Source organism: Dyella japonica A8 (assembly GCF_000725385.1).
Taxonomy (GTDB): Bacteria; Pseudomonadota; Gammaproteobacteria; order Xanthomonadales; family Rhodanobacteraceae; genus Dyella; species Dyella japonica_C.
The window spans coordinates 515,188-745,873 of record NZ_CP008884.1 but is presented as its reverse complement, the minus strand read 5'-3'; the positions used below and the strand labels follow the sequence as shown (position 1 = coordinate 745,873).

At 65.3% G+C, this 230,686-nt stretch carries 187 protein-coding genes, 2 tRNA genes, 3 rRNA genes and 1 pseudogene (2 of these 193 running past the window's edge); 92 read left to right on the top strand and 101 right to left on the bottom strand.

The window, feature by feature from the left end:
* Window positions 1-780, bottom strand: the 5' portion of a protein-coding gene (gene phhA / locus HY57_RS03060) for a phenylalanine 4-monooxygenase (RefSeq protein WP_019466501.1). The gene continues 111 nt to the left of window position 1, outside the view; 780 of the gene's 891 nt are visible here — the first part of the coding sequence; the start codon lies at window positions 778-780; its stop codon lies beyond the left edge, outside the window.
* 145 nt (window positions 781-925) lie between these two features.
* Here phhA and HY57_RS03055 point away from each other — a divergent pair, with 145 nt between their 5' ends.
* The 13 genes from HY57_RS03055 to HY57_RS02995 all read left to right on the top strand — a co-directional run bounded on the left by HY57_RS03055 (window position 926) and on the right by HY57_RS02995 (window position 9,793).
* On the top strand, window positions 926-1,402 hold the full coding sequence (locus HY57_RS03055; RefSeq protein WP_019466502.1) for an Lrp/AsnC family transcriptional regulator: 477 nt from the start codon (window positions 926-928) through the stop codon (window positions 1,400-1,402).
* A 93-nt stretch (window positions 1,403-1,495) separates the two neighbouring features.
* Window positions 1,496-2,272 carry a 1-acyl-sn-glycerol-3-phosphate acyltransferase gene (locus tag HY57_RS03050; RefSeq protein WP_019466503.1) on the top strand — a complete coding sequence of 259 codons (777 nt, stop codon included), beginning with the start codon at window positions 1,496-1,498 and terminating at the stop codon, window positions 2,270-2,272.
* Entirely contained in the window at window positions 2,269-3,270 is a 1,002-nt protein-coding gene (locus tag HY57_RS03045; protein ID WP_026034143.1) for a YheT family hydrolase, read from the top strand. Before HY57_RS03050 ends, HY57_RS03045 begins: the two co-directional genes overlap by 4 nt.
* A 171-nt stretch (window positions 3,271-3,441) precedes the next feature.
* Window positions 3,442-3,843, top strand: a complete 402-nt coding sequence (locus tag HY57_RS03040) for a DUF3224 domain-containing protein (protein WP_019466505.1) — start codon at window positions 3,442-3,444, stop codon at window positions 3,841-3,843.
* 61 nt (window positions 3,844-3,904) lie between these two features.
* On the top strand, window positions 3,905-4,999 hold the full coding sequence (locus HY57_RS03035) for a PQQ-dependent sugar dehydrogenase (protein WP_019466506.1): 1,095 nt from the start codon (window positions 3,905-3,907) through the stop codon (window positions 4,997-4,999).
* A 58-nt stretch (window positions 5,000-5,057) separates the two neighbouring features.
* Window positions 5,058-5,678, top strand: coding sequence for a YbhB/YbcL family Raf kinase inhibitor-like protein (locus tag HY57_RS03030; protein ID WP_019466507.1), 621 nt, complete (start codon window positions 5,058-5,060; stop codon window positions 5,676-5,678).
* A 128-nt stretch (window positions 5,679-5,806) separates the two neighbouring features.
* Entirely contained in the window at window positions 5,807-5,962 is a 156-nt protein-coding gene (locus HY57_RS21105) for a DUF1328 domain-containing protein (protein ID WP_019466508.1), read from the top strand.
* Between the two features lie 86 nt (window positions 5,963-6,048).
* Window positions 6,049-6,414, top strand: a complete 366-nt coding sequence (locus HY57_RS03020) for a DUF883 family protein (protein ID WP_019466509.1) — start codon at window positions 6,049-6,051, stop codon at window positions 6,412-6,414.
* Between the two features lie 31 nt (window positions 6,415-6,445).
* On the top strand, window positions 6,446-6,910 hold the full coding sequence (locus HY57_RS03015) for an ABC transporter ATP-binding protein (RefSeq protein ID WP_019466510.1): 465 nt from the start codon (window positions 6,446-6,448) through the stop codon (window positions 6,908-6,910).
* Entirely contained in the window at window positions 6,907-7,197 is a 291-nt protein-coding gene (locus HY57_RS03010) for a hypothetical protein (protein WP_019466511.1), read from the top strand. The genes HY57_RS03015 and HY57_RS03010 overlap by 4 nt, the downstream gene beginning before the upstream one ends.
* A gap of 71 nt (window positions 7,198-7,268) precedes the next feature.
* Window positions 7,269-8,360: an AI-2E family transporter gene (locus tag HY57_RS03005; protein ID WP_430536788.1), complete on the top strand. Its 1,092-nt coding sequence runs from the start codon at window positions 7,269-7,271 to the stop codon at window positions 8,358-8,360.
* Complete coding sequence (locus tag HY57_RS03000) at window positions 8,360-8,830, top strand: GNAT family N-acetyltransferase (protein ID WP_019466513.1); 471 nt, start codon at window positions 8,360-8,362, stop codon at window positions 8,828-8,830. The genes HY57_RS03005 and HY57_RS03000 overlap by 1 nt, the downstream gene beginning before the upstream one ends.
* A gap of 195 nt (window positions 8,831-9,025) precedes the next feature.
* Window positions 9,026-9,793, top strand: a complete 768-nt coding sequence (locus HY57_RS02995; RefSeq protein ID WP_157786200.1) for a prolyl oligopeptidase family serine peptidase — start codon at window positions 9,026-9,028, stop codon at window positions 9,791-9,793.
* Between the two features lie 25 nt (window positions 9,794-9,818).
* Here HY57_RS02995 and HY57_RS02990 read toward each other — a convergent pair whose 3' ends face one another.
* The 8 genes from HY57_RS02990 to HY57_RS02955 all read right to left on the bottom strand — a co-directional run bounded on the left by HY57_RS02990 (window position 9,819) and on the right by HY57_RS02955 (window position 20,944).
* Window positions 9,819-10,796: a PD40 domain-containing protein gene (locus HY57_RS02990; RefSeq protein ID WP_019466515.1), complete on the bottom strand. Its 978-nt coding sequence runs from the start codon at window positions 10,794-10,796 to the stop codon at window positions 9,819-9,821.
* A gap of 131 nt (window positions 10,797-10,927) precedes the next feature.
* Window positions 10,928-11,689, bottom strand: a complete 762-nt coding sequence (locus HY57_RS02985; RefSeq protein WP_019466516.1) for a LytR/AlgR family response regulator transcription factor — start codon at window positions 11,687-11,689, stop codon at window positions 10,928-10,930.
* Complete coding sequence (locus HY57_RS02980) at window positions 11,686-12,777, bottom strand: sensor histidine kinase (protein WP_235186607.1); 1,092 nt, start codon at window positions 12,775-12,777, stop codon at window positions 11,686-11,688. The genes HY57_RS02985 and HY57_RS02980 overlap by 4 nt, the downstream gene beginning before the upstream one ends.
* A gap of 94 nt (window positions 12,778-12,871) precedes the next feature.
* The gene (locus tag HY57_RS02975) at window positions 12,872-13,816 is read right to left on the bottom strand and encodes a TolB family protein (protein WP_019466518.1); all 945 of its coding nucleotides are present in this window, start codon (window positions 13,814-13,816) and stop codon (window positions 12,872-12,874) included.
* Between the two features lie 143 nt (window positions 13,817-13,959).
* Window positions 13,960-14,682, bottom strand: a complete 723-nt coding sequence (locus HY57_RS02970; RefSeq protein WP_019466519.1) for an SDR family oxidoreductase — start codon at window positions 14,680-14,682, stop codon at window positions 13,960-13,962.
* Between the two features lie 38 nt (window positions 14,683-14,720).
* The gene (locus HY57_RS02965) at window positions 14,721-16,199 is read right to left on the bottom strand and encodes an efflux transporter outer membrane subunit (RefSeq protein WP_019466520.1); all 1,479 of its coding nucleotides are present in this window, start codon (window positions 16,197-16,199) and stop codon (window positions 14,721-14,723) included.
* A gap of 109 nt (window positions 16,200-16,308) precedes the next feature.
* Window positions 16,309-19,506 (bottom strand): efflux RND transporter permease subunit, encoded by a 3,198-nt coding sequence (locus HY57_RS02960; RefSeq protein WP_019466521.1) that lies wholly within the window; start codon window positions 19,504-19,506, stop codon window positions 16,309-16,311.
* A gap of 241 nt (window positions 19,507-19,747) precedes the next feature.
* A complete protein-coding gene (locus HY57_RS02955; RefSeq protein WP_019466522.1) occupies window positions 19,748-20,944 on the bottom strand; it encodes an efflux RND transporter periplasmic adaptor subunit in 1,197 nt (398 codons plus the stop codon).
* 145 nt (window positions 20,945-21,089) lie between these two features.
* Here HY57_RS02955 and HY57_RS02950 point away from each other — a divergent pair, with 145 nt between their 5' ends.
* Window positions 21,090-22,040: a LysR family transcriptional regulator gene (locus HY57_RS02950; RefSeq protein ID WP_019466523.1), complete on the top strand. Its 951-nt coding sequence runs from the start codon at window positions 21,090-21,092 to the stop codon at window positions 22,038-22,040.
* A 173-nt stretch (window positions 22,041-22,213) separates the two neighbouring features.
* Here HY57_RS02950 and HY57_RS02945 read toward each other — a convergent pair whose 3' ends face one another.
* Window positions 22,214-23,011, bottom strand: a complete 798-nt coding sequence (locus HY57_RS02945; protein WP_019466524.1) for an undecaprenyl-diphosphate phosphatase — start codon at window positions 23,009-23,011, stop codon at window positions 22,214-22,216.
* A gap of 326 nt (window positions 23,012-23,337) precedes the next feature.
* Here HY57_RS02945 and glnA point away from each other — a divergent pair, with 326 nt between their 5' ends.
* Window positions 23,338-24,753, top strand: a complete 1,416-nt coding sequence (glnA, locus tag HY57_RS02940; protein ID WP_019466525.1) for a type I glutamate--ammonia ligase — start codon at window positions 23,338-23,340, stop codon at window positions 24,751-24,753.
* A 96-nt stretch (window positions 24,754-24,849) separates the two neighbouring features.
* Window positions 24,850-26,172: a hypothetical protein gene (locus HY57_RS02935; RefSeq protein ID WP_038579290.1), complete on the top strand. Its 1,323-nt coding sequence runs from the start codon at window positions 24,850-24,852 to the stop codon at window positions 26,170-26,172.
* 57 nt (window positions 26,173-26,229) lie between these two features.
* On the opposite strand, the gene HY57_RS02930 is transcribed toward HY57_RS02935, so the two are convergent.
* Window positions 26,230-27,789: a GH39 family glycosyl hydrolase gene (locus HY57_RS02930; protein ID WP_019466527.1), complete on the bottom strand. Its 1,560-nt coding sequence runs from the start codon at window positions 27,787-27,789 to the stop codon at window positions 26,230-26,232.
* Between the two features lie 229 nt (window positions 27,790-28,018).
* Between HY57_RS02930 and HY57_RS02925 the strand changes: the two genes are divergently transcribed.
* From HY57_RS02925 to HY57_RS02915, 3 genes are read left to right on the top strand one after another with little or no spacing between them, the layout of a single operon-like run.
* A complete protein-coding gene (locus HY57_RS02925) occupies window positions 28,019-29,029 on the top strand; it encodes a two-component system sensor histidine kinase NtrB (RefSeq protein ID WP_019466528.1) in 1,011 nt (336 codons plus the stop codon).
* Entirely contained in the window at window positions 29,022-30,419 is a 1,398-nt protein-coding gene (gene ntrC / locus HY57_RS02920) for a nitrogen regulation protein NR(I) (RefSeq protein WP_019466529.1), read from the top strand. The genes HY57_RS02925 and ntrC overlap by 8 nt, the downstream gene beginning before the upstream one ends.
* Before the next feature lie 10 nt (window positions 30,420-30,429).
* Window positions 30,430-30,879, top strand: a complete 450-nt coding sequence (locus tag HY57_RS02915) for a GNAT family N-acetyltransferase (RefSeq protein WP_019466530.1) — start codon at window positions 30,430-30,432, stop codon at window positions 30,877-30,879.
* 231 nt (window positions 30,880-31,110) lie between these two features.
* Here the strand turns inward: HY57_RS02915 and HY57_RS02910 are convergent, their stop codons facing one another.
* On the bottom strand, window positions 31,111-33,576 hold the full coding sequence (locus HY57_RS02910) for a sensor domain-containing protein (RefSeq protein ID WP_019466531.1): 2,466 nt from the start codon (window positions 33,574-33,576) through the stop codon (window positions 31,111-31,113).
* A 162-nt stretch (window positions 33,577-33,738) separates the two neighbouring features.
* The gene (locus tag HY57_RS02905; RefSeq protein WP_026034144.1) at window positions 33,739-34,866 is read right to left on the bottom strand and encodes a hypothetical protein; all 1,128 of its coding nucleotides are present in this window, start codon (window positions 34,864-34,866) and stop codon (window positions 33,739-33,741) included.
* A gap of 124 nt (window positions 34,867-34,990) precedes the next feature.
* Here HY57_RS02905 and HY57_RS02900 point away from each other — a divergent pair, with 124 nt between their 5' ends.
* Together HY57_RS02900 and HY57_RS02895 are read left to right on the top strand one after the other, a co-directional pair.
* On the top strand, window positions 34,991-36,274 hold the full coding sequence (locus tag HY57_RS02900; RefSeq protein ID WP_019466533.1) for an acetyl-CoA C-acetyltransferase: 1,284 nt from the start codon (window positions 34,991-34,993) through the stop codon (window positions 36,272-36,274).
* 32 nt (window positions 36,275-36,306) lie between these two features.
* On the top strand, window positions 36,307-36,825 hold the full coding sequence (locus HY57_RS02895; protein WP_026034145.1) for an energy transducer TonB: 519 nt from the start codon (window positions 36,307-36,309) through the stop codon (window positions 36,823-36,825).
* A gap of 180 nt (window positions 36,826-37,005) precedes the next feature.
* On the opposite strand, the gene HY57_RS02890 is transcribed toward HY57_RS02895, so the two are convergent.
* The 5 genes from HY57_RS02890 to HY57_RS02870 form a co-directional block, all read right to left on the bottom strand.
* Window positions 37,006-38,871 carry a phospholipase D-like domain-containing protein gene (locus HY57_RS02890; protein WP_019466534.1) on the bottom strand — a complete coding sequence of 622 codons (1,866 nt, stop codon included), beginning with the start codon at window positions 38,869-38,871 and terminating at the stop codon, window positions 37,006-37,008.
* Window positions 38,872-38,921: 50 nt separating this feature from the next.
* On the bottom strand, window positions 38,922-39,491 hold the full coding sequence (locus HY57_RS02885) for a YceI family protein (protein ID WP_019466535.1): 570 nt from the start codon (window positions 39,489-39,491) through the stop codon (window positions 38,922-38,924).
* Window positions 39,492-39,504: 13 nt separating this feature from the next.
* Window positions 39,505-39,978, bottom strand: coding sequence for a SixA phosphatase family protein (locus tag HY57_RS02880; protein WP_019466536.1), 474 nt, complete (start codon window positions 39,976-39,978; stop codon window positions 39,505-39,507).
* A gap of 42 nt (window positions 39,979-40,020) precedes the next feature.
* Window positions 40,021-40,653, bottom strand: coding sequence for a ParA family protein (locus HY57_RS02875; RefSeq protein WP_019466537.1), 633 nt, complete (start codon window positions 40,651-40,653; stop codon window positions 40,021-40,023).
* Window positions 40,654-40,758: 105 nt separating this feature from the next.
* Window positions 40,759-41,781: a hypothetical protein gene (locus tag HY57_RS02870; RefSeq protein ID WP_019466538.1), complete on the bottom strand. Its 1,023-nt coding sequence runs from the start codon at window positions 41,779-41,781 to the stop codon at window positions 40,759-40,761.
* 166 nt (window positions 41,782-41,947) lie between these two features.
* Between HY57_RS02870 and HY57_RS02865 the strand changes: the two genes are divergently transcribed.
* Window positions 41,948-42,148, top strand: a complete 201-nt coding sequence (locus HY57_RS02865; RefSeq protein ID WP_019466539.1) for a hypothetical protein — start codon at window positions 41,948-41,950, stop codon at window positions 42,146-42,148.
* 203 nt (window positions 42,149-42,351) lie between these two features.
* On the opposite strand, the gene speE is transcribed toward HY57_RS02865, so the two are convergent.
* Complete coding sequence (speE, locus tag HY57_RS02860) at window positions 42,352-43,206, bottom strand: polyamine aminopropyltransferase (RefSeq protein WP_019466540.1); 855 nt, start codon at window positions 43,204-43,206, stop codon at window positions 42,352-42,354.
* Between the two features lie 389 nt (window positions 43,207-43,595).
* Here speE and speA point away from each other — a divergent pair, with 389 nt between their 5' ends.
* From speA to HY57_RS02830, 6 genes are all read left to right on the top strand, one after another.
* On the top strand, window positions 43,596-45,485 hold the full coding sequence (speA, locus tag HY57_RS02855; protein WP_019466541.1) for an arginine decarboxylase: 1,890 nt from the start codon (window positions 43,596-43,598) through the stop codon (window positions 45,483-45,485).
* 306 nt (window positions 45,486-45,791) lie between these two features.
* Entirely contained in the window at window positions 45,792-46,577 is a 786-nt protein-coding gene (locus tag HY57_RS02850) for a 3-hydroxybutyrate dehydrogenase (protein WP_019466542.1), read from the top strand.
* Window positions 46,578-46,864: 287 nt separating this feature from the next.
* Window positions 46,865-47,602 (top strand): acetoacetate decarboxylase, encoded by a 738-nt coding sequence (locus HY57_RS02845; protein WP_019466543.1) that lies wholly within the window; start codon window positions 46,865-46,867, stop codon window positions 47,600-47,602.
* Window positions 47,603-47,621: 19 nt separating this feature from the next.
* Entirely contained in the window at window positions 47,622-48,812 is a 1,191-nt protein-coding gene (locus HY57_RS02840; protein WP_019466544.1) for a DUF3734 domain-containing protein, read from the top strand.
* 16 nt (window positions 48,813-48,828) lie between these two features.
* On the top strand, window positions 48,829-49,689 hold the full coding sequence (locus HY57_RS02835) for an NAD(P)-dependent oxidoreductase (RefSeq protein WP_019466545.1): 861 nt from the start codon (window positions 48,829-48,831) through the stop codon (window positions 49,687-49,689).
* Window positions 49,690-49,968: 279 nt separating this feature from the next.
* On the top strand, window positions 49,969-53,610 hold the full coding sequence (locus tag HY57_RS02830; protein ID WP_158407941.1) for an autotransporter outer membrane beta-barrel domain-containing protein: 3,642 nt from the start codon (window positions 49,969-49,971) through the stop codon (window positions 53,608-53,610).
* Window positions 53,611-53,955: 345 nt separating this feature from the next.
* Here HY57_RS02830 and HY57_RS02825 read toward each other — a convergent pair whose 3' ends face one another.
* From HY57_RS02825 to radC, 3 genes are all read right to left on the bottom strand, one after another.
* Window positions 53,956-54,723: an SPOR domain-containing protein gene (locus HY57_RS02825; RefSeq protein ID WP_019466547.1), complete on the bottom strand. Its 768-nt coding sequence runs from the start codon at window positions 54,721-54,723 to the stop codon at window positions 53,956-53,958.
* Entirely contained in the window at window positions 54,724-56,415 is a 1,692-nt protein-coding gene (gene argS / locus HY57_RS02820; RefSeq protein WP_019466548.1) for an arginine--tRNA ligase, read from the bottom strand.
* 493 nt (window positions 56,416-56,908) lie between these two features.
* A complete protein-coding gene (radC, locus tag HY57_RS02815; RefSeq protein WP_019466549.1) occupies window positions 56,909-57,580 on the bottom strand; it encodes a RadC family protein in 672 nt (223 codons plus the stop codon).
* A gap of 371 nt (window positions 57,581-57,951) precedes the next feature.
* Between radC and coaBC the strand changes: the two genes are divergently transcribed.
* From coaBC to HY57_RS22255, 3 genes are all read left to right on the top strand, one after another.
* A complete protein-coding gene (gene coaBC, locus HY57_RS02805) occupies window positions 57,952-59,157 on the top strand; it encodes a bifunctional phosphopantothenoylcysteine decarboxylase/phosphopantothenate--cysteine ligase CoaBC (protein WP_019466551.1) in 1,206 nt (401 codons plus the stop codon).
* Complete coding sequence (gene dut / locus HY57_RS02800; protein ID WP_019466552.1) at window positions 59,154-59,609, top strand: dUTP diphosphatase; 456 nt, start codon at window positions 59,154-59,156, stop codon at window positions 59,607-59,609. The genes coaBC and dut overlap by 4 nt, the downstream gene beginning before the upstream one ends.
* Window positions 59,610-59,676: 67 nt before the next feature.
* Complete coding sequence (locus tag HY57_RS22255; RefSeq protein ID WP_019466553.1) at window positions 59,677-62,001, top strand: phosphomannomutase/phosphoglucomutase; 2,325 nt, start codon at window positions 59,677-59,679, stop codon at window positions 61,999-62,001.
* Window positions 62,002-62,048: 47 nt separating this feature from the next.
* Here the strand turns inward: HY57_RS22255 and HY57_RS02790 are convergent, their stop codons facing one another.
* The 3 genes from HY57_RS02790 to HY57_RS02780 form a co-directional block, all read right to left on the bottom strand.
* The gene (locus HY57_RS02790; RefSeq protein WP_026034147.1) at window positions 62,049-62,690 is read right to left on the bottom strand and encodes an ABC transporter ATPase; all 642 of its coding nucleotides are present in this window, start codon (window positions 62,688-62,690) and stop codon (window positions 62,049-62,051) included.
* A gap of 110 nt (window positions 62,691-62,800) precedes the next feature.
* A complete protein-coding gene (gene pyrE / locus HY57_RS02785) occupies window positions 62,801-63,448 on the bottom strand; it encodes an orotate phosphoribosyltransferase (RefSeq protein ID WP_019466555.1) in 648 nt (215 codons plus the stop codon).
* A gap of 22 nt (window positions 63,449-63,470) precedes the next feature.
* The gene (locus tag HY57_RS02780) at window positions 63,471-63,935 is read right to left on the bottom strand and encodes a GNAT family N-acetyltransferase (RefSeq protein ID WP_235186606.1); all 465 of its coding nucleotides are present in this window, start codon (window positions 63,933-63,935) and stop codon (window positions 63,471-63,473) included.
* A gap of 78 nt (window positions 63,936-64,013) precedes the next feature.
* On the opposite strand from HY57_RS02780, the gene HY57_RS02775 reads away from it, so the two are divergent.
* From HY57_RS02775 to HY57_RS02765, 3 genes are all read left to right on the top strand, one after another.
* Complete coding sequence (locus HY57_RS02775) at window positions 64,014-64,784, top strand: exodeoxyribonuclease III (protein WP_019466557.1); 771 nt, start codon at window positions 64,014-64,016, stop codon at window positions 64,782-64,784.
* Entirely contained in the window at window positions 64,774-66,102 is a 1,329-nt protein-coding gene (locus HY57_RS02770; protein ID WP_019466558.1) for an AmpG family muropeptide MFS transporter, read from the top strand. Before HY57_RS02775 ends, HY57_RS02770 begins: the two co-directional genes overlap by 11 nt.
* A gap of 86 nt (window positions 66,103-66,188) precedes the next feature.
* Window positions 66,189-66,491, top strand: coding sequence for a hypothetical protein (locus tag HY57_RS02765; protein WP_050997964.1), 303 nt, complete (start codon window positions 66,189-66,191; stop codon window positions 66,489-66,491).
* Here the strand turns inward: HY57_RS02765 and HY57_RS02760 are convergent, their stop codons facing one another.
* Both HY57_RS02760 and HY57_RS02755 read right to left on the bottom strand, forming a co-directional pair.
* Window positions 66,492-67,610 carry an anhydro-N-acetylmuramic acid kinase gene (locus tag HY57_RS02760; RefSeq protein ID WP_019466560.1) on the bottom strand — a complete coding sequence of 373 codons (1,119 nt, stop codon included), beginning with the start codon at window positions 67,608-67,610 and terminating at the stop codon, window positions 66,492-66,494.
* 6 nt (window positions 67,611-67,616) lie between these two features.
* The gene (locus tag HY57_RS02755; protein WP_019466561.1) at window positions 67,617-69,056 is read right to left on the bottom strand and encodes an OapA family protein; all 1,440 of its coding nucleotides are present in this window, start codon (window positions 69,054-69,056) and stop codon (window positions 67,617-67,619) included.
* Window positions 69,057-69,239: 183 nt separating this feature from the next.
* Here HY57_RS02755 and tyrS point away from each other — a divergent pair, with 183 nt between their 5' ends.
* The 8 genes from tyrS (at window position 69,240) to HY57_RS02715 (ending at window position 77,252) form a co-directional block, all read left to right on the top strand.
* Complete coding sequence (gene tyrS / locus HY57_RS02750; RefSeq protein WP_019466562.1) at window positions 69,240-70,451, top strand: tyrosine--tRNA ligase; 1,212 nt, start codon at window positions 69,240-69,242, stop codon at window positions 70,449-70,451.
* Window positions 70,452-70,905: 454 nt separating this feature from the next.
* A 16S ribosomal RNA gene (locus tag HY57_RS02745) occupies window positions 70,906-72,450 on the top strand.
* A gap of 98 nt (window positions 72,451-72,548) precedes the next feature.
* Window positions 72,549-72,625, top strand: a tRNA-Ile gene (locus tag HY57_RS02740).
* A 45-nt stretch (window positions 72,626-72,670) separates the two neighbouring features.
* A tRNA-Ala gene (locus tag HY57_RS02735) sits at window positions 72,671-72,746 on the top strand.
* A gap of 190 nt (window positions 72,747-72,936) precedes the next feature.
* A 23S ribosomal RNA gene (locus HY57_RS02730) occupies window positions 72,937-75,815 on the top strand.
* Between the two features lie 129 nt (window positions 75,816-75,944).
* Window positions 75,945-76,057: ribosomal RNA gene (gene rrf / locus HY57_RS02725) — 5S ribosomal RNA — on the top strand.
* The 16S, 23S and 5S rRNA genes sit together here with 2 tRNA genes alongside, the layout of an rRNA operon.
* Before the next feature lie 178 nt (window positions 76,058-76,235).
* A complete protein-coding gene (locus HY57_RS02720) occupies window positions 76,236-76,919 on the top strand; it encodes a rhomboid family intramembrane serine protease (RefSeq protein ID WP_026033694.1) in 684 nt (227 codons plus the stop codon).
* A 9-nt stretch (window positions 76,920-76,928) separates the two neighbouring features.
* The gene (locus HY57_RS02715; protein WP_019463901.1) at window positions 76,929-77,252 is read left to right on the top strand and encodes a DUF1820 family protein; all 324 of its coding nucleotides are present in this window, start codon (window positions 76,929-76,931) and stop codon (window positions 77,250-77,252) included.
* Between the two features lie 8 nt (window positions 77,253-77,260).
* On the opposite strand, the gene HY57_RS02710 is transcribed toward HY57_RS02715, so the two are convergent.
* The 3 genes from HY57_RS02710 to HY57_RS02700 all read right to left on the bottom strand — a co-directional run bounded on the left by HY57_RS02710 (window position 77,261) and on the right by HY57_RS02700 (window position 81,015).
* Window positions 77,261-78,340, bottom strand: coding sequence for a hypothetical protein (locus HY57_RS02710; protein WP_019463902.1), 1,080 nt, complete (start codon window positions 78,338-78,340; stop codon window positions 77,261-77,263).
* A gap of 103 nt (window positions 78,341-78,443) precedes the next feature.
* On the bottom strand, window positions 78,444-79,166 hold the full coding sequence (locus HY57_RS02705) for a glutamine amidotransferase (RefSeq protein ID WP_019463903.1): 723 nt from the start codon (window positions 79,164-79,166) through the stop codon (window positions 78,444-78,446).
* Between the two features lie 40 nt (window positions 79,167-79,206).
* Window positions 79,207-81,015, bottom strand: coding sequence for a GspE/PulE family protein (locus HY57_RS02700; protein ID WP_019463904.1), 1,809 nt, complete (start codon window positions 81,013-81,015; stop codon window positions 79,207-79,209).
* A gap of 96 nt (window positions 81,016-81,111) precedes the next feature.
* Here HY57_RS02700 and glyQ point away from each other — a divergent pair, with 96 nt between their 5' ends.
* Entirely contained in the window at window positions 81,112-82,023 is a 912-nt protein-coding gene (glyQ, locus tag HY57_RS02695; RefSeq protein WP_019463905.1) for a glycine--tRNA ligase subunit alpha, read from the top strand.
* The gene (glyS, locus tag HY57_RS02690; protein WP_019463906.1) at window positions 82,020-84,170 is read left to right on the top strand and encodes a glycine--tRNA ligase subunit beta; all 2,151 of its coding nucleotides are present in this window, start codon (window positions 82,020-82,022) and stop codon (window positions 84,168-84,170) included. Before glyQ ends, glyS begins: the two co-directional genes overlap by 4 nt.
* 83 nt (window positions 84,171-84,253) lie before the next feature.
* Here the strand turns inward: glyS and HY57_RS02685 are convergent, their stop codons facing one another.
* Window positions 84,254-84,823: a helix-turn-helix domain-containing protein gene (locus HY57_RS02685; RefSeq protein ID WP_019463907.1), complete on the bottom strand. Its 570-nt coding sequence runs from the start codon at window positions 84,821-84,823 to the stop codon at window positions 84,254-84,256.
* A 326-nt stretch (window positions 84,824-85,149) separates the two neighbouring features.
* Between HY57_RS02685 and HY57_RS02680 the strand changes: the two genes are divergently transcribed.
* Together HY57_RS02680 and HY57_RS02675 are read left to right on the top strand one after the other, a co-directional pair.
* The gene (locus tag HY57_RS02680) at window positions 85,150-88,029 is read left to right on the top strand and encodes a TonB-dependent receptor plug domain-containing protein (RefSeq protein WP_019463908.1); all 2,880 of its coding nucleotides are present in this window, start codon (window positions 85,150-85,152) and stop codon (window positions 88,027-88,029) included.
* A gap of 224 nt (window positions 88,030-88,253) precedes the next feature.
* On the top strand, window positions 88,254-89,111 hold the full coding sequence (locus tag HY57_RS02675; protein ID WP_026033696.1) for a YbaY family lipoprotein: 858 nt from the start codon (window positions 88,254-88,256) through the stop codon (window positions 89,109-89,111).
* Window positions 89,112-89,766: 655 nt separating this feature from the next.
* On the opposite strand, the gene HY57_RS02670 is transcribed toward HY57_RS02675, so the two are convergent.
* The 5 genes from HY57_RS02670 to mnmG all read right to left on the bottom strand — a co-directional run bounded on the left by HY57_RS02670 (window position 89,767) and on the right by mnmG (window position 98,184).
* Window positions 89,767-91,791, bottom strand: a complete 2,025-nt coding sequence (locus HY57_RS02670) for an autotransporter outer membrane beta-barrel domain-containing protein (RefSeq protein WP_019463953.1) — start codon at window positions 91,789-91,791, stop codon at window positions 89,767-89,769.
* Window positions 91,792-92,005: 214 nt separating this feature from the next.
* The gene (locus tag HY57_RS02665) at window positions 92,006-94,351 is read right to left on the bottom strand and encodes a Tex family protein (RefSeq protein WP_019463954.1); all 2,346 of its coding nucleotides are present in this window, start codon (window positions 94,349-94,351) and stop codon (window positions 92,006-92,008) included.
* A gap of 88 nt (window positions 94,352-94,439) precedes the next feature.
* Window positions 94,440-95,180 (bottom strand): winged helix-turn-helix domain-containing protein, encoded by a 741-nt coding sequence (locus HY57_RS02660; RefSeq protein WP_019463955.1) that lies wholly within the window; start codon window positions 95,178-95,180, stop codon window positions 94,440-94,442.
* A gap of 249 nt (window positions 95,181-95,429) precedes the next feature.
* Window positions 95,430-96,230 (bottom strand): RDD family protein, encoded by an 801-nt coding sequence (locus HY57_RS02655; protein WP_019463956.1) that lies wholly within the window; start codon window positions 96,228-96,230, stop codon window positions 95,430-95,432.
* 76 nt (window positions 96,231-96,306) lie between these two features.
* Window positions 96,307-98,184, bottom strand: a complete 1,878-nt coding sequence (gene mnmG, locus HY57_RS02650) for a tRNA uridine-5-carboxymethylaminomethyl(34) synthesis enzyme MnmG (protein WP_019463957.1) — start codon at window positions 98,182-98,184, stop codon at window positions 96,307-96,309.
* 563 nt (window positions 98,185-98,747) lie between these two features.
* Between mnmG and HY57_RS02645 the strand changes: the two genes are divergently transcribed.
* The gene (locus tag HY57_RS02645; RefSeq protein WP_019463958.1) at window positions 98,748-98,933 is read left to right on the top strand and encodes a hypothetical protein; all 186 of its coding nucleotides are present in this window, start codon (window positions 98,748-98,750) and stop codon (window positions 98,931-98,933) included.
* 167 nt (window positions 98,934-99,100) lie between these two features.
* Here HY57_RS02645 and pepN read toward each other — a convergent pair whose 3' ends face one another.
* Window positions 99,101-101,758 (bottom strand): aminopeptidase N, encoded by a 2,658-nt coding sequence (gene pepN, locus HY57_RS02640; protein ID WP_019463959.1) that lies wholly within the window; start codon window positions 101,756-101,758, stop codon window positions 99,101-99,103.
* Window positions 101,759-101,828: 70 nt separating this feature from the next.
* On the opposite strand from pepN, the gene HY57_RS02635 reads away from it, so the two are divergent.
* Together HY57_RS02635 and HY57_RS02630 are read left to right on the top strand one after the other, a co-directional pair.
* Window positions 101,829-102,833: an aldose 1-epimerase gene (locus HY57_RS02635; protein ID WP_019463960.1), complete on the top strand. Its 1,005-nt coding sequence runs from the start codon at window positions 101,829-101,831 to the stop codon at window positions 102,831-102,833.
* Window positions 102,830-103,795: a threonine ammonia-lyase gene (locus HY57_RS02630; protein WP_019463961.1), complete on the top strand. Its 966-nt coding sequence runs from the start codon at window positions 102,830-102,832 to the stop codon at window positions 103,793-103,795. The genes HY57_RS02635 and HY57_RS02630 overlap by 4 nt, the downstream gene beginning before the upstream one ends.
* A gap of 576 nt (window positions 103,796-104,371) precedes the next feature.
* On the opposite strand, the gene HY57_RS02625 is transcribed toward HY57_RS02630, so the two are convergent.
* A complete protein-coding gene (locus HY57_RS02625; protein ID WP_019465748.1) occupies window positions 104,372-105,259 on the bottom strand; it encodes a DMT family transporter in 888 nt (295 codons plus the stop codon).
* Window positions 105,260-105,455: 196 nt separating this feature from the next.
* Here HY57_RS02625 and HY57_RS02620 point away from each other — a divergent pair, with 196 nt between their 5' ends.
* Window positions 105,456-106,028 carry a DNA-3-methyladenine glycosylase I gene (locus HY57_RS02620; RefSeq protein WP_019465747.1) on the top strand — a complete coding sequence of 191 codons (573 nt, stop codon included), beginning with the start codon at window positions 105,456-105,458 and terminating at the stop codon, window positions 106,026-106,028.
* A gap of 70 nt (window positions 106,029-106,098) precedes the next feature.
* Here HY57_RS02620 and bioC read toward each other — a convergent pair whose 3' ends face one another.
* The 5 genes from bioC to bioB all read right to left on the bottom strand — a co-directional run bounded on the left by bioC (window position 106,099) and on the right by bioB (window position 110,888).
* Window positions 106,099-106,980, bottom strand: a complete 882-nt coding sequence (gene bioC / locus HY57_RS02615) for a malonyl-ACP O-methyltransferase BioC (RefSeq protein ID WP_019465746.1) — start codon at window positions 106,978-106,980, stop codon at window positions 106,099-106,101.
* The gene (gene bioH, locus HY57_RS02610; protein ID WP_019465745.1) at window positions 106,977-107,747 is read right to left on the bottom strand and encodes a pimeloyl-ACP methyl ester esterase BioH; all 771 of its coding nucleotides are present in this window, start codon (window positions 107,745-107,747) and stop codon (window positions 106,977-106,979) included. Before bioH ends, bioC begins: the two co-directional genes overlap by 4 nt.
* Window positions 107,744-108,502 (bottom strand): sulfurtransferase, encoded by a 759-nt coding sequence (locus tag HY57_RS02605; protein ID WP_038580377.1) that lies wholly within the window; start codon window positions 108,500-108,502, stop codon window positions 107,744-107,746. The genes bioH and HY57_RS02605 overlap by 4 nt, the downstream gene beginning before the upstream one ends.
* 29 nt (window positions 108,503-108,531) lie before the next feature.
* Window positions 108,532-109,722: an 8-amino-7-oxononanoate synthase gene (gene bioF / locus HY57_RS02600; protein ID WP_019465743.1), complete on the bottom strand. Its 1,191-nt coding sequence runs from the start codon at window positions 109,720-109,722 to the stop codon at window positions 108,532-108,534.
* 161 nt (window positions 109,723-109,883) lie between these two features.
* Entirely contained in the window at window positions 109,884-110,888 is a 1,005-nt protein-coding gene (gene bioB, locus HY57_RS02595; RefSeq protein ID WP_019465742.1) for a biotin synthase BioB, read from the bottom strand.
* 145 nt (window positions 110,889-111,033) lie between these two features.
* Here bioB and HY57_RS02590 point away from each other — a divergent pair, with 145 nt between their 5' ends.
* The 3 genes from HY57_RS02590 to HY57_RS02580 all read left to right on the top strand — a co-directional run bounded on the left by HY57_RS02590 (window position 111,034) and on the right by HY57_RS02580 (window position 112,459).
* A complete protein-coding gene (locus tag HY57_RS02590) occupies window positions 111,034-111,240 on the top strand; it encodes a hypothetical protein (RefSeq protein ID WP_019465741.1) in 207 nt (68 codons plus the stop codon).
* Window positions 111,241-111,252: 12 nt separating this feature from the next.
* Complete coding sequence (locus HY57_RS02585; RefSeq protein ID WP_019465740.1) at window positions 111,253-111,975, top strand: ComF family protein; 723 nt, start codon at window positions 111,253-111,255, stop codon at window positions 111,973-111,975.
* Between the two features lie 136 nt (window positions 111,976-112,111).
* On the top strand, window positions 112,112-112,459 hold the full coding sequence (locus tag HY57_RS02580; RefSeq protein ID WP_019465739.1) for a carboxymuconolactone decarboxylase family protein: 348 nt from the start codon (window positions 112,112-112,114) through the stop codon (window positions 112,457-112,459).
* Here the strand turns inward: HY57_RS02580 and HY57_RS02575 are convergent.
* Entirely contained in the window at window positions 112,438-113,295 is an 858-nt protein-coding gene (locus tag HY57_RS02575) for a DoxX family membrane protein (RefSeq protein ID WP_019465738.1), read from the bottom strand. The genes HY57_RS02580 and HY57_RS02575 overlap by 22 nt on opposite strands.
* Window positions 113,296-113,722: 427 nt before the next feature.
* Here HY57_RS02575 and HY57_RS02570 point away from each other — a divergent pair, with 427 nt between their 5' ends.
* Both HY57_RS02570 and HY57_RS21800 read left to right on the top strand, forming a co-directional pair.
* Window positions 113,723-114,139, top strand: a complete 417-nt coding sequence (locus tag HY57_RS02570; RefSeq protein WP_019465737.1) for a hypothetical protein — start codon at window positions 113,723-113,725, stop codon at window positions 114,137-114,139.
* A 2-nt stretch (window positions 114,140-114,141) separates the two neighbouring features.
* Entirely contained in the window at window positions 114,142-114,279 is a 138-nt protein-coding gene (locus HY57_RS21800) for a hypothetical protein (RefSeq protein WP_019465736.1), read from the top strand.
* A 6-nt stretch (window positions 114,280-114,285) separates the two neighbouring features.
* Here the strand turns inward: HY57_RS21800 and HY57_RS02565 are convergent, their stop codons facing one another.
* From HY57_RS02565 to ubiA, 4 genes are all read right to left on the bottom strand, one after another.
* Complete coding sequence (locus HY57_RS02565; protein ID WP_026034008.1) at window positions 114,286-115,551, bottom strand: RNA polymerase sigma factor; 1,266 nt, start codon at window positions 115,549-115,551, stop codon at window positions 114,286-114,288.
* A gap of 261 nt (window positions 115,552-115,812) precedes the next feature.
* Complete coding sequence (locus HY57_RS02560) at window positions 115,813-116,235, bottom strand: VOC family protein (RefSeq protein ID WP_019465734.1); 423 nt, start codon at window positions 116,233-116,235, stop codon at window positions 115,813-115,815.
* An 18-nt stretch (window positions 116,236-116,253) separates the two neighbouring features.
* A complete protein-coding gene (locus tag HY57_RS02555; RefSeq protein ID WP_026034007.1) occupies window positions 116,254-116,682 on the bottom strand; it encodes a YciI family protein in 429 nt (142 codons plus the stop codon).
* Window positions 116,683-116,906: 224 nt separating this feature from the next.
* Window positions 116,907-117,920 carry a 4-hydroxybenzoate octaprenyltransferase gene (gene ubiA / locus HY57_RS02550; RefSeq protein WP_019465732.1) on the bottom strand — a complete coding sequence of 338 codons (1,014 nt, stop codon included), beginning with the start codon at window positions 117,918-117,920 and terminating at the stop codon, window positions 116,907-116,909.
* Between the two features lie 126 nt (window positions 117,921-118,046).
* Between ubiA and HY57_RS02545 the strand changes: the two genes are divergently transcribed.
* Entirely contained in the window at window positions 118,047-118,403 is a 357-nt protein-coding gene (locus tag HY57_RS02545) for a hypothetical protein (protein WP_019465731.1), read from the top strand.
* Between the two features lie 84 nt (window positions 118,404-118,487).
* Here HY57_RS02545 and ilvA read toward each other — a convergent pair whose 3' ends face one another.
* From ilvA to HY57_RS20730, 11 genes are all read right to left on the bottom strand, one after another.
* On the bottom strand, window positions 118,488-120,053 hold the full coding sequence (gene ilvA, locus HY57_RS02540; protein WP_019465730.1) for a threonine ammonia-lyase, biosynthetic: 1,566 nt from the start codon (window positions 120,051-120,053) through the stop codon (window positions 118,488-118,490).
* A complete protein-coding gene (gene ilvN, locus HY57_RS02535) occupies window positions 120,050-120,292 on the bottom strand; it encodes an acetolactate synthase small subunit (RefSeq protein ID WP_019465729.1) in 243 nt (80 codons plus the stop codon). Before ilvN ends, ilvA begins: the two co-directional genes overlap by 4 nt.
* A gap of 148 nt (window positions 120,293-120,440) precedes the next feature.
* A complete protein-coding gene (gene ilvB, locus HY57_RS02530) occupies window positions 120,441-122,321 on the bottom strand; it encodes a biosynthetic-type acetolactate synthase large subunit (protein ID WP_038579274.1) in 1,881 nt (626 codons plus the stop codon).
* A gap of 233 nt (window positions 122,322-122,554) precedes the next feature.
* Complete coding sequence (gene ilvC, locus HY57_RS02525) at window positions 122,555-123,574, bottom strand: ketol-acid reductoisomerase (RefSeq protein ID WP_019465727.1); 1,020 nt, start codon at window positions 123,572-123,574, stop codon at window positions 122,555-122,557.
* A complete protein-coding gene (ilvD, locus tag HY57_RS02520) occupies window positions 123,571-125,292 on the bottom strand; it encodes a dihydroxy-acid dehydratase (protein ID WP_019465726.1) in 1,722 nt (573 codons plus the stop codon). The genes ilvC and ilvD overlap by 4 nt, the downstream gene beginning before the upstream one ends.
* Before the next feature lie 165 nt (window positions 125,293-125,457).
* On the bottom strand, window positions 125,458-126,555 hold the full coding sequence (leuB, locus tag HY57_RS02515; protein ID WP_019465725.1) for a 3-isopropylmalate dehydrogenase: 1,098 nt from the start codon (window positions 126,553-126,555) through the stop codon (window positions 125,458-125,460).
* Window positions 126,552-127,136, bottom strand: coding sequence for a 3-isopropylmalate dehydratase small subunit (gene leuD / locus HY57_RS02510; protein ID WP_019465724.1), 585 nt, complete (start codon window positions 127,134-127,136; stop codon window positions 126,552-126,554). Before leuD ends, leuB begins: the two co-directional genes overlap by 4 nt.
* Complete coding sequence (leuC, locus tag HY57_RS02505) at window positions 127,133-128,560, bottom strand: 3-isopropylmalate dehydratase large subunit (protein WP_019465723.1); 1,428 nt, start codon at window positions 128,558-128,560, stop codon at window positions 127,133-127,135. The genes leuD and leuC overlap by 4 nt, the downstream gene beginning before the upstream one ends.
* Window positions 128,557-129,561 carry a branched-chain amino acid transaminase gene (locus tag HY57_RS02500; protein ID WP_019465722.1) on the bottom strand — a complete coding sequence of 335 codons (1,005 nt, stop codon included), beginning with the start codon at window positions 129,559-129,561 and terminating at the stop codon, window positions 128,557-128,559. The genes leuC and HY57_RS02500 overlap by 4 nt, the downstream gene beginning before the upstream one ends.
* 16 nt (window positions 129,562-129,577) lie before the next feature.
* Window positions 129,578-131,170 (bottom strand): 2-isopropylmalate synthase, encoded by a 1,593-nt coding sequence (locus HY57_RS02495; RefSeq protein WP_019465721.1) that lies wholly within the window; start codon window positions 131,168-131,170, stop codon window positions 129,578-129,580.
* Between the two features lie 395 nt (window positions 131,171-131,565).
* Complete coding sequence (locus HY57_RS20730) at window positions 131,566-132,186, bottom strand: TetR/AcrR family transcriptional regulator (RefSeq protein WP_200873899.1); 621 nt, start codon at window positions 132,184-132,186, stop codon at window positions 131,566-131,568.
* 127 nt (window positions 132,187-132,313) lie between these two features.
* Between HY57_RS20730 and HY57_RS02485 the strand changes: the two genes are divergently transcribed.
* From HY57_RS02485 to HY57_RS21480, 9 genes are all read left to right on the top strand, one after another.
* The gene (locus tag HY57_RS02485) at window positions 132,314-132,883 is read left to right on the top strand and encodes a hydrolase (protein ID WP_019465719.1); all 570 of its coding nucleotides are present in this window, start codon (window positions 132,314-132,316) and stop codon (window positions 132,881-132,883) included.
* 50 nt (window positions 132,884-132,933) lie between these two features.
* The gene (locus HY57_RS02480; protein WP_026034004.1) at window positions 132,934-133,722 is read left to right on the top strand and encodes a prolyl oligopeptidase family serine peptidase; all 789 of its coding nucleotides are present in this window, start codon (window positions 132,934-132,936) and stop codon (window positions 133,720-133,722) included.
* Window positions 133,723-133,967: 245 nt separating this feature from the next.
* Window positions 133,968-135,017 carry a LacI family DNA-binding transcriptional regulator gene (locus HY57_RS02475; RefSeq protein WP_019465717.1) on the top strand — a complete coding sequence of 350 codons (1,050 nt, stop codon included), beginning with the start codon at window positions 133,968-133,970 and terminating at the stop codon, window positions 135,015-135,017.
* A gap of 34 nt (window positions 135,018-135,051) precedes the next feature.
* The gene (locus tag HY57_RS02470; protein ID WP_026034003.1) at window positions 135,052-138,078 is read left to right on the top strand and encodes a TonB-dependent receptor; all 3,027 of its coding nucleotides are present in this window, start codon (window positions 135,052-135,054) and stop codon (window positions 138,076-138,078) included.
* A gap of 137 nt (window positions 138,079-138,215) precedes the next feature.
* Window positions 138,216-139,673, top strand: a complete 1,458-nt coding sequence (locus tag HY57_RS02465; protein WP_019465715.1) for a glucoamylase family protein — start codon at window positions 138,216-138,218, stop codon at window positions 139,671-139,673.
* Window positions 139,674-139,709: 36 nt separating this feature from the next.
* Window positions 139,710-140,987 (top strand): extracellular solute-binding protein, encoded by a 1,278-nt coding sequence (locus HY57_RS02460; protein WP_019465714.1) that lies wholly within the window; start codon window positions 139,710-139,712, stop codon window positions 140,985-140,987.
* A complete protein-coding gene (locus tag HY57_RS02455) occupies window positions 140,984-141,862 on the top strand; it encodes a carbohydrate ABC transporter permease (protein ID WP_019465713.1) in 879 nt (292 codons plus the stop codon). Before HY57_RS02460 ends, HY57_RS02455 begins: the two co-directional genes overlap by 4 nt.
* Window positions 141,859-142,680 (top strand): carbohydrate ABC transporter permease, encoded by an 822-nt coding sequence (locus tag HY57_RS02450; protein ID WP_019465712.1) that lies wholly within the window; start codon window positions 141,859-141,861, stop codon window positions 142,678-142,680. The genes HY57_RS02455 and HY57_RS02450 overlap by 4 nt, the downstream gene beginning before the upstream one ends.
* Window positions 142,681-142,824: 144 nt before the next feature.
* Window positions 142,825-143,712: a hypothetical protein gene (locus HY57_RS21480; RefSeq protein ID WP_144240759.1), complete on the top strand. Its 888-nt coding sequence runs from the start codon at window positions 142,825-142,827 to the stop codon at window positions 143,710-143,712.
* A 312-nt stretch (window positions 143,713-144,024) separates the two neighbouring features.
* On the opposite strand, the gene HY57_RS02445 is transcribed toward HY57_RS21480, so the two are convergent.
* Window positions 144,025-145,116 carry an ABC transporter ATP-binding protein gene (locus tag HY57_RS02445; RefSeq protein WP_019465711.1) on the bottom strand — a complete coding sequence of 364 codons (1,092 nt, stop codon included), beginning with the start codon at window positions 145,114-145,116 and terminating at the stop codon, window positions 144,025-144,027.
* Window positions 145,117-145,266: 150 nt separating this feature from the next.
* Here HY57_RS02445 and HY57_RS02440 point away from each other — a divergent pair, with 150 nt between their 5' ends.
* Window positions 145,267-146,619, top strand: a complete 1,353-nt coding sequence (locus HY57_RS02440) for a GH1 family beta-glucosidase (RefSeq protein ID WP_019465710.1) — start codon at window positions 145,267-145,269, stop codon at window positions 146,617-146,619.
* A gap of 194 nt (window positions 146,620-146,813) precedes the next feature.
* On the opposite strand, the pseudogene thrC reads toward HY57_RS02440, so the two are convergent.
* The 6 genes and pseudogenes from thrC to HY57_RS02415 all read right to left on the bottom strand — a co-directional run bounded on the left by thrC (window position 146,814) and on the right by HY57_RS02415 (window position 153,309).
* Window positions 146,814-148,147 (bottom strand): annotated as a pseudogene (gene thrC / locus HY57_RS02435) (threonine synthase).
* The gene (locus tag HY57_RS02430; RefSeq protein WP_019465708.1) at window positions 148,144-149,121 is read right to left on the bottom strand and encodes a homoserine kinase; all 978 of its coding nucleotides are present in this window, start codon (window positions 149,119-149,121) and stop codon (window positions 148,144-148,146) included. The pseudogene thrC and the gene HY57_RS02430 overlap by 4 nt, the downstream one beginning before the upstream one ends.
* Window positions 149,121-150,215 (bottom strand): hypothetical protein, encoded by a 1,095-nt coding sequence (locus tag HY57_RS02425; protein ID WP_019465707.1) that lies wholly within the window; start codon window positions 150,213-150,215, stop codon window positions 149,121-149,123. The genes HY57_RS02430 and HY57_RS02425 overlap by 1 nt, the downstream gene beginning before the upstream one ends.
* Before the next feature lie 148 nt (window positions 150,216-150,363).
* Complete coding sequence (locus tag HY57_RS21795) at window positions 150,364-150,513, bottom strand: hypothetical protein (protein WP_157786190.1); 150 nt, start codon at window positions 150,511-150,513, stop codon at window positions 150,364-150,366.
* 355 nt (window positions 150,514-150,868) lie between these two features.
* Window positions 150,869-151,120: a hypothetical protein gene (locus tag HY57_RS02420; RefSeq protein WP_019465706.1), complete on the bottom strand. Its 252-nt coding sequence runs from the start codon at window positions 151,118-151,120 to the stop codon at window positions 150,869-150,871.
* Between the two features lie 170 nt (window positions 151,121-151,290).
* Window positions 151,291-153,309, bottom strand: a complete 2,019-nt coding sequence (locus tag HY57_RS02415; RefSeq protein ID WP_026034000.1) for a bifunctional 2',3'-cyclic-nucleotide 2'-phosphodiesterase/3'-nucleotidase — start codon at window positions 153,307-153,309, stop codon at window positions 151,291-151,293.
* Between the two features lie 194 nt (window positions 153,310-153,503).
* Here HY57_RS02415 and HY57_RS02410 point away from each other — a divergent pair, with 194 nt between their 5' ends.
* On the top strand, window positions 153,504-155,228 hold the full coding sequence (locus tag HY57_RS02410) for an LTA synthase family protein (RefSeq protein ID WP_019465704.1): 1,725 nt from the start codon (window positions 153,504-153,506) through the stop codon (window positions 155,226-155,228).
* A 221-nt stretch (window positions 155,229-155,449) separates the two neighbouring features.
* On the opposite strand, the gene nagA is transcribed toward HY57_RS02410, so the two are convergent.
* The 4 genes from nagA to HY57_RS02390 all read right to left on the bottom strand — a co-directional run bounded on the left by nagA (window position 155,450) and on the right by HY57_RS02390 (window position 160,126).
* On the bottom strand, window positions 155,450-156,604 hold the full coding sequence (nagA, locus tag HY57_RS02405; protein ID WP_019465703.1) for an N-acetylglucosamine-6-phosphate deacetylase: 1,155 nt from the start codon (window positions 156,602-156,604) through the stop codon (window positions 155,450-155,452).
* On the bottom strand, window positions 156,604-157,638 hold the full coding sequence (locus HY57_RS02400) for an SIS domain-containing protein (RefSeq protein WP_019465702.1): 1,035 nt from the start codon (window positions 157,636-157,638) through the stop codon (window positions 156,604-156,606). Before HY57_RS02400 ends, nagA begins: the two co-directional genes overlap by 1 nt.
* Before the next feature lie 54 nt (window positions 157,639-157,692).
* Window positions 157,693-158,745, bottom strand: a complete 1,053-nt coding sequence (locus tag HY57_RS02395; RefSeq protein WP_019465701.1) for a LacI family DNA-binding transcriptional regulator — start codon at window positions 158,743-158,745, stop codon at window positions 157,693-157,695.
* 94 nt (window positions 158,746-158,839) lie between these two features.
* Window positions 158,840-160,126 carry a sugar MFS transporter gene (locus HY57_RS02390; RefSeq protein WP_019465700.1) on the bottom strand — a complete coding sequence of 429 codons (1,287 nt, stop codon included), beginning with the start codon at window positions 160,124-160,126 and terminating at the stop codon, window positions 158,840-158,842.
* Between the two features lie 422 nt (window positions 160,127-160,548).
* Between HY57_RS02390 and glk (HY57_RS02385) the strand changes: the two genes are divergently transcribed.
* Together glk (HY57_RS02385) and HY57_RS02380 are read left to right on the top strand one after the other, a co-directional pair.
* Window positions 160,549-161,634, top strand: a complete 1,086-nt coding sequence (gene glk, locus HY57_RS02385) for a glucokinase (RefSeq protein ID WP_038579265.1) — start codon at window positions 160,549-160,551, stop codon at window positions 161,632-161,634.
* 95 nt (window positions 161,635-161,729) lie between these two features.
* Entirely contained in the window at window positions 161,730-164,507 is a 2,778-nt protein-coding gene (locus HY57_RS02380; protein ID WP_026033658.1) for a TonB-dependent receptor, read from the top strand.
* 58 nt (window positions 164,508-164,565) lie between these two features.
* Here HY57_RS02380 and pcp read toward each other — a convergent pair whose 3' ends face one another.
* The 6 genes from pcp to pxpB are packed head-to-tail and all read right to left on the bottom strand — an operon-like array spanning window position 164,566 to window position 169,392.
* Window positions 164,566-165,219: a pyroglutamyl-peptidase I gene (pcp, locus tag HY57_RS02375; protein WP_019463655.1), complete on the bottom strand. Its 654-nt coding sequence runs from the start codon at window positions 165,217-165,219 to the stop codon at window positions 164,566-164,568.
* Window positions 165,220-165,247: 28 nt separating this feature from the next.
* Window positions 165,248-166,216 (bottom strand): 5-oxoproline transporter, DUF979 family subunit, encoded by a 969-nt coding sequence (locus HY57_RS02370; RefSeq protein WP_019463654.1) that lies wholly within the window; start codon window positions 166,214-166,216, stop codon window positions 165,248-165,250.
* Between the two features lie 2 nt (window positions 166,217-166,218).
* Window positions 166,219-166,914: a DUF969 domain-containing protein gene (locus HY57_RS02365; RefSeq protein WP_019463653.1), complete on the bottom strand. Its 696-nt coding sequence runs from the start codon at window positions 166,912-166,914 to the stop codon at window positions 166,219-166,221.
* Window positions 166,911-167,702, bottom strand: coding sequence for a LamB/YcsF family protein (locus HY57_RS02360; protein ID WP_235186605.1), 792 nt, complete (start codon window positions 167,700-167,702; stop codon window positions 166,911-166,913). The genes HY57_RS02365 and HY57_RS02360 overlap by 4 nt, the downstream gene beginning before the upstream one ends.
* Window positions 167,699-168,682, bottom strand: a complete 984-nt coding sequence (locus HY57_RS02355; RefSeq protein WP_019463651.1) for a biotin-dependent carboxyltransferase family protein — start codon at window positions 168,680-168,682, stop codon at window positions 167,699-167,701. The genes HY57_RS02360 and HY57_RS02355 overlap by 4 nt, the downstream gene beginning before the upstream one ends.
* Window positions 168,679-169,392: a 5-oxoprolinase subunit PxpB gene (pxpB, locus tag HY57_RS02350; protein ID WP_019463650.1), complete on the bottom strand. Its 714-nt coding sequence runs from the start codon at window positions 169,390-169,392 to the stop codon at window positions 168,679-168,681. Before pxpB ends, HY57_RS02355 begins: the two co-directional genes overlap by 4 nt.
* Before the next feature lie 658 nt (window positions 169,393-170,050).
* Between pxpB and glk (HY57_RS02345) the strand changes: the two genes are divergently transcribed.
* From glk (HY57_RS02345) to HY57_RS02330, 4 genes are all read left to right on the top strand, one after another.
* Window positions 170,051-171,022 carry a glucokinase gene (glk, locus tag HY57_RS02345; protein WP_038580368.1) on the top strand — a complete coding sequence of 324 codons (972 nt, stop codon included), beginning with the start codon at window positions 170,051-170,053 and terminating at the stop codon, window positions 171,020-171,022.
* Between the two features lie 132 nt (window positions 171,023-171,154).
* Window positions 171,155-173,920 carry a TonB-dependent receptor gene (locus tag HY57_RS02340; RefSeq protein ID WP_019463910.1) on the top strand — a complete coding sequence of 922 codons (2,766 nt, stop codon included), beginning with the start codon at window positions 171,155-171,157 and terminating at the stop codon, window positions 173,918-173,920.
* 109 nt (window positions 173,921-174,029) lie between these two features.
* Window positions 174,030-175,862 (top strand): glycoside hydrolase family 9 protein, encoded by a 1,833-nt coding sequence (locus tag HY57_RS02335; RefSeq protein ID WP_019463911.1) that lies wholly within the window; start codon window positions 174,030-174,032, stop codon window positions 175,860-175,862.
* Window positions 175,863-175,883: 21 nt separating this feature from the next.
* Window positions 175,884-178,181 (top strand): family 20 glycosylhydrolase, encoded by a 2,298-nt coding sequence (locus HY57_RS02330; protein ID WP_019463912.1) that lies wholly within the window; start codon window positions 175,884-175,886, stop codon window positions 178,179-178,181.
* A 410-nt stretch (window positions 178,182-178,591) separates the two neighbouring features.
* Here HY57_RS02330 and HY57_RS02325 read toward each other — a convergent pair whose 3' ends face one another.
* On the bottom strand, window positions 178,592-179,980 hold the full coding sequence (locus HY57_RS02325; protein ID WP_019463913.1) for a sensor domain-containing protein: 1,389 nt from the start codon (window positions 179,978-179,980) through the stop codon (window positions 178,592-178,594).
* A gap of 131 nt (window positions 179,981-180,111) precedes the next feature.
* Window positions 180,112-180,621, bottom strand: a complete 510-nt coding sequence (locus HY57_RS02320; protein WP_019463914.1) for an Lrp/AsnC family transcriptional regulator — start codon at window positions 180,619-180,621, stop codon at window positions 180,112-180,114.
* A gap of 108 nt (window positions 180,622-180,729) precedes the next feature.
* On the opposite strand from HY57_RS02320, the gene HY57_RS02315 reads away from it, so the two are divergent.
* Genes HY57_RS02315 through HY57_RS02305 form a run of 3 tightly spaced genes read left to right on the top strand, consistent with a single transcriptional unit; the run spans window position 180,730 to window position 182,655 of the window.
* A complete protein-coding gene (locus tag HY57_RS02315; RefSeq protein WP_019463915.1) occupies window positions 180,730-181,650 on the top strand; it encodes a DMT family transporter in 921 nt (306 codons plus the stop codon).
* Between the two features lie 4 nt (window positions 181,651-181,654).
* Window positions 181,655-181,951: a cupin domain-containing protein gene (locus HY57_RS02310; RefSeq protein WP_019463916.1), complete on the top strand. Its 297-nt coding sequence runs from the start codon at window positions 181,655-181,657 to the stop codon at window positions 181,949-181,951.
* Between the two features lie 20 nt (window positions 181,952-181,971).
* Window positions 181,972-182,655 (top strand): glutathione S-transferase family protein, encoded by a 684-nt coding sequence (locus tag HY57_RS02305; RefSeq protein WP_019463917.1) that lies wholly within the window; start codon window positions 181,972-181,974, stop codon window positions 182,653-182,655.
* On the opposite strand, the gene HY57_RS02300 is transcribed toward HY57_RS02305, so the two are convergent.
* The 7 genes from HY57_RS02300 to HY57_RS02270 all read right to left on the bottom strand — a co-directional run bounded on the left by HY57_RS02300 (window position 182,656) and on the right by HY57_RS02270 (window position 192,366).
* A complete protein-coding gene (locus HY57_RS02300) occupies window positions 182,656-183,315 on the bottom strand; it encodes a Pr6Pr family membrane protein (protein WP_019463918.1) in 660 nt (219 codons plus the stop codon). It abuts the gene before it with no gap.
* 101 nt (window positions 183,316-183,416) lie between these two features.
* Window positions 183,417-183,890: a hypothetical protein gene (locus HY57_RS21470; RefSeq protein WP_144240758.1), complete on the bottom strand. Its 474-nt coding sequence runs from the start codon at window positions 183,888-183,890 to the stop codon at window positions 183,417-183,419.
* Between the two features lie 8 nt (window positions 183,891-183,898).
* A complete protein-coding gene (gene ubiE / locus HY57_RS02290; RefSeq protein ID WP_019463920.1) occupies window positions 183,899-184,657 on the bottom strand; it encodes a bifunctional demethylmenaquinone methyltransferase/2-methoxy-6-polyprenyl-1,4-benzoquinol methylase UbiE in 759 nt (252 codons plus the stop codon).
* A gap of 1,084 nt (window positions 184,658-185,741) precedes the next feature.
* On the bottom strand, window positions 185,742-187,097 hold the full coding sequence (locus HY57_RS02285) for a metal-dependent hydrolase family protein (protein ID WP_038579259.1): 1,356 nt from the start codon (window positions 187,095-187,097) through the stop codon (window positions 185,742-185,744).
* 286 nt (window positions 187,098-187,383) lie between these two features.
* On the bottom strand, window positions 187,384-190,023 hold the full coding sequence (plsB, locus tag HY57_RS02280) for a glycerol-3-phosphate 1-O-acyltransferase PlsB (RefSeq protein ID WP_019464062.1): 2,640 nt from the start codon (window positions 190,021-190,023) through the stop codon (window positions 187,384-187,386).
* A gap of 134 nt (window positions 190,024-190,157) precedes the next feature.
* Window positions 190,158-191,135: a hypothetical protein gene (locus tag HY57_RS02275; RefSeq protein ID WP_019464063.1), complete on the bottom strand. Its 978-nt coding sequence runs from the start codon at window positions 191,133-191,135 to the stop codon at window positions 190,158-190,160.
* A 340-nt stretch (window positions 191,136-191,475) separates the two neighbouring features.
* The gene (locus HY57_RS02270) at window positions 191,476-192,366 is read right to left on the bottom strand and encodes a 5'-nucleotidase, lipoprotein e(P4) family (RefSeq protein WP_019464064.1); all 891 of its coding nucleotides are present in this window, start codon (window positions 192,364-192,366) and stop codon (window positions 191,476-191,478) included.
* Between the two features lie 174 nt (window positions 192,367-192,540).
* Between HY57_RS02270 and HY57_RS02265 the strand changes: the two genes are divergently transcribed.
* From HY57_RS02265 to HY57_RS02255, 3 genes are all read left to right on the top strand, one after another.
* Window positions 192,541-193,446, top strand: coding sequence for a prohibitin family protein (locus tag HY57_RS02265; RefSeq protein WP_019464065.1), 906 nt, complete (start codon window positions 192,541-192,543; stop codon window positions 193,444-193,446).
* A 150-nt stretch (window positions 193,447-193,596) separates the two neighbouring features.
* Window positions 193,597-194,625 carry an AI-2E family transporter gene (locus HY57_RS02260; protein WP_019464066.1) on the top strand — a complete coding sequence of 343 codons (1,029 nt, stop codon included), beginning with the start codon at window positions 193,597-193,599 and terminating at the stop codon, window positions 194,623-194,625.
* Window positions 194,626-194,956: 331 nt separating this feature from the next.
* Window positions 194,957-197,851 carry a TonB-dependent receptor domain-containing protein gene (locus HY57_RS02255; RefSeq protein WP_019464067.1) on the top strand — a complete coding sequence of 965 codons (2,895 nt, stop codon included), beginning with the start codon at window positions 194,957-194,959 and terminating at the stop codon, window positions 197,849-197,851.
* 75 nt (window positions 197,852-197,926) lie between these two features.
* Here the strand turns inward: HY57_RS02255 and HY57_RS02250 are convergent, their stop codons facing one another.
* Complete coding sequence (locus HY57_RS02250) at window positions 197,927-199,516, bottom strand: tetratricopeptide repeat-containing sulfotransferase family protein (protein WP_019464068.1); 1,590 nt, start codon at window positions 199,514-199,516, stop codon at window positions 197,927-197,929.
* A gap of 81 nt (window positions 199,517-199,597) precedes the next feature.
* Window positions 199,598-201,580, bottom strand: a complete 1,983-nt coding sequence (locus HY57_RS02245; protein WP_019464069.1) for a UvrD-helicase domain-containing protein — start codon at window positions 201,578-201,580, stop codon at window positions 199,598-199,600.
* A 130-nt stretch (window positions 201,581-201,710) separates the two neighbouring features.
* Between HY57_RS02245 and HY57_RS02240 the strand changes: the two genes are divergently transcribed.
* The 4 genes from HY57_RS02240 (at window position 201,711) to HY57_RS02225 (ending at window position 205,460) form a co-directional block, all read left to right on the top strand.
* The gene (locus HY57_RS02240) at window positions 201,711-203,051 is read left to right on the top strand and encodes an NAD(P)/FAD-dependent oxidoreductase (protein WP_019464070.1); all 1,341 of its coding nucleotides are present in this window, start codon (window positions 201,711-201,713) and stop codon (window positions 203,049-203,051) included.
* 136 nt (window positions 203,052-203,187) lie between these two features.
* Window positions 203,188-203,985, top strand: a complete 798-nt coding sequence (locus HY57_RS02235; RefSeq protein ID WP_019464071.1) for a sel1 repeat family protein — start codon at window positions 203,188-203,190, stop codon at window positions 203,983-203,985.
* Between the two features lie 56 nt (window positions 203,986-204,041).
* Complete coding sequence (locus tag HY57_RS02230) at window positions 204,042-204,674, top strand: thymidine kinase (RefSeq protein WP_019464072.1); 633 nt, start codon at window positions 204,042-204,044, stop codon at window positions 204,672-204,674.
* Between the two features lie 27 nt (window positions 204,675-204,701).
* Complete coding sequence (locus HY57_RS02225; protein ID WP_019464073.1) at window positions 204,702-205,460, top strand: hypothetical protein; 759 nt, start codon at window positions 204,702-204,704, stop codon at window positions 205,458-205,460.
* 1,024 nt (window positions 205,461-206,484) lie between these two features.
* Here HY57_RS02225 and mutM read toward each other — a convergent pair.
* The 6 genes from mutM to HY57_RS02195 all read right to left on the bottom strand — a co-directional run bounded on the left by mutM (window position 206,485) and on the right by HY57_RS02195 (window position 212,382).
* A complete protein-coding gene (gene mutM, locus HY57_RS02220; protein WP_019463633.1) occupies window positions 206,485-207,312 on the bottom strand; it encodes a bifunctional DNA-formamidopyrimidine glycosylase/DNA-(apurinic or apyrimidinic site) lyase in 828 nt (275 codons plus the stop codon).
* Window positions 207,313-207,461: 149 nt separating this feature from the next.
* Window positions 207,462-208,871, bottom strand: a complete 1,410-nt coding sequence (gene gndA / locus HY57_RS02215) for an NADP-dependent phosphogluconate dehydrogenase (protein WP_019463632.1) — start codon at window positions 208,869-208,871, stop codon at window positions 207,462-207,464.
* Between the two features lie 133 nt (window positions 208,872-209,004).
* Entirely contained in the window at window positions 209,005-209,511 is a 507-nt protein-coding gene (locus HY57_RS02210; protein ID WP_026033653.1) for a hypothetical protein, read from the bottom strand.
* Window positions 209,508-210,863: a GldG family protein gene (locus tag HY57_RS02205; RefSeq protein WP_019463630.1), complete on the bottom strand. Its 1,356-nt coding sequence runs from the start codon at window positions 210,861-210,863 to the stop codon at window positions 209,508-209,510. The genes HY57_RS02210 and HY57_RS02205 overlap by 4 nt, the downstream gene beginning before the upstream one ends.
* Window positions 210,863-211,648, bottom strand: coding sequence for a hypothetical protein (locus HY57_RS02200; RefSeq protein WP_019463629.1), 786 nt, complete (start codon window positions 211,646-211,648; stop codon window positions 210,863-210,865). The genes HY57_RS02205 and HY57_RS02200 overlap by 1 nt, the downstream gene beginning before the upstream one ends.
* Entirely contained in the window at window positions 211,645-212,382 is a 738-nt protein-coding gene (locus tag HY57_RS02195; RefSeq protein WP_026033652.1) for an ABC transporter ATP-binding protein, read from the bottom strand. Before HY57_RS02195 ends, HY57_RS02200 begins: the two co-directional genes overlap by 4 nt.
* Window positions 212,383-212,556: 174 nt before the next feature.
* Here HY57_RS02195 and HY57_RS02190 point away from each other — a divergent pair, with 174 nt between their 5' ends.
* Window positions 212,557-213,753, top strand: coding sequence for a DesA family fatty acid desaturase (locus HY57_RS02190; protein ID WP_019463627.1), 1,197 nt, complete (start codon window positions 212,557-212,559; stop codon window positions 213,751-213,753).
* Between the two features lie 1,083 nt (window positions 213,754-214,836).
* On the opposite strand, the gene HY57_RS02185 is transcribed toward HY57_RS02190, so the two are convergent.
* The 4 genes from HY57_RS02185 to rpmB all read right to left on the bottom strand — a co-directional run bounded on the left by HY57_RS02185 (window position 214,837) and on the right by rpmB (window position 216,367).
* Window positions 214,837-215,250: a thiol-disulfide oxidoreductase DCC family protein gene (locus HY57_RS02185; RefSeq protein ID WP_019463608.1), complete on the bottom strand. Its 414-nt coding sequence runs from the start codon at window positions 215,248-215,250 to the stop codon at window positions 214,837-214,839.
* Window positions 215,240-215,788 (bottom strand): DUF4166 domain-containing protein, encoded by a 549-nt coding sequence (locus HY57_RS02180; protein WP_019463607.1) that lies wholly within the window; start codon window positions 215,786-215,788, stop codon window positions 215,240-215,242. Before HY57_RS02180 ends, HY57_RS02185 begins: the two co-directional genes overlap by 11 nt.
* 164 nt (window positions 215,789-215,952) lie before the next feature.
* Window positions 215,953-216,120, bottom strand: coding sequence for a 50S ribosomal protein L33 (rpmG, locus tag HY57_RS02175; RefSeq protein WP_008211962.1), 168 nt, complete (start codon window positions 216,118-216,120; stop codon window positions 215,953-215,955).
* A gap of 10 nt (window positions 216,121-216,130) precedes the next feature.
* Window positions 216,131-216,367 carry a 50S ribosomal protein L28 gene (gene rpmB / locus HY57_RS02170; RefSeq protein ID WP_026033649.1) on the bottom strand — a complete coding sequence of 79 codons (237 nt, stop codon included), beginning with the start codon at window positions 216,365-216,367 and terminating at the stop codon, window positions 216,131-216,133.
* A gap of 313 nt (window positions 216,368-216,680) precedes the next feature.
* On the opposite strand from rpmB, the gene secB reads away from it, so the two are divergent.
* From secB to HY57_RS02155, 3 genes are all read left to right on the top strand, one after another.
* The gene (secB, locus tag HY57_RS02165) at window positions 216,681-217,172 is read left to right on the top strand and encodes a protein-export chaperone SecB (RefSeq protein WP_019463605.1); all 492 of its coding nucleotides are present in this window, start codon (window positions 216,681-216,683) and stop codon (window positions 217,170-217,172) included.
* A 20-nt stretch (window positions 217,173-217,192) separates the two neighbouring features.
* On the top strand, window positions 217,193-218,224 hold the full coding sequence (locus tag HY57_RS02160) for an NAD(P)H-dependent glycerol-3-phosphate dehydrogenase (RefSeq protein WP_019463604.1): 1,032 nt from the start codon (window positions 217,193-217,195) through the stop codon (window positions 218,222-218,224).
* A 145-nt stretch (window positions 218,225-218,369) separates the two neighbouring features.
* Entirely contained in the window at window positions 218,370-221,396 is a 3,027-nt protein-coding gene (locus tag HY57_RS02155; RefSeq protein ID WP_019463603.1) for a DEAD/DEAH box helicase, read from the top strand.
* Window positions 221,397-222,556: 1,160 nt separating this feature from the next.
* Here HY57_RS02155 and HY57_RS02150 read toward each other — a convergent pair.
* Window positions 222,557-222,883, bottom strand: coding sequence for a hypothetical protein (locus HY57_RS02150; RefSeq protein WP_019465093.1), 327 nt, complete (start codon window positions 222,881-222,883; stop codon window positions 222,557-222,559).
* 159 nt (window positions 222,884-223,042) lie between these two features.
* Complete coding sequence (locus HY57_RS02145; protein ID WP_019465092.1) at window positions 223,043-223,726, bottom strand: HAD family hydrolase; 684 nt, start codon at window positions 223,724-223,726, stop codon at window positions 223,043-223,045.
* A 297-nt stretch (window positions 223,727-224,023) separates the two neighbouring features.
* Here HY57_RS02145 and HY57_RS02140 point away from each other — a divergent pair, with 297 nt between their 5' ends.
* A complete protein-coding gene (locus HY57_RS02140; RefSeq protein ID WP_019465091.1) occupies window positions 224,024-224,335 on the top strand; it encodes a hypothetical protein in 312 nt (103 codons plus the stop codon).
* A gap of 27 nt (window positions 224,336-224,362) precedes the next feature.
* Here the strand turns inward: HY57_RS02140 and glk (HY57_RS02135) are convergent, their stop codons facing one another.
* Both glk (HY57_RS02135) and HY57_RS02130 read right to left on the bottom strand, forming a co-directional pair.
* On the bottom strand, window positions 224,363-225,382 hold the full coding sequence (gene glk, locus HY57_RS02135) for a glucokinase (protein ID WP_026033891.1): 1,020 nt from the start codon (window positions 225,380-225,382) through the stop codon (window positions 224,363-224,365).
* 166 nt (window positions 225,383-225,548) lie between these two features.
* On the bottom strand, window positions 225,549-226,253 hold the full coding sequence (locus HY57_RS02130) for an SDR family oxidoreductase (RefSeq protein ID WP_019465089.1): 705 nt from the start codon (window positions 226,251-226,253) through the stop codon (window positions 225,549-225,551).
* A gap of 221 nt (window positions 226,254-226,474) precedes the next feature.
* Here HY57_RS02130 and HY57_RS02125 point away from each other — a divergent pair, with 221 nt between their 5' ends.
* The 4 genes in view from HY57_RS02125 to HY57_RS02110 are tightly spaced (at most 33 nt apart) and all read left to right on the top strand, a layout consistent with a single transcriptional unit that may run on beyond the window.
* Entirely contained in the window at window positions 226,475-226,993 is a 519-nt protein-coding gene (locus HY57_RS02125; protein WP_192813448.1) for a winged helix-turn-helix transcriptional regulator, read from the top strand.
* Entirely contained in the window at window positions 226,990-228,093 is a 1,104-nt protein-coding gene (locus tag HY57_RS02120; RefSeq protein WP_026033890.1) for an HlyD family secretion protein, read from the top strand. Before HY57_RS02125 ends, HY57_RS02120 begins: the two co-directional genes overlap by 4 nt.
* Window positions 228,090-229,688, top strand: a complete 1,599-nt coding sequence (locus tag HY57_RS02115) for a DHA2 family efflux MFS transporter permease subunit (protein WP_019465086.1) — start codon at window positions 228,090-228,092, stop codon at window positions 229,686-229,688. The genes HY57_RS02120 and HY57_RS02115 overlap by 4 nt, the downstream gene beginning before the upstream one ends.
* A 33-nt stretch (window positions 229,689-229,721) precedes the next feature.
* Window positions 229,722-230,686, top strand: the 5' portion of a protein-coding gene (locus HY57_RS02110; RefSeq protein ID WP_050997897.1) for an efflux transporter outer membrane subunit. The gene runs 553 nt beyond the window's last position; the window shows 965 of its 1,518 coding nt (coding positions 1-965); it begins with the start codon at window positions 229,722-229,724; its stop codon lies beyond the right edge, outside the window.

Genomic DNA, 230,686 nt, shown 5'->3' with positions numbered 1-230,686 from the left:
GATGGGCGTGAAGTCCGGGCGCGTGGCCTCGAACAACTGCTCGAAGCTGTCGATCACGAAGTAGGTCTGCTGGAAGGTGTCGATGCGGTAGCGCGCGCTCATCACGCGCTCCAGGCCGAAGCCGATGCGGTTCGGCGAGGCCGAGTCCAGCGAGTAGATCGACTCGCCCTTGGAGCTGACGATGCCGGCGCCGTAGATGCGCATGCCTTCCTTCGTGTTGATCAGGCCGAACTCCACCGTGTACCAGTACAGGCGCGTCAAGTTCATCAGCGCTTCGGGGCCGATCGCGAAGGCCTTCATGCCGCCGCGGCCGTAGGCCTGCATGTAGTCGGCGAACACCGGGTTGAGCAGCAGCGGCACATGGCCGAACAGGTCATGGAACAGGTCCGGCTCGCTCAGGTAGTCGAGCTGGTCCGGCTTGCGGATCCACCAGCTCACCGGGAAGCGGCGGTTGGCAAGGTGGTCGAAGAACACTTCGTCGGGCAGCAGGCCTTCCACGGCCACCAGCTCCCAGCCCGTGGCCGCGCCCAGCACCTTGTTGAGGTCGGCGAACTTCGGGATACCGCCGTCACCCATGCCGAAACGTTCCACGCCATCCAGGAACTCCTGGCAGGCCCGGCCCGGCAGCAGGTCGCGCTGACGCTTATACAAGGTGTCCCACACCTCGTGGTCGGTGGCGGTGTAGTCCGCCCACGGCTGCTCCACGATGCCCGTGGCATACACCGGCACATAGCCACGATCGGTCTGCTGATGTTCAACGCGGCGTGGTGTGGTGCTCATGACGTGCTCCTGGCGACAGGCCTGGTTTGCTTGGACAACTCAGCATAGGGCGATTGCCGCGCACGTTGATTGTTTTGTTGCATCTGCGCAGGCCGTTTGCGCAATAATCGTGTTCCTACCTATGTATCTATGGAGATTTATTGCCATGGCTACCCTGGATCGTACTGATCTGCGGATTCTCACCGTCCTGCAGTCGGAGGGGCGCATCACCAATGCCGAGCTGGCCGACAAGGTCAGCCTTTCGCCGTCCGCCTGCCTGCGCCGGATGCAGCGCCTGGAAGGCGAGGGCGTGCTTACCGGTTACAGCGCCCAGGTGGATCCCCAAGCCGTGGGCCTGGGCCTGCAGGCCTTCGTCCGGGTGCAGTTGAGCAAGCATGAGAGCGCCCTGGTGGAACGCTTCGTGGCGCTGGTCAACGACTGGCCCGAGGTGGTCTCCTGCTATGCCCTGACCGGTGACATGGACTACCTACTGCATGTCTATGTGACTGATTTGCAGGATTTTTCGCGCTTCCTGCTGGACCGGCTGCTGAATGCTTCAGGGGTGGCCGATGTCAACTCCAGCTTTGTACTACGCACCGTGAAGCACTCGCCTGCTTTGCCGTTGGGCCAGCTTGAGCATTGAAGGTGCGACGCGGGGACGCAGGATGCGACTAACGCTAAACTAACCGGACTGATGAACAGCCATTCCCTTACCGCCCCAGCCCGCCGAGACCTGATGCGACCTTTGCGCTACCTCTGGCGCGTGCCTTTGCTGCTGCTGCACATCGTGCTGGGCATCCTGCTTTGTTCCCTGGTGCTGACCTGGCGCCGCGACGTGGTGATGAAGAACGGCCGTGAGCCGTTTGCGCACCGCACCATCCGCTGGTGGTCCACGGCGTTGCTGCGCATTTTTGGCCTGCGCTCGGTCCGCGTGGGCACGCCGCTGGCCGACCCGGTGCTGTTCGTCGCCAACCACACCTCCTGGATCGACATCGAACTGCTGCACAGCCAGCGTGCCGCCTGCTTCGTGGCCAAGGCGGAAATCGCCAGCTGGCCGCTGGTGGGCTGGCTGGCCTCGGCGGGCGGCACCATCTTCCATCGCCGCGGTAGCAACCATTCGCTGGCGGCGGTGATGCAGGTGATGGTCGATCGCCTGCGTGCCGGCCGCTCCGTGGCGGTGTTCCCGGAAGGCGGCACCGGCCATGACGGCGTGCTGCGCGTGTTCCATGCGCGCATTTTCCAGGCGGCGCTGGATGCCGAGGTGCCGGTGCAGCCGGTGGCATTGCGCTTTGCGCGCGACGGCCGCCGCGTGATCGACGCCGGCTTCCGCCAGCACGAAAACTTCATGCAGAACTTCCTGCGCCTGCTGGGCGAGGCGCCGCTGGATGCCGAGGTGCACTTCCTCGAGCCCGTGCCGGCCACGCCCGATGCGCGCCGCCGCATGGCGGAAACCTCGCGGGAGCGCATCGCGCTGGCGCTGGAAGACAAGCCGGGCAACGACAAGCAAGCATGATGCTACCCAGGGGAAAGGATTTTCTGCCGCCGGGGCCGCTGCGTAGCGGTCATGTCCAGACCATGCTGTCTTCCAGCGGCGTGCGTCGCCTGCTGCTGCCTAAGCGCGCGCAGACCGTGCTGCAGGGTTCGGAGCCGGTGATGGTCAATGGCGGCGATGGCGTGCGGCTCACCGGCGCGTACACGGCACAGCGGTCCCATCCGCAATCGCGCGGGCTGGCTGTGCTGTTCCACGGCTGGGAAGGCAGCGTCGACTCGACTTACGTGCTGCAGACCGGCAGCCGCCTGCTGGCCGACGGCTGGGACGTCTTCCGCCTGAATTTCCGCGACCATGGCGACAGCCACCATCTGAACGAGGCGCTGTTCCATTCGTGCCGCATCGACGAGGTGGTGCATGCGCTGGGCGACATCGCGCAGCGTTTCCCCATGCGGCCGATGGTGCTGGCCGGGTTCTCGCTGGGCGGCAATTTCGCGCTGCGTGCCGCCATGAAGGCGCAGGCGGCCGGCCTGCCGCTCAGCTACGCACTGGCCGTGTGCCCGATCATCGACCCGGGCGAGGGCCTGTTCTCGCTGGAAGGGTCGGCGCCGTGGTTCTACCAGGCGTACTTCATGCACAAGTGGCGCCGCTCGCTGCAGGCCAAGCAGGCCGCCTTCCCCCATCGGGAGTACTTCGAGCTCGCCGAGCTCAAGCAGAACCTGCGCGGCCTCACCGCGGCGTTGGTGGCGCGGCATACCGATTTCGAATCGCTGGAAGCGTATCTGGACGGCTATTCGGTGGCCGGCCGCGCGCTGGCGGACATGCACGTGCCGTGCACCATCCTCACCGCGCGCGACGACCCCGTCATTCCGGTGGACGCCTTCGAGAAGCTCGAGCTGCCTGCCAACGTGGAGCTGGACATCGCCAGCTACGGCGGCCACTGCGGTTTCATCCGCGGCTGGGACATGACCAGCTTCACCGACGACTACATCGCCGCGCGCTTCAACGCGGTCACGGCCTGATCCTTCCTTTCCCTGTGGGAGCGCACCCTGTGCGCGACAGCGTACCTCAGGCGCCAGTCGCGCACAGGGTGCGCTCCCACAGGCATAGGGACATCGGCGTGCGCCAGCCGTCACAACGCCGCTGCATCATGCGCGTCAGCATCATTCGTCTTTCGGGAAGGAGAAAACGGCATGGCACACGCCAAGGGCACGTTCGAGGTAAAGATCACGCCGCAGGCCCCGCAGGACGGCGTAGGTGACCCCAGCGTCGGCCGCATGGCGCTCGAAAAGCAGTTCCAGGGCGACATGCAGGGACAGGGCCTGGGCCAGATGCTGGCGGTCGGCACGGCGGTCGATGGTTCGGCCGGCTATGTGGCGATGGAGCGGGTTACCGCCAGCGTGCACGGCCGCCAGGGCAGTTTCGCACTGCAGCACAGCGGCACCCTGAATCGCGGCACGGCGCAGTTGTCGGTCACCATCGTGCCGGATTCGGGCGCCGATGGCCTGGCGGGCATCGCGGGCCGGTTGTCGATCACCATCGCCGGCGGTGTGCACGCATACGACCTGGAATACACGTTGCCGGATACACCATGACGCTTTCCCGGCTCGCTGTCGTGGCGCTACGCTTCCGGACTCCCCTCATGGAGCACCTTCCATGCGCAAGTTGATCCTTGGTCTGCTCGGACTCTTCGCCGCCCACGCGGCGCTGGCGGCGCCGCAACTGGACAAGCTCACGTTGCCGAAGGGATTCCACGTTGCCGTGTATTCGGATCAGGTACCGAACGCGCGCGAGATCGCGTTGGGCGCCAAGGGCACTGTATTCGTTGGTTCCAACAGTGCCGGCAAGGTGTATGCGCTCACCGACAGCAAGGGCGACGGACACGCCGACAAAGTGCGGGTGATCGCCAGCGGACTGCAGCTGCCGGTGGGCGTGGCGTTCAAGGACGGTGACCTGTATGTCTCCGCGGTAAGCAAGATCCTCGTGCTGCGCGATATCGAGAACCACCTCGACAACCCGCCCACGCCGGAAGTGGTCAACGACACCTTCCCCACCGAGACCCACCACGGCTGGAAGTTCATCGCCTTCGGCCCGGACGGCAAGCTGTACGTGCCGATCGGCGCGCCGTGCAATATCTGCGACAAGGGCAAGGACTACGCCAAGCTCACGCGCATGAATGCCGATGGCAGCGGACTGGAAGACGTTGCCTACGGCATCCGCAACACCGTCGGCTTCGACTGGCAGCCGAAGACGAAACAGCTTTGGTTCACCGACAACGGCCGCGACCTGATGGGCGACGAGATGCCCAGCGACGAGCTCAATCGCCTGTCGCATATCGGTGAACATTTCGGCTACCCGTACTGCCACCAGGGCGACACGCTCGATCCCGAATTCGGCCAGGGCAAGAACTGCAAGGACTACACGCCACCGGTCTACAAGCTGGGCGCGCACGTGGCCTCGCTGGGCATGCGTTTCTACGAGGGGTCGCAGTTCCCGGCCAGCTACAAGGGCGCCATCATCGTGGCCGAACATGGTTCGTGGAATCGCACCAAGAAATCGGGCTATCGCGTGATGACCGTCCATCTCAACGGCGACAAGGTCACCGGATACGAACCCCTGCTCGACGGCTTCCAGCAGAACGAACAGGCCTGGGGCCGGCCGGCTGACGTGCAGCCGCTGCCCGACGGGAGCCTGCTGGTGAGCGACGACCTGGCCGGCGCGGTCTACCGCGTGACCTACGAAAAACCCTGAGGCGGCGCCCTCACGGCGACGCGATAATGAGCCATTGCCATCATCCGGGAGAACAACCTTGCAATTGCGCAGCGACAGTTTTGAACACGGCCAGCCCATGCCGGCGCGGCTGGCTTTCGGCAAGCGCGGCGAACCCTTCGCCCTGTCCGACAACCTCAGTCCGCACCTGGCATGGAAGGATGCGCCGCACGCGACGCGATCCTTCGTGCTGACCTGCCTGGACTTCGACGTGCCCAGCAAGCCGGATGACGTGAACAAGGAAGGGCGGACCGTGCCGGCCGACCTGCCGCGTGTGGAGTTCGTCCACTGGCTGATGGCCAATATCCCGGTGGAGTGCGGTGAACTGGCCGAAGGCGCATGCAGCGACGGCATCGTCGCACGCGGCAAGCGCGCGCCCTATGGCCCGCCCGGCAGCGTGCAGGGCTTGAACGACTACACCGGCTGGTTCGCGGGCGATGCCGACATGGGCGGCGAATACCTTGGCTACGACGGCCCGTGTCCGCCGTGGAACGACGCCATCGTCCACCACTACCACTTCCGCCTGTACGCGCTGGACGTGGAGAGCCTGCGACTCGCCGATGGTTTCACCGTCAACGAATTGCGCGCGGCGATGGATGGCCATGTGCTGGCGGAGGCTGAAATCATGGGCACTTACGCGATCAATCCCGCGGCAGCCTGAATGCCGGCATCGCGAGCGTGAACCGTGACCAAAGGCCGGTGCGGCGTCAGGTCATTTTCACGCTCGCAAGGCACGGCCTGTGGGTGAATGGCGCAGGGACGATGTCATGCCCACGAGAGGACCGCACCATGCTCCACTACGCCCTGGTATTCCTGGTCATCGCCGTCATCGCCGCCTTGTTCGGTTTCACGGGCATCGCGGGCGCGGCTGCGGGTATGGCGAAGATCCTGTTCGTCATCTTCCTGATCCTGGCCATCATCGCGTTCTTCCGTCGCGCAAGCTGAGCGACGGCACGCTGGCGCGGCATCCCCTGCTACGCATGACTCCGCAACATTGGTTAGAGTGAATGTCCGCCTCAACGGAGAACGTCATGAACAAGCAAGTCCAGGCGCATGAGGAAACCACGGCCGCCGAGCGCATCGAAGATCGCGCCGAGCGCATCAAGCAGGCCACCACCTCTGCCGTGACGAACACCAAGGAAGCCGTGGAACGTGCGGCCGACCACGTCGAAGACAGCCTCCATCGCGCCACCGACAAGGCCGCTGACGCCGCCACGCGCGCCACCGAGAAGGCCGACGAGTACCGCCAGCGCGGCCGCGAAGCCTATGACGACGCCATCGACCGCGCCGACGAGTGGCTGGAGCGCGCCCGTGACTACGTGCGCGAAAAACCCGTGCAGTCCGTCGCCATCGCCCTTGGCGCTGGCTGGTTGCTGGGCCGCATACTTCGCCGCTGAGTGATTGATCTGGCTGAACCGGGGACAGCGGATGGACCAGACCGGACGCGATGACGCGCCCGCCTCGCCTGACGAGACGCCACCTCCTGCGCCGCCGGGCCTGCTGGACGACATCGGCCGCCTGGGTCGGGCGTTCCAGAAACTGTTTGGGGCACAGCTCAAGCTGCTGGCGGCGGAACTGGGGCTGGCCCGCAGCGCCGTCCACTGGCTGCTGGTGGCGGGGTTGATCGCCACGGTGGCCGCCGTTGGCTTCGGACTGACCTTGCTGGGCCTGATCGGCTGGCTGCTGGCGCAGTGGTTCGGCTCGTGGACCTGGGCCTTGCTATCGCTGGCGGTGGTGGAACTGGTTTTCCTCGGTGGCGCGCTGGTGCTGTTCCGCCGCTGCATGCACTGGATGACCTTGCCCGCGACGCGGGGCGAATGGAATGCGATGATGCGCGAGGCCCTGCGTCGTCCCGATCCGCAGGGCGACACCCGCCCGGAGGACGTGCCATGAGCCTCATCAAGCAATTGCATGCGGTACGCGAAGCGCAGGGCCGCGCGCAGGACGCTCGTGGGGAACTGGCCGTGCCCGCGCAGGCCTTGTTGTCGCGCGGCCAGCGCCATCCGCTGACCACGGTGGGCGCAGCCGCGGGCGCGGGCTTCGTGCTGGGCCAGCTGAACGTGCATCCGCTGCGCGTGCCCGGCCTGGGGGCGCTGCTGAGCGGTACCGCGGCCGAAGTCGTGGGCCAGGCCATGCGGCTGGTCGCGGAGTTCGCGCAGGACCAAAGCGACGCCTCATGAACACGCCGTCATCTTCGCAACCGCCTGTCGCCGGGGGCGACGAGGCGGCGATGGACCTGTCCGTTGAAACGATGGCCCACAGCGCCGGGGCAGCGCCGAACCTGTCGCGGGCGCAGCGCGCGCAAACGGCGCGCAAGCAGCTGCGCGGCATCCGCATCGTGCTCAATATCTTCCTCGCGCTGGCGCTGCTCTACACGGTGACGATCACCAAGCAGCTGCTGATACCGCTGGTGCTCGCTTCCTTCATCGGCCTGGCACTCAATCCGGTCGTGGCCCGTTGTTCGCACGTGGGCATTCCCCGCTGGCTGGCGGCCAGCGTCCTGATGATCGGGCTGATCGCCGGAATCGGTACGGGCATCGGCAAGCTGACGCAACCTGCGCTGGGCTGGGTGCAGGAAGCCCCGACAGCCATCCGCAGCTTCATCCCCAAACTGCGCAGCGTGATGCAGCCGCTGGAAGCAGCGAACCGTGCCACGCAGGGCCTGACCGGGCCCACGCGAGTGCAGGGATCCGCGCAGTCGCCGCTCTCGATCACTATCTGGGACATCGTCGCCACCACCCCGAAAGTGCTGGCCGGCGTGCTCACGGTGGTCTTGCTGGTGTTTTTCTTCCTCATCTATGGCGACCTCCTGTTGCGACGACTGGTCGAGGCCTCGCCGGACTTCGGTTACAAGCGGCACGCCGTGTCCGTGGTGCGTGGCATCCAGTACGAGGTATCGCGCTACATCCTCACCGCCACGTTGATCAATGCCGGCCTTGGCGCCGTCACCGCCGGCATGCTGTGGCTGTATCACATGCCTGATCCGCTGCTGTGGGGCGCGGTGGCGATGCTCGCCAACTTCATCCCCTATGTCGGTGCGATCAGCACCACCGCCGTGCTCGCGGTGGTGGGCCTGCTCAATTTCAACCAGGCCGGCGCCGCCTTGTTGCCGGCGCTCACCTTCGCGGGCATCACTGCGTTCGAAGGCAATCTGATCACGCCGCTGATCCAGGGCCACCGCATGCGGCTCAGCCCGATTGCGATCCTGCTGTGGCTGTTGGTGTGGGGTTGGTTGTGGGGCATTCCCGGCGCCTTGCTCGCCGTACCCATGCTTACCAGTGCCAAGCTCGTGGCCGAGCGTGTGCGCGGCTGGCGTTGGTTTGCGCGGATGGTGCAGCGCTGATGTCCACCGCGGAGGCACCGTTCGCCATCCGGTTCGTGACAGCGCAGGACTTCGCAGCGTGGAGACCGCTGTGGGACGGTTACAACGCTTTCTACGGCCGTCGCGGCGAGACGGCCTTGCCCGAAACATTCACGCGCATCGCATGGTCGCGCTTCCTCGACCCCGCGGAGCCGATGCACGCCCTGGTGGCCGAGGGTGATGGCAAGCTGCTCGGCCTCGCGCATTACCTGTTCCATCGCAACACCACCAACCCCGCGGACAACTGCTACCTGCAGGACCTGTTCACCGTACAGGCGTCGCGTGGTCTGGGCGTGGGCCGCGCGCTGATCGAAGCGGTCTATGCGAAGGCGCGCGAAGCCGGTGCCGGGCGGGTGTACTGGCAGACGCACGAAACCAATGCGACGGCCATGCGGCTGTACGACAAGCTAGCCGAGAAGTCAGGGTTCCTGGTGTACCGCAAGCCGTTGTAGTGTCGCGGCATCTCACGTTCGCAACGGGTGGATGCCATGCACGCACGAAAGAGGGTGGCGAAGGCCATGGCGCTGCTGCTTGCGTGCGCCAGCGCAAACGCATTCGCTACCGCGCCGCCGACGGATGCACGCCCCCTCTGCGCGGCCTCGCCAAACGCCCAGGCCCCTGCGATACGTGAAGCAGTACTCAACGGTGTGCCAGCGATACTCCGTGTACCGGCACATATCAGCAAGCCGCCGGTCATCCTCTGGCATGGTTTCGGCCCGCCCGCCAGCGAACGGGCGATGATGGATGCCCTGCCACTGGACGAGGTCGACGCGGTGAAGGTCTACCTCGGCCTGCCGCTGTTCGGCGCACGCGCACCCGAAGGTGGCATGAAAGAGGTCGCGCGGCGCCAGGGCGAGGACGTCGGCCTGCTGGTCTTCAAGCCCGTGGTGGTCGGCGCCGCCAACGAGTTGCCGAACGTGGTGGACGCGTTGCAGAAAAACGCGTGCATGCCACATGGCGCATCCGTGGCACTGGTCGGCTTCTCCGCTGGCGGCGCGGCGGCGCTCGATGCCTTGTCGCAGGGCAAGGTCGCCATCGACGCCGCGGTGTTCATCAATGCGTCGACCGGCCTGAGTGCATCGGTACAGGCGTATGAGAAGGCCACCGGCAAGACCTACGCCTGGTCACCCGCGTCACGCGAGCTGGCGAAAGACACCGATGCTGCAGGCCACGCGCGGGAGATCGCCGCGCATCAACCGGCGCTGCTCTTTCTGCAGGGTGCCGATGATGCTGTCATCGATTCCCATGGAGCGTCGGAGTTGTTCGACAGTCTGAAGCCGTTCTACGACGGCCGCTCGCAACGTCTGCAGTTCACGCGGCCCACCGGGATGTCACACCAGTGGGCTGCTGATCCGGTCACGCTCGCCGAAGTGCGGAAGGCCACGGGCGACTGGTTCGCCCGCAACCTTCCCTAGGTGCTTTCGCGCACCAGCGTCGGCATCAGTGATCGATGCCGTGGGCCCTCAGCACGTCGCCGATATCGAACAGCCAGAGGTTGCGCGAACCGTTGAGCGGCTCCTCCAGCCGATGCCGCAGCGATGCCGCGTCATCCTGCGTCTTGGGAAAACGCACCTCGCTTTCCCGGTTGCTCGCGACGTACAGCTCGCCGAAGCGGCGTCCCAAGGACGGTGCATTCTCCAGTGAGGCGCTGTTGACGTCGCCGGGCAGGTGCACCGGCTTGCCCCAGTGCCCGCTTTCGTCGCGGAACGCGATGTAGATGTCCGCGCTGCCGAGCGAGTCGCCTTCGTTGCCGGCGTAAACGAGGAAGCGTTCCTGCGGATCGACGCTGGGATCCATCCGGTTGTGATCCACGTCGCCCAGGTCGATGCGTTCCGGATCGGCATAACCGTGCGCCGTTCGCCGCGCGACGTAGATCTGGTAGGCCTTGCCCGAATCACGGCGATGCGCGGAGAAGTAGATGTCGCCGTTGGCGGCAATGGAGGGGTTGTAGATCATCGCGCCGTCGTTGAGCGCGCCATCCACGTGCATGGGTGCGCCCCAGCGTCCGCCGCCCTGCCGTTCGACGTACCAAAGGTGCTTTCCCGTGAACGTGCGGCCGTCCATCTCGGCCATCACCGGCGTGTCGCCCGGATGCGGCGGGCGGTTGGACACGAAGTAGAGACGCTTGCCGTCCGGCGACATTGCCGGTTCGGAGTCATGCCACTGGCCCGAGAACGGCGCGACTTCCGGCGTGCTCCAGCCATCGCCCTGGCGATGCGTCACAAGGATGGTGTCGTCTTTCTCGGCAAAATCCGAACGCATGAAATACAGCGTGTTGTTGTCGGGGCTCAGCGCCGCCGAGGTCTCCTGCAGCCCGGTGGAAATCACGCCGGGGCCTACCAGCTCGCCGGCAAAGGCGGGAGTGATGGCCAGTGCGGCGAGCAGGGCCGTGATCAGGACAAGCGGTTTCGACGGCATGGATGGCGTTCCTTCAAGGTGGGGGACGGTGAAGCGTGGTCAGGATGCAGCGCTGGTGCAGCCATGCGCAGGAGATTTGTGACCGGCGGTTGCCGCCGGGTGACGAGCGGTCGCGAGCCGCGTGCTGACGGTCAGGCCATGCCGAGCGCACGGCGCGCCTGCATGCGAAAGCGGCGGCTGAGGTTGAGGCGGGTGCCGTCCTGCAATACGACCTCGGCGCTACCCTGGAACAACGGATGCACCTCGTGGATGCGGTCCACGTTCACTACGGTGCCGCGGTGGATGCGAAGGAACCTCGCCGGATCGAGCATGCCAAGCAGGTGCCGCAGCGATTCGCGATGGAGGTAGGTCGTGGTGCCCGCGTGGATGTGCACGTAGTTCCCGTCGGCGCGAATCCAGTCGATGTCGGCGGCGGCGATCACGCGGATATGTTCCCCCTGCTGCACGCTGAGCCGTTGCAACCAGGGTGAGGCTGGCGGGGACGATGCAGCGGCTGTGGCACCGTCCGCCGCGTGCAGGCCGCGCCAATGGCGGCGTACGCGCGCCATCGCCTGGTCGAACCGATCCTGGTCGATCGGTTTGAGCACGTAGTCGATGGCATTGGCATCGAACGCGCGCAACGCGTGCTGGCCGAAGGCCGTGGCAAACACCACCATCGGCAGGTGGTCGCGCTTCATGCCCTGCAGCAGCCTGAAGCCGTCCATGCCGGGCATGCGGATATCCAGGAACAACAGGTCGGGGTCGAGGGCCGCCATGGCCTGCCGTGCTTCGACCGCGTTGGCGCACTCGCCGACGATGACGACATCGTCGTGCGAGGCCAGGGCCTGCCTTATGGCCAGGCGCGCCAGCATCTCGTCGTCCACCAGCAGCGTGCGGATCGCGGGCGCGTTCATGCGGCGCACTCCCGGAACGGAAAACGCAGTTCGACCCGCGTGCCGCCCTCGGCCTTGCGCTCCAATGCCACGGTGGCCTCCTTGCCGAACAACATGTCCAGTCTCGTGCGCGTGTTGCCGAGTCCGATGCCTTCCTTCGCCCCTTCGGTGGGCAGACCGATGCCGTCATCGTCCACGCGGAGCAACAGCGCATCGCCTTCGCGGCGCGTCATGATGTGCAGCGTGCCGCGCTCGGCCTTGTCGAGCAGGCCGTGGCGCAGCGCATTCTCCACCAGCGGCTGCAGGATCATGTTGGGCACCAGCGCGCGCACGGTGTCGATGGACACGTCCAGGTGCGTGGTCAGGCGATCCTGAAAGCGCACCTGCTGGATGCCCAGATAACAGCTGAGAAATTCCATCTCGCGCGACAACGGCACCTGCTGTGCGTGGCGTTCCTCCAGCGTAAGGCGGAGGAAGTCGCTGAGCCGCGCGATCATCTGGCGCGCCTGCACCGGGTCCGCCAGGGCCAGCGCGGAAATCGCATTGAGCGTGTTGAACAGGAAATGCGGCTGCAGTTGCACGCGCAGGGTCTGCAATTGCGATTGCACCAGCTGGGTTTCCAGCTGCGCGTTGCGCAGACGCTCGTCGCGCAGCCGTCGTTGCGAGTCGATGGCGCGCAGCACCACCAGCATCACGCCATAGGTAAGCACGCTCAGGTGGAAGTTATAGGCGAACTGCATGCGTGCAAATGCGCCAAGGGCGATGTTCGGCCGCGATGTCGGCGGACCGCACAAGGTCCAGTAGATGCCTAGCACCAGCATGACCTGAACCGCCGCGAGCATGAGGCAGGCCGGCGCGTGCACCGCCCAGAAGCGTCCCCAGCTACCGCTGCCACCCTGTATGCCCAGCCACGCGACCACCGGTGTGAGCAGCATCCACAGGTAGGCGTTGGCGACGTTCCAGGTGAGTGGGCGTACCCACGCAAACGCTTCGCCCTCGCTGATCATCGAGATGACCGCGCTCGCCGTATAGGACAAGGCCAGCAGGGTCCAGAAGGCAAAGACCCATGCCCAGATCTTCCAGCGTGGCGCAGTCATCAGGTCGGACACGGGTGCCTCACCGGCGCAGGCCGCAGCAGCGAACCGCCACAGTGTGGAACCCCGCATCGGCACGGCAACAGTGCCTTAAGGCGTGCCCGGCCCATCAACCCACGACGCAGGATGGCGGCGTGCTGGCGGCGGGCTGGCCGTGTGCGGTGAGCCAAGGCGTCAACGACAGGCGCCAGATGTGATCCGTGTTGCCCGTACCCTGTGCCGGGGCTGACGTGGGCAGGGCGCGATCGCTGGAGAAATACAGCGTGCGATGGTCGCATCCCAGCTGGGAGCCCATGCTGTGGGTGCCGCTGTTCACCACGTCGCCCAGGTCCTGTGGTTCGCTCCAGTTGTCGGTGGTGTGGAAGGCAATGGCCAGCCGGTACGCCTGCTTGGGATCGTGGCGGATGCTGAAGACCATGAACGAGCGATCCGGTGCGATGGCGACGTCGCGGACCTGCGCATCCTTGCCGCCGACCGCCACCACATAGGCCGGCTGGTACTGGCCGTTCTCATGGCTGGCACGCAGCGGCCGGATCACACCGTCGGGCGCGCAGCCGATGTAATAGATGCTGCCATCCGACGCCACGCTCGGTGCGAAACTGCTGTTGCAGGTATTGACCGTGTCGGGCAGGCGCACAGGTTCGCTCCAGCCATCGCCCTTCCGCTCCACGCGCCAGAGATTCATGCCCAGGCCCGTGAGCAGCTTTCCTTGGCGCACGGTGTCGATGGGCTGGCCGCCTTTCATAGCGGGACGATTGGATGTGAACACGAGATAGGAGCCGTCCGGTGCCATGGTCGGATCGCCATCGCGCCAGTGCCCGGAAAAGGAAGCGGGCACCGGTGCCGACCATTGATCATGGACCCGGTGCGACACCATCACGGCGGCACCGCTCTCCGAGGCGCGCATGAAATAAACCGTATGGCCATCCGGCGTGAAGGCCGGCGATTCGGCATCGGCGAGATCACCCGGCAGGAACGCAACCGGCTCGGAGGGCAGGGGCGTGACCAGCGGCGACATGGCCAAAAGCACGACACAGATCATCTGTTGCCACATGGCGGCGACTCCCTTGGATGCGCAGGTGATGGAAACGGCGCATCAAGCTAGGACGCCCCAGGCGGCCCGTCGTCGCCTTTGTGACAAGCGGCGCTTCCTGCGCCACCAGCGGTATCACGCCCTCGCTGGACGGTTCCGCCGGATCACCAGTCGATGCGTTGCTGGTCGCGGAAAAAGCCGCCGTTGATCGACGGGCGCGATGGCAGCATGGCTGCCCACACAATGCCGGCAGCGCCATCGGCGACGGGCCGCCCGCCATGGCCGCCCATGTCCGTAGCGACCCAGCCGGGACACACGGCATTGACCAGGATGCCGCTGCCGGCGAGCTCTGCCGCAAGCATGCGCGTATGGCTGTTGAGCGCGGCCTTGGACACGCGATAGGCGGGGCAGCTCGCGCCTTCGCTCTCCACGGCGCCGCATCCACTGGAAACATTCACGATGCGGCCATAGCCGTGGCGCTGCATCAAGGGAAGCATGGCCTCGGTGAGCCGCCATGCGCCCAGCAGATTGGTCTCCAGGGCGTCGCGCACGATATCCAGATCGACGGACGATGCCTGATCGTCGACGTCGAAGTACGCGCCCGCGTTGTTCACCAGGATATCGAGTCGGCCGTATTCGCCCGCGATGCGCGCAGCGAGTTCACGCACGCTTTGCGGCGAGGTGACGTCCAGCGGCACGGACACCACCGTACCGCCCTCCCGCCGCAGTTGCCGCGCGGCTTTCTCGCCAGCCAGTGGGCGACGCGCGCCCAGCAGTACGGTTGCACCGGTGGCGGCGAGCTGTCGCGACACCTCGAAGCCGAGTCCGCGATTCCCGCCGCTCACCAGCGCCACCCGTTGTGACGGTTCCGGTTCGGGCGCGAGCATGCGGCGTCGCGATGGCCTCCCCGGAAACGCCACCGCGCTCATGGCGTCGCGGCCAGTTGGTCGCAGCGCTCGCTGGCGCAGGCCTGCCAGCCACCGCCTAGCGCCTTGTACACCGACACCGCGCGCAGGTTAATCGAGGCCTGCGCATCGGCCAGCGCATCCTCCGCTTCCAGCTGCGTGCGTTCGGCATCGAGCAGCTGCAGGAAGTCGGCGGCGCCTTCGTTGTAGCGGATGCGTGCCAGGTCCGCGGCATGGCGGCTGTTGGTCACCTGGTCCTGCAGCTTGATCACGCGGTCGCGCTGCAGGTTGTAGCCGACGATGGCGTTGTCCACGTCTTCCACCGCCTGCAGCACCGTGCGCTGGTAATTGGCGAGCGCCGCATCTGAACGGGCCTCGCTGGCCTTCACGTTGGAGCGCACGCGCTGTACGTTGAGGCCGGACCACGAGATGCTTGGCGCAATCGACCACGCCCGCGACTGCGCACCACCGAAGTCATTGCTGCGGCCGGCGAGGAAGCCGAGGAAACCGCCCAGCGTGATGTGCGGGTAGTAATCGGCCTTGGCGACGCCGATGCGCGCGTTGGCGGCGGCCAGTTCGCGCTCGGCGACGCGCACGTCCGGACGGCGCTGCAGCACGTCGCCGGCAGTGCCGATATCCAGCGCCACGTCGATGGGCTTGAAGCCCTGCGGCGACAGGTCGACATCCAGTTCACCCGGACGCTCGCCCAACAGCACCGCCAGACGCGACGTATCGTTCTGCGCCAGCGTCTGCAAGGTGGGCAGCTGCGCCTCCACAAAGTTGAGCCGTGCCGTAGCGCTGGCCACGTCCTGCTCGGACACCGTGCCGATGTCGTTGCGGGCGTGGATCAGGCGCAACGTCTCGCGCTGGTTCTCGATGTCGCGGTTGGCCACATCGATGCGCAGCTGCACGCCGCGCAGGTCGAAGTAGTAGCGCGCGACTTCCGCGAACAGGGTTACCTGCGCATCCTGCAGCGAGGCCTCGCTGGCACCCGCATCCGCACGCGCGGCTTCCACCGAGCGACGCACGCCACCGAACAGGTCGATCTCCCAGCTGGCGTCAAACCCCGCCTGGTAGCTGGTGGTGGTGACGCGCCTGTCGGTGAAGCCCGGCTGCTGCTCGCGGCTGCGCGAGTAGTTCGCCACCGTTTCCACGTCGGGAATCTGCTGCGACTTGGCGACGCCAAGCAAGGCACGCGATTCACGCAGGCGTGCAAAGGCGATCTTCAGGTCAGGACTGTTCGCGGCGGCGCGCTGGATCAGCGCGTCGAGCGTCGGGTCGTTGAACTGCTTCCACCACTGCGCCTGGAACGTCTGCGTGGATTCCTGCGCGTTCACGCCCTGCATGACCACCGGCTTTTCCTGCGGCGCGTGGTAGTCGGGGCCGACGCTGACACAACCGGACAGCATGATCGCGGCGGCGATGGCGGTGACTTTCTTCGCGGTGGAGCGGCGGGAGACGGGGCCGCATGAGGGCGTCGACGTTGCGGCCAGATCCATGAAGCCCGCTCCCGTAGCGAGTTCATCGCCAGACTGGCCCCTCACCCCGGCCCTCTCCCCGTAGGGGTGAGGGAGAAGTGCGGTCCTAAGGTTCTTGAAGAAGGACATATCAGTGCTCCTCAATCAGATTGGCCTGCGCGAGGCGCGCAGTCCGGCGTGCGCGGCGGCGTTCGCTTATGCGTTCGCCCCAGCCGCGCACCATGACGTAGAACAGCGGCGTGAAGATCAGGCCGAAGAAAGTGACGCCCAACATGCCGGAGAACACCGCCACACCCATCGCGTGGCGCATTTCCGCACCGGCGCCGTGCGAGGTCACCAGCGGCACCACGCCCATGATGAAAGCGAACGAGGTCATCAGGATCGGGCGCAGTCGCAGGCGGGCCGCTTCCAGCACGGCCTGCGTGCGGTCCATGCCTTCGATGATCTGCGCTTCGCGGGCGAACTCCACGATCAGGATCGCGTTCTTGCACGCCAGGCCAACCAGCACGATCAGGCCGATCTGGGTGAAGATGTTGTTGTCGCCACCGGACATCCACACGCCCGAGATGGCAGACAGCAGCACCATCGGCACGATCAGGATCACCGCCAGCGGCAGCAGCAGGCTTTCGTACAGCGAGGCCAGCACCAGGAACACCAGCAGCACGCACAAGGGGAACACGAGCACCGCGGTATTGCCGGCAAGGATCTGCTGGTAGGTCAGCTCGGTCCACTCGAACGTCATGCCGTTGGGCAGGTTGTCCTTGGCCAGCTTCTCGATGGCCGCCTGTGCCTGACCGCTGCTGTAGCCCGGTGCCGGGCCGCCGTTGATCTCGGCGGTCGGGTAACCGTTGTAGTGCTGCACGCGATCCGGGCCCACGGTCTGCCGCACCGTGAGGAACGAACCCAGCGGGATCATCTCGCCCGTATTGCTGCGCGTCTTCAGTTGCAGGATGTCGCCTGCCTCATGGCGGAAGCTCGGCTCGGCGGACACGTTCACCTGGTAGGTGCGGCCAAAGCGGTTGAAGTCATTGACGTAGAGCGAGCCAAGATACGCCTGCATGGTCTGGTACACGTCGGCCAGGTCCACGCCTTCGGCCTTCGCCTTTTCGCGATCCACATCCGCGTCGATCTGCGGCACGCTCACCTGGTAGCTGGAGAACAGGCCGGCCAGCGTCGGCACCTTGGTGCTGGCCTGGATCAGGCCCTGCGTCTGCTTGTACAGCTCCTCGAAGCCCTGGTCCGAGCGATCCTCCACCTGCAGGCGGAAACCGCCGATCGTGCCCAGGCCGTTGACCGGCGGGGGCGGGAAGATCGCGATATACGCATCCTGGATGCCCATGTACTTCTGCTGCAGGGCCGCCGTGATCGCGCCAGCCGACAGCGAGGGGTCACGACGCTCCTCGAACGGCTTGAGCGTCACGAACACGATGCCGGAGTTGGTGCTGTTGGTAAAACCGTTGATCGACAGGCCCGGGAACGCCACCGCGCTTTCCACGCCCGGCTGCTTGAGGGCGATGTCGCTCATGCGGCGGATCACGTCTTCCGAACGATCCAGCGAGGCGGCATCCGGCAGCTGCGCGAACGACACCAGGTACTGCTTGTCCTGCGGCGGCACGAAGCCGGTGGGCACGTGGGCGAAGCCGAACAGGCCGAGCACCACCAGGCCGCCATAGATGAGCAGCGCGATGGAGCCCGAGCGCAGGATGCGCTTCACGCCACCCACGTAACGGTTGGCACTGCTCACGAACAAGCGGTTGAACGGACGGAACAGCCAGCCGAAGGCACGGTCGATGAGCAGGCTCAGCTTGTCCTTCGGTGCACCGTGCTCCTTCAGCAGCAGCGCGGCGAGCGCGGGGCTCAGGGTGAGCGAGTTGAACGCCGAGATCACCGTGGAGATGGCGATGGTCAGCGCGAATTGGCGATAGAACTGACCCGTCAGGCCGCTGATGAAAGCCGCCGGCACGAACACCGCGCACAGCACCAGCGCCGTCGCCACGATGGGCCCGGTCACTTCGTTCATCGCCTTGCGCGTCGCTTCCTTCGGCGACAGGCCATGCTCAATGTGTCGCTCGACGTTCTCGACCACCACGATGGCGTCGTCCACCACGATGCCGATGGCCAGCACCAGGCCGAACAGCGACAGCGCGTTGAGCGAGAAGCCTGCCATCAGCATCACCGCGAACGTACCGATCAACGACACCGGCACGGCGACCAGCGGGATGATGGAGGCACGCCACGTCTGCAGGAACAAGATCACCACCAGCACCACCAGGGCGATGGCTTCGAACAGCGTATGCACCACCGCCTCGATCGAGCCGCGCACGAACACGGTCGGGTCGTACACGATCTTGTAGTCCACGCCCTGCGGGAAATCCTTCTTCAGGTCCGCCATCAAGGCGCGGACTTCATCGGAGATCTGGATGGCGTTGGAACCCGGGCGCTGGAAGATCGGCAGCGCGACGGCCGGCTGGTTGTTGAGCAGGCTGCGCAGCGCGTAGCTGTTGGCGCCCAGTTCCACGCGGCCCACATCGCGCAGGTGCACGAACGAACCGTCGGCATCCTTGCGCACGATGATGTTGGCGAAGTCATCCTCGTTGATGAGGCGGCCCTGCGTGTTGATGTTGAGCTGGAACGCCGCGTTGGTCGGGCCCGGAGGCGCGTTGAGCGCACCGGCGGCCACGGTGATGTTCTGCTCCTGGATCGCATGCACCACGTCACCCGTGGTGAGCTGGCGCGAGGCCAGGCGTTCCGGGTCCAGCCACACGCGCATGCTGTATTCACCGGCGCCGAAGATCTGCACGTCGCCCACGCCGTCAAGGCGGGCCAACTGGTCCTTGATGTGCAGTCGTGCGTAGTTGGACAGGTACAGCATGTCGTACCGGTTATCCGGTGAGATCAGGTGCACCACCATGGTGAGGTCGGGCGAGCTCTTCTGCGTGGTTACGCCAAGGCGCTGCACTTCCTCGGGCAGACGTGGCAGTGCCTGCGACACGCGGTTCTGCACCTGCACCTGCGCGTTGTCCAGATCCGTGCCCAGCGCGAAGGTGACGGTGAGCGTCATCGCGCCATCGCTGGTGGACTGCGAGCTGGTGTAGAGCATGCCTTCCACGCCGTTGATCTGTTCTTCCAGCGGCGTGGCGACGGTTTCGGCGATCACCTTGGGGTTGGCGCCGGGATACGACGCACGCACGACCACGGTAGGCGGCACCACTTCGGGGTATTCGCTGATCGGCAGCTTGAACAGCGCAATGCTGCCCGCGATGAGGATCAGCACGGAGAGGACGCCAGCCAGGATCGGCCTGTCCACGAAATATTGGGCGAGTTTCATTGCATTCGTCCTGGTTGCTCTAGGCACCATTCCCGCGCGAGGCGGGGACTTTGGGTGCTTGGTTTCCGGTATCCGGAGACAAAGCGACCCTGGCCCTCCGCTCAAACGAGAGAGGGCGTCCATTTCTTGCTGATTACTTTCCTAAGCCGTCATCCCCGCGGAGGCGGGGATCCAGTGCCTTTTTCCACGACAGCGGAAGTCACTGGATTCCCGCCTCCGCGGGAATGACGGTCAAAAGCGTTTACTTCTGCTGCGCCGCGTTCTTGCTCGACGCACCACCCGCCATCGCCACCGGCTTGTTCGGATCCAGGCTGCGCGTTTCCATCGCCACCTTGGTCGGGTTCACTTCCACGCCAGGGCGCACATGCTGGATGCCGTTGACGATCACGGTGTCCTTGGCGTCCAGGCCTTCGTTGACCACGCGCAGGCCATCGAGCAGGGGACCGGTCACCACGCGGCGGTATTCCACCTTGCGATCCTTGTCGACCACGTAGACGAACTTGTTGCCCAGGTCGGCGCCGACGGCGCGGTCATCGACGAGTGCCCGCGGCTGGCGGCTGTCGCTGCGCAGCTGGATGCGGACGTAGAGGCCCGGCGTGTAGCTGGCGTCGGCGTTGTCGAACACGGCACGCAGGCGGATCGTGCCGCTGCCCGCACGCAGCTGGTTGTCGACGAAATCGACGCGGCCGGTGTGCGGAAAGCCTTTCTCGTCGGACAGAGCCATCGAGATCTGCGGCGAGCCGCCGTGCTCACGGCGCTGGCGGTCGAACTTCAGGTAGCTGTGCTCGTCGACGTCGAAGTAGGCATAGATCGGGTCGATGCTCACCACGCTGGTCAGCACGTCGTTGCTGGTAACCAGGTTGCCCGGCGTCACCAGCGCGTTGCTCACGCGACCATCGATGGGCGCGCGCACTTCGGTAAAGCCGAGGTTGAGCTTGGCGGCGTCGAGGGCAGCGTTGGTGGACGCCACCTGGGCCTTGGCGCTTTGCGCAGCGGTCTGCTGGCGGTCGGCCTCTTCCTTGGCAATGGCGTGTTGCTCCAGCAGGCGCTGGGCGCGCTCGCCGTTGGCCTGGGCCAGCACCTGGTTGGCCTTCGCCTCCGCCAGATTGGCGTTCAGTCGATCCACTTCCGCCTGGTAGGGGCGGGGGTCGATGCGGAAAAGAAGGTCGCCCTTTCGAACGATCGCCCCTTCCTTGAAGTGCACCGAGTCCACATATCCACTGACGCGGGGACGCAGCTGGATGGTGTCGACCGCCTGCAGGCGGCCGGTGAACTCATCCGAATCGTCCACCGGGCGCACCAGCACCTGGGCCACGGTGACGGAAGGCGCCGGCGGCGGGCCGGCCTGGGCATGGGTATCACCGCTGTGGCCCAGCAGGGCCCAGCTGCCGCCCACCACGGCGACGGTGAGCAGGGCAAGGATCCATCGCTTGTTCATCTTCGACTCCCGGATTGGACTCGTCGAAGTGGGGGTACCCCGACGATCAGGAGCGGAAGATTAGGTATACCATCCGGTTCAATAAATAGCTTATGATGCAACGCAATAGTGACTACCAGTCACGAATGGGGTAAAAATCCAGCCTATGGAAGACTTTGCCGCAATCTCCGCGTTTGTCCGCGTGGTCGAGGCCAAGAGCTTCGCCGCCGCCGCCGCCCAATTGGGCATGACCCCTTCCGGGGTCAGTCGCGCCGTCTCGCGACTGGAGGAACAGCTGGGTGCCCGGCTGTTGTTCCGCTCCACGCGATCACTGCGTTTGACCGACGATGGCGCCTCGTTTCATGCACGTTGCAAGGAAATCCTTGCTGATCTGGCCGAGGCCACCGAGGCCCTGGGCTATGCCAGCCGCAAGCCCACCGGCAAGCTGCGCATCGGCGTGCCGGCCGCCGTGGGGCGTACCGTGATCATCCCCAGGCTGGCGGAATTCGAGCAGCGCTACCCGGATATCCGGCTGGAGCTGTCGATGTGCGATTACCCCTACGACCTCAACGAGGAAGGCATCGATTGTGCGGTGCGTGTGGGGCCGCTGGAGGATTCCAGCCTGATCGCCCGCAAGATCGGCTATCTGCGCAACGTGATCATCGCCTCGCCGGACTATTTGGCGAAGTACGGTGCGCCGCAGAGCATCGACGACCTCAAGAACCACCGCTGCATCAACTACGTGCAGCCCAACGGCCGGCCGCGGCAATGGCAGTTCGATACGCCGAGCGGGCAGGTGGCCGTGGACATCGACGCGCACATCCTGATCAACGACGCCGAGTCGGTGATCCAGGCCGTGGTATCGGGCTTGGGGATAACCCAGGCGCCGAACGTGATCGCCGCCTGCATGCTCGACTTCGGCAAGCTCGAGCTGGTGATGACCGACACCATCTCCACCGGCAAGCCGGTGTGGATCGTCTACCCGCAGAAGAAGCATCTGTCGGCCCGCGTGCAGGCCTTCATTGAATGGGTGCGTGAGGTGTTCGAGCAGACCAGCGAGCCGGGCAAGCACAAGAAGCCGGTTGTGACAGCGGTGCCGGAGCGGTTGAGCGCATAGGCGCGGGGCTTTTCAAAAGACTGGTCGACTTCGTTATCGCCACACCGTCATTCCCGCGAAAGCGGGGATCCAGTGCCTTTCTTCAGGCGCAGCGGTAGAGCGAAAGTCGCTGGATCCCGGCTTTCGCGGGGATGACGGTGAGGGGCAATGTGGTTGGATGGAGCGTCGTGCCGTTACATCCCCGCCGGAATCAACAACAACAGCGCCAAGCCCAGCACGATGCGATAGATCGCAAACGGCGTGAAGCGATGGCTGCGGATGTAACCAAGCAGCCACTTCACCGCCACGAAGGCCACGATCGCCGACACCACGAAGCCGACGCCGAAGGCTGACCAGTCCTCATGCTGCACGCCGCCTTCCTTGAACACCTTCAGCAGTTCATAGCCCGTCGCCGCATACATGGTGGGAATGCCCACCAGGAAGGCGAACTCGGTCGCCGCGGCGCGGTTGCTGGTGCCGGCGAGCATGGCGGTGAAGATGGTGGCCGCCGAGCGCGAGGTGCCGGGGAAGATGCCCGCCACCATCTGCGCGATGCCGACCAGGATGGCCACGCGCCACGTCACCTGTGTGCGGTCCGGCTGGCGGGCGGCCAGGCGTTCGGCCGCGATCATCCAGATGCCGCCGATCACCAATGCCCATGCCACCGGCGTCACGGCCTCGGGCAGTTTGAAACCGAGCTTCACCGCGATGAAGCCGAGCACGGCGGTGATCATGAACGCCACGAACAGCTTGGCGAGATAGTCGCGGTTGGCTGGGTCGCGCCACTTCGTGAACAGCTGCCAGATGCGGCTCCAGTAGATGAAGGTGACCGCGAGGATCGCGCCCGCCTGGATGCCCACGTTGAAGAGGTCCGAACGCTCGCCCAGGCCGAACTTCTCGGCGATCAGCAGGTGGCCCGTGCTGGAAATGGGGAGGAATTCGGTGATGCCCTCGATGATGCCGAGCAGGATGACGTTGATGAGATCGCTCACGGAAACTCCGACGAATGGGGCCTTACCGGTTCCATACCGGTGCAAAGCGGCATAGCTTAAGGGACCGGGATGGCGTTTTCGGGGCGGGATGGACCAGATGCATCTTGTCTTTTGCGATCCGTCGTTCCGCTTTCGCCGGGATGATGCCTGTTCAGGCTTATTTGCACCTTAGTGGTGCACCATGGTGTTTCATTTCAGTGCAACACAGCCGTATCAGTATGTCCCTTGCAACCGTAACTTATTGAAACAGCAGGATCAAACCGCTTGGCACGCGCCTTGCTCAGACGCCTGTCGTTTTCCCACCTTTTTGCCCGCCGAGGTTGTCCATGTCGTCCGCCGTCCAGAAAGTGCTCGATCAGATCCAGGAACATGAAGTCGAATTCGTTGACTTCCGTTTTGCCGACATGCTCGGCAAGCACCACCACGTCACGTTCCCGGCCCACGCCATCGACGAGGGCACGTTCGAGGACGGCAAGATGTTCGACGGCTCGTCGATCGCCGGCTGGAAGGGCATCAACGAGTCCGACATGGTCCTGATGCCGGACCCGGACACGGCCTACATCGACCCGTTCAGCGCGCACACGCAGATGGTCATCCACTGCGACGTGCTCGAGCCGTCGACCATGCAGGCCTACGGCCGCGACCCGCGCTCCATCGCCAAGCGCGGCGAGGCGTTCCTGAAGTCCACCGGCATTGCCGATACCGCTTTCTTCGGTCCGGAGCCGGAATTCTTCATTTTCGACTCGGTCCGCTGGCAGAACGACATGGGCCGCGTGTTCTATGAAATCGGCTCCGAAGAAGCCGCATGGAGCTCGCGCTACAAGTACGACGACAACAACACCGGCCACCGTCCGGGCGTGAAGGGCGGCTACTTCCCGGTCAGCCCGGTCGACTCGCTGGGCGACCTGCGCGCCGACATGTGCAAGGTCCTGGAGTCGCTGGGCCAGGTGGTGGAAGTGCACCACCACGAAGTGGCCAATGCCGGCCAGTGCGAGATCGGCGTGAAGTTCAACACGCTGGTGAAGAAGGCCGACGAACTGATGACCATGAAGTACGTCATCAAGAACGTCGCCCACCAGAACGGCAAGACCGTCACCTTCATGCCCAAGCCCATCGTTGGCGACAACGGCAGCGGCATGCACGTGCACCAGTCGCTGGCGAAGGACGGCAACAACCTGTTCGCGGGCGACCTGTACGGCGGCCTGTCGCAGACGGCGCTGTGGTACATCGGCGGCATCTTCAAGCACGCCAAGGCCATCAACGCGTTCGCCAACTCCACCACCAACAGCTACAAGCGCCTGGTGCCGGGCTTTGAAGCCCCGGTGATGCTGGCCTACTCGGCCCGCAACCGTTCGGCCAGCTGCCGCATTCCGTACGTGTCGAGCCCGAAGGGCCGCCGCATCGAAGTGCGCTTCCCCGATCCGATGAACTCGGGCTACCTGGTGTTCACCGCGCTGATGATGGCCGGCCTGGACGGCATCATCAACAAGATCGACCCGGGTGCGCCGGCCGACAAGGATCTGTACGACCTGCCGCCGGAAGAAGAGAAGAACATCCCGCAGGTGTGCGCCAGCCTGGACGAAGCGCTGGTGGCGCTCGACAAGGACCGTGACTTCCTCAAGGCCGGCGGTGTGTTCACCGACGACTTCATCGATGCTTACATCGCGCTGAAGATGCAGGAAGTCACCCGTTACCGCGCCAGCACGCATCCGCTGGAATTCCAGATGTACTACGCGATCTGATCGCGTCGGCGAAACGGGAAAAGGCAACGACGGGCGCTTCGGCGCCCGTCGTTTTTTCTGTGGTTAGAATCGCCCCAGGGACAGGGGAGATGCACCATGCGTGTATTCAGGGGATTGCTGTGGGCACTCGCCGCCTTGCTGGCGACCCTGGTGGCTGCGTTCGCCTGGGGCAGGCTGCGGCCACCGACGCCGGAGCAGAAGACCGCCCTCGCCACGTTGCAGGTCGACCATAAGCCAACGCAGGGGCGCAACGCCTACCCGGCCCTCTGGCTGGTCGGCTTCGATGTGCCGCCTGCTCAGCTCGATGCGGCGTATGCGAAAGATCGCCAGCGGATCGAGGCGTGGCAACAATCGCTCGACGCCAGTGGGCACGCGCCACCCATGCCCCGGCCAGGGGCCGGTTTTGCGCCCTTGCCGCAGCTCTCCACGGACGAACGCAAGGCGCTGTGCGGCATCCGTGACCCCGATTGCCTGGGCAAGGCACGCACGCACAACGATGCCTTGCATGCCTTGATCGCGAAACACGCCAAGCTGCTGGCCCACGACAAAGCCCTGGCCGGCTTCGACTATGCGTGGCACGACACGCCCAGGGATCCGCTAGGGCTGATGCCTCCGTACGGCCCGGCGATGGGCTTGTGGCAGACCGACATTGCGCTGGATTTCGTGGATGGGCACCAGGCGCAGGCCTTGGATGGTGCGTGCACGCAAGTCGCCACGCTGCGCCGCCTGCACGCCCACAGCAATACGATGGTCGGCACGCTCGTACTGGCTGCGCGTTTGCGCGGCAGCGTGCTGCTGTTCGCGCAAATACTGTCGGAAGTGCCAGCCGACATGCCTTTGCCGGCATCCTGCGCGGTGGCGTTTGCGCCGCTGGCGGTGAGCGATATCGACCTGTGCCCCGGCACCCAGTCGGAGTTCGCCTGGCTGGCCTCCTCGGCGTTGCCTGATGCCGGGGAACGCTGGTACGAACGCTGGCGCCTGTCGGGTCCGTTGACCCAACGCCTGTTGGCGCCCACCTATGCGGCCGTCTGCGATGCCGCCGTGCAGAAGGCACTGCTGGCCGACGAGGTGGTATCGCTCAAGCGCCCGCCACCGTCGTTCGATATCTTCGACACCATAGCCAACCGTGGCGGCGTCGCGCTTTCGCGCCAGCCCGTGGTGGATTTCGGGGGCTGGCTTGCGATTCAGCAGGACACTGCGGCGACCTTGCGCATGGGCGCACTGTTGATCTGGTTGCGCGAAAACCACGGCGGCCATCCATCATGGCCGCAACAACTGGCCGCACGTCCTGCGTGGATGCGCTTCGGCGAGGATCGCGCTGTAAGCGTCACGCCGGATGGCCACGCGTTGACGATGAAACTCCGGAGCAACGCCCGACACGAATGGCCGACCAGCTGGCCCTTGCCTACCAGCCCCTAGAAAAACGCGTGTGACGCCGTCGCGAGGGGGAGGGCGACGTCACGCGCGCGTCGGTGCTCAGTGCAGCTCCACCACCACCAGACCCTGCGGCGGGATGTCGATGCTCAGGCGGCCGTTCTGCAGCGCGACCTGTTCCGGCGCAGCGAGCTTGCCCGCCTCACGCAGCTGCGTGATCTGTTCGCGGCTCGGCGTGGTGGGACGGCCCATCTTGTCGAAGGCCGCGACGGCGTTGCCGTGCTCTTGGTCCAGGCGCCACACCGTGGCTTGCGTGGCGTGACCCAGGTGCTTGAGGTCCACATCGAAATGCTTGTTGGCGCCGGCCGGCACACCTGGCGTGTAGTCGGCGGTGTCGCCCAGCGGCTTGGTGTAGTTCCACAGCGCCAGCACCACGGTGCCGTCGGCGCGGCGCGTGGCCAGCGCGCTGTCGGTGGTCAGCGGCAGCTGCACGTCGCCCAGCTTGTGCAGCATGGCGAAGGCGTTGAAGGCAGGCTTGGGGATGCGATCGGCGGCAATCAGGCCAAAGCCGCCGTAGAACGGCGTCTTCACTACACCCTGTTCGTCGAACACGTCGGAGAACGACCAGTAGCTCATCATGTCCACCTTGCCCGCGCACTCGCGGATGGTGTTGGCCATCCACGGGCCCATGTAGACCGTGTCGGTAACGTTGGGCAGGTTGGCGTAGGAGGCGTTGTATTCGCTGTAGACCAGCGGCAGCTTCGGGAACGGCGAAGCGGCGACTTCCTTGTGCGACTTGTCCACCGCACGGCACACCATGTCCCGGCGCGGGATGTTCTCCTTGGTCTTGAACACATTGTCGGCGGTGTCGTCGCCGTAGACGTGCGTGCTCACGAAGTCGATCGGCGCGCCGCTCTGCTTCACGTGCTTGAGGAAGTCCGGCAGCCACGCGGCCTGCGCCGTCGCGGGGCCGCCGACGCGGAACTGTTTGTCCACCGACTTCACCACGCGCGCCGTGCGGTCATACAGGTTGTAGTAGGTGGATTGCTCCGGCTTGCCGCCCCAGAAGGCGAGGTTGGGTTCGTTCCACACCTCGAAGTACCAGCTGCGCACTTCCTCGATGCCGTAGCGCTCGATCTCGTGCTGCAGGAAGGCACGCACCATCGCGTCCCACTCGTTCCAGTCCTTTGCTGGCATCACGTTGGGGTGATACCAGAAGTCGTGGTGGCTGGCCGGGTCGGTGCTCAGCTCCGGCGGCATGAAGCCCAGTTCCACGAACGGTTTGACGCCGCGCGCCAGCAGGCCGTCGTACACCTGGTCCACATAGTTGAAGTTGAACTGCAGCTTGCCCTGCGCGTCGCGGTACGCCACGCCCATGTCGCGGTCGAAGATGCCGTGGAAGCGGATGTAGGTGAAGCCGGTGGCCGCCTTCACGTCTTCCAGGTCCTTGCGGTAGTCGTCGCGCAGCGCGAGGACCGCACGGCCGGAGCCGAACATGTTTTCCCAAAAGTGCGGCAGCGGCGTGCCCTTGGCAGTCACATCCACCTGCAGTTGCACCGTGTCGTTGGCGGCGGGTGCGGCATGGACCGACGTGAGCAGGGCAAGGCAGGCCACGGCACAGGTGCGCAGGGCGAGGCGGCGAAGCGGTGACGGGGTCGACATGGCGAGTCCTTCGGTCAACTGGGTGTGGGTGGTGGCGGCGTGGCCCCCACTGACATGTAAACGTTTACGTGAATCGCCGTGAAGTCTCTAACAGAAGAGCCCGCCGGATCAACAGGAAAAGTGCGTAACCGCCGGCCATGCTGGGAAGCACCGCCATGTCAGGCGCTTGTCGGAAGCGGCTCTCGTCAGCGCCATTGCACCAAGCCAGCGCATTGTCCATGATGGTGCAATGAACGATACGGCAGCGCGGGCATGGGCGGAGCCGTTGGCGACCGGGGTGGCGCTGGCGGATGCGCGGCTGCGCCTGAAGTGGGTGAATCCCGCGCTGGCGGAGTTGCTGGACATCGGGCCGCGCAGCGCGGTGGGACAGTCGCTGGCGGTGTTGTTGCATCGGCCGGAGTGGATGGCGCAGGCGCAGCGCGCGTTGCAGGCCTCGTCCCCGCATCAGCTGCGCGGCATCGACGTGCCCTCGTCGCGCGGGGAGATGGCGCGGGTGGACGTATCCATGCAGCGCATCGCCAGCGGCGAGCTGTTGCTGGAAGTGCATGCACTCGCGCCAACGGCCCCGTCGGACACACCGTTGTCGGCCACCTTGCGTGGCTTTGCACATGAGGTGAAGAACCCGCTCGCCGGCCTGCGTGGCGCGGCGCAGTTGCTGCAGCGGCGCGTCGAGGACGAACAGCTGCGCAGCCTCGCCGGCCTGGTGATCGCCGAGGCTGACCGCCTCGGCGCGCTCGCCAACCGCCTGTTGCACCAGGGCGCCGCCGCGCAATTGGGCGACGTGAACATCCACGAGCAACTGGAGCGCCTGGTCGAGTTGCTGCAGGCCGAACCGACCCCGCCCACGCTGCGCCACGACTACGATCCCAGCCTGCCGGACATCTACGGCGACGCGGACCGCCTGTTGCAGCTGCTGCTCAACCTGGCACGCAACGCGATCGAGGCAGGTGCGAGGACGCTGACCTTCCGCACGCGTGCCGAGGTGGGCGTGCGGCTGGGCGATCGCATGACGCGCATGGCGCTGCGCGTCGACGTGATCGATGACGGCCCCGGTGTGCCCGCGCACCTGCGCGACACCTTGTTCGAACCGCTGGTCTCCGGGCGCGCCGACGGCAGCGGACTGGGGCTGGCGCTGGCGCGCGAAATCGCGCGCGACCACGGTGGCGAATTGCGCCATGTCGGTCGCCCTGGCGAAACCGCGTTCTCACTCTATTTGCCGATGGGGCACGCGCATGACTGAGCAACGCTCCGATATCTGGATTGCCGACGACGACCGCGGCGTCCGCTTCGTGCTGGCCGAGGTGCTGCGCGACGCCGGCCTCGACGTGCGTGAGTTCGGCGATGCGGAAGAAGTACGCGCGGCCCTGCGCAAGGCATCGCCCGCGCTGCTGCTCACCGACGTGCGCATGCCGGGCGAGGATGGGCTCACCCTGGTCGCCGAGTTCAAGACCAAGGGTCTCGGCCCGGTCATCGTGATGAGCGCGTTCACCGACGTCGCCACCACGGCAGCCGCCTATCGCGCGGGTGCCGTGGACTACCTCGCCAAGCCGTTCGATCTCGACCAGGCTGTGGCGGCCGTGCAGCGTGCGTTGGCGGACGTGCCCGCCTCATCCGCGGCGCCGGCTGTGCCCCCTGCGCCCACGCACGCGCTGCTGGGCGAAAGCCCGGCGATGCGCGAAGTGTTCCGCCTGATCGGCCGCGTGGCGGGCAGTGACCTCAACGTGCTGGTCACCGGTGAAACCGGCACCGGCAAGGAACTGGTGGCGCGTGCGCTGCACGAGGAAAGCCCACGGCGCGACAAACCGTTCGTGGCGCTCAACACGGCGGCCATTCCCAGCGAACTGCTGGAGAGCGAACTGTTCGGCCACGAAGCCGGCGCCTTCACCGGCGCCACGCGCCGCCACGCCGGCCGCTTCGAGCAGGCGGAAGGCGGTACGTTGTTCCTCGACGAAATCGGCGACATGCCGCTGGCGCTGCAGACGCGCCTGCTGCGCGTGCTCGCGGGCGGCGAGTTCTATCGCGTGGGTGGGCGCGAACTGATCCGCGGCAACGTGCGCATCATCGCCGCCACGCACCAGGACCTGGATGCGCGTGTAGCGGCGGGGCAGTTCCGCGCTGACCTCAAGCATCGCCTCGACGTGGTGCGCATCGAGCTGCCGCCGCTGCGCCAGCGCCGCAGCGACATCGCGCTGCTTGCCCAGCATTTCCTTGCCAGCGCCGCGCAGGAGCTGCACCTGCCGCCGAAACGATTTTCGCGGGCGGCGCTCAAGGCGATAGGGCAGCGTGACTTTCCCGGCAACGTGCGCGAGCTGGAAAACCTTTGCCGTCGCCTCGCCGTGATCGCCCCGGGCAACGAGATCCTTCCTTCGGACCTGGGCGCCACCGGCGCGGGCAGCACGGCTGGCGGCTGGACCGAGGCGTTGCGCGAATGGGCCGCGCAGGCATTGGCCGATGGCGAGGTGGACATCCACACGCGTGCGCGCGAAGCGCTGGACCAGACCCTGCTGCAGATCGCGCTCGAAGCACACGAAGGCCATCGCCAGCACGCCGCCGCCGCGCTGGGCGTGGGCCGCAATACCCTCACGCGCAAGCTGGGCTCGTCGCGCACGCGACGGCCCCCCAAGTCATGAGAGAGTCGCCATGAGCATCGCCATTCGTCCCGCCAGCCGCTCCGACATTGCGCACATCGCGCAATGGAACCTCGCGATGGCGTGGGAAACCGAGCAGAAGGCGCTGGATGCCGCCGTGCTCGAACGCGGCGTCATCGCCGTATTCGACGAGCCTCGCCGCGGCTTCTACCTGGTGGCGGATCGCGGCGGCGAACCCGTCGGTTGCCTGCTCGTCACCTATGAGTGGAGCGACTGGCGCGCCGGCGATTTCTGGTGGATCCAGAGCGTCTACGTGGTGGATTCCGCGCGTCGCGAAGGCGTGTTCCGGCGGCTCTACGAAGACGCGCAGCAGCGCGCGAAGCAGGCGGGCGCCGTGGGCCTGCGTCTGTACGTGGAGACGGAAAACGAACGAGCGCAGCGTACCTATGCCGGGTTGGGCATGGAGCGGTGCCACTACTTCATGTACGAAACGGAGTTCTGAAAGGCTTGTCGCGCATCCGATGCGGGATCGGTGTTCCCTAGAGGCTGTTCACGGTTTTCTTCGACTCCAAAGTCTCCTCACCGTCATTCTCGCGAAAGCGGGAATCCAGTGCCTTTAAGCTCTATGCACAACGGGAAAAGACGCTGGATTCCCGCTTTCGCGAGAATGACGGTGAGGAAGCGGGGTGCCCGAGCGAGATGTCGAATGGGCTCAAAGGCGGAGGGCAGGCCTTCAGGCCACCCACAGGAACTGGCTGAACTCTTCCGCCGGAATCGCTGTGCCGAACAGGAAGCCCTGCAGCAGCGAGCATCCGGCGCGGCGCAGGTGTTCGGCCTGCGCGGTGGTTTCCACGCCTTCGGCCACCACGTTCATTTCCAGCCCGCGTGCCATGGTGATGATGGCGTCGGTGATGGCGGCGTTGTCCGCGTCGCTGGCGATGTCGCGCACGAAGGTGCGATCGATCTTCAGCGCATCGATGGGGAAGTACTTGAGGTAGGAAAGGCTGCAATAGCCCGTGCCGAAATCATCCAGCGCCAGGCTGACGCCCAGGTCCTTGATGCCCTGCATCAGCGCGCGGCTCTGGTCGCCGGCGGACATCACCATGCGCTCGGTCAGTTCCAGCTCGATCAGTGACGGCGGCAGCTGCGCTTCTTCCAGCGCGTTCCGCAACGTGGCGTGGAAGCCCGGATGCTGGAACTGCGGCGCAGCCACGTTCACCGCCACCACGATGGGGCGGCCCGCGCGGTACCACTCGCCGGCCTGGCGGCAGGCTTCGCTGATGACCCATTCGCCGATGGGCACGATCAGGCCGCTTTCCTCCGCCACCGGAATGAACTGGTCGGGCAGGTACACATCCTGGCCATCCACCTGCCAACGCAGCAGGGCCTCGGCGCCGACAATGGCTCCCGAACGCGCGTCGACCTTGGGCTGGTAGTGCAGGCGCAGCTCGCCGCGCTTGAGCGCGCGGCGCAAGTCCTGCTCGATGCGCAGCCGCGCTGCGGGCAGTTCGCTCATCTGCGAGGTGAAGAAGCGATAGTCGTTGCGACCCTGCATCTTCACTTCGTACATGGCGATGTCGGCGTTGCGCAGCATCGACTCGGCGTCGCGCGCATCGTCGGGATACACGCTGATGCCCACGCTGAAATCAATGTTGAACTCACCCATCTTGCTGGCCGGCGAGGCCTGCCACAGCCGCATCAGCTTCTCGCACAGCTGGCTGGCGCCGGAGCGGCCGTCCACGTGCGACAGCAGCACCACGAACTCGTCGCCCCCGATACGGCTGACCGTGTCTTCGTTGCGCAGGTGGTGGCGCAGGTGCGCGGCGAACGAGCGCAGCAGGTCGTCGCCGGCGGTATGGCCCAACGCGTCGTTGATCTGCTTGAAATGATCGATGTCGATATGCAGCAGCGCCGCTTCGTCATGGCGGCGCACGGCGGCGGCCAGCACCTGTTCCAGGCGCGACTGCAGCAGGCTGCGGTTGGGCAGGCCGGTCAACGTGTCGTGCTGCGCCAGATGCGCCATCTTCAGCGCCAGCGCACGGGTTTCGCTCACGTCGTGGAATACCAGCACGCCACCGATGACGCTGCCGGCGTGATCGTGGATCGAGGCGGCCGAATCCTCGATGGGCGTCTCGAAACCGTTGCGGTGGAGCAGCACCGCGTTGCCCTTCAGTTCGACGATGGCGTCGCGCGCAATCGCATCCAGCAGCGGGCTGTGCAGCGGTTCGCGGGTGCGGCTGTCGATCAGCCGGAACACCTCGCTCATCGGCTTGCCCAGGGCTTCGGCCTGGCTCCAGCCCGTCATCGCCTCGGCGATGGGGTTGAGCGACGTCACCCGGTGCTGCAGGTCGGTGGTGATCACGGCGTCGCCGATGGAACGCAGCGTGACCTCGGCCAGCTCGCGCTCGCGGAACAGCGCCTCCTCATAGGCCTTGCGCTGGCTGATGTCGAGGATCTGCGCCACTGCGTGGTTGGGTTCGCCGTTGATCGAGCGCACGGCCGACACGCTGAGCAGGACATGCACCACGTGGCCGTCACGATGGATGTAACGCTTTTCAAGCTGGTAGGTTTCGCGCCGGCCTTCGCGCAACGAGCGCGATAGTTCGCGCGATGCGGGCAGGTCGTCGACGTGGGTCAGGTCGGGCAGTGCGCGGGTAAGCAACTCCTGCTCGCTGTAACCGAGCATGTCGCACAGCGCGGCGTTGACCCGCAGCATGTGTCCGTCGATGGTGACCAGGGCCATGCCGATGGGCGCGTGCTGGAACGCGCCGAAGAAACGCTGCTCGCTTTCGCGCAGCTGAAGTTCCAGCGCATGCCGCGCGGTGATGTCGATGAACACGGTGAAGACGCCACGCACGCTGCCGTCTTCGTCGAAATCCGGCTGGAAGTTGCCGTGCACATAGCAGCGGGCCGTGCCGGCGAACAGTTCGCCTTCGTACACCGACGGTTCGCCAGCGAACGCCTGCTCCAGGCAGTTTCCCGCGCGTTGCAGGTTCCAGTCGCCGAGCACCTTATCGACGGTGCGGCCGATCATCCGCTGCGGGTCGATATCGAGCCACGCCTGGTGGGTGGCGTTGACGAAACGGAAGCACCGGTGCCGGTCGATATAGGTGATCAGGGCGGGCGCGCCTTGCAGTACGTGGGCAGGCCACTGGGCCTCGCCTCCTGCAGGGACGAACTCGTGATCGGTTGGGTGCATCTGAGTTCTGGCCCGGTGGCGCCCTCCGCGCCTTACCGGCGCATGATGCGCCAAGTAGGGGCCGATAGCACTATCCGCGTCGCCCACGCGGCGACACCGGCGCACCACCAGGTTGGTGGTGCAGTCATGCTGTGTCTTTTATGAACCTTGTCGCGTCAACGCTCAGTGCAGCGCTTCGGCGGGCGCGCCGAGCTGGCCGTCCGGGTCGAGCAGGATGCAGCCCAGCGCATGCAGATCCGTGGAAATACGGTAGCGATCGGCGAGCTCGGCCACCAGCGGGCCCAGCGCCTTCGGATGCAGGGGATAACCGTGCGCCAGCACGCGTGCACGGCCACCGTTGCCGCGCTGCGCAAGCGTGACGGCTACCACGCCCAGGCCCGGCGCTTCGTGCGCGTAGAGTGCCGGCGCGTCATAACCGGCGTCGACGTCGCCGAAAGTCTCAAGCAAGTAACCGGAGGCGGGTGCGCTGTCGACCAGTTTCAGCGGCAGGTGGTGCGCGTCGAGCAGCGCGGCGTACTGGCGCAACTCGAATACCACGCCAGCGAAATCGTGTGCACGCTGGCTGATGTCGCCCGGCTGGGTGCGCAGCCAGGCGGCCGGCGATTGCGCTTCCACCTTGCCATCGTGATAACGCAGCGCGAGGCCGCGCGCGCTCATCGTCGCCTCGTCGCGATAAGGTGTGAGCAGGGCAGCCTCAAGCAGCGTCCACAACGGTGCGAGGTTCACGTGCTCGTACTGCACGCAGGTCAATGCAAGCAGATCGTTGCGGCTGAGGTAGCGCGCGTGTTCCAGGCGCACGCCGAGCACGCGCATGAGCCAGTCCGCGGTGCGGGCGCCGGCTTCGCCACGGCCGACCAGTTCCACTTCCAGCTTTTCCGCGAGGCTCTCGGCCACCGACTCCGGCGCGAGCAGCGAGATGGGCAGCAGGCGCATCGGGCCGTCGGCGAACGCGGGTTCCGGCTCCAGCGGCTGGGCCGGCATGCGGCCCTCGTGGGTGCCGAAGGCCACCACGTTTTCCAGATGGCCGCGCGGCACGCGGCGAGCGAGCTCGTCCAGCGTCGCCCACACCGGAAAACCGGGGCGCAGCAGTTCTACAGCGTCGAACAACGCGCCAGCCATGGCAAGGCGCGCTTCGTTCACCTGGGGCACCAGCGTATGGAGGTCGGCGGCGACCAGCGCGGCCAGTTCGGCCGCCTCGTCGCGCGTCAAGGTGCGGCGGGCGGGCGTGTCGCCGGCCGAAAGCTCCAGCGCGAGGACCACGGGCAGGGCGACGAGTGCTTGAGCTTCCACGGATCACGAACCCGAACAGTAAGGAACCAGATTCTAGCATTGGGGGGATTTTGGGCTTCCGCGCCGTGGCGGGGCGGGTTAGCCTTGACGACTCGGCTTTTTCGGACCCCGGACAGCTCCAGCCATGGAAAACACGCTCAAGCGCGTCGGTGTGATCGGCGGCGTACGCATCCCGTTCTGCCGTAACAACACCGCCTACGCCGACGTCGGCAATTTCGGCATGTCGGTCAAGGTGCTGGGGGCGCTGGTGGAGCGGTACGGCCTGCACGGCCAGGAGCTGGGCGAAGTGGCCATGGGCGCGGTGATCAAGCACTCGTCCGAGTGGAACCTGGCCCGCGAGGCGGTGCTGTCCTCGGGCCTGGCGCCCACCACGCCGGCCATCACCACGGCCCGCGCCTGCGGCACCTCGCTGGACAACGCCATCATCATCGCCAACAAGATCGCCACCGGGCAGATCGAGGCCGGCATCGCGGGCGGTTCGGATACCACCAGCGACGTGCCCATCGTGCTCGGCGAGCGGTTGCGCAAGCGCCTGCTCGCGGTCAACCGCGGCAAGACCTGGCAGGACAAGCTGCGCGCCGCCACGCAGGGTTTTTCGCTGAAGGAACTGAAGCCGGCATTCCCGGGTGTGGCCGAGCCGCGTACCGGCATGTCGATGGGCGACCACTGCGAGAAGATGGCCAAGGAATGGCACATCGCGCGCCAGGCGCAGGATCAGCTGGCGCTGGACAGCCACCACAAGCTCGCCGCCGCGTATGAAACGGGCTTCTTCGAGGATCTGGTGGTGCCGTTCCGCGGTTTGAAACGCGACGGCTTCCTGCGTCCGGACAGCACCATGGAGAAGCTCGCCTCGCTCAAGCCGGCGTTCGACCGGACCTCCGGCCACGGCACGCTCACCGCCGGCAATTCCACCGGCCTGTCCGATGGCGCTGCCGCGGTGCTGCTGGGCACCGAGGAGTGGGCGGCCCAGCGGGGTCTCAAAGTGCAGGCGTGGTTCCGTGATGCGGAAGTCGCCGCGGTGGATTTCGTCCACGGCGAAGGCCTGCTGATGGCGCCGACCGTGGCCGTGCCGCGCATGCTGGCGCGCCATGGGCTCACCCTGCAGGACTTCGATTTCTACGAGATCCACGAAGCCTTTGCGGCGCAGGTGCTGTGCACGCTGCGCGCGTGGGAAAGCGCGGACTACTGCAAGCATCGCCTGGGCCTCGACCAGCCGCTGGGGGCTATCGATCCGGCGAAGCTCAACGTCAACGGCTCCAGCCTGGCGGTGGGCCATCCGTTTGCGGCTACTGGCGCGCGCATCGTCGCCACGCTGGCCAAGATGCTGGAACAGAAGGGCTCGGGCCGCGGCCTGATTTCCATCTGCACGGCCGGTGGCATGGGCGTCACCGCCATCCTCGAACGCTGAGCGGGCCTGTCCCGCCGCCATCGCCGTCTCCGATGTTCCGCCTTCGCACCACCGCCAGCCTGAGCCTGCTCGCGCTGGCCTTCGGCGTGGCCGGCACGGCCTGGCTCAGCACGCTGACCAGTCAGTGGCAGGGGCCGCCGGGCATGCCCTCCGTGCGCGGCAGCGACAAGGTGCGGATGGTGTTGCGTCGCCATCCGCACGCACCCGCCGCGAGCGAACGCACCGCAGCCGTTGCCCATTCGGCGCCGACACCGGCACGCCCCGCGGATACGCTGCCCACGCTTACGCCCGTCGACATGCCGTCGCTGCCCGCCGCGTGGTTGCAACGCACCGCGTTCGCGAGCGGACGCGTGGTGCTGCGGCTCACCGTGGACGGCGAAGGCCGTGTGGGTCAGGCGGTGGTGGCCGAATCCAGCGGCAATGCGGGACTCGATGACCGGGCTTTGCGCACCGCCGAGCACTGGCGCTTTGCCGTGCCGGGCGATCATCCGGAGGGATTGAGCGGCCTGCTGGTGATGCGGTTCGACGACGCGCCGTCGCCGACGTTCTAGGTTGTTGGAGCCTGCGCACGATTCCCGTGTGTGCCGACCAACCCCTCACCGTCATTCCGGCGAAAGCCGGAATCCAGTGCTTTTTCGCCTTTTCGACAAATCAAAGTCGCTGGATTCCGGCTTTCGCCGGAATGACGGTGAGGGGGTACAGATGTTGATCAGGAAACCCCTCATGGGTGCTCAGAGCACGCCTTGCGCACCCGCGCCGAACGCCGTGATCAACCGCGTGTAGATCAGCTTGGGTGACACGTCGACATCCGGGAAGTCGCCCACGGGCGTGTAGCAGCTGAAAAAGGCCGGATCGCTGGGGCGCATCGGCGTGCAGCCCGCCTTGAGGTCATAACTGGTCGCGTAGCGATACGGCCACAGGTCGAACACCGGCAGGCTCGCGGAGAAGTCGCCAATGGCCATGCTGAGGCTGCTCTGCTGGCGTGGCGCGATCACCCATGCGTTTTCCGGCTGCGTGTCGCGCAGGATGCTTTCGCGCAGCGCGCTGGCAAAGCGCGCGTCGTACACGATCACGCCCGCCTCGGTGTTGTAGTGGTCCGAGCGAGGGTCAAAGTTGTGCGAGCCGACCATGGCGAAGTCGTCGTCCACCACGATGGATTTGGCGTGCAGCGCGAAGCGGCGGCCCGGCGTGGTCAGTGGCGCGGGGCGATTGCGGCGCGCGCTGCTGCGGCTGCCGAGCAGGCCACGTTCCGTGCCCATGTGCCGGCGCTTGGGCGTGTCGCCCGGGGCCGTGGGCGCCGGGCCTTGGTCATCGGCGGCGTCCGCGTTGTCCTCGGCCGGTCCTACCGCGTGCGGCTTCATCTCGTAGATCTCGAAACCATAGTCCTTGAGGTAGCGCTTGCGGTGCTTGTACGAGAGTGCATACACCGCGAAGGCATCGGTCGAGGCCAGCGAGTTGGTCGATACCACAATGCGCGGTGGTGAGTCGCCCTGGTGCAGCCGCTCGAAGATGGCCTTGGCGCGGTCGCTCATCACCAGGTACGGCGTCTGCAACACCACCTCGTGCTGGGCGGCGCCGACCATGCGCATCAGGTGAGCGGTGAATTCGCGGGCACTGCGCTTGTCGGGCTGGTCGGTCTTGGCAGGCAGGTCGCTGAAGAAATCGACACGCCCCGTGCGCAGCGTGTCTGATACCAGCACGTCATCGATCCAGTCGCCGTCGCCCGCTTCCTCCAGCACGCGCTCGACGCGTTGCGGATGGGCGTAGCGCGGCTCGGGCAGGGGGCCGGGGTGATCGTCGTCGAGCAGATGCCGGTTCACGTCGCGCAGGTGGGTGAGTGGTGTCGTGCGCTTGTGGTTCCAGAACGTCTCGAAGCTGGAGGCCATCGCATGCGCGGCCGGGCCGCCCACCATCACGTCGCGGTCGACGTAGTCAAAGTCGTTGTCCCAGTCGAAATAGCGGTCCTGGTAATTGCGCCCGCCGGTGATGCCGATCAGGTCATCCACCAGCAGCAGCTTGTTGTGCATGCGTTGGTTGAACGTCATGAAGCAGCACACGATGCTCGCGCTGAACTCCGCCACCGAGGTCTGTGCTTCGTGGAAGGTCGGGTTGTACAGGCGAATCGCCAGGTTCTGGTGCACCGTGGCGAGCCGCTCCAGCAGCACGGGGTCGCCAAAGGAGAACAGCTGATCGGCGAGGATGCGCACCTTCACGCCGCGCCGCGCGGCCTTGATCAGCTCGTTGAGCACGAGCTGCCCGGCGTCGTCCTGGTCCCAGATATAGGTCTGCACGTCGATGCTGTGCCGCGCGGCGCGGATCAGGTTGAGCCGCGCGACCATCGCCGCTTCGCTGTCGTTGAGCAGCGTCACCACATGCACGGGCAGGTCGGGCGTGGAATCGGCCATCGCCTGTTGCGCGGCATCAAGCAATGGCGAGTCGACCGGGCAATGGTCTTCGCGGTCGCAATCGCTCTGGCGTTGCATGCCGGCGTCGACCACCGCGTCGGCGCGGCGGATGCGCGTGGGCGACACGCTGCATCCCGACAGGATCAGGATCGCTAAAAACAGGGCATAGACGGCGATCCAGCGCTGGCGCATGCCGCGATGATACGGGAGTTCGTTCCTATTCCTGCTTAACGCCGGGCGGCTTAACGCTGCCCGTAATCCAGGCTGATCATCATGCCCAGCTGCACCTGGTCGGAGATGGCCGTGCGATGGCCGCTCATGCCGAAATCGCTGCGCTGGATGGTGCCGCGCACGGAGATTACGCACTGCTGGGGCGCATCCAGCGGACAGCGCGAGGGCAGTAGTTCGAAATGCGCAGGCTTGGTGACGCCGCGCAGGGTCAGCGTGCCGCCGAGGTCGCCGCCTTTCTCCAGCATCTCCAGCGAGATGGGTTTGGAGATGAAGTGGATCGAAGGAAAACGCGATGCGTCAAAGAACTCCGGCGCCAGCACCCAGCGCCGGATACGTTCGGACCCCATCTGGATGCTGTCCACCGTGATGTGGGCATCGACCACGGCGGTGTCGTGCAGGCTGCTCAGGGTGACGTCGCCGTCGATTTCCTCGAAGCGGCCGCTGATCTGGCTGAGCCAGAACAGCCTGACGCCGAAATCGGCATGGGAACGTGCGGGATCGATGCGGTAGTCCGCCGCCTGCGTGGGCTGCATGAGCAGCAGCAACAGCAGCAGGCAACAACTGGCGAACGGAAGCGTCATGGCGACCCGGGCGTCATGGCGACCAGAACGCATCCAGACGGGCATTGCCCGGTTCAAGCGCACCGTTGAGGTGCAGCACGGCAAGGCCGGCCGGCGGCATGCCGCGGAATTCGTCGGAACGCCCTTCCACCAGCAGCGCGACCAGACGCTCGATACCCGGGTTGTGTCCCACCAGCATCACCGTGCCGGCGTCGCCATGCTGGTCGAGCAGGGCCAGCAGCTCGCCGGGCGTGGCTTCGTAGATGTCGTCGGTGTACTCGGTGGCGGGTGCATGGCTGTAGGCGGCGAGCGCCAGTTCGGCGGTGGCGCGGGTCCGCTCGGACGGGGAGCACAGCACGCGGTCGAGCTTGACCCCGTGCGAGGCCAACCACTTGCCGGCGGCCTTCGCCTCCTGCTCACCGCGCCCGCTCAGGCGCCGGCTCTGGTCGCTGGCACCGCCCGCGGCGGGCTGGGCTTCGGCGTGTCGCAACAGGATCAGTTCGTGCATGTTTGGCTCCCCAGGGTCATACGGCCTGCGTGGTACGCGATGTCAGTGCTGGCGCTTGATCCAGCGCAGAAGGTGTTTCCAGTCCTCCTGGTGACTCCTGACGTTTTCCGAAGCGTAATCAAAGATGCCCTTGCCGAGTGCGGTCAGCAGCACATAGGCCTGGCTGTCGCGCAACTGCGCCACCAGCGGGAATGGCGATTGCTCGGCCACCCTTGCCATGGCGTCCTGGCTGGCATTGGTCCAGGGCTTGAGGCGATTGCCGACCAGCCCGACCGGCAGCTTGCCCCGTTTGATCCGGTTGACCTGCTGGAGTTCCTCCAGGAAACCGAACGTGGCGTCGAGGTCGAAGGTGGACGGCAGCACCGGCACCAGCACCACGTCGGCCTTTTCCAGGTACGGCTCCAGGTCGCGCTCCTGCGAGCCGGCCGGGGTGTCGATGAGGACGCGCTGCGTGTCGGGGGGAATCTTGTCCAGCGCCTTGCGGCCGCCTTCGATGGCCAGCACGCCGGGAACGTTGTCCGGGCGGTTGGCCGCCCAGCGGAAACCGGACTGTTGCCGGTCGGCGTCGACGATGGCCGTGTGCTTGCCATCCTGCGCCCAGTGCGAGGCCAGTTGCGTGACCAGCGTGCTCTTGCCGCAACCGCCTTTGCTGCTTGCTACCAGTACCGTCAGCATGATGCCGCCCCAGTGTCCAAGCCGGGCTCAAGCCTACACGATGGCCGGGGAGCGGACGCAAGCGCGGCCGCGCGAATGGCGCCGCGCCTGCGTTGCGTCAGGTGATCAACCGGCCTTGGTGGGTTCCCAGTCCGACGGTGCATCGACTGGCATGTTGTAGTCGTGCAGCGCAGTGAGCACCAGGCTCATCTGCGTGCCGCCGGAGCGGGCGAGCTTCAGCAGGTGTTGGGCCACGGCGGTATCGTTTTTGGCCCGCAGCGAGAGCTGGGAGAAGCTCTGCACCTGCCACACCAGGTTGCGGCGCAGGCGCTTGGCGTCTTCCTGCTGGGAGGTGTCCTCGTCCAGCACTTCGCGCAGGTGCAGGCCCAGCGAGCGGGACAGCGGACTGGAGCCCCATTCCAGCAACTTGCCCAGCTTGAGGCAGTCGGCCTTGACGCTGGGTTTGTCGGCGTTGTCCTCGCACAGGCGCGAGGTTGCCTGCAGCGCGGGCTGCGGTTGGCCTTCGGCAAGGCCGAACACCAGGGTCAGCTGCACGTCGGCGCCATTCATCGCCGACAGCGGACCCACCACGTTGGTCGGCGGCGGCAGCAGGGTCACCGCGCCGGACAGCGCCTTCAGGGTGGCGCCGGTGTAGTCGTCGTAGACCTTGGCCGAGGCCGCCTTGGCCAGATCCTGGCGGGCGTCATCGTTCTTGCCGTCGCGGATGTCCTGGCCGAGCTTGAGCAGCCACACAGCCGCGTTGTCCGGGGCCTGCTGCACGAGCTTGGCGAGCGCATCGGCGTTGGGGCAGTCCGATGCCTTGGCGTCGCAGTCGCTCAGGCGGGCCCAGCTGATCTCCGGACCCGCGCCCTGGGCCTCGGCAGCCCGGCCGATCAGGTTGTGGTAGCTGTTGAAATCCGGCTGGTCGGGCAGCGGCCGGGCCAGCAGGGCCGCTCCCATCAGCGGGATCGGGTCGGCCTGGGGTGCGCTCACGCTGACCAGATCCTTCTGGTATTGCAGCAGCGCCTGGCGGCGGGCCGTCTGCTGGGTGTCGGCGGTGGGAGCCTTGGCGGGTGTCTTGGCCGCCAGGACAGGACCGGAAACTGCGGCCAGCAACAGGGCAAACGGGAGAAGGCGCCGTCCAAGCATCGATGAGTCCTTACAGAAAGCGAACAATCAGGATAGCGCCCAAGCATTAAGCTCGCCTGATCCGCGGGATGCGAGGGACGGGAGAACGCGCCCTGCCTTGTTAGCATGGCCGCTTCGCGACGCCCCGGGGTGACATGTCATCCTGCGCAGCACAGGAGAAAACCACGTGAACAATCTTTCCATACTGGCCGATGGCCGCGCCGCTCCCTGGTTCGTGGGCTGGGGCACGCTGGCGCTGATCAATGCGGGCCTCGCCCAAGGCAAGAACCGCAGCGGCCTGCTGTGGTTTCTGCTGTCGCTGGTGTTCGGGCCGTTGGCCACGCTGGTGCTGGTGCTGATGCCCAAGGCCCGCCAGACCCTGTTCTGATCGAAGTCCTCCTCGGTCCCTGTGGAAGCGCACCCTGTGCGCGACGATCCCGCGGGGCAGGTCCGATGGGAGGCGCTTTTCCGGCTCTTGTCGCACACCTTGGCGACCGTGTCGCGCACAGGGTGCGCTCCCACAGTGGGGAACACAGGCACAAAAAAGCCCGGCGTGGAGGCCACGCCGGGCTTTTCGCTGGAACCGAGGGCTTACTCGCCCAGCGCTTCGCGCATGAATTCCGGCTGGGCCAGCGCCGCCTTGTGGATATCGGCGTTGTAGTAGCGGGTCGGGAAGTTCTTGCTCAGCGCGCCGCGCTCGCGGAAGCCGGCCAGGTCGCCGCCCTTGCGGACCATGGTGCAGCTCCACCAGCCGGTGGGGTAGCAGGGCTGCGGGAACGGCAGGGTCTTCACCGCGCTGAAGCCGGCGGTGCGCATGGCCGAACGCATGGACTTGATCAGCTCCAGGTGGGCGATCGGCGATTCCGACTGCTGCACCAGGATGCCGCCGTGGCGCAGGGCCTTGTAGCAGCTGGCGTAGAAGGCGGCATTGAACAGGCCTTCGGCCGGGCCGACCGGGTCGGTCGAGTCGACGATGATCAGGTCCAGCGACTCCGGCTCGGCCTCGGCCATGTACTTGATGCCGTCGATGAACAGCAGCTCGGCGCGCGGGTCGTTGTTGGAGTCGCACAGTTCCGGGAAGTACTGCTCGGCCAGGCGCGTCACGCGCTCGTCGATCTCCACCTGCACGGCGTGCTCCACTTCCTCGTGCTTGAGCACTTCACGCAGCGTGCCGCAGTCGCCGCCGCCGATGATCACCACGCGCTTGGCGCGCGCATGGGTGAACAGCGCCGGGTGGGTCATCATCTCGTGGTAGAGGAAGTTGTCGCGGCTGGTCAGCATGACGCAGCCATCGATCACCATCAGGTTGCCCCAATCGGTGGTCTGGTAGATCTCGATGGTCTGGAACGGGGTTTTCTCGGCGTGCAGCAGCTTCTCCACGCGGTAACCAATGGAGGAGCCGGAGGCCTGATGGGCTTCGGTGAACCAGCTGGGATGCTGCGACATGGGGCTGTTCCTGACGATCAAAGGGTTCAAAGAACGGGAATTGTAGCCGAACGGACGGCATCTTCCGGGGTTGTTGCCGGCACATTGTCACAAGACGCCGTTACAATACCGGTCCGGATCGCCGCGCCAAGCCGCTGACGGTCCCAAGGAAGTGCCGAACGGAGTTGCCGTCATTCCAGCGAAAGCTGGAATCCAGTGCCTTTGGGCACCCCGCGAAAGTCGCTGGATCCCAGCCTTCGCTGGGATGACAACTCCAGGTGGCGTTCCCCAGGTCAGTCCGGCCCCGCGGCGTGCAAGGCTTCCGGCCGGCTGACTTTGCCTCGTCAAGGCTCCGCCGCTGCGACGACATGTTCAGGGTGTAACACGCCCGTTGTATCAAGGAGCCCTCCATGTCGAAGCACTGGAACATCGACGCTGCCCGCCATACCTACGCCGTCCCGCATTGGGGCGACGGCTACGTCGATGTGAATGACGCCGGTCACATCGTGATGCGTCCCCACGGCGCCAAGGGCCCGGCCCTGTCGCTGCCGGCCATCGTGGACCGCGCCCGCGCCGAGGGCCTGCGGCTGCCGCTGCTGGTCCGCTTCCCGGACATTCTCGCCGACCGTTTGAAGCGCCTGCAGGACGCCTTCGCCAAGGCCATCGGCGAATGGAGCTACGCGGGCGGCTATACGGCCGTGTACCCGATCAAGGTGAACCAGCAGCGCGGCGTGGCCGGCGAGCTGGTGGCCGCGGGCGAACACGGTTTCGGCCTCGAGGCCGGTTCCAAGCCCGAGCTGATGGCCGTGCTGGCGATGGCCCGCCCCGGCAGCATCGTGATCTGCAACGGCTACAAGGATCGCGAATACATCCGTCTCGCGCTGATCGGCCGCAAGCTGGGCCTGCGCGTGCACATCGTGATCGAGAAGTTGTCCGAGCTCGACCACGTCTTCACCGAAGCCAAGGCGCTCAATGTCGAGCCGCTGCTCGGCGTGCGCGTGCGCCTGGCCTCCATTGGTGCGGGCAAGTGGCAGAACACCGGCGGCGACAAGGGCAAGTTCGGCCTGTCGCCCAGCCAGGTGCTCACCCTGGTGGAGCGCCTGGAGCAGGCCGGCCTCAAGCACACGCTGAAACTGCAGCACTTCCACATGGGCTCGCAGATTTCCAACGTGCGCGATATCGCCAACGGCATGCGCGAAGCCACGCGTTACTTCGTGGAACTCAAGCGCATGGGCGTGCCGCTGGACATCGTTGACGTCGGCGGCGGCCTGGGCGTGGACTACGAAGGCTCGCGTTCGCGTAGCCACAACTCCATCAACTACTCCATCGAGCAGTACGCCTCCACCATCGTGCAATCGCTGGCCGAAGCCGTGGCGGAAGCCAATCTGCCCGCGCCGCACATCATCACCGAGGCCGGCCGCGCCATGACAGCGCACCACGCCGTGATGGTGGTGAACGTGACGGAAGTGGAAGAAGTGCCCGCCGGCAACATTCCGTCCGCGCACGATCATGAGCCGGCCGTGCTGCGCCGTTTGCGCGAAACCTGGGCCGAACTGGATCAGCGCCCCGCGCTGGAATTGTTCCACGAGGCACAGCATCACCTCGCCGAAGGCCAGACGCTCTACGCGCTGGGCCAGTTGAACCTGGAAGACCGCGCGCGCCTGGACGACATGTACTACGCCATCGCCAACGCGGTGCGTATGCGCCTGCTGCCGGCCGAGCGCTCGCACCGCCAGGCGATGGACGAGCTGGACGAGAAGCTGGTCGACAAGTACTTCGTCAACTTCTCCGTGTTCGAATCCGTGCCGGACATCTGGGCCATCGACCAGATCTTCCCGATCGCACCCATCGCACGCTTGAATGAGGAACCGACACGCCGCGGCGTCATCGTGGACCTCACCTGCGACTCCGACGGCCGCATCGACGATTACGTCGACGCCGAAGGCGTGGACGTGAGCCTGCCGCTGCACGCGCTGAAGGAAGACGAGAGCTACCGTCTCGGTATCTTCATGGTCGGCGCGTACCAGGAAACGCTGGGCGACATCCACAACCTGTTCGGTGACACCGACGCGGTGAACGTGCGTGTCGATGGCGATTCGTATGTTTTCGCGCACAGGCGTTGTGGCGACACCACCGACCTGATGCTCGACTATGTGGGCTATGACCTTGAAGCGTTGCGCCAGAGCTATCGCGAACGCATCGCGGCGGCTGGCGTGGAAGGCGACGCGGCCGAGCAATTGTTCGTCACATTGAACGAAGGATTGACCGGCTATACCTACCTCTCCGAGGGCGCGCACTGAGGCGGTAAGACAAGGCGCACGGCTCTCTAGCTCGTCATTCCGGCGCAGGCCGGAATCCAGTTGCGGTATCGCGCGGTTTTCGCGAAGAAATTCAATGAACCACTCGCGAGAACCCGTCATTACGGCTACTGGATTCCGGCCTGCGCCGGAATGACGAAGTAGGAGAGGTTCGGGCAAATTGTCCATTCGTCGCATGGATGCGTGCCTGCTAGCTGTGCCAGCCTGTTCCGTCTGGACGGACAGGCCACGCAGCCCACAACCTGATTCCGTTTCTGCTTTCCCCGTTCCCCATCGACAGGAGTGGTTATGGCAAGTCTCGACGGCAAGGTGGCACTCATCACTGGCGCGGCCAGTGGCCTCGGCAAGGCAATCGCCGAGCTTTACGCGAAGAATGGCGCGGCAGTGGCCATCGCCGACATCAACCAGCAGGCCGCCGATGCGGCCGCCGCCGAGATCAACGCGGCCGGCGGCAAGGCCATCGGCATCGCGATGGACGTGACGGACGAAGCCGCCGTCAACGCCGGCACCGACAAGGTGGTCGCCGAGTTCGGTCATCTCGACATCCTGATCTCCAACGCCGGCATTCAGATCATCAATCCGATCGACCAGTTCGCCTACGCGGATTGGAAGAAGATGCTCGCCATCCATCTCGACGGCGGCTTCCTCACCACGCGTGCCGCGCTCAAGCACATGTACAAGGACGATCGCGGCGGCATCGTGATCTACATGGGTTCGGTGCACTCGCACGAAGCGTCCAAGCTCAAGTCCGCCTATGTCGCCGCCAAGCACGGCCTGCTGGGCCTGGCGCGCACGCTGGCGAAGGAAGGCGCGGCACACAACGTGCGTTCGCACGTGATCTGCCCTGGCTTCGTGCGCACCCCGCTGGTGGAGAAGCAGATTCCCGAGCAGGCCAAGGAGCTGGGCATCAGCGAGGCGGACGTGATCAAGAACGTGATGCTCAAAGATACGGTGGATGGCGTTTTCACCACGGTGGACGACATCGCGCAGACGGCGTTGTACCTCGCCACGTTCCCGTCGGCTGCGCTTACCGGCCAGTCGATCGTGGTGAGCCACGGCTGGTACATGCAGTAATAGCGGCTAACAAAACCACCGGGTATCCCGAAGAGCATGCTTTTGATCGTCATCCCCGCGGAAGCGGGGATCCAGTGCCTTAGCCTTCGCCGTGCTGAAAGGCGCTGGATTCCCGCCTACGCGGGAATGACAGGGCTCAAACGTAACGGGGTTTTGTCAGCGGTTCCAAGTTGCGGTGCCCCGTGCGATATGCCGAACGGGGGTCAACCCGCTGTCTTCATCCATCGATACTCGCCCGGGCAGGCCAGGATGCATCGCGCGGACGGGTTGCCAGGAGCGCAAGCGCCATGAAGATTGCCGACGTGAAGGCCAACGCCTTCGCCATGCCTTTGACCAGCCCGGCGTTTCCGCTGGGGCCGTACCGATTCGTCAACCGCGAATTCCTTGTCATCACCTATCGCACGGATCTCGATGCCCTGCGCGCCGTGGTGCCCGAACCGCTGCAAGTCACCGAGCCGCTGGTGAAGTACGAATTCATCCGCATGCCGGACTCCACCGGTTTCGGCGACTACACCGAATCCGGCCAGGTCATTCCGGTCAGCTTCGAAGGCCAGCACGGCGGCTACGTGCACTCGATGTATCTGAACGACCATCCACCGATTGCCGGTGGACGCGAGTTGTGGGGCTTCCCCAAGAAACTCGCGAGTCCGGAACTGGCGACTGAGATCGACACCCTGGTTGGCACGCTCGACTACGGCAAGGTGCGCGTGGCCAAAGGCACCATGGGCTTCAAGCATCGCCCGGCCGACGAGCAGGCCGTGCTGGCCTCGCTGGCCGCGCCCAACTTCCTGCTCAAGATCATCCCGCATGTGGACGGTTCGCCGCGCATCTGCGAACTGGTCCGTTACTACACCACCAACGTCACGCTCAAGGGCGCCTGGACCGGCCCGGCGGCGTTGGAGCTGCACCCCCACGCGCTGGCGCCGGTGGCCGATCTGCCGGTGCTGAAGGTGGAGTCGGCGCTACATTTCGTCACCGACCTGACGCTCGACCTGGGCACCGTGGTGTACGACTATCTGGCTTAATAAGCCGAGGCTGATGCGTATGGACGTCCGTAAAAACTCGTCGGAACCGAAGCTGTCGGATCAGGATCTGCTGCGACAGTTGCACAAGCAATACCAGACCACGGCGCTGGTGCTTCAGGGTGGTGGCGCGCTGGGTGCTTACCAGGCTGGCGTGTACGAAGCGCTGGATGCCGCCGGCATTCACCCCAACTGGATCGCCGGTATTTCGATCGGCGCGCTCAACGCGGCGATCATCGCCGGCAACGCGCCCAAGCAACGCGTCGAGCGCCTGCGCGAGTTCTGGCAGAGGATCACCCGCGAACCCCTGTTCCCCGTCTGGCCTACCGCGCCGCTCGATCCGGGCGCGTGGGAACTGCCATGGCAGAACGGCCTGAGCGGCTGGGCCGCGTGGCGTGCGCTGGTGGAAGGCCAGCCCGGCTTCTTCACGCCGCGCCCGTTCCCGCTGTGGCCATGGCGGGCCTCGCCGACCACAGCGAGCTGGTACGACACCTCGCCACTGAAAACCACGCTGGAGCGCCTGGTCGATTTCGACCGCATCAACCACAAGACCGCCATGCGCGTGTCGGTGGGCGCGGTCAACATCCGCACCGGCAACTTCGCCTACTTCGACAACACCGAAGGCGAGCTGCGCGTCGAGCACTTCATGGCCTCCGGCGCATTGCCGCCCGGGTTCCCGGCCATCGAGATCGACGGCGAGTTTTACTGGGACGGCGGCATGGTCTCCAATACGCCGCTGTACAAGGTCCTGTCCGATGCCTCGTGCCGCGACTCGTTGATCTTCCAGGTCGACCTGTGGAGCGCGCGTGGCGAGGTGCCCAAGGACCTTGCCGAAGTCACCTCGCGCTCCAAGGACATCCAGTACTCCAGCCGTACGCGCCTGATCACCGAATACATGGCGCAACGCCAGCGCCAGCAGCGCATACTGCACGACTTGATGGCGCTGGTGCCGGAAGACCAGCGTAAGCATCGCGCCTATCGCCAGGCGGAGGTCTACTCCAACAGCGCGGTAGTGAACCTGTTCCACCTGATCTACCGAAACAAGCCGTACGAAGGGCATTACAAGGACTACGAGTTCAGCGTCGACAGCATGCGCCAGCACTGGAGCAGCGGCATGGAAGACATGCGGTGCACGCTGGAAGAACCTCAGTGGTTTGAAAAGCCGTCGCCTGAACATCCCTTCGTGACGCATGACGTCCACTGTGAAGATTGAACCTGCAGGAATACCCATGACACTCAAGGCAGCATTTATCGGACTCGGCGCCATGGGCACGCCGATGGCCGGCCATCTCAATGCCCATGGCCTGCTCCATGCCGTCGCCAGCCGCACCCAGTCCAATGCGGACAAGGTGGCGAAGGAACTTGGCGTCGCCGCGCCGTCGCTGGCGGAGATCGCCCAGCAGTGCGATGTGATCGCGCTGTGCGTCACTGCCGATGCCGACGTGCTCAACACCGTCGATGCGCTGGCCCCGCATCTGAGAAAGGGCGCCATCGTGGTGGACCACTCCACCGTCGCACCGGATACCGCCAAGCAGGCGGCGACCAGGCTGGCGGCAGTCGGTGCGCATTTCCTCGACGCGCCGGTCTCCGGCGGCGTGGAAGGTGCGAAGAACGGCAAGCTCTCGGTGATGGTCGGCGGCGAAGCCGATGTGCTCGAACGCGCACGCCCGGTGCTGGAAGCGTACGCCTTGCGGGTGACGCATCTGGGTGGCGTTGGTGCGGGCCAGGCCACCAAGGCAGTGAACCAGGTGCTGGTCGCCGGCATTGCCCAGGGTGTGTGCGAAGGCCTCGCACTTGCCGAAGCACTGGGACTCGACCCGGAACGCCTGCTACCCACATTGGGTGCCGGCGCAGCCGGCAACTGGTTCCTCGAAAAGCGCGGCGCCACCATGCTGCGCAATGAATTCAGCGTCGGCTTCAAACTCGGTCTGCTGCACAAAGATCTCGGCATCGTGCGCCGCATCGCGGAAAGCGCCGGCACCAACCGCAGCGTGATCGAGCGCTCACTGACGGATTATGCGGAGCTGATGAGCCAGGGTTACGGCGACGACGACATCTCCGGGTTGATCCGGTTGAAGCGCAAGGGCTGATTCTGGATTGCCCGCCCGAAGGTATCGAATGGCCGTGTTGATCAACACGGCCTTTTTCTTTCTATAGCGCGTGCGTTTTCAGGATGGGGTGCGATCTCTCCCGACAAGGGATGCGAAAAGCCGAGCACCCTTCCGAGACAAATCACTGCCTCGGTTGAGATATTTCTCGTTTCTTCCCTGCGACTGGTCTCGTAAATTTTTTCGCTCTCTCTTTCGGCAGTGACGGCAATGGCGCTGTTGCTAGGACAGACAGGAAAGAGCAGTGCAGAGAGATCAGCAATGAATCGAATCTATCGAGTTGTTTGGAACTTCGTTGCCGGAACCTGGGTGGTGGCCTCGGAGCTGGCAAAAGGGCGAAAGAAGGCACCGGGTGTTAGCGCTCTTGCAGTGACATTGGCCGTCGTCGCGGTAAACCCAACGTCATTGTCGGCTACCGACTATACCCAGCCCGTGGTCGTGGCAGGTGGTCAGAACCTGGCACTGAACAACGACACCGTGACCGTCTCCGGAGACGGGCTGGCTGGACTTGCGTCCTTCGACGCCGGTTCCCTGTTCGCTGTCAACAACGTCACGGTCAGCACCAATGGCGAAGGGACGCCTGGTGTGCTCGCCTTGGATGGTGGCTATGTTTCATTTCTGGGCGGCTCCATCAGCACGGCGGGAATCAACGGTGCTGATGCCGTTTTGGCATTGGGTAGTGGCTCGCGGATAGATGCCAGGGCGACATCGTTCGCCACCATCGGTGACATGTCCTACGGTGCGAGCGCGATGGACGGAGCCACCGTGACGTTGGATAACGTCGGTGTCTCTACCTCGGGTGCGGGAGGCGTTGGGTTATTCAGCGATGGCGCGAACGGACGATCCAGCCTGACGGCGTCCAACTCGTCGATCAACACGAGTGGTCTGCATGGGGCTGGATTGCTCGCCACAAAGGGTGGCTCCCTTTCGTTCAATGATGGGCGTATTGTCACCGCCGGTACCGGTGCCCATGGCGCCATTGCGGATGGCACAGGCACGACGCTTTTCCTCAGCAACAACTCTCTGCATACGTCAGGAGAGCAGGCTTATGGTGTGGAAGTCAGCAACGGAGCGATATTTAACTCCGCAGGCAATTCCATCGTCACCGACGGCGTCAATTCTTACGGCGTTGTGGCCTTCCAGAACGTCAATGTGAACTTGTCGGGCGGCAGCATTAACACCAACGGGCAAGGGTCCATTGGTCTGGCGGGATACCAGGGCGCTGCGGTCAACGTGGCAAATCTGAGCGTACAAACTACCGGTGAGGATGGTGCAACCGGTGTGGGCGCCTATGGCGTTGACGCCGAGGCTGGCGGCCGTATCACATTGGGCGATCACACAAGCGTGACAACAACCGGCACCAGCGCCGTGGGTTTGTTTGCCCTGGATAGCGGTAGCCAGGTCATGACGAACGGCGCAGTGCAGATCAATACCGAAGGTGGTCACGCCCACGGTGCGCTGGCGCAAAATGGCGGCGTGCTGGCATTGGGGCAAGGCGCAGGAATCGAGACGGCCGGCGCCAACGCGGAGGGACTGTTCGCACTCAACAGCGGTAGCCAGATCAGGACAAACGGTTCGGTCGGTGTCAGCACCACGGGCGCGAGCGCGCACGGTGTTCTGGCACAGGATGGCGGCGTCATCCTGCTGGGAGAGGGTGCGGCTGTTGGTACGACCGGATCCAGCGCGATGGGTTTATTTGCCATGGATAGTGGCAGCCAGATCACCACGAGTGGCAAGGTGCAGGTCAGCACCACGGGCGACAGCGCCTACGGTGCGCTGGCGCAGGGTGGCGGCATACTCGCATTGGAACAAGGTACGACGATTGCGACCTCGGGCAACAGCGCTTCGGGCGTGGTGGCTCTGAACAACGGCAGTCAGGTCAATGCCACGGGGGTCGCCGTTACGACCAGCGGAGTGCAGGCCGATGGCGTGGCACTGGGCAATGCAACAGTCAATCTTACCGACAGTATCGTGACGGGGCAGCGCTACGGCGTGCTGCTGTCGTGGGACGGCAGCACGCCGGTAACCAATACCCTCAACGTTTCAGGAGGGACGATCACCTCGGTGACGGGCGACGCCATTCATGTGGCGGCAGGTGACAACAACATCGTCAATGTCAGCGAGAGTGCGGTGATTTCCGCAGGTAATGGCACCTTGCTGAATGTCGTCGCGCCCGGTGCGGCGGTCAGTCTTTTCGCGAGCGGCAACGTCGCCCTTGATGGCGATATCGCTGCCGTGAAGGGCGGTGTGGCCAATGTATCGCTGGCACAAGCGTCGACGCTTAACGGCGCGATGCACAATGCATCCACCGTGAGTCTGGACGGCAGCAGCCGTTGGAACGTTACGGCAAGCTCCGACGTGAAGCAGCTCGATCTGGCGGGCACCATCGCCTTCGCCGCACCGTCGCCAACCTACAAGAGCCTTGTGGTGCACGGCGATCTGGTTGGCAATGGCGGCACCATCGTCATGAATACGGTGCTCAACGATGGCGGTCCACTGTCCAACCAGCTTACTGACCGCGTCCTGGTAGAAGGCAATGCCAGCGGCACCACGTATCTAAGCGTGATGGGCAACGGCTCTGGTGCATCAACCGATACCAACAACAACGGCGTTCGGGAGGCAAACGAAGGCATTTCGTTGGCTCAAGTGGCGGGCACGTCATCTGCGACGGCATTTGTCCTGGCTGGTGGCTATGTTGCCGTGGGTCCGTGGCGTTACGACCTTGTCTCCTATCAGCCGGGCAGCAGCGATACCTCTCAACGTGTTGTTGCAGGCGCTGGCAATGGCTATTGGGATTACCGCTTGCAGAATGCCGTTGTGCCCAATCCGACGCCGACTCCGGATCCGACCCCAGATCCTGATCCGACGCCAACCCCGACACCCAGCCCTGATCCGAGCGGCAATGGTGGTGGTGTGCCGGTGCGCCCGGTCGTGGTTCCGCAGGTGCCGGCATATTTGAGTGCCAGCACGGCCATGCTGTCCTACGGCATGCGCAGCGTGGGCAGTTTGCACGATCGCCTGGGTGAGCTGCATCAGGGCGAACCCCTGGAGGCGGGCAATAGTGACGAGTTCTACGCACGCACGTTTGGCGGCAACTACCAATACCACACCGACCGCAGCTTCGGTGAGTACGGTTATGACTTCAACCAGAACGATCGTGCCATCCAGATCGGTGGCACGTGGTTGAAGACGGGTGACGATGCGTCGACGTTCCGACTGGGCGCTTATGTCAGCACGGGTACGTCGCATATCACGCCGAAGGCCGTTGATGGCACCAGTGACATGCGCATGAGCGCCAACAGTGTCGCCGCCACTGGCACCTACATGATGGGCAACGGGTTCTACGTGGATGGCGTGGTTGCGCGCAACTACTACAGCACGCGTGTAGATACCGCTTATCGCGGTTACGACATGGCCAAGATGAAGACACACGGCTGGACGTACTCGCTGGAGAGCGGCTATCCGTTCGTGTTTGGCAATGACTTGCGCGTGGAGCCGCAGGCTCAGGTGGTCTACCAATCGTTGCGCACCAACAGCTTCCACGACGCCGATGGTTTGTTGGTGTCGCCGGAAAACGCGGGCGCTTGGCAGGGTCGCGTGGGCGCCAACTTGACCAAGACCTTCGTGACCGCCAGCGGTCAGCGTTGGACGCCCTGGGTGCGTGCCAACTATTTGTGGAGCTCCAGCACTCGCAGCAACGTCGGCGTGTCAAGCGACGAGTGGGGCGTCAGCAGCACCCTGGCGGGTGGTAGTTGGGGTCAGGCTTGGCAGGTGGGTGCGGGTGTCACCGGCACGCTTACTTCCGCGATCTCCGTGTACGGTAGCGGCGATTACCAGGGCAGGGTGGGTAGTGCCGGTGAACAGGGTTGGAGCGCAAACCTGGGGATGCGTTGGCAGTTCTAAAACTGGAGTGAGGTGCAGCATGGGACAAGTCTGCACCTTGCTTGAACTGCAAACAGAGGCGCTAGGGAGTCATAGCGCAGAAGCAAAAGAGGCCGTGTCGTAAGACACGGCCTTTTTACTTCCATTCGAATTGCGGAAAAGTGATCGGAGTGAGACACATGGAGCAAATCGGGAGGACGAAGCGCTATCTGGAACGTATACGGGAGCTCTACGCTGGGACGCAGTTGGTTTGGAGCGACAGGAGGCGCTACGGGATTTATCTTGGCGATGTGGATGCTGAAACAAAAAAGGCCGTGTCGAAAGACACGGCCTTTTTATGTGCGTCGCGAGAAATACGCGCGTTGCTTACCTACCTTCCTTCAACGCAATCGCATTGATACCTGCCGAAGCAAGACGCTGCTTCGCCGATTCCAGCTCGGTAGCCGAATGGAACGGCCCCAGGCGCACGCGGTTGTAGGTCTGGCCGTTGACACTCACGGGCGATACGTTGGCGACAAAGCCCTGCATGGCCAGCTTGGCCTTCAGCGTTTCGGCGTCGGATGGGCTCGGGAAGGCGCCGACCTGCAGCAGGTAGCCGTTGCCGGCCGGGGCCGAGGCGGTGGGTGTTGCGGCGGCGGGGGCCGGTGCATGAACGGCCGATTCCGGCGCCGGCGTAATGGCTTCGGCCACGGCCGCGGGGCCCGGTGCCGGCTTCTGCGCTGCCGCTTGTGCCTGCTGTTGCGCGGCGGCCTGCGCTGCCTGCTGGGCGGCCTGCTGCTTCTGCTGCTGTTCGGCCTTGGCCTGTGCGCTGATCACGGCGTCGGGAATGCGTACTTCCTTCTCTGACAGCACGGAGTAGAAGTCGTACTGCGGCTTCTTTGGCGCGGCCGGTGCGTTGTCGGTGGCGGAGGTCGATTCGTTGCCGGCGGCGCCGGCATCGCTGCCGCGCTGGGCGGTGGCCTGTGCGTTGGGCTGCGGGCCCTCGTTGGGGCTCGGCGCCATGGGCAGGTGGCCGCGCATGGCGAACATCAGCACGGCACCGATGAGGATGCCGATAACGGCCCAACCCCAGCCCGGCATGCCGCCGCTGTTGTTGCGGACGGCCTGACGGCCTTTGCCCTTGCGTGCTGCCATTTACATCTTCTCCGGGGCACTGAGTCCCAGCAAATCCAAACCATTGCGGATGACCTGGCGCGTGGCGAGCACCAGCGTGATGCGCGCGTTGCGCAGCTCGGCGTCGTCCACGATCCACTTGTGCTCGTGATAGTAGCTGTGAAGCGCGCCGGCAAGTTCGCGCAGGTATTGCGCGATCAGGTGCGGTTCCAGATTGGCCGCAGCGGCTTCCACTACCTCGGGGTAGCGCGACAGCTCGGTGAAAAGCGCCTGTTCGTGCTCGGTGTCCAGGCGCGCGAGCTGGGCGACGCCGGCCTGGGTGTCGATCGGCGGCAGGCCACGCTCGGCCAGTTCTTCCAGCACGCGGCAGACGCGGGCGTGGGCGTACTGGATGTAGTAGACCGGGTTGTCGTTGCTCTGCGAGCGGGCCAGGTCGATGTCGAACACCAGCTGCGAATCGGCCTTGCGGGCGATCAGGAAGTAGCGGGTGGCGTCGCGGCCGGCTTCCTCGATCAGGTCGCGCAGGGTGAGGTAGCTGCCGGCGCGCTTGGAGAGTTTCACCTCTTCGCCGCCGCGCATCACGGTCACCATCTGGTACAGCACGTAGTTCGGGTAGCCCTTGGGGATGCCTTCGTCCAGCGCCTGCAGGCCGGCCTTCACACGGGCCAGCGAGCCGTGGTGGTCGGAGCCGAGCACGGTCACGGCGTTCACGTAGCCGCGCTGCCACTTGGTCATGTGGTAGGCCACGTCCGGCACGAAGTAGGTGTACGTGCCGTCGGACTTGCGCATCACGCGGTCCTTGTCGTCACCGTAGTCGGTGGAGCGCAGCCATAGCGCGCCGCCTTCCTCGTAGGTGTGGCCGTGGGCGACCAGCTTGTCGACGGTCTCTTCCACCTTACGCTGGGTATAGAGCGAGGATTCGAGGTAGTACACGTCGAAGCCGACGCCGAAGGCGGCCAGGTCCAGGTTCTGCTCGCGGCGCAGGTAGGCCACGGCAAAATGGCGGATGGCGTCCAGGTCGTCGACGTTCTTGGCGCCGGTGACCACGTGGCCTTCCACTTCGACGCTGTCGCCGTTGAGGTAGGCCTGCGCCACGTCGGCGATGTAGTCGCCGCGGTAGCCGTCTTCCGGCCAGCCGGCGTCGTTCGGCGTGATGCCGCGCGCACGGGCTTGCGTGGAGATGGCCAGGTTGTGGATCTGTACGCCGGCGTCGTTGTAGTAGAACTCGCGCTTGACGTTCCAGCCGGCGGCATCCAGGACGCGGGCGATGCAGTCGCCCAGCACGGCGTTGCGGCCGTGGCCCACGTGCAGCGGGCCGGTCGGGTTGGCGGAAACGAACTCCACGCCCGCCGTCACGCCCTTGCCGCTGGTGCTGCGGCCGTAGGCGTTGGCGCTGGCGAGCACCTGGCCCACCTCGGCGTGGTACGCGGCCGGTGCAAGGAAGAAGTTGATGAAGCCGGGGCCGGCGATCTCGACCTTGCCCACCAGCGCATTGGCCGGCAGGGCGGCGACCAGCTTCTCGGCCAGCTCGCGAGGCTTGGCGCGCGCCGGCTTGGCCAGCAGCATCGCGGCGTTGGCGGCGAAGTCGCCATGATCGCGGCTGCGCGTACGCTCGATCACGAAGTGGGGTACTTCGAGGTCGGCGGGCAGGGTGGCGTCATTCTGCAGGGTACGAATGGCCTGCAGCAGCAGTTCGCGCAGCTGTTCTTTCACGACGAGGCTCTGGGGTCGGACGGCGATGGAACCGCCAATCCTATCAGACGAAGGGTCTTCCAGCCGGGCTCACGTGCAGTGCAAGCGCGTGCTGCGATGCGGTGGGGAAGTCTGTGGATAACTCTGTGGGGAATGTCGACGGCCGCCGCCGTCGTCTCACGATTTTCCCCGTAGAAACCAATGCGTCATGAAAAACATTCCATATAATCAATGGATTGCAAGCCACAGATGAGGGCGGCAAGAGATTGTGAACGGAAATGGCCGTCTCAGGCCGAATGTGCATAAGTCGAGAATGGGGGCTTGGCCCCGCGGGCGCCTGCCTTTGCCGCCGTCCACGTCATGTCCCTGTCATGCGGCACCGCCACACTACGCCTCGTCCTCCAGGCACCTCCCCGCTGAAGAGGACGGGAGAATGCCGTTACTCTCCTTCTCTCCCCACAAGACGGCCATACGGCGCGGATCTCCCCCCGCGCCGTTGTTTTTTTGGGGGGGGCTATATGAGCCCCAGGGCCGCCATCGAGACGGGCGCCTCCCGGCCGATCACCAGGTGATCGAGCACGCGCACCCCGATCAGCTGCAGCGCATCCTTGAGTTCCCGTGTGATGGCACGGTCGGCGGCGCTGGGCTCCGCCACGCCGGAAGGGTGGTTGTGGGCAAGAATTACCGCCGAGGCGTTGTGGCGCAGGCAGGCGCGGACGACTTCACGGGGGTGAACGCTGGCGCTGTCGATGGTGCCGCGGAAAAGTTCTTCAAATGCCAGCACCCGGTGGCGATTGTCCAGGAACAGACAGCCAAAAACCTCATAAGGCAGGTGCCGGAGCTGGGCCCGCAGGTAGTCGCCGCTATCGCGTGGATTGTCCAGCGTAGGGGCCTCCCGCAGTTGTTCGCCCAGCGTCCGGCGGGCCAGTTCCAGCGCACCGATCAGGCGGGCGCGTTTGGCCGGGCCGATGCCGCGCAATCGCACCGTGCCTCCCGGGTCGGCGAGCAGAGCGCTCAGGCCACCGCTGTTGGCCAGCAGTTCGCGGCCAAGGGCGATGGCGTCCTTGCCGGGCACGCCACTGCCCAGCAGGACGGCGATCAGTTCGGCGTCGGACAACGCTCCGCAGCCACGGGTCAGCAGTTTTTCGCGGGGGCGTTCGCCTTCCGGCCATTCACGGATGCTCATTCCGTACAGCGTGCCGATGGCTTGGGTAAGCAGCTAGCGGCGCACGTCCGCGGGCGCGTCGGCCGTCAGGCCCGCAGCGGGTCAGGCTTTGGCCGGCGCCGGCATGGCGAACGCGGCGCTCAGCCCGTTGAGAAGCCCCGCACGCACGGCGCCAACTGCCGGTTCTTCGGGTACGGCACATAGATCGTCAACGGCGTCGCCGACCGGGTCCGCGCGGAGCTGCTGCGCCGCATGGGGCTGGAAGACATCCTGCGCCCCGGCAGGCTGGGCCGGGCACCCGCGGAGCCGGGTGCCGCCCACGCCTGCTTTACCGAGCCGAACGGATGATTCCGGTAAGCTACCCGGCCAAACGGTAGTCAGGCCCAATCACCATGAGTCTTGCCCAACGCCGCATCCTGCTGGGCGTGTCCGGCGGTATCGCTGCCTACAAATCGTGCGAGCTGGTTCGTCGCCTGCGCGACCTCGGTGCCGAGGTGCGCGTGGTGATGACCGAGAACGCCGCGCATTTCGTCAGCGCGACCACGTTCCAGGCGCTGTCCGGCCAGCCGGTGCGCAGCAGCCTGTGGGACGCGGAGGCCGAGGCGGCCATGGGCCATATCGAACTGGCGCGCTGGGCCGAGCGCATCATCATCGCGCCGGCCAGCGCCGACCTGATTGCCCGCCTCGCCCACGGCATGGCCAACGACCTGCTTACCACCGTCTGCCTTGCCAGCGCCGCGCCGCTCTATGTGGCGCCTGCGATGAACCAGCAGATGTGGGCGCACCCCGCCGTGCAGGCCAACGTGGACACCTTGCGCCAGCGTGGCGTGCACCTGCTTGGGCCGGCGTCGGGCGACCAGGCCTGCGGCGACATCGGTTCGGGCCGCATGCTGGAGCCGCTGGAACTGCGCGAGGCGATGGTGGCTTCGTTCGGGGTGCAGGAATTGCGCGGCCTCAAGGTGGTGGTGAGCGCAGGCCCCACCTACGAAGACATCGACCCGGTCCGTTTCATCGGCAACCGCAGCTCCGGCCGCATGGGCTTTGCCGTGGCGGAAGCCGCCGCGCAGGCCGGCGCCGAGGTCACGCTGGTGGCCGGGCCCGTGAGCATTGCCACGCCCCCGGGCATCGCACGCCGCATCGACGTGCGCAGCGCCGCCCAGATGCGCGACGCCGTGGTGACCGCGTCGGCCGGTGCGGATATCTACATTGCCGCCGCCGCGGTAGGCGATTACCGTCCCGCCGAGGTGGCCGATCACAAGCTCAAGAAGAGCGATGGCGCCCCGCTGGAGCTGCGTCTGACCGAGAACCCGGACATCCTGGTCACGCTGGCTGCGCAAACCGTGCGCCCCTTCTTGGTCGGATTCGCCGCCGAAACGCATGATGTGGAGCGGTACGCGCAAGACAAACTCAAGCGCAAGGGATTGGACATGATTGCCGCCAACCAGGTGGGCGGTGGCCTCGGTTTCGAGGCCGCCGACAACGCGCTCACGCTGTATGGGCCGGAAGGTGCCATCGAGCTGCCGCGCGCGTCGAAAACGGAGCTGGCGCGCCAGCTGGTGGCCAAAGTGGCCGAGCGTTACCGGGCGGTGCGTGGATGATCGACGTCGAACTGAAGATTCTCGACGCACGCCTGGGCGATTCGATTCCTCTACCGCAAGCAGCCACCGTCGGCAGCGCCGGCATGGATCTGCGCGCGGCCATCGAGGCGCCCCTGACCCTGCAGCCGGGCGAAAGCGCGCTGGTGCCCAGTGGCATGGCTATCCACATCGGCGACCCGGGTTGGTGCGCGTTGATCGTGCCGCGCTCGGGCCTGGGCCATAAGCATGGCTTGGTGATGGGCAACCTGGTAGGCGTCATCGATGCCGACTACCAGGGCCCGCTGATGATTTCGTGCTGGAACCGCGGCACGCAGCCCTACACCATCGCCGTGGGTGATCGCATCGCCCAGCTGCTGCTGGTGCCGGTGGCGCAGGCGCGTCTGAAGGTGGTACAGGAGTTCGCGCCGTCGCAGAGGGGCGAGGGCGGGTTCGGTTCGACCGGCGTCAACTGAGTACGACAGGGAGCGGACAGGCATGTCCGTGAATGAGACGACCCGACAGCCTGTGTGGGGGCAGGGCATGGCGAAAATTTCCAACTCCGGCATTCGCGGTTTTGCCGGATCCATCGATGGGCGATCCCTGCTGCCGTTTGCGGCGGGTACCCTGCTGGTGCTCGGCGGCCTGTTCTGCCTTTGGCAGACCTGGCAGATCGCCGACGAAAGCAATGCCATTGCGCGCGTGCACGCTGCCCAGAAACAGGCGGCCGATGCCATCGCGGCGGAAATCGCCAGCGAGCGCGGCCATGTGGAAGCGGCCGTGCATTCGCTCAATCCCGACAGCATCGTCGCCGATCCGGCCCAGGCCGCCACGGAGCTGCGGGGGCTCATCTCCAGTGCGCAGGTGGTGGATGTCTACAGCGGCAGTCTCGACGAAGTGCTACACGCGAACTACCGCGTCTTCGGTTACGGCAAGGCAGCCCAGCTGATGGCGGCGCAGACCGCCGACGGCAAGCCGCTGGCGCAGACGGTGCCGGACAACAAGGGCTCGCGCGTGCTGGCCATCGTCGCACCCGTGGGAATGGCGGCGCATCCGAAGGCCTGGGTATGGGCGGCCCTGCCGTTCGCGCCGCTGCAGGAGCGTTTTGAATCCATTCCGACGGCGGGCGGCAGACTTGAGCTTCGCCAGGGCGATGATCGCGGTGATCTGCGCCTGCTCGCTTCCGGGAACCCGTCGGCCGAGCGCGAGGCGGTCGGGGTGCCAGTCGACGGCACCACGTTCAGTATCCTTGCGGCGTTGCCCTCGGCCTTCATCGTGTTGCCGCGCGTGTGGCCATTGACCGCGCTGCTGGGCCTGCTCGGCCTGGCGGGTGGCCTGTACTTGATCTGGATGCGCCATCGCCTGGGCGCACGCGTCCGCGATGATGTCGAGGAACCTGTTTTGTCCGACCTGCTTCAAGCCCTGCCGGAACCCGAAACGCCACCAGCAGCGCCGGCCCGTATCGCGCCGCCCAAGGCGGAGCCAGCCGAGGTGGATCCGACCATCTTCCGCGCCTACGATGTGCGCGGCGTGGTCGGCAAGTCGTTGACCGCGGAGGTGGCTCGCCAGCTGGGCCAGGCCATTGGCTCGGTGATGCGCGAGAAGGGTCTGCGTGAAATAGTGGTCGGCCGCGATGGGCGCCTGTCCGGCCCGGAACTCGCCGGCGCGTTGTCCGACGGCCTGCGCGAAGCCGGGGTCGACGTGATCGATCTCGGTGCGGTGCCCACGCCGGTGGTCTACTACGCCGCCTACCGGTACAAGACCGGCAGCGGTGTCGCGGTCACGGGCAGCCACAATCCGCCCGACTACAACGGCTTCAAGATCGTCGTGGACGGCGAGACCCTGTCCGAAGGCGCGATCCAGGATCTCTACCAGCGCATCGTCAGCGACCGGCTGGAGCGCGGCGGCAAGGGCAGCCTCCGCCATGTCGATGTCGTGCCCGACTACATCGAGCGCATCACCTCGGACGTGCAGGCCGAGCGGCGCCTGAAGATCGTGGTCGACTGCGGCAACGGCATCCCGGGCGCGGTGGCGCCGCAGGTGCTGGAAGGCATTGGCTGCGAGGTCATTCCGCTCTATTGCGACGTCGACGGCACTTTCCCCAACCATCATCCGGACCCGTCCGACCCGCACAACCTCGAAGACCTGATCTTCGCGGTGAAGCAGACGGGCGCCGACCTGGGCGTGGCCTTCGACGGTGACGGCGACCGCCTGGGCGTGGTCACCAAGGAAGGCGAGATCATCTTCCCTGACCGCACGTTGATGTTGTTCGCGCGCGACGTGCTGTCCCGTCAGCCGGGCGCCACGATCATCTACGACGTGAAGTGCACCGGCCACCTTAAGGGCCAGATCCTCGACGCCGGCGGCAGCCCGATGATGTGGCGCACCGGCCATTCGCTGATCAAGGCGAAGATGCGCGAGACGGGTGCGGAGCTGGCCGGCGAGATGAGCGGCCACTTCTTCTTCAAGGAGCGCTGGTACGGTTTCGACGACGGCATCTATGCCGGCGCCCGTCTGATGGAGATCCTTGCCGGCGACCTGGAAGAACGCACGCCGGAAGAGATTTTCGCCACCTGCCCCAAGGGCGTGTCGACGCCGGAACTGAAGATCGAAATGGCCGAAGGCGAGCACTATCGCTTCATGGACGTCTTCCGCCAGAAGGCGAGCTTCGGCGACGCCACGCTCACCACCATCGACGGCGTGCGCGCCGACTGGCCGGATGGCTGGGGCCTGGTGCGTCCTTCCAACACCACGCCCATCCTGGTGCTGCGCTTCGACGCCGACAATGACGCAGCGCTTGCCCGCATCAAGAGGGTGTTCCGCGATCAGCTGCTGGCGGTGGACCCGTCGCTCAAGTTGCCGTTCTGACAAAAAAGCCCCGGCATGACCGGGGCTTTTCCTTTTGGGCTGCGCGCTTACTGGCCCTGGGGCGGCTTGCCCTGCGCCGCCTTCAACTGGCGGTAGTGATCCAGGTCCTGCGTGTTCTTTTGCACCAGCGCATCGTGCGCCGTCTGCAGGCGTTCCAGCGTGTCGCGCTGGTGGGCGACCACGTCGCGCTGCTTGGCGATGCTGTCGTTGAGCGACTTGGGCACCGTCTGCTTGGCGCGTTCCAGATCGCCGGCACGGGTAAGCAGGTCCGTCAGCGCCTTTTCCTGGGTGCGCAGATTGATGCGCGTGGTGGCGATCTGCTGCTCCAGGTTGTCCAGGTTTTCCTGCTGCCCCTTTTTGTAGGTGGCCTCATCCGGGTAGGCATTGAGCATCTGCTGGTCGTCACGCGTGCGCTGCTGGGCCTGCCGATCGGTGGCGGCCTTGGCTTCAGCCGCCTTCTGCGCGGCGGCGCGTTCTTCCGGAGTGAGCTGGCGGTCGACGTGCTGGATGACGAGGCCACGGTCGTTGACCAGGTCATAGCCATACTTGATGGCTTCCGACGAAAGGCTGTCGCTGTAATGCGGCAGGCCGCTGGCGTCCTTCCAGCGATAGCGGTAGTGCGAGCCGTTCTGCGCGTGCAGCCCAGCTGTCAACGCGAGCAACGCGATGACCAAAACAGTTCGACGCATGACATTCCCCCTTGTGGGCGGAAAGTATAGCCGGGGCAACCGTGACACCAAGGATGTAGCCGTGGTGTCACGGCCTGCGATGTGACCGGCTTCGCCAATCACGCGCCGGTTCAGGCATTGACGCCGTAGCGTTCCCGATAGGACACCAGTCGCGCATGGTCGGCCGCCAGTTCCGGGCGTTCTCCAGCGTACGCCAGCACATCGCCCAGGCTGGTGATGGCGATCACCGGGATGCCGAATTCGGCGGTGACTTCCTGCGCGGCGGATAGCGCGCCCTGGCCGCGTTCCTGGCGATCCAGCGCGATCAGCACGCCGGCCGGCGTGGCGCCGTGGGCACGGATGAGGGCCAGCGATTCGCGCACCGCGGTGCCGGCGGTCATCACGTCGTCCACGATAAGCACACGGCCTTTCAGCGGGGCGCCCACCAGCACGCCGCCTTCGCCGTGGTCCTTGGCCTCCTTGCGGTTATAGGCCCAGGGCAGGTCGCGGCGGTGCTGGTCGGCCAGCGCGATCGCGGTGGCGGCGGCCAGCGCGATGCCCTTGTAGGCCGGGCCGAACAGCATGTCGACCTCGATGCCCGAATTCACCACGGCGGCGGCGTAGGCACGGCCCAGCTGGGCCAGCGCGGCACCGGAGTCGATACGGCCCATGTTGAAGAAGTACGGGCTCTGGCGACCGGACTTCAGCGTGAAGTCGCCAAAACGCAGCACGTCGCGCTGCAGGGTGAGTTCGATGAATTCGCGCTGGTAATCGTGCACGGCAGGTTTCTCTTGATCGGTTTCAGGCGGGGAGGGGGCACAGCATCACGTGTTGTGGCCCGGAACGCCCGCCATGGTACAGCCCGCCGGCCTCCCTGAAGCCTGCGCGCCGGTACAGCGCAAGGGCTGGCGTGTTGCGCACGTTCACGGTCAGGACCATGGCCCGCACGGCCGGATGGCGCCGTGCGACGTCCTGCATGAGGGCGACCAGCGCAAGCGCACCCAGACCCTGGCCCTGCCACCGGGCGTCGATGAAGAACGAGCGCAACCCCACGGTGGTGTGGTCGAAAGGCATGTCCGCGACACTGCGCGCGTGCCGTTCCAGGCGATAGAACCCGATCGGCTCGCCGTTGCGCAGGATGGCCATGGGCTCGCTGCCTTCGCATGCCTCCGCATCGGCGAGCGACGCGTCGATGCGACCCACGAAGGCGTATTGCTCATCGCTGACGCCCAGCGCGAGCAGGGCCGGGCGCAGCGATGCATCCACGGGCACGACCTGGACATGAGGGTGGTCTGTCATGGTTGCTATGATGGCCCATCCATCGGAAGCCAGGGCGTCCCTGACATGCGCATCATCAGTCTCAATGCCAACGGCATCCGCTCGGCCGGCACCAAGGGTGTGTTCGAGTGGCTGCGTCACCAGAAGGCCGACGTGGTCTGCCTGCAGGAAACCAAGGCGCAGGAAGACCAGCTGACCGATGCCATGTTCCGCCCCGACGGGCACCACTGCTTCTACCGCGATGCCACCAGCAAGAAGGGCTACAGCGGCGTGGCGATCTATGCCAAGCGCGAACCCGACGAGGTGCTCACCGAGCTGGGCTGGGATGCATTCGACAACGAAGGCCGCTACATCGAGGCGCGTTTCGGCAACCTCAGCGTCGTGTCGCTGTACGTGCCCTCCGGCTCCTCGGGCGAGGAGCGCCAGCAGTTCAAGTTCGAGGTGATGGACTGGATCGCGCCGATTTTCGCCAAGTGGATGAAGAGCGGCCGCGACTACGTGCTGTGCGGCGACTGGAACATCGTGCGCAGCGAGCTGGACATCAAGAACTGGAAATCCAACCAGAAGAACTCCGGCTGCCTGCCGGAAGAACGCACCTGGCTCAACGACCTGGTCGACAAGCACGGCTGGGTGGACAGCTATCGCACGCTGCACCCCAAGGGCCAGGACTACACCTGGTGGTCCAACCGCGGCAATGCGCGGGCCAACGACGTGGGTTGGCGCATCGACTACCAGATCGTCACGCCTGCGTTGGGCGAGCGGCTGAAGCGTTGCTCCGTCTATCGCGATGAGCGCTTCTCGGACCACGCGCCGTATACGGTTGACTATGCCGACTGAGGTCGCGCCGGCGAAGAAGCCGGCCAAGATGTCGGTGTGGCATGCCTTTACGCAGCCCGCTGCGTGGACCATGTTCCTGCTTGGCTTTTCCTCGGGCCTGCCGTTTCTGCTGGTGGCGGGCACGTTGGCCTATTGGCTGAAGGAAAAGGGCATCGAGCTCAAGGACATCACCATGATCGCGAGCGCGGGCATGACGTACGCGTTCAAGTTCCTGTGGGCGCCCTTGCTTGATCACTGGAAATTGCCCCTGTTCTGCCGGCTGGGACAACGCCGCGGATGGCTGTTGTTCGCGCAGCTCGGCGTGGTGGCGGGGCTGATTGCCATGGCCGTGCTGACGCCGCGGGAGCTGGCGCCATTCGTCGGCGCGACGTTGGTGGTGGCCTTCTTCGGGGCGACCCAGGATATCGCCGTCGATGCGTATCGCATCGAGATTGCTCCCACGTCGGAGCAGGGCGCGCTGGTGGCGACCTATGCGCTGGGCTATCGCATTGCGCTGATCGTGGCAGGCGCGTTTGCCTTGATCCTGGCCGACCACATGTCGTGGCAACTGGTCTACCTGCTGCTCGCGGCGCTGATGGTCATTCCCATCGGCACCACACTGTGGGTCGCCGAACCCAAGGTTGTCCGACATGCCCCTCGCAGCTGGGGCGAGGCCATGCGCGAAGGCGTCATTGATCCCTTTGCCGATTTCTTCCGCCGCTACGGTTGGTGGCTGGCGCTGGTGACGTTGTTGTTCATCCTGCTGTTCAAGATCCCTGAACAGGCCACTATTGGCGGCGTGATGAGCCCGTTCTATCGCGATATGGGCTTCAGCAAGACCGAAATCGGCACGGTGACCAAGATCTACGGCATCTGGGTCGGCATCGTTGGGGCCTTCGTGGCCGGCGCAGCCGTGGCGCGTTGGGGTGCCTGGCGCGTGCTGAGTGTGGGTATGGTGGCGATCGGTCTGAGCAACCTCCTGTTCCTGTGGCTCATCGCCCATCCGGGCAATTTGCTGGTGCTGACCCTGGTCATTTCCGGCGACAACTTCACCCAGGGCTTCTTTGGGCCGCCCACGGTGGCGTTCCTCTCCTCGCTGGTGAATCGCCAGCACACGGCCACGCAGTACGCCCTGCTGAGCTCCCTGGTAAACCTGCCGGGCAAGTTGCTGGGTTTCTTTGCCGGTGGCATTGCCACGGCGACGGGCTACGGCTCGTTCTTCGTGCTGACCGTGGTGTCGGTGATTCCAGCCACGCTGCTGTTCGCCTATCTATGGCCGCGCTTTAACCGGGACCGACCCGAAGACGAGTCTCCCGCACGGGAAGAATCGACGGGCTGAATCAGCCAAGCGGTCGATACACTCGCCCCCGCCCCTGTGACAAGATGCGCACCACAGGGGGCTTATGACCAAGGGAGGGGGTGTCCGTGCCGGACCTCGTCATACGCCATATCGACAACCTTATGGCCGAACGCATCAAGACGTTGGCCAAGGAACGGCAGTGGTCGATCAATGACGTAGTGCTGCACGCGCTACGCCACGGCCTTGGCATGTCTTCGTCGAACGTCTTCGCGGAAACCATGCTCGACCCGGGTGATCTGACGACCCTGGGCGGTCAGTGGGATGCGAAGGAGAAAGCCGCGTTCCAGGAAGCCATGCAGGCGCTTTCCCGCGCGCCGACGGCCGCGCTTGCCCAGGGCAGCAACGTGCTGAGCGACGAGACGTTGTGATCAGCGGGGTGCGGGGTAAACCGCACCCAAGACGCGTGGCCCCCGGGCGCCGGTGACGGCAGGCAAATTGCCGGGCAACCCCAGCAGGCGTTGCCGCGCCAGCCATGCAAACGCCGTGGCCTCCAGATAATCCGGATCGACGCCGTAGTCCGCCGTGCTGGCCAGCGTGCGTGCCCCCAGCAACTCGCCAAGGCGCCGCATCAACACCGGGTTATGCACGCCGCCGCCGCAGGCCAGCACGTCGCTGGCGCTTGGCGCATGGCGTTCGACGGCGTCGGCAATGCTTCGTGCCGAAAGCTCCAGCAGGGTGGCCTGCACATCGGCGGGTGCCAGCGCGGCCACGCCCGCATGGTTTTCGAGCCAGGCCAGATGGAAGTGCTCGCGGCCGGTGCTCTTGGGCGGGGGCAGCGCGAAATAGGGATCGGCCAGTAGGGCGGTGATGAGCGACTCGTCCACGCGGCCGGATGCCGCGAATGCGCCGTTGGCGTCGTACGCCGTGCCGCGATGGCGCAGGTGCCAGGCATCCATCAGTCCGTTCGCCGGGCCAGTGTCGAAGCCGAACACCTGGCCTGCCGGATCCAGCACGGTGATGTTGGCAATGCCGCCCAGGTTCAGCACCACGCGCACGCCGTCACCGCGCCCCAGCAACATGGCGTGCACGGCCGGCAGCAGCGGTGCGCCCTGGCCACCGGCGGCAACGTCCGCGCGACGGAAGTCGGCCACCACGTCGATGCCGCACTGCTCGGCGATCACCGAGGGATCGCCCACCTGCAGCGTGAAGGGAAACGCGCCCGCCGGCCGGTGACGCAAGGTCTGCCCGTGCGAGCCGATGGCGCGTACCTGCGAAGCCTGTGCCGCGTTGCGTGCCAGCAACTGCTGCGCCGCTTGCGCGAAGCACTGGCCGATGGCGACATCCAGGCGCCCGTAGGCGTCGAGGTCCAGCCGGGTCTCGTCCTGCGCCACGGCCAGGATGCGTGAGCGCAGTTCATCCGGCCACGGATGCACCAGCGCATCGACCAGATACGGCGTGTTGTCTTCAAAACGCACCAGCGCGGCATCGATGCCGTCGGCGCTGGTGCCCGAGATCAGGCCAAGGTAAAGCGCCGAAGCGTTGTCCACGTGGAATCAGTCGTCGTTGCGTTTGGTGCCGCTGGCCTTGGCCAGCTTAATGTTGGTGTCCAGCGTCTTCAGGCGGGCCAGCTGCGGCTGCACCACCTGGGCCCTGAACTTGGCCAGCTGGGCGGCAGGCAGTGGTTCGGGCTTGGGCAGGGTGACTTTCTGGGGGTCGCGCTGCACGTCGTTGACGCGGAATTCGTAATGCAGGTGCGGGCCGGTGGCGAGGCCCGTCATGCCGACAAAGCCGATCACCGCACCCTGGCTGACGCGCTGGCCGACCTTCTCGGGGCCGAACTTGGACATGTGGCCGTAGGCCGTGCTGATCGAGCCGTTGTGCTGAATGATCACGAAGTTGCCGTAGCCATTCATCCAGCCCTTGAACTTGACCACGCCATCGCCCGCCGCGTGGATCGGCGTGCCGGTCGGCGCGGCGTAGTCCACGCCCTTGTGCGCGCGCATCAGGCCAAGCACGGGATGCATGCGCGCCGCGCTGAACTGCGAGGAGATGCGGGTGAAATCCACCGGAATGCGCAGGAACGACTTCTGGATCGGGCGGCCGTCCTCGCTGAACCAGCCGTAGCTTCCGTCGTCCTTCTTGAAGCGGTAGGCGGTGTAGCGATCGCCGTCGTTAACGAACTCCGCCGCCACGATGTCGCCCTCGTGCAGATAGGCGCCGTCGCGATACACGTCGTCGTAGATCACGGTGAAGCTGTCGCCCTCGCGCAGGTCCTGCACGAAGTCGATGTCGTATTTGAAGAGTTCGGCCAGCTTGAGCACCATCTGGTTGCTCATGCCCGCCTTGTTGCCGGCGGCGAACAGCGAGCTGTCGATGGTGCCGTGGGCCACGTGCTCGCGGCGCTCCACTTCGCGCGCCTCCGCGGTGACGGTGGCCTTGTCGCCGTCGAAGCGCATGGTGGAGCGGTTGGACTCGTCCTTGTCGAAGCGGATGCCCTTGAGGCTGCCATCGCTGTCGAGCAGGAAGTCGAACTCCTGGCCGGGGCTGATATGGTGCAGCGCCTTGGCGTCGCCCGACTGGTCAACCACGTGCTGCACATCGGTCAGGCTCAGGCCCTGGCTCTGGAACAGGTCCGACAGCGTCTGGCCCGGCTGCACCTGCACGATGTGCCAGTCTTCCACGGTCGCTGCCTGGGTCACTTCCGGCGCCGCCTTGGGCAATGCCAGTGGCAGCACGGCATGGGCGGTGGACACGGAGTCCGGCCGCATGGCGCTGGCCCAGGCGGGAATCAGGAAGCCGGAAACGGCCGTAATAAGGAGGGCGGTGCCGGCGAGAATCCAGCGCTCGCGATGCCAGCGGATGGGCTCGGCCTCGCCATGGCATCCAAAGGACCAGTGGGCACAGCGCTCATAAAAGTGAGAGTGGCGCTTCTGCGCCTTGCGGCGCATGGCCAGTTTGCGCGCTGAACGCGCGGCCTCGTTTCTCTCACCCATGCCCGGTGTTCCCCAGGTACCAAAATTATAATTGGCGCGTACCATAGCGGCCCCGTGCAAAGGGCGTCAACGCCTTTTCCATCAATGAGTTGCGCGAATTTTCGGATTAACGCACACTTAACGATGCCATCCCGGAAACTAAGGTTTCCGGTGACGTCCAGACAACGAAAATTTGAGGAATACATGAACGAGCTTGAGCAGGCGCTGGCCACCATCGCGCGTGGCGCCGACGAAATCATCAAGCAGGAGGAGCTGGCCGAGCGCCTGAAACTCGGTCGTCCGCTGCGCATCAAGGCGGGCTTCGACCCGACCGCGCCGGACCTGCACCTGGGCCACACGGTGCTGCTCAACAAGATGCGCCAGTTCCAGGATCTGGGGCACCAGGTGATTTTCCTCATTGGCGACTTCACCGGCATGATCGGTGACCCGACCGGCAAGAACGTCACCCGCAAGCCGCTTTCCAAGGAAGACGTGCTGGCCAATGCCGAGACCTATGCCGAGCAGGTCTATAAGGTGCTGGATAAGGAGCGCACCGAGCTGCGCTTCAATTCCGAGTGGTTCGGCCAGATGACCGCCGCCGACATGATCAAGCTGGCGGCCCAGCACACCGTGGCCCGCATGCTCGAGCGCGACGACTTCTCCAAGCGCTTCGCCGGCCAGCAGCCCATCGCCATCCACGAATTCCTCTATCCGCTGGTGCAGGGCTACGACTCCGTGGCACTCAAGTGCGACGTCGAGCTGGGCGGCACCGACCAGAAGTTCAACCTGCTGATGGGCCGCGCCCTGCAGGAGCACCACGGCCAGCCGCCGCAGATCGTCCTCACCATGCCCTTGCTGGAGGGCCTGGACGGCGTCAACAAGATGTCCAAGTCGCTGGGCAACTACATTGGTATCAATGAGCCGGCCATCGACATCGTCACCAAGACGCTGAAGATCGGCGACGACCTGATGTGGCGCTGGTTCGAGCTGCTCAGCTTCGAAACCTCCATGGCCGACATCGCCCATATGAAGGAAGAGGTCGCCAGCGGTGCCCTCAACCCGCGCGATGCCAAGCTCAAGCTGGCGCGCGAACTGGCCACGCGTTTCCATGGTGCGGCAGCAGCGGGGCAGGCGATTGCCGGCTGGCACGCTGTGGTGCGCGGCGAAGGCGACACCAGTCTGTTGCCGCTCACTGAAATTGCCGTGCCCGCCGAAGGCCTGCGTCTACCTGCACTACTTACTGCAGCAGGACTCACACCTAGTAATGCGGAAGCGAATCGCAAGCTCAAGGAACGCGCAGTGCGCATCGACGCAGAAGTCGTGGAAGACGCACAACGCGTGTTTTCCGCGGGTTTTGAAGGGGTTTTGCAAATCGGCAAGCGCAACTTCGCACGCGTGTTGTTGACGCTCGCATGAGTTGTTCGCGATGACGCAACGTCATCGCGATGCATCGATCAACTAAGTTTCGCGTGAGAACAACGTCTTACGCGAAACATCAAAAATAATTTCAAAAAAAGCTTGTCAAAGGTGGGGGGGCTACCTATTATTCGCCTCCCGCCGCTGGCATCGCCCTCCGGACGGCAACAACGACAGCAAAAAGATTTCGCTGAAGGTGTTGACGGACAGGAAAAACGATGTAAGATGAGCGGCTCACTCGGAACGAAATGTTCCAACGCTGAAACGGAAACGGTCAGCAAGTGATTGAGATCTTTGACAGTGTGCGCAGGTGACTTGTGTGGGCGCCTTGCGGTGGATGACTGAATGTCAAACATATGCAAGCGTCTAACCTAAGAGTCAATTCAAAAGCTTGACGTTTATGGTTAGGACATACGCTTCAGAAAGATAGATCAACTTCGGTTGGTCGAAAACTTAAGTGAAGAGTTTGATCCTGGCTCAGATTGAACGCTGGCGGCATGCCTAACACATGCAAGTCGAACGGCAGCACAGCAGTAGCAATACTGTGGGTGGCGAGTGGCGGACGGGTGAGTAATGCATCGGGATCTACCCAAACGTGGGGGATAACGTAGGGAAACTTACGCTAATACCGCATACGTCTTACGAGAGAAAGCAGGGGACCTTCGGGCCTTGCGCGGTTGGACGAACCGATGTGCGATTAGCTAGTTGGTAGGGTAATGGCCTACCAAGGCGACGATCGCTAGCTGGTCTGAGAGGATGATCAGCCACACTGGAACTGAGACACGGTCCAGACTCCTACGGGAGGCAGCAGTGGGGAATATTGGACAATGGGCGCAAGCCTGATCCAGCAATGCCGCGTGTGTGAAGAAGGCCTTCGGGTTGTAAAGCACTTTTATCAGGAGCGAAATACTACCGGCTAATATCCGGTGGGGCTGACGGTACCTGAGGAATAAGCACCGGCTAACTTCGTGCCAGCAGCCGCGGTAATACGAAGGGTGCAAGCGTTAATCGGAATTACTGGGCGTAAAGCGTGCGTAGGCGGTGACTTAAGTCTGTTGTGAAATCCCCGGGCTCAACCTGGGAATGGCAATGGATACTGGGTCGCTAGAGTGTGATAGAGGATGGTGGAATTCCCGGTGTAGCGGTGAAATGCGTAGAGATCGGGAGGAACATCAGTGGCGAAGGCGGCCATCTGGATCAACACTGACGCTGAGGCACGAAAGCGTGGGGAGCAAACAGGATTAGATACCCTGGTAGTCCACGCCCTAAACGATGCGAACTGGATGTTGGTCTCAACTCGGAGATCAGTGTCGAAGCTAACGCGTTAAGTTCGCCGCCTGGGGAGTACGGTCGCAAGACTGAAACTCAAAGGAATTGACGGGGGCCCGCACAAGCGGTGGAGTATGTGGTTTAATTCGATGCAACGCGAAGAACCTTACCTGGCCTTGACATGTCTGGAATCCTGCAGAGATGCGGGAGTGCCTTCGGGAATCAGAACACAGGTGCTGCATGGCTGTCGTCAGCTCGTGTCGTGAGATGTTGGGTTAAGTCCCGCAACGAGCGCAACCCTTGTCCTTAGTTGCCAGCACGTAATGGTGGGAACTCTAAGGAGACTGCCGGTGACAAACCGGAGGAAGGTGGGGATGACGTCAAGTCATCATGGCCCTTACGGCCAGGGCTACACACGTACTACAATGGTCGGTACAGAGGGTTGCAATACCGCGAGGTGGAGCCAATCCCAGAAAGCCGATCCCAGTCCGGATTGGAGTCTGCAACTCGACTCCATGAAGTCGGAATCGCTAGTAATCGCAGATCAGCTATGCTGCGGTGAATACGTTCCCGGGCCTTGTACACACCGCCCGTCACACCATGGGAGTGAGTTGCTCCAGAAGCCGTTAGTCTAACCGCAAGGGGGACGACGACCACGGAGTGGTTCATGACTGGGGTGAAGTCGTAACAAGGTAGCCGTATCGGAAGGTGCGGCTGGATCACCTCCTTTCGAGAACGACATCTTCATTCCCGCAAGACGTCCACACAAGACACCTGCACATCCTACGCATGCCACAGGGCATGCTGGCCGAAAAGGCCGAGCTTTATGGGTCTGTAGCTCAGGTGGTTAGAGCGCACCCCTGATAAGGGTGAGGCCGGTGGTTCGAGTCCTCCCAGACCCACCACTTAGGCAACGCCTCATTGAACGGTGACGTTTGATGGAAGCACCTGGGGCCATAGCTCAGCTGGGAGAGCACCTGCTTTGCAAGCAGGGGGTCGTCAGTTCGATCCTGACTGGCTCCACCACTTACGGATGTGTAGCGCACACAAAGATTATTTTGAAACAACCCGGCATTGTGGCCGACGTTGTGTTCTTTGAAAAAATGTAAACGAGTGACAAGCGTTTTGGTTCGAAACCGAACCGAGATGTGTCGTTGAGGCAATTAAGCGAACGCGTTGTTTGGAAATATAGCTCTGAGGCGACTTGGGGTTATATGGTCAAGCGACCAAGCGTATACGGTGGATGCCTTGGCGGTCAGAGGCGATGAAGGACGTGGCAGCCTGCGAAAAGTGTCGGGGAGCTGGCAACAAGCTTTGATCCGGCAATGTCCGAATGGGGAAACCCACTGCGTAAGCAGTATCCTGCAGTGAATACATAGCTGCTGGAAGCGAACCCGGGGAACTGAAATATCTAAGTACCCGGAGGAAAAGAAATCAACCGAGATTCCGTCAGTAGCGACGAGCGAACGCGGACTAGCCCAAAAGTCTTTAGTGTTTTAGCCGAACGGTTTGGAAAGGCCGGCCATAGCGGGTGATAGCCCCGTAGGCGAAAGGGCATTAGAGATGAAATTGAGTAAGGCGGGGCACGAGAAACCCTGTCTGAACATGGGGGGACCATCCTCCAAGGCTAAATACTCCTGACCGACCGATAGCGAACAAGTACCGTGAGGGAAAGGCGAAAAGAACCCCGGAGAGGGGAGTGAAATAGACCCTGAAACCGTATACGTACAAGCAGTGGAAGCCCGCAAGGGTGACTGCGTACCTTTTGTATAATGGGTCAGCGACTTACTGTCAGTGGCAAGCTTAACCGTATAGGGGAGGCGAAGGGAAACCGAGTCTGAATAGGGCGCATAGTCTCTGGCAGTAGACCCGAAACCGAGTGATCTATCCTTGGCCAGGTTGAAGGTGCGGTAACACGCACTGGAGGACCGAACCCACATCTGTTGCAATAGATGGGGATGAGCTGAGGATAGGAGTGAAAGGCTAAACAAACTCGGAGATAGCTGGTTCTCCTCGAAAGCTATTTAGGTAGCGCCTCGTATGAATCTTCCTGGGGGTAGAGCACTGTTATGGCTAGCGGGCCATCGCGGCTTAGTAAACCATGGCAAACTCCGAATACCAGGACAGAATGTACGGGAGACACACGGCGGGTGCTAACGTCCGTCGTGAAAAGGGAAACAACCCAGACCCGCAGCTAAGGTCCCAAAGTTAGTGCTAAGTGGAAAACGATGTGGAAAGGCATAGACAGCCAGGAGGTTGGCTTAGAAGCAGCCACCCTTTAAAGAAAGCGTAATAGCTCACTGGTCGAGTCGGTCTGCGCGGAAGATTTAACGGGGCTAAGCACTACACCGAAGCTCGGGGTGCACACTTTGTGTGCGCGGTAGAGGAGCGTTCCGTAAGCCTGTGAAGGTGGATTGAGAAGTCTGCTGGAGGTATCGGAAGTGCGAATGCTGACATGAGTAACGATAATGCGGGTGAAAAGCCCGCACGCCGAAAGCCCAAGGTTTCCTCGCGCAACGTTCATCGGCGCAGGGTGAGTCGGCCCCTAAGGCGAGGCAGAAATGCGTAGTCGATGGGAAGCTGGTTAATATTCCAGCACTTCTCTTAAGTGCGATGTGGGGACGGAGAAAGTTAGGTCTACCGGGCGTTGGTTGTCCCGGGGAAAGGCGGTAGGCATGAGGGTTAGGCAAATCCGGCCCTCTTTATGCCGAGCACCGAGACGAGTCCTATTGGACGAAGTGACTGATACTACGCTTCCAGGAAAAGCCACTAAGCTTCAGCTTAAGAGAAACCGTACCGTAAACCGACACTGGTAGGCAGGGTGAGAATCCCAAGGCGCTTGAGAGAACTCGGGTGAAGGAACTAGGCAAAATGGCACCGTAACTTCGGGAGAAGGTGCGCCCTCCGACGTGGTCACGTGCGTGACTGAGCGTTAGAGGGTCGCAGTAACCTGGCCGCTGCGACTGTTTATCAAAAACACAGCACTCTGCAAACACGAAAGTGGACGTATAGGGTGTGACGCCTGCCCGGTGCTGGAAGGTTAATTGATGGGGTCAGCCGCAAGGCGAAGCTCTTGATCGAAGCCCCAGTAAACGGCGGCCGTAACTATAACGGTCCTAAGGTAGCGAAATTCCTTGTCGGGTAAGTTCCGACCTGCACGAATGGCGTAACGACAGCGGCGCTGTCTCCACCCGAGACTCAGTGAAATTGAAATCGCTGTGAAGATGCAGCGTTCCCGCGGCAAGACGGAAAGACCCCGTGAACCTTTACTACAGCTTCACACTGAACGTTGAGTTCTTCTGTGTAGGATAGGTGGGAGGCTATGAAACCGAGACGCTAGTTTCGGTGGAGCCATCCTTGAAATACCACCCTGAAGTGCTTGACGTTCTAACCTAGGTCCGTAATCCGGATCAGGGACCGTGTGTGGTGGGTAGTTTGACTGGGGCGGTCTCCTCCCAAAGAGTAACGGAGGAGCACGAAGGTACGCTCAGCGCGGTCGGACATCGCGCACTGTGTGCAAAGGCATAAGCGTGCTTGACTGCGAGATCGACGGATCAAGCAGGTACGAAAGTAGGTCTTAGTGATCCGGTGGTTCTGTATGGAAGGGCCATCGCTCAACGGATAAAAGGTACTCCGGGGATAACAGGCTGATACCGCCCAAGAGTTCATATCGACGGCGGTGTTTGGCACCTCGATGTCGGCTCATCACATCCTGGGGCTGTAGCCGGTCCCAAGGGTATGGCTGTTCGCCATTTAAAGTGGTACGCGAGCTGGGTTCAGAACGTCGTGAGACAGTTCGGTCCCTATCTGTCGTGGGCGTTGGAGATTTGAGAGGGGCTGCTCCTAGTACGAGAGGACCGGAGTGGACGTTCCGCTGGTGTTCGGGTTGTCATGCCCATGGCATTGCCCGGTAGCTACGAACGGAAGCGATAACCGCTGAAAGCATCTAAGCGGGAAGCGCGCCTCAAGATGAGATCTCCCGAGACTTCGAGTCTCCTTAAGGCACCATCAAGACTAGGTGGTTGATAGGCACGGTGTGGAAGTGCAGCAATGCATTGAGCTTACGTGTACTAATGAGCCGTGAGGCTTGACCATATAACCCCAAGACGCTTCGCTAGAGACAACTCGTCTCAACGAATCATCTCGATCGGTTCACCCAAATCGCTTGTCACTCGTTTACACCCTCTGCGGAACTGGCGCTCTAAGCGCTGTTCCCACCCTTTCCCTGGCGGCTATAGCGCTGTGGTCCCACCCGATCCCATCCCGAACTCGGAAGTGAAACGCAGCTGCGCCGATGGTAGTGTGAATCCTCATGCAAGAGTAGGTCACCGCCAGGGGCTTTATCCCTCAAACGCCTTCCCATCCGGGAAGGCGTTTGTCTTTGTGCGTTTTAAAAATATCGCGCCGCGATGGCGACGGGCATGCGCCGGGTCGGGAGCCTTTCCGCGCTGTGCTAGGGAAACTTATCGCCTATGATGCAAAGTCCACCTGGCCTGCATCTCGCGGAGCGCTTCTGTGTTTGTCCATGTCGAAACCCGCCGTCGTCGGCACGTGCAATGGGCCACCGTGCTCCTGGTGGTCCTGTGCGTGATCAGTTTCGTCGGGTTGGCATTGATGCCCGGGCCACAACGCATGTCGATGTGGTTGGAATGGGGCACGGTACCGGCGAACATTTTCGATCCGAAGGCCCCGCTGCTGCCGCAATTGCACGATCCGTCGCTGCTGCGACTGTTCACCGCGCTGTTCATCCATCTGGCATGGCTGCATCTCCTGGGTAACCTGCTCTTCCTGGTGATCTTCGGCTTGCCAGCGGAACGGGCCCTGGGTTCGTTGCGCTTCCTGTTGCTCTTCGTCATTGGCGGCATGGTCGCCAACCTGGCCGGCGCGTTGTCGCTGGCCGGCGTCCGTTCGCCGATCATCGGCTGCAGCGGCGCGGTCTCTGCGGTGTTGGGCACCTATATCGCGCTGTTTCCGCGCGCGAGGCTGGGTTTGGTCTTGCCACTGGGCTTCTATCTGGAGTTCGTCCGCGTTCCGGCCTTCCTGCTGATCGGCATCTGGGTACTGCTGCAGCTGCTCTTCAGCTACGTCGGCGCGAGCTATGGCGCGGTGGTCTGGTGGACCCACATCGCGGGATTCCTCTTTGGCGTGGTGTTCGCGCTGTTTTCGCGGGACGACATCGCGCGTCGCTTGCGCGGCTAAAATGTGCCCATGCGCAACAAGAAACTCTACAAGGTGACCTTTCTCCATCTGGGCAAGTGCTACGAGCTCTATGCCCGGCACGTGGCGTCCAGCAGCCTCTGGGGATTCACCGAAGTCGGCGAACTGGTGTTCGAACCCGTAGGAGAGGGCTTGCTGGTCGATCCCACGGAGGAGAAGTTGCGCGACGAGTTCAAGGACACGCGCGTACTCCATCTGCCCATGCAGTCGGTCGTGCGCATCGAGGAAGTAGAGAGCAAGGGCGCGCTGGTGATCCGCGATGCCAGCGACGGTCAGAAGATCACGCCCTTCCCCATGCCGCCGCGTGGCCGCTGAACGGTTGCTCAGACGTGGCGGATGATCGCGATCACGATCTCCAACACGATCAGCACGATGATCGCCAGCTCGAGCAACTCACCGCGCTTGCCTGAAGCCTCTTCGTAAAGCGCGGCATAGCTGTCCCGGATGATCGCGAGCTTGCGATCCACCGCCTTGCTCACATGTGGAACGCGGAACAATTCGAGTGCCGCCGCATACACGCGCGCAAGATAGACGTCTTCCGTTACCTGCAGGGCGTTGTCCACCTTCTCAGTGATCTCGGTGACCTCCGCCACGAGCGTGTAGAGATGGCGCGCAAGATCCGCATAGCGCCGCGCCGCCAATGGATTGGCGACATGATGCGTCGCCTCCACCAGGTCGTACATGCGCGGCAATTCGGCATCGAGCAATTCGTCGTAGTAACGCAGTTCCAGCAGCTGGGCGTTGGCCACTTCCAGCACGTCGACCACGTCCGAATCGTCGCGCGGCTCGTAGATGAAGGCGCGATCCCAGGTGAGCACAGCCAGATCGTCCGTGTAGTACGAGAAGCGTTGCCGTAGTAGATCCTGACGCGCCTGCTCCGACAGCGGCCGCGATTCGCCGGCCAGCATGGGAACCAGGTCGAGGTCGTCATGCAGCGTCGCCGTGCTCGTCACGCCATCCAGCGAATGCACCAGCCCGAGCAGGTAGTCCTCATGCAAGGTGGCCTGGTTGGGCCTCAGCAGCGCGGGACGCATGATGCCGGTGATCTGGACCACCAGCCGGTTCCACAGGTCGGTGCCCGAGGCAATGCCCAGCGCCGCATCGACGGCGTTGACGCGTGCGCTGAAATCCACCCACGGCAGGTCATTGGCCGGCACGCTGATGGAAAAGGCGGCAACGCCGAACTCGTAGAGTCGCGCCAATGCCTTGGCCTGCAACAGCTGGCCGCCAACACCCACTTCGATGTCCCCCAGCGTCAGCTCCACCGGCGGCACGCCGAAGGTCATCGCCTTGGGCGAGGCCGTCATCAGCCGGCTGCGGGCGGCAGCCGTGCTTGCCTGCCGCGCCCAGAGGGATTCGGCAGCGGTCAGGTCAATCGCGTCGGCGATGTCGACCAGGCGCATCGCGATGACCGAAGCCCGATGTACATGCGGTTGCCGACCCATGGTATCTGCCTGTCCCCTCATGCCCATGAGGTGATTCTAGACAGCGACCGTGACAGCCGTGTCAGCCGGCGGCCAGCCCGTGATGACGGGAGAACTGACGGAACAGTCGCCGCGCCAGTGGCGTGGGCGCCACCTGCCTGAAGGTGTGGTGCGGGTCGAACCCCTCGCGCTTCATATCGTGCTGCTTGCGCTGGATGTATGCGCGCATCACGTCGGCGTTGAACTCCGGGTGGAATTGCGCGCTCATCGCGTTCTTGCCGTAACGCACCAGATGGTTCGGGTCACGGCTGGAACTCGCCAGCACCGTGGTGCCTTTGGGCAACTCAAGCACGCTCTGTTCATGCGTTGCATGGGCCCGGAACTCGCCGGGCAAGGCGCTCGCCAGCGCGTCATCCTTGGCGGAAGCGAGTACGTTCAGCGTCACAGTGCCGATCTCGCGGCCACCGGGCAGGTAGTCGACGCGACCGCCCAGGGCGTGCGACATCAGCTGATGTCCGTAGCACACGCCGAACATCGGCAGCTCCAGATCCATGGCATCACGGATCCAGCCGGCGGTACGTTCGCTCCACGGCGCACGCTCCGTGACCATGGCCGCGGAGCCGGTGATCAAGGCACCGGCCACCTCGCTCGGCGCCGGCAGCACTTCGCCCGCCTCCACGTCGACCACGCGAATGCGCGCGGGAGAAAGCTGTGCGCCCAGACGGAACCAATGAGGGAAATCGCCGTGACGCGCGCGGATGGGATCGGGAGCGCGACCGGTGCGGATGATCAGGACAGGCTTCATGCGATACGACGAATAACAAAGGTTGGACAATCAGACACCGTCAGACGGCGCCATGTTCAATGGGTGGAATCACGGTCAAAACTTCCTGCACCGTGGTGACGCCGCGCGCCACCTGCGCAGCGGCGGAAATGCGCAGCGGACGCATGCCTTCGGCAAGGGCGGCGTGGCCGAAATGCCCAAGGTCCAGCTGGGACGAAATCAGGCCGCGCAGGCGTGCAGAGAGCGGCAACATCTCGTAGATGCCGGTACGGCCCATGAAGCCGGTATTGCGACATTCCAGGCAACCCACGGGCTTGAACACCTTCTCCGGCAATGGCACCGACCAGCCGTGAGTCAGCGCGGTCCACTCGTGGGCATCCTGCCCGGTTTCCTGCTTGCAGTGCGGGCACAGCGTGCGCACCAGGCGCTGCGCGACCACGCCCGTCAGCGTGGACTGGATCAGGTAGTGCGCCACGCCAAGATCGAGCAGGCGCGTGATGGCGCTGGGCGCGTCGTTGGTATGCAGCGTCGACAAGACCAGGTGACCGGTGAGCGAGGCTTGCACCGCCATCTGCGCGGTTTCCAGGTCGCGGATTTCGCCCACCATGATGATGTCCGGATCCTGTCGCAGCAGGGTGCGCACGCCCATCGCGAAGTCCAGGTCGATCGCCGGCTGCACCTGCATCTGGTTGAACTCGGGGCTGACCATTTCGATCGGGTCTTCCACCGTGCACACGTTCAATTCCGGCGTGGCCAGGTGCTTGAGCGTGGAATACAGCGTGGTGGTCTTGCCCGAACCGGTGGGGCCAGTCACCAGCACGATGCCGTGCGGGCGTTCCACCATCGAGCGCCATGCGGCGTCTTCTTCGACGGAGAAACCGAGCTGCGAGAAATCCTTGGCCACGATATCCGGATCGAAGATACGCATCACCACCTTCTCGCCGAACGCCGTCGGCATGGTGGAGATACGCAGTTCCACCTCGCGGCCGGCGGAAGAGCGCGTCTTGATGCGGCCGTCCTGCGGCCGGCGCTTCTCGGCCACGTCCATGCGCGAAAGGATCTTGATGCGCGCGGTCACCGCCGTCATCACCGGCGGCGGCAACTCGAACACCTTGTGCATCACGCCGTCGATGCGGAAGCGCATCAAGCCGGCGTCGCGGCGTGGTTCCAGGTGAATGTCCGAGGCGCGCTGCTCGAAGGCGTACTGCAGCAGCCAGTCGACGATGTGTACGACGTGGCGGTCGTCCGCACCGACTTCGCCGCTCTTGCCCAGCTCAAGCAGCTGCTCGAAGTTGAGGATGCCCGACGGCGTGCCCAGCCCCTTGGCGTCCTGGGCCAGCTGGATGGAGCGCTGCACGCCGTAGAACTCGGCCAGGTAGCGGTTGATGTCGATCGGGTTGGACACCACGCGCTTCACGTCGCGGCGGATCATCTGCGACAGGTCCGCTGCCCAGCCGTTGTCAAACGGCTCGCAGGTGGCGAAGGTCACCTCGCCCGCCGTGGCGGCCACCGGCAGGATGCGATGGCGCTCCGCGTAGGCGCGGCTGACCACCTGGGTCACCGCAGCCACGTTGATTTTCATCGGGTCGATCTTCAGGTACGGCAGCTGGGCCTGGCGGGCCAGCCATTCCGTGAGCGCTTCCAGGCTCAGCGGGCGGCCGGGATCGCGCTGGTTGGGCAGCTTGGCGTTGGCCACCAGCACCAGCGGATGCAGCTCCACCGTGCTGCGCCCGCTGCGGGAGCCCATGCGCACCTGCTTGGCGTCTTCGGCCAGCAGATACCCGTCCACCACCAGGGTGGCCAGCATGTCGTCCAGGACCAGCCGGTTGTGGCGGCCAAGCAGGGACACGGATTGCGGCGAAGCGGCCATGCGACGATCTCTCCTGGTGGGCACTTTTCGCCGGAATCCAGCGAAGAATGCGGTCCCGGCTATACTAACCCGCTTTATTGAAGCCCACGGAAAGCCATGTCCGCGCGCACCTTCCAGGATGTGATCCAGACCCTCAACCGCTACTGGGCGGCGCAGGGTTGTGTCTTGCTGCAGCCCCTCGATACCGAGGTTGGCGCCGGCACCTTCCACCCCGCCACCTTCCTGCGTTCGCTCGGTCCCGAGCCGTGGGCGGCGGCCTATGTGCAGCCCTCGCGCCGTCCCACCGACGGCCGCTACGGTGAAAACCCCAACCGCCTGCAGCATTACTACCAATACCAGGTGGTGATGAAGCCCAACCCGGACAACATCCTGGACCTGTACATCGGGTCGCTGAAAGAGCTGGGCCTGGACCCACTGGTGCACGACCTGCGCTTCGTCGAGGACAACTGGGAATCGCCCACGCTGGGTGCCTGGGGCCTCGGTTGGGAGGTCTGGTTGAACGGCATGGAGGTGACTCAGTTCACCTACTTCCAGCAGGCCGGTGGCCTGGAATGCCGTCCCGTGACCGGTGAGATCACCTACGGTCTCGAGCGCCTGGCCATGTACCTGCAGAACGTGGACAACGTCTACGACCTGGTGTGGACCGAAGGCCCCCATGGCACCGTGACCTACGGCGACGTGTTCCACCAGAACGAAGTGGAACAGAGCACCTACAACTTCGAGCACGCCAACGTGCCGGAACTGCTGCGCTGGTTCGACGTGTGCGAAGGCGAAGCCAACAAGCTGATCGCCGCCGGCCTGCCGCTGCCTGCCTACGAGCAGGTGATGAAGGCCAGCCACACCTTCAACCTGCTCGATGCCCGCCGCGCCATCAGCGTGACCGAACGCCAGCGCTACATCCTGCGCGTGCGCACCCTGGCCCGCGCAGTGGCCGAGACCTATGTCGCACAACGTGAAAAGCTCGGCTTTCCGGGCCTGAAGAAGAACGTCAAGGAGCAGGCCGCATGAGCGCCGCCACCAAGCCGCTGTTGATCGAGCTGGGCACCGAGGAACTGCCGCCCAGAGCACTGGACGAACTCGCGGCCGCTTTTGCGCGTGGCGTCTGCGACGGACTGGCCAAACGCGGCGTCCAGGCCGGTCTGGACGAAGCGATGGTGTACGCCTCGCCGCGCCGTTTGGCCGTCCATATTCCCGCGGTGGCGTTGAACCAGCCGGAGCAGAGCGTCGAGCGTCGCGGTCCCGCGGTGAATGCCGCGCTGGATGCCAATGGCCAGCCGGGCAAGGCGCTGCAGGGCTTTGCGCAGTCTTGCGGCGTCACCGTGGAGCAGCTGGAAAAGCTCGAGACCGACAAGGGTTCGTGGTTCGTGTTTCGCGCCGTGAAGCCGGGCCAGCCGGTGGCTGCGTTGCTGCCGGAGATCGTCGACGAGGCGCTCAAGGGCCTGCCGATTCCCAAGCCCATGCGCTGGGGCGACCACGATTACACCTTCGTGCGCCCGGCCCACTGGCTGGTGATGCTGCATGGCGCGGACATCGTCGACGGCTCCGTGCTTGGCCTCACCAGCGGCCGGAAGTCGCGCGGGCATCGCTTCATGCATACGCAGCCCGTGCACGTGTCCGACGCCGATATCTGGCTCGATTCGATGCGCGCCGCCAAGGTGCTGGCCGATCCGGCGGAGCGTCGCCAGAAGGTCCGCGATGAAGTCGCTCGCGCCGCAAAGGAAACCGGCGGCGTGCCGCAGCTCGACGACGCGCTGCTCGACGAGATCGCCAACCTCACCGAATGGCCGGTGGCGATCGCGTGCAAGTTCGATCGCGAGTTCCTTGCCGTGCCGCCCGAGGCACTGGTCACCACCATGGAGACCAACCAGAAGTTCGTGCCGGTGTTCGATGCCAACGGCAAGCTCACCGAGCATTTCATCGGCATCGCGAACATCGAGAGCAAGCAGCCCTCGGAAATCCGCAAGGGCTACGAGCGCGTGATCCGTCCGCGCTTCGCCGACGCCAAGTTCTTCTGGGACGAAGACCTCAAGACACCGCTGGCCGGCTACCAGGACCAGCTGAAGAACGTGACCTACCAGCAGGCGCTGGGCAGCCTGTGGGACAAGAGCGTGCGCGTGGCCGAACTGGCCCGCATCATCGCCGGTCGCGTAGGCGTGGATGCCGGCGCCGCCACGCGCGCGGCCGCATTGAGCAAGTGCGACCTGCTCACGCGCATGGTCGGCGAATTCCCTGAACTGCAGGGCGTGATGGGTCGTTACTACGCCTCGCACCACGGCGAAGCGACGGACGTGGCCGACGCGCTGGACAGCTACTATCAGCCGCGCTTCGCCGGTGACGCCATCGCCGCCGGCAAGGTCGGGCAGGTGCTCGCCGTGGCGGATCGCTTCGACACGCTGGCTGGCATCTTCGCCGTCGGCATGAAGCCCAGCGGCAACAAGGATCCGTTCGCACTGCGCCGCGCCGCGCTCGGCCTGGCCCGCACGCTGGTCGAAGGCGGTCTGGAGCTGGACCTGCGGGGCAGCTTCGTCGAAGCGCTGGAACTGCTGCCGGAGGCCGCGCTCGCCGCTGGCCTCAAGCCGGGCAAGGACGGCAAGGCACCGGTGCTCGATGCGGGCCAGCGTCGCGCCGCGCTGGCCAACGAGCTGGTCGACTTCGTGCTCGACCGCCTGCGTGGCTACTACGCCGAGCAGGGCTTCACCACGGAGCAGTTCGAAGCCGTGCTGGCCGTATCGCCCGACAGCCTGGTCGACTTCGACCGCCGCTTGCGTGCGGTGGGCGAGTTCGGTCGCCGGCCGGAAGCGCTGAGCCTGGCCGCCGCCAACAAGCGCGTCGCCAACATCCTGCGCAAGCAGTCCGAGGAAGCCGGGGCGGCCCCGGTGGGCACCGTCGTTGATCCCGCCCATTTCGAGGCCGATGCGGAGCGTGCCCTGCACGCCGCGCTCGATGCGGCCCGGGCCGACACGTCGGCACCGCTGCAGGCAGGCGACTACGCGGCGGTGCTCACGCGTCTCGCCCAGTTGCAGGCGCCGGTCGATGCGTTCTTCGACAGCGTGCTGGTCAATGCGGACAACCCGGCCGTACGGGCCAACCGCCTGGCCCTGCTGGGGCAGCTGAAGGCGCAGTTCGGCGCCATTGCCGATATCGCCCGCCTGTAACGGCGGGTCATCGCAGACAGCAAAACGGCAGCCCTGGGGCTGCCGTTTTTTTATGCCTGTGCCGGGTGCAACACCGGACGGCCTCAGCCGATGGTCTGGCGGCCGCGCTTCACGCGCTCATGCAGGCGCTGGTTGAACGCCACCATGGCGCCGGCATCCACGTCGGTGCCGCCCGGACCCAGGATTTCGTAAAGGTCGGCCAGCATGTCGGCGTTGTCGGCCAGGGTGAGGCGGCTCTCGGCCAGGTCAAGTTCCGACTGCAGGATGCGCAGCGCCGTGTTCAGGCGGTTCGGATCCATCGCCATGCCGCTGGCATGCAGCGTGTCCGCCGCCGTGCGCAGCTTCGAACGATGACGGTTGGACGAGGCCTCCGCGTTCGGCAGGTCTTCGCCCGACGCCATGGCGTCCGTGGTCTGGATCGTGCCCTCGCCCGCCACCAGCCACACCAGGGAAATGCCCAGGGTCTTGGCCAGCGTCACGCAACGTGCGCGCGAGGGGTCGGTGTTGCCATCGCGCCAGCTGCGCACGACGCCTTCGGAGAAGCCGCACATACGTGCGATCTCAGTGACGCTGCCCACGCGCTGGATCAGCACTTTGATGCGATCGGCAAACGTGGAAGCGGACTCGTTGGTCGAAATTTTCTGCATGTTCATCGCATTTCCCTGGCGGATGGCGACTTGTGAGTGGGAGCGTGGCCCGAAAATCCGGATGTCAGCGTGAAGCAAGTGTTACGAAACCGTTGACACTCGTAAGAATTTTCCCATAAGGTCGTAAGTTCTTGGTAGTCGAGGCTCACAAAGAGCAACTTCTACCGAGACCAAGAACGCAATGGTTGCGAATTGGTAACCACGAATCCGCCGGCTTGTTCAGCTGGCAGACAGCAAGTTCCGGGGTGCAACGCCTTTGGAACCTGCCACTTGCAAGGCAAGGCGGTTTTTTTTGCGTCGGCGGGGGCCGGCGTTTTACTGGGGAGAAAAACATGCAGTACCGCAAGAAAGTTGACAATAAACTTACGGTCGCCGTGCGTCTGGCGTTGTCCGTAGGTACCTTCGCGGCGATGGCTCCGGCCTTGGCCCAGAACGCTCCGGCAGCCAGCCAGAACGACGCAAAGAAGCTCGAAACCGTCACGGTGACCGGCTCGCGCATTCCGCGCGTGGACGTGGAAACCGCCCAGCCGGTGGTCACCATCGACCGCAAGCAGATCGAGAACCAGGGCTTCACCTCGGTCGCCGACATCCTGCAGAACCTCACCGAAGTGGGCACGCCGCCGATCAGCCGCGCCAACGCGCTGTCGTCGGGCGAGGACGTGGGCGGCTACTACGTCGACCTGCGCAACCTGGGCGCCAACCGCACCCTGATCCTGGTCAACGGCAAGCGCCTGGGCGTTAACACCACCGGCCTGCAGGACCTTGGCCAGATTCCGGTGTCGGCCATCGATCGCATCGAAGTGCTGAAGGACGGCGGCTCGTCCATCTACGGTTCGGACGCCATTGCCGGCGTGGTCAACGTGATCACCCGCAGCAACTTCACCGGCGCGGAAGCGAACGCCTATGTGGGCCAGTACGACCAGGCCGACGGCAAGAAGCAGAGCTACGACTTCACGCTCGGCACCGCCAATGACCGCGGTTCGATCATGCTGAGCGCGCAGTATCAGAAGGAAGATCCGGTCTTCGCCAAGGACCGCGACTTCAGCGCCTATCCGGCGGGTCCGTACCACCCGCTGGACGGCTGGAGTGCGGTGAACCAGAACGGTTCCTTCACCGGCCCCTGCGGCCCGGGCGGCAAGTCGGCCACCTGTACGCTTACCCACGGCACCGACCCGCGCAACATCGCCAACTACCATCCGCTCACGGCGTCTGAGTACGCCAACGCGAACCAGGAGATGACGATCCAGACCGGCACCGAGCGCACCTCGCTGTTCGTCGCCGGCAAGTACAACCTGCTTGAGAACATCGCGTTCAAGACCGATTTTCTCTACAACAAGCGCAGCACCGATCAGCAGATCGCGGGCTATCCGTTCCAGTCCGCCAACTACACCGGCATCGCGCTGTCGGGCCAGAGCTACTTCAACCCGCTCGGCAAGGATCTCGCCTTCCGTCGCCGCGGCTGGGAAGTGCCCCGTACCACCGACAGCCAGTTGGAAACCTATCGCTGGACGGCCGGCTTCGAGGGCTTCTTTGATCTCGGCGGTCGTACCTGGAACTGGGACGTTGGCGCGATGACCAATCGCAACAACGCGCTGAAGACCGGTCATGGCGACTTCAACCTCATCAACGTCGCCCAGGCGGTCGGTCCGTCGTTCCTCGGTGCCGATGGCCAGGTGCATTGCGGTACGGCCGCCAAGCCCATCGTCGGCTGCACCCCCTGGAACCCGCTGTTGCCGTACGGGCAGGCCGGTGCCGGCTCGCTGGGTGATCCCACGCTGCAGAAGTTCCTGTTCCCGGAGTTCCACGACACCGGCAAGACCACCACCATCGACTACACCGCCAACATCGCGGGTACGGTGCCGGGCCTGCCGGCCGGTGAGATCGGCATTGCCGCGGGTGTGGAGCATCGCCAGGAAGACGGCCGCTTCGTGCCGGATGCCTTCAACCAGGCAGGCCTGAGCACGGGCCTGGCAGCAACCACCACGTCGGGCCGGTACTCGGTGAACGAGGCTTACCTCGAGTTCGACGTGCCGCTGCTCAAAGACATGACCATGGCGCGCGAGCTGTCGATCGACGCCGCCACGCGTTACTCGGATTACAGCAACTTCGGCAACACCACCAACAGCAAGGCCAGCATCAAGTGGAAGCCGATCGACGACCTGCTGGTGCGCGGCAGCTGGGCGCAGGGCTTCCGTGCCCCGACCATCTCCGACCTCTACGGCGGCAGCAGCGGTAGCTTCGAGTCGTACACCGACCCCTGCGACGCCACCCATGGCGCGTCCAAGGGCAACCCGGCGGTGGCGGCGCGCTGCACGTCCGGCTTCGGTGGCCAGCCGGCGGTCGCGGCGAACTACGTGCAGCTGGGCCAGGCCCTGGTGCCCTGCAAGACCTTCCCGTGCCAGACCAACTACCAGTTCATCACGGGCGCCAACCCGAAGCTGACCCCGGAAACCGCCACCACGCGCACGCTGGGCATGATCTACAGCCCGCATTACCTGGAAGGTTTCGATGTTTCGCTGGATTGGTACAAGATCGACATCAAGAACGTCATCAGCACGGACTCGGTGCAGAACATCCTGGATGACTGCTACTCGGGCGGCATCGCGTCGCGTTGCACCAGCTTCCAGCGCGACCCGGCCCTGGGCGTCATCACCAGCATGAACTATGGCCTGACCAACAAGGGCTGGCAGAAGACCGCCGGTTACGACTTCGGTGTGAACTATCGCTTCACCATCGACGCGATCGGCCAGTTCGCCACGCGCTGGAACACCACCTACGTTGATTATCTGAACGTCAAGGCGGACGACAATCCGTCCACGGTCGTGCAGCCCTTCACCGGCTACGGCGGCAACTTCCGCACGCGCTCCAACCTGTCGCTGGACTTCACGCGCGGCCTGTTCGGCATGACCTGGACGATGCGTTACTACTCGGGCATGACCGAGCGCTGCTCGTACACGACCGAGTGCAACGATCCCAACCACGTCGATCCGTTCAACGGCGCGCAGGCGCAGCGTCACACCGGTGCCACCACGTTCAACGACGTGCAGTTCCGCTGGACCATGCCGTGGAAGGGCGTGATCTCGGTCGGCGCCAACAACGTGTTCGACAAGCAGGGCCCCATCATGTACACGAAGCCGAACAGCTCGTTCGTGTACTACGGTGGCTTCGACATTGGCCGCTTCTACTACCTGAAGTACTCGCAGCGCTTCTAAGCCACACGCTGCAACCGCCAAGGGCGGCCCGTAAAGGGCCGCCCTTTTTGTTCACGGGCCGTTTAGGCGGCTATATCCGCTCTCTGCATACGCAAGCGCATGGAGCCAACTTTTACAAGGCCTTACCTTTGGGCTATGCTGATAACTTCCCCCGTGTAGAGTCGAGGCGTGTTGGGCGCCTGTTGGTTCTCGCGCTAGCCCTGACATTTCGATAGAGGTTTCCCATGCGCCGTCTTGTTTGGTCGCTGATGTCGGTCGCCGCTCTGGCTCTCGCCGGCTGTGGCAATTCTTCCCAGTCGTCCGAAGGTGGCGCTGAAGGTGGCAACGCCGCCCAGACGCCGGCCCAGGCCAATCAGGTCACCGGCCAGGTCACCCTGCCCGAAGGCACCAGCGTGTCGGCTGCCGCCAAGCTCGACCTGACCCTGGTCGACGTGAGCCAGCAGGACAGCAAGCCGCTGGCGACGAAGACCGTCTCGCCGGCCAACACCCTGCCGATCTCCTTCGAGCTGCCGTTCAATGGCGGTGACGTCAACCCCGCGGGCATGTACGTGCTCCAGGCGTCGCTGACCGACGGCGAGCGCACCTACAAGCCCCACCTGCAGACCCCGGTGCTCAATGGCAAGCCGTCCACCGGCCTGACCGTGCAGCTGTTCCCGGAGCAGACCCAGGGCGAGAAGGAGCTTGCAGCCTTCACCTCCGTGCAGAAGCAGATCGGCGGCATGAAGATCAGCAGCGGCACCAAGCTGGAAGACAAGGTTTCGCGCGGCTGGCAGGTGTTCCGCGAAGCCGGTGAAGTGAAGTTCATCCGCGAAGAAGTCGACTACGGCGACAAGGGCTTCACCAGCACCGACTACGCCTACAAGGACGCCAAGCCGTGGGTGGTCGTGCAGCAGAAGAAGTCCAGCAAGGACGCCAAGCCGACCTCGACCCAGCGCGCTGCCTGGGCGGCCGACGGCACCCTGGTGCTGAAGACGAACGACCAGGGCGGCAAGAGCTCGCCGCTGTCCGACGATGAAGCGGCCAGCCTGCAGAAGCAGTCCCAGAGCATCCTGAACCTGGCGACGAACGGCAAGGGCAAGTAAGCCCTCGCGGTTTCCGGATTCGAGAAAGCCGTCCGCGAAAGCGGGCGGCTTTTTTCTTGCCTGGGGTTTGGGCGGATGGACGTCCAAATGATTTGATGGGTAACGCTGTACTTCCTCTCCTCCTTAGGGGGAAGCAGTCATGGATGGTCGCGGCTTTGAGGGGTTGGAAGAGGGTTGGGGCAAGGCGCCAATGTAGCCTCACCACTTCAGAAGAACCGTCATCCCTGCGAAGGCAGGGATCCAGTGACTTTGCTCTTGGCCCCCCGGTTTTGCCGCAGAGGCCAGAGTGCCGCCTGCGCGGCGGGCGTTCCGACCTCCTGCCGGAGGCAGGGTCACTTTCTCTTGCTTGTCCAAGTCCCACAGGGATTAGCTTCGCGTCAGAAAGTAACCAAAGAGAAGGGCCCCCCGGATGAGGCGCCTTCCGGGCCTGCGGCCCGGAAGGTTCGCGGCCGGGTTCCGGGCTTTTCGTCGGGGCCTGATCTCCATCTACCCGCCGCCTCATACGGGGACCCGGAAGAGCAAAAGCCAAAGCAGGCAGCTCGTGCAGGCTTGCTGCAAGTCGCATCGTGCATCTTGCCGGTGCGCCGCCGAAACATCGGCAACAAGAAAGCCGCCCGCTTTCGCGGGCGGCTTTTTTGCGGGAATCACGTATGCCTTAGAAAGCGTACTTCATGCCCAGGTTGACGCTGTTGTACTTCTGGCTGTTGTCGCCGAAGCGGCCGCTGTAGCCGAACCAGCCGCTGAGGGCCTGGGTGAACTGTGCGCTCACGCCCAGGTCGCCGGTGCCCCAGCTCTTGTCCGGCGTGAAGCCGACGAGGGCAAAGGAGCCCTGCATGTTGTTGAGGCCGGCGGTGACTTCGCGCGGATCAGCCTTGCTGTCGTGGTTCCAGGCCAGTTCGGCGTAGGGCGACAGCATGGTGCTGCCGGCCTGCCAGTGGCCTTCCAGGCGCCAGCCGAGGGTGGACAGCTGCGAGTCGCGCTGCTGGCTGCCGAACCACATGGCGGTGCTGTCGCTGCTGGCTTCGTTGAAGGCGTTGACCTTGATCGTCTGCCACTCGACCGTGGCGAACGGACCGGTGCGCAGCGTGCCCATGTCGAACCAGTAGCCACCGGTGATGCCGGCGCCGACGTGGTTGCCGTCGGCCTTGGCGGTCTCGGTGCGCAGCATGTTGCCGAGCTGGATCTTGCGCTCGATGTCGGAGAAGTTGTCCTGGCCAAAGTCGACGTAGCCGCCGACGTAGGCGCCGCCCTGGTGCCAGTTCAGGTAGCCCAGGCCGGACACGTCCTGCAGCTTGTAGCCGCCGCCACCGGAGTAGTCGGCGTTGTGCTGGCCGACGTTCATGGCCACGCCGCCCGACCAGTTGTCGTTGAAGCGCACGTCCGCACCGAAGGTCAGGTTGACGTTGTTGCTCTTGGTGCGCGGCGAGCTGGAGGTGCCGTCGAAGCGCTGGTCGCCGTAATCGACGCTGGCGAATACGCGGGTGTCGCTGCCCTGGCCGTCAGCCAGCATCTGGTTGCGGATAGCGCGGTTCTGGGCCTGGATCGAGGCCAGAGGCGCTTCGGCCAGCAGCGAGGCATAGCCCGGGGCGTTGAGGATGGAGACCACGTACTGGCCCAGCATCGCGTCGGCCGCGGTGCTCGGGTGCACGCCGTCGGCGAACAGGTAGGTCTGGTTGGCGCCCGCCGCATAGGTGTACGGCGCGCCCGAGCCGGCCGGGCCGCACTGCACCGAGCTGGAGCCCACGCCGCAGGCTTCGTTGGTGACATTGGTGAAGCCGTAGGCGCCCGGGTTGGCGATCGCTTCGTTGAGCAGGCTGAAGGTGTCGACCGGGATGATGCCCTTGCCGAGCTGGCCCAGGCCCGTGCTCAGCGTGCCGTTGTAAACCAGGCTCAGGCTGGTCAGCGCGGAGGCACCGCTGGCGCCCTGTTCGCGCCCATCCGGGGTCAGGCCGATGTTCGGCAGGTTGAACACCAGGATGTTCTTGGCGCCGGCGGCCTGCAGCTGGCCGATCAGCTTCACTTCCTGCTGGGCGGCGGCGGCGATGGACGCGGTGGCCTGGTCGGCCGTCATGAAGCTGGAGACGCCAGCGGCAGCCAGCACCTGCTGGGTCACCGCGGCCGTCACGGCCTGGGTGATCACCGGGGTCTGGGCGGCAATCACGGCGGCCGGCACGCCAGCGGCCTGCAGCTGGGCGATCTGCGCGGCCACGTTCTGCTGGATCAGCTGCTGCGCGGTCGCGCCGGCGCCGGCGGCGGTGGCGGCGTAGAAGATGTCATTGGCGCCGCCCCACATGGAGTACAGCGCCTTGCTGTCGAACTTGCCGGCAGCGAGGTAGGCGTTCACCTGGGTGGTGATGGTCGGCACGGCCGCCGGGGTGCCCGGCGAGTTGGTCAGCACGCCAGCGCCGCCCCAGGCATAGTCGGTACCGCCCGCCAGCGAGGCGGTGAGGTTGTAGCCATAGTGGCCGGCCACGTTCTGCACGGCCACCGCGCCCGGGTTGGTGGTGAACTCCCACGGTGGCTGGAGGGCCGGATTGGTGGCCAGCGAAATGTTGCCGGCATCGCTCAGGCTGTCGCCGAACACGACGACGCTGTCGAACTGGGAGTTGGCGGCGAACGCCGGGGAGCTGATCAGCAGCGCGGCGGCAATGGCGCCTGCGATAGTGCGAGTACGGGGCATGTCGGTAACACTCCTTGAACCGGGCGGGTCTTTGTTATTACTGCGTTACGGTAATGCATGCCCATACGTCAGCGCATGCTGCGCCGCACCGCAAAAAAACGGGGCAGAAGGCGAGGGGTAAAACCGTTGTGGGAGCGCACCCTGTGCGCGACGGGCCTGCCCCCACGTTACGGCAGGTTCGTCGCGCACAGGGTGCGCTCCCACACAGTACGGCTTAGCGCTTCAGGGCCTTGGAGAAGGCGTCGGCGAAGGCGCTGTTGGAGGGCGCCGGCGCCGGCTTGGGCGCGCCGCCACCCGGGCGCGGGCCACGGTTGTCGCGCTGGCCGCCACGCGGGGCCTCATTGCCACCGGCCGGACGAGCGCCGCGGGCCTGCTGGCCCGGTTCGTCGTCCAGGCGCATGGACAGGCCGATACGCTGACGCGGCAGGTCGACTTCCATCACCTTCACCTTGACGATGTCACCAGCCTTCACCGCGTCGCGCGGGTCCTTCACGAAGGTGTGCGACAGTGCGGAGACGTGCACGAGGCCGTCCTGGTGCACGCCGATGTCCACGAAGGCACCAAACGCCGCCACGTTGGTCACGCGGCCTTCCAGCACCATGCCGGGGCGCAGGTCCTTCAGGTCTTCCACGCCTTCGGCAAAGCTCGGCGCGACGAATTCCGGGCGCGGATCGCGGCCGGGCTTTTCCAGCTCCTTGAGGATGTCGCGCACGGTCGGCACGCCGAACGTCTCGTCGGTGTACTGCTCGGCCTTGAGGCCACGCAGGAAGGTGATGTCGCCGATGATGGAACGCACCTCGCGGCCGCACTGCGCAATGATGCGCTCGACCACCGGGTACGCTTCCGGATGCACCGCGCTGATGTCCAGCGGGTTGTCGCCGTTGGGCACGCGCAGGAAGCCCGCGCACTGCTCGAACGCCTTGTCGCCCAGGCGCGGCACTTTCAGCAGGGCTTTGCGGTTGGCGAACGGGCCGTTGGCGTCGCGGTGCTTCACCACGTTCTCCGCCACGCTGGCGCTAAGGCCGGCCACGCGCGAGAGAAGGGCGGCAGAGGCCGTGTTCACATCTACGCCCACGGCGTTCACGCAGTCCTCGACCTTGGCGTCCAGCGCGCGCGCCAGCTTCACCTGGTTCACGTCGTGCTGGTACTGGCCCACGCCAATGGCCTTGGGCTCGATCTTCACGAGTTCGGCGAGCGGATCCTGCAGGCGGCGCGCAATGGACACGGCGCCGCGCAGGCTCACGTCCAGGTCCGGGAACTCCTTGGCCGCCGTCTCCGAGGCCGAATACACCGACGCGCCCGCTTCGCTCACCACGACCTTCGACAGCTTGTGGTCCGGATGCGTCTTGGCCAGGCCCTTGATCAGTTCGCCGGCCAGCTTGTCGGTTTCGCGCGAGGCGGTGCCGTTGCCGATCGCGATCAGGTCCACGCCGTGCTTCTGGCACAGCCGGGCCAGCGCGGCCAGCGATTCGTTCCACTGCCGGCGCGGCTCATGGGGATAAATAGTGTCGGTGGCGAGCAGCTTGCCGGTGGCATCGACCACGGCGACCTTCACGCCGGTGCGGATGCCCGGGTCCAGCCCCATCACGCTCTTGGCGCCGGCGGGTGCAGCCAGCATGAGGTCCTTGAGGTTGTCGCCGAACACGCGGATGGCTTCGTCCTCCGCGCCTTCGCGCACGCGGCCGAACAGGTCCAGCGTCAGGTGCAGGTGCAACTTCACGCGCCAGGTCAGGCGCACGGTCTCGCGCAGCCATGCGTCGGCGGCACGGCCGCGATCGACGATGCCGCTATGCGCCGCCACACGGCCTTCGCCTTCGACGTGGCCCTGTTCCAGATCCAGCGCGGGCGACAGCTCCAGCTCGATCACGCCTTCGTTGCGCGCGCGCATCAGCGCGAGCAGGCGATGCGAGGGGATCTTGCCGATCGGTTCCATGTGATCGAAGTAGTCGCGGAACTTCGCGCCCTCATTTTCCTTGCCCTCGACCACCTTGGCGCGAATTTGGCCTTTGTCCCACAGCCAATCGCGCAATTCGCCGAGCAGGCCGGCGTCTTCGGCGATGCTTTCCATCAGGATCGCGCGGGCGCCGTCGAGCGCGGCGCGTACGTCCGCCACACCCTTCTCGGCGTCAACAAACGATGCGGCCAAGGCGTCCGGCGACTGCGTGGGGTCGTCGCGCAGGCCGGTGGCCAGCGGCTCCAGGCCCGCTTCGCGCGCGATCTGCGCCTTGGTGCGACGCTTGGGCTTGTACGGCAGGTACAGATCTTCCAGGCGCGCCTTGGTATCGGCGGAGAGGATGTCGTTCTTCAGCGCATCGGTCATCTTGCCCTGTTCGTCGATGCTGGCGAGGATCGCGCCGCGGCGCTCTTCCAGCTCGCGCAGGTAGCGCAGGCGTTCTTCCAGCAAGCGCAGCTGCGTGTCGTCGAGACCCCCGGTGGCTTCCTTGCGGTATCGAGCGATGAACGGCACGGTGGCGCCGCCGTCGAGCAGTTCCACCGCGGAACGGACCTGGTCCGGCTTGGCGGCGATGTCCTGGGCAATACGTTGTTCGATGCTGAGCATGGGGCTGAAACGATTCCTGAGCGTTCGACAAGACGACGGGGCACGAAGCGCGCCATCGGGTTGTCGATCATAGCAAGTCGGCGCGCGGCTACTGGCTGGCCGCGGGTGCCTGTTCAGGGCGAAGCGTCAGGTAGCCGCCCGCACGCAGATTGGCGGGGGCGTCGTCGCGATCCCCGGGATACTCCGTGACGAGGCGCCGGTTGCGGGGATGCCGATGCTGACGGAGTGGCCGCGTGTCCTGCTCGTGCGCCACGGGCATCACGGCGAGCGCGGGTTGCGGCGTCATGTGCAGTTCGTGCCGGTGGCCATCGGGCGTGTGCCACAGGCTCACCGCGGCGAGCACGGCCACGATCAACACCAGCGTGATGGCGGCGGCCACCCAGCGACGTGGCAGCGACGCCGGCGGCGCGGGCGGAAGCGGCCGTGCCTGTGTGGCGAGTGCGGGATCGTCGTTGCTGGCCTCACCGGGCAAGGTCTCGATGACGGCCGCGGGTGTCCGGTGCACGTCACCGATGAAGCGATAGCCCAGGCTGTGCACGGTGGCGATGTAACGTGGTTCGGATACGCAATCGCCCAAGGCGTGCCGCAACTGCGAGATCACACGCGTGAGTACGCCTGGCGTGACGTGCCTGTGACCCCATGCGGCATCAAGCAATGCATCCTTGCCGACGACTTCACCGGCTTGTTGCAGCAGGACTACCAGTACCGCGTACGCCTTGGGTTCGACGGAAACCGTCTTGCCTGCCCGCTCGAGGCGATGGGCGCGCGGTTCGACGAGAATATCGTCGCACTGGTAGATCCAGCCGCCGTCAGGTTGGGACTGGGCCATGACCTTGCCTGGTTCGCGGCCCCCTGTACGACAAGCATGCGCTTCTTGCGCTTCTGCGCGCATCCGCCATAGGTCATAAATGCAGATGTGCACAGAAGACATGGCGGCGATGCATCGGCCTGCACATGCCTTATGGCCTGCCAGATGCAACGCAGGCGTGAATGCGATGTGCGCGTAACGTCAGTACCGCTGCGCCATCGCTGGGGCATGTCGCATCGCAGGCGCGCAACACGCCAGCAATGCGAAGCGTCACGCGTTGAATGAACTGGTTGAGCTGCCTGAGCCGCTGCTTTGTCCGGTTTGCGAAGTGCGCACATCGATATTAGGGGCGCGGCCATTGAGCACCAACGTTCTCGCAACCAGATCGTGAAGGCCCTGCTTGCGCTGAGTCCACGCCACCGCGATATAGCAAACAAAGGGAATCAGGCCGGTGAGCGCGTTGGTGAGGCGCACGACGTTGCGCAACGCTGCCCGCCCGAAGCCAGGCTTCTGCCCGTTGATATCGGTGACGCGCAGCCGCAGTGCCAGCTTGCCTGGTGTCGCTTGCAGGCGGGAGGCCTCGAACAGCGTGTAATAGAGGAATCCGATCACGATGACGGCGATGTTGGAGCCGCGCGTCGCCTCAACGTATTCGCGAATGGTCGCGCTCATATCCGGCGTGGTCTGCAACTGCGCCATCAGGTGCTCATAAGCGGAGAGGCCACCCAGGGCATAAAAGGCAATCGTCGAGGGAACCATTAGTACAGCCAGATCAATGACCCACGCCCCGAAACGCTGCCAGAAGCTCGCGTAGTCGAACGTGACGGCGGACGGTTCCGATGCAGCTTCAGGGATCGACCGTGGCGGGGGCGAAATAGCGGCACCCGCTGGGGCGGCATCCTGGTGACTCAGTTCGTTGGGGAACAGCGTGGACAAGGGCGCCCAGTCCGTCATGCCGTCGTGCCAGCCCAGGTCGTCAGGGCTGACCTGGCCGCTGCGCAGCCACTGGCGTACGTCCACTTCCTTGTAGGGGCCATGCCGTTCGCCGTCCCGACCGATCCAGACTTCCATGGTGTGCTCCGAGAAAACCGTCAGGCCCGAATGATGCCATGCGGGCAAGGCCTCTTGGGGGAGCGCAGGAAGAAAATCAGGCCGCGTCGCGGCGCTTCAGGTGCACCAGCAGCAGCGAGATCGCGGCCGGCGTCACGCCGCTGATGCGTGAGGCCTGCCCGATGGTCTCCGGCAGTGCGCGCTTGAGCTTCAGCAGCACTTCGGCGGAAAGGCCGCGCACCTTGTCGTAGTCGAAGCCGCCCGGAATGGCCGTCTGTTCGTGGCGGCGCTGGCGTTCGATCTCCTCGCGCTGGCGTTCGAGGTAGCCGGCGTACTTGGTCTGCACTTCCACTTGGGCGGCCACGTCGGCGTCGTCCACCGAGGGGCCGATGCCGTCGACCGTTGTCAGCTTTGCGTAGTCGAGTTCGGGCCGGCGGAGCAGGTCGAGTGCGCTCGTCTCGCGGCTCAGCGTGATGCCGAGCTGCTGCGTGATGGTGGTGCCGAGCGCATTCGCCGGGGCAGCCCAGATTGCGCCCAGCCGCTGCGTCTCGCGCTCCACGGCCTCGCGCTTGGCGCGCAACGCGTCGTAGCGCGCCTGCGGCACCACGCCCAGGCGATGGCCGGCCTCGGTAAGGCGCAGGTCCGCGTTGTCCTCGCGCAGGTACAGGCGATATTCCGCGCGCGAGGTGAACATGCGGTACGGCTCGATGGTGCCGTTGCTGGTGAGGTCGTCGATCAGCACGCCGACGTAGGCCTCGTCGCGACGCGGGTACCAGGGCGCCTCGCCCTTCACCGCCAGCGCCGCGTTGAGGCCCGCGATCAGGCCCTGTGCGCCGGCTTCTTCGTAACCGGTGGTGCCGTTGATCTGGCCCGCGAAATACAGGCCGGGAATGGTCTTGGTCTCCAGCCACGGGTGCAGCCCGCGCGGGTCGAAGTAGTCGTACTCGATGGCGTAGCCCGGGCGCGTGATGTGCGCCTTCTCGAAACCCTTGATCGAATGCACCAGCGCCAGCTGCACGTCGTAGGGCAGCGAGGTGGAGATGCCATTCGGATAGACCTCGAACGTATCCAGCCCTTCCGGCTCGATGAAAATCTGGTGCGAGGTCTTCTCGGCGAAGCGCACCACCTTGTCCTCGATGGAGGGACAGTAGCGCGGGCCCACGCCTTCGATCTGCCCGCTGTACAGGGGCGAGCGATCCAGCGAACCGCGGATCAGCTCGTGGGTGTGCTCGCTGGTGTGCGTGATCCAGCAGCTGACCTGGCGCGGATGTTCGTCGCGCGAGCCAAGATACGAGAACACCGGCGCCGGATCATCGCCGGGCTGCTCTTCCAGCCCGGTGAAATCGATGCTGCGCAGGTCGATGCGCGGCGGCGTGCCAGTCTTCAGGCGATCGGCCGCCACGGGCAGTTCGCGCAGCTTCTGCGCCAGCGTGCTGGCGGGCGGATCGCCGGCACGGCCACCGGCGTACTGGGCCGGGCCGATATGGATCTTGCCGGCGAGGAAGGTGCCGGCCGTCAGCACCACGGCGCGGGCGCGGAAGGCCAGGCCCATCTGCGTGACCACACCGGTGACGCGGCCGTTCTCCACAATCAGGTCATCCACGGCCTGCTGGAACAGCTCCAGGTTCGGCTGGGTTTCCACGATGCGGCGGATGGCGGCCTTATAGAGCGCGCGATCGGCCTGGCAGCGCGTGGCGCGCACGGCGGGGCCCTTGGAGGCATTGAGCGTGCGCCACTGGATGCCGGCGAGGTCCGCCGCATGCGCCATGGCGCCGCCCAGGGCATCGATTTCCTTGACCAGGTGGCCCTTGCCGATGCCGCCGATGGCCGGGTTGCAGCTCATCTGGCCGATCGTTTCGATGTTGTGGCTCAGCAGCAGCGTGCGCGCGCCCGTGCGCGCCGAGGCGAGCGCCGCTTCGGTGCCGGCGTGGCCGCCGCCAACCACGATGACGTCGTAGGAAACTGGGTGAAACATACGAAACTGCCCCGGAAGTGCAGGTTTGGACCTAACTGGACGCCTATGGTAGCGCCGTTGCGGCACTCCGGCCGTTGGCATGCTTTCTGCTTTACCTTCCGTGCACTTTCCACGGGCAGAAGCTGCGCTTGAATGCGCGCCGAGATCGAACGACAGGGGTTCGATCGCGTGCCGGGGAGAGGAAGCAAGAAGGCGCCCCTCGGGGCGCCTTCGCCTTTTCTGAGCTTTGAAGAGCCTTCAAGCGCTCTGGATAAGATCTGGCGCCCGGCGGTCTCAGGAACAGGGGGAATCCAGGATGACCGTGTTGCCGGGCGCCAGAAACCGAAAATAAGTCACTGGCCGCAGCTTTTCTGGCTGCGCGTTGGAAGGGATATTTACCCTTGGAGCGTGAACGTGGAGTGACTAAAACGCCTGTTTGTGCCGAGAGTTGGCACCTCGTGACGCACAGCGTCATTCCGTGATCCACCGCCAAGATGAATGTGATGGTGATCACGCACGTGGCACGCCCATTGCTTCGCCACCCAGGCCAGACAAAAGCGTCGGACTTTGGGAGGCTGAAGCTCATGGAACTCAGCATCGATTTCCAGCCGGTTTATCCGCACCACGATCTCCTGATCGAGCTTGGTCGCGTCGAGATGGCCATGGAACACTTGCAAGAACGCAGCGAGAACGAACGCCAGGCCCTGCAGCCGCGTCTGCTCTCGCGAATGGATCGGCTGCGCGACGAACTGGCGCGCATGGCGGTCTGATCGCCGCCCCCGGGGCGGTGGGTACAACGGGTGTGAGCAGGATCGATCACCCGCGCTTGGGCAAGTTGTGCTTCATCAAGGTGTCATCCTCTCGCTGAAACACATTACGCCCGGGTGCCCCGTCCAAGGACGGGCCGCACTCGGGCGTTTCTTTCGGTGGATGCCTGTCAGCCGTGTCGCATGCTGCGCACGATCTCGCCAAGGTTGCGCGAAAGATGGGGCTGCGCCGCCAGGGTGTCGATGACGGCCTGCGCCGCCGCATGGCGAGCCGGCTCCAGACGCTGCCAACCGTTGAAGGCCGTGGCCAGGCGGGCTGCCACCTGCGGGTTGATCGCGTCCAGCTGCTGCAGCAGGACGCCCAGCAGGCGATAGCCGCTGCCATCCGCGCGATGGAAGCCATCTGGGTTGTTGCGCGCCCACGCGCCGTACAGCGCATTGACGCGATTGGGGTTCTTCAGCGTAAAGGCGGCATCCTGCGCCAGCGATTGCACGCGCTCGAGCACCATGTCGCCCGGCAGCTGCGTCTGCACCGAGAACCACTTGTCCATCGCCAGCGGATTGTCCGCATAGCGCTCGCGGAAGTGCGCGAGCGCCGCATGCGCCTGTGGCGCGTTGCCCCGCACCAGCACCGACAGCGCCGCCAGGCGATCGGTCATGCTCGGCGCGTTGTCGTACTGCAGCGTGGCCAGCGTATGCGCGCCCCACGGATCGATCGACGCAATCAGGTCCAGCACGCGGCGCTTCAGGCGGCGATGCGCCTGGCTGGTCGCATCGAGCTTCCGATTGGTGCGCGCCGCGAGCGCGTCGTAGCGCTGTTGCAGTGGCTCGCGGCCGATGCGCAGCGCAAGGTGCTCCTGAAGTTTCAGGCGCAGCGCGTGCACATGCGAGGGATCGACCACGCGCTCGCGCTCGGCCAGCTCGATCTCGCCCGGTGGCGTCAGCAGGTCGGCCAGCAGGGCATCGTCGATGCCGGTGTCGCCGAACAGGGCTGCCAGCGCCTCGCACCAGGCATCGAGCGCAAGGTTGGCATCGCCATCGCGCAGATTGTCGAAGGCGCGCGCCGCCAGCTGCTGGCCGGCCTCCCAGCGGTTGAAGCCGTCCACGTCGTGGCGCAGCAGCAAGGCCAGCTCATCGGGTGAGTAGTCGCACTCCAGGATCACCGGCGCGGAAAAACCGCGCAGCAGCGACGGCACCGGGGCGGAGGGCACCTGCTGGAACACGAACGATTGTTCCGCGCGGTCCAGCACGACGACGCGCTCGGTCGCGCCGGACGCGTCGGCGTCGTCGCCCGCCAGGTGCAACGGCAACAGCTGGCCCTCGCGATCGAACAGTGCGAGCTTCACCGGGATCGGCAGCGCCTGCTTGCTCGCCTGATTGGGCGTGGGGGGCGTGTGCTGGGACAGCGTGAGCGTGTACGCACGCTGCGCCGCGTTGTAATGGCCCCGGGCCGTCAGCCGGGGTGTGCCAGCCTGCGCATACCATGCGAGGTACGGCATTAGGTCGATGCCATTGGCTTCGCCCAGGGCGCCGAGGAAATCCTCCAGCGTGGCCGCATGCCCGTCGTTGCGCGAGAAATACAGGTCCATGCCGCGACGGAAGCCATCCCGGCCCAGCCGCCCCGCCACCATGCGTACCAGCTCGGAGCCTTTCTCGTAGACGGTGGCGGTGTAGAAGTTGTTGATCTCGGCGTACTGCGCGGGACGCACGGGATGCGCCAGGGGGCCGGCATCTTCCGGGAACTGCGCGCGACGCAGCAGCGCGACGTCCTCGATGCGCTTGAGCGGTGCCGAGTTCATGTCCGCGGAAAACTGCTGCTCGCGGAACACGGTGAGCCCTTCCTTCAGCGACAGCTGGAACCAGTCGCGACAGGTCACGCGATTGCCGCTCCAGTTGTGGAAGTACTCGTGCGCCACCACCGCTTCCACCGCACGATATTCGTCGTCGGTGCTGGAGTCGGGGTCGGCCAGCAGGTACTTGGCGTTGAAGATGTTGAGACCCTTGTTCTCCATCGCACCCATATTGAAGTCGTGCGTGGCGACGACATGGAACACGTCCAGGTCGTACTCGCGGCCGTAGGTGTCTTCGTCCCAGCGCATGGAACGCTCGAGCGCGTCCATGGCGTAGCCACACTGCCCGATGGCATCGGGCTCGGCCCAGATCACCAGCGTCACGGCGCGGCCGCTGCCGGTGGTGTAATCGCGCTCGATCTTCTGCAGTCGTCCGGCCACCAGGGCGAACAGGTAACTCGGCCTGGGATGCGGATCCACGAAACGCGCCCAGTGGCGGCCGCCTTCCAGTTCGCCGCTGCCATCGGGATTGCCGCCGGCAAGCAGCACCGGGAAGCGCTCGCGATCGGCGCGCAGCGTCACCGTATAGCTGGCCAGCACGTCGGGACGGTCCGGGAAGAAGGTGATGTGGCGAAACCCCTCCGCTTCACACTGCGTCAACAGAAAGCCGGCCTCGCGCGATCCCGACAGGTACAAGCCTTCCAGCGCGGTGTTGGCAGCCGGCTGCACGCGCACGCGCGTCTCCAGTACGCTGCCATCACGCGCGCCGTCGACCTCGAGCACGTTGTCCGCGTAACGCCATGCCTGGTCGGAGAGCGGCTGGCCATCCAGCGCAATCGACAGCAAGGCCAGGCCCTCGCCATCCAGCCGCAGCGGTTCCTGTTGCGCGGGATCGCGCTGCAGGTGCAAGCGGGAGGTGACCTCGGTGCTGTCGATGCCCAGGTCGAAGGCCAGCTCGATCTTCGCCACGCGCCACGCCGGCGCGCGATAGTCGCTGAGCCGGATCAGGGAAGAGGAGGTGTCGTTGCGATTGCTCATGGTGACGGCCGGAACTACGGAAACGGATGAGTCAGGCTAACATGCGGGCCTTTCCCGACAGGACAAGGCAATGGCGGAGTATCTTGCGGAACGCGGGCGGGTGGGCGACCACGACATCGTGGTGCTCACCGATGTGGCAAGGGGCCGGCGCCTGCGCATTGCCCGGCGCGGAGCCACCCTGATCAGTTTCGACGTACCGTCCGCCCAGGGAACGCAGGACATCGCCGACGGCTATCGCGACGCCGCCGAGCTTGACGCCCGTCCCAGCTCCCGTTTCGCCATCATGGCGCCGTTCGCCAACCGCATTGCCGACGCCCGCTATGTCTTCGATGGCGAGCCGCACGACCTGCAACCCGGCGTGGAGGGCGCCTCACGCGCCGCGCGGCATGGTTTCGTGCGTGGCGTCGATTTCCATGTCGCCGAACTCGCCGCCGATGCACAGGGCGCGCGTGCCGTGTTCACCACGCAAGCGATCCGCCCGGGCGTCCACCCCGGCTACCCCTTCGCCATCGACCTGACGGTGACCTATACGCTCGACGCCGGCGGCCTCACGCTGGAAACCGCCATGCGCAATGTGGGCGAGCAGGCCGCGCCGTGCTTCTTCGGCTGGCATCCGTACTTCAGGCTAGCCGATGCCACCGTTGATGGCTGGGAGTTGCAGATCCCGGCCGACAGCCTGGTGCGCACCGACGAAGCGCTCATTCCGATCGCCGGGGATGGCGCGCGCGTGCCCCTGTCCGAGCAGCCCGAACTGGACTTCCGCGAGATGAGGAAGATCGGCCCGCGCCATATCGACCATGCCTACGCCGACCTTCGCTGCGACACGGACGGACGCGTGCGCACCCGCCTGCGCGACCCGCACAGTGGGCTCGGCATTGCCGTGTGGCAGCCGCACGGTGTGATGCTGGTCTTCACTGCCGACACCGTGACGCGCGATGTGCGTCGCTCTGTGGCGCTGGAGCCCATGGAAAGCTGGTCGAACGCGTTCAATCGTCCGGATTGCGCGGATGCCATCCGTCTCGAGCCCGGCGCCGAGCGCCGCTTTGCCTGTGGCGTGGAGATCCAGAGTCCATGAGCGCGCCCGTGAATCGCGCCGCCCTGCCCACCTTTGCGCAGGTGCAGGAAGCGGCATCGCGCATCGCGCCCTACGCCGTGGTGACGCCGGTGCTGCGCAGCGCCGTGCTGAATGCATTGAGCGGCGCGGACCTGCACTTCAAGTGCGAGAACCTCCAGCGCGGCGGCGCCTTCAAGTTCCGCGGCGCCTGCAACGCCGTGTGGTCCATGGACGACGCGCAGGCTGCGCGCGGCGTCGTTACCCATTCGTCGGGCAACCACGGCAATGCGCTGGCCATGGCGGCAGCCACGCGCGGCATTCCTGCCCACGTCATCGTGCCGGACGGCGCGGTGCGCACCAAGCTGCAGGCCATCGAGCGCGCGGGCGCTATCCTCCATCGCTGCGAGGCGACGCAGGCCGCCCGTGAAGCGAAGGCCGACGAAGTGCAGCGCGCGACGGGCGCGGAGCTGGTGCATCCGTTCGCCGATACCCGCGTGATGGCGGGACAGGGCACGGCAGCGCTGGAGTTGCTGGAGCAGACGGGCGGCGTGGACATCATCGTGACGCCCGTTGGCGGTGGCGGTTTGATCGCGGGTACCTGCATCGCGACGCACGGGGTGGCACCCCAGGTGTTGATCCACGGCGCCGAGCCCATGGGAGCGGACGATGCCGCGCGTTCACTCGCAGCTGGCGCACGCGTGGGGCCGTTCGTGCCGGACACCATTTGCGATGGCTTGCGCACCCTGATCGGTGAGACGAACTTCGAGGCGTTGCGGATGCACCGTGTCGAGGTGACGACGGTGAGCGACGAGGAAGTGATCGCCGCCATGAAGCTGCTCTGGAATGAGTTGAAGATCGTGGTGGAGACGTCGAGCGCGACGGTGCTGGCGGCGGTGCTGAAGCGGCCGGAGCGGTTCAAGGGGAAGCGGGTGGGGTTGGTGCTTAGCGGGGGCAATGTCGATATCGACGCGTTGCCTTGGTAAGGCAGGTGTTTGCTCTCATTCCGCTTCGGGACGAGGAGCGGGGTGAGGGGTGAGGGGCAGCCTAGCCTCACCGTCTCATCTTTGCCGTCATCCCGGCGCAGGCCGGGATCCAGTGACTTTGCGGTTGGTTGTCGCCTCAGGCCTTCCCGCGACCGGGCCGCTTACGCAGCGGGCGTTTCGACCTTCTGCCGAAGGCCGAGTCACTTTTCTTTTGCTGGCCCAAAAGAAAAGTAACCCAAAGAAAATGGCCTTAGGAGCTGGCAGCATTCCGTTGGGATAAGCCCGAACGCGTGACGCAAGTCGTTGCTTGGCAACCTTCGCCTCTACACAGCAGGTACTCCCGGGCGCTACGCAACGCGCCCTGGCGATGAGGACTTAAAGCGGCGCCTCGCTTCGCTTCGACCCCAATGGGCCCGCACGCCCCCCGCTTTCCTGTGGGAGCGCACCCTGTGCGCGACAACCTAACGGAGCGGTGACCACGAGACGCCGCAGTCGCGCACAGGGTGCGCTCCCACAGACAATCGGGCGGCCATGAAGGTCATCACCTTCGCAGCCAGGCCTCGGCATCCGGTCGCTTCAACGCGCCACCTTGCGCAAGTTCACGCCACTCACGGCAACCAGTCCCAGCAGAATAAACACAATGCCCACCATCTCCATGCCACTGGGCTGTTCACGCAGGATCAGCCACGCCAGCAGGACGCTGACCACGGGCACGCCCAGGCTGGCCACGCTGGCCACCGCGGTCGGCAAGCGATGTAGCACGATCAGCCACAGGCCCCAGGCGATGCTGGACGCCATGACCACGCTATAGGCGAGGCCGGCGATGAAGCCCGGGCTCCAGTCGATGGAGCGCTGCGGCACGCACAGGGCGATTACCACCAGCGCGATGGCGCCGAACAGCATCTGCCATGCCGTGAGGTTGAGCGGCGTCGGGGCATGGCGCAGAAACACGCGTTTGCTGAGCACGGTGCCCATGGCCCAAGCCGCGCCGGCGCCGATCGCCAGCAGGGTGCTGCCGAGGTTGCCCATGTTGTGCCACGGTTCGATGATGCAGGTGAGGCCGATGGCGGCCAGGCCCAGGCCAAGCCATCGCCGTGGTGTGAGCCGCTCGTCCAGCATCACCCACGCCAGCAGCACGGCCCAGAACGGCATGGTGTAGGCCAGCAGGGCCACGTGTCCGGCGCCGCCGTTCACCAGCGCCCATTGGCCCAGCCCCTGGAAGGCTGTGGTCTGGCACAGGCCGATGGCGATCGTCGGCAGCAGCGGCGGCGGGCGCAATGGTTGGCGGAACACCACCAGCGCCCCGAGCAGCACGAGCGCGCCGAGCACATAGCGGATCGCCGCGAAGTCGAAGGGCCCTGCGTGCGTGAGCACCTGCTTCATCACCACCCAACTGTAGGCCCAGATCAGGATGGTGATGAGCAGCGCGGTGACGGCTCCGCGTGACGATGAGGAGGTATCCATGGAAACCTGGCTGGAGGATGGGGTGGGTTGCGGTGACGTTGTCCTTGTTCCGCACCCAAGGCTGGGATAGCGTCGTGGCCGGCCGCCAAACTTGCAAGACCGGGCGGCATGCATGGTTCGTGGTGGCGCTGGCCGGTGCGATCACGGGTATTCGCGCAGTGGACGGGCAGGGCCCGGGCTTGAACAGGACTTCGTCATGGCATCCAAGACCTTGAAGCAACGCTGCCCCTGGGGCGACAGCGCCGACATGCACGACTACCATGACACCGAGTGGGGCACGCCGCTGCACGACGATCAGATGCTGTTCGAGTTCCTGTGTCTGGAGGGCGCTCAGGCCGGCCTGTCATGGCGCACCATCCTGCTCAAGCGCGACCACTACCGCCGCGTGTTCCACGACTTCGACATCGCGCGCGTCGCGGCGATGAAGGATCGCGAACTGGAGAAGGCCCTGCTCGACCCCGGCATCGTCCGCAATCGCCTGAAGGTCTATGCCACGCGCGACAACGGCATCGCCGCGCTTAGCGTCATCGATGAGTTCGGCAGCCTGGACCACTACCTGTGGTCCTTCGTGGACGGCAAGCCGATCCGCAACAGGTGGACGGGCCAGGGCGACGTGCCGGCCAGTACGCCGGTATCCGACTGCATGAGCAAGGACTTGAAGAAGCGCGGCTTCCGCTTCGTCGGCACCACCATCTGTTATGCCTTCATGCAGGCGACAGGCATGGTGAACGATCACACGGTGAGTTGCTTCCGTTACAAGCAGGTTTGAAGGCGGGAGTGAGTGAAAACGGGTGAGCGGTGAGAGTGGCCAGTCTGTTGCCTTTCACTCGCTGTTTGCCCTATCTCCGGCGCGAGCCGCGCAGGCTGTCGATGGAGAAGCTCGCCATTTCGCCACCGCCCGGCAGGCGGCGCGACTGGCCCGGCGGCGGGCCCCATGCGTGTGCGGTCACCACTTCCCAGGTTGCGGGAATGCGGCCGTCGATGCGCATGGCTTCGTAGGCGGCCAGCATGCGCCGGTAGTGCTGCTTGCCTAGCAGGTGGCGTTCGCGTTCGCGATCCGCGTTGGTCGCGCCCAGTCCCTGCAGTTCCTTGAGCAGCATGCGCGGCTCGCTGTAGGTGAGCGTGTAGCGGTCCACGTCGAGCACCGGGTCACGCAGGCCGGCGTTGATCATCGCGTCGCCCAGGTCGTGCATGTCCAGGAAGCGGCTCACGTGCGGTTGCTGGTCGGCCTCGGCCCAGGCGGCGCGCAATTCCTTCAGCGTGTCAGGGCCGAAGGTGGAGAACACCAGCAGGCCACCGGGCTTGAGCACGCGCACGCACTCGCCGAACAGCGCCGGCAGGTCGTCGATCCACTGGAAGCAGAGGTTGGAATGCAGCACGTCCACGCTGTGGTCGGGCAACGGCAGCGCGGTGGCCTCCGCGCACACGCGCTGGAACGGCTTCAGCCAGCTGTTGTGCTTCTTCGCGGCGCGCAGCATCGGCAACGCCAGGTCCATCGCGATCACCTGGGCTTTCGGATAGCGCTTGCGCAGCAACGCAGTGCCGCGGCCGGTGCCGGCACCGACGTCGATCACGCGCTCCGGTGCTTCCAGATAGAAGCCGAGGCGATCGAGCAGCAGCGACTGCACTTCGCGCTGCAGGGCGTCGTGCTGCTCATAGGTGTTCGCCGCGCGGCCGAAGTTGCGGCGCACCTGCTGGCGGTCGAAATGCGATTCGCTCATCGGAAGCTGTCCAGCACGGGCGTCAGTGCGTTGGCGACATCGCCCGCATAACCAAAGAAGGGCGCGTGGCCCGCGTGTGCGATTTCGGTGTAGCTGCCGTGCGCCTGTTCGGCCGACCACGCCATGGCGGCGGGCGGCACGATGCGGTCACGATGGCCCACGATCCATGCGCTGGGCACCGACAGCCCTGCGAGTTCGGCGCGCCGGTCCGTGGTTTCCAGGATGCGAATGCCTTCCTGCAGCACGCGCAGGTTCGGTTCGCCGCGCTGGAAGATCAGCGCGCGCAGGTGTCGTACCTCGGCCATGGGGTCGCGGCTGCCCATCGCTTCCAGCGCGATGAAGCGCTCCAGTGTGCCGTGGTAGTCGGTTTCCAGGTCGGTGGCCAGCTGGCGCACCAGTTTGGGGTCGCTGCCATGTGGCCAGTCCTCGCCGCGCGAGAATTTCGGCGTGCCATCAATGACGCCGAGTCCGCGCACATGGTGTGGATGTTCCAGCGCAGCGGTCATGGCGATCAGCCCGCCCAGCGACCAGCCGATCCAGATCGCCTCGGGCGTCATGCGCGCGATGGCTTCGGCACACACGGAAGGCTCCAGCGACAGCGTACTGTCGCGCGAGTAACCGTGGCCGGGAAGGTCGACCACGTGCATGGTGCAGCGGTCGGCCAGCACCTCGCACAGGGGTTCCATCATGCCGCCATGCATGGCCCAGCCGTGGAGGATCACCACGGGGATCTCGCCGTGGCCGTGGGTTTCGATATGAAGGTTCATTCGCGATCTGCCCCGGTGGGGAGCAGTGCAGCGGGCGCCAGCGCCTTGTCCACCGCGCCGCGCTCGTCGAACACGAAGCAGCCGCCGCTCCAGTGCATGCCGTCGGTTTCCTCGAAGTACTTCAGGATGCCGCCTTCCAACTGGTAGACGTTTTCCATGCCGATATCCTGCATGTGCAGCACGGCCTTTTCGCAGCGGATGCCGCCGGTGCAGTAGGACACCACCGTCTTGTTTTCGTAGCGCGCGCGGTCGGCAGCGATGGCGGCGGGAAATTCAGTAAAGCTGGCGATACGGTAGTCCACCGCGTCCTGGAACAGGCCCACGTCGGTTTCGTAGTCGTTGCGCGTGTCGAGCAGCACCACCTCGCGGCCGTCGTCATCGTGCCCTTGTGCCAGCCAGCGCTGCAGCGTCACCGGTGCGACAGCGGGCGCCCGCCCGCCTTCGGGGCGGATGGTCGGCATGCGCATGGTGATGATCTCTTTCTTCAGTCGCACACGCATCCGGCCGAACGGCACATCGTCGGAGATCGACTCCTTCGGCTCCAGCCCGGCGAAACGCGAATCGGTGCGCAGCCAGTCCATGAAGGCGTCGATGGGTTCGCGCGGGCCGGCGAGGAACAGATTGATGCCTTCGGGCGCCAGCAGAATGGTGCCCTTGAGCGCCAGCGCCTCGCAGCGCTCGAAGATGCGTTCGCGCAGCGCCGGCAGATCGTCCAGGCTGACGAAGCGATAGGCGGAGAGATTCAGGATCGACATGAGGGGGAAGGCGTACGGCAAGGCCGCCATTATACGGGCCGGGCCGACGCGGCCCCGGAGGGCAGCCGGGAGAAGGCTTCCAGCAGCCGGTCCACGTCGCTTTCCTCGTGGGCGGCGGACAGGGTGATACGCAGGCGCGCCTTGCCTTGCGGCACCGTGGGCGGGCGGATCGCCGTGACCAGAAAACCGGCCTGCTCCAGCGCCTCGGAGGCCTCCAGCGCCGCGCGGGCGTCGCCCAGCAGCAGGGGCTGGATGGCGGTGGGCGAGGGCATCAGGGGCAGGCCGAGCTGGCCGGCGCCGCTGCGGAAGCGGGCGATCAGCGCGTGGAGTTTCTCGCGCCGCCAGTTCTCCGCCTGCGCCAGCCGGACCGCGGCCAACGTCGCGGCGGCCAGCGCCGGCGGCATGGCCGTCGTATAGATATAGGTGCGCGCGGACTGCACCAGTCCGTCGATCAACGCGGCGGAGCCGGCCACGAAGGCGCCACTGCAGCCGAGCGCCTTGCCCAGCGTAGCCATCAGCACGGGGACGTCGCCCTGCCCAAGACCGGCATCGGCCACGCTGCCTTCGCCCTGCGGGCCGAGCACGCCAAGGCCGTGGGCATCGTCCACCATCAAGGTGGCCTGCTCACGGCGGCACAACGTGGAAAGTTCGCGCAGGGGGGCGATATCGCCGTCCATGCTGAACACGCCATCGGTAGCCAGCAGTGACGCGGCCCCGGGACGAGCGGCGAGCTGGCGCGCTGCGCCTTCCACATCGGCGTGGGGATAGCGCTTCAACTCGGCGCCGGCGAGCTGTGCACCGTCGATCAGGCAGGCATGGTTGAGCTTGTCCTGCACGCACACGTCGTCGCGTTGCAGCAGCGCCTGCATCACGCCGAGATTGGCCATGTAGCCCGTGGAGAACAGCAGCGCGCGTTCGCGGCCGGTCCATTCAGCCAGCGCTTCTTCCAGCGCGGCATGCGCGGCGCGATGGCCACAGATGAGATGCGCGGAACCGCTGCCGACGCCATCGCTGTCGGCGGCACGCTTGAGCGCGTCGACGAGTGCAGGATGCTGCGCAAGGCCGAGGTAGTCGTTGCTGCAGAAGGAAAGCAGGCGGCGACCGTCGCGTTGCACCCACATGCCATCGGCGCGCGCCACGGTGTGAAGGCGGCGACGTAAGCCGGCCTGTTCGCGCTGTTGCGTGTGCGTGGCGAGGCGGTTGAGCAGGTCAGTGCGCATCGTGTGCGATCACCTTCTTTTCCTGTGGGAGCGCACCCTGTGCGCGACGGGCACGGAGTGTCCGGCTACCTGTGCGAAAGCCGGCAACCGAGGAGCAGCCTGGCTCCGCGGTCGCGCACAGGGTGCGCTCCCACAAGGGATGGATGGCGCATTGGCGGCCCTCAGGCCGCGCAATGCTCCACGATGTCGGCATGCACCGTGCCGGAGGTTTCCACCACTTCCAGCGCATGCAGGTTCAAGCGCTTGAACAGCTGGCGGTCGTGTTCCACGTCCGGGTTGCCGGTGGTCAGCAGCTTTTCGCCGTAGAAGATGGAGTTGGCGCCCGCGAAGAAGCACAGCGCCTGCACGGCGTCGTCCATCTGCTGGCGGCCGGCGGAGAGGCGCACCATCGAGGCCGGCATCAGGATGCGTGCCACGGCAATGGTGCGCACGAAGTCGAACGGGTCGATGGCCTCGGTGCCGCTGAGCGGCGTGCCTTCCACCTGCACCAGCTGGTTGATCGGCACCGATTCCGGATGCTCCGGCAGGTTGGCCAGCGTCTGCAGCAGGCCGGCGCGCTGGTCGCGCGTCTCGCCCATGCCCACGATGCCGCCGCAGCAGGTCTTCAGGCCGGCTTCGCGCACCTGTTCAAGCGTGTCCAGGCGATCCTGGTACTGGCGCGTGTGGATGATTTCGCCGTAGAACTCCGGCGCGGTATCCAGGTTGTGGTTGTAGTAGTCCAGGCCCGCGCTCTTCAACGTCTTGGCCTGCTCGCCGTTGAGCATGCCCAGCGTGGCGCAGGTTTCCAGGCCCAGGCCCTTCACCGCGCGCACGATCTCGGCGACCTTCTCCACGTCGCGGTCCTTCGGGCTGCGCCAGGCGGCGCCCATGCAGAAGCGGCTGGCGCCGGCATCCTTGGCGGCCTGCGCGCGTGCCAGCACGGCGTCCACGCTCATCAGCTTCTGCGCCTGCACGCCGGTGTCGTAGCGCGCGGCCTGCGGGCAGTAGGCGCAGTCTTCCGGGCAACCGCCGGTCTTGATGGAGAGCAGGGTGGACACCTGCACCGCGTTCGGGTCGTGGTGTTCGCGATGCACCGAGTGCGCGCGATGCAGCAGCTCGTTGAACGGCAGGGCGAACAGGGCGGCGACTTCGGCGCGCGTCCAGTCGTGGCGGATGGAATGGGCCATGGCGTCAGCTCTGGGGGTGGGGGTGGGCGACAGTGTGGCAGCGCGGCTTTTCTTGTCAACTTTGGATGAATTTACGTGGTTGACGATGCGCGGACGTATGGCTGCCGCTACCATCAGGTCATTCATCTGGGTGGGAGTGGTTGGCATGAGTGCAGGACAAGGCAGCGCGGGCAACGTGCTCGCGGCCATCTGCAGTTTCTTCATTCCTGGCCTGGGTCAGCTGGTGCAGGGCCGGTTCTGGATCGCCCTGGTGATGTTCGTGCTGGCCGCCATCCTCTGGATCGTGTGGCTGGGCTGGATCATCCACCTGTGGTCCATCCTTGACGCCGCGATGTTCAAGCCCAAGTCCTGAGCGGATACCCGCATGGATGCGCCCTCCATCGGGCGCACCCTGGCGGGTGCGCTGCAACGTTTCGTCCTGCCCCATCGCTGCCTGTTGTGTGGCGCCGCGGGCGACGACGGGCTGGATCTCTGCCGGGACTGTGCGCGGGAGCTGCCGCGCAACCGCCTCTGTTGCGGGCGATGCGCGCTCCCCTTGCCGGAGCCGGCGGCGCTTTGTGGCCAATGCCAGCGGCGCCCGCCACCGTGGGACGCGGCATGGGTGCCGTTCCGCTACGCCTGGCCGCTGGACCGCCTGGAATCACGCTTCAAGTTCAGTGCGAATCTGGCGGCGGGACGTGTACTCACCACGTTATGGCTGCGTGAGTCGATGCCGGACGCGCTGCCGGCGTGGATCCTGCCGGTGCCGCTGCACACCGGACGCCTGCGCGAACGTGGCTATAACCAGGCGCTGGAGCTGTCCCGGCCCCTGGCGAAGCGGCTGGGTTGCACACTGCGCCTCGACGGGCTGGTTCGCCTGCGCGCCACGGCTGCCCAGACCGAGCTGGGCGCGGTGCAGCGCCGGCGCAACGTCAAAGGGTCGTTCGCCGCGCGCGAAGGCATCGCCTGGCCGGCGCACGTGGCGCTGCTGGACGACGTGATGACCACCGGCGCCACGCTGGCGGAATGTGCCCGGGTGCTGAAACGGGCCGGCGTGCACAGGGTGGATGTCTGGGCGCTGGCCCGTGCGCCCGCCACCCGGGCCTGATCCCTGCACTGCAAGACACGGGCCGTTCGGCATCACACCATCGTGGTATTCACGCGGGCCTGCCGCGAAGCGCAGCATCCGCGATGTCGCGCCTGTGCCGGGGGGAGGCGCGATCGCACCCTCCAAGGAGATGCCCATGTTGAACTGGCCCGACTACCGCAAAGAACTGCTTGGCCGCATCGGCGAGATGGCGAAGCTGAGCCCCGATACCGTTGCCGGCTATCAGACGCTGTCCAACGCCAACAGCAAGAACGGTCACCTGGACGCCAAGACGCGCGAACTGATTTCACTGGCCGTGGCCGTCACCACGCGCTGTGATGGCTGCATCACCGTGCATACCGCCGCAGCGCTCAAGCATGGCGCCTCGCACGATGAAATCGCCGAGGCCCTTGGCGTCGCCGTCGCCCTGAATGCCGGCGCGGCGCTGGTCTATTCGGCTCGCGTGCTCGACGCCGTGCATGGCTACGAGGCCGACGGCAAATAGGGCGTTTCCCGATACGAATCGGCCACCACCCATGCGCCGCACGCGATGGCGGCGGAGATCGTCAGTGCCGTGATCGGCAGGCGATCTCCGCTCGAGGAGACCACCGCGGGCGCCCACACCAGCAGCGTGATGATCCACAGCATCACCGCCTCCAGCCCGGCCGCCAGCCGCGGTACCACGCCGAACAGCACCGCCAGGCACGTGGCGATGCTGCCCGCGCCGGTGAGATAGGCCCAGCCGCTGGGATAGGGCAGCCATGACGGCACCAGTGCCACGGTCTGCGTGGTGTAGAAGAAATGCGAGAGCCCGATCATCGGCAGGGACAGTGCGAACAGCACGCGCGCCGCGCGGATGCCGCGTGGTCCGGTGACATGACGCAGCCAGCCGCCGCGCTCGCCCATTCGGCTGGCGAACAGTATCCATGCGCCCGCCAGCATCACGGTGATCTCGCCAAAGCCCAGCCACGTGGCCTCCATGGACGGCACGACCACCACGGCAGGCAACTTGAGCAGCACGGCCCAGAGCAGCAGGAACGCGGTGAGCAAGGCCGCCGCCGTCTTCGCAGCAGTGCGCAGCAACAGGCCGATGCCGGCGATCAGCTCGATCAGGGCGAATACATAGGCAATCGCTTTCGCGCCAGGCATGTGTTCGATGGGCAGGTGCTGCCACACCAGGGCGACATCGCCGTAGATGATGCCGAGCACGCCCAGCGCGATCATGGTGAGTGCGAAAAATTGCTGCGAGATGGTTGTCTGCACGAACGGCAGGGTATCGGCGGAACTTGCGGCGGCACCGTCTGCCGATGCCGTGGTCGATGCGGAATACGAACGCTCCATAGCTTGCTCCTTCACGATGGACGGATAGGGAAACAGCGATTCGGTGCGATAGCGGTCTACGGTGCGGCGGTTTGAGCGGGCAACTTGCGTCGAACAGGATGCGGCGGCGGAACCTTGGATGGCGAGGGTTCCGGTTCCCAGGCCGCCAGGCTTTCAAGGCACAGGATGACCAACCCTCCGGCTGTTGAAAGGCGCCTCCTGCCTTCGCAGGAATGACGATGGGGACTGGAGTGGCATTCAGGGCTGCCTCGCCCCTGATCCCGTCATTCCTGCGAAGGCAGGAATCCAGGGACTTTCCCCCCAAAAAAAAGCGGAATCGCGCAGACTCTGAACGACCTGCCAAGCTGTTGTAAAGGTCTTTGTCCGGCATGCCATCATGCACCGCCGCGCCGCCATGCAACCCTTGCGCTGAAAAGGAAGGACAGCCATGTACCGCCCCCGACCCATCGCGTCCCTGCCGGCGGATACGGACGCCGACGGCATCAAGGTCTATACCATCGCTGCGGATGGGAAAGACGTCGACATCTCGCGCTACCTGCCTCGCCTGCGTGCCATGAAACAGGCGCGTCCCATCTCGTGGCGCGACATCCCCGCCTTTACCATTTGTCACGAAGGGGCGAAGGCGCGTTACCTGGTGCTGGGCTGGTGGGGCAACGACAACGAGATGTTCATCGCAGTGGCGGCGGAAGACGCCAGCGGCTGGGTCGAGGACATGTCGCGCTATTCGTTCTGCCTGTGGGACATGGAAGTCATGTGGCACGAGCGCAACGCCTTCATCGAATGCATGTATGGCGCCGTGCCCAGCCTCGACGCCTATCGCGCGGATCGGTTGTGCAAGTCGTGAGCATGTCGCGGGCCGGATGGGTCGCCAAAGGCATCCTGCGGCTGGTTTTTGTGGTGTTGCTGAGCCTGCTGCTGGCGGGCCTGGGCTACCTGGCGATCATCGCCGTGATCACGAGCTTCCCACCCCACGCCATCCAGTAGCCGCTTTCACCTATTGGCGCTGGCGGCGGCGCGCTGCAGCAGCAGTTCGCGTTCGCGCAGGTTGCGCGCGAGCGAAGCGGCGCGTTCGAACTCCACACGCGCTTCGCCGTGGCGGCCCAGCTTGCCCAGCAGCTCGCCACGCACGCTGGGCAACAGGTGGTACTGGCGCAGCAGCGGTTCGTCACGCAGTGCGTCCACCAGTGCCAGACCTACGTCCGGACCAAACGCCTGCGCATGCGCGACGGCGCGATTGAGCGCGACCACGGGCGAGGGCATGCAACGGGCGAGCGTGTCGTACAGTGCGGCGATGCGCGGCCAGTCGGTTTCGCCCGGCGCGCGGGCGCGGGCGTGGCACGCCGCGATCGCTGCCTGCAGGGTATACGGTCGCTCGCTGCCGCCCAGGGCTTCCGCACGTTGCAGTGCCGCGAGACCGCGTCGTATCAGCAGCTGATCCCAGTGTGCGCGGTTCTGGTCGTTGAGCAGGATCGGTTCGCCATGGGGCCCTTGCCGTGCGGCGGTGCGCGAGGCCTGGATCTCCATCAGCGCCACCAGTCCGTGCACCTCCGGCTCCGCTGGCGCCAGCCCGGCCAACACGCGGCCCATGCGCAGCGCTTCTTCGCACAACTGCGGGCGCATCCAGTCGCCTCCCGAGGTGGCGGCGTAGCCTTCGTTGAAGATCAGGTAGACCACTTCAAGCACGGAGGCGAGGCGTATTCCCAGCTCATCGCCGCGTGGCACCTCGAACGGCACCTGCGCGTCGCTCAAGGTGCGTTTGGCGCGCACGATGCGCTGGGCCACCGTTGGCTCCGGAACCAGGAAGGCACGCGCGATCTCGGTGGTGGTGAGGCCGCCGAGCAGGCGCAGCGTCAGCGCCACGCGCGCCTCGGTGGACAGCACCGGATGGCAGGCCGTGAAGATCAGGCTGAGCAGATCATCACCGACCGGGTTGTCGAGCATGGCATCCAGATCCCCCACGGACTGTTCCAGCTGGTCCTCGATCTCGCGAGTGAGTTCGTCTTCCTTGCGTCGGTGCAGGGCATGGCGGCGCATCTGGTCGATGGCGCGGTGCTTGGCCGTGGTCATCAGCCAAGCGCCGGGGTTGCGCGGCACGCCGGTGGTCGGCCATTGCTCCAGCGCCGTCACCAACGCGTCCTGCGCCAGCTCCTCGGCCACGCCCACGTCGCGGACGATGCGGGCCAGGCCGGCGATGAGCCGTGGCGATTCCATGCGCCAGACGGCGTCGATGGTGCGGTGGATGTCGGTGGCCGTCATGACCGCCGATGACAGCACCATGCCCATACTGACGCAAGTTTTTCTGCTTTCGACGGCAAGTTGCCAAAGGGCTCACCGTCGATGCCGGTGCCATCGTTGTTTCCTCACCGTCATTCCCGCGAAAGCGGGAATCCAGCGACTTCATACGCTCGTAAAGACACTAGATGACCAGCCATCCGGCTGTTGATGAAGCGCCTCCCGCCTTCGCGGGAATGACGGTGAGAGAGCGTCAACCGCCACCGCCATTGCGTGGCGAGATCCTCAAGGCGGCGACATCACCATCCAATGCACGCCGAAGCGATCGGCCAGCATGCCGAAGCTGGAGGCGAAGAAGGTCTTGGACAGCGGCATGGTGGCGTGTCCGCCGTCCTCCAGCAGGGCGACAAAGCGCTGCTTCGCCTCGGCATCGTCCTTCACGGTGAGTACCAGCGAAAAGCCGCGGAAATCCGGCTGGCCGCCGCATTCGCCGTCCGAGGCGTTGACCAGCGTGTCGCCCACCTTGAACGACGCATGCATGATCTTCTCGCCGTTGGGTGGACGTGGGCCGGCCGGCTGGTCGCCTGGCTGCTCGGGGTTTTCGTTGAAACGAACCAGGTGCTGCACCTGCGCGCCCACGGCCTTGCCGTAGAAGGCGAGCGCTTCCTCACAACGGCCATCGAAGAACAGATAGGACTGGACCTGCATGGCGGTGTCTCCGTGGGATCAAGGGCGATCGCCGATCTGCGCGCGCATGTGCTCTTCCTGTTCGCGCAGCTCCGGGGTGAATGCCTCGCCGAAGTCCTCGGCCTCGAACACGCGGCGGATCTCGACTTCCGAGGCACCGTCCTCGAACGGGTTCGGGCAGCGCTTCATCCACTCCACGGCTTCTTCCAGCGAGCCCAGCTGCAGCAGCCAGAAACCGGCGATCAGCTCCTTGGTTTCGGCAAACGGGCCATCGATGACAGTGCGCTTGTCGCCCTCGTAGCGCACGCGTGCGCCACTCTTGCTTGGGTGCAGGCCCTCGCCGGCCAGCAGCACGCCGGCCTTGACCAGTTCTTCGTTGAACCGGGCCATGTCGGTCAGCAGTTTTTCGCTCGGCATCTCGCCGGCTTCAGAGGCCCGGGTGGCCCGGACCATGGCTACGAATCGCATTGTCGTCCCTCCTGTCGATGGCATGGATGGATCGCCCGGTGGCGGCCCTCATGCTGACGACGAACGACCCGGGCGGGATTCGACAGGATAACTGGAGAAATTTTCAGAGGACGTCGCGAGCGCGTGTAGGAGCGCACTTGTGCGCGACCGCAACCTCTCACCGTTACTGCAATGTGAAGGCCGCGGTCGCGCACAAGTGCGCTCCTACAAGGGGCGGGCGGACTTTATCGGAACGCCAGCGCCAGCACGATGCCGATCCACAGCGCCATGCCCAGCCAGTTGTTGTTGCGGAAAGCCCACAGGCAGGCCGCGCGGTCGTGGCTGCGGATGCGCCACAGCTGCCAGCCGAACAGGCCGGCGGACACCACCAGGCTCAGCCAGTACGGCCAGCCCAGCGTGGCGCGCTGGCCCACGAACAACATGGCCAGCAGAAAGGTGGCCATCAGGATGCCCAGGATCGGCAGGTCCGCGTCGCCGAACAGGATCGCCGTGGACTTGGCACCGGCCTTGATGTCGTCGTCGCGGTCCACCAGTGCGTACTCGGTGTCGTACACCACCGACCAGATGATGTTGGCGATGAACAGCAGCCAGCCAATCGGCGGCACCGTACCCATCACGGCGGCGAAGGCCATCGGGATCGACCAGCCGAAGGCCGCGCCCAGCACTACCTGCGGCATGTGCGTGTAGCGCTTGGTGAACGGATAGATCGCCGCCAGCGCGGCGCCCGCGAACGACAGCTCGATGGTCAGCTTGTTGGTGAACAGCACCAAGATGAACGAGAACACCAGCAGGCTGGCGAACACGATCAGCGCCTCGCGCGGCGTCACCCGCCCCGCCGCGATGGGGCGGCCGGCGGTGCGCTCCACCTGCGGGTCCAGCTTGCGGTCGGCGAAATCGTTGATGGCACAGCCTGCTGCGCGCATGGCGAACACGCCGAGCGTGAAGATCACCAGCGGCTTCACCGGCGGGAAATCGGACGCCGCCAGCCACAGCGCCCACCACGTGGGCCACAGCAGGAGCAGGGCGCCGATCGGGCGGTCCATGCGCGTCAGCACGAGGTAGTCGCGCGCCTTGGTGCGATAGGGCGCCGGCAGCTTCTGCAGCAGCCAGTCGAGCACGCGCGTGGCGCGGGTGGAGCTGTCCGCCGGCTGCGCGGTGCGCGCCGCACCGGGACGCTGGCGCGGCGTGCTTGTGGTCGGCAGATTGCGCCGCTGGCGCTTGCGTGATGTGGGAGCCATCCACGCAGTTTAGCGTGCCCCACCACCCAGGGTCGCGTGACGGGGTGCCGGTTTGGGTGGCGCACGCTGTCGCAACGTCGTCACAAAGCGGCCTACACTCGCCACTCAAGCACCGGACCCACGCCCATGCCCAAAGCTCTGAGCCACATCGCCCTGATCGTCAGCCATCCCACGCGCACGGCGCATTTGCTCACCGATGTGTTTCCCGACGCGCGCGTCGTGCGCGAGGAAGATCCGCACGACGCGCATCCCGAGGTCATCCTGGAACTGGCCGGGCTGGAGTTCGCGCTTATCCGGGGCCATGGGCCGGCCTCCCGCAACGGCGACCACATTGCGTTCGCCGTCACCAAGCAGGAGCAGCTCGACTGCGCGCGTCGCATGGACGCGCTGGCGCTGGACTACCAGATGGCTCGCGATGACACGGCGTTGTACTTCAGTGACTACGACAACCATGTGTTCGAGCTGGAGGTTGTGGACGGCTGAGGGAGCCCAGTCGCGCACAGGGTGCGCTCCCACAGACAAGCCTGACTCTTGTGGGAGCGCACCCTGTGCGCGACTCGCCCGTCCTCATTCCCTCAACAACAACCGATACGCGGGGTTCTCGCTCTCATCGCGAAACGGATAACCCAGCGTATCGAGAAAGGCCTGGAACAACGCGCGTTCATCCCGTGGCACCTGGATGCCGACGAGGATGCGGCCATAATCCGCCCCCTGGTTGCGGTAATGGAACAGGCTGATGTTCCAGTCCGGGTGCATGTGGCCGAGAAACCGCGTCAACGCGCCGGGCCGCTCGGGAAACTCGAAACGGTAAAGCAGCTCGTCGCGTGCCAGCGGCGAACTGCCGCCAATCATATGGCGAAGGTGCAGCTTCGCCAGTTCGTCGTCGGTCAGGTCGAGCACGCCGAAGCCGTGCGAGCGGAAGGCTTCGATCAAGGTCTCGCGTTCATCGCGATGCGTGGTCTGCACGCCCACGAAGATATGCGCCTCGCTGGCGCTGCCGATGCGGTAGTTGAACTCGGTGATGCTGCGCTGGTCCAGCGCAGCGCAGAAACGGCGGAAGCTGCCGCGCTCCTCGGGAATGGTGACCGCGAACACCGCCTCCCGCTGCTCGCCCACTTCCGCGCGCTCGGCGACGAAGCGCAGGCGGTCGAAGTTGAGGTTTGCCCCCGAGACGATGGCGACCATCGGATGGTCGGACGCACCATGCGTGGCCACGTACTGCTTGAGCCCCGCCAGCGCCAGCGCGCCCGCAGGTTCGGGCACGCTGCGGGTTTCCTGGAATACGTCGCGAATGGCAGCGCAGATGGCGTCGGTATCCACCCGCACCATGTCATCGACATAGCGCTGGCACAGCTCAAAGGTGAGGTCGCCCACACGCTTCACCGCCGTGCCGTCAGCGAACAGTCCCACCTCGGACAGGGTGACCGGCGCGCCGGCATCCAGTGATTGCACCATCGCGTCGGAATCGCAGGTCTGCACCCCGATCACCTTCACTTCCGGGCGCAGTGCCTTGATGTAAGCGGCCACGCCAGCGAGCAGGCCGCCGCCGCCCACGGGCACGAACACGGCATGCAGCGGCCCCGGGTGCTGGCGCAGGATCTCCATGCCCACGGTGGCCTGGCCCGCGATCACGGCGGCATCGTCGAAGGGATGCACGAAGGTGTAGCCGTGTTCCGCCTGCAGTCGCGCGGCGGCGGCCTGCGCATCGCTATAGGAGTCGCCGGCCAGCACCACATCGACCTGCGCGCCGCCGAAGCGTCGCACCGCCTCCACCTTGACCTGCGGTGCCGTTATCGGCATCACGATCACCGCACGAATACCCAGTCGCGACGCCGCGAGCGCCACGCCCTGCGCATGATTGCCCGCCGAGGCCGCGATGACGCCGCGAGCGCGCTGTTCGGCATCCAGTTGCGACATGCGGTTGTACGCGCCGCGCAGCTTGAACGAAAACACCGGCTGCTGATCCTCGCGTTTGAGCAACACGGGCTGCCCAAGGCGCGTGGAGAGCAACGGCGCCGCCTCCAGTGCGGTTTCACGCGCCACGTCGTAGACGCGCGCGCCCACCGTCTGCCGCAGCAGCTCGTGCCCGCTCAGGCGATCGGTCGGCTCGGCCGTGATGGCAACTGCATTCATGGCGTGGCGGCGGGATGGCTGACGTCGATCACGTCCACCAGCTTGCGGGTCTGCTTGATGATCTGCTCCACCGTATCGTCCGCGCCGTGCATGACCAGGGTGAGCTGCGAGACTTCCGGGTCATCGGTGGCGGCGACCGTCAGCGAATCGATGTTGCAGTGGCGTGCGGCGAACATGCCGGCCACACGCATCAGTGCGCCGGATTCGTTTTGCAGCAGGATGGAAAGTGTGTGTTTCATGGATGGCTCCGTAACCCTTCCTACTCGTCATCCCAGCAAAAGCGGGGATCCGGCGCCTTTCGGTCTTGCATAAGGGTCTGAAGGCACTGGATTCCAGCTTTCGCTGGAATGACGATTCGTATTTTTGTCACACCCGGCTTCATGGCCGTCAGAACATGTCGCTCTTCGAATCCTCAGTCACCGCCGGCGCCACGCGCGACGGAATGAAATCGCCCGTGATCATCTGTGCATAAGTCGCACCCGGCCCCACCATGGGATACACGCCGGCATCGGGGTCGATCATTACTTCAAGAAAAGCGGGTCCATCGAAGGCAAGGAAGTCGGCAATGGTGTCCGCCAGTTCGCCCTTGTCCTCCAGTCGCTTGGCCCACTCGAAGCCATCGGCCTGCGCCGCCTTGATGAAGTCCTTCTTGTGCAGGCTCTTGTCGGATGAAGCAAAACGCCCGCGGAAGAACAGCTTCTGCCACTGCCGCACCATGCCGTCGCCGATGTTGTTGAGCACGACCACTTTCACCGGCAGGCCGTAGGTGGTGACGGTTTCCAGCTCGCCGAGGTTCATGCGGATGCTGGCATCGCCATCGATATCGATCACCACCGCGTCGCGTCGCGCGAACTGCGCGCCGATGGCGGCGGGCAGGCCGAAGCCCATCGTGCCCATGGAGCCGGATGTGAGCCAATGGCGCGGCTCGCGGAAGTCGAAATACTGCGCCGACCACATCTGATGCTGGCCCACGCCGGTACTGATGATCGCGCGGCCCTGCGTGTGCCGGTTGATCGCCTCGATCACCGCTTGCGGCTGGATCAGCGCGCTGTCACGGTCGTAGTTCAGTGCATGCGTGTGCTTGAGCGCGGCGATATGGTCGTGCCAGTTCGCGTAGCGTCCCTGGGCGGCGAAATCCAGGCCATGGTGCACGCCGTACTGGTGCAAGCGCGACAGCGTGGCGTCGAGTTCGCCATGGTGGTGCCAGTCCACCGGCTTCACCTTGCCGATCTCGGCCGGATCGATGTCGATCTGCGCGATGAAGCGCGCGTTCGGCGCAAAGCGATCCGGCACGCTGGCGACGCGATCATCAAAGCGCGCCCCCAGCGCCAGCAGGAAATCGCAGTCCTCCACCGCATAGTTGGCGTACGCCGTGCCGTGCATGCCGAGCATGTGCAGCGCGAGCGGATCGGTGGTGTCCACCGCGCCGATGCCCATCAGGGTCGTGGTCACCGGCAGACCAAACTGCTTGACGAAGGCGCGCAGCGTGGCCGACGCCTCGCCGGCGATGATGCCGCCGCCGGCATAGATCAGCGGACGCTTGGCCTTCGCCAGTGCAGCGAAGAAGGTGGCGCACTGCGCATCGTCCACGCGGGCGCTCTGGATGGCGTGCTGGCGCGCGCGGTAACCGGGAATCGGCAGCGTGCCTTCGCCGGCAAACGAGAGCAGGGTGTTCTGCACGTCCTTGGGGATATCCACCACCACCGGGCCGGGGCGTCCACTGCGCGCGATCTCAAAGGCCGTGCGCAAGGTCTCCTCCAGCCGCGAGGCATCGGTAAGCAGGAACACGTGCTTGGCGCACGGGCTCATGATGTTGCTGACCGGCGCTTCCTGGAAGGCATCGCTGCCGAGCGCGCCCGTAGGCACCTGGCCGCAGATCACCACCATGGGTACCGAGTCGGACATGGCATCGCGCACCGGCGTCACCATGTTGGTGGCGCCGGGGCCGGAGGTGACGATGGCCACACCCACCTTGCCGGAGGCGCGCGCATAACCCGCCGCCATGAAACCCGCGCCCTGCTCATTGGCGGGCACGATCAGCGGCATCGGTTCGCCGCCCAGCGGCGAGAGATGGGTGGCGTTGTAACGGAACACGGCGTCGTACACGGGCAGGATCGCGCCGCCCGAATAGCCGAACAGCACCTCGACGCCTTCATCGGCCAGTACCTGCACCACCACTTCCGCGCCGCTCATGCTCTGGCCGGCCAGCGGGTGGGTCGTTGGCGGCGCCGATATCTCGTGCTCTGCGAAGGGGCGTTGCAGTGGCATGTTCACGGTGGTCGTGGTTCCCAATGCGCCGAGGGATCGGCGGTTCGAATGTCGGTTGGAAAAACTCCCTCCCTTGAATGCCAAGGGAGGGACAGGGAGGGGCAATGCGTGCGGGAGAAGCTCCCCTCGTAAGTCGAACAAAGACTTTTGATCCGGCGATAACGCCTCTAACCCGTCATTCCTGCTCTTGCCCCCTTTTCGGGGTTCGCAGGAATGACGAGCAGAAGAGCCTGTTACCCCACCTTCTTGAGCGGCTCAGACGCCGGCTTCGGCGCATTCGCCTGCAGCCACGGCATGCGCGCGCGCAGCTTGGCGCCCACCTGCTCGATCGGGTGCTCAAGGTCGGCCTGCTTGAACTTCTTGTAGTTCGGCAGGCCAGCCTTGTGTTCGGCGATCCAGTTGCGCGCGAAGGTGCCGTCCTGGATGTCCTTGAGCACGTCCTTCATGCGCGCCTTGGTGCCGGCGTCGATCACGCGCGGGCCGCTGACGTAGTCGCCGTACTGTGCCGTCTCGGAGACGAACTCCAGCATGCGGCTGATGCCGCCTTCGTAGAACAGGTCCACGATCAGCTTCAGTTCGTGCAGCACTTCGTAGTAGGCGATTTCCGGCTGGTAGCCGGCTTCCACCAGCGTCTCGAAGCCGGCCTGCACCAGCGAGCTGGCGCCGCCGCACAGCACGGCCTGTTCGCCGAACAGGTCGGTCTCGGTCTCTTCCTTGAAGTCGGTCTTGATGAGCAGCGCGCGACCGCCGCCGATGCCATCGGCATAGGCCTTGGCCTTGGCTTCGGCCTGACCGCTGACGTCCTGGTGCACCGCCCAGATGCTGGGCACGCCGCGGCCGATTTCATACTCGCGGCGCACGAGCGCGCCCGGACCCTTCGGCGCCACCAGGATCACGTCGATGTCCTTGCGCGGGTCGATCTGCTTGAAGTGCACGTTGAAGCCGTGCGCGAACAGCAGCGCGGCGCCGGGCTTGATGTTCGGCTCGATGCTCTCCTTGTACAGTGCGGGCTGCACCATGTCCGGCGTGAGCACGGCGACCAGGTCGGCGTCCTTCACCGCGTCGCCGGGTTCGGCCACGTTGAAACCTTCGGCGCGTGCCTTCTCCCACGAGGGGCCGTTCTTGCGCAGACCGACCACGACGTCCAGACCGGAGTCGCGCAGGTTGAGGGCGTGGGCACGGCCCTGGCTGCCGAAGCCGAGGACGGCGATGCGGGCCTTGGCCAGCGTCTCATTGGTATTGCTGCTGCTCATGCGGTGACTCCTGCGGTCGTGTCTTCGTTGACGTGTTTGGAAGCGGAAGAAGCGGATGGAACGCGTGGTGCGATGGGTTGCGTGGTGGCGCCGTCGGAAGCGGAACCCACCAGGGAGACGTACTTGGCCAGCGCGCCGCGCGTGACCTTCGGTGCCGGCGGCTGCCAGCTCGCGCGACGCGTGGCGAGATCAGCGGTGGTGCTGATCTCGCGCGTGTCGGCGTCGATACGGATGCGATCACCTTCGTGCAGCAGCGCGATGGGGCCGCCGCGTGCGGCTTCCGGCGCGATATGGCCGACCATGTAGCCGTGCGTGGCGCCGGAGAAGCGGCCATCGGTAATCAGCGCGACGTCGTCGCCCAGGCCACGGCCGATCAGCGCGGCGGTAACGCCCAGCATTTCACGCATGCCGGGGCCACCCGCGGGGCCTTCGTTGCGGATGACGATGACGTCACCCTTTTCGATGGTGCCGCCCTGCACGGCAGCGAAGGCTTGTTCCTCACTCTCGAAGACGCGTGCGCGACCTTCGAAATGATTCGCGCCCTTGCCGGCGAGCTTGAGGATGCAGCCTTCCGGCGCGAGGTTGCCGTAGAGAATGGAGTAGCCGCCACGCGGCTTCAGCGGCTGCGTGACCGGATGCACCACGTCCTGCGTGTCGGCGCGCGGTGCGGCGGCGGCTTCGACGAAAAGGCTGCGACCCGTGACGGTGGGCGCATCGTCCAGCATGCCGGCAGCGATCAATTCCTGCGCCACACGCGCGCTACCACCCGCGCCGAACATCTCGACGGCGGTGTAACGACCGCCCGGCAACAGGTCGGCAATCACTGGCGTGTGCTTCGATGCCGGCTCGAAATCTTCCAGCGTCCAGCGCGTGCCCGCCTCGCGCGCAATGGCGAGGAGATGCAGTACGGCATTGGTGGAGCCGGCCGTGGCGGCGACCATGCGCGTGGCATTGCGGAACGCCGTTTCGCTAAGGAATTCGCGCGGCGTGCGGTTCTCCCTCAGGCAATCCATCACCAGCTCGCCACAGCGGCGCGCGGCAGCCGCCTTGGCCGGGTGCGTGGCGGGAATATCGTTGAAGCCCATCGGCGACAGGCCGAGTGTGGTCAGCACCATCGCCATGGTGTTGGCGGTGAACTGGCCACCGCAGGCGCCCGCGCCCGGGCAGGCATCGCGTTCCACCGAGGTCAGTTCGGCGTCGTCGATCTTGCCCGCGCCGTGCGCGCCGACCGCTTCGAACACCTGCTGGATGGTGATGGGATGGTTGTCGTGCGTGCCGTGCGCAATGGTGCCACCGTACAGCGCGACGCTGGGGATGTTCAGGCGAGCCATCGCCATCGCCGCGGCGGGGATGGTCTTGTCGCAGCCGCACAGCACCACCATCGCGTCCAGGCAGTGGCCGTCGACGGCCAGCTCGATGGAATCGGTGATCACCTCGCGGCTGATCAGCGAGGCGCGCATGCCCGGCGTGCCCATGGCGATGCCATCGGTCACTGCGATGGTGTTGAACTCGATGGGCGTGCCGCCGGCGGCATGAATGCCCTCTGCGACGTGCTCGGCGAGCTCGCGCAGGTTGAGGTTGCACGGGCTCACGTTGGACCAGGTGTGCACCACGGCCACCAGCGGCTTGGCGATAGCTGCATCGTCCAGGCCGGTGGCGCGCAGCATGGCGCGCGCCGGTGCGCGGTCGGGGCCGGTTTTGATCAGGTCACTGCGCATGCGGGGGTTCCGGTGGATAGATGTTTGCAGGACTGGTGGTTGCCGCCAAAGTCACCGTCATTCCCGCGAAGGCGGGAATCCAGTGCCTTTGCCCGCCACGAAAGACGCTGGATCCCCGCCTCCGCGGGGATGACGGTGAGGAAGGTTTTTGCGGGATGGCAGGAATCAACCGCATGCCCGCCCCCAGCGCAGGAACGCCGCCGCGTTGCACGCGTGTTCGTCGATGGCGGCAAGCACCGCCTCCAGCACGTCCTTCGTGCCGGCGCTGCCACCGATATCGCGCGTATGCGGACCACGTTCCAGCACGTCGGCCACGGCGGCTTCCACCGTGCTCGCTTCTTCTTCCAACCCCAGCGAGTGACGCAGCAGCATGGCGGCGGACAGGATCGCGCCGGTGGGGTTGGCCACGCCCTTGCCAGCGATATCCGGCGCGGAGCCGTGGATGGGTTCGTACAGGCCACCCTTGCCTTCACCCAGCGACGCGGAAGGCAGCAGGCCCAGCGAACCGGCCAGTGCGGCGGCTTCGTCGGTGAGGATGTCGCCGAACAGGTTCTCGGTGACGACCACGTCGTACTTGCCCGGCTGCGTCAGCAGCAGCATGGCCATCGAGTCGACCAGCTGGTGTTCCAGCTTCACGTCCGGGAATTCGGCGGCAACGCGCTGCACGGTGCTGCGCCACAGGCGCGAGGTTTCCAGCACGTTGGCCTTGTCCACCGAGGTGACGTGCTTGTGGCGTTCGCGCGCCAGCTCGAAGGCGCGGCGCGTTACTCGTTCCACCTCCGCGACGGTGTACTTGCACTCGTCGGTGGCGGTGTCGATGGTGCGCGTCTTGGCGCCGAAGTAGGCGCCGCCGGTGAGTTCGCGCACGAACAGCACGTCGACGTTCTTCAGCTTCTCGTTCTTCAGCGGCGACAGTTCAGCCAGCGCCGGATGCACCTGCAGCGGACGCAGGTTGGCGTACACGCCCAGCGCAGCGCGCAGTGCGAGCAGGCCCTGCTCCGGGCGCACCGGCGCATTCGGGTCGGACCACTTGGGGCCACCGACCGCGCCGAGCAACACGGCGTCGGCGGCCTTGCAGGCTTCCAGTGATGCGGCCGGCAGCGGTTCGCCGGTGGCGTCGATGGCGCAGCCGCCGATCTGATGTTCCTCGAAATGGAAATGATGGTCGTAGTGCGCGGCAACCGCGTCGAGCACGGCCACGGCCGCTGCAGTGACTTCGGGGCCGACGCCGTCGCCGGGCAGGGTGACGATGTGCGCTCTCATGCAGCTTTCTCCGTGCGTTGTTCGTAGGCGGTGATGGCGTCTTCGTGCTGGCGCAGATAGCCCAGCTGATCCACGCCGTTGAGCAGGCAGTGGCGTGCGAAGGGTTCGAGCTGGAAGCGGATATGGCCACCATCCGGCAGGGCGATGACCTGCTCGCGCACGTCGATGGTCAGTTCGATGCCGGGGTTGGCGAGCAGCCAGCGGTGCTCGGCTTCGTCCAGCACGATGGCGAGCAGGCCGTTCTTCAGCGCGTTGTTGCGGAAGATGTCCGCGATCTCGCTGCACAGCACGGCGTGGATGCCGTAATCCAGCAGCGCCCACGGTGCGTGCTCACGCGAGGAACCGCAGCCGAAATTGCGGCCGGCGACGAGGATGGAACAACCCTTCGCCTGCGGCTGGTTCAGCGGGAAGGCCGGGTTGTCGCTGCCGTCTGCCTGGTAGCGCCAGTCGTTGAAGCACAGCTTGCCCAGGCCGGCGCGCTCGGTGGTGGTGAGAAAGCGCGCCGGAATGATGCGATCGGTGTCGATGTTCTCGTCCGGCAACACGGCGGTGCGCGAGTGGAGGCGGGTGATCGGCTTCATGCGGCCTGCTCCTCGTTGACGCGTCCCGTCATGTATTCGCGCGGATCGGCGATGCGGCCCGCGACGGCGGAGGCGGCGGCGGTGGCGGGGCTCGCCAATACCGTGCGCGCACCCTTGCCCTGGCGGCCTTCGAAATTGCGGTTGGAGGTGCTCACCACCAATTGGCCCGGCTGCGCGAAGTCACCGTTCATGGCGATGCACATCGAACAACCCGGCTCGCGCCACTCGGCGCCCGCGGCGGTGAACACGTGGTGCAGGCCTTCGCTCTCCGCGTCGCGGCGAACCGCTTCGGAGCCCGGCACCACCAGCATGCGCACGCCATCGGCCACGCGACGGCCACGCAGCACATGGGCGGCTTCGCGCAGGTCCGACAGGCGCGAGTTGGTGCAGCTGCCGACGAACACCACGTCCACCGGCGTGCCTTGCATGGGCTTGCCCGCTTCGCTCTTCATGTAGTCGAGCGCGCGCTTTTCCTGCGGATTACTCGCGGTCGGCACCGGCTTGTCCATGGCAATCGCCATGCCCGGATGCGTGCCGTAGGTCACCGTGGGCCGGACCGTGCTGGCATCGATGCGCACTTCGCGGTCGAACTCGGCACCTTCGTCGGTGCGCAGCGCCTTCCAGCGTGCCACGGCGGCATCCCACGCATCGCCTTGCGGTGCACGCGGGCGGCCCTTGAGCCAGGCGAACGTTGTTTCGTCCGGTGCGATCAGGCCGGCGCGTGCGCCCGCCTCGATCGACATATTGCACACGGTCATGCGCTCTTCCATCGACAGCTTTTCGATGGCCTTGCCGCGATACTCGATGACGTAGCCCGTGCCGCCGTCCACGCCGATCTCGCCAATGATGTGCAGGATCAGGTCCTTCGCGCCGACGCCGGCAGGCAGGTCGCCATCCACGTGGATCGCCAGGGTCTTGGCCTTACGCTGGAGCAGGCACTGCGTCGCCATCACGTGGCCCACTTCAGTGGTGCCGATGCCGAACGCCAGCGCGCCGAACGCACCGTGGGTGGAGGTGTGGCTGTCGCCGCAGACGATGGTCATGCCCGGCTGCGTCGCACCCAACTCGGGACCGAATACGTGCACGATGCCGCGATCGCTGCTGTCCCAGCCATGCAGTTCCACACCGAACTCGCGGCAGTTCGTCTCCAGCTGCGACACCTGCGCCTTGGCTTCGGCGTTCGCATACGGGCGCTCGCCATCCGCACCCGCGGGCAGGGTGGGGGTGGAGTGATCCAGCGTGGCCAGCATGCGATCCGGGCGGCGCAGCTTCAGGCCGCGCTCGCGCAGTTCGCTGAAGGCCTGCGGCGAGGTGACTTCGTGCACCAGATGCAGGTCGATGTAGAGGATGGCCGGCGTGTCGCTGGATTCAGCGGCGACGACGTGGGCTTCCCACACTTTTTCGAACAAGGTCTTCGCGGTCATGCGACTGCCCCCATCGAAGCGGGCTGTTGTTGAGGAGTGCGGCCATGGATGGCCGCTTTTTGATCTTCGTGGTCAGGGACGACCACATCAGATACCGGCGTGAGCCAGCCCCACTTGTCTTCGGTGGTGCCGTCGAACAAGCCGAAGAACGCTTTCTGCAGCGCGCGCGTCACATCACCCGGGCGACCGGCGCCGACCTGCTTGCGATCCACCGAACGCACCGGCGTGATTTCGGCGGCGGTGCCGGTCATGAAGATCTCGTCGGCGGTGTACAGCGCTTCGCGCGGCAGGTCGCGTTCTTCCACGGTGATGCCCAGTTCGCCGGCCAGCGTCATCACCGACTCGCGGGTAATGCCGGCCAGGATGCCCGCGCTGGTCGGCGGCGTGAGCAGCTTGCCGTTCTTCACCAGGAACAGGTTCTCGCCCGCTCCTTCGCTCAGCAGGCCGTTGTGGCCCAGCGCGATGCCTTCGGCGTAGCCGCCGCGCCGCGCTTCGAGCGCGATCAGCTGGCTGCTCAGGTAATTGCCGCCGGCCTTGGCCCAGCTCGGGAAGGTGTTCGGGGCGGGGCGATTCCACGAGGACACGCAGACATCCGCGCCGTGCTCGATGGCGTCACCCAGGTACGCACCCCATTCCAGCGCCATGATCGCCACGTCCACCGGCGCATCGCCCTTGGGCAGCACGCCCAGGCTACCCGCGCCGCGGAACACGATGGGGCGCACGTAGGCCGACTTCATGCGGTTCGCGCGGATCACTTCGTGACAGGCGGCGTTGATCTCGTCTTCGCTGTAGCCGATCTCGATCTCGTACACCTTGGCCGACTCGAACAGGCGGCGCGTGTGGTCGGCGAGGCGGAAGTAGGCAGGGCCCTGCGGCGTGGCATACACGCGCTCGCCTTCGAATACCGAGGAGCCGTAGTGCAGGGCGTGGGTGCTGACGTGGACCGTGGCCTCGGTCCAGGGTTTGATCTGGCCGTTGTGCCAGAGGAATGGCGTGGTCATTACATGGCTCCTTCGATCACAGGCTGGCGACCGCAGCCCGTTGCGACGCGGGTTGTTGTCGTTCGATACGGTTGACGATGGCGAGGGCGGCATGCGCGGTCGCTTCGATGATGTCGGTGCTCACGCCGGAGCCGCGCCAGTCCCGCTCGCCGTGGCGGGCGGTGAGCTTGGCGTGGCCCTGCGCGTCGCCGCCTTCGCTGACGGCGCGCACCTGGAACTGGGTGACGTCCAGCGTGGTGCCGGTGGCGCGTTCGATGGCGCGCAGCACGGCGTCCACCGGGCCGTCGCCGATGGCGGCTTCGCCCACTTCGTGGCCGTTGTCGTGCGTGAGCTTCACCGACGCGGAGGCGCTGCCGCCCAGGTGCGAGTTGGTGTTGAGCTGGGCGATGCGCCATGGGCCGGTGGCTTCCGGGTCCATGCCCAGCGCGATGGCTTCCAGGTCTTCGTCGTGCACTTCGCGCTTCTTGTCGGCCAGCGCCTTGAAGCGCGCGAAGATGCTGTCCATCGCCGCGTCGTCGACGTCGTGGCCCATGCTCTGCAGGCGCTGGCGCAGCGCGTGGCGGCCGGAATGCTTGCCCAGCACCAGTCGCGTCTCGCCCATGCCGACGTCCTGCGGGCGCATGATTTCGTAGGTGCCGCGATGCTTGAGCATGCCGTGCTGGTGGATGCCCGACTCGTGCGCGAAGGCGTTGTCGCCGACCACGGCCTTGTTGCGCGCCACGGCCTGACCGGTCAGCTGCGTGAGCAGGCGCGAGGTGGGGTAGAGCTTGCGCGCATCGATGCCGGTGTCGACGCCGAAGAACGCGCCGCGCACGCGCAGCGCCATCACGATCTCTTCCATCGAGGCATTGCCGGCGCGCTCGCCGATGCCGTTGATGGTGCATTCCACCTGGCGTGCACCGGCGGATACGCCGGCCAGGCTGTTGGCCACGGCCATGCCCAGGTCGTCGTGGCAGTGCGTGGAGAACACCACCTGGTCCGCGCCGCGCACGTGCTTGCGCAGGTAGGCGATGCGTTCGGCCATTTCCACCGGCGTGGTGTAGCCCACGGTGTCCGGCACGTTGACCGTGGTGGCGCCGGCCGCGATGGCGGCGCTGAACACCTCCACCAGGTACTCCGGCTCGGTGCGCATGGCGTCTTCGGCGGAGAATTCGACTTCGTGGCACAGCTTTTTCGCGCGCTCGATGGCGGCGCAGGCGGTGTCGATCACCTGCTGCTTGCTCATGTTGAGCTTGTGCTCGCGGTGCAGCGGGCTGGTGGAGAGGAACAGGTGGATGCGCGAATGGCGGGCCGCTTCCAGGGCGCGGCCGCAGGTGTCGATGTCGTTGTCGTGGCAGCGCGCCAGCCCGCAGACGGCGGGGCCGCGCAGCACACGGGCGATTTCCGCGACGGAGGCGAAATCATCCGGCGAGGCGCTGGGGAAGCCCGCTTCGAGCACGTCCACGCCCAGCGCCTCCAGCGCGTGCGCCATGCGGAGTTTCGCGCGGCGGTCCATGGAAAAGCCGGGCGCCTGCTCGCCATCGCGCAGGGTGGTGTCGAAGATGCGCACGCGTTCGGCGGCTACGTCGCCCACGTCGCTGCTCTCGTTGCTGGTTGTGTCGGGGGTCATTGCTTGGCTCCGCTGGCACGCGCCGTTGGGCAACAAAAAACCCCGCATCCGTTACCGGGTGCGGGGTTTGTTGGTGGTATCTAGGTTAGTTCTGCTTTACCTGGACACACGCCCTCAGCCCGCACCTCCGTTGGTAATAAGGAGTACGAGTACAAGGGCAAGAAGGAGGTTGTTGCGAAGGCGCAGCGCGCCGTCGATGGTCGGGGGACCAATCGGTTCGGCTATGCGTTCGTGGCTGTTGCGCTGCGACATGCAACCGACCCTAACGGCCGGTCCGAGGGGTTGTCAACAGTTTCTTTTGAAAATTTTACAGTCGCGTGTCGCCCGGCACATTCGGACGTCCAGATGGCCGAACAGCTCGCGCGTGCATGGCACGCGCGCGAGGGGCGCGGCGATCAACGCTGCGATGCGAGGTCTTTCAGATACAGCGAAAGGGCTTGCTGCAGCTGGTTTTGCGCGGCTTTTCGCAGGCTGGCAGGTTGCTCGCCGTCCAGTGCAACGGCGGCCTTCATCAACTGCTGTACCACCATCGCGGCGGGGCGCAGCTCGCCCGCGGGAATGCCGGGCGCATGAATCGCAAGGATCTGGCTCAGGTAATCCCGCATGCGCTGGCGAATGGTGCGACCCAGCATGGAGGGCAGAGGGCCGGCCACTTCAACCAGGGCAACGAAGGACGGGTGCTGCTTGCGGTAGTCGGCGAAGGTGCGCAGCAGGCGCGCCGCCAGTTCCTCGGTGGTCCAGCCGGCGGTCTGCGCGACCAGCTGCTCCATGTGCTCGTTCAGGCCGTTGGCGTGGCTGGTGATCAGCGCCTCGGCCAGGGCCTCCTTGGTGGGGAAGAACTGGTAGAGCGAGCCGATGGAGGCGCCGGCGCGGGCGGCGATCTCGGTCATGGTGGTGGCGTCGAAACCCTTTTCGACGAAACAGTCCGACGCCGCCGAAAGCAGGGCCGCCACGCGCTCATGGCCACGGCGACGGCTGGGCGCACGTCCCCCCTGGCTTGTATTTTGTGAGGACATCCTCATAAACTCCAATGTGAGGCTATCCTCACATAAAGGTTTTTCCGGCAGGCCTTTCGGCGCTGCATGAATGTCGCCGATTCTACGCTGTTGCCTACTCGATCACGGCATATCCCTGGAGTTTACGATGGAAAAGTTGGATCCCCGTACGACCGCCCTGGTCCTTATCGATCTGCAGAAAGGCATCGCCGCGTTTGCCGGCGGCCCCCATACCAGTGGCGAGGTCAATGCACGCGCTGGTCGCCTCGCCGCTCGGTTCCGCGAACTGGGCGCACCCGTGGCGCTGGTCCGCGTGGGCTGGTCCGCCGATGGCGCCGACATGCTGCGCCCGCAGGCCGACGAGGCCCCGCGCAACATGACCCTTCCGGCCAACTGGTGGGAATACGCCGACGAACTGAGCGCGGCCGACGGCGACATTCACATCACCAAGCGCCAGTGGGGTGCGTTCTACGGCACCGAACTGGAGCTGCAGCTGCGTCGCCGTGGCATCACCCACATTGTGCTGGGCGGCGTGTCCACCAACATCGGCGTGGAATCCACCGCTCGGCAGGCCCTGGAGCTGGGCTTCCACCAGGTGCTGGTCGAGGACGCCATGAGCTCCACCCACGCCGACCATCACCGCTTCGCCGTGCAGAACATCTTTCCCCGCCTTGGGCGGGTGCGTTCCACCGAACAGGTATTGGCGGCGCTGGCCTGACCCGGCGCCGGCTCGCTACTCTCCCGCCAACCAACACGCGGGAGAGTGGCATGGCGACGAAACACCTCGGGTGGGCTGCGGCCCTGTGGATGGCCGGCGCATCGACGGCCCATGCCGGCGAGGCGCACTTCGTCGCCAGCGAGGTGACGGTGGATGGCCATCGCTATGCTTTCCAGGTGTTCGTGCCGCACGGCTGGTCGGCGGATCGCGCATGGCCGGTGGTGCTGTTCCTGCACGGCAGCGGCGAACGCGGCCATGACAACCAGGCCCAGCTGCGGCAGGGCCTGCCGCCGTGGCTGAAGGCACACGGCGACGATTTCCCCGCCGTGGTGGTGGCCCCGCAGGCGCCCGAGAACACCGTGTGGAGCGGCGAGGTGGAGCGCGCCGCCATGGCCGCGCTGAAGCAGAGCATCGAGGCCTATCACGGCGATCGCACGCGGCTTTACGTCACCGGACTTTCCATGGGCGGATACGGCGCGTGGCAGCTGGCGGTGGATCACCCGGGCCTGTTCGCCGCCGCCGTGGTGATCTGCGGCGGCATCCGCTCGCTGGACGACATGCCGGAACTGAAGGTGTACGGCGTCCCCGACGGTGTCGACCCGTTTGCATGGGTCGCCAACCGGGTGAAGCCGATGCCGACGTGGATCTTCCACGGCGCCATCGACGACCAGGTGCCGCCCGACGAATCGCGGGGCATGAACAAGGCGCTGCTCAAGGTGGGCGATCCGGTCCGCTATACCGAGTTCCCCGGCGTCGGCCATGGCTCGTGGGTGCCTGCGTATGACACATCCGAATTGTGGCCTTGGGTGTTTTCGCACCGCACAGGTGCTGCCGGCTGACACCCGCTTCACAAGCATGTCTGGTTCCCTACCGGAAATTTAGCGATCGATGTTGCGATGCCGTATCGCCGGCTGCGCCATAGCGGCGCGGGTTGGTGCCCCTATCCCGGGTTTTCCTGGGCTGGAACTTTTGCGTTGCAGCGGAAAACGTCTGATATCGTGACTTTACAAGTTTCGATGAAAACGTTTACGTTCCGCCGCAACGCGCGGAGGGAACCCTCTACTGCCGTGTCCGGGGAGACGATGTGACCACCAAGAAGGCCACCATCAAGGATGTGGCGCGCGAGGCGAAGGTCTCGATCGCCTCGGTGTCGCGTGTGCTCAACGGACTGGGCGGTGTCACGGCTGAAACCCAGGCCGCCGTGCGCAAGGCGGCGGCCCGCCTGCACTACGTACCCGACAGCGCGGCGCGCAGCCTCATCACTGGCCGCACCCACACCATCGGCGCGGTGCTGCCCGATCTTTACGGCGAGTTCTTCTCGGAGCTGATCCGCGGCATCGACCTGGCCGCGCGTGCCCGTGGCCTGCACCTGCTGGTGTCCAGCTCGCACGACGGCGTGGAAGACGCCGCCGCGGCCGTGCGCACCATGCGCGGCCGCGTGGACGGCATGATCATTCTTTCCCAGTTCGTCGACGGCGCGTTTCTCGAGCACAACATGCCGACGGATCTGCCGGCGGTGCTGCTGGACAGCCCGGTCGACAACCCGCGCTACCCGTCGATCAACATCGACAACGTCGCTGGCGCCCAGGCGATGGTGAAGCACCTGCTGGATGCCGGCCATGCGTCGGTGGCCTTCATCAACGGCCCGGCCGGCAACTACGACGCGCAGGAGCGCGAAAAGGGTTACCGCGCGGCCATGGGTGAGCACGCGCCGACGGTGCCGCTCAACATCGTGGCCGGCGAATTCACCGAGGAATCGGGTTACCGCGCCGGCCGCGAACTGCTCGCGCAGGCGCACCGGCCGCGCGCCGTGTTCGCCGCCAACGACATGATGGCGGTGGGCTGCCTCTACGCCTTCAAGGAAGCCGGCATCCGCGTGCCGGAAGACATCGCCCTGGCGGGCTTCGACGACATTCTCATCGCACGGTACGTCACGCCTTCGCTCAGTACCGTGAGCGTCAGCATTGCGGACCTGGGCAGGAGCGCCTTGCTCCTGCTCACCGAGCTCATGGAAGGCAAGGGCCACATCGACGGCCCGCATACCCGCACCCTCCGTTGCGACGTGGTCGCACGCGAGTCGTGTGGCGCCCAGCACACCAACGTTGCAACGAAACATCCTCCGGCGCTCGTCTGAGCGGCGGCCTTTGTGGGAGGGAGGGGAGATCCATATGACTATTCAACGCCAGAAAAGTAAACGTTTACTAGCTGTCGCCATCGGCCTCGCCATGGCTTCTTCGGTACCGGCGATCACGTGGGCGCAATCCTCAGACGCGACCATTCGCGGCCAGGGCCCTGCGGATGTGGATGTGGTCGCCAAGAACACGGCCACCGGTGCCACCCGTCGCACCCATACCGACAAGGGCGGCAGCTACGCGCTGGTGGGGCTGCCGCCGGGCACCTATCAAGTGAATGCTGGTCCGGGCACGGAGCGCACGGTCACCGTGACGGTGGCCTCGGTGTTCACGCTGAACCTGACGCCGCAGCAGGCCGCCGCCGCCACGCCGGCCGAAGCCAACGCGAAGGAGCTGGGCACCATTTCCGTATCGGCCACCACGCTGCAGGAGGTGAAGACCTCCGAAGTGGGCTCGCTGGTGTCCCTGCGCCAGATCGAAACCACGCCGGCCGCGTCGCGCAACTTCCTGGAGTTCGCCGACACCGTGCCCGGCATGGTGTTCACGCGTGACTCCAACGGCAACACCAGCCTGCGCTCGGGTGCGCAGGCCAGTTCCAACATCAACGTCTACATCGACGGCGTGGGCCAGAAGAACTACGTGCTGCCCGGCGGCGTCACCGGCCAGAACAACAGCCAGGGCAACCCGTTCCCGCAGCTGGCCATCGCCGAGTACAAGGTCATCACCTCCAACTACAAGGCGGAGTACGACCAGCTTTCCAGCGCGGCGGTGACGGCCGAAACCAAGTCGGGCACCAACGAGTTCCACGGCGATGTGTTCGGCAGCTTCACCAACACCGCGATGCGCGCGAAGACGCCATCGGAAGTCGCCGACGCCAAGAAGGCCGCCTCGCACGAGAAGGATTACGGCTTCGATTTCGGCGGCCCCATCCTCAAGGATCAGGCGCACTTCTACATCGCCTATGAAGGCAAGGAATTCAACAGCCCCATCGCTGTGTCGCCGCAGGGCGATTCCACCTTGTGGCCCAAGCTGCCGCAGAGCGTGCAGAACGAGTTTGGCCCGGCCAACCTGCCGTTCAAGGAAAACAACTGGTTCGGCAAGGTGGACTGGGAGCCGACTGATCGCGATCGCATCGAAGTGAGCGGCAAGTACCGCAACGAAAACGCAATCAGCGGCATCGGCAGCAACAGCACGGCCAACTCGGCGCTCAATACGCACAATACCGACAAGCGCTTCGACATCCGCTGGGATCACAGCACCGATAGCTGGTTCAACCGCCTGCAGGCCACCTACGAGGATGCGGTCTACAACCCCTCGCCCATCGAAACCGGTTATGGCGCGGCCTACGCGCAGTACAACAACCAGAATCAGTTGATCATCAACGATGGCTCCTCGCCGCTGTCGTTCCAGAACAAGGGCCAGAAGGGTCCGGCGATCTCCGACGACTTCACCCTCAACGACGTGCAGTGGCACGGCGACCACGTCATCAAGATGGGCGTGAAGTTCAAGTCGGTGAAGCTCACCGCGCAGGACGCGGGCGACACCAACGCGCTGTATACCTACGCGGTAGGTCCGAATGGCACCGAGTCCATGCCGTACAAGGTGCAATTCGGCAACCCGACGCCGGGCCAGAGCCCGGTGGCGACCAGCCGCGACAAACAGTTCGGCACCTACATCCAGGACGACTGGCAGGTGGACGACCACTGGACGTTCAACCTGGGCGTGCGCTGGGATTACGAGGAAACGCCTTCGTACCTCAACTATGTAACGCCGGCCGGTGTCGTCGCCGCGTTCAACTCGCAGGATCCGAACGCGCCCGCCGGCCAGACCTATGCGCAGACGCTCGCCAAGGGCGGCGTGAACATCAACGACTACATCAGCACCGGCAACAATCGCAAGGCAAAGAAGAACGAGATCCAGCCACGCATCGGTTTCTCCAACGACCTGTTCGGTGACGAAGAACACGTGATCTTCGGCGGCTGGGGCCGGTCCTACGACCGCAACCTGTACGAATCGCTGCAGGTGGAGCAGACCAAGTCGGTGTTGTCGCAGCCCACGCTGTTCTTCAACACGCCGCTGGTGCCGTGCGCGGCGGGTCCCACCTGCCTGGCCTGGAATCCGGCCTATCTGAGTATTCCTGCCCTGCAGGCGCTGGTTGCCAACAGCAACGCGGGCAAGGAAGTGGACATGGTCAACAACAACCTGAAGGCGCCGTACTCCGATCAGCTGAGCATCGGCATGCGCAACAAGATCGGCGAGTGGAACACCAGCGTGGCCTTTGTGAACATCAAGAGCCACGACGGCATCGTGTATACGCTCGGCAACCGCTATCCGGACGGCAGCTTCTGGAAGAACGGCAGCCAGCCGTGGAGCTATGGCATCCCTGGCTACGGCAGCCTGATCATCGGCAACAGCGGCCTGAAGACCAAGACCAACCAGTTCCTGATCTCGGCCGAGAAGCCGTACACGGTGGATTCGCACTGGAGCGCATCGTTCGCGTATACCTACACGAACGCCGTGCAGAACAACGACAACAACGATCCCACCGACCAGTACGCGTTCGACTTCTCGAAGATCGGCAGCTACCCATTCACCAATGCGGGCGTGGCCAAGCATCGACTGGTCGCGACCGGTTCGCTGGATGGTCCGTGGGGCTTCGTCTTCGGCGCCAAGCTGACGCTCGCCACGCCGATCCCCGACCTCAACCTGGCCTGCTACGGTCTGCCTGCCACGGGTGTGGAAAACGGCAGCGTCAACGGCGCGGGCTGTCAGTCCGTGTCGATCCGCCCGCCGGGCGAGGGCCGTTTCCTGGTGGGTGGCAAGGTGTTCGGTTACCGCGACCTGGACCTGCAGGCCACCAAGAACTTCAAGATCTGGGGCAATTTCAACGGTTACGTGCGCATCGACCTGCTCAATGCGTTCAATTGGAACAACTACAAGGAATATGTCGAGAACTGGGGTAGCAACGGCGTGCTGAACAGTCGCGCCGTCATCTACAACCCGGTGGGCGACATCACGGGTTACCCGCGTACCCTCAAGGTCACCGCGGGCATCAATTTCTAAGTGGCACCCCCCCCCAAGCCGTCAGGACGATGGCATTTCACGAGGCCCGCGTGTTGCGGGCCTCTCTTTGAGAGCTTGCCCAACGCCTCCACGCTATCCACGTTGAGATATTGGGCGGGTTCAAAGGAGACTTGATCATGCGCAAACAAATCCTTCGTGCCTTGCTTGCGGGTGCCATGACGCTGGCGACCGGCATCGCGATCGCGGCACCGGCCACCGATGCAGCGCCGTCGCTGAAGTACGCGGCCCTGCCCAAGGACCAGCGCGCCGCCATCGACGAACTGGAGCAGCGCACCTTCCAGTGGTTCTGGGACAGCGCGGACCCGGCCACCGGCCTGGTGCCGGATCACTGGCCCGGCGAGTCGTTCTCCAGCATCGCCTCAGTGGGTTTCGCGCTCACCGCCTACGGCGTGGGCGTGGAGCGTGGCTACGTGACGCGCGAGCAGGCGGTGGACCGCACCCTGGCCACGCTGCGTTTTTTCAACGATGCCGCGCAGGATGACAGCGAAGACGGCGCCACCGGTTACCACGGTTTCTTCTATCACTTCCTCGACATGAAGACCGGCAAGCGCTACCAGCGTTCCATCGAGCTATCCAGCGTGGACACCACGCTGCTGCTCGGCGGCGTGCTGTTCTCGCAGAGCTATTTCGATCGCCACAACGCGAAGGAAAAGCAGATTCGCACCCTGGCTGACGCCATCTATCGCCGCGTCGACTGGACCTGGATGCAGCCGAAGGCGCCGTTGATCAGCATGGGCTGGACGCCGGGTGGTCAGTTCATTCCCGCCAACTGGGCCGGTTACGACGAAGGCATGCTGGTGTATGTACTGGCCATGGGCTCGCCCACGCATCCGGTGAGCGATGATGCGTGGCAGGCGTGGGCCAGCACCTATCCGAAGCAGTGGGGCGAGTTCCAAGGCCGCACCTTCCTCAACTTCGCGCCGCTGTTCGGACACCAGTACAGCCAGACCTGGATCGACTTCCGCGGCATCCAGGATGCCTGGAGCCGCGACCACCACACCGATTACTTCCAGAACAGCCGCGAGGCCACCTACGCCCAGCGTTCCTATGCCATCGCCAACCCCAACCATTGGGAAGGCTATGGCGAAAACGTCTGGGGCCTTACTGCCTGCAACGGCCCCGGCGATGCCGTGGTGAAGCGCGACGACGGCAGCACGCGTGCCTTCTACGGCTACACCGCACGCGGCGCGGGCCTCGACTACATCTCCGATGACGGTACCATCGCCCCGACCGCCGCCGGCGGCTCCATCGCGTTCGCGCCGGAAATCGTGGTGCCCGCGCTGCTGGAGATGAAGAAGCGCTACGGTAGCGCCATCTATGGCAAATACGGTTTCGTCGATGCCTTCAACCCCAGCTACGGCACGGGCACCGTACCGAAGGAGGGGCGCGTGGTGAAGGGCATGGGCTGGGCCGACGACAAGCAGATCGGCATCGACCAGGGCCCCATCGTGCTGATGATCGAAAACTGGCGCAGCGGCTTCGTGTGGAAGGTGATGCGCTCGAACCCGTACATCGTCAAAGGCCTTCAGCGCGCCGGTTTCACCGGTGGCTGGCTGGACGACAAGAAGCAGTGAGCGATGCCTGAGCCTTCACCCCGCATCCGTGTCGCCATGGGCCCGTGGGCGCTTCGCCTGCTGGCCGTGGCGGCACTGTTGCTGGCGGGGTGCTCGTCGTCGCGTGATGCGCACACCTTGACCTTCTGGACCATCGGCCGCGAAGGCGAGGCGGTGGTAAAGCTCCTGCCAGAGTTCGAGCGCGAGCACCCGGACATTAAGGTGAAAGTGCAGCAGATGCCGCTCTCCGCGGCGCACCAGAAGCTGCTCACCGCCTTCGCCGGTGACTCCACGCCGGACCTTACCCAGCTCGGCAACACCTGGCTGCCGGAGTTCGCGGCGCTGAATGCGCTGGAACCCTTGCAGTCACGCGTGGACCGGTCGGCGGTGATCAAGCCCGACGACTATTTCGCGTCCATTTGGTCGATCAACCGGATCGACGGCGTGTTCTACGGCGTGCCGTGGTACGTCGACACGCGCTTGCTGTTTTATCGCCGCGACCTGCTCAAGGCCGCTGGCTTCGACCAGCCACCGCGGACCTGGGCGCAATGGCGGAGCATGCTGGCGGCGCTCAGCCATCCTGGGCAGGGTACCTACGGCATCCTGTTGCCCACCAACGAGTACGAACAGCTGATGTCGCTGGCGCTGCAGCAACCCGAGACCATGCTGCGCGACGGTGGACGCTACGGCAATTTTCGCAGCGCGGGATTCAAGCGCGCACTGACCTTCTACGTGGATACCTTCCGCCTGCGGCAGGCGCCGGCCATCACCAATGTGGAGGCGGGTAATCCGTGGGAGGAATTCGGTCGCGGCGTTTATGCGTTCTATTTCTCCGGCCCGTGGAACATCGGCGAATTCCGCCAGCGCCTGCCTGCCGATCGAGAGGGCCTATGGGCGACCGCGCCGCTTCCCGGGCCCGACGGCCCCGGCGTGGGCGCGGCGGGTGGCTCCAGCCTCGTGGTGTTCCGGCGTTCCGTGCACAAGGACGAAGCATGGGCCTTGATCGAGTACCTCTCGCGGCCCGACGTGCAGCAGCGCTTCTACGACCTGCTCGGCAACATGCCTGCGCGCCGTAGCGCTTGGGATGGCGGAAGCCTGCGCGATGATCCCAAAGTGCAGGCCTTCCGCGAGCAGCTGGAACACCTGAAGCCCTCGCCGGCCGTGCCGGAGTGGGAGCGCATCGCCAATGAGATGCAGCTGGTCGCCGCGCAGGCGGTGGCCGGCGAGCTGACCGTGGATGAAGCGGCCGCAGAAATGGATCGCCGCGCCGACCGCATCCTGGAGAAGCGGCGCTGGATACTCGATCATTCCCATATTGCGCAGGCATCGCCATGAACCGCCAACACGCCGCCTGGGGGTTCCTCGCGCCTGCGCTGCTGGTGCTGGGCATCTTCTTCCTGCTGCCGGTGATCGCGGCGTTCGGCCTCAGCCTGACCGACTACGACCTCTATGCGCTGGCGGATATTCGTCACCTGCGTTTTGTCGCGCTCCACAATTACTGGGATCTGCTGCATCAGCCGAAATTCTGGTCTGCATTAGGACACACGTTCTACTTCGTGGTGGTGGGCGTGCCGCTGTCCATCCTGGTGTCGCTGGGCGCCGCGCTGCTGCTCAACTCGCCATGGGTGCGAGGCAAAACCTTTTTCCGCACCGCGCTGTTCGCGCCCGTGGTCACCACGGTGGTCGCCGTGGCGGTGGTGTGGCGTTACATCTTCAACACCAAGTACGGGCTGTTGAACTACGTGCTCGGCCTGGTGGGGATCCATCCAGTGGACTGGCTGGGTGATCCCCACTGGGCCATGCCGGCGATCATCCTGTTCGCGGTGTGGAAAAACTTCGGCTACAACATGATCATCCTGCTGGCCGGGTTGCAGGCCATTCCGGGTGATTTGTACGAGGCCGCGCGCATCGATGGCGCGTCGGTGGTGCAGCAGTTCCGGCACATCACCCTGCCCATGCTCCGTCCCACGCTGCTGATGGTGGCCATCCTCACCGTGTCGGGCTATTTCCAGCTGTTCGCCGAACCCTACGTGATGACCGAAGGCGGCCCGCTGCAGAGCACCACCAGCGTGCTCTACCTGATGTACAACGAAGGCTTCAAATGGTGGAACTTCGGCACCGCCTCGGCAGTGGCGTTCCTGCTGTTCGTGATCATGTTCGCCGTCACCGGGCTCATGCTGCGCGTGGGGCGTCGCGGGGAGGCCGCATGAGTCCGCGCGTTGCCAGGGCGGTGATCCATGGCTTGTTGATCGGCGGCACGCTGGTGGCCGTGTTTCCGTTGCTATGGATGGTCGCCGTCTCCTTCATGCGTCCGGGCGAGGCGAGCAGCCTGCCGCCACCGCTGTGGCCCGCGCATGCCAGCTGGCACAACTACGACGTGCTGTTCCTGCGCGCGGGCGTCGGCCGTTACCTGTTCAACAGCTTTGCCATTTCCACCGCTATCACCGTGCTCTCGCTGGCCTTCAACCTGATGGCGGGCTACGCGTTCGCCAAGCTGCGCTTCGCCGGGCGAGAGCGCCTGTTCCGCCTGCTGCTCGGCATGCTGGTGATACCGGCACAGGTCGCCATGCTGCCGCTGTTCCTGATGCTGAAATATGCGGGGCTGGTGAACAGCTATGCCGCCGTGGTGTTGCCGGCGGCGGCCACCGCCTTCGGCATCTTTCTGGTGCGCCAGTACGCACGCGGCATCCCGGACGAATTGCTGGAAGCCGCACGCATCGATGGCGCAAGCGAGTGGCGCATCTTCGGCCAGATCGTGCTGCCGCTGCTCAAGCCCGTCATGGTGACGCTGGCCATCTTCACCTTCCTCACCGCGTGGAACGACTTTATGTGGCCATTGATCGCACTGACCGGGCAGGAGCACTACACCCTGCCGCTAGGCCTAGCATCGCTGGCACGCGAACACGCCACCGACAGCGAGCTGATGATGGCGGGCTCGGTGGTCACGGTGATCCCCGTACTGGCACTGTTCCTCGCCATGCAGCGCTATTACATCGAGGGGTTGTTGCTGGGCAGCGTGAAGGGTTAGCTCGATACTTGAGCGCGCTCGACGCACGTGTAGGCGAATATCCACTACGCGCAGGCAGCATCCGACGCTTTTTGAATCATTTCTTTCGATTGACGCAATAGCTTGCGATGTGATTAATTGCCTGCCATGGAGGCTGTCAGGGATATGACGGTGGTAGAGAGGCGATTGTTCAGACAGGAAGTGCTGGACGCGAAGCGTATCGCACTATCTGCATTGATTTTTTCATCGTCGCTGGCAATGTCACTCAATGCTGGGACTAACTTCCAACCCGGCTCTGCATTTGTTCCGGATCCGTATCGATGCTCATCTTCCCCTAATGTCGGGTCATATTTGGATCGCGTCGGCGGGAACCGGAAGGTGTTCGTGCTTGGTGAGTTGCACGGAACCAATGAAGCGAGCTCGGTGTTGTTTTCATTGGTCTGCAAAGGCGCTGGTGAGCGAAGGGACGTTGTCATCGGCCTAGAACTGCCTGATGAAGCAGTGCGACAGGCGATTGTCTATGCCAAGACAGGTGACAGGGGGGCGCTGGAGCGATCGGCGTTTTGGCTTCATGCCAAAGATGGGCGTGCAAGTCTGGCGAACCTAAGACTTATTTCATCGCTTCTTCGTTCAGGAGTTCCTGAATACCGAATTTTTGGATTCGACATCCGAGTAACAGGGAAAGAAGCGTTTGGGCCAGAATCGGCTGCTTGGATCCGTGACTACCTGACGCGTAATCATCTTGATAGAGAAGCGACGCTCTTTCTTCTGACGGGTTTAGGTCATTCCGACTTCAATGCAGGCGACAATAGCTTGTCGAACCACTTGATCCAGAACGACCGCACCGTCCTGAGCATTTCACTGCAATACACGGGCGGGGCAGCATGGAATTGCCGTCGGGGCGATTGCCGTCCCCATGACGTAGCAAAGGAATGCAGTGAGGGCACAAAGTCGATGAGCAAACCTGTGGCCTTTGGGCAGAACCAACTGACGGCGTCGTACTGTGTCGGCAGGGCAACGGCCTCCCCTCCTGCTATTGACGCTTTGCATTGATCTCCGATGGACATCCAGTCCACCTATGATCGACCGCGATTTGGATTAACAGAGACCAGAATAAAGCTTATCCCTCTGATTCCTGCGGTCTTTGCTGTTGCACCAAAACTCGTTAAGCCTCGGCAGCGGTCATTCCCGCGAACGTGGGAGGTGCTTTGCAACAGCGAGGCTGGTCATCCAGCGACTTTGCACTCGTTGAAAGTCAAGGCGCAGGATGATCAGCCTCCGGCTGTTGAAAGTGCTTTCCGCTTACACAGGGATGACGATTGGATGCGCAGTTGTCGAGAGTCCAGGTAGCTTCGCTATAGGCGTTTAGGCAATGCGAGCGCCTGAGGCTGGATCGAACATATGCAGGCGATCTGACGCCAGCTTGAAGTGCATCACGCTGCCGGCATCCGGCAGGGCGCCGGGCGGCACGCGCGACACCAGCGTCTGTTCGCCGCGGCGCAGGTTGAGGAAGATTTCATTGCCGACCGGCTCGGTCACTTCGAGCGCGGCGCTCAGCGTGGCGTTCGCTTCGCTGGTAGGGCGCAGGTCTTCCGGCCGGATGCCGAGCACCACGTCACGGTCGATCCATCCCAGCAAGTCGGGCGCCTGCATTTCCAGCGTGCCCAGCTGCACCTCGCCCTGCGGCGTTTCCAGATGCCAGCCATCGCCATGACGCAGTGGCCCGCGCAGCAGGTTCATCGCCGGGGAGCCGAGGAAGCCTGCCACGAACAGGTTTGCGGGCTTTTCGTAGAGCCGCATCGGCGTATCGATCTGCTGGATCTCCCCACCGTTGAGCACCACGATGCGTTGGCCCAGGGTCATCGCTTCGACCTGGTCGTGTGTCACGTAGATCATGGTGGCGCCAAGCTGACGATGCAGCCGCGCGATTTCAACGCGCATGGACAGGCGCAGCTTGGCGTCGAGGTTGGACAGCGGCTCGTCGAGCAGGAATACCTTGGGTTCGCGTACCAGCGCACGGCCCAGCGCCACGCGCTGGCGTTGCCCGCCGGACAATGCCGCCGGCAACGCATCGAGGCGGTGTTCCAGTTCCAGCTGCTTCGCCGCCTGCCGGATACGCTCGTCGATCTCGGCCTTCGGCTTGCCGCGCAGGCGCAGGCCGAAGGCGAGGTTTTCCGCCACCGTCATGTGCGGGTACAGCGCGTAGTTCTGGAACACCATGGCAATGTCGCGATCCTTCGGCGACACCTCGTTCACCACGCGGCCACCAATGCTCAGCGTGCCGGAGGAAATGGATTCCAGGCCCGCGATCATGCGCAGCAGGGTGGTCTTGCCGCAGCCCGAGGGGCCCACCAGCACCAGCAGCTCGCCATCGGCGATATCGAAGCTTGCCTCGGCCACACCGACGTGGCCATTGGGGTACACCTTGCTGACGCGATCCAGACTCACCGTAGCCATCAACGCCTCTCGCTTTGTCGTTCCGGCGGCTGCATGGCCCACCGTAGCCGAATGTGACCTTAGGCCGGTGCACATCGGGGCTGTACTCGGCTATTCTCTCCATGTAAGCGTTTACATCAAGCCGTGCCGCGGCAAGAGGGGACCGTCCACATGACCCAGAGCTATGTCTTTCCGCCGGACTTCCATTGGGGCGCCGCGACGTCGGCCTACCAGATCGAAGGTTCGCCGCTCGCCGATGGCGCCGGTCCCAGCATCTGGGAACGCTTTGCCCACACGCCGGGCATGATGGCGAACGACGACAACGGCGACATCGCCTGCGACCACTACCGCCGCTACAAGGGCGACGTGCAGTTGATGCGTGCGCTGGGCCTGCAGGGCTACCGCTTCAGCATTGCGTGGGCGCGGGTGCTGCCGGAAGGCACGGGACGCATCAACCAGAAGGGTTTGGACTTCTATTCGCGGTTGGTCGATGAGCTGCTGGAGAACGGCATCGAGCCGAACGCCACGTTGTTCCACTGGGATCTTCCGGCGGCGCTGGACGATCGCGGTGGCTGGCTTAATCGCGACAGCGCGCACTGGTTTGCCGAGTATGCAGGCGTGATGTTCAAGGCGCTGGACGACCGCGTAAAGCGTTGGTCCACGCTCAACGAGCCCTGGGTGGTCACGGATGGCGGCTATCTGCACGGCAAGCTGGCGCCGGGGCATCGCAGCAAGTACGAGGCACCCATTGCCACGCATAACCTGATGCGTGCCAGCGGCGCGGGCATCCAGGCCTATCGTGCGCTGGGCAGGCACGAGATCGGCGTGGTGTTCAATATCGAGCCGAAGTACCCCGCGAGCCACAGCCCGGAAGACATTGCCGCCACGCGGCGCGCCCACGCGTACATGAACGAGCAGTTCGCCGACCCCGCGTTGCTGGGCAGCTATCCACCGGAACTCAAGGAAATCTTCGGGCCGGCCTGGCCGGATTTTCCGCAAGACGATTTCAAGCTGACGAAACAGCCGGTGGATTTCGTTGGCCTCAACTACTACACCCGCGCCGTGGTGAAGAACGACCCGCAGGCCTATCCGCTGAAGGCGTCGCCGGTGCGCCAACCCAACGTCACCCACACCGAAACCGGCTGGGAAGTGTACGAACAAGGCTTCACCGACACACTCACCTGGTTCAGGGACCGCTACGGCGATATTCCGCTGTACGTCACTGAGAACGGCTCGGCGTTCTATGACGCGCCTGTAGCCGATGGCGACGTGGTGGAAGACCCGCTGCGCACCAGCTACCTGCGCAAACACCTCAAGGCGATGCACCACGCCATCCAGCAGGGCGTGAACCTCAGGGGCTATTACGCGTGGTCATTGCTGGATAACCTTGAATGGTCGCTGGGCTTTGCCAAGCGCTTCGGCCTGTACCACGTGGATTTCGCCACGCAGAAGCGCACGCCCAAGGCGACGGCGAAGTTCTATGCCGAGGTGATCAAGAGTAACGGCGCCGTGCTGGACGGTTGAGCTGCAGGTTGGGTTATCACCTGGCCTGCACGTTACCTCGTCGTCATCCCGGCGAAGGCCGGGATCCAGCGTCTTTGACCAGGCCAAGAAAAGTCACTGGATCCCGGCCTTCGCCGGGATGACGGTGAGGAAGCGAAACATCCGTCGACATCGAGCTATGTCCCATTCCGCTGCAGCCGGTATTGCCGGCCCGCTCACTTCGCGACGACGGTGCGTTCCACCTTCAATCGTTGATCCAGCCATGCCTTGAGCGCTGAATCACTCGCAGACATCGGCTCCGCATGCGCTGGACGCTGCAGCATGGCAGCAAGCGCCGGCGGCACCTCCAGGTGCTCGCCGATCAAGGGCTCGACCACGCTGTCGAATTTCGCCGGATGGGCCGTCGACACCACCGCCCACGGCAGGCTGGTGACGCCCATGTGGTCGAGCAGGTGCACGGCCGTCGCCGTATGCGGACAGAACACTTCGTCGTGGTCGCGCGCGTGGCGCACGATGGTTTCGCAAATGGTTTCGTCATCCACGCTGCGGGCATGCAGTTGCAGGCGCAGCTCATGGTCGCGGGGGAAGGTCCAGCGCAGGCGCTCGAAATTGCTGGGCGAGCCCACGTCCATGGCATTGGCCAGCGTGGCCACGGCGGGGCGGGGGCGTAGGGCGAGCCGTCGAAGTAGTCGCTGAGCGTGGCGTTGGCGTTGCAGGCCAGGTGGATCTCGCCCACCGGCAGGCCCATTTCGCGCACCCAGATGCAGGCCAGCGCGTTGCCGAGGTTGCCGGTCGGCACGATGAAGTTGAGCGGTGCGCCATGTTCGCGCCACCACGCCAGGGCTGCGTGCGCGTAGTAACTCATCTGCGGCAGCAGGCGGCCGAGGCTGATGCTGTTGGCGGAGGACAAGGGCACGCGCAGTTGCAGCTCCGCATCGTGAAGCGCTGCCTTCACCATGCGCTGGCAGTCGTCGAACGTGCCGTCCACGCGCAGCGCCTGCACGTTGTCGTCGAAGCTACCCAGCTGATGGGCCTGGCGCGGCGACACGCGCCCATCGGGATAAAGGATGACCACACGCACGCCGGGCTGGCGATGGAACGCCGCCGCCACCGCAGCACCGGTATCGCCGGAGGTGGCGACCAGGATGGTCAGCGGCACATCGCTGTTGCGGCGCAGGCGACGGAAGCAGGCGGCCAGGAAGCGGGCGCCGACGTCCTTGAACGCGGCGCTCGGGCCGTGGAACAGCTCCAGCAGCGAGGCATCCTGACGATAGGACAGCGGCCGCAGCGGCACGTCAAAATCCAGCGCTTCGCGGCAGATCGCGGGCAGTTCGCCCGCCAGCGACGAGCCGCGGAAGAACGGATCCAGCAGCGTCGTGGCGGTATCGGCCAGCGAGCCGTTGGGATCGAACTCGGCAGGGTCGCGTTGCGGCAACGCTTCAGGCACGTACAAACCGCCATCGGGTGCGAGGCCGGCGGCAATCACCTCCTCGATGCGGGCAGCGTGGCTTGCGCCACGCGTACTGCGGTAATGCAACGGCTCGCTCATGCGGCCTGTTCCTCGTCGACCAGCGCTGCAGCCGGTCCGTTGATGGGTGAAACGAGTACATCGCTCGCCAGGCCTTCCGACGCGAACGCCGCAGCCATCGCTGCGGCCGCGCGCTCGGCGTCCTCACGTCGCTCGTACCAGCCGAACATGCTGGGGCCGGCGCCGGAAATGCTGGCGCCGAGCGCGCCGTGATCCAAAGCAGCCTGCTTCACGCGCGCGAACCCTGGGACCAGCGGCGAGCGCCTTGGTTCCACCAGAACATCCTTCAGCCCTTCGCGCACCAGTTCCGCATCGCCGCGCTGGCAACCGGTGAGGAAGAGGGCGAGGTTGGCGTGTTGCGCGACGACGTCGTGCAGGTCGAATCCCTGGGCCAGCACCGCGCGCGCCTGGCGCGTCTCCAGCACTACGTGCGGATGCACCAGCGCGCAATGCCAGGCCTCCGGCACGGACAGGCGCAGCAGGCGGTCACGCGTGGACAGCACCAGGCCGCCGAGCAGCATCGGCCCCAGGTTGTCGCCGTGGCGGCTGCCGCTGGCCACCTGTTCGCCGTCGAGCGCGAAGCCATAGAGCGCCTCGCGCGGCAGCGGGCGTTCGAGCAGGGCGTTGGCGGCCACCAGCGCGGCCACGCACGAGGCGGCCGAACCGCCCATGCCCGAGCCGAGCGCGATGCCCTTGTGCAGTTCCACTTCAAAGCCATGGCGCAGGCCCAGCGCACGACGCAGCGACATCAGCGCTGCCCCGGCGGTGTTGCTCGCGGCGTCCAGCGGCAGGTTGGTGACGCGGCCGTGGATGGCCGCGATGCGCACCACGGGCTCATCGATGCGCCGTACGACGGCGCGATCGCCGGCACCGGCCACGCTGTGACCGAGGATGTCGAAGCCGACGGCGACGTTGCCGACGCTGGCATAGGCCATGGCTTGGGCGCTCAGCGCGCGGTGCGGGGATATCAGGGGTTCCATCAGTTGGGCGCTCATCAACGCACCTCCAGCGATTCAGCGATGCGAAGAAGGTCGGCAAATATACCCGCCGCCGTGACTTCCGGCCCGGCGCCGGGTCCTTGCACCAGCATCGGGTTTTCGCGATAGCGGTGCGTGGTGAACTGTACGACGTTGTCGGTGAGGCGCGTGTGCGCGAACGGATGCGACTGCGGCAATACGGCCAGCCGCACGCTGGCGTGGCCCTTGGCGTCCAGGCTGGCCACGTGGCGCAGCACGCCGCCATGCGTCTGCGCGTGTGCGACCTGGCGCGCCATCGGCGCATCGAGCAGATGCAGCGCTTCCATGGCCTCTTCGACGGGAAGCCCGGCCAGTTCGCTTGGCACCAGGCTCTGCACGTCGACATCGTCCAGCGACAAGGACCAGCCCGCTTCGCGCGCCAGGATGACCAGCTTGCGGGCCACGTCGAGGCCGGACAGATCGTCGCGCGGATCGGGTTCCGTATAGCCCAGCGCATGCGCCTCGCGCACCAGCGCAGAGAACGGGCGGCTGCCGTCGTGGCGATTGCAAAGCCACGCCAGCGTGCCGGAGAACATGCCTTCGACGGCAAGCAATTCATCGCCGGTATCGAGCAGGTCGCGCAGCGTCTGCACCACGGGGAGACCAGCGCACACCGTGGCCTCATAGCGGAATCGCGCGCCACTGCCGCACGCAGCGCGAATCGCTTGCAAACGCCACAACGGTCCGCTGCTGGCGAGTTTGTTCGGCGTCACCACATGGACGCCGCTGGCGAGCCACTCGGCATAGCGCGAGGCGACGGCATCGCTGGCGCTGCAGTCGATCAGCAAGGCATGGCGGCCGCCGTCGCCGCGAAGATGGGCGGCGAACTCGTCGAGGTTGCTCGGGCGCCAGGTCTGCGCGCTGTCGTGGCGGCCATTCAACTCGGGATCGTCCACGTCCAGCCACATGCGGCGGCTGGACGCCACGCCGCACAGGCGCAGATCCAGGCCGGCGCGCGCCAGGCGCGGTTGCGCGGTTCGCAGCTGGTCCAGCAGGGCGCTGCCGACACGGCCGGGGCCGACCAGGCCCACGGCGAGGACGCGCTGGCGCGCGGTGGTCGTCGGCAGCGCCATGGCATGTGGCGGTAGCGACGGTTGTTCGAGCGAGGGTGATGCGACAGCGTTCACGGTGGCCTCCAAGGTGGTGGCCCGTGCTCGTCGAGGGGAGTCGGAGTGTACGCCGGCCCGCCTCATCGAGGGCGGGGCCGTTTGCGTCAGGAACTTATTCGCGCACGGAAACCCACCCCGACCCGGTGGTAATAGTGGTCGTGGTGGTGGTCAGGGTGGCGATGGTCATGGCGCCGGACAGCAACGCGCATCCGGTGGAAACCGGGCTATGGAACATGCGAGCTGGCGCGATAAGCGGCGACATGGTCCCGACCTTAGGGGGAATGCTGCAGTGCAGTCAACAGGTGCTTTTGAAACTTTTGGACGTCCGGGAGGGTTTGGTCCCAAGCCGTTGGGTTCCCGCACAGTTGAATCGGGCACCGCCCCCCTGTGGGAGCGCACCCTGTGCGCGACAGCCTGACGAAGCGGCGATGCGGTGGCGTTGCAGTGGCCCACAGCTGCAGTCGCCCACAGGGTGAGCTTCCACAGTCAGCACGAGCCGGCTTGCTGCTTTTCCTGTAGGAGCGCACTGGTGCGCGACCACCTGACGAAGCGGCATCGGCATCGCACCGCGGTCGCGCACCCGTGCGCTCCTACAGGTTCAAGCCCGGAGGCTTTGGTCAGTCCTGCTTGCCCGAGCGCCAGCGCGGCGGTTCGCCCTTGAGCCAGCACACGAGCAGCAGACATGCCGTCAGGCCGAAGGCATAAAGCAGGAACGCGGCATGCGAATCGGCGGGCTTCAGCCAGGTCGTGCCGCCGGCGAGCAGGGCGATGTAGGCACCCAGCACCAGCAACCCCTGCCAGGTAGTGGGGAAACCCCAGCCCCAGCCATAACGCTTGGCGGGGAACCAGTATTTCTTTTCACCTTGCATGGGTTGCTTCCTGGCATGCCACGGTAGTGTGCGCGGCGGAGTCTACGCCGTTGCGGGTCGGTGAGAAGACCTAGGCGTTTCACTCGTCATTCCGGCCCTTGCCCCTTTTCGGGGTGCGCCGGAATGACGGTGAGGAACATGGACGCTTATTGGGCGTTTTGAGCAGGCCTTCAGTGAGAGAGGTCGATGGCGTACACCGCCGTGCCGTCACCGTTGTCTTTCACCTGGCGGATGTTCTTCAGGCCTGCCTCGCGCGCCACGTCCTGCTTGCCCGAGGCCGCCTTGAGCACCACCTCGCCACGCGTCTTCACCGGTACGAAGTGCCAGGAGGCGGCGGGAAGGTCCTTGGCGGTGAGCGTCTGCTTCTTCTGCAGCCACCTGGCCAGGATTTCGCGTGCACCGTCCGGCGCGGCCAGCACGATGTTGCTGCCGTCCAGCCCGGGGAAGCTGCCGCCACCGCTGGCGCGGTAGTTGTTGGTGGCGACGATGAAGGCCTGCGCCGGCTTCACTGGCTTGCCCTTGTAGGTGAGCTTGACGATGCGCTCGCCTTCGGGTCGGGTCACATCGATCTGGTAGCTCAGCTCGCCCTGGATCTGGTCGAAGTTGAAGCCGGGCAGACGGTCGCCGATCAGGGGTTGCTCGCCTTCCTTTGTCGGGTCGATGCGGTTGAAGCGTTCGGCGGATTTCTCCAGCCATGCCTTGAGGCCGGCGCCATCCACCTTCACCGCCGCAAGCGTGTTCGGATAGAAGTACAGGTCCGCCGCGCTGCGCAGGGTGAGCGGGCCGACCGCGACGTCGGTGTAGTCGTCCGGGCCGCCGAAGCCGGTGCGGAACGCGGCCGCCGCCGAGAGCACCGGCAGGCTGGCCAGCTCCGGATGCGTCTTGGGCAGTTCGCTCTGTACGTAGTCACGCATGGCGGCATTGATCGGCGCGAGCGCGGTCATGTTGCCTTCGTCGGCGAAGTAGCTGCTCAGGTGCACGCGGGTCTCGCCGATCGGCGTATTCACGTAGGCGATGGCCGCCTCATGTGCCTGCTGCACCAGCGGGGCGATGGCCGGGTCGGCGGGGACGCACGCCATCTTTTGCGGACCCGACTTGTTCGGGCCGCCTGGCTTGTCACAGATGGGGCGCACTTCGCTGTGCGTCTGGCTGTCGTCGATCACCCAGTGGCCGTCCTTGCGCTGCAAGGCAAGGTCGATCACGCCCAGGTCCTTGCCGAAGAAGCCGCCCATCACGGCGGGCTTGCCGCGCACGAAGCCGCGCTCGGCGTCCACGTCCTTCATGCCCTTGTAGTGTGGGCCGGGGAACTCGGTATGCGAGTGGCCGAGCAGCACCACGTCGATGCCGGGGATGCCGGCGAGATACCAGCCGCCGTTCTCCATGGCGGGGGTGTAAGGCGCGGTATCGAGGCCGCCGTGCAGCACGGCGACGACGAGGTCCGGATGCTGGGCTTCCAGCGCCGGCAGGTACTTCTGCGCCGCTTCCACCACGCCCGTCACGGTGACCTTGCCGGCCAGGTTCTGCTTGTCCCACTCCAGGATCGGCGGCGGCGTGAAACCGATAATGCCGACCTTCAGCGGCAGCTTGCGCGTGCTGCCGTCCGGCGCGGTGACGGTGATGTCCTTCTGTACCACCGTCCACGGCTTGAAGATCGGTGCGCCGTCGCGGGCGCTGAACACATTGGAGAGCACCAACGGGAAACGCGGGCCGACGCAGCGGTCGCTGTGGCCGCCGTCCACGTTCATCGGCGTGCCGGTGACCTGCGACAGGAAACCCAGGCCGTAGTTGAACTCGTGGTTGCCGGCGGTGCCGCCGTCGTAGCCCATGGCGTCCATGGCCTGATAGATGCCCAGCTCCTGGTCGCAGCCGACCGGCTTCACCAGCGCCTGGTAATCGGCCAGCACGCTGCCCTGGATGGTGTCGCCGCTGTCGAACAGGAAGTTGTCCGGGTACTGGGCGCGGGCGCGGCGGATCAGCGTGGCCACCCGCTCGTAGCCCACCGAATCGTCCTCGCGCTGCTTGTAATAGTCGTAGCTGAGCACGTTGGAGTGGACGTCCGTGGTTTCCAGGATCGCCACCCGGGCGCGGCTGCCATCGGGCAGGGCGGCGGGATGCCGGGTCGACTGGCTGGCGCAGCCGGCCAGCACGGCGGCGGCCAGGGCGGCGAGGGGGAGGAGGCGAAGGCGCATGGTCCGGTCCATGGGGAAGCAAGGGAGTCAAAGCGGGAAACCTAGCAGATCGGCGTGACGATCCGCCCGCTCAACGGCCGCTGAACCGCATGGTGGCGCCGTTTGTCCGTTGCCGGCCGTTGTGCATGTGACAGCGACAAGACCGTAGAATTGCGCCCAGATGACACCGGGCCGAACAGGGGGCCTCGCCTTATATGCCGCAACAACCGCTTCGCTTCCTGCGAAAGAGTGGGCCCTGGCTGCTCGCCATCGCCTTCTTCCTGTTCTGCGTCAATATGACCGCGCTGCGCGAGCCGGCCCTGCTGCAGCAGGCGTTCGTGATCGCCCTGATGGTGTGTGCGTTCGGCATGCTGCTGTCGGCGTTCGCGCGCCCGGCCACCGCGCTTGTGGTGAGCGGCGGCCTGTTCCTCGGGCTGAACTTCCTGTCCGTGATGAAGCTGCGTTACCTCGATTCGCCGCTGATGCCGGCGGACTTCATCTACTACGCGCGCAGCAGCCTGCTCGAAACCCTGCGCCATTACCCGCACCTGTGGCTGCTTTCGCTGGGCGTGTGCGTGCTGACGCCGCTGGCCCTGTGGGCGGTGTGGCGCCTCGACCGCCGCTTGCTGGCCCACCTCAGCCCCCGCCGCGCGTGGACCATGCGCGCCAGCGGCGTGCTGGTGTGGGGCTTTGCGTTCTGGCTGTGCCTGCTGCCCAACGGCCCATTCGCCGAGGTGCATGCGAGGAACGTGTGGGAGAAGCTCTCCGACGACGCGCAGATCACCAACTTCTTCGTCAACTTCAGCGACTCGGACATCCACCTGCCCGACATGGCTGACGATGCGAAGGCCGAGGAAGACTGGGGCGCCACCGCCTCGGGCGAGCCGGCCGCCACCCCGCGCTCCCCCGCGTCGTACCCGGACATCGTGCAGGTGCTGGAAGAAAGCACCTTCAACCCGTCCAACTTCACCGAGTGCAACGTCCCTGAATGCCGCGTGTCGTTGTTCAAGTACGACGGACGCACGCGTGCCACCGGCCCGATGCGCGTGCACACCTTTGGTGGCGGCACCTGGGTGAGCGAGTTCGCCACGCTCACCGGCATGCCGCAGGACATCTTCGGCCCCGGCGGCATGTACGCGCCGTATGTGCTCGCCCCGCACGTGCAGGACAGCCTGCCGCGCCAGCTGCAGCGCCTGGGCTACCTCACCGTGGCCATCTATCCGACCAACGGCTCCTTCCTCAACGGCCGCAACGCCTATAAGGCGTATGGCTTCGACCAGTTCTACGACGCCAGCCAGCTGGGCCTGGAAGAGTGGGAGGAAACCGACAAGCAGATGTTCGACGCCGCCAAGCGCGTCTACGACAAGGTGAAGAAGCCGGGCCAGCCGGTGTTCGTGATGATCCTGACGCTGGCGCAGCACGGCCCGCACGATACCGACCCGCTGTCCGTGCTGCCGCCGCCGTTCAACAAGGGCGTACTGAAGGGCCTGCCGACGCGCGAGTCGATCAACTTCAACACCTATCTGTCGAACCTGCACAACTCCGACGTGGCGATGCACGGGCTGGAGCACGACTTCCTCGATCGCGCGCAGCCCACGGTGATCGTGCACTTCGGCGACCACCAGCCGTCGTTCAGCGGTCTGATCAGGGGCATGCCACGCACGTGGCCGGATGGGCTGTCCTCGTACAAGGACTACCTCACCTATTACATGATCAAGAGCAACTTCCAGGGTGCCGAGCTGCCGAAGTACCCCATGCTCGACATCGCCTTGTTGCCGAGCATGGTGCTGCAGGCGGCGGACCTGCCGACCGACCCGTACTTCTCGGCGGCCATCTCGCTGCGGACCCGTTGCAATGGCCTCTACACCGATTGCGCGCAGCCGGGTCTGGTGAAGTCGTACCACGCGTGGATCTTCAACCGGCTGCACGTGTACGAATAAGCGAGAGCACTGAGAGGCACTTGCTCAAAGCCACCTATCCCTCACCGTCATTCCCGCGAAAGCGGGAATCCAGTGCCTTTTCTCGCGGCACCGAGGTATTAAAGACGCTGGATTCCCGCTTTCGCGGGAATGACGGTGAGGGACATGGTTGCTTGCGGAAACGCTGGGGAGGCGCGAACCGTTTTTCATTACGGCTTCGCTGAAATGAAAACTGGTGCCACTCAAACGTCGTAGCGAACGCCCGAGATCCAGGTTTCCTTCACCACCAGCCCGTCGTCCAGCACGGCGAAATCCGCGTGCTGCCCGGCGACCAGGCGGCCGTGTGTGCGATCCAGGCCAAGCCACGCGGCGGGATAGGCACTGGCCATGCGCGAGGCTTCGGCCAGCGGCAGGCCGACCATCTCCACCAGGTTGCGCACGCCGGTCGCCATGTCCAGCGCCGAACCCGCGAGCACGCCTGCATCGCTCTGGCAGATGCCGTCGCGCGCGATGATGGTCTGGCCGTTGAGCACGTACTCGGGGCTGTCCGAACCCACCGGCGGCATGGCGTCGGTAACCAGCACGCTCTTGCCCTTGGCCTTCGCCGCGATGGCGATGCGCAGCGCGACCGGGTGCACGTGGTGGCCGTCGACGATCAGCCCGCACCAGCTGTGCGGATCGTCCAGTGCCGCGCCGACCACGCCAGGCTCGCGGCTGCCCAGTGGGGTCATCGCGTTGTAGAGATGGGTGAAGCCGCACACGCCCGCGTCGAGCGCGGCGCGCGTGCGGGTGTAGGTGGCCGCGGTGTGGCCGGCCACCACCAGCACGCCGGCTTCGCTGAGCTGGCGGATGGTGTCGAGCGGCACTTCTTCCACGGCCAGCGTCAGCATCACCACACCGCGACGGTTGCGCGTGATGGCGGCGATGTCCTCGGCATCGGGCAGGCGGAACAGGCTGGCGTCGTGGATACCCTTGCGCGCGGTGGCGAGGAACGGGCCTTCCAGGTGGATGCCCAGCACGCCCGGCACGCCCTGCTCGATGGCCGTGTCCACCGCATCGAGCGCCTTGCGCATCACGTCGGCGGTGTCGGTGATCAGCGTGGGCAGGAAGCCGGTGGTGCCGTACTTGCGGTGCGCCGCGCCGATGGTGGCCAGCGCTTCCACGGTGGCCTCGGCGTTGAACAGCACGCCGCCGCCGCCGTTGACCTGCACGTCGATAAAGCCCGGCAGCAACAGCCGGCCCTTCAGGTCGTGCTGCTGCGCGCCGGTGATGCGCGCATCGTCGGCAGGGACGATGGCTTCGATGCGCTCGCCGCGCACCAGCACCACCCATCCGTTGCGCGGGCCGTGGTCGGTGAGCACGCGACCGTTGACGAGTGCGGTAAGGGGCGTGGTCATTACATCGTCTCCGTCACCTTGCGTAGATGCGGCGGCACGTCGGGATCGAAACCGCGCGCCAGCGACAGTGCACTGGCCGCGCGATAGAAACTCTGCACGGCGAGCAGTGGGGTCACCATCGGCGACACGCCATCGGGCAGCGGCAGCTTGTCCGGATCGTGGTTGCCCGGTGCGGCAATGAACACGCGCGCGCCGCGTGCACGGAATTCGTTCGCCACGGCGATGGTGTTGTCCTGCGTGCCGTCGCCCTGGGCGAAGAACAGCACGGGAAAGCCTTCGCCCACGATGGCCATCGGGCCATGCTTCACTTCGGCTGCGCTGAAGGCTTCGGCATGCAGGCCGCAGGTTTCCTTGAGCTTGAGCGCGGCCTCCAGCGCGGCGCCGAAACCAAAGCCGCGGCCGACCACGAACAGGCTGCTCGCCTTGGTGAGGCCTTCGACCATCGGGCTCCAGTCGCAGTCCCAGCCGCGGCGCAGATCCTCCGGCAGGCGTTCGACGATGCCGTACAGTTCGGCGTCGTTGCCCCAATGCGCGGTGAGCTGCAGCACGGCGGCGAGCGTGGCGAGGTAGCTCTTGGTCGCGGCCACGCTGAGTTCCGGGCCGGCGCGCAGCGGCACGAAGGTGTCCGCCATCTGCGCGAGCGGAGAGTCTTCCACGTTCACCAGCGCCACCACGTGCGCGCCGGCGTCCTTGGCGGCCTGCGCGCTACGCAGCAGGTCGGGACTCTTGCCCGACTGCGAGATGGCGATGAACAGCGCGCCGTCCAGATGCAGGTCGGCGTCGTAGATCGAGGAGATGGACGGCGACGCCGACGCGGTGATCAGGCCAAGCCGGGTTTCGAACACGTACTTCGCATAGGCGGCGGCGTGGTCGGAACTGCCGCGCGCACAGGTGACGATGAAGCGGGGCGGCTGGGTCCGCAGCTGTTCGCCGAGCTTCTTCAGGATCGGCGCGTTCTCGCGCAGCTGGCGCTCGACCACGGCGGCCGCCTCGTGGGCCTCGCGGTACATCAGGGTGTCGCTGGCTTGCTTCATCGTCTATCTCTTGGCATGCGTGTGGACGCACGCCGCTCGGATCGAGGCGTGGCCTCAGCCCTTGCGTGGCGTCGGGGTTTGCGGCGGCGCGGTGGAGCCGCGCACGACCAGTTCGGGTACGAAACATTCGCTGTGCGGCAGCTCTACCGTCGCGCCAGCCTTGCGTTGCAGCTCGGCCATCAGCTGTAGCGCTGCGTGGCGGCCGATGTCGCTGGTGGACTGGCGGGCGGTGGTGAGCGCGGGCCAGGCCTGCTTGGAGAACGGGCTGTCCTCGAAGCCGGCGATGGAAAGGTTCCACGGTACGTCCAGCCCGCTGGAGCGCGCGGCGGCGAGTACGCCCGCGGCGATCTCGTCGTTGCTGCCGAAGATGGCGGTCGGCGGTTCCTTCAGCGCGAGCAGCTTGCGCGCGCCGCGGAAACCGTCGTCGAACGCATAGCGGCCGGGCAGCACCAGCTTCTTGTCCAGCGGCAGGCCGTAGTCGCGCAGCGCGTCGGCATAGCCCTGGTAACGCTCCGGGCTGGACCGGTGATGCGGTTCGCCCCACAGGAAGCCGATGCGCTGGTGACCCATCTGGATCAGGTGTTCGGTGATCGCGTAGGCCGCGCTGCGGTCGTCGATGTAGACGCAGGGCGCGCCGTCATGGGGGTCTTCGCGCGAGGAAATGATACGCACGAAGCTAACGTCATTCTCGGTCAGCGTGTTGATCAGCTCGGCCTGTTCGGACATCGGCGGCGCCAGCACCAGGCCGGCCAGGCGATTACGTTCGACCAGCGCGCACAGTTCCGCCGCGAGTTCCGGCGAGGACGAATCGCAGGGATGGATCAGCAGGCCGAAGCCGCGCTCGCGGCAGGCGGACAGCACGCCGTCCTGCATGCTGATCACGTAGTGCGCGTTCGGGTTGTCGTAGACCAGCCCGATGGCGTAGGCATGCGTGCTGCGCAGGCCGCGTGCGGAGGGGTTGGGCTGGTAGCCCAATGCCTCGATCGCGCGCTCGACCTTCTCGCGCGTATCGGCGCGCACCGATGCCTCGTGATTGATCACGCGCGAGACGGTCTTGAGCGAAACGCCCGAACGTTTGGCGACGTCCTTGATGGTGGGGTTGCGCAACGTGAAAACTCCGGCAATACGGGATGAAGTGGTGGCATCGTAGCCCAGCGCAGCTGTGCCTGCGGACGGCGCGTCCGGCGCGCCGTCCCTAAGCTCAGCGCGCGTGCTGGCCGACGCGGTGCCCCTTGAGGCCGTAGTACAGGATGTACAGGTAGCAGGGCACCATCAGCGCCATGAATACCAGCTGGAAGTTGAAATGCTGTTTCAGGTGCACGAACAGCTGCGGCACCAGCGCACCACCCACGATCGCCATGATGAGCAGGGCCGAGCCGCGTTCGGTCAGGCGCCCCAGGCCGTGGATGGCCAGCGGGAAGATCGCCGGCCACATCATGGCGTTGGCGAAGCCCAGCGCCGCGACAAAACCCACCGAGGCATGGCCGGTGGTGAAGTACGCCCCCAGCGTGAACAGCACGCCCATCACCGCCGATACCGCGAGGTAGCTCTGCTGCGAGATGAAGCGGGGGATCAGCACCAGGCCGGCGAGGTAACCCGCGAGCATGGCGATCAGCGTGTACGAGGTGAAATGCTTCGTTTCATCCAGCGGCAGGCCAAAGCCCTGGCCGTAGGTGCCGATGGCGTCGCCCGCCATCACTTCCACGCCCACGTAGAGGAACAGGCACAGCACGCCCAGCCACAGGTGCGGGAAGCTGAAGATGCCGCCCTTGGCGTGGCCGATGTCCGACTCGGCGTTGGCGCCGGCCGGCTTGATTTCCGGCAGCGGCGAACGGACCACCCAGATCGCCAGCAGCACCAGCAGGCCCGCCATGATCATGTACGGCATGTGGATCTTGGCGGCGAAGGCGTTGAGCAGGGCCTCCTTCGCTTCCGGCGTCGCGGCTGCCTTCACCTGGGTATCGAACGTGTCGATGCCGCTGAGCACCAGCGCGCCGAACACGAACGGCGCCAGCGCGCCGGCCACCTTGTTGCAGATGCCCATGAAGGCGATGCGCTGCGCGGCGCTGTCGATGGGGCCGAGGATGCTGATGTACGGATTGGACGCGGTCTGCAGCAACGCGAGGCCCGCGCCGATCACGAACAGGCCGAAAAGCGCTGGATAGAAGACGCGCATGCTGACGAACTGGCCGAACACCACCGCGCCGATCGCCATCACGAACAGGCCCAGGCCCATGCCTTTCTTCATGCCGGTGCGGCGAAGTACGCTGGAGGAAGGAATGGCCAGGAAGAAGTACGAAAAGTAGAACACCAGTGGCACGAGGAACGCCGAGACGTCATCCACGTTGAAGGCAAGCTTCACGAAGGTGATCAGCGGGCCGTTGAGCCAGGTGACGAAACCGAAGATGAAGAACAGCACGCCGATGATAAGCATCGGCACCACGCTGGAAGAGCGTGACTCGCCGGCGGCAAGCGTAGTGGCAGACATGGATGGACTTTACTCCCCGCGGATTGCCGCTGAACGACGGACCGAAGCCGGTCCTGATTCCCCGAAAGAGCTTTTATCGACGCTAAGCGTAACGTTGTCAAATTTTGACACGGACAAGCCATCGCGTCCCCATCCCTGGTTGGCCCCGAAGACCCCCATGCCGCCGCCCTCATGTTGCGGCGCGGTAGCCCCGTTTTGTCAGCAGCCTTGACCGGTTCGACAGGCAAAAATCGTTGCTGATACAGCATGTTGCGATGCATCACGATCCTGCGCGAACGGCGTTATTTGCTGCGATTGCTGGGCCGCGCCAAATCCTTGTTTCGCATGATAAAACGCTGTGTTGACAACGTTGTCATAACGGGACGAGACTCGGCCCATGGCAGGGTCGCCCAGGGTGGGTGCGGCCCCAGCGTGGGGAGGGGATGTCGGTGGCGCAAAGCGGCAACCACAACCTGACATCGCGCCAGCTTCCGCGGCTGCAGGGGGCGTTTCTCGCTGCGGACGTCGGAGGCACGCATGCCCGCATCGGGCTGGTGAGCCGCGAGCCGGACGGCGTGCGTCCGGTGACGGTGCTGCAATACCACCGCTACGCCTGCGCGGACTGGCCGAGCCTGACGGCGGTGCTGCAGGACTTCGTCGGCCAGCTGGACCACGCCGTGCACGTGAACCGCTGCGCGGTGGCCAGCGCCGGCTACGTGCTGGGCGACGCCATCGTCAACGACAACCTGCCGTGGCCCGTCTCCATCCGCGACATCCGCGACAGCCTGGGCATCGAGCAGCTCGCCGTCGTCAACGACTTCGAAGCCGTGGCCTACGCCACCCAGTTCCTGAGCACCGCCGACACCACCGCCGTGATCGACAGCGAGGCGCCGCCGGCCGAAGGTCCGGTGCTGGTGATGGGCCCGGGCACCGGCCTGGGCTCGGCCGTATTGCTGCCGGGTCACCCGCACGCCACCGTGCTGGCCACCGAAGCGGGCCAGATCGCGCTGGCACCGGGCAACGAACGTGAAATCGAAATCCTGCGCCACCTCGCCCGTGGCCGCGCTTACGTTTCCTTCGAACATGCCTTGTCCGGCCCCGGCCTGCTCAACCTGTATCGCGCGCTGTGTGCCCTGCGCCACCAGCCGCCGGTGCTGACCCTGCCCGCGCAGGTCACGCAGGCAGCCCTGGAGCGCAGCGACGAGGCGGCCGTGGAAGCGCTGGAGGTGTTCTGCGGCCTGCTGGGCAGCTTCGTCGGCGACCTGTGCCTGCTGTATGGCGCACGCGGCGGCGTGTTCCTGGCTGGCGGCATTCTTCCGCAGATCCGCGAGGTGCTGCTGGCCAGCAGCTTCCGCCAGCGCTTTTTCAACAAGGGCGTCATGCGCGCCTTTCTGCAGCAGGTTCCCGTACGACTGATGGAGCACGGCCAGCACGGCGTCATCGGCGCCGCCGGGCTATTTCTCGAGCAGCAAGACCGAGAGGGCGGGCCCCAAAGCCCTCGCGCCGGGGAGAACAAGGTACCCAGGTAGTTCCCATCCATCCAACCGGGCCCACGCCCGATCGACACGCCGCAGCCGATGTCGCACGGCATCTCCTGCAGTGAAGCCTTCGAGGGGAGGACGTCATGTCACACCGAAAGACTCTGCTAGCCGCAAGCATCGTTGCCGGATTGTGTATATCCATCTCGCTCCAGGCGCAGGACGCACCGCAGACCGGCACCAACCCCACGCCATCGACCACCACGGGCACCGCCACGCCGCAGAACGCCCCGGACAAGTCCCAGGCCAAGCAGCTGGAGACGGTGACGGTCACCGGCATCCGCGCCAGCCTGCAGGCGTCGCTGGATACCAAGCGCAACGCCGACGCCATCGTCGACGCCATCACGGCGGAGGACATCGGCAAATTCCCCGCCACCAATGTGGCGGAGGCGCTGGCGCAGATTCCGGGCGTCACCCTGGACCGCGCGTTCGGCGCCACGCAGCGCGTGAGCATTGACGGCATCGATCCCAGCCTCAACCTGGCCTTCCTCGATGGCCACCCGGTGGCCCAGGCCATGTGGCTGTACGGCGACAGCCCCAATCGCGGCTTCAACTATTCGCTGCTGCCGCCGGAAATCCTTGGCTCGCTGGAGATCTTCAAGAGCCCGGAGGCGCGCCTGCCCGAAGGCAGCCTGGGCGGCACCGTGATCATGCACACCATCCAGCCGCTCGACGTGCCAGCGAACACGCTCAGCGGTTCGGTGGGCGTGAACTACAACGACATGATCGACAAGACGCGACCGAATGCCTCGGTGTTCTATAGCTGGCGCAACGCGGACAAGACCTTCGGCGCGGACGTGTCCATCCAGCACTACGAGCAGCGCACGGACCGCCAGGGCCAGGAAATTTTCAGCTACACCCCGGTGTCGGCGATCGCTGCAGTCAATCCCGCCATCGCCGCGCAGGTCGCGGCAGGCCAGATCCACTCCTCGGACCTGATGCCGACCGAGATCAACTCGGCCAACTTCCAGCAGACCGAAAAGCGCAACAGCGTGCTGGTGAACCTGCAGTACCGGCCGAACGAACATTTCGACAGCACGCTCAGCCTGCTGTACATGACCGACCGCCTCGACAACCTCAACGTCTCGATGTACCCGATTGCCGGCTTCAACTTCGCCGGCATCTCGCATCTCAACGCCGGCAGCAACGGCCTTATCGCGTCCGGTACGCAGGTCGGCACGCCGTGCTTCAACACGACCTCGTGCACCAGCACGGCGGAAACCTTCATGGATAACGACGCGCGCAAGTCGTTTATCCGCACCAAGGGCGCGGATTGGCGCGGCACCTACAAGGGTGATGGCTGGCGCGTATCCGGGCAGCTGGGCGTGAGCACGTCCAACAACGACATCAGCCAGGCGTTCAAGGAGCTGTTCTACGGTGGCGGCTTCGACTGGAGCATGAACAAGGGCTTCAACTACACCGATCTCGCCTCGGCGAACAATCCGCAGTACTGGGCCGACAACAACTTCGGCGGCAACATCGGTTACAAGCCGTACAAGGCGCGCGACGAGTACGGCCAGCTCGATTTCACCAAGGACTTCGACGGCTTCCTCAACAACGTGACGGTTGGCGCGCGCTGGGCCACGCACTGGGAAAGCCAGTCGCTGCTGATCTACAACGTGGGCGTGCCCAATGTCACCCTCAACCAGATCGGCTACGGTGGCCTGACCAACCTGCAGGGCTCCTCGGACATCGGCTTGTCCGGCAGCTCCGTTCGCCACGTGCAGACGCTGGGCTTCCAGTCCATCTACAACGCTGTGCTGAATGGCAACACGTTGATCGCCAACGACCCGGTGGACTACTGGGACAACACCTTCAACGTGAAGCAGGAGAACACTGCGGCCTACGCGCAGTTGAACTACGGCAACGACGTCGTGCACGGCAACCTGGGCGTGCGCTGGGTGCGCACCAAGATCAACTCGTGGGGCTACAACGTACCCAGCACCTGCAGCACCTGGGATTGCGCCTTCCCGCCGGGCTTCGGCTACGTGGGCTCCAGCAGTACCAACAACCAGTGGCTGCCGGCCTTCAACATCGCCTGGAACGTCACGCCTGACGTGATCCTGCGCGGCGCCGCCTCGGAAACCGAAGCCTACGCGCCGTACAACCAGTACGCGCCGTACTTCGAAGCCAACGACACCGTGCTTACCGCCACGGCCGGCAACCCGAACCTCAAGCCGTATCGCTCAGTGAACTTCGACCTGTCGGGCGAGTGGTATTTCAACAATGAGTCGATGGTGGCGGTGTCGGGCTTCTACAAGAACGTGCTCAACTACGTGGTCAACGCCGCCACCACGCAGGGGCGCCAGAACGGTTCGTGGGCGCAGCTGATCCAGGGCTCCACCGGCCAGATGCTGGTCGCCAACGGCTTCTGCACGCTGGCGGGCTACTGCCAGTACAGCGTGTCCGCGCCGATCAACGGCGGTCGCGCCAAGGTCAAGGGTGCGGCGATCAGCTACCAGGAAGCGTTTGGCGACACGGGTTTCGGCGTGCGCGCCAACTTTACCTACTCCGACTCCCGCACCGCTGCCGGCGGACCGCTGCCGTACAACTCCAAGGATTCGTACACCCTCGCCCCGTACTACGAGAAGGGGCCGTACACCGCGAGCATGTCGTACAACTACCGCAGCAAGTATCTCGCCGGCGGCTACGTGGCCGGTGCCCCGGACTCCTACACCGACAGCTACAAGGAGCTGGATGCGTCAGTGGGTTACAAGTTCAACCAGCACTTCTCGCTCACCTTCGACGCGCTGAACCTGCTCAACTCGACCTACAAGCAGTTCTACGGTGCGGAGATGACGGAGCTGGCCAACGAGTACAAGCAGGGCCGCGAGTACATCCTCGAGGCCCACTTCAAGCTTTGATTACCCGCAACTCCCCGGTATGGGCCTGGCGTTTTGCCAGGCCCCTTTTTTCTGCGCGTCAGTCGAGCGTGCCGGCGCCGAGCCGGACATCGGCGTGCCGGGTTGCCGCCACTTCCAGTGCGATGGCCAGTGCGCGCACCACGTCGTCCTTGGCCATGCTCGGCGTGTCAGGGAAGCGTGCCGCCTGCGATGGCAGATAGGGGATGTGGATGAAGCCCGCGCGCAGGCCGGGGTACGTCTGGGCCAGGTGGAGCATCAGGTAGGCCACGTGGTTGCACACGAAGGTGCCGGCCGTGTTCGAGACCTCCGCCGGAAGGCCCTCGGCAAGCAAGGCCTTGAGCATCGCCTTGATCGGCAGGTTGCTGAAGTACGCGGCGGGCCCATCCGCGACGATGGCTTCGTCGATGGGCTGCGCGCCGGCGTTGTCGGCGATGCGCGCATCCTGCACGTTGATCGCCACCCGTTCGATGGAAAGGCGACTGCGCCCGCCGGCCTGCCCGACCCCCAGCGCGATCGCGGGCTCGACGTCGTTGACTGCCCGTTCCAGTTCGCGTTGCGAATCGGCGAAGACCGTGGGAAGCAGGCGCGCCACCACGCGATGACCGCCGATCAGCTGGCCATCCAGTTCGCGGACGGCCTCCCACGAGGGGTTGATGTCCTCATGGCCGAATGGCGTGAAGCCGGTCAGCAGGATGCGGGGATGTTTGCTCATGCGTGGTACCTCGTGACGCCGCCGGTGTTCAACGGAACACCAGCAGCGACATGGCGACGAAGGTGGCGATGAAAATGCCCGCCGCACTCCATGCCTGCGCGCGGATTACGCCGTAAGGGTTGCGCAGCTCCAGCAGGGCGGCCGGCACCAGGTTGTAGTCGGCGGCCATCGGCGTCAGCAGCGTGCCGCAATAACCGCACAGCATGCCCATGGAGCCGAGGATGGCGGGGTTCGCGCCATAGCGCTGTACCAGCAGCGGCAGGCCGATGCCCGCCATCATCACCGGGAAGGCGGCGAACGCGTTGCCCATGATCACGGTGAACAGCACCATGCCCAGCGAGAACACCAGCAGGCAGAGGAAGGCGTTGCCTTCGGGCAGGATCATCCCGGCCAGGGCGGCGATGGCGGCGCCGACGCCGCTTTGCGTGAACACCTGGCCCAGCGCGGCAAGAAGCAGTGGCAGCAGTGCTGCCCAGCCGATGGCGTCAAGCAGGCGGTGGCCTTCCGACAGCCCTTGAAGCAGGGGGGCGTGTGCGACGCGGGCCGCCGCCACCAGGGCGATGACGCAGGCCAGCATCAGGCCCGTCAGTGTCATCTGCGGCTTGGCGAACAGCGCATACCCGCCGATGGAGAGGTGTTCGCCGATCAGCGCGACCACCAGCGTCACCAAGGGGATCATCAAGGCGGGCACGAACAGTTTGTGACCAAGCCGAAGTGCGGATGCCAGCCGTGCCGATGCGCTCGCCGTTTCCGGGTGCGCCTTCCGCCGCATGCGTGGCGCAATCAAGGCCAGCGCAATCACCGCGCAACCCGCGAGCTGCGCGGGCAGTTCATGGCCTGCCTGCTGGGCGGCGAGTACCGCGTCGCCAGTGGCGAACAGCAGGCCCAGCAGACCCCAGAATGCCGCGCAGTAAACCTGTCGTTCGCGCGCTTTGCGCCAGGACGTGTAGAGCAGGAATGCCGCGATCAGCCAGTAGGCGTATTCGATGCGCAGCATGCTCAGGTTTCCTGCCCGGTGGGGAAGGGCGAAGCACGACGCTTCAAGCGGCGCTGAAACAGCCAGATGCGGACGGACTGGATCACGAACGCGGCGATGGCGGTGGGCAGCGCCCAGAGCGCAATGGCAAGCGGCGTCAGCTCGATGCCGTGCTGGGCGTAGAAACCCTGGATCAGCAGCACGGCGCCCAGCGCGATGAACACGTCCTCGCCGAAGAAGCGGCCGATGTTGTCGGTGGCGGCGGCGACGGCGCGTACCTCCTCGCGATCCCCGTCGGTGAGTCCCGGATGGATCTTCTCCGCCGCGGCTTCACCCATCGGTGCCAGCAGCGGGCGCACCGTCTGCGGATGGCCGGCCACGCCGGTCAGCCCCAGCATCGCCAGCAGTTCGCGCACCAGCAGATAGCCGATCAGCAGGCGTGCCAGCGTCATGCCACGCAAGCGCCCCATCCATTGCTGTGCGTGCTCGCGCAGACCGGCGTGTTCGAGCAGGCCGATGGCGGGCAGGGTGAGCACGAACATCAGCAGCATGCGCGAGGACACGAAACTCTTGCCCAGCAGCGCCAGCAGCGCAGGTATCGGCATGCCCGCCAGCACACCGCTCAGCAGCGCGGCACACACCACTACCGGTACGGGATTGAAGCGCAGCGCAAAGCCGATGACGATGACCGCAACGCCCAGCAGCGGCCAATAGTTCATGCGCGCTTGCCCGTGGCGTGCGGTGGTGCGATGCCGATGTCGGCCGCCTCCAGCGCGGCGCGCAGCTGGCGCGCAAAGGCGACCGCATGCGAGCCGTCGCCATGCACGCACAGGGTGTCGGCCTGAAGGGTGATGACGCTGCCATCCACGGCGCATACCTGCCCTTCGCGGGCCATCGCCATCGCCTGCGCTATCGCTTCGTCGCTCTCCTGGATCACGGCATCGGGTTCGCGGCGTGGCTGCAGCGAGCCATCCGCCCGATAGCGGCGATCGGCGAAGGCTTCGGCGGCCACCGGGATGCCGATAGCGATGCCGGCGTCGATCAGCGCCGAGTTGGCCAGCCCGAACAGGCGCAGCGACGGGTCGAAATCGCGAACGGCACATGCAATGGCGGATGCCAGCGCCGCATCGCGGGCGGCCATGTTGTACAGCGCGCCATGCGGCTTTACATGGCGCAGGCGCGTGCCTGCGGCCTGCGCGAAGCCGTGCAGCGCGCCGATCTGGTAGAGCGTCAGGGCATAGGCCTCGTTCGGCGTCACCGCCATTTCGCGCCGCCCGAAACCTTGCAGGTCCGGCAGCGAAACGTGGGCGCCGATGGCCACGTCGTGCTGCACGGCCAGCGCCACGGTGCCGCGCATGATGTCCGGGTCGCCGCCGTGGAAACCGCAGGCGATGTTGGCCGAGCTGACGATGGCGAGCAGCGCGGCGTCGTCGCCCATGCGCCATGCGCCGAAGGACTCGCCCAGGTCGCTGTTGATGTCGATGGTCTTGGCCATGGGGCTTTTCATGCGGATTCCAGCCGTTGTGCGATGCGTTGGATCAGTGTTTGCAGTGCGTCGTTCCGTGCGCGCAGGCGCTGCAGCGCGTCATCCATAGTCATGTCGCGGAAGCATACGGTATCGCCGGGCCGGCGCTGCGCAAGCCGCGGCAGGTCCACGGCCGCCAGCTGGCCGATGCGCGGATAGCCGCCCGTCACCGGTGCCTCGGTGAGCAGCAGGATGGGTTGTCCCGAGGGTGGCAGTTGGAGGGTGCCGGGCAGGGTGGCTTCGGACACCAATTCGAGTGGGTGATCCAGTCGCAACGGCTGGCCATCCAAGCGGCTGCCCGTGCGGTTGCTGTCCTTGCTGACCACGAAGCGCTGCGCCGTCAGCGCGCGCTTCGATGCCCCGTCCAGCGCGTCGTAGTGACGCCCGCGCAACAAGCCAAGCGGTGCGTGGGCGTAGTCGTGCCACGGCTGCGGGTCGAGGCCCCAGCGCAGTGCCTGCGCGCCGCGTGCGGAAGCAAACCAGGGCGCCGCGTCGTGCCCGCCGATAGTCAGGGTGTCGCCGGCCTGCAGCGCTCTTCCGTCGAATGGACCGATATGCGCGTGCAGGTCCGTGCTGCGGCTGCCGAGCACGGGCGCGGCATCAAAGCCGCCACGCACGGCGAGATAGCTGCGGCAGCCGTGCCGCATGCCACCCAGCCGAAGCAGGGTGCCGGCGGGCAGGAAACAGGTGGTCCAGGGTGGCAGCGGCTGACCGTCCGCGCGCGCTTCGATGATGCCGCCGGTGAGGGCGATCACCGCATCGCCGGCGAAGCGCAGCGTCGGGCCAGCGAGCGTGATCTCCAGCGCCGCCTCGTCGGCGCGGTTGCCGACCAGCGCATTGGCCAGGCGCCAGGCCGGCTCGTCCATGACGCCGGCGCGGCCCAGGCCCAGGCTGGCAAGGCCGCGACGGCCGGCGTCCTGCAGGCTGCTGAGCAGGCCGGGTTTGATGACCTCGATGCTCATGCCGACCGTCCGGTGCTCGCGGCGAGCTGCTGATACTCATGCTCGTCGATGGCGCGAAAGCGCACCTGGTCGCCCGGCTGGAGCAGCGATGGCGATGCAGCGGCCAGATCGAACAGGCATACCGGCGTGCGCCCGATCAACTGCCATCCACCCGGCAGCGCCTGCGGATAGATGCCAGTCTGCGAACCACCGATAGCGACGCTGCCCGCCGGCACGCTGAGGCGCGGCTGGCTGCGGCGCGGCATGGCCAGCGCGGGATCCAGTCCCAGCAGATACGGGAAACCCGGCGCGAATCCGAGCATGGCCACGCGATACGTGGCGGCTGCATGGCGGGCGATCACCTCCCCGGTCGTCAGCTGCGTGTGCGCGGCCACCTCGTGCAGGTCGGCACCGTCGTAGCAGACGGGCAGGGTCATTTCGCGAGGCGCGGCCCGGTGAGCCGGCGCGCTTCGCAATGCCGCCTCGATGGCGCTGCGCAGGCGGTGGCCGTCGAAAGTGCCCCGGTCATCCAGCCAGTGCATCGGATCGAAGCGCAGCAGCAGGCTGGCATAGGCCGGCACACACTCGACCTCGGGCAGAAGGGCCTGCAGCAGCGTGGCCGCATCGTGCACCCGGGCATTGACCGCCATGTCGATGGTGTCGCCGAAACGCAGGAGCCACGCGTCCTCCGCAAGCGCCTCCCACTGCACGTCCGACCGTGGGTTCGTCATGTCTGCGGCGCCCGTGGGTGGCGGGCAACGGTGGCGTCCATGGCGCACATCAACATCATCGGCATGCAGGTGATTCGCGGGCGGCAATAAGTCACTCGGGAAGTGTTGCAGAAGCGGGGTGCTTTGCCGATCCGCGCGGCCCGCCATCGCGGCCATTCGTGATGCATGCCGCCTCGCCTGCCTGCGGGCGTGCGTACACGGGACGTGGAGTTGCGTCGCGGACTCCCGCGGCAAGCTGTGGGTGCAACGGGGCCTGGCCGTTGGGGGTTCCTGGTCATCCGGCCATGTATGAAAGGCCGGAAATCCCCCCTTTGGAGGTAGAAAATGACCGCCTTGGGTCATGGAGAGATTTCGTTGTCGTGGCGCAATGCGAAATGGCCGTCTGGCCGTGCTTTATTAGCTTGAAAATATCGCTAAAACAATGAATTGAATTTTTTGTCCTGTGGACATTGTCCAGCGGTGTCGTGGCCTCTTGTTGCTATGCCACATAGGTCTTTTTCCTAGGCCGTCCAGGAATTGTTGACAACGTTGTCAGCCTTTAACCAGACTCCGGCGGCATGGGATCGCGTTCACAGGAACGTGACACGAGCATGACGAGGGGATCGCAGTGGTCGAAGGGGTCAGCCACAACGCACGCGAGTTCTTGGCGCAAGAAGCCATGTTTCTCGCTGCGGACGTCGGAGGCACACATGCCCGCATCGGGCTGGTGAGCCGCGAGCCGGACGGCGTGCGTCCGGTGACGGTGCTGCAATACCACCGCTACGCCTGCGCGGACTGGCCGAGCCTGACGGCGGTGCTGCAGGACTTCGTCGGCCAGCTGGACCACGCCGTGCACGTGAACCGCTGCGCGGTGGCCAGCGCCGGCTACGTGCTGGGCGACGCCATCGTCAACGACAACCTGCCGTGGCCGGTCTCCATCCGCGACATCCGCGACAGCCTGGGCATCGAGCAGCTCGCCGTCGTCAACGACTTCGAAGCCGTGGCCTACGCCACCCAGTTCCTGAGCACCGCCGACACCACCGCCGTGATCGACAGCGAGGCGCCGCCGGCCGAAGGTCCGGTGCTGGTGATGGGCCCGGGCACCGGCCTGGGCTCGGCCGTACTGCTGCCGGGTCACCCGCACGCCACCGTGCTGGCCACCGAAGCGGGCCAGATCGCGCTGGCACCGGGCAACGAACGTGAAATCGAAATCCTGCGCCACCTCGCCCGTGGCCGTGCTTACGTTTCCTTCGAACATGCCTTGTCCGGCCCCGGCCTGCTCAACCTGTATCGCGCGCTGTGCGCCCTGCGCCACCAGCCGCCGGTGCTGACCCTGCCCGCGCAGGTCACGCAGGCAGCCCTGGAGCGTAGCGACGAGGCGGCCGTGGAAGCGCTGGAGGTGTTCTGCGGCCTGCTGGGCAGCTTCGTCGGCGACCTGTGCCTGCTGTATGGCGCACGCGGCGGCGTGTTCCTGGCCGGCGGCATTCTTCCGCAGATCCGCGAGGTGCTGCTGGCCAGCAGCTTCCGCCAGCGCTTTTTCAACAAGGGCGTCATGCGCGCCTTTCTGCAGCAGGTTCCCGTACGACTGATGGAGCACGGCCAGCACGGTGTGATCGGTGCAGCCGGCCTGTACCTGGACGGGCGAACGTAAGACCCAGGGGAGAACGCAGTACCGAGTCAGCACCACACCGTTGCATTGAACCGGGCGCGAGCCCAGACACCACGCAAGCAGTCGGACGACCCACAACTTCCGCTGCAGAAACGCCTTCGAGGGGAGGAAACCATGTCACATCGCAAGACTCTGCTAGCCGCCAGCATCGTTGCCGGACTCTGTTTGTCCGGTTCGCTTTACGCGCAGACCGCCGCTCCGGCCTCCGGCCCGGCGCCGCAGTCGCAGTCGTCGGATCAGGCACCTGACCAGTCCAAGGCCAAGCAGCTGGAAACCGTCACCGTCACCGGTATCCGCGCCAGCCTGCAGGCGTCGATGGACACCAAGCGCAACGCGGACGCCATCGTCGACGCCATCACGGCCGAGGACATTGGCAAGTTCCCGGCCAGCAATGTGGCCGAAGCGCTGGCGCAGATTCCGGGCGTCACGCTCGATCGCCAGCTGGGTGCGACGCAGCGCGTCAGCATCAACGGCATGGATCCCAGCCTCAACCTGACCCTGCTCGACGGCCACCCGGTGGCCCAGGCCGTGTGGCTGTACGATGACGCGCCGAACCGCGGCTTCAACTACTCGCTGCTCGCGCCGGAAGTGATCGGCCGCCTCGAGATCTACAAGAGCCCAGAAGCCCGTCTGCCGGAAGGTGCCCTCGGCGGCACCATCATCATGCACACGGTCAAGCCGCTTGACGTACCGGCCAATACGCTCAGCGGTTCGTTCGGCGTGAACTACAACGACATGGTCAAGGACAGCCGTCCGTCCGGCTCGCTGTTCTACAGCTGGCGCAACGACGACAAGACCTTCGGCGTCGACGTGTCGTACCAGCACTACGAGCAGTTCCAGAACCGCCAGGGCCTGGAAAACTACGGCTACTCCTCGGTGTCCGACATCGTCAGCAAGAGCCCGGTGGCGGCGGCTGAAGTGGCGGCCGGCAAGATCAAGCTGACCGACCAGATCCCGAATCAGATCAGCGTTTCCAACTTCCAGCAGACCGAGAAGCGCGACAGCGTCACCTCGAACGTGCAGTGGAAGCCGGTGGACAACCTGAGCTTCAACCTCGGCCTGATGTATGCCCGGGACAACCTGAGCAACCTCAACCAGTCGCTGTACCCGTGGGCGCTGCACAACCCGGCCGGCATCACCTCGCTGAATGAAGGCCCCAACGGCATCATCACCAGCGGCAGCCAGGTCGGTACGCCGTGCCAGAACAACCTCAACTGCGTCAGCACGGCCGACACCTACGCCGACAACAACGCCCGCAAGTCCGTCATCACCACCAAGGGCGTGGACCTGTCGGGCGAGTACAAGGGTGACGGCTGGCGCCTGGACGGCCAGGCTGGCGTGAGCACCTCGCGCAACCCGATGCAGGCGGCCGTGAAGGAGATCTACTACGGCGGCGGCTTCAACTGGTCCATCAACCAGGGCCCGCAGTACACCGATCCGACCACCGCCAACGACCCGAGCTACTGGGCCGACAACGGCTGGGGCGGCAACCTTGGCAAGGAGCTCTACAAGGCCAAGGACACCTACGGCCAGCTCGACTTCACCAAGGACTTCGACGGCTTCCTCAACAACATCCAGGCTGGCGTGCGTTATGCCAAGCACTGGGAAAGCCAGACGCTCAACGTCTACACCGGTCCGCAGGCGCTCACGCTCGAGCAGATCGGCTTTGGCGGCCTGACCGACCTCAACGGCGGCAAGAGCCTGGGCCTGAGCCAGACGGCGATCCAGCACGTGCAGACCGCCGGCGCCAACGCCATCTTCAACGCGATCACCAGCACGCCGGGCTTCGGCGTGGCGCAGGACGCCAACTCGTACTGGGACAACACCTGGGCCACCACCCAGGAGAACGAGGCGGCCTACCTGCAGGCCAACTACGGCACCGACACCGTGCACGGCAACCTGGGCGTGCGCTACGTGCACACCAAGAACGTCAGCAGCGGCTGGGTGATCCCGCAGCCCTGCGCCGCGGCGAACGACTGGGTTTGCGACTTCCCGGCCGGCTTCGGTTACGTCACGCAGGACAGCACGCACAACAACTGGCTGCCGTCGTTCAACATCGCCTGGAACGTCACGCCCGACGTGATCCTGCGCGGTGCCGCGTCGGAAACGCTGGCCTATGCCCCGTACAACCAGATGGCGCCGTACTTCGCCGCCAACGACACGGTGCTCACGGCCGCCGCGGGCAACCCGAACATCAAGCCGTATCGTTCGGTGAACTTCGACGGCTCGGCGGAGTGGTACTTCAATCCGGAGTCGATGGTCGCCGTGTCGTTCTTCTACAAGCACGTGCTGAACTACATCGTTAACGCAGCCACCACGGAAGAGCGCCAGAACGGTTCGTGGTCCCAGGCGGGTTTTGCCAACAACGCGGCAGCGCTGGTCGCTTCGGGCAAGTGCACGACCACCGGCATGTGCGCCTACGACGTCACCGCACCGGTCGACGGCGGCAGCGCCAAGGTCAAGGGCGGCACCATCAGCTACCAGCAGGCCTACGGTTACGGCTTCGGCCTGCGTGCCAACTACACGTACTCCGACGCCTCGACCAAGACCGGTGGCGCGCTGCCGTACAACTCCAAGAACTCGTACACGGTCGCCCCGTACTACGAGCAGGGTCCGTACAGCGCCAGCCTGGCCTACACCTACCGTTCGAGCTACCTCGCCGGTGGTTACGTGGCCGGTGCACCGTCGACCTATATCGACGGCTTCAAGGAACTGGACGCCACCCTGGGTTACGAGATCAATAAGAACTTCTCGGTGACCCTGAACATGCTCAACCTGCTGAACTCCAAGTACTACGCGTACCTGGGCAGCAAGACGCAGATGTCCTCGGAATATGTGACCGGCCGCCAGTACATGCTGAAGGCCAACTTCAAGTTCTGATCCCGTGTAGTACTTTTTCTCCCCGAAACGGGCCCGGCGCGCTTGCCGGGCCCGCTTTTTCTTCGGGGTTCGGTACAACCTGTTCCAAAAACCTGCTGGAGTCGATGGTATGAAGTCCTGTCGCCGTCTCGCGGTCTTTCCATGGTTGCTCGCTGCCCAGGTCGCAATGGCGTCCGAAGCAAAGGTGTTGGTCGACCAGGTCGGCTACGACACCGGCGCGGTCAAGCAGGCGATCGTGAGTGGCGACGCGGTGGCGGCTTCGCGCGCGTTCCGCGTCGTGAACGCCGACACCGGCAAAGTGACCCTGCAGGGCACGCTGTCGGAGACCGGCAAGGTGGCGCATTGGGGCGGTGACTACGCCGTCGCCGATTTCAGCAGCGTGCGCACCCCCGGCCATTACTACGTTGAATGGCCGATGGACGGCCACGACGTGCGCTCCTGGACCTTCGAGGTGCAGGACAACGTGCTCGAGCGGCACACGCTTTCCAACGTCATCTATTACTTCAAGGGCCAGCGTTCCAGCGGCCTGCTGGACAAGGCCGATACGCACCTGGCGCATCCCGATGGAACGCCCGGCACGCTCGACCTGCACGGTGGCTGGTACGACGCCACCGGTGACTACGGCATCCATCTGTCGCACCAGAACCTCACCAGCTATTTCAACCCGCAGCAGGTGCCGCTGGCCGCGTGGAGCCTGCTGCGCACCTGGCAGCAACTGGAAGCACGCAACGACAAGAACTTCCGCGAGTACAACCGCCGCCTGCTCGACGAAGGCCTGTTCGGTGCCGACTTCCTCGTGCGCGACAAGCGGCCGGATGGCTCGTTCTACCAGTCCATCGAAGGCCCAGGCCCCGGCAAGCTGCCGCAGGACCGCATCGTTGGCGATCCGAACTGGCGCACGCAGATCAAGCTCACGCCCGGCGACCATACCGAGCACGTCGAGCAGCCGGCGCACGGGCCGCACGCCTATGAAGCAAGCTTCCGCGGTGGCGGCGGCATCGCCATCGCCGCGCTGGCGCGGGCGGCAGGCACGGGCGTGGATGGCGACTTTCATTCCAGCGACTACCTCAAGGCCGCCATCGATGCATATCGCTTCCTTGACGCGCACAACCGCGAGCTGATCAACGACGGCAAGGAAAACATCGTCGACGATTACTGCGCGCTGCTCGCCGCCGTGGAGCTGTACCGCGCCACGCACGACGAAGGCTGGCGCAAGGCGGCCGACGCACGCGCCGACAGCCTGATGGCGCGCCTGGTGACGCATGGTGGACACCGCGACTACTGGCGCGCCGACGACGGCACGCGTCCCTTCTTCCATCCCGCCGATGCGGGGCTGCCCGTGTTGGCGCTGGTGGAGTACGCAGGCATCGCCGATGCCAGGCGGCAGGCGAAAGTGCGTGACACAGTAAAGCGCTCGCTGCAGGCCGAGCTGGCGGTTACCCGCGAGGTCAACAATCCGTTCGGCTATGCGCGCCAGCTCGTGCGCGGTGGCGATGGGCGCGTGCGCACGGCGTTCTTCTTTCCCCATGACACCGAAGCCGCGCCCTGGTGGCAGGGCGAGAACGCGCGTCTTGCTTCGCTTGCGGCCGCCGCGCGCCTGGCCGCGCCGCTCTATGCAGGCGACACCGCCTTCCAGGAGCAGCTGCAGGTCTACGCGTGGGACCAGCTGCACTGGATACTCGGCCGCAACCCCTTCGACAGCAGCATGCTGATGGGCAGCGGCCATCACAACGCGCCGTACATGTTCTTCGACTCCTACGCGTACACCAACGCGCCGGGTGCGATCATCAACGGCATCACCTCCGGCCTGACCGACGACGAGGGCATCGCCTTCGACCTCGGCTACGCCCAGACGGGCAAGGACGACGACTGGCGCTGGACCGAACAGTGGCTGCCGCATGATGCGTGGTACCTGTTCGCCATCAGCCTTCCCCATGACTGACGTTCCATCGTGAGAACCATGATGAAGAAGACACCTTATGTGCTGGCCCTCGCCCTGTGCGGCCTGACCACCTTCGCCCACGCTGCCGTGCCGAACCTGATCCCGCTGCCGGCGCAGCTGAGCCAGTCGGGCGAAGGTTTCACCGTCACCGCGCAGACGCCCATCGTGGTCGATGCCAGTGACGCGGAAGCACGCCGTACCGCCGAATATCTTGCCTCGCTCACGGCCCACACGCGCCATCTGCCGATGCTGGTGAAGACCGGTGCGCCGGAAAGCGGTGCCATTGTCCTCAAGCGCGATCCGCAAGCGCCCGTCGCCAACGCCGAAGGCTATACGCTGGACGTCACCCCGCAAGGCATCCGCATCGTCGCCCGCGACGGGGCCGGCCTGTTCTACGGTGCCATCACCGCATGGCAGCTGTTGACGCCAGAGCCGGGTGTGGGCGACGTACACGTGGCGCCGGTGCACATCCGCGATGAACCGCGCTTCGCCTGGCGCGGTTTCATGCTCGACTCCGCGCGTCATTTCCAGGCACCCGACGACGTGCGCACCGTCATCGACCAGATGGCGCAGCACAAGCTCAACGTGCTGCACTGGCACCTCACCGACGACCAGGGTTGGCGCATCGAGATCAAGCGCTATCCCGAGCTCACCCGCATCGGTGCGTGGCGCACGCCGCCCACGGTCGGCAAGCAGGCGGCAGCACCCAAGCCGTACGGCGGCTTCTATACACAGGATGAGATCCGTTCCATCGTCGCCTATGCCGCCGAGCGCCACATCACCGTGCTGCCGGAGCTCGACATGCCCGGCCACGCACAGGCCGCCGTGGCCTCGTACCCTGAGCTGGGCGTCACCGGCACGCGTCCGGCGGTATCGCCGGACTGGGGCGTGAACCCGTATCTCTACAACGTCGACGACAACACGCTCCACTTCCTGCAGAACGTGCTGGACGAAGTGATGGCACTGTTCCCGTCCACCTACATCCATGTGGGTGGCGACGAGGCGGTAAAGGATCAATGGAAGGCCTCGCCCGTGGTGCAGGCACGCATGCGCGCGCTGGGCATCAAGACCGAAGACGCCATGCAAAGCTGGTTCATCGAACAGATGGGCCAGTACCTCGCCGCGCATAACCGCCGCCTGATCGGCTGGGACGAGATCCTCGAAGGCGGCGTGCCGCCCAGTGCCACGGTGATGTCGTGGCGCGGCACGAAGGGCGCCATCGATGCCGCCAGGCTTGGCCATGATGTGGTGCTGGCGCCCGCGCCGCAGTTGTACCTCGACTCGATGCAGAGCGATCTACCGGACGAAACCACCGGCCGCCTGCCGTCCATGTCGCTGCAGAGCTACTACCTGTTCGAAGCGGTGCCCAAGGAGTTGAGCGCCGCACAGGCCAAGCACGTGCTTGGCCTGCAGGCCACGGCATTCACCGAACACATGCCCACGCTGCGTCATGTGGAGCACGCCGCCTTCCCGCGCATGGACGCCTTGTCCGAGGCGGCGTGGACGCCATCGAAGGTACGCGAATGGCACGGCTTTCTTGAGCGCATGCCGGCCCAGCTTGCACGCTATCGCACGCAGGATATCGCCTATGCCGATAGCGCCTTCGCGCCCACCGTCGACGTGGACCGCAACGCCGCCATCACCAGTGGCCACGCCAGCGTGAAGCTGTCCAACCAGGCCAGGTTCGGCAACGTGCACTACACCACGGATGGCAGCGAGCCGGGCGCCTCCTCCCCCCTGTACGTGCGCCCGTTCAACGTGAACCTGCCCACCACCGTCAAGGCCATTGCACTGGCCGACGACGGCACGCCGCTGGCCGCCACGCGCACACGCCTGCTTGATCTGCCGTCGCTGCGCACGCGCAGCACCGGTGAGCTGGAGAACTGCGCCGGCAGCGATTTCCGCCTGCGTGTTCAGCCCACGCCCGACGCCACCAGCATGGCACCGACCTACCTCATCAATGTATTCGACAATTGCCGCGTGTATCGCGCGGCGAAGCTCGACGGCATCGCCAGCATCCGCGTGGAGACAGCCACGCTGCCGCGCAACTACGCGCTGGCGCACGACGCCAAGCTGGTGGTCAACCACAAGGCCAGCACGCCGCAGGGCGAGCTGGTCGTGCACCTGGACAACTGCAAGGGCAAGGAAATTGCCTCGCTACCGCTGCCAGCCGATGCGCCTGCTACGTTCACTTTGCAAGGAGCGTTGGCGAAGCAGGCGGGTACGCACGACCTGTGCCTGGTGTTCACCTCACCGATCACCGGGCCGATCTGGGGTGTGGGCGCCGTGACGCTGTTGCCGGGAGATGCGGCGCCTTGAGCGCAGCGCATTGTCGTGATGTACCACGCGGCTGCGCGGCGGGTGCGAAAGTGAGTGTCGGTCGTGTAAAGCAGTAGTCAGAATGAAGTTCTCAATCTCTGCGCCGTTAGTCATGGAGATTGAATGTGCACTCTGACCACGGTTTCGACGGGAAGTGGCCGGCATGGGATAGGCTGTAGGCGAGTCGCGCATCTGTCGGCGCACGCCGCGCGGCTCGGCGATCTGTCGGCGATGCAGATGCGTTGCGTCTTGAAGGAGCGCACTGGTGCGCGACCGCGCGCTCGCAGGTGGCGAAAGCGGCTGAGCGTTACGGTCGCGCACCAGTGCGCTCCTACAAGGGAGCATGAACCTACTGGTGTAAACGGACGGATTCGGAATCCGCCAGCGGCTTCATCCGCGCTGCATCGGGTTCAGAGCGCCGAGTGCGGCCCCGCAAGGCCACCGTTGTCTGGCAGGTCGGAGGGCATGGCCACGCGCACGCGGTTGCCGCCTTCTTCCTTGACGCGGTACATGGCAGCGTCGGCGGCGCGCATCAGCTCGCGCGAGCTGTGTCCGTGCAGGGGATAAGTGGCGACGCCAATGCTGGTGGATGCACGCAAGGTGCGTTCAGCCAGCTGGAACGGCGCATGGATGGCGGCCCGCAGTTTTTCGGCAATGGTGATGCTGTCGGCCATGGCCTGCAGGCGGCACAGCAGCACGACGAATTCGTCGCCGCCCATGCGGCCGACCACGTCGCCTTCGCGCAGATGGCTGCGGATGCGTTGGGCCACTTCGCACAGCAGCAGGTCGCCGGTGTGGTGGCCGAAGCGGTCGTTCACCTGCTTGAACTTGTCCAGGTCGATGTAGAGCAGCGCAAGGTTGCCGCCGAAGCGCGAGACGCTGTCCAGCGCGGCTTCGAATTGCTGGTGGAATAGGTCGCGGTTGGCGAGGTCGGTCAACGGGTCGTGCCGCGCGATGTGGTGCAGGCGCGCCTCGGCCTGTTTGCGCTCGATGGCGGCCGCCACCTGGGTGGAGACGAATTGCAGCAGTTCCTTGTCGGCCTCGGTGTAGCGCGTGGCGTCGGAATAGCTTTGCACCACCAGGGCGCCCAGGGTGGTGCCCTGCGAGCACAGGGGCACGCCAAGCCAGTGCAGCGCGTCGGTGCCGATGATGGGCAGCTCAGGGTCGGACGGCACGCCAGGCGTGACCAGCAAGGCCTGCCCGGTGCGGATCAGCTGGGCCGTTAACGAGCCGCCATCCAGGCGCTGGGCGGGCGGGACATCGTCGCGCTCGTCAACGAAGTAAGGAAAGCTCAGCTCCGCGTGCAGCGGGTCGTACAGCGCGACGAAGAAGTTGCTGGCCGGGATCAGCGTGCCGATGATGCGGTGGATCTCTTCGTAGAGGGCCGGCAGGCTGGCCACGGTGTGGGCCGCCTCGGAAATCGCGTGCAGTGCCGCTGTCATCGACTCGGCGCGCTTGAGCGCGGTGATGTCGCGCGCCACGGCGATGCGTACCTGGTCGGTTTCCGACCAGCGGGCCGACCACATGATGTGTACGGTGGTGCCGTCCTTGCGGATGTAGCGGTTCTGGAAATGCGGCTGCGGGCTGCCGGCCATGATGGCGGCGGCCACTTCCAGGGTGACTTCCCGGTCGTCCGGGTGCACCAGCTCGATCATCCGCCGGCCGATGACCTCCTCCGGCTTGTAGCCGAAGATGCGCTCGTAGGCGGCGCTGACGAAGACGTAGCGCCCCTCCGTGTCCACCACGCAGATGGCGTCCCACAGGAGATCCATGATCTTGTTGAGCTGGACGGTTTCCATGCGAAACGGCGGGAGGGCAGCGGGCTCGGTAGGATTGGTTCCCAGCACCGGAGCAAGATGTGTGCCGTCGTGCCCTTCGCTGTCTGGATGCCGTGGTGCGGTCATGGCGGGCGCGGTGGGCGTCTAGGCGGCTATTCGTCGAGCAGGCTGCGCGCCGCGTTCCACATGGCGCGGGAGAGCGGGCGGTTCTCATGCGGCGTCTGCAGCACCACCAGGGTGGTCGTGCTGATGCTGGCGTGGATCTTCAGCAGCCGGTCCAGCACGGTTTCCAGATGGGGGATGGACATGGCCACCACGCGCAGCAGGGCGGAGTCCTCGCCTGCCAGGCGGCGGCAGTCCAGCACCTCCGGGATATCCGCCACCAGCGCGCCCACGCGGGCGCAGATGCCGCCGTCGCAGCGCAGGCGGATCATCGCGTCGATCTCGTAGCCGAGCTTGCGAGGGTTGAGCACGGCGCGGTAACCGGCGATGACGCCGGCTTCCTCCAGCCGCCTCACCCGCTCGGCCACGGCCGGCGCGGAGAGCTTCACCTTGCGTCCCAGCTCGGCGTAACCCAGGCGGGCATCCTGCTGCAGGGCTTCCAGCAGCTGCCAATCCGTAGCGTCCCAGATCGGTTTCGATTCAAAGGTGACTGCGTTCATGGACATTTCGTTCGTTGGCGAAACAACGCCATCCTACGCTGATTCATCATTCAAGCGCACCGCCGCGGCAGATACGATGCGCAGCATTCCCCACCCGGAAACCGTCCCATGCAGACCCCGGAACGCCTCGACGGGCGTGCCCTCGCCTATATCGGCATCGCCCTGCTTACCTGGTCGTCGGCCTATGCCGCGATCGCCTACGCGCTGACCTCGTTCACCCCGGGCGAGGTGGCGCTGGCCCGCCTGGCCATTGGTTCGCTCTGTTTTGCCGTGCTGATGCTGGTCAAGCGCGTGCCCCTGCCGGCGCGCCGCGACTGGCCGCTGCTGACGCTGCTTGGCGTGATTGGCCTCACTGTGTACCACTTGTGCCTCAATACGGCCGAAACCCGCGTGGCCAGCGGTACCGCAGCCATCCTGATCTCGCTGGTGCCGGCGACCACCGCGGCGCTGTCGGCCATCTGGCTGCGCGAGCGGCTGTCCCCGCGCACCCTGACCGGGCTCACCGTGGCCCTGCTCGGCGTGGTGCTGGTGGTGCTGACCAGCGGCAAGGACGTGAAGGTGGAGCCCATGGCCGCGCTGGTGCTGGTGAGCGTGGTGGCGTGCTCCATCTTCTTCGTGGGCCAGAAGCCGCTGTTCGCGCGCAACACCATGCTGGGCGTTACCGGCATCACCTTCTTCGCCGGCACGCTGGGCGCGCTGCCGTTTGGCCTGGGCCTGCCACAGGCGCTGGTGGAGGCGCCGTTCCCGCACATCGCCGCCTTGCTGTGGCTGGGGATCGCGCCGACCTTCATCGGCTATATCGCGTGGAACGCCGCCCTGCATCGCGCCCCGGCCTCGCAGGTGAGCAGCTTCATCTATTTCTCCCCGCCCATCGCCGTGCTGATCGGCTGGGTGTGGCTGGGTGAGCGGCCGACCTTGTTGACGCTGGTCGGTGGCGTGATCACCGTGGGCGGCGTGGTGCTGGCCAACGCGCGCCGTCGTGCACCGGCGCCCGCATCCGTCGTCGCCACGCCAGCCAAGCAGAGCTGAGCGCATGACGCCGATCCCCCTGCTCGACGCCGCCGCGCAATTGCCCGAAGCCTGGTCCTCGCGCGTGTTCGCCCGGTTCGGCGGGGCGCGCCTCAAGCTGGTGCGCATGGACGACACCGCGTATCCGGAGGAAGTCCATAACGACGACGAGGGCCTGCTCGTGCTCGACGGCGTCATGGTGCTTCGCGTCCATGGCGACACCGTGCACGTGCGTGCCGGCGAGCTTTGCGTCATTCCCGCGGGCACGCCGCACAGCGTGGAGGCGGGCAGCCGCGGTACGCTGCTGATCCTCGACACCTGACGCACCCCAGGAGCCCGTCCGTGCCAGCGCTTTACATCGCCAACAAGAATTACTCGTCCTGGTCGCTGCGTCCGTGGGTGTTGATGAAACACCTGGGCTTGCCGTTCGACGAGAAGCTCATGGTGTTCGGCGAAGGTTCCAACTGGGAGGCCTTCCGCCAGTTTTCACCGAGCGGCCGCGTGCCGTGCCTGCGTGATGGCGACACCGTCGTGTGGGATTCGCTGGCCATTGCCGAATATCTCGCCGAAAGCCATGTGGGCGTTTGGCCGTCCGATCGTGACGCGCGCGCCTGGGCGCGTTGCTCCGCCGCCGAAATGCACTCGGGCTTCGGCACGCTGCGCAACGAATGCGGCATGAATTGCGGCATCCGCGTGCGCCTGCATGCCATCGGCCCGGCGCTGAAGGCCGACGTGGCCCGTATCAACGAACTGTGGAACGAAGGCCTGTCGCGCTTCGGTGGCCCCTACCTCGCGGGCAGCACGTTCACCGCCGTCGATGCGTTCTATGCACCGGTGGTGTTCCGTATCCAGACCTACGGCTTGCCCTTGGACGGCGCGGCGTCGGCCTATGTACAACGCATCCTGGCGCTGCCCGCGATGCGCGAGTGGTATACGGCGGCGCTGGCTGAACCGTGGCGGGACCATGCGCACGAAGCGGAGACTCTCCGGTATGGCGAGGTCACCGAGGATCTGCGCCTCGCCTGATCAGGCGGCTTCCGCCACCGCGCCATTTCGCCGTCGCGCCTGCCACCGGCCCAGCGCGACGAGTAGCAGCGCCACGGCAATGAAGGCGACCAGCACGGCCAGGGCATCGACCACCACCTGCCCATAACCCAGCGACTTCACGTCCAGGAACGGATAAGGATACCAGCCGTTCGCGGCACCCCGCAGCAATACATAGGTGAAATACCCGGCGGGGTAACTCTGCCAGGCGAGGGCCTGCGACCAGCGCAGGCTGCCCTTGGGTACCGCCAGCCACCAGTAGAGCAGGTAGAGCGGCGGCATGAAGTCGTGCACGATCATGTCGGCCACCAGCAACCAGCCCGAGGGGCTCCACAGCTGGCGCAGCATCAGGTTGTAGACCGCGCTGACGATCACGATGCTCATCGCCGCCGCCGTCTGCACACCGGGGCGCTGCAGGAAGCGCGGCAGCGCGGCGCGCGTGTCGAACGCCGCCGCGGTCAGCACGCTGGCCACCAGCAGGTTGGTGAGGATGGTGAAATAGCCCAGGTACAACCACACCCCGTCGATGGTGGTGCCGCCGTGGTCCAGCTTCAGCCGTACGGAGAACCACAGCTGCAAGGCCAGCCCGAACCAGCCGAGCAGGGCGGAGAACTGGGCCAGCGGACGGTAGCGATATGGCATGGGCGAAAGCGTCGATGAAGCGGGAACGACACTATGCCACCCGCCGGTGACGGGCGGCGCAACGCAAGAAATCGCCTGGAGCCAAAGCGGTCAGCTACAGGCTAGATCGCGCCATTGGCATCCAGCTGCGAGAACGTCTTTGATTCGGGATCATATAGCGCGCCCCAGAACGCGCTACCGCCGTCGCAGACGATCATGGGTGTCACATGCGGATCGGGTGCGTGCGGCGAGGTAACGTCGCTTGCCGCTATCGCATTGATATAGATGTAGCGATGGTGGTCAACGACGATGCCAACGTACTGGCGGAAAGAAGCCTTGGGGTCGCCGATGCTCTGGGGCAAGCGCTGGCGCGCTGCCAGTTCCGACAATTGCGGAAGGTGACTTTCGAGATCGCTCAGTTGATCGCGTGACGGTGTCCACGCGTTGCTGGCATGTGGGACCCCGCGCGAGCACTGTTTGAGCAGTGCTCCTGCCATCGACTGGGGCATCAGGGCGTAGTCCGCCGTGCTGACGGAAGGCGTCGAGCAGGCCGTGAGCGAGACGAATGCCAGGGCGAGAAGAACATGTCCTGGCATAGGCTGGTTCAGAACTTGTACCCGCGATGGATGGCGACGATGCCGTTGGACAGGTTGCGCACGTCCACGCGGCCAAAACCGGCGCGTTCCATCATGCCCTTGAGCGTCTGCTGATCCGGGTGCTTGCGGATCGACTCGGCGAGGTACTGGTAGCTGTCGGCGTCGCCGGCGAACAGCTGGCCCAGCTTGGGCAGCACCTTGAACGAGTGGAAGTCGTAGAGCTTGCTGAAAAGTTCGCTCTGCACGCGCGAGAACTCCAGCACCAGCGCGCGACCACCCGGCTTGAGCACGCGGCAGATGTCCGCCAGCGCCTTGTCCTTGTCGGTGACGTTGCGCAGGCCGAAGGCCATGGTGACGGCGTCGAAGCTGTTGTCCGGGAACGGCAGGCTTTCGGCGTTGAGCTGCGTCCAGCGCAGGCCGGATACCAGGCCGCGATCGGTCAGGCGGTCGCGACCCACGCCGAGCATCGCGGCGTTGATGTCGCCCACGATGATCTCGCCCGACTCGCCCACCACGGGCTTGAGCAGCGCGGCGATGTCGCCGGTACCGCCGGCCAGGTCCAGCACCCGGTCACCCCGGCGCACGCCGCTGATCGCCACGAAATGGCGCTTCCAGAGGCGATGGATGCCGAACGACATGAGGTCGTTCATCAGGTCGTAGCTGCTGGCGACGGAGGTGAACACCTGGCCGACGAGCTTTTGCTTGTCGGCGACGGGGACGTCGCGGAAGCCGAAGTGGGTGGTTTGGGATGGGGGCTGGTCGCTCATGGGCTAATGGTAGCGGATTGGGGGCGTGGGCTTCTTGGTTGGGGCGCGGGTTCGCGTCGCAGGCTGGAGGGGCTTTGCAACAGCCGTATGGCTGGTCATACAGAGCCTCGGTGTTTAGTTGTCGCGATGCGGCGACCTGGCTCGCCTGCCGCGGGCTTCCGCCCTCCTGCCGGAGGGCGGGTTACTTTCTCTTGCTTGCCCAAGAGAAAGTAACCAAAGAGAAGGGCCCCCCGGATGACGCGCCTTCCGGGCCTACGGCCCGGAAGGTTCGCGGGCGGGTTCCGGGCTTTTCGGCGGGGCATCCTGCCCCGTCGAAAAGTGCCAGGGATCCATCCCTGGTACCCCTGCGGGGCCTGATCTCCACCCGCCCGCCGCGTCATACGGGGACCCGGGAGATCAAGAGCCAGAGCCAAAAGCCAGAGCGAGAGCCAAAAACCAAAAGCCAAAAGCCAAAAGCCAAAAGCCGAAGCAAGAACCGCCCACACTGGCGGAGCATCTAAAGAGGCGAGTCCCCTGTGGGAGCGCACCCTGTGCGCGACAGCGGCGCCTCGTAGTCACCGCTCCGTTAGGTTGTCGCGCACAGGGTGCGCTCCCACAGAAAAGAGAAAAGCGGGCGACCGTGCGGGTCATGTCCCCGCCGAAGCGAAGCGAGGCGCTGCTTTAAGTCCTCATCGCCATGGCGCGTTGCGAAGCGCTTGGAGCTGCCCGCTGTGCTGAGGCGAAGGTGGCCAAGCAACGACTTGCCTCAAGCGTTCGGGTTTATCCCATCGGAATGCTGCCAGCTCTGGCTCTTTAGGCCATTTTCTTTGGGTTACTTTTCTTTTGGGCCAGCAAAAGAAAAGTGACTCGGCCTTCGGCAGAAGGTCGAAACGCCCGCTGCGTAAGCGGCCAGGTCGCGGGAGCGCACGAGGCGACAACCGACCATTACAGAAACTGGATCCCGGCCTGCGCCGGAATGACGGCTCTGATGAGAGGGCGAGGCGAGGTTGCCCCTCACGCCAACCCTCTCCTCATTCCTCAAAACCGCAGCCATCCATGGCTGCTCCCCGCGTGCCCCGCAGGGAAGAGGAGTCCAAGCGCAGCGTCACATCACCGGCTTCCCACCTTCCTTGTAAACCACCCCATCCTTCATCACGAACTCCATCTTCTGCATCACCGTGATGTCATCCAGCGGATTCCCCGGCACCGCCACCACATCCGCCACGCGCCCCACCGCGATCTGTCCCAGTTCGTTCTGCTTGTGCAGCAACTCGGCCGCATGCGTGGTGGCGGCCTGCAGCACGAACATCGCCGGCATGCCGGCCTGCACCATGTATTCGAACTCCTTGGCGTTCTGGCCGTGCGGATAAACCGCTGCATCGGTGCCGAAGGCAATCTTCACGCCGGCCTTGTACGCCTTGCCGGCGGTGGCCTGGATGATGGGGCCGACCTGCAGGGCCTTGGCGGCGACCTGCGGCGGGTAGTAGCCCGGCTTGGCGGCCATTTCCTGCACGTACTTGCCGGCGATGATGGTGGGCACGTACCAGGTGCCGTGTTCCTTCATCAGCTTCATGTCCTCGTCGCTCATGAAGGTGCCGTGCTCGATGGAATCGACGCCGCCCAGCACGGCGCGGCGAATGGCTTCGGCGCCATGCGCGTGTGCGGCCACGGTGAAGCCGTAGTCGTGCGCGGCGCTGGTAATGGCCTTGATCTCTTCGATGGTCATCTGTGCGTTGTCGACGCTGTTGCTTTCGTCGAGCACGCCACCCGAGGGCATGATCTTGATGACGTCGACACCGTCCTTGTAGTGCTGGCGGATGGTTTTGTAGGCATCGTCGACGCTGTTGATGATGCCGTCCTTCGGGCCCGGGTCGCCGGCCAGGTCTTGTCGGTAGCCGTCGGTGGGGTCGGCGTGGCCGCCGGTGGTGCCGATGGCCTTGCCCGCGGTGAAGATGCGCGGGCCGGGCACGATGCCGGCGTTGATGGCGTTGCGCAGGGCGACGGATTCATTGGCCGAATCGCCCACGTTGCGCACGGTGGTGAAGCCGGCCATCAGCGTGCGCCTTGCATACACGGTGGAGCGGATGGCGTAGTCGGCGATGTTCCAGCGGAACTGGTCGGTGTAGCCGGTGGGGCTGGTTTCGCCGGTGAGGTGGGTGTGCGAATCGATCAGGCCGGGCAGGCAGGTGCCGTCGCTGATCTTGTGGACGCTGAAGTTGGCGCCCGCCGCCTTGGCGGCATTGGCGTATGGCGTCGGGTCGACGTCGCCGGCCTTGATCTCCTTCACCCGCTTGCCTTCGATGACCAGCGTGGTCTCGCCGAGCAGCCTGCCCGCCGCCGTGTCGACCATGCGCGCGCACTGCAGCACGGTCACGTCTGGCGCGGTCTGGGTGGGTTCGGCCGCTATGGCGTCAGGCAGCGCAAGGGCGGCGGCGATGGCGAAGGCAAGGCGTTTGGTCATGATGAGCTCCCCGGGTGAAGGGGTCATCATAGGGTCAGTAGGCACGGGTGGGGCCATGACGAACTGCCTATGGGGCGACGTTGGCTCGGAACCGCCTTGTCCCGATGTCCGTGCGCTGCAAAAGAGCCGTCATCCCGGCGCAGGCCGGGATCCAGTGGCGAAGCTGTACGGTTCTCGCGAAAGCATGCAGACGCTCTGCGCTGCGGCCAAAACCGAGCGATACAGTCACTGGATCCCGGCCTGCGCCGGGATGACGGGCTTGGAAGTTCGAGGGACGCCCCGGGGGTTAGTTCTTGTCCCGAGCCTCGCTGCCGCTTTCTTCCACCACAATGGCTTCCACCGGCGCATGCTCATGATGCTCGGTCGCCACATGCCGCTCATGCAGCGCTTCGCTGGTGGCGTCGGCCGGCAGGGGCTTTTCCGGCGTTTCCTTCTCGCCATCACCGCCAGGGGTGATCTTGAGGATGGAGTGGCGCACGTCGCGGGCGAGGATGACGCGCGCGTCGCGCACCATGTCTTCCAGGCCCTTGTCGTAGTCGAGCTTGCCGGCGTCGTCGGTCCACACGATGCGGTTCTCGCGCAGCTTCTGGATGAAGCCGCGGAACAGCGCCTTGTCGAAGAACTCCGGCGCGGAAAGCTCGTTGAGCAGGCTCAGGCGCTGCGCGGTGAGCGTGCAAGCATTCTCCAGCTCGGCCGAGGTCAGCGTGTGCGGGCCGTTCTTCACCAGCGCGGCGATGGTGATGTAGTAGCGCTCGAAGGCCTGGATCAGGCTGCGCGCGATGATCTTGAGCTGGAAGGCCGCATCGTCCTGGCCCGGTCCGCGCTCCAGCACGCGACCTTCGCCGGTGGCTTCGAGCAGGCCGCGGCGCACGAAGAAGTCGATGGTGGCCTGCAGCTGCTGGCAGAAGCCGTCCGCATCCCACGGCAGGAACAGCTCGCCCTGGATGAACGGGTAGATGATGCGGCCCAGGCGCAGCACCGAGGCGCGCGACATGCGGCGGTTGTTGAGGAAGCACGAGGCCACCCACGCCGCCGTGGCGGTGAGGTGCAGCACGTTGTTGCGGAAGTAGCTCAGCAACACCGCCTGTTCGTCCTCGGTGACCAGCACGTCGCCCAGCGGATGGCGCACGCGGCGGATCCAGCCCATCTGCTCGCCATAGGCGATGATGCCGGCCGGGTCCATCGAGGTCATGGTCATGCGGTCCGAGTAGGGCAGCTCTTCCAGCAGCGCCTTCATCAGTTCCAGCTGCGAGAGCAGGTCGTTCTCCGCCATCGCGTGCTTGGGCGTGGCGAGCAGCGCCAGCGCAAGCAGGTTGATGGGGTTCACGTCCGCGGCGCGGTTGATGTTGATCTGGATCTTGTCGGCCAGGTCGTCCACCACGCGGCCCAGCCACTCGGGCTTGGCCTCCGGATCGTCGATGGCAGCCCGCCAGTTGGCGCTGGCGGCGTCGAGCAGCGGATTGAGTTCGATCGGCTCGCCGAAGTTCAGGGCCACGTGACCGTAGCGCTGGCGCAGCACCTTCAGGCCGCGCAGCAGGCCGATCAGCGATTCCTTTTCCTTGGGCTTGCCGGAGAGTTCGCCGATGTAGCTCTTGCCTTCCATCAGCTTCTCGTAGCCGATGTACACGGGCTGGAACAGCACCGGGCGGCGCGGCGCGCGCAGGAAGGCGCGCACGGTCATGGCCAGCATGCCGGCGCGTGGCGCCAGCAGGCGGCCCGTGCGCGAGCGGCCGCCTTCAATGAAGTACTCCATCGGCACGCCGCGGTCGATCAGCTGCGCCACGTATTCGTTGAACACCACCGAATACAGCGCATTGCCCTTGAAGCTGCGGCGCAGGAAGAACGCGCCGCCGCGCCGCAGGATCGAGCCGATTACCGGCAGGTTGAGGTTCACGCCCGCCGCAATGTGCGGCACCACCACGCCGGACATATGCAGCTGATAGGACATCAGCAGGTAGTCCGCATGGCTGCGATGACAGGGTACGTACACCACTTCGTGGCCGGGCGCGGCAGCGCGGGCCTTGTCGAAGTGATGCATGTGGATGCCGTCGTACAACTTGTTCCAGAAGTTGGACAGCAGGAACGAGGCCGAGCGCACCACCGGGTGCGAGTAGTCGGCCGCGATCTCCATCACCAGGTCGTGCGCGCGACGCCATGCCTTGGCCTGGCTGATGTTTTCCTTCGTGGCCGTGGCGGCGATGGCGGCACGCACGGGTTCGGCGTTCAACACCGAGTCGACCACGGTGCGGCGGTGCGACAGGTCGGGGCCGATGACCGCCGCGCGGATGCGGCGGAAGTGCGTGCGCAAAACCCGGGCGATCTTGCGGGTGAGGCGCTCGGGCCGGGTGTCGCCGGCCTCGTTCACCACCGTGCGCAAGGACACCGGGGTGGAGAAGTGCACCACGGTGTCGCGGCCATTGAGCAGCAGGGCGAGCATGCGGCGGAAGCGGCCCACCACCACCCAGTTTTCCGAGAACAGCACGCTGAACCAGCCCGACTCGCGGGTGGGCGCGCGGCCAACGTAAATGGAGACGGGGACGATCTGCACGTCGCGGTCCAGGTCGCCTTCCAGCGAACGCACCAGCTGGGTCAGCGACTCGGTAGGCGAGCGCTTGCGGTTGCGCCCGAACAGCCAGCCGTCACGGCGCGCCAGCGCGAACACCGAGCGCCTGCGGCGGGTGCCCGACAGCGGCTGCATGGGTGAGGGCAGGCCGGCCTCGCGGCAGGCGCGGTCCAGGATCAGGGCATCGGAAAAGCCATCGCGCTCGATCACGTAGCAAACCGGCACGCCTGCCTGCAGCAGGGTGGCCGGTTCGGCGGGATCGCGGCGGATGCGCACCCAGGGTTCGAGCAACTGCCCGGCCAGGTTGAACCACCAGGGCGCGCGGCTACGGGCGGAGGTGTCCGTGGTCGACATATTCAGCATTTACTGATTGTAACTGGTGGGCCCGGCATATCCGGGTTTTGCAGGTCGCATGTGGTTCCCCTGCGACCGGGCGGTGGCCCTTGCGTCGCCCCGGCCTTTTACCGGAGCGATCGTAAACAAGGTGTTCTGCCGGGTCAGTGCTTGACGGCGGGCACCATCGCCTGGATTGGCGCGGAGGTGGCCGGAGCGGGCGCGCTGGCGGCCGGGGCAGGCGGAGCGGTCAGGTGCTCGTGGGCTTCGCGCACGTTCTGCAGCATGTCCGCGCTGTACCAGCGGCCATCCTGCTGGAGCAGTTCCGACTCGATGGAGAGCGGCTTGCCGAGCAGGGTGTAGTCGATACGCACGCGGGCGTGGCCGTTGCGGTTGTCCAGCGTCGTCACCTTCACCGAGTCGAGCAGGTCGTCGACGGACAGGCCGTAGATCGCCAGTGCCTGTTTCAGACCGAGGAAGCCGGTGCTGTACTTCTGCATGGCCGTATCGAAGTCCATCGACTTGAGTTGTTCGGGTGTTTTCAGGTCCAGCTTGCGCGCGGTGGCCACGGCCACGCCGACGAGCTGCTTGGCGCGATTCTGGTCGAACCACGGCACGGTCTGCGCCCAGGGTGCCAGCACGTTGATCACCTCGGTGGCCTGCTGCTTCTGCGCGTTGGTGAGTTCTTTGCTCTGCGCCACGCCGGTGGCGGCAATGGCCTGGAAGATGCCGATCATCACCGGCACCTGGTCCTGGTATTGCGCCTGCAGCTGCGCCAGCTTGGGCTTGGCCAGCGCATAGAGCTTGGTCTCCGCATTCGGCTCGGTGAGCTGCTGCATGTTCTTGATGAAGTCGGCGCGGTCTTCGGGCGTCAGCGGATGGTCGTCCGGGCGCGGGTGGGTCCAGTCGGCGCGCAGCGTGTCGTAGTCCGCCGGCGGCAGCGCGTGTTTCCAGAAGCCTGCGAAGTCGCCGACCTTGATCAGCGCCACCGACTGTTGCACCGACTGCTCGGGCGTATCGCCGCCCACCACCACCGGCGCGGGGGCGGGCTTGTGCGTGGTCATGAACAGCGCGGCCACCGTGGCCAGCACCAGCAGGGCAATGAACGCACCAACGGCGTAGAAGACGGATGAGCGACGCATGGAGTCTCGGTGTCTTGGTGGCGCCCGGTGACCTGCGCTGGGCGGTCGGCGGAGCGTAAGGGGCGCGGCTCTGTACGAACAAGAGCCCGCACCCGGGATTGAGAGGCGGCTCAAACGTTGACCGGAGACCGTTCAGGGTGTCGGTAGCGGGAGCGCCAAAAGAAAACCCCGCGGGCGTTGGGCCTCACGGGGTAATCCGGCAGAGCCGGAAGGGAAATGGCCTTGCCTGCGGAATTTTCAAGGTCAGCAGGTGTCAGCGAGGAAGATCTTACTTCCCCGTTAAACTTAAAGCAATACTTTAGCTTGTGCTGCGTAAGCTATTGTTTTTATTTGCTCGATATCAATCGAAACGCAGCGACTGGATCTTCTGGCGGCGGCGCTCGTCGCGCGGTGCCGTCCAGTCATTATTAAACAATGCCGGCTCCCATGCGCCATAGGTGGGGTTAGGCAGCACGAACCAGCGGGTGCCGATCCAGTCCAGGTACGGTGCCATGGCCTTCTGGCGTCCGGCGGCATTATTGGCAAGAACGGTGACAAAATCGCCGATCTGGTCGCCAAACTGCATCAAAACGCGATATTTGTGACTAATCAGTTGGCGACGGCAACCCTTCTCGGTGCCGATCTGCTCGCAGTCCTCGACGAAGGTGCCCAGGCCCAGGAAGGCCTCCGGCCCCGATACCGGGAGACCGGCCTTGCGCAGGTTGGCCAGGGTGACCTGATCCAGGTCCTTGGCCCGGTTGGAGATGTACAGCACGGCCACGCCATGCGCGGCGGCGAACTGGGTGAACTCGACCACGCCAGGCAGGGCGCGGGCGCGCTGTTCGTTGCACCAGGCGGCCCAGTCGGCCTCGTTGTATTCGCCGCCGCTCTTGATCAGCCGGGCCTGGTAGGGCGAGTTGTCGAGCACGGTTTCGTCGATGTCGAGCACCACGGCCGGCTTCAGGCCCTTGGCCGGGGCGAGGCGGTCGTCCTTGGGCAGGGCGTCCCACTGCTTGTCGGCCAGTGCCGACAGCAGGCGCGACTGGGCATCGCGGTAGGTCTGCAGGTAGATCAGGTCGTGTTCGATCGCTGTCTGGCTCCAGGCCACCGCGTTCAGATTGTCGTCGGCGGGCGTGGCGGCGGCGGCCACGGGCGCGGCAGTCGCCGGTGCGGCGGTTTTGGTGGGGGCGGTGCCGGAGCAGCCGGCAAGCAGGACCAGAGCGGCCAAGGTGGCCGGCAAACGAACGGACATGAAGAATCCCCTGAATATAGGCCGGGCAGAATCGCATAACTTTACGACAGCGAGACGTCACCCCTACATTCCTGCCGGGGTTCGCCACTCGCGTTCCCGTTGGCCGAAGGGGCGGTCACGACGACGTCGCCGCTCGCTGTTGGCTGCAATTTTTTCCACAAGGATGGTTCATCGATGCCCGCAATTCCAAACAGCAACATCAACGTTGCCAAGCTTGTGCGCAATCTGATCGTGTCGGTGGTGGCGCTTGTCCTGATCGCCTCGTTCTGGCCTTTTCGCACCGTGCCCACGGGGTCGCGCGGCGTCCTGACCCAGTTCGGCGCTATCAAGAAGATCGAGCCCGAGGGCCTGGTCGTGGTGCCGCCCTGGCAGAAGCTCGCGCTTTTCAGCATCCGTGCCGAGGAAGCGCAAATCGACGAAGCCGATGGCAGTACCAGCGACACGCAGCCGGTCAAGGTCAGCCTCACCGTGCGCTACAGCATCCAGACGGATCGCGTGAGCGAGGTGTACGAGAAATACAGCCATAACGGCGATCTCTCCTCGTATGTGCAGACGGCCACGCAGGAAGTGTTCAAGGCGGTGACCGCCCGCTACTCCGCGCCGGATCTCATTGCCAAGCGCTCTCAGGTGTCGATCGACATCAATCAGGCGCTGAAGGAAAAGCTGAACATGTACGGCGCGCAGGTGATCAACATCGACATGCGCAACTTCTCCTTCTCCGATACCTACATGCACGCCATCAACGAAAAGGTGACGCAGGAACAGCTGCGCCTCGCGGCCGAAAACAAGGTGCGAACGGTCGAGGCAGAGCAGCGTGCCAAGGTGGTCACCGCGCAAGCTGATGCCGATGCGTTGAAGGCGCAGGCGGACGGCGAGGCCTATGCCACCGTGACCGCCGCCAATGCCCAGGCGGAAGCCCTCAAAGCGCAAAGCGATGCCTTGGCCAAGAGCAAGGACGTCCTGGAATTGCGTCGCATCGAGGTGGAGAAGATCAAGGCTGAAAAGTGGAATGGCGAGTTGCCGCAGCACATCTATGCCGGTGCGCCGATTCCATTCCTGCAGGTGGATGGCAACAAATGAGGGTGCGGCCCGCGCTTTCCCTGAGCACGGGCCATTCGCCTGTCGCCACAGGGCGGGCCATGAATGGACCGTAACGGCCGGCCGGTGATACTGGCGGCCACCCTGGTCTACTGACAGACTGCGCCCATCCCCACGTTCGTATGATCTTGCATGGAAAACACCACGCCTCCCCGGCCCACCTCGCCCGCCATCCGCATCACCAGCTATGTGCTCGCCGGTGCGGCGCTGGTGCTGATCCTGGGGTTGCGCCTGCTGCCGGCGCTGTTCGCCGGGTTGCTGGTATACGAACTGGTGCAGTCCACCGCACCCCTGCTGGGCAAGCGCGTCCCGGGCGACCGGGCGCGCGTGCTGGTGGTGGCGCTGCTCGGCACCATCGTGGTCGGCCTGCTGGTGCTGCTGATCCTGAGCGCGGTGAGCTTCCTGCGCAACGAGATCGGCAACCCCGAACTGCTCTGGCAGCAGCAACTGATGCCGCTGGTGGAAAAGGCCCGAGAGCAGCTGCCCTCGGCCATCGTCGGCTGGTTGCCCGACAGCGTGGACGACTTGCGCGTGATGGCGCTGGAACTGACCCGCAAGCATTTGGTGAGCCTGCAGACCATCGGCAAGGAAGCGGCGCGCGTGTTCGTGCACATCCTGATCGGCATGGTGCTCGGCGCCATCGTGGCACTGAGCCGCACGCGGCCCGCGCACCAGGTCGGGCCGCTCGCCTCGGCGCTGGGCCTGCGCGCGCAGCGCCTGGCCGAGGCGTTCCACAACATCGTGTTCGCGCAGATCAAGATCTCGCTGCTCAACACCGTCTTCACCGCCATCTTCCTGCTCGGCGTGCTGCCGTTGATGGACATCCACGTGCCGTTGGCGAAGACGCTGGTGGTGATCACCTTCATCGCCGGCCTGCTGCCGGTGATCGGCAACCTCATCTCCAATACCGCCATCACCATCGCGGGCCTGTCGATTTCACTGGGCGTGGGCGTGGCGGCGCTGGGCTTTCTCATCCTGATCCACAAGCTCGAGTACTTCCTCAATGCGCGCATCGTCGGCGGCCAGATCCGCGCACGGGCCTGGGAGCTGCTGGTCGCCATGCTGCTGATGGAGGCGGCGTTCGGCTTGCCGGGCCTGATCGCCGCGCCGATCTACTACGCCTACCTCAAGAGCGAACTCGAGGCCGAGCGGCTGATCTGAGGGTTGGGTTGCATTTCGTAAGTCACGCGCAAGCCTGTTTGGACGTCCATGGACGCGAAATATATTTCGAATATTTCAGCACCGGGTGCCAAGCTACCGTACAGAAACGCCTTTTTCTTGCGATAACTAGGCAGGTATCGCAAGAAATGGCGATAAAAAATGCGGCACATTTGTAAAAGAAAAGTTTGTGATAAACATCGCCCCGACAGGAACATGGAGGTAACCGGCAAGTTCGAGCCTTAGGGAGGGCGGCGGCTTGTCGACGTTCCTGTTACAGCCCACGCCGGGGGACGGCGTGACGTCTGACTACAGCAATGTTGGGGAGATCAAGATGTTGAAGTCCAAGCTGACGGCTGCCGTTCTGGCAGCCCTGGCGTTCGGCTATGCGTCCGCCACGCTCGCGGCCACCGATGCCACACCCGCACCATCCTCGCCGCAAGACACTTCTTCCACGTCGCAGAGCGATATGCAGAGCGATGAGGCGAAGAAGGCCAAGAAGCTCGAGGCCGTCACGGTGACCGGCTCGCTGATTCCGCAGTCGCAGGTGGAAACCGCGCAGCCCGTCATCAGCATCACCGCGGAGGACATGAAGGCACGCGGCTTCACCACCGTGGCCGAGGCACTGCAGCAAGCCTCCTTCGCGACCGGCAGCGTGCAGGGACCGCAGGACAACAACTCATTCACCACGGGCGCACAGACCGTCAGCATGTTCGGTCTGCCGGTGGGCTTCACCAAGTTCCTTATCGACGGCCGGCCCATGGGTGACTTCCCTGGCCTGTACAACGGCAGCGATATCTTCAACAACCTGAGCAACATCCCGCAGGAAATGGTCGACCACATCGACATCCTGCCCGGTGGCCAGTCTTCGCTCTACGGCTCCGACGCCATCGCCGGCGTGATCAACATCGTGCTGAAGAAGAAGGTGGATGCGCCGGTCATCGATGTGCGCATCGGCGCCTTCAGCGACGGCGGCGGATCCAGCCAGCGCATCAGCCTTGCCGACAGCTTCAACGTCGGCGCCTTCAACACCATGATCGGCGTGCAGTACGAACAGAAGAAGCCGATCTGGGGTTACGACCGCGACCTGACCAAGCAGTACAACCTCAACGGCACCACGCCGCCCACCGCGTCGCGCGACTACCTCGTGCTGAGCGGCCTGACTGGCAAGTACGTGTTCCTGGATCCCAACAACTGCTCGACGGTGGCAGCCGGCTACGGCGGCACCGAGCAGAAGCAGTATCGCCAGGGCCGTGGCTACTACTGCGGTTCGCAGTACAGCGCCGGCTACGCCACGCTTGCCAACAAGGACAAGACGGCGAACCTGTATTCGCATTCCACCTTCGACGTCAACGATAGCCTGCAGCTGTACGGCGACCTGCTCTACAACTATGAAGAGCAGCGCTACACCTCGGGCAGCAACACCACGTTCTGGGGTACCAGTGTGGCCACCGCCGGCTCGACGGCCGGCTACTTCTGGGATCCGAACGCCGGCGACCTGCGCCTGATGCAGAAGATCTTCACGCCGGAAGAAGTCGGTGGCTTCTCCAACATCATGAGCAAGCAGTACGAGAGCTCGTACATGCTGACCCTGGGCGGCAAGGGCCACTTCCTGGAGAACTGGGATTACGACCTTGGCTTCACCCACTCGGACGACCAGCTGACCAACCGTGACTTCCAGCGTTTCACCGGTCCAATCGAGACGTACTTCGCCAATCACGTCATGGGCCTACAGCAGGGCACGTACGCCGGCTATCCGCAGTTCACGCCCAACTACGCTGCGCTCTACAACCCTGTGTCGCCGTCGGACTTCCGCAGCTTTACCGGCTACACCACGTCGCACGCCAAGACCTGGGACAACATGATCCGCGGCCAGGTCACCGATCAGGCGCTGTTCCACATGCCGGGCGGCGATGCTGGCCTCGCCGTGGTGATGGAAGGTGGCAACCAGGGTTGGGACTCCTCGCCCGATCCGCGCCTGCTGCAGACCATCACCGATATCAACGGCAACACGCAGAGCTATGTGTACGGCACCAGCGCCACGCCGGGCGCCGGCCACCGCTCGCGCTTCGCCACCACCGGCGAGTTGCGCCTGCCGCTGCTCGAGCAGTTGACCATGGACCTGTCCACCCGCTACGACGCTTATTACGTCGACAAGCAGACGGTGGACCACACCACGTTCAACGTTGGCCTGGAATACCGTCCGTTCGAGACCCTGTTGCTGCGTGGCCGCTACGGCTCCGCCTTCAAGGCACCGACGCTGGCGGACGAATTCCAGCGTCCCAGCGGCTACTACAACTCGGTCACCGACTACCTCAACTGCGCACGCCTGGGTTTCAGCCCGGCGCAGGCTCCCACCAAGTGCCCGCCGCCGTATGACAGCACGCAATACCACGGCGAGACCTTCGGCAACCCGGCGCTGCAGCCGATCACGGCCAAGGTGTGGAGCTATGGCTTCGTATGGTCGCCGATCGAGCGCATGTCGTTCAGCGCCGACTACCTGCACTGGAACATCAGCAACGAAGTGGTGCAGGTGGATCCGGACAAGCTGTCCAAGACCGAGTACCTGTGCGATATCGGCACGCTCGATCCCAAGTCGGGCACCTGCGCCCAGGCCTTCAGTCTGATCACACGTGGTCCGGGCAAGGGTAACCTGCTGGGCCAGATCACCAACATCGACACGCCCAAGCTGAACCTGGCGAACGAAGAGGTCAACGCCATCTCGGCGAGCTTCAACTACGTGCAGCCGGTCGGTGCCTTCGGTCAGCTGGCATTGGCTCTGTCGTACTCGGACCTGCTCAAGCACACCACGCAGGACTTCATCATCGACCCGAAGATCAACGTGCTGCGCGAGCCGTTCTACAGCACGGACTTCAAGTCCAAGGCCAACGGTTCGCTGACCTGGACCAAGGGTGACTGGGGTGCCACGGTGTACTTCAACCGCTATGGCAGCACGCCCAACTACCTGGCCACCGTGCTCAACAGCTACGAGGCCCCGGGCACCGGCAAGTTGGCGCCGTGGATCCTCTACAACGCCAGCGTGACCTACAACCCGATGAAGAACCTGGCGCTGTCGCTGCTGGTGAACAATCTGTTCAACTCCATGCCGCCGAAGGACGACAGCTATCCCGGCACGACCAACTCGCCCTACAACACGGACAACTACAACGTGTACGGGCGTGCGGTCTACCTGGAAGCGAAGTACAGCTTTGGTGGCAGCGCCAAGTAATCGCTTGCGATGACCTGGTGGTAAAACAGAACGGCCCCGCGAGAGCGGGGCCGTTTTCTTTTGCCCTGTTGCGCCTCAGCGCTCGAATGCGATGCCGGCTTCCTCCAGCAATTGCAGCAATGGCGCGAGCTGGGCTTCATACTTCTTCCAGCGCCTGACGGCGGTGCGATAGATGGGCGCACGCACCTGCACGGCGCTGGCGGTGTTCACCGGCGCGTCGTTCTTCTCGAACTGCAGGCAGCGGTCGTCCCAGGGCAGGCCGCAGAAGTCGATCAGGCGACGCGAGTGCTCTTCCTGCGCGTCCACCAGTGCCTCGTACTCGATCTCCAGGATCCGTCCCGGAAACACGGTGCGCCAATGGGCCATCAGGCGATCGAACAGGACAAAGTAGCGACCGGTGTCGAGCAGGTCGAATGAATATCCGTACAGTGGCGAGAGCTGCGAAAAAAGCTGGCGGAAATTGCTGAGGCAGGTGTCCACCGGGTCCCTGCGCAGGCAGACGATGCGCGCATTGGGCAGTGCCTGTGCGATGAAGCCCGCGTACAGGAAATTGTGCGGTAGCTTGTCGATGAAGCGAGGCTGTTGTCCCGTCGCCGGACGCGTGCTGGCGAGGTAGTCCGCGCCAAGCTTCGTCCAGTCGATGTCGCGGCTACGCTCGACGGTGTCCACGTCGAGCATGGGGAAAGTCGTGCTTCCGCTCAGGCGCTTGAGCACGACGCCGAAGTTCTGCAGCTCTCCCGCGGAGAAGACGCCCGGATGGCTGGAAATGATGCGCTCCACCAGCGTGGTGCCCGAGCGCGGCATGCCGATGACGAAGATGGGCTCCTGGGTCGGGTCGCCCGCCATGGCGTGCGGCGCAGCGGGAAACTGGCGGGTGATGGCGTCGAACAGCGCCTCGTCATGGCGGCTTGAATAGCCGCGCTTGTCCTTGCCGGAGGATTTTCCGCGCACCAGCCGGTCGAAGGCCGCGGGGTATTCGCCCAGATCCTCGTGCTCCTTGGCCAGCGCCATGTTCACGAAGGTCTGCGCCTGCTCATCCTGCGGATGGGACGCCGCCAGCGCCTGCAGGCGCGCGATGTGGTTGTGGTCGGGCGTCTGCCGTCGCAACTGGGCAAGCGTGAGGTGCGAGCTCCAGAAGGTGGGGTCGATGCCGATGGCGGCTTCCAGCTCCTGCTCCGCGTTGGCGATGTCGCCCATGGCCACCAGCGCGGTGGCCAGGTTGAAGCGGTAGGACGCCTGCCCGGGCATCAGTTCCACCGCGCCCCGGAACGCCGTGGCCGCGCGTTCGTGCGCGTGCCCCTGGGTGTAGACCACGCCCAGCGTGTCCAGCGTAAAGGCGTCGGTGGGGCGCAGCGCCAGCGCCTTGTCCGCGGCATGCAATGCATCGCGCGTGCGCCGCACCATGGTCAGCGCCTTGGCAAATTGCGTCGCGTAGTCCGCGCGCGTGGGCTCCAGGTCCGTGGCCTTGTGCAGGAAGCCGAGCGCCAGCGGCATCTCCTGCAGCTCCATGAAGGTCACGCCGGTGATGTAGGACACGCCCGGGTCATTGGGCGCCATCGGCAGCAGCCGCCCCGCGATGGCACGAGCCTGCAGCCACTGGCGTCGATTGAAGGCATCGACCAGCTGGGCGTAGAGATGGGCAGGCTCGGCCATGATGGTCCGCATCGGTGGGTGTCCACCGATTCTATGGGACGGACAGGGACTTGGGGCGGTGCCGCGCACCCGGGGTGGCGGCTGGCGGACGCCTCAGTTCCCCGCCAGCATCGCGGCAATCTTCGCCATGTGCGATTGCGCCGTTTCCCGCACCACTTCCTTGTCCGCCTCCGGATCCTTGCCCTGCCAGTGCAGGTCATCCTGCGGCAGCTCGTGCAGGAAGCGGCTGGGCTGGTTGCTGTGCACTTCGCCGTAGCGCTTGGTCTTGGCCGACCACGAGAGGGTAAGCATCTCCTTGGCGCGGGTGATGCCCACGTACATCAGGCGGCGCTCCTCGTCGATGCGGCCCTCGTCGATGGCGCCATCGTGCGGCAACGTACCTTCCTCGCAACCCACGATGAAGACGAAGCGGAACTCCAGGCCCTTGGCGGCGTGCAAGGTCATCATGCGCACCGCGTTGCCCGGTTCGTCGCGATCCGCGTGCGTGAGCAAGGCGAGCTGCGCGGCGAGGTCGCCGGTGGTGTTGTCGTTGCGCTGCATGGCACGGAACCAGTCAGCCAGTTCGCGCAGGTTGCCCAAGCGGCGATCGCGCAGCGTGGCATCGGTGGTGCTGGCGGCCACGTGGGCCGCATAGCCGGTGCGTTCGAGCACGGTCTCCACCAGGTCCGCCGCGCTCTGGTGGATCGAGGCGCTGCGCAGCTCATCCATCAACTGCGTAAACGAGGCCAGCGCCGAGGCCGGGCGTGGCGACAGCTGGCGCAACACGGCGTCGCTGCGTGCGGCTTCCAGCAGCGGCGCGTGGCGCGTCTGGGCGATTTCGCCAAGTTTCTCCAGCGTGGTGGCGCCGATCTCACGCTTGGGCACGTTGACCACGCGCAGGAAGGCGGCGTCGTCGCTGGGATTGGTAAGCAGGCGGAAATAGCAGAGCAGATCCTTCACTTCCGCGCGGTCGAGGAAGCTCAGCGCGCCGGAGAGGTGGTAAGGCACGCGCGCCAGGCGCAACGCCTTTTCCAGCGGACGGGCCTGGAAGTTGCCGCGATACAGGATGGCGATGTCGTGCCAGCGCGCCTTGTGCTTCTCTGCCAGGGTGGAGGCGACGGCGGCCACGCGTTCGGCTTCGTGCTCGTTCTCCTTGCACTCCAGCACGCGGATCTGCGCACCCTCCGGGTGCTCGCTCCACAGCTTCTTTTCATGAAGATGCGGGTTGTTGGCGATCAGCGTATTGGCCGCGCGCAGGATGCGCCTGCCGCAGCGGTAGTTCTGCTCCAGCTTGATCACGCGCAGGCTCGGCCAGTCCTTGCCGAGCTGGTCGATGTTTTCCGGATTGGCGCCGCGCCAGGCGTAGATCGACTGGTCGTCGTCGCCCACGCAGGTGAAGCTGCCGCGCTCGCCGGCCAGTGCCTTGAGCAGGCGGTACTGCGCGTCGTTGGTGTCCTGGTACTCGTCCACCAGCAGGTAGCGCAGGCGCTCACGCCAGATCGTGCGGCATTCCTCATCGGTTTCCAGAATGCGCAGCGGCAGGCGGATCAGGTCGTCGAAATCCACCGCGTTGAACGCGTTCAGGCGCTGCTGGTACATCTGGTAGATGGTCGCGGCATCGAGTTCGCGCGGGCTGCGCGCGGCGGCCAGCGCCTCTTCCGGCGACAGGCCGGCGTTCTTGGCGCGGCTCACCAGGTTGCGGATGCCGAACAGCACGTCGGGCTTGATGCCCTTGGGGGCCAGTTCCTTGATGATGCCTTCGCTGTCGTCCGCGTCCAGCACCGAGAAGCCCTTGCGCAAACCGGCGCGCGCGTGCTCCATCTGCAGGAACTTCAGGCCCAGCGCATGGAAGGTACACACCGTCAGCGCGGCGGCGTCTTCGCTGCTGATCAGCTTGGCCACGCGCTCGCGCATTTCCTTCGCCGCCTTGTTGGTGAAAGTGATGGCGGCGATACGAGAGGGGGCGAGCTTCTTGCGGGCGATCAGATAGGCGATCTTCTGCGTGATCACCGACGTCTTGCCCGAGCCGGCGCCCGCCAGCACGAGGAGGGGGCCGTCGCAGTGTTCGACGGCGGCCAATTGTTGGGGGTTCAGCATGGGATGGTGCGAAGAGTTGGCGCGAGGCAGGGCTGAATCGTAACAGCCCGGCACCCGGTTGCGGCGGGTTCGCCGGCGGTCATAATCGGGCAGCGATGGGGGCTGCGGTCGCAGAGGCAAGGGAGACGGCATGGCGGTTGGCGAAAACAACATCGAACAGCCGTGCGACGTGGTCGTCATCGGCGGCGGCCCCGCCGGCAGCACGGCCGCCACGCTGCTGGCGCGGCGCGGTTATCGCGTGATCGCGCTGGAGAAGGATCGCCACCCGCGCTTCCACATCGGCGAATCGCTGTTGCCGATGAACCTGCCGATCTTCGAGCGCCTGGGCGTGCTGGACAAGGTCCATGCCCTGGGCGTGTTCAAGGCCGCCGCTGACTTCGAGGCCGACAACGCGCGCGGCTACAACACCTTCGATTTCGCGCGCGCACTCGGCGACAGCCCGCCGCATGCCTACCAGGTGTGGCGACAGGACTTCGACTGCATGCTCTACCGGCACGCGGCCGAGAACGGGGCGGATGCGCGCGAAGGCCACGAAGTGCTTGGCGTGGAAGAACTCGGTGCGCACGACTGGCGGGTGCGGGTTGCCACCGACGACGGCGACTGCTACGCCATACGTGCACGCTACATCGTCGATGCATCAGGCCGCGATGCCTTTCTTTCCGGCAAGAAGAAGCTCAAGCGAAAGAACCCCGAGCATCAGAGCGCGGCCATCTTCGGTCACTTCCGTGGCGCGCAGTTCCGCCCCGGCGAGCACGCCGGCAACATCAGCATGTATCGCTTCGATCACGGCTGGATGTGGATGATTCCCTTGCCCGAAGGCGTGATGAGCGTGGGTGCCGTGTGCTGGCCCGATTACCTCAAGCAACGCAAGGGATGCACGAAGGCATTTCTGCAGAACACACTGCGCCAGAACGAGGCGTTGTGGAAGCGCCTTGAACAGGCCGAGCTGATTGGCGACGAGGTGCGTGTCACAGGCAATTACTCCTACGACTCCACGCAGATGGCGGGTCGGGGCTGGATTCTCGTGGGCGATGCATTCGCCTTCCTCGATCCGGTGTTTTCCTCCGGCGTGTACCTGGCCATGACCAGCGCCGATCTTGCCGTGGACGTGGTCGACGGCGCACTGCGCGACCCCGCCCGCGAGGCCTCACTGCAGCGGCAGCTGGAACGCCGCATGCGGCGCGGCATGAAGCGCTTCGCGTTCTTCATCTATCGCTTCAACGGGCCCGTTATCCGCAAGCTGTTCCGCTCGCCGCGCAACATTTTCCAGATCGAGCAGGGCGTGATTTCCATGCTGGCGGGCGACGTGTTCGACTCGTTCAAGGTCCGCTTGCGCATCATGGCGTTCCAGTGCGTGTATGGCGCGATGGCCGCGCTGAACTGGCGTCGCTGGAGCGCCGACCGGCATCATCGGCTGGATCAGGCACGCTCGCGTTTTGCTGGGGGCACGACACCGTTGGATCAGGGATAAAGGCCGCAGGGCGTGGCTGGCGGGCGTTCACCTCGCCTGAATCGTGAAGAAGGGTAAGCTTGGGCCCCGGGCCAGGGATGTCGGCCAAAGGACTTCGGTCGAAGCCTAGATGGTGTCTGCCTCACAGGAGAGTGGAATGACACGATGCTTGATTTTCAGCGCACGCGTCGCGGCAGGCGCCTTGCTGGCGCTGGCGGCGGCAACCAGCCGCCCCGTTTTTGCCCAGGCAACGCCGGCCACACCGGCGATGGATGCCGCGCAAGCCAGGGCATTGCGCTCGCTGGAAGACATGGTCGCCATCCCCGGTGTGCTCAAGGAGCATCCGGATCTCTACTACCGGCAGCTCGCCATGAACGCCTACGGCAGCGGGAGCAAGCCGAAGGCGCTGAAACTGTTCCTCTACGCGGCAGGCTATGCGGACAAGCCCTCCCAGGCGGCGCTGGCGACCATGTACTGGAATGGCGATGGCACGGCGATGGACCGGCCCCGCGCCTATGCATGGATGGATCTCGCCGCCAGCCGGGGCTACGCCAAGCTGGTGACCTCGCGGGAGTACTACTGGAGCCAGCTCAACGAAGACGAGCGCGCCCAGGCGCTGCGTGTCGGCCGGGAGATCCTGGCCGAATACGACGACACGCTCACCATGCGCCGCCTGCGCCAAAAGCTGGATCACGCGAGGATGAACGTGACCGGGAGCCGCCTCGGCTTCGTCGGCAACGGCATCGTGAAGGCGGCGAGCAAGGACGAAGGCTACGACCAGGAGGGGCCATCCACGGCCAGCCTGTCCGACTACTACAGCGACGCGATCTGGAAAGCCGACGAATACGCCCAGCTCAAGGATCTGCAGTGGCAGGTGCGGGTCGACGCCATGCCCAGCGTGACGGTGGGTGATCTCCAGAAGGCAGCGCCTTCCGCGCCACAACCCGTCAAATAGCGGTCGGATGCGGGCGATGGGCGCAGTACTATGTGCGCTCGTTACCGGGACATTTCATGGCCAAGCTGTACTTCTATTACTCGGCAATGAATGCCGGCAAGACCACCACGCTGCTGCAGAGTGCGTACAACTACCACGAACGCGGCATGCGCACGCTCATCCTGACGCCGGCGCTGGACAACCGCTATGGCGATGGCGTGGTGGCCTCGCGCATCGGCCTGAAGGCCCACGCGCGCCGCTTCGGCGGGGAAGAAGACCTGCTGGCCCTGGTGCAGGCGGACGTCGCCGTGCGCGGCCCGCTGCATTGCGTGTTCGTGGACGAGGCGCAATTCCTCACCAAGGCCCAGGTCTGGCAGCTCAGCGATGTGGTGGACAAGCTCAACATCCCGGTGCTGGCCTTTGGCCTGCGCACCGACTTCCGCGGCGAACTGTTCGAGGGCAGCCGATACCTGCTGGCATGGGCGGACAACCTCGAGGAAATCAAGACCATCTGCCACACCGGCCGCAAGGCCACCATGGTGGTGCGCGTGGATGAACAGGGCCGCGCCGTCACCGAAGGCCCCCAGGTTGAGATCGGCGGCAACGACCGCTATGTCTCGGTGAGCCGTGCCGAGTTCAAGAACATTACGGAAGGACACGGCAGGATTGAACTGCAGCAGCCGGTGCTGCCGCTGGGCGAGGGGCATTGAGCCGCTCGCATTGACCTAAGGAACGGTATGACCAAGATTCCCTTTCCCGCCTGGCAGCGCCCGCACTGGCAGTCGAACAACGAAGAAATCCTCTTGCAGTTCTTCGTGTTCGGCAAATTCCAGTCGGGCCGCGCACCGTCGCTGGATTACGGCAGCGAAGGTTTGCCCGAAGGCGTGGAGCTGACCAGCCACAACCACTTGCAGCTGCGCCAGTGGGAAGGTTATCCCCTCAAGGGCAGCGTCGGCCGCATGTTCAAGGACGACGCACCGGAGGCCTACCGGCAGGCGCTCGATGCACCCGAGGTGCTGGTGATCCGCGGCCGCCTTCCCGACAGCGCCGACACCGGCTACATGCGCGACACGCTGGGCGTGCTTGCCGCGCTGCTGGATGTGGGTGGCGTGGCCATCCTCGATCCGCAGACGCTCAACCTCTACGACGCCGATACCTGGCGCCGCCAGTTTGTGGTGCGCGACGGCGCCCCCATCCGCAACCACCTGCTGATCCTTCGCGATGCGGAGGAGAAGAGCGGGCACTACTGGATCCACACGCGCGGCATGCGCAAGTTTGGTCGTCCGGACATCAGCATTCGTCATGTGCCTGAGGCCGATAGTGATCGGGCGGGCGTGTTGTGCGAGCGGCTGGTGGAACTGGAGGCGCTGGGTGCGCGGTTCGAGGAGGGGCAGGAGTTGGAGGCGGATGGAATGACCTTTGTCGCCACGCTGGGTGGCGGCGTGGAGGATCCGGATTTCAATAATACGTTTGTTGAGTTTCGCTGGCCGGAGTAAGGGATAGGTCTCGTTCCTCTCCCTGGCGGGAGGGGCCAACTTAGCCTCACCGTTTCAAAGACACCGTCATCCCAGCGAAGGCTGGGATCCAGTGACTTTGCGCTCGGTTGTCGCGAAGAGGCGATCTGGCTCGCCTGCCGCGGGGTTCCGAACTGCTGCCGCAGTCCGGGTCACTTTCTCTTACTTGCCCAAGTCCCACAGGGATTAGCTGCGCGTCAGAAAGTAACCAAAGAGAAGGGCCCCCCGGATGACGCGCCTTCCGGGCCATTGGCCCGGAAGGTTCGCGGGCGGGTTCCGGGCTTTTCGACGGGGCCTGATCTCCACCCGCCCGCCGCGTCATACGGGGATCCGGTAGGTCAAAAGCCTAAAGCCAAAAGCCAAAGCTAAAAGCTAAAAGCCGAAGCAAGAAGCCGAGCCGTTGGCGAAGCATCCAAAGAGGCGAGTCCCCTGTGGGAGCGCACCCTGTGCGCGACTGGGGCGCCTTGTAGTCACTGCTCCGTTAGGTTGTCGCGCACAGGGTGCGCTCCCACAGAAAAGAGAAAAGCGGGCGACCGTGCGAGTCTCATCGGCACCGAAGCGAGGCGCCGCTTTAAGTCCTCATCGCCATGGCGCGTTGCGAAGCGCTTGGAGGTATCCGCTGTGTAGAGGCGGAGGTTGCCATGCAGCAACCTTCCTCGACCGCTCGGGCTTATCCCGTCGACATGCTGCCAGCTCTGGCTCTTTAGGCCATTTTCTTTGGGTTACTTTTCTTTTGGGCCAGCAAAAGAAAAGTGACTCGGCCTTCGGCAGAAGGTCGAAACGCCCGCTGCGTAAGCGGCCAGGTCGCAGGAAGGCCCGAGGCGAAGACCCAACGTGGCCGAAACTGGATCCCGGCCTGCGCCGGGATGACGGGTAGGAAAGGTGAGGCAAGAAGGAGGAAACCGAACCCTCACCCCAGCCCCCTTCCCACTCCTCAAGGCTGCAGAGGTTAATGGCTACTCCCCGCGTGCCTCGAAGGGGCAGAGGAAGTAACCAACACCCCCCACTACTTCTGACACCTCGGACACCAGAACGTCGACCGCTGCCCCAACACCACCTGCCTGATCGGTGTGCCACACACCCGACACGCCTCCCCCTCGCGCCCATACACCTGCAACTCGCGGAAGAAATACCCCGGCGCACCATCCGGATTGATGAAATCACGCAGCGTCGTGCCGCCACACTCGATGGCCCACGCCAGAATCCGCTTCACCTCGGCGGCCAGTCGTGCATAACGCACCCGTGAAATGGACCCTGCCGGTTTGCGTGGATCGATACCTGCCGCAAACAGCGCTTCGCTTGCGTAGATGTTGCCGACGCCAACGACAATGGCGTTGTCCATCAGAAACAACTTGACCGCTGCCGTGCGCCCGCGCGACAGGTGCCACAACAGGTCACCGTCGAAATCATCGGTCAGCGGTTCGGGCCCAAGGCCGGCAAGCAGTTCGTGCGTTTGGCCAGCGGGTTGCCACAGCAGGCAGCCGAAGCGGCGTGCATCGGTGAAGCGCAGAACGCGCGGGCCTTCGGTGGCCGTGGGCTCCAGTGCGATATCCACATGATCGTGCTTGCCTACCAGTGCATCCGGCGGAAGCACGCGCAGCACGCCGGTCATGCCCAGGTGCAACAGCGCGCTACCCACCTGTGTATGCAGCAGCAGGTACTTCGCGCGACGCTCGACGTCCACGATGCGCTGTCCCGGCAGCAGCGTGCTGATCTCCGGGGGGATCGGCCAGCGCAGGTCGGGGCGGCGCAAGGTCACCGCGGTCACGCGCCGCCCGATCAGGTGCGGTGCGATGCCGCGGCGGGTGGTTTCGACTTCGGGGAGTTCGGGCACTGCGGGTCTCGCTGGAATGCATGGAGAGCGTGGGCGTTGGGGTCGCGCACAAGTGCGCTCCTACCGTGTTGCTACGCCAGGTAGGAGCGCGCTCGCGTGCGACCGGATTGCATCACGCGCCTGAATGGACAGCTGACGCGACGAATGCCTCAGCTCCAGTCGTTATGGAAACTACCCGGCTTGTCCACGCGCTCAAACGTATGCGCACCAAAGTAATCACGTTGCGCCTGCAACAGGTTCGCCGGCAGCTGCTCGGAGCGGTAGCCGTCGTAATAGGCGATGGCGGAGGAGAAGCACGGCACGGCAACGCCAGCCTTCACCGCGGCGGCCACCACGTCGCGCAACGCGCCCTGGTACTCGTCGGCGATATCGCGGAAGTACGGGTCGAGCAGCAGGTTCTTCACCTGCGGGTCGCGTTCATACGCATCGGTGATCTTCTGCAGGAAGCGCGCGCGAATGATGCAGCCGGCGCGGAAGATGCGGGCGATGGTGCCGTACGGCAGGTTCCACTGGTATTCGTCCGATGCGGCGCGCAATTGGGCGAAGCCCTGCGCGTACGACACGATCTTGCTCAGGTAGAGCGCGCGGCGCACGGCTTCGATGAAGGCCTTGCGGTCGCCTTCGAACTTGTGCGGCGCGGGACCCTTCAGGACTTTGCTCGCGGCAACGCGTTCGTCCTTCAGTGCGGAAAGCAGCCGGGCGAACACCGACTCGGTGATTAGCGGCAGCGGCACGCCAAGGTCCAGCGCGCTCTGGCTGGTCCACTTGCCGGTGCCTTTCTGCGCGGCGCGGTCGAGGATGATGTCGACCATCGCTTTGCCGGTGTCCTTGTCCTTCTTGGTGAAGATATCGGCGGTGATGCTGATGAGGTAGCTGTCGAGCTCGCCTTTGTTCCAGTCCGCATAGACTTCGGCCAGCTCTTCGTTGGACAGGCCGAGCACGTTGTGCAGCACGGCGTAGCTCTCGGCGATCAGCTGCATGTCGCCGTACTCGATGCCGTTGTGCACCATCTTCACGTAATGGCCGGCGCCGTTGGGGCCCATGTAGGCCACGCAGGGCTCGCCGTCGGGGGCGCGTGCGGCGATTTCGGTGAGGATGGGGGCCACCAGGTCATACGCCTCGCGCGGGCCACCCGGCATGATCGACGGGCCGTGCAGTGCACCTTCCTCGCCGCCGGATACGCCGGTACCGATGAAATGCAGCCCCGCCGCACTCATCTCGCTTTCGCGGCGCATGGTGTCCTTGAAGAAGGTGTTGCCGCCGTCGATGACGATGTCGCCCTTGTCCAGCAGCGGCTTGAGCTGCGCCAGCGTGGCGTCGGTGGGCTCGCCGGCTTTCACCATCAGCAGGATCCTGCGCGGCTTCTCCAGCGAGTCGACGAATTCCTCCAGCGTGTACGTGGGCACCAGGCGCTTGCCGGGATTCTGCGCGACGACTTCGTCCGTGCGATCCCGGTGCCGGTTGTAGATGGACACGGCGTGGCCGCGGCTCTCGATGTTCAGGGCGAGGTTGCTGCCCATCACTGCCATGCCCACTACGCCGATCGCCTGCTTGCTCATGTGGTCGCTCCTGTCGAGGTATGAATCCCATATGGGGAGTCAGGGAGACGCTGCAAGGTACGCCTCCGTCCGAAGAATGGGGTGAAGAAGCGGCGGAGCGGATGGAATCTGGTGTCAGCAGATCCCATGCGGGTCACTGGTCCTTGCCGGTCTTCAGGGCGCGGCTTTCGGAGACAGCCACGCGCGGCGTGTAGCGCACGGAGATCAGCGCCACGCGATCACCCACCCGCACATAGCGTTGCGGGCCAGTGACCGAGGTTTCGCCAAACTCCAGGCGTTGGCCGTTGAGTGTCATGACGGCCAACGGCGAGGCCAGCCCGATCCTGGCCGGGTCGAAGTCGTTGGCCGGTCGCCAGCTCAGCACGGCGGCGGCGGCTGTCTGGGCCAGCTCGTCGAGCCGGCCGTCATCCGCCCGTGCGGGCGTGCCGTCCGTGCGCCACCAATGGCCGTCGCGCCTGGCAAAGTGTTCGGCAGGGTGGTGGCCGACGGCGAGTGCGATGTCGTTGACCGCGGACGGGTCGAGCTTCAACAACGTGCCCGGCGCCTGCGCGCGATCCTGTTGCCATTGCCAGCCAGCGACGGCCGCGAGGATGACCACGCCACCGGCGAGCCACAGGCGCTGTTTCGTGGCGCGCCTCATGCGCGGCGTCGACGCCACACGATGAAGCCGCCGATCACCAGCAACAGCAGTGGCAACACGATCAGGAAGCCCAGCGTCACCGTGCTCAACTGCGCCTGGGTAATCTGCAACACGCGATCGGGGGCGCCGCGCGGCGGCAGGTTCACCAGCGCGTCGTCGCCGAGCAGCCAGTCGAAGATGCGCTCGCCCAGCGCGCGGTTGCCGCCGTTGCCCAGGAAGCTGTTGGAGAGGAAATCGCCGTCGCCGATCACCACCACGCGCTGCTCGGCCTTGTCCGGGCTGGGCGACAGGCGGCTCAGCGCAAAGCCGAAATCCAGCGGGCCTTTCAGCTCGCCCGCGCTGGCGTCGTAGGCAATGGTAGAGCTCTGCGCGTTGTCGATCGGCTTGAATTCGGTCCAGCTCTGCGCGCTGGAGCGCAGGAAAGGCGTCACCTTCCAGTCCGTGCGCGCGGCCATGGCCAACGCCGATACCTGGGGGAACAACGTGGTGAGCTGGAAGCCGCGCGTGATCGCATGCTGCGGGTAATCGCCCAGCGCGAGCATGCGCGGATCCTTCAGGCCCAGCGCGGCGCCCTGGCCATCCACCAGCACGCCCGGCAGGATGCGGATGCCCAGCGCGTCGGCCAGCGGCTGCAGGTGCAGATCGTCATTGGTCGGTTCGCTGAGCCACAACAGGTTGCCGCCGTTGGACACGTAATCGCTCAGCGCCTTCACCGCGCCGTCGGGCAGGGCAAGTTCGGGGCTGGCGAGCACCACGAGGTCGGTGTGCTGGGGCACCGCCGTCACCTGCGCGAAGTTCAGCGGTACCGCACGCATGCCGCGCGTTTCCATCTGCGACATGAACATGCCCAGATCCGCATTGCCTTTTTCGTCGGGGCGGCGCTCGCCGTCGCCGGACACGAAGGCCACGATGCGCTCGCCACCGCGCGCGAGGCGTTCCAGCGCATTGGTGAGGCTGCGCTCGGACAGTTCATCCAGGCGTTGCTCGCGGCCCTGATAATGCAGGATCAGCGCACCATCCACGGTAATGCCCAGCTCGCGCATCGCCGCCGGATCCTGCTGCGGATCGATGAAGCGCAGCGTGAGGTCCGGCTTCACGCGCTCGTAGCGCTCGATGAAACCGGCCACGGTGTGGCGCAGGTCGCTTTGCGGGTTGGCGTAGCTGACGATCTCCACCGGGCCGTGCAGCGACGCCAGCACGGCGCGGCTCTCCGCCGACAGGCTGGCGCGCCCGCCGAAGGTCCAGTCGCTGACGTGATCGTGGCGCGCCGTGAGGTAGCCGATGGCACCCGCGGCGAGCAGCAAGGCCAGCGCGAACAGCCATCCATTCACATGACGGAACAGGCGAGCCATCAGCCACGCTCCTTTTCGGCGGCGAGTCGCTGCGAGGCGAGGGCGAGCGCCACCACGATCACCAGCAGGAACCAGGCGACGTCAGACACCGAAACCAGTCCGCGCATCATGTCTTCGAGATGGCTGCTCAAGGCCAGCCAGTTGAACACGCCGCTGGTGGCGCCGGCCTTTTGCACGGCGATATTCACGCCGGCCAGCGCGAGGCCCATCGTGAGCGCAATGGTCGCCGCGATGGAGGCATGCGACGCATAGGCGGAACTCGCCACGCCGATGGCGGCCAGCGCGGCCAGGGTCAGCAGCGTGCCCAGCGAGGCGGCGGCCAGCTTGCCCCAATCCAGCGTGACACCGTGCGCAAGGCTCAACGGCATGGCGAGCGCGAGTGCGAGCCACAACACCAGCCACAGCATCAGCGCGAGATACTTGCCAAGCACGATGCGCGACGCGGGCAGGCCGGCGGCGAACCACAAAGGCAGCGTGCCGTTGCTGCGCTCACCCGCAAGCGAGGACATGGTGAGCAGCGGCACGATCACCAGCGCCAGTTCCACCATGCCGAACGGCAGGATGCCGCCGGTGAGGATGCTGCTGAGCATCGGCACGCCGACCAGATCGGTGTAGCCCGGGCCGCCGGGCAGGGCGGCGAGCTTGATCTGCCCGGCCAGGAAACCGCCAAGCAACAGGGTGAAGCGCCAGGCCAGCTGGGCCAGCGTCAGCGCGGCGAGCACCCAGGCGAGCGGACGGACGAACAAACGGCGCAGCTCCAGCCGCGTCACGGCGAGCACGCTCATGCGGCCTGTGCCCCGCGCATGGCGATATCGAAAAAGGTCTGTTCGAGCATCTTGTGGTCGCTATCGGTGATGGCGCCGTCGTAGCGCAGCTGCCCTTCGTGCAGGATCGCCACGCGATCACAGGCGGCGGTGACCTCGGCCAGCAGGTGCGTGGAAAGGATGATCGCGGTGCCGGCGGCGGCCTGTTCGCGGATCACCGTACGCAGCGCGGCGACCTGCACCGGGTCGAGCGCATTGGCCGGCTCGTCCAGCACCAGCAGCGAGGGCGCGTGCAGCAGCGCGCAGGCCAGGCCCAGCCGTTGGCGCTGGCCCTGCGACAGCACGCCGGCCAGCCGACGCGACAACGCGCCAAGTTCCAGGCGCTCGACGATGCGCTGGCGCGCCTTCGCCAGTACCGCGCCGCCCAGGCCGCGCAGGAGACCGTGGGCGTCCAGATGTTCCCGTACGGTCAGTTCCGGCCACAGCGGGGCACGTTCCGGCAGCCAGCCAACGCCGCGCCGCGCCAGTTCCGGCTGTTCCAGAAAGTCCTTGCCGTTCAGCTTGATGGCACCGCCATCGGGTACCAAGGCACCGGCAATCATGGCTAGCGTGGTGCTCTTGCCCGCCCCGTTGACCCCCAGCAAACCCAGTACCTGTCCCGCGTCCAGCGTCAGGCTGAGATCGGCCACGGCGGGTCGTCCCGCCCGATGTCGGGTGATGTGATCCAGTTGCAATACGGCGGTAGGCGCGGTCATTGCATGATTGTCACGGCGGCCCCACCTTCACACAACGGGGGAAGGGCGCCCTTGGGCGGTACAGCACATTAACGTCGTGACCTCAAAGGGATGCGACAATATTGTGCGAGTCCATGCTGGCGGGTACGGAAACCCCTGGATTAGACTGAAATTTCATACACCTGGGTGTTTCCCATGCTCGATGCAGTACTCAACTTCCTCTCCAACGGCCTGACGCACGCCAGTTGGGGCGCCATCGTGATCTACATGCTGGTCATGACGCAGCTCACCATCTTCACGGTGACGCTGTATCTGCACCGCTGTCAGACCCATCGTGGCGTGGACCTGCACTGGTCCATCTCGCACTTCTTCCGTTTCTGGGGCTGGCTCACCACGGGCATGGTCACCAAGGAGTGGGTGGCCGTGCACCGCAAGCACCACGCCAAGGTCGAGACCGAGGAAGATCCGCACAGCCCGCAGATCTACGGCATCAAGAAGGTCTTCTGGGACGGCGTGTCGCTGTACCGCGACGCCAGCGAAGTGAAGGAAGACCTGGAGAAGTACGGCCGCGGCACGCCGGACGATTGGATCGAGCGCAAGCTCTACGCCGGCCATCCGTACTGGGGCCCGGCGCTGATGCTCATTATCAACCTTGCCCTGTTCGGCGTCATCGGCGCCGCGCTGTGGGCGCTGCAGATGATCTGGATCCCGTTCTGGGCCGCCGGCTTCGTCAACGGCATCGGCCACTGGTGGGGCTACCGCAACTTTGAAAGTGCCGACACCGCGACCAACCTCATTCCGTGGGGTTTCTGGATCGGCGGCGAAGAGCTGCACAACAACCACCACGCCTTCCCGAGCTCGGCCAAGTTCGCCCTGCGCAAGTGGGAGTTCGACATTGGTTGGGCCGCCATCTGCGCCCTGCGTGCAGTCGGCCTGGCCAAGGTGTTGCGCGTGGCGCCGACGCTGGACGTTCGCCCGAACGTGCACCTGCCGGACGCCGAGACGCTCAAGGGCGTGCTCACCCATCGCTTCGCCGCGATGACCGACTACTACCGCAACGTGATCATGCCGACCTTGCGCGACGAAGCGCAGCATGCCGGCGAGAACATCAAGTCCGTGCCACGCCGCATGCGTCGCGCACTGGCCGATGGTGGCCGCTGGCTGGATAACGAAGGCCGTGACCGCATGCAGGCCGTGCTGGCCAAGCGCCCGACCCTGAGCACGGTGTGCGATTTCCGCAACCGCCTGGCTGCCCTGATGGAGCAGCGTGGCGCAGATCAGGCGCTGAAGGGTCTGCAGCAGTGGATCGCCGAGGCGGAGCAGAGCGGTATTCGTGCGCTGCAGGAGTTCGCGGGTCGCCTGAAGAGTTATTCGGTGGCGAACGCGGCTTGATTGGCTGCTATTAGTTGCATGAAAAAGCCCGCCGCAAGGCGGGCTTTTTTTGTGGGCTTACTAGGGTGAGTGGCAAGCCGCTGGGCGATACCGCAGCCCTGACTTGTTCTCCCGTTGGGAAGAAGGTTGGAACGAAGGGGCAATCTAGCCTCATCGCTTCGTTCTTCAGCCGTCATCCCGGCGCCCCACAGGGACTAGCTTCGCGTCGAAGGCCGGAAGCGCTTCACAACAGCCGAAGGCTGGTCATCCAGAGCCTCGGTGTCTGGTTCTAGCGTCCCGCGACCTGGCTCGCCTGCCGCGGGCTTCCGCCCTCCTGCCGGAGGGCGGGTCACTTTCTCTTGCTTGCCCAAGTCCCACAGGGACTAGCTTCGCATCAGAAAGTAACCAAAGAGAAGGGTCCCCGGAAGGCGCGTCATCCGGGGACCCGAGAGATCAGGAGCCAAAGCCAAAGCCAAAGCCAAAGCCAAAGCCAAAGCAGGCGGCTCGTGCTGCTTCGCTGCACATCGCGTCGAATGTCGCGATGGAACTCAGTCGTGCCGGCTTGTCTGTGGGAGCGCACCCTGTGCGCGACAACCTGACAGAGCGGGAATCGTGATGTGCCGCAGTCGCGCACAGGGTGCGCTCCCACAGAAAAGCGGGCGGGCGTGCGGGTCCATCGGGGCCGAAGCGAGGCGCTGCTTTAAGTCCTCATCGCGATGACGCGTTGCGAAGCGCTTGGAAGTACCCGTTGTGTAGAGGCGGAGGTAGCCGAGTAGCGACCTGTCTCAACCGTTCGGGCTTGTCCCCACAGAATGCTGCCAGCCCTGGCTCTTCAGGCCATTTTCTTTGGGTTACTTTTCTTTTGGGCCAGCAAAAGAAAAGTGACTCGGCCTTCGGCAGAAGGTCGAAACGCCCGCTGCGTAAGCGGCCCGATCGCGGGATCGCACGAGGCGACGACCGACCACGACAGAAACTGGATCCCGGCCTACGCCGGGATGACGGCTCTTATGAAGTCATGAGGCAAGGTTGACCCCTCACCTCAACCGTCTCCCTGAGGGGGCGCGTGAGCAAAACCCTGGCGCTCAACGCGCCAACCTCCACCCATCAATCCATAAACCGCCACGCCTGCGCCGCCTCCGGCACCCGACACTGCTCCCGCCGTCCAAACAACCGATACCGATGCCGTGCCACCCACCGATACACCCGGTCGCGCAGTGGTCGCGGTATCGCGCGCAGCACGCGGCCAGCCAAACGCCAACGTCCGCCCAACTGGCCCAGCACGCGTGCGATCGCATCCGTATCGCTATAGCCCTTGCCTTGGTCCACCAGCAGGAACGACACCGGATCATCCGGTGACAGGCCATGTGCCACCAAGAGCGAACGTCCGTGCACTCCCTGCATGGACGCCAACCGGAATCGCCCCGCGCGGTCATGCCGAAGGATGAAATCCACCCAGCGGCTGCACAGCACGCAGACACCGTCGAAGACGATGACGGGATGGTCAAGCTCAGCCGACATGGTCGATCTCCAGCCAGCCGCGATAAGCGATCAACTGGCCAAGCAGCGGAACTTGGACGTCGATGTCGAACGCGTAGCGCCCGTCATGGGCACCGCTGCGCGACAACACCGTGCCGAAGAGCGCACGCGGCAACGGGAAGCCGAGCACGCTGACACGCTTCAACTGCCAGTCGATGGCATCGCCTTCGCGCCGCAAGGAGAAATGCAATGTCGCCGGCCCGAGCTTTTCGTGCAGGCGGAGATCGTTGCCTTGCCGTAGCGTAGATTGCATGCGCCCCCGTGCGAAGCGACGCGTCCACCGCTCATGGGTGGGGTGGCGTTCGATGGTGAGCGCGATGGCTTGCCCTGTGCCCGGCTCAGGCAGGGTCAGCAGGTGCCGTAGCCAGCGAGCGAGGGCATGTCGTGCGCCATCCACGTCGGCCTGGCCGCTTGCCTCGATCACATGGCCGTCGGCGTGCATGCGCCGCACGGCGGGGTGCAGCCGTGGCCAGTCGCTGGCATCCAGCAAGGTGGGGAACAGGGCGGTTGGCGATGCCATGGCCGCGATCTTCCGAGACCGGGCTGTCACCGGCAAGCGGGCAACAAAAAACCCGCCTTGCGGCGGGTTTTTCGTAAGGCACTGGACCCCGGCCCTTGCCCCCTTTTGTGGGGTTCGCCGGGGTGAGCCATGGTTCCCCAAGCGCTACGCGCTTGGACCATGCCTCACTTGATCTTGCCTTCCTTGTAGATCACGTGCTTGCGAACCACCGGATCGTACTTCTTGAACTCGAACTTTTCCGGGGTGTTCTTCTTGTTCTTCTGCGTGGTGTAGAAGTGGCCGGTGCCGGCCGAAGAGATCAGGCGGATCTTGTCTTGCTTGCTGTTAGCCATGGCTCAATCCTCAGATCTTTTCGCCGCGGGCACGCAGGTCGGCGAGCACGGCTTCGATGCCGTTCTTGTCGATCGTGCGCAGGGCATGGTTGGAAACGCGCAGCTTCACCCAGCGGTTCTCGCTCGGGACCCAGAAGCGGCGCTCATGCAGGTTCGGCAACCAGCGGCGACGGGTTTTGTTGTTAGCGTGCGAGACGTTGTTACCAGTCCGCACACCCTTTCCGGTGACTTGGCAAATACGGGCCATGATGACCTCCTGTGTAGGCGCCCTGGGGCGCGTTTGCCACCCGTTAGCCAGGGCGGCATCGGCCCAGCGGCGCAAGCGCCACGCGATGCTGGAGATGGAGCGTTTCGCGTCTGCCGTAAGGGCCGCATCGCGTTGCGGACGTGCCCGGAAGCCCGGGTCGGCATGGTCGAGCCGGCGATTCTCCCATGAAAACAGTACGGTGCGCAATATTTGCCCACTTTGAGAGCCTGGGCGCATGGCAGGGCGCGGGGATGTATGGAACAATCAAGTCCTTTGCGTTTTCACGCACCGAACACTTAAGAGGAATACCCCCATGGCAGACGTCTCCGCCAACGGCCAGGCCGGCCAGCCGCAGCTGGTGCTGCAGAAGATCTACATCAAGGACGTGTCCTACGAGGCGCCCAACGCCCCGCAGATCTTCCAGGACGTGGGTGAGACCGACCAGCAGCCGCAGGTCCAGCTGAACCTGGGCCAGAAGTCCACCGACATGGGCAACGACCTGTTCGAAGTGGTGCTGAGCCTCACCTTGACCTGCTCGCTGGGCGAGCGCACCGCGTACCTGGCCGAAGTGCATCAGGCCGGCGTGTTCGGCATCGCCGGTTTCTCGGAAGAGGACCAGGCCGGCATCCTGAACAGCTACTGCCCGAACCTGCTGTTCCCGTATGCCCGCCAGATGCTGTCCTCGCTGGTGCTGGAGGGTGGCTTCCCGCCGTTCCTGCTGCAGCCGATCAACTTCGATGCGCTCTACGCCGAGCAGCAGCGTCGCATCCTCGGCGGCAGCGCCGCTCCGACGCTCAATAGCTGATCCAGCGGGCGACCAAGCTCATGGTTGAGCGTCCGCCTACCCTGGCCGTACTCGGTGCCGGCTCGTGGGGCACCGCCCTGGCGGCCCTGGCCGCCCGCAACCAGGTGCCGACCCGGCTCTGGGGGCGCGATGCGGCCGCGCTGAAGGCGATGGAACAGACCCATCGCAACCAGCGTTACCTGCCCGACATCGAACTGCCGGCCGAACTGGTCTACCAGCCCGACCTGGCCGCCGCCCTGCGCGGCGCCCAGGTGGTGCTGATCGTGGTGCCGAGCCACGCGTTCGCCTCCATCCTGGAGGAGATCCAGCCGTACCTGGAGCCCGGTGCCCGTATTGCCTGGGCGACCAAGGGCTTCGAGCCGGGCACCGGCCGCTTCCTGCATGAACTGGTGGCCGAGCGCTTCCCGGGCCGTGCGGCGGCGGTGGTGACCGGCCCGTCGTTTGCCAAGGAAGTGGCCTCGGGCATGCCCAGCGCCGTCACCGTGCATTCGGACGACGACGCCTTTGCGCATGACATGGCCCTGGTGCTGCATGCGCCGAACTTCCGTGCCTATTCCGGCAGCGACGTGCTGGGTGCGGAACTGGGTGGTGCCATGAAGAACGTGCTGGCGGTGGCCACCGGCGTGGCCGATGGCATGGATCTGGGCCTGAACGCCCGCGCCGGCCTGATCACCCGTGGCATGAACGAGATGCTCCGCCTCGGCGTGGCGCTGGGCGCGCGCCCGGAAACCCTGATGGGCCTCGCCGGTCTGGGCGACCTGGTGCTTACCTGTACCGGTGACCTGTCCCGCAACCGCCGTCTTGGCCTGGCGCTGGGTCGCGGTAAGGCCATCGACGAGGCCGTACGCGAGATCGGCCAGGTGGTGGAAAGCGTGCTCACCGCCGACGAAGTGGCGCGACTGGCCACCAAGCATGGCCTGGACCTGCCCATCAGCAGCGGCGTGCGCGCCGTGCTCCACGGCGAGGTCACTCCCGCCGAAGGGCTCAAGCGGCTGATGAGCCGCGAGCAGAAGCCGGAATACCCCAAGGGTCTGTTTTCGCCCGCCGCATGACGCCTGCGGCGCCGCATCGCCCGTTCACGTTCAGCACCTCGCACAAAACGATCAGCTCCGGTTTGAAAAAACCGGAGCTGAGACGCGCACACATGCAAGAGCCTTGCTAAGCTGAATCTTTTGGTCGCCCTGGCGGACCGAACGCATGCAGTCACCGGACGATAAACGACACGACCGTCTGACCCAGCAACGCGACGAAGGCGTCAGCGAGCCGCTGCCCGGCGCTTGGCGCAAGTTGCTGGCATCACCGGCGCCCACGGCACCCGCGGAACCGATGGTGCTGGGCTTCTTCCTCGACGTGGTGCCTGAGGAGGGCGTGCCCTACGCGCATGTGGACGTCGCGCCCGTGCTGCTGGCCGTGGCCGAGCAGGGGCGCTTCGTACGGCCCTCGCCGCTGGACAGCAAACACCTGTCGCAACAGCCGTTGGAGCCGCACGAGCAGCGGTTGGCCGCCACCGTGCTTGGCCTGCCGCAGACGCTGCGCAAGAGCCGCAGCTATGCGCGCCTCTCGGGCCACGTTGGCGACGCCCTGCTGGCGGAAATCCTCGATACCACTCCCTGCTTCCTGGGCGGCCTGGCTGGCCTGCGCCTGTCGCGCGGCAAGGGCCACCAGCTCAACTGGCAGTGGCATCTCGAGCACGACGGTAGCCAGCGCCTGTTGCCCTGCCTGCCGACCAACCATCGCGTGCTGCGCATCGACGCCCTCTGGTATCTCGACGCCGAGCGCGCGGAGCTGGGTCACCTCGACGCGCCGCTGGAAGAAACAGCATGGCTGGATCTACCGCCGCTGAAGCACGAATACAGCCAGACCCTGCGTGACGCGCTGCCGAACAGCCGTCTCTCGCATCGCCTGCCGCTGCCGCAGGTGCTGGGCGAGATGCGCCGCGCCGAACTCGCGCCCAAGCCCGTGCTCACGCTGCACGCGCTGACGCGGCATGCCCGCCTCGCCGCCGGCACGCCGCCACTGGCCTATGCGCGCCTTGCGTTCGACTACGCGGGCGAACGCTTGCCGGGGCGTGGTGGCGAACCGCTGGTGCGCCGCGTGCGCAACGGACATCTGGTCGAAATCCAGCGCCGCCGCGCCGAAGAGCTTTCCGCCATGGAGCAGCTGGAGCGCGCCGGCCTCACGCCGGGCGTGGATACCGAAGGCCTGCCCTGGGATCTCGCCGACACCTTGCCCGACGACGCCTGGCTGTTTCCCGGCAAGGGTTACGCCGGCGCGCTGGAAGTGAACACACCCGCGCGCTGGCTCGCACTGCGACCCAAGCTGGAGGCCGAAGGCTTCCTGCTCGACTACGCGCCCAGCTTCCCGTTCGAAGTGCTGGAAGGCCCGGTGCGCTGGTACGGCAACGCGGTGGAAGACACCGACGACCACGCCTTCGACCTGGAAATCGGCATCGAGCTGGAAGGCAAACGCCACAACCTGTTGCCCGCCGTGGCACAGGCGCTGGCCGATCACCAGTTGAACCTGAGCCCGGTGCCCAACGAGCCGGAAGACGCCGTGTGGTACGCGCCGGTCGACGAACGCCGCCGCGTGCCCGTGCGCCTGAAGGAACTGCGCGGCCTGCTGGCGCCGCTGGCCGAGTACCTGGAGCGTCCGCGCAAGACGTTGCATCTGCCGCGTGTGCAGGCGGGCCGGCTGGAAGAACTGGTCGAAGCCCTGCCCAGCGGCAGCGAACTGGAAGCACCCGACGCACTGCGCGGTTTCACCGCGCGCCTGCGCGACGCTGCCGAGCGCGCCAGCGACGCCGTGCCGGAAGGTCTTACCGTCGAGCTGCGCCCGTATCAGCGCGAAGGCCTGCGCTGGCTCAACGCGCTTGCCGAGGCGGGCGTGGGCGGCGTGCTCGCCGACGATATGGGCCTGGGCAAGACGCTGCAGCTGATCACGCACCTGCTGGCATTGAAAGAGCGCGGCGCGCTCGACCAGCCCGCGCTCGTTGTCGTGCCCACCAGCCTCATTCCGAACTGGCTGGCGGAAGTCGCGCGTTTCGCGCCCGCATTGCGCGTGCTCGCGTTGCACGGTCCCCAGCGTGGCGGCGACTTCTCGCAACTCGGCACGACCGACGTCGTACTCACCAGCTATGCGCTGCTGCCGCGCGATGTGGTGCAGCTGCGCAAGCAACCGTTCTCGCTGATCGTGCTGGACGAAGCGCAGCAGGTGAAGAACCCGCGCACGCAGGCGCGCCGCGCCGTGCTCAGCCTGCGCGCACCGCGTTGCATCTGCCTCACCGGCACGCCGCTGGAAAACCATCTGGGCGAGCTGTGGTCGCAGGTCGACCTCGCGGTACCCGGCCTGCTCGGCGACGAAGGGGCATTCCGCCGCCACTACCGCGTGCCGATCGAACGCCATCGCGACACCGATTGCCAGGATCGCCTCAACCGCCGCCTCGCGCCCTTCATCCTGCGGCGCACGAAGTCGCAGGTGGCGAGCGAATTGCCGCCCAAGACCGAGATCACCCGCCGCGTGGTGCTCGAAGGCCGCCAGCGCGAACTTTACGAAAGCCTGCGCCTGTCGCTGGCGGAGGAACTGCGCGAGGTCATCGCGCAGCGCGGCATCGCGCACAGCGGCATTGTCGTGCTCGATGCGCTGCTCAAGTTGCGCCAGGTGTGCTGCGATCCACGCCTGGTGAAGCTGGAAGCAGCGCGCGGCGTGCGCGATTCGGCCAAGTTCGAACTGCTGATGGACATGCTGCCCGCCCTGCTCGCCGAGGGCCGCAAGGTGCTGCTGTTCTCGCAGTTCACCGAAATGCTCAAGCTGATTTCGCACGAGCTCGATCGCCAGCGCATTCCTTACGTCACCCTCACTGGCGAAACGCGCGATCGCGCTGAACCCGTGCGCCAGTTCCAGGAGGGCGAAGTGCCACTGTTCCTGCTGTCGCTGAAGGCAGGCGGCGTAGGCCTCAACCTGACCGCAGCCGACACGGTGATCCATTACGACCCGTGGTGGAATCCGGCAGCAGAAGCGCAGGCATCCGACCGCGCGCATCGCATTGGACAGGACAAGCCGGTGTTCGTGTTCCGCCTGATCACGGGGGGCACGGTGGAAGAGCGCATCGAGGAGTTGAAGGCGCGCAAGGCGGAGCTTGCCGAGGCGGTGCTGGAAGGTGGCGGTACGCGTGAGAAGCTCAGCTTCGATCAGGCGGATCTGGACGCGTTGTTGGCGCCGGGTTGATGTCGGTTATTCCTCATGCCCTTGGAGGATAGGGGGAAGGGGACAATCTAGCCTCACCGTTTCATAGAAACCGTCATCCCGGCGCCCCACAGGGACTAGCTTCGCGTCGCAGGCTGGAAGCGCTTCACAACAGCCGAAGGCTGGTCATCCAGAGCCTCGGTGTTTGGTTTTAGCGATACGGCGACCTGGCTCGCCTGCGGCGGGCTTCCGCCCTCCTGCCGGAGGGCGGGTCACTTTTCTTTGCTTGCCCAAAGAAAAGTAACCCAAAGAAAGGGCCCCCCGGATGACGCGCCTTCCGGGCCTATGGCCCTCCAGGTGCGCGGGCGGGTTCCGGGCTTTTCGACGGGGCATCCTGCCCCGACGAAAAGTGCCTGGCATCCATGCCAGGCACCCCTGCGGGGCCTGATCTCCACCCGCCCGCTGCCTCATACGGGGACCCGGTAGGTCAAAAGCCAAAGCCAAAGCTAAAGCCAAAGCCAAAGCTAAAGCTAAAGCTAAAGCTAAAGCCAAAAGCCGAAGCAAGAACCGGAGCCGTTGGCGAAGCATCCAAAGAGGCGAGTCCCTTGTGGGAGCGCACCCTGTGCGCGACCGCGGCGTCTCGTGGTCACCGCTCCGTTAGGTTGTCGCGCACAGGGTGCGCTCCCACAGAAAAGAGAAAAGCGGGCGACCGTGCGGGTTCCGTCGACGCCGAAGCGCAGCGAGGCTCCGCTTTAAGTCCTCATCGCCAGGGCGCGTTGCGAAGCGCTTGGAAGTACCTGCTGTGTAGAGGCGGAGGTGGCCAAGCAACGACTTCCCTCAGGCGTTCGGGCTTATCCCCACAGAATGCTGCCAGCTCTGGCTCTCAAGGCCATTTTCTTTGGGTTACTTTTCTTTTGGGCCAGCAAAAGAAAAGTGACTCGGCCTTCGGCAGAAGGTCGAAACGCCCGCTGCGTAAGCGGCCAGATCGCGGTAACGCACGAGGCGACGACCGACCACTACCGCTACTGGATCCCGGCCTGCGCCGGGATGACGGCATTTATGAAGCCGAGAAGCTAGATTGCGTAGATCGCGTAGATCGCCTCACGGACGTTCTACCCGCCTCGAGCTTGTCCGACCCGCGCGGAAAAGGCCGCCCGCATGAAGCCCTGGGAAACGATCCCCAAACCCACAGCGTCACCGCACTACATCGCCGGCCTTGTCCGCAACAACGCATCCACCGCCTGCTGCCACTGCGGCGACCCCGGTTGCGATTGCGGAGCTTCCTGGCCCAGCTTGCGCTGCACCGCGCTGTTCCATTCTGGCGAGCCCTGATCCGGGCCGTGCCCCTCATCGCTGATGTGCAGGCGCTCGTCCACCCACGCGTACCACTGCGGAGAGCCGAGTTCGGCGTTGTCGGGCGTGCTCTGCGCGCTGGCCTTGGGTTGTGGCGGCTTCTGCTCCGGCGGTGGCGAAGTGGGCGAGCACGCGACGAGCAGCGCAAGAGGAAGCATGGCGAGGAAACGGCGCATGGCGGCCTCCACTGTTCCTGATCGGTCTTTGAGACTACCCGTTACCGTCGGTGTAGCGATGAATCGCACCTGACGACAAACATGAGAAGTGAGTTAAGCGGCGTGAGGAAGCGATGTCACACTTTCCCTCTGCACGCTTCTTGACTCACTTCCTGCGCTTCAGCTGCGCGCCACGACTTCGTCGATGTGCTTGAGCAGGTCAGCGGGATCCTCGTAAACGCGGAACGCGCCCGCGTCTTCGAGCTCTTCCTGGCCATAGCCACCGGAAAGCAGGCCAATGCCCAGCGCACGCGCGCGTTGCGCGGCGAGCATGTCCCAGATGCTGTCGCCGATCACGAGGCTGTAGTGAATATCCACGCCCAATCGCTGCGCCGCCGTGATGAAAAGATCCGGATCGGGCTTGGCGTGACGCACCTGGTCGCGCGTCACCACGGGCACCTTCGATGGATCGACGCCGAGTGCTTCAAGGTTGTGCGCAGCGGTTTGCATGCGGCCGCTGGTGGCGATGGCCCACGGGATGTCGGCATCAGTGAGGAACGCCAGCAGTTCGCGTGCGCCCGGAAGCGGACGGACCGAACCTTGCGTGGCCTGCCGGTTGTAAGCCTCTGCGTGCCAGGTGCGCAAACGGGCAAGGCGTTCTTCGGTGATCTCCAGGCCGGTTTCGCGCAACAGAATGTTGGTGAACAGGCCGCCGCTCATGCCGATCTTGCGATGGATGCGCCACACCGAAAGCTCCACACCCTCGCGGTCGAGCGCTTCCTTCCAGGCCAGCACATGCTGGTAGACGCTGTCGACGAGCGTGCCGTCGAGATCGAACAGGAAGGCAGTATCGGCGCGGGGCATGGCGGACTGGCTCGATCGGGGAGGGCGCTACAGCGTAGCACCGGCATGCATGCTTCCGGCCTAGCGTGACGCGGCGCACGTCGCGGTGTAGGGCCACGCGTGGGATGACAGAAAACGCGAGCCGGACGACCTAGCGTGTGCCGCGTCGGACGGGCGCATCCTGCCGGGGGGCGAGGCATGCCGGTCGCGACGGGTCAGGTGCGTTCAACGCGCCCGACTCTCTGCGAAGGTCATCAAGGCAGGCCCTCCGAGGAGCGTACGCGCGACGCACCGATCATCCATTCTGAGGGGAATGTCATGAAACACTTCGGCTTGCTCGTTGTTTTCGGTATCGCGACCGACGCGGTCGCCGGCATCAGCCACGCCGACGATGCCTACGCTCGCATCAGCTTCGTGGGCAGTGTGGTCAACTCGGCGTGCAGCTCAGGGGTGCCGCCGCTGGGTGTGCAGGGCGGCGTGGGCGGCTGCGGCGCGTTGCCTTCGGCGCGCGCCGTCTATGTGGAGCAGATGGGCATGGCGACTGGCCACAGTGGCATCGCCATGCTGGATTACTTCGTGGGGCGCGCGGATGGCGGCCGCAAGTTTGTTGTCACCCGCCAGTACCGCTGATCGGGCAGTCGACGGCTGGCGGTGACGTCAGCCGTTCGGCAGCAGCGGCATGCCGGCGTCGAGCACGGCCAGCGCCGCGGCGCCGAGCAGACCCGGATCCGGGTGCATCATGGCCACGGTCGGGACCTGTTCCAGGGTTTCCCGGAAACGGCCCTTCGCTTCGAAGCGCTCACGGAAGCCACCGTGTTTCAGCCACGGCAGCAGAATCGGCAGCATGCCGCCGGTGAGGAACACGCCGTCCCAGCCACCCAGGCTCAGCACCAGGTCGCCGGCCACGCTGCCGAAGATGCCGGCGAGCGTTTCCACCGTGCGCACGCACAGCGCATCGGTGCCTGCTTCGGCACGAGCGGTGATGTCTTCGGGTGTGTATTCCTCCGGCGGCTGGCCGGCGATGTCGGCCAGGGCCAGGTAGAGGTTCACCAGGCCATTGCCGCAGATCATGCGTTCGCTGGAGACGCGGCCGAAGCGCGCGTTGAGGCGATGCAGGATCTCCACGTCCTCCGCCGTATGTGCGGCGAAGCCGGCATGGCCGCCTTCGGTTTCCAGCACGATCCAGCGGCCTTCGCGACGCATCAGGCCCGCCACGCCCAGGCCCGTGCCGGGGCCAACCACCACAAAGGTCTGCGTGTCGCGGGCGCCTGCTTGCGGCATCGCCTGCGGGCCCACCGAGGCGAGCTGGTCCAGCGTGTGCAGTGGCACGGCCATGGCCTGTGCGGCGAAATCGTTGACCAGGTGGACCGATTCCATGCCCAGCTCGGCCTGCAGCCCATGCGCTGCGACCTGCCACGGATTGTTGGTGACCTTCACCGTCTCGCCTTCGCTGACGCGGCCAGCGGCCGCGATGACGGCGCGCGAGGCGGTGAGGCCGGTGTCGGCGAAGTACTGGCGGATGGCTTCCGCCAGCGAGGCGTAATCCTTGACGCGATAGCGGCGCACGCTGTCGTCCATCAAGGGGTTGGCTCGGCCCGTATCAGCCAGCGCGAATCGCACGTTGGTGCCGCCGAGGTCTGCAAGCAGGGTCGGGGCGGCGCGGGCTGGTGTTCTCATGGACGATCCTGCACTTGGGGAGACGGTAAGGGTGACGCCCCCGGGCTTTTTCGTCCAGTAGTGCAGTGCAGCGAATGACAGCTTTTTTAGCCATTCGGCGGCGAATGGCTGGACGTCCGGCCGTCCATCGCGGACGGAGCGGCCGGTTCCGTCCGCGATGCCGCGATCAGGCTGCGCCGAGATAGGCGGCGCGCGGTGCGCTGAAGCCTGCTTTCACCTGCCGGGCAGTTTCATCGGCAAGTATTTCCGAGTCCCCGCGCTCGAGTGCTTCCAGCGTGCGCTGGGCGATATCGGCGGGGCTGGTCTTGGGTGCGGTGACATGGCTGACCATGTCGGTGTCGATGTAACCGGCATGGATGCCCAGCACCTGCGTGCCCTGCGGGCGTAGTTCGTTGCGCAGGCTGTTGGTGAGCGCCCATGCGGCCGCCTTGGAGACGGAGTAGGCGCTGGTGCTGTCCAGGCTGATCCAGCTCAGTGCGGAAAGCATGTTGACCAGCGCGCCGCCGCCGTTCTTCTTCAGCACGGGCGCAAAGGCCGCGCTGACGGTGTGGATGCCGTAGACGTTGGTTTCCATGATGCGGCGCAGGTTGCTTTCGCCATGCTTCGCGTCGAGCAGCGGCGTACCGCCGGTGATGCCGGCGTTGTTGATGACGATGTCGACATCCGAAGCCAGCGCAGCGGCCGCGGCGACGTCGGCGGGGTTGGTCACGTCCAGCTTCACCGGCACCACGCCGGGCAGGGTGACGGTGGAAGGATCGCGTGCGCCGGCATAGACCTTGCGCGCACCAGCGGCGAGCAAGGCCTTGGCGAAGGCGAGGCCGAGGCCGCGGTTGGCGCCGGTGACGAGTGCGGTTGAGCCCTGGATTTTCATGGTGTGTGTCCGTTGCAGGGGAAGTGGGTTTTAGAATGATATAAATCATATAAAGGATGGACGCCAGCCTTTCAAGGCCTCGTTCCTGATCGTCCGGGCGCCCGCCTCTTCACGCAGTCATCACAAAAAGTCACTTGCATTCCGCAAGTTAGCATTTATATGATGATCATCATCTAAAAGATGGCGAGGCCGCCGCCGTGCGCCGCACCGGTTCGGAAAACATGCAATGCCCTATCGCCCGCGGCCTGGACCGGGTCGGCGAGTGGTGGAGCATGTTGATCCTGCGGGACGCCTTTTACGGGCTGAGTCGCTTCGACCAGTTCCAGGCCAGCCTGGGCATCGCGCCCAACATCCTCAGCCGCCGCCTTTCGATGCTGGTGGAGACGGGCATGCTCGAGCGGCACCGCTACAGCACCCGGCCGGTGCGCCACGAGTACGTGCTGACCGAGCGCGGCCGTGATTTCCGCCCGGTGCTGCTCGCCATGATGGCGTGGGGCAACCGCCACTTCGCGCCCGAGGGCCATGCCATCGAGCTGGTCGACCGCGTGACCGGCCATGTCGTCGACCCCGTGCTGGCTGACCGCCGCACCGGCGAACCCATCACGCGCGAACGCCACCAGATGCGCGCCGGCCCCGCCGCCGACGAGCGCATGCGTGCGCGCATCGAGTTCAGGAACTCATGCCAGGCGCAGGCGTGCCCAACCCTTTCCGATCCCCCTCTCCCGGAGTCACTCCCATGACCGTCGCCACTGCCGCTGAACGCGCGGACACCCCTGACCTGGTCGAGCCCAGGCCGCCCCACCGGAAAAAGCAGCTCATGCGCCTCGCCATCGGCGCCGGTGTCATCGCCGGCGTCGTTTACGGTGGCCACTGGTGGACCGTCGGCCGCTTCATCGAAGACACCGACGACGCCTATGTGGGCGGCGACGTCACCGTCATCGGCCCCAAGGTGCCCGGTTACATCGCCCAGGTGGCCGTGACGGACAACCAGGTCGTGCATGCCGGCGACCTGCTGGTGAAGATCGACGACCGCGACTATCGCGCCGCGCTGGCCAAGGCCGATGGCGCCGTGGCCGCACAGGAAGCGCTGCTGGCCAACCTCGATGCGACCGAGAAACTGCAAGAAGCGGTGATCCGCCAGGCGCAGGCCAGCGTGGCCGCTGCCGACGCCGAAACGCAGCGCTCGCGCGATGACGAAGCGCGCTATCGCGATCTCTCCAGCCGTTCGGCCGTCTCCATCGAAAGCGCGCAGCGCGCCGACGCCACCTTCAAGACCGCCCGCGCCGATTCGGACAAGGCGCAGGCCGCGCTCATGGCCGCGCAGCGCCAGATCGACGTGATCGAATCGCAGAAGCAGCAGGCCCGCGCAGCGCTGCAGCAGGCGAAAGCCGAGCAGGACATCGCGCGACTCAACGAAAGCTATACCGAGTTGCGTGCACCGGTGGACGGCGTGGTCGGCAACCGCCGCGCACGCACGGGCGCCTATGCCGCCGCGGGTTCGCAGCTGCTGTCCGTGGTGCCGGCGCATGGCCTGTGGGTGGATGCCAACTTCAAGGAAGACCAGCTGGCGCGCATGAGTGCCGGCCAGGCCGTCGAGATCCGCGCGGACGTGCTGCCGGGCCGCGTGTTCCACGGGCACCTGGCCAGTCTTGCGCCGGCCACCGGTGCGCAGTTCAGCGTGCTGCCGCCGGAGAACGCCACCGGCAACTTCACCAAGGTCGTGCAGCGCGTGCCGGTGCGCGTGGTGCTGGACAAGGCGGACGACCAGCTCGGCGTGCTTCGCCCGGGCCTCTCCGTGGTGGCTGATGTGGACACGCGCGCCAAGACAGCTGCTCCATGAACGCCATCGCCGCGCGCGCGCCGTTCGCCGCGCCCATGGACCCGGCGGCCCTGGGCATGGCGCAGAAGATCTTCGCCTTCGCCACCATGTGCGTAGGCATGTTCATCGCGCTGCTGGACATCCAGATCGTGTCCGCGTCGCTGCGTGACATCGGCGGTGGCCTTTCTGCCGGCACCGATGAAACCGCGTGGGTGCAGACCAGCTACCTGATCGCCGAAATCGTGGTGATCCCGCTGTCGGGCTGGCTTTCCCGCGTCATGTCCACGCGCTGGCTGTTCGCCGTCTCCGCCGCGGGCTTCACCATCACCAGCATGCTGTGCGGCGCCGCCTGGGACATCCAGAGCATGATCGTGTTCCGCGCGCTGCAGGGTTTCCTGGGCGGCTCGATGATCCCCACCGTGTTCACCACCGCGTTCGTGTTCTTCGAGAACAAGCAGCGCGTGGTCGCCGCGGCCACCATCGGGGCCATCGCCTCGCTGGCGCCCACGCTGGGGCCCACGCTGGGTGGCTGGATCACCGACCACGCATCATGGCACTGGCTGTTCTTCATCAACCTGGTGCCGGGCATCTTCGTCACGGTGGCGGTACCGCTGCTGGTCAATATCGACCGCCCGGACTGGTCGCTGCTGAAGCACGCCGATTACGTCGGCATGGTGCTGCTCGCCGCGTTCCTGGGATGCCTGGAGTACACGCTGGAAGAAGGCCCGCGCTGGAACTGGTTCAGCGACCGCGTGATCCTCGCCAATGCCTGGATCTCCGGCCTCGCCGGCGTGGGCTTCATCGTGCGCTCGCTCACCTACGCGCATCCGGTGGTGGACTTGCGCGCCCTGAAGGACCGCAACTTTTCGCTCGGCAGCTTCTTTTCCTTCATCACCGGCGTGGGCCTGTTCTCCACCATCTATCTCACGCCGCTATTCCTGGGCCGCGTGCGCGGCTACAGCGCGTTGCAGATCGGCGAGGCGATCTTCTCCACGGGCGTCTTCCAGATCCTGACCATTCCCATCTACACGTTCCTCGCGCGCCGTTACGACCTGCGCTGGATCATGATGGTGGGGTTGGCCATGTTCGCCATCTCGATGTGGAACTTCGCGCCCATCACGCACGACTGGAGCGCGAGTGAACTGCTGCTTCCGCAGGCACTGCGTGGCATGGCGCAGCAGCTGGCGGTGGCGCCTGCGGTAACGCTGACGCTGGGCGGCCTGCCGCCTGCAAGGCTCAGGCTGGCCTCGGGCCTGTTCAACCTGATGCGCAATCTGGGTGGCGCCATTGGCATTGCCGTGTGCGCGACCATCCTCAACGACCGTACCAACGAGCACTTCTATCACCTGGCCGAACGGCTCAACGCAAGCAACGAAGCGATGAACGGCTGGCTGTCGACCACCACCGGCCGCCTGTCCGAACTCGGACAGAACCTTGGCGATGCCACCGACGGTTCGCTGCACCAGCTATGGCAACTGGCCTTCCGCGAGGCGCTGACGCTGTCGTTCTCCGATGCCTTCCTGGTCATCGGCGCGTGCTTTGTCGTCGCGACCGCGATGGTTCCGCTGATGCGCAAGGTGGCGCCGCCGGCCGGCCCGTCCGCCGATGCGCACTGATTCCCATCTTCCTTCGATCTTCGAGACATCACGATGAACACATCCCCTTCGTTCCCCGGCGGTGCGTCACGGTCATGGTCGCGTCGCTACTCCCTGCGTCTTGGCGTCGTGGCGGCCGCGCTGATCGGCCTGGCCGGCTGCACCGTCGGCCCCGACTACGTGCGCCCCGACGTGAAGACCCACGCAAACTACACCGGCCAGTCGCTGTTGCAGGAGCGTGACGCCAGCCGCGCGCCACCCGCGCTCGATGCGTGGTGGCAGGGTTTCGATGATCCGGAGTTGTCCCTCATCATCGGCCGCGTCATGACGCAGAACCTGGATCTCGCCGCCGCCATGGCGCGCGTGGACCAGGCCCGTGCCGCCGCGCGCGAGGCCGGTGCGCAGCTGGCGCCGCAGGGCAGCCTGGACGCGCAAGTCGTACAGCAGCGTCAGTCCACCAAGAGTCCGCTGGGTGAGATCGCCAGTCATGCCCCGGGCTATCAACGGACGCAGACCCTGGAAAACATCGGCGTGGGCGCAAGCTGGGAACTGGATATCGCCGGCGGCCTGCATCGCGGCGCCGAAGCGGCCGATGACGAAGCACAGGCAGCGGAAGCCAGCCAGGATGGCGTGCGCATCTCCGTCGCAGCCGAGGCGGCGGACAGCTACTTCCAGGTGCGTGGCGCACAGGAACGCATCCGCCTCGCACAGCAACAGGTCGACACTGAGCAGCAGCTGCTCGATCTGGTGAAGGTGCGCCTTGCCGGCGGCCTTGCCACCTCGCGCGAAGTGGCGCAGGCACAGGCGCTGGTGTTGCAGGCGCAGGTCACGCTGCCGCCGCTGCGCACCACGCTGCAACAGCAGCTCAATCGCCTTGATGTGCTGATGGGCGCCGCGCCTGGCACCTATGCCGTGGAACTCAAGGACAGCCCGCAACGCTTCACCGTGCCGGCGATCGCCACCGATGGCGGCCCGGACATGCTGCTGCGCCGTCGCCCCGACGTGATCGCCGCCGAACG

Bases quoted from the DNA above. Each gene is read 5' to 3' on its own strand.
- ubiE (WP_019463920.1), bottom strand. From the start codon at position 184,657: ATGAGCGACCAGCCCCCATCCCAAACCACCCACTTCGGCTTCCGCGAC.
- HY57_RS02275 (WP_019464063.1), bottom strand. From the start codon at position 191,135: ATGCGTCGCTCATCCGTCTTCTACGCCGTTGGTGCGTTCATTGCCCTG.
- HY57_RS02495 (WP_019465721.1), bottom strand. From the start codon at position 131,170: ATGACCCCCGACACAACCAGCAACGAGAGCAGCGACGTGGGCGACGTA.
- ilvN (WP_019465729.1), bottom strand. From the start codon at position 120,292: ATGAAACACACACTTTCCATCCTGCTGCAAAACGAATCCGGCGCACTG.
- HY57_RS02960 (WP_019466521.1), bottom strand. From the start codon at position 19,506: ATGAAACTCGCCCAATATTTCGTGGACAGGCCGATCCTGGCTGGCGTC.
- HY57_RS02830 (WP_158407941.1), top strand. From the start codon at position 49,969: ATGAATCGAATCTATCGAGTTGTTTGGAACTTCGTTGCCGGAACCTGG.
- bioF (WP_019465743.1), bottom strand. From the start codon at position 109,722: ATGCGCACTGACCTGCTCAACCGCCTCGCCACGCACACGCAACAGCGC.
- HY57_RS02265 (WP_019464065.1), top strand. From the start codon at position 192,541: ATGCCCGCAATTCCAAACAGCAACATCAACGTTGCCAAGCTTGTGCGC.
- HY57_RS21800 (WP_019465736.1), top strand. From the start codon at position 114,142: ATGTCGCGGGCCGGATGGGTCGCCAAAGGCATCCTGCGGCTGGTTTTT.
- HY57_RS02400 (WP_019465702.1), bottom strand. From the start codon at position 157,638: ATGAAGCAAGCCAGCGACACCCTGATGTACCGCGAGGCCCACGAGGCG.
- HY57_RS02140 (WP_019465091.1), top strand. From the start codon at position 224,024: ATGAAACACTTCGGCTTGCTCGTTGTTTTCGGTATCGCGACCGACGCG.
- HY57_RS02230 (WP_019464072.1), top strand. From the start codon at position 204,042: ATGGCCAAGCTGTACTTCTATTACTCGGCAATGAATGCCGGCAAGACC.
- HY57_RS02770 (WP_019466558.1), top strand. From the start codon at position 64,774: ATGCCGACTGAGGTCGCGCCGGCGAAGAAGCCGGCCAAGATGTCGGTG.
- HY57_RS02155 (WP_019463603.1), top strand. From the start codon at position 218,370: ATGCAGTCACCGGACGATAAACGACACGACCGTCTGACCCAGCAACGC.
- HY57_RS02300 (WP_019463918.1), bottom strand. From the start codon at position 183,315: ATGCCATATCGCTACCGTCCGCTGGCCCAGTTCTCCGCCCTGCTCGGC.
- HY57_RS03045 (WP_026034143.1), top strand. From the start codon at position 2,269: ATGATGCTACCCAGGGGAAAGGATTTTCTGCCGCCGGGGCCGCTGCGT.
- HY57_RS02160 (WP_019463604.1), top strand. From the start codon at position 217,193: ATGGTTGAGCGTCCGCCTACCCTGGCCGTACTCGGTGCCGGCTCGTGG.
- HY57_RS21480 (WP_144240759.1), top strand. From the start codon at position 142,825: ATGACGGTGGTAGAGAGGCGATTGTTCAGACAGGAAGTGCTGGACGCG.
- ntrC (WP_019466529.1), top strand. From the start codon at position 29,022: ATGACTGAGCAACGCTCCGATATCTGGATTGCCGACGACGACCGCGGC.
- HY57_RS02645 (WP_019463958.1), top strand. From the start codon at position 98,748: ATGGAACTCAGCATCGATTTCCAGCCGGTTTATCCGCACCACGATCTC.
- HY57_RS02655 (WP_019463956.1), bottom strand. From the start codon at position 96,230: ATGGAAGTCTGGATCGGTCGGGACGGCGAACGGCATGGCCCCTACAAG.
- HY57_RS02835 (WP_019466545.1), top strand. From the start codon at position 48,829: ATGACACTCAAGGCAGCATTTATCGGACTCGGCGCCATGGGCACGCCG.
- HY57_RS02440 (WP_019465710.1), top strand. From the start codon at position 145,267: ATGACCCAGAGCTATGTCTTTCCGCCGGACTTCCATTGGGGCGCCGCG.
- HY57_RS02500 (WP_019465722.1), bottom strand. From the start codon at position 129,561: ATGACCACGCCATTCCTCTGGCACAACGGCCAGATCAAACCCTGGACC.
- HY57_RS02895 (WP_026034145.1), top strand. From the start codon at position 36,307: ATGTTCCGCCTTCGCACCACCGCCAGCCTGAGCCTGCTCGCGCTGGCC.
- glk (WP_038580368.1), top strand. From the start codon at position 170,051: ATGTTTCTCGCTGCGGACGTCGGAGGCACACATGCCCGCATCGGGCTG.
- HY57_RS02930 (WP_019466527.1), bottom strand. From the start codon at position 27,789: ATGTCGACCCCGTCACCGCTTCGCCGCCTCGCCCTGCGCACCTGTGCC.
- HY57_RS02565 (WP_026034008.1), bottom strand. From the start codon at position 115,551: ATGACGGCCACCGACATCCACCGCACCATCGACGCCGTCTGGCGCATG.
- HY57_RS02555 (WP_026034007.1), bottom strand. From the start codon at position 116,682: ATGCGATTCGTAGCCATGGTCCGGGCCACCCGGGCCTCTGAAGCCGGC.
- HY57_RS02850 (WP_019466542.1), top strand. From the start codon at position 45,792: ATGGCAAGTCTCGACGGCAAGGTGGCACTCATCACTGGCGCGGCCAGT.
- HY57_RS02390 (WP_019465700.1), bottom strand. From the start codon at position 160,126: ATGTCTGCCACTACGCTTGCCGCCGGCGAGTCACGCTCTTCCAGCGTG.
- secB (WP_019463605.1), top strand. From the start codon at position 216,681: ATGGCAGACGTCTCCGCCAACGGCCAGGCCGGCCAGCCGCAGCTGGTG.
- leuD (WP_019465724.1), bottom strand. From the start codon at position 127,136: ATGAAGCCGATCACCCGCCTCCACTCGCGCACCGCCGTGTTGCCGGAC.
- bioC (WP_019465746.1), bottom strand. From the start codon at position 106,980: ATGAGCGAATCGCATTTCGACCGCCAGCAGGTGCGCCGCAACTTCGGC.
- radC (WP_019466549.1), bottom strand. From the start codon at position 57,580: ATGAGCATCCGTGAATGGCCGGAAGGCGAACGCCCCCGCGAAAAACTG.
- gndA (WP_019463632.1), bottom strand. From the start codon at position 208,871: ATGAGCAAGCAGGCGATCGGCGTAGTGGGCATGGCAGTGATGGGCAGC.
- HY57_RS02205 (WP_019463630.1), bottom strand. From the start codon at position 210,863: ATGGCTCGCCTGTTCCGTCATGTGAATGGATGGCTGTTCGCGCTGGCC.
- HY57_RS02715 (WP_019463901.1), top strand. From the start codon at position 76,929: ATGCGCAACAAGAAACTCTACAAGGTGACCTTTCTCCATCTGGGCAAG.
- HY57_RS02200 (WP_019463629.1), bottom strand. From the start codon at position 211,648: ATGAGCGTGCTCGCCGTGACGCGGCTGGAGCTGCGCCGTTTGTTCGTC.
- HY57_RS02285 (WP_038579259.1), bottom strand. From the start codon at position 187,097: ATGACCAAACGCCTTGCCTTCGCCATCGCCGCCGCCCTTGCGCTGCCT.
- HY57_RS02340 (WP_019463910.1), top strand. From the start codon at position 171,155: ATGTCACATCGCAAGACTCTGCTAGCCGCCAGCATCGTTGCCGGACTC.
- HY57_RS02480 (WP_026034004.1), top strand. From the start codon at position 132,934: ATGGCGACGAAACACCTCGGGTGGGCTGCGGCCCTGTGGATGGCCGGC.
- HY57_RS02240 (WP_019464070.1), top strand. From the start codon at position 201,711: ATGGCGGTTGGCGAAAACAACATCGAACAGCCGTGCGACGTGGTCGTC.
- HY57_RS03055 (WP_019466502.1), top strand. From the start codon at position 926: ATGGCTACCCTGGATCGTACTGATCTGCGGATTCTCACCGTCCTGCAG.
- HY57_RS02775 (WP_019466557.1), top strand. From the start codon at position 64,014: ATGCGCATCATCAGTCTCAATGCCAACGGCATCCGCTCGGCCGGCACC.
- HY57_RS02360 (WP_235186605.1), bottom strand. From the start codon at position 167,702: ATGAAAAGCCCCATGGCCAAGACCATCGACATCAACAGCGACCTGGGC.
- HY57_RS02625 (WP_019465748.1), bottom strand. From the start codon at position 105,259: ATGGATACCTCCTCATCGTCACGCGGAGCCGTCACCGCGCTGCTCATC.
- HY57_RS02370 (WP_019463654.1), bottom strand. From the start codon at position 166,216: ATGCTGCGCATCGAATACGCCTACTGGCTGATCGCGGCATTCCTGCTC.
- ilvC (WP_019465727.1), bottom strand. From the start codon at position 123,574: ATGAGCAGCAGCAATACCAATGAGACGCTGGCCAAGGCCCGCATCGCC.
- HY57_RS02925 (WP_019466528.1), top strand. From the start codon at position 28,019: ATGAACGATACGGCAGCGCGGGCATGGGCGGAGCCGTTGGCGACCGGG.
- leuC (WP_019465723.1), bottom strand. From the start codon at position 128,560: ATGACCGCGAAGACCTTGTTCGAAAAAGTGTGGGAAGCCCACGTCGTC.
- HY57_RS02570 (WP_019465737.1), top strand. From the start codon at position 113,723: ATGTACCGCCCCCGACCCATCGCGTCCCTGCCGGCGGATACGGACGCC.
- HY57_RS02575 (WP_019465738.1), bottom strand. From the start codon at position 113,295: ATGGAGCGTTCGTATTCCGCATCGACCACGGCATCGGCAGACGGTGCC.
- HY57_RS02270 (WP_019464064.1), bottom strand. From the start codon at position 192,366: ATGTCCGTTCGTTTGCCGGCCACCTTGGCCGCTCTGGTCCTGCTTGCC.
- HY57_RS02590 (WP_019465741.1), top strand. From the start codon at position 111,034: ATGAGTGCAGGACAAGGCAGCGCGGGCAACGTGCTCGCGGCCATCTGC.
- nagA (WP_019465703.1), bottom strand. From the start codon at position 156,604: ATGACCACGCCCCTTACCGCACTCGTCAACGGTCGCGTGCTCACCGAC.
- HY57_RS02560 (WP_019465734.1), bottom strand. From the start codon at position 116,235: ATGCAGGTCCAGTCCTATCTGTTCTTCGATGGCCGTTGTGAGGAAGCG.
- HY57_RS21795 (WP_157786190.1), bottom strand. From the start codon at position 150,513: ATGTCGCCGCTTATCGCGCCAGCTCGCATGTTCCATAGCCCGGTTTCC.
- HY57_RS03020 (WP_019466509.1), top strand. From the start codon at position 6,049: ATGAACAAGCAAGTCCAGGCGCATGAGGAAACCACGGCCGCCGAGCGC.
- HY57_RS02630 (WP_019463961.1), top strand. From the start codon at position 102,830: ATGAGCGCGCCCGTGAATCGCGCCGCCCTGCCCACCTTTGCGCAGGTG.
- glnA (WP_019466525.1), top strand. From the start codon at position 23,338: ATGTCGTCCGCCGTCCAGAAAGTGCTCGATCAGATCCAGGAACATGAA.
- HY57_RS02455 (WP_019465713.1), top strand. From the start codon at position 140,984: ATGAACCGCCAACACGCCGCCTGGGGGTTCCTCGCGCCTGCGCTGCTG.
- HY57_RS02970 (WP_019466519.1), bottom strand. From the start codon at position 14,682: ATGCTCGCGCCCGAACCGGAACCGTCACAACGGGTGGCGCTGGTGAGC.
- HY57_RS02450 (WP_019465712.1), top strand. From the start codon at position 141,859: ATGAGTCCGCGCGTTGCCAGGGCGGTGATCCATGGCTTGTTGATCGGC.
- HY57_RS02430 (WP_019465708.1), bottom strand. From the start codon at position 149,121: ATGAGCGCCCAACTGATGGAACCCCTGATATCCCCGCACCGCGCGCTG.
- HY57_RS02665 (WP_019463954.1), bottom strand. From the start codon at position 94,351: ATGCTCAGCATCGAACAACGTATTGCCCAGGACATCGCCGCCAAGCCG.
- glk (WP_026033891.1), bottom strand. From the start codon at position 225,382: ATGAGAACACCAGCCCGCGCCGCCCCGACCCTGCTTGCAGACCTCGGC.
- HY57_RS02880 (WP_019466536.1), bottom strand. From the start codon at position 39,978: ATGCACGAACTGATCCTGTTGCGACACGCCGAAGCCCAGCCCGCCGCG.
- HY57_RS02585 (WP_019465740.1), top strand. From the start codon at position 111,253: ATGGATGCGCCCTCCATCGGGCGCACCCTGGCGGGTGCGCTGCAACGT.
- HY57_RS02355 (WP_019463651.1), bottom strand. From the start codon at position 168,682: ATGAGCATCGAGGTCATCAAACCCGGCCTGCTCAGCAGCCTGCAGGAC.
- HY57_RS02915 (WP_019466530.1), top strand. From the start codon at position 30,430: ATGAGCATCGCCATTCGTCCCGCCAGCCGCTCCGACATTGCGCACATC.
- HY57_RS02985 (WP_019466516.1), bottom strand. From the start codon at position 11,689: ATGAACGCGCCCGCGATCCGCACGCTGCTGGTGGACGACGAGATGCTG.
- HY57_RS02180 (WP_019463607.1), bottom strand. From the start codon at position 215,788: ATGGCATCGCCAACCGCCCTGTTCCCCACCTTGCTGGATGCCAGCGAC.
- HY57_RS02210 (WP_026033653.1), bottom strand. From the start codon at position 209,511: ATGAGGCGCGCCACGAAACAGCGCCTGTGGCTCGCCGGTGGCGTGGTC.
- HY57_RS02825 (WP_019466547.1), bottom strand. From the start codon at position 54,723: ATGGCAGCACGCAAGGGCAAAGGCCGTCAGGCCGTCCGCAACAACAGC.
- HY57_RS02235 (WP_019464071.1), top strand. From the start codon at position 203,188: ATGACACGATGCTTGATTTTCAGCGCACGCGTCGCGGCAGGCGCCTTG.
- ubiA (WP_019465732.1), bottom strand. From the start codon at position 117,920: ATGGCTCCCACATCACGCAAGCGCCAGCGGCGCAATCTGCCGACCACA.
- HY57_RS03015 (WP_019466510.1), top strand. From the start codon at position 6,446: ATGGACCAGACCGGACGCGATGACGCGCCCGCCTCGCCTGACGAGACG.
- HY57_RS02875 (WP_019466537.1), bottom strand. From the start codon at position 40,653: ATGCTGACGGTACTGGTAGCAAGCAGCAAAGGCGGTTGCGGCAAGAGC.
- HY57_RS03000 (WP_019466513.1), top strand. From the start codon at position 8,360: ATGTCCACCGCGGAGGCACCGTTCGCCATCCGGTTCGTGACAGCGCAG.
- rpmG (WP_008211962.1), bottom strand. From the start codon at position 216,120: ATGGCTAACAGCAAGCAAGACAAGATCCGCCTGATCTCTTCGGCCGGC.
- ilvD (WP_019465726.1), bottom strand. From the start codon at position 125,292: ATGCGCAGTGACCTGATCAAAACCGGCCCCGACCGCGCACCGGCGCGC.
- HY57_RS02635 (WP_019463960.1), top strand. From the start codon at position 101,829: ATGGCGGAGTATCTTGCGGAACGCGGGCGGGTGGGCGACCACGACATC.
- bioB (WP_019465742.1), bottom strand. From the start codon at position 110,888: ATGGCCCATTCCATCCGCCACGACTGGACGCGCGCCGAAGTCGCCGCC.
- HY57_RS02885 (WP_019466535.1), bottom strand. From the start codon at position 39,491: ATGACGCTTCCGTTCGCCAGTTGTTGCCTGCTGCTGTTGCTGCTGCTC.
- plsB (WP_019464062.1), bottom strand. From the start codon at position 190,023: ATGCTGAATATGTCGACCACGGACACCTCCGCCCGTAGCCGCGCGCCC.
- HY57_RS02705 (WP_019463903.1), bottom strand. From the start codon at position 79,166: ATGAAGCCTGTCCTGATCATCCGCACCGGTCGCGCTCCCGATCCCATC.
- HY57_RS02460 (WP_019465714.1), top strand. From the start codon at position 139,710: ATGGGCCCGTGGGCGCTTCGCCTGCTGGCCGTGGCGGCACTGTTGCTG.
- HY57_RS03010 (WP_019466511.1), top strand. From the start codon at position 6,907: ATGAGCCTCATCAAGCAATTGCATGCGGTACGCGAAGCGCAGGGCCGC.
- HY57_RS02120 (WP_026033890.1), top strand. From the start codon at position 226,990: ATGACCGTCGCCACTGCCGCTGAACGCGCGGACACCCCTGACCTGGTC.
- HY57_RS21105 (WP_019466508.1), top strand. From the start codon at position 5,807: ATGCTCCACTACGCCCTGGTATTCCTGGTCATCGCCGTCATCGCCGCC.
- rpmB (WP_026033649.1), bottom strand. From the start codon at position 216,367: ATGGCCCGTATTTGCCAAGTCACCGGAAAGGGTGTGCGGACTGGTAAC.
- HY57_RS02465 (WP_019465715.1), top strand. From the start codon at position 138,216: ATGCGCAAACAAATCCTTCGTGCCTTGCTTGCGGGTGCCATGACGCTG.
- HY57_RS20730 (WP_200873899.1), bottom strand. From the start codon at position 132,186: ATGTCCTCACAAAATACAAGCCAGGGGGGACGTGCGCCCAGCCGTCGC.
- HY57_RS22255 (WP_019466553.1), top strand. From the start codon at position 59,677: ATGGCGAAAATTTCCAACTCCGGCATTCGCGGTTTTGCCGGATCCATC.
- HY57_RS02115 (WP_019465086.1), top strand. From the start codon at position 228,090: ATGAACGCCATCGCCGCGCGCGCGCCGTTCGCCGCGCCCATGGACCCG.
- ilvA (WP_019465730.1), bottom strand. From the start codon at position 120,053: ATGAATGCAGTTGCCATCACGGCCGAGCCGACCGATCGCCTGAGCGGG.
- HY57_RS02870 (WP_019466538.1), bottom strand. From the start codon at position 41,781: ATGCTTGGACGGCGCCTTCTCCCGTTTGCCCTGTTGCTGGCCGCAGTT.
- HY57_RS02620 (WP_019465747.1), top strand. From the start codon at position 105,456: ATGGCATCCAAGACCTTGAAGCAACGCTGCCCCTGGGGCGACAGCGCC.
- HY57_RS02245 (WP_019464069.1), bottom strand. From the start codon at position 201,580: ATGCTGAACCCCCAACAATTGGCCGCCGTCGAACACTGCGACGGCCCC.
- HY57_RS02890 (WP_019466534.1), bottom strand. From the start codon at position 38,871: ATGCGCCAGCGCTGGATCGCCGTCTATGCCCTGTTTTTAGCGATCCTG.
- HY57_RS02790 (WP_026034147.1), bottom strand. From the start codon at position 62,690: ATGCGTCGAACTGTTTTGGTCATCGCGTTGCTCGCGTTGACAGCTGGG.
- HY57_RS02130 (WP_019465089.1), bottom strand. From the start codon at position 226,253: ATGAAAATCCAGGGCTCAACCGCACTCGTCACCGGCGCCAACCGCGGC.
- HY57_RS02225 (WP_019464073.1), top strand. From the start codon at position 204,702: ATGACCAAGATTCCCTTTCCCGCCTGGCAGCGCCCGCACTGGCAGTCG.
- pcp (WP_019463655.1), bottom strand. From the start codon at position 165,219: ATGAGCAAACATCCCCGCATCCTGCTGACCGGCTTCACGCCATTCGGC.
- HY57_RS02950 (WP_019466523.1), top strand. From the start codon at position 21,090: ATGGAAGACTTTGCCGCAATCTCCGCGTTTGTCCGCGTGGTCGAGGCC.
- HY57_RS02190 (WP_019463627.1), top strand. From the start codon at position 212,557: ATGCTCGATGCAGTACTCAACTTCCTCTCCAACGGCCTGACGCACGCC.
- HY57_RS02660 (WP_019463955.1), bottom strand. From the start codon at position 95,180: ATGGCCCAGTCCCAACCTGACGGCGGCTGGATCTACCAGTGCGACGAT.
- HY57_RS02320 (WP_019463914.1), bottom strand. From the start codon at position 180,621: ATGAACGCAGTCACCTTTGAATCGAAACCGATCTGGGACGCTACGGAT.
- HY57_RS03040 (WP_019466505.1), top strand. From the start codon at position 3,442: ATGGCACACGCCAAGGGCACGTTCGAGGTAAAGATCACGCCGCAGGCC.
- HY57_RS02685 (WP_019463907.1), bottom strand. From the start codon at position 84,823: ATGAACATGCAGAAAATTTCGACCAACGAGTCCGCTTCCACGTTTGCC.
- HY57_RS02420 (WP_019465706.1), bottom strand. From the start codon at position 151,120: ATGCAAGGTGAAAAGAAATACTGGTTCCCCGCCAAGCGTTATGGCTGG.
- HY57_RS02755 (WP_019466561.1), bottom strand. From the start codon at position 69,056: ATGGGTGAGAGAAACGAGGCCGCGCGTTCAGCGCGCAAACTGGCCATG.
- HY57_RS02545 (WP_019465731.1), top strand. From the start codon at position 118,047: ATGCCCAAAGCTCTGAGCCACATCGCCCTGATCGTCAGCCATCCCACG.
- HY57_RS02325 (WP_019463913.1), bottom strand. From the start codon at position 179,980: ATGGAAACCGTCCAGCTCAACAAGATCATGGATCTCCTGTGGGACGCC.
- HY57_RS02845 (WP_019466543.1), top strand. From the start codon at position 46,865: ATGAAGATTGCCGACGTGAAGGCCAACGCCTTCGCCATGCCTTTGACC.
- HY57_RS02580 (WP_019465739.1), top strand. From the start codon at position 112,112: ATGTTGAACTGGCCCGACTACCGCAAAGAACTGCTTGGCCGCATCGGC.
- HY57_RS02150 (WP_019465093.1), bottom strand. From the start codon at position 222,883: ATGCGCCGTTTCCTCGCCATGCTTCCTCTTGCGCTGCTCGTCGCGTGC.
- mnmG (WP_019463957.1), bottom strand. From the start codon at position 98,184: ATGTTTCACCCAGTTTCCTACGACGTCATCGTGGTTGGCGGCGGCCAC.
- HY57_RS02445 (WP_019465711.1), bottom strand. From the start codon at position 145,116: ATGGCTACGGTGAGTCTGGATCGCGTCAGCAAGGTGTACCCCAATGGC.
- HY57_RS02485 (WP_019465719.1), top strand. From the start codon at position 132,314: ATGGAAAAGTTGGATCCCCGTACGACCGCCCTGGTCCTTATCGATCTG.
- HY57_RS02125 (WP_192813448.1), top strand. From the start codon at position 226,475: ATGCAATGCCCTATCGCCCGCGGCCTGGACCGGGTCGGCGAGTGGTGG.
- HY57_RS03050 (WP_019466503.1), top strand. From the start codon at position 1,496: ATGCGACCTTTGCGCTACCTCTGGCGCGTGCCTTTGCTGCTGCTGCAC.
- HY57_RS02310 (WP_019463916.1), top strand. From the start codon at position 181,655: ATGACGCCGATCCCCCTGCTCGACGCCGCCGCGCAATTGCCCGAAGCC.
- HY57_RS21470 (WP_144240758.1), bottom strand. From the start codon at position 183,890: ATGCCAGGACATGTTCTTCTCGCCCTGGCATTCGTCTCGCTCACGGCC.
- HY57_RS02700 (WP_019463904.1), bottom strand. From the start codon at position 81,015: ATGGCCGCTTCGCCGCAATCCGTGTCCCTGCTTGGCCGCCACAACCGG.
- HY57_RS02255 (WP_019464067.1), top strand. From the start codon at position 194,957: ATGTTGAAGTCCAAGCTGACGGCTGCCGTTCTGGCAGCCCTGGCGTTC.
- HY57_RS02955 (WP_019466522.1), bottom strand. From the start codon at position 20,944: ATGAACAAGCGATGGATCCTTGCCCTGCTCACCGTCGCCGTGGTGGGC.
- ilvB (WP_038579274.1), bottom strand. From the start codon at position 122,321: ATGCCACTGCAACGCCCCTTCGCAGAGCACGAGATATCGGCGCCGCCA.
- HY57_RS02680 (WP_019463908.1), top strand. From the start codon at position 85,150: ATGCAGTACCGCAAGAAAGTTGACAATAAACTTACGGTCGCCGTGCGT.
- HY57_RS02670 (WP_019463953.1), bottom strand. From the start codon at position 91,791: ATGCCCCGTACTCGCACTATCGCAGGCGCCATTGCCGCCGCGCTGCTG.
- coaBC (WP_019466551.1), top strand. From the start codon at position 57,952: ATGAGTCTTGCCCAACGCCGCATCCTGCTGGGCGTGTCCGGCGGTATC.
- HY57_RS02410 (WP_019465704.1), top strand. From the start codon at position 153,504: ATGCCGCAACAACCGCTTCGCTTCCTGCGAAAGAGTGGGCCCTGGCTG.
- HY57_RS02415 (WP_026034000.1), bottom strand. From the start codon at position 153,309: ATGCGCCTTCGCCTCCTCCCCCTCGCCGCCCTGGCCGCCGCCGTGCTG.
- HY57_RS02470 (WP_026034003.1), top strand. From the start codon at position 135,052: ATGACTATTCAACGCCAGAAAAGTAAACGTTTACTAGCTGTCGCCATC.
- HY57_RS02935 (WP_038579290.1), top strand. From the start codon at position 24,850: ATGCGTGTATTCAGGGGATTGCTGTGGGCACTCGCCGCCTTGCTGGCG.
- HY57_RS02900 (WP_019466533.1), top strand. From the start codon at position 34,991: ATGGAAAACACGCTCAAGCGCGTCGGTGTGATCGGCGGCGTACGCATC.
- pxpB (WP_019463650.1), bottom strand. From the start codon at position 169,392: ATGACGAACCCACGGTCGGACGTGCAGTGGGAGGCGCTTGCGGAGGAC.
- glyS (WP_019463906.1), top strand. From the start codon at position 82,020: ATGAGCGCCGCCACCAAGCCGCTGTTGATCGAGCTGGGCACCGAGGAA.
- bioH (WP_019465745.1), bottom strand. From the start codon at position 107,747: ATGAACCTTCATATCGAAACCCACGGCCACGGCGAGATCCCCGTGGTG.
- HY57_RS02990 (WP_019466515.1), bottom strand. From the start codon at position 10,796: ATGCCGTCGAAACCGCTTGTCCTGATCACGGCCCTGCTCGCCGCACTG.
- HY57_RS02710 (WP_019463902.1), bottom strand. From the start codon at position 78,340: ATGCGCCTGGTCGACATCGCCGACGCGATTGACCTGACCGCTGCCGAA.
- glk (WP_038579265.1), top strand. From the start codon at position 160,549: ATGTCGGTGGCGCAAAGCGGCAACCACAACCTGACATCGCGCCAGCTT.
- HY57_RS02840 (WP_019466544.1), top strand. From the start codon at position 47,622: ATGGACGTCCGTAAAAACTCGTCGGAACCGAAGCTGTCGGATCAGGAT.
- HY57_RS02250 (WP_019464068.1), bottom strand. From the start codon at position 199,516: ATGCGGACCATCATGGCCGAGCCTGCCCATCTCTACGCCCAGCTGGTC.
- speE (WP_019466540.1), bottom strand. From the start codon at position 43,206: ATGTCGCAGCATCCCAGCTGGTTCACCGAAGCCCATCAGGCCTCCGGC.
- HY57_RS02315 (WP_019463915.1), top strand. From the start codon at position 180,730: ATGCAGACCCCGGAACGCCTCGACGGGCGTGCCCTCGCCTATATCGGC.
- HY57_RS02260 (WP_019464066.1), top strand. From the start codon at position 193,597: ATGGAAAACACCACGCCTCCCCGGCCCACCTCGCCCGCCATCCGCATC.
- HY57_RS03035 (WP_019466506.1), top strand. From the start codon at position 3,905: ATGCGCAAGTTGATCCTTGGTCTGCTCGGACTCTTCGCCGCCCACGCG.
- HY57_RS02675 (WP_026033696.1), top strand. From the start codon at position 88,254: ATGCGCCGTCTTGTTTGGTCGCTGATGTCGGTCGCCGCTCTGGCTCTC.
- pepN (WP_019463959.1), bottom strand. From the start codon at position 101,758: ATGAGCAATCGCAACGACACCTCCTCTTCCCTGATCCGGCTCAGCGAC.
- HY57_RS02185 (WP_019463608.1), bottom strand. From the start codon at position 215,250: ATGTCGGCTGAGCTTGACCATCCCGTCATCGTCTTCGACGGTGTCTGC.
- HY57_RS02330 (WP_019463912.1), top strand. From the start codon at position 175,884: ATGAAGAAGACACCTTATGTGCTGGCCCTCGCCCTGTGCGGCCTGACC.
- speA (WP_019466541.1), top strand. From the start codon at position 43,596: ATGTCGAAGCACTGGAACATCGACGCTGCCCGCCATACCTACGCCGTC.
- HY57_RS02380 (WP_026033658.1), top strand. From the start codon at position 161,730: ATGTCACACCGAAAGACTCTGCTAGCCGCAAGCATCGTTGCCGGATTG.
- HY57_RS02910 (WP_019466531.1), bottom strand. From the start codon at position 33,576: ATGCACCCAACCGATCACGAGTTCGTCCCTGCAGGAGGCGAGGCCCAG.
- glyQ (WP_019463905.1), top strand. From the start codon at position 81,112: ATGTCCGCGCGCACCTTCCAGGATGTGATCCAGACCCTCAACCGCTAC.
- dut (WP_019466552.1), top strand. From the start codon at position 59,154: ATGATCGACGTCGAACTGAAGATTCTCGACGCACGCCTGGGCGATTCG.
- HY57_RS02965 (WP_019466520.1), bottom strand. From the start codon at position 16,199: ATGGATCTGGCCGCAACGTCGACGCCCTCATGCGGCCCCGTCTCCCGC.
- HY57_RS03005 (WP_430536788.1), top strand. From the start codon at position 7,269: ATGGCCCACAGCGCCGGGGCAGCGCCGAACCTGTCGCGGGCGCAGCGC.
- HY57_RS02145 (WP_019465092.1), bottom strand. From the start codon at position 223,726: ATGCCCCGCGCCGATACTGCCTTCCTGTTCGATCTCGACGGCACGCTC.
- HY57_RS02605 (WP_038580377.1), bottom strand. From the start codon at position 108,502: ATGTCGATCCTGAATCTCTCCGCCTATCGCTTCGTCAGCCTGGACGAT.
- leuB (WP_019465725.1), bottom strand. From the start codon at position 126,555: ATGAGAGCGCACATCGTCACCCTGCCCGGCGACGGCGTCGGCCCCGAA.
- HY57_RS02365 (WP_019463653.1), bottom strand. From the start codon at position 166,914: ATGAACTATTGGCCGCTGCTGGGCGTTGCGGTCATCGTCATCGGCTTT.
- HY57_RS02195 (WP_026033652.1), bottom strand. From the start codon at position 212,382: ATGACCGCGCCTACCGCCGTATTGCAACTGGATCACATCACCCGACAT.
- HY57_RS02425 (WP_019465707.1), bottom strand. From the start codon at position 150,215: ATGGCGCTGCCGACGACCACCGCGCGCCAGCGCGTCCTCGCCGTGGGC.
- HY57_RS02975 (WP_019466518.1), bottom strand. From the start codon at position 13,816: ATGTGGCAACAGATGATCTGTGTCGTGCTTTTGGCCATGTCGCCGCTG.
- HY57_RS02335 (WP_019463911.1), top strand. From the start codon at position 174,030: ATGAAGTCCTGTCGCCGTCTCGCGGTCTTTCCATGGTTGCTCGCTGCC.
- tyrS (WP_019466562.1), top strand. From the start codon at position 69,240: ATGAACGAGCTTGAGCAGGCGCTGGCCACCATCGCGCGTGGCGCCGAC.